Origin of the sequence: Corynebacterium sp. CCUG 69979, from assembly GCF_024454095.1 — a bacterium.
Taxonomy (GTDB): Bacteria; Actinomycetota; Actinomycetes; order Mycobacteriales; family Mycobacteriaceae; genus Corynebacterium; species Corynebacterium genitalium.
This window is the reverse complement of the sequence record NZ_JAGPZA010000003.1, coordinates 1-175,607: the sequence shown is the minus strand read 5'-3', so window position 1 is coordinate 175,607 and position 175,607 is coordinate 1. Positions and strand designations below refer to the sequence as shown.

158 protein-coding genes, 1 tRNA gene, 1 other RNA gene, 4 pseudogenes and 1 riboswitch are annotated in these 175,607 nt (G+C 62.2%); of the genes and pseudogenes, 59 read left to right on the top strand and 105 right to left on the bottom strand.

Translation table 11 applies throughout. From position 1 onward, the window contains the following. Positions 1–130: 130 nt before the first annotated feature. The 5 genes and pseudogenes from KBX18_RS03650 to KBX18_RS03630 form a co-directional block, all read right to left on the bottom strand. Positions 131–613, bottom strand: coding sequence for a GNAT family N-acetyltransferase (locus KBX18_RS03650; protein ID WP_083770281.1), 483 nt, complete (start codon positions 611–613; stop codon positions 131–133). Then, a pseudogene (hemA, locus tag KBX18_RS03645) lies at positions 603–1,673 on the bottom strand (5-aminolevulinate synthase); the annotation flags it as partial. The pseudogene hemA and the gene KBX18_RS03650, both read right to left, overlap by 11 nt. A 113-nt stretch (positions 1,674–1,786) precedes the next feature. Further along, positions 1,787–2,062: pseudogene (locus KBX18_RS03640) on the bottom strand (IS256 family transposase); the annotation flags it as partial. A 393-nt stretch (positions 2,063–2,455) separates the two neighbouring features. After that, the gene (locus KBX18_RS03635) at positions 2,456–3,625 is read right to left on the bottom strand and encodes an MFS transporter (protein WP_255994843.1); all 1,170 of its coding nucleotides are present in this window, start codon (positions 3,623–3,625) and stop codon (positions 2,456–2,458) included. Continuing rightward, the gene (locus KBX18_RS03630; RefSeq protein ID WP_083770279.1) at positions 3,618–3,920 is read right to left on the bottom strand and encodes a helix-turn-helix transcriptional regulator; all 303 of its coding nucleotides are present in this window, start codon (positions 3,918–3,920) and stop codon (positions 3,618–3,620) included. Before KBX18_RS03630 ends, KBX18_RS03635 begins: the two co-directional genes overlap by 8 nt. Positions 3,921–4,474: 554 nt before the next feature. Between KBX18_RS03630 and KBX18_RS03625 the strand changes: the two are divergent. Both KBX18_RS03625 and KBX18_RS03620 read left to right on the top strand, forming a co-directional pair. Further along, positions 4,475–4,669: pseudogene (locus tag KBX18_RS03625) on the top strand (IS3 family transposase); the annotation flags it as partial. Then, a complete protein-coding gene (locus KBX18_RS03620; RefSeq protein WP_255994852.1) occupies positions 4,618–5,703 on the top strand; it encodes an IS3 family transposase in 1,086 nt (361 codons plus the stop codon). The pseudogene KBX18_RS03625 and the gene KBX18_RS03620, both read left to right, overlap by 52 nt. A gap of 334 nt (positions 5,704–6,037) precedes the next feature. On the opposite strand, the gene KBX18_RS03615 is transcribed toward KBX18_RS03620, so the two are convergent. Continuing rightward, entirely contained in the window at positions 6,038–6,310 is a 273-nt protein-coding gene (locus tag KBX18_RS03615; RefSeq protein ID WP_255994842.1) for a hypothetical protein, read from the bottom strand. A 337-nt stretch (positions 6,311–6,647) separates the two neighbouring features. On the opposite strand from KBX18_RS03615, the gene KBX18_RS03610 reads away from it, so the two are divergent. Genes KBX18_RS03610 through KBX18_RS03600 form a run of 3 tightly spaced genes read left to right on the top strand, consistent with a single transcriptional unit; the run spans position 6,648 to position 10,874 of the window. Then, on the top strand, positions 6,648–8,264 hold the full coding sequence (locus KBX18_RS03610; protein WP_255994851.1) for an AbgT family transporter: 1,617 nt from the start codon (positions 6,648–6,650) through the stop codon (positions 8,262–8,264). Positions 8,265–8,277: 13 nt separating this feature from the next. Then, a complete protein-coding gene (locus KBX18_RS03605) occupies positions 8,278–10,149 on the top strand; it encodes a chorismate-binding protein (protein WP_255994841.1) in 1,872 nt (623 codons plus the stop codon). Next, positions 10,146–10,874, top strand: coding sequence for an aminotransferase class IV (locus KBX18_RS03600; protein ID WP_255994840.1), 729 nt, complete (start codon positions 10,146–10,148; stop codon positions 10,872–10,874). The genes KBX18_RS03605 and KBX18_RS03600 overlap by 4 nt, the downstream gene beginning before the upstream one ends. Before the next feature lie 37 nt (positions 10,875–10,911). Here the strand turns inward: KBX18_RS03600 and KBX18_RS03595 are convergent, their stop codons facing one another. From KBX18_RS03595 to KBX18_RS03515, 17 genes are all read right to left on the bottom strand, one after another. Further along, on the bottom strand, positions 10,912–13,344 hold the full coding sequence (locus tag KBX18_RS03595) for an excinuclease ABC subunit UvrA (RefSeq protein WP_255994839.1): 2,433 nt from the start codon (positions 13,342–13,344) through the stop codon (positions 10,912–10,914). Positions 13,345–13,371: 27 nt separating this feature from the next. Further along, positions 13,372–14,799, bottom strand: a complete 1,428-nt coding sequence (gene pyk, locus KBX18_RS03590) for a pyruvate kinase (protein ID WP_255994838.1) — start codon at positions 14,797–14,799, stop codon at positions 13,372–13,374. A gap of 117 nt (positions 14,800–14,916) precedes the next feature. Beyond that, entirely contained in the window at positions 14,917–15,840 is a 924-nt protein-coding gene (gene lgt, locus KBX18_RS03585) for a prolipoprotein diacylglyceryl transferase (protein ID WP_255994837.1), read from the bottom strand. A gap of 11 nt (positions 15,841–15,851) precedes the next feature. Next, positions 15,852–16,679, bottom strand: a complete 828-nt coding sequence (locus KBX18_RS03580; protein WP_255994836.1) for an indole-3-glycerol-phosphate synthase — start codon at positions 16,677–16,679, stop codon at positions 15,852–15,854. A 20-nt stretch (positions 16,680–16,699) separates the two neighbouring features. Beyond that, on the bottom strand, positions 16,700–17,359 hold the full coding sequence (locus tag KBX18_RS03575) for a TIGR02234 family membrane protein (RefSeq protein WP_255994835.1): 660 nt from the start codon (positions 17,357–17,359) through the stop codon (positions 16,700–16,702). Further along, positions 17,349–17,741 carry a phosphoribosyl-AMP cyclohydrolase gene (gene hisI / locus KBX18_RS03570; protein ID WP_255994834.1) on the bottom strand — a complete coding sequence of 131 codons (393 nt, stop codon included), beginning with the start codon at positions 17,739–17,741 and terminating at the stop codon, positions 17,349–17,351. Before hisI ends, KBX18_RS03575 begins: the two co-directional genes overlap by 11 nt. Then, a complete protein-coding gene (gene hisF, locus KBX18_RS03565) occupies positions 17,723–18,499 on the bottom strand; it encodes an imidazole glycerol phosphate synthase subunit HisF (protein WP_255994833.1) in 777 nt (258 codons plus the stop codon). Before hisF ends, hisI begins: the two co-directional genes overlap by 19 nt. Before the next feature lie 31 nt (positions 18,500–18,530). After that, complete coding sequence (locus tag KBX18_RS03560; RefSeq protein ID WP_370687220.1) at positions 18,531–19,322, bottom strand: inositol monophosphatase; 792 nt, start codon at positions 19,320–19,322, stop codon at positions 18,531–18,533. Beyond that, on the bottom strand, positions 19,309–20,052 hold the full coding sequence (gene priA / locus KBX18_RS03555; RefSeq protein WP_005289640.1) for a bifunctional 1-(5-phosphoribosyl)-5-((5-phosphoribosylamino)methylideneamino)imidazole-4-carboxamide isomerase/phosphoribosylanthranilate isomerase PriA: 744 nt from the start codon (positions 20,050–20,052) through the stop codon (positions 19,309–19,311). The genes KBX18_RS03560 and priA overlap by 14 nt, the downstream gene beginning before the upstream one ends. Before the next feature lie 64 nt (positions 20,053–20,116). Continuing rightward, positions 20,117–20,755 (bottom strand): imidazole glycerol phosphate synthase subunit HisH, encoded by a 639-nt coding sequence (gene hisH, locus KBX18_RS03550; protein WP_255994831.1) that lies wholly within the window; start codon positions 20,753–20,755, stop codon positions 20,117–20,119. A gap of 10 nt (positions 20,756–20,765) precedes the next feature. Then, positions 20,766–21,989, bottom strand: a complete 1,224-nt coding sequence (locus KBX18_RS03545; RefSeq protein WP_255994830.1) for an MFS transporter — start codon at positions 21,987–21,989, stop codon at positions 20,766–20,768. Positions 21,990–21,994: 5 nt separating this feature from the next. Further along, entirely contained in the window at positions 21,995–22,171 is a 177-nt protein-coding gene (locus KBX18_RS03540; protein ID WP_255994829.1) for a hypothetical protein, read from the bottom strand. Beyond that, complete coding sequence (gene hisB, locus KBX18_RS03535) at positions 22,171–22,773, bottom strand: imidazoleglycerol-phosphate dehydratase HisB (RefSeq protein ID WP_255994828.1); 603 nt, start codon at positions 22,771–22,773, stop codon at positions 22,171–22,173. The genes KBX18_RS03540 and hisB overlap by 1 nt, the downstream gene beginning before the upstream one ends. Beyond that, complete coding sequence (locus KBX18_RS03530; RefSeq protein WP_255994827.1) at positions 22,766–23,857, bottom strand: histidinol-phosphate transaminase; 1,092 nt, start codon at positions 23,855–23,857, stop codon at positions 22,766–22,768. Before KBX18_RS03530 ends, hisB begins: the two co-directional genes overlap by 8 nt. Further along, a complete protein-coding gene (gene hisD, locus KBX18_RS03525; RefSeq protein ID WP_255994826.1) occupies positions 23,857–25,167 on the bottom strand; it encodes a histidinol dehydrogenase in 1,311 nt (436 codons plus the stop codon). Before hisD ends, KBX18_RS03530 begins: the two co-directional genes overlap by 1 nt. Before the next feature lie 35 nt (positions 25,168–25,202). Continuing rightward, positions 25,203–25,715, bottom strand: a complete 513-nt coding sequence (locus tag KBX18_RS03520) for a hypothetical protein (RefSeq protein ID WP_255994825.1) — start codon at positions 25,713–25,715, stop codon at positions 25,203–25,205. Next, entirely contained in the window at positions 25,706–26,404 is a 699-nt protein-coding gene (locus tag KBX18_RS03515) for a hypothetical protein (protein WP_255994824.1), read from the bottom strand. The genes KBX18_RS03520 and KBX18_RS03515 overlap by 10 nt, the downstream gene beginning before the upstream one ends. A 133-nt stretch (positions 26,405–26,537) precedes the next feature. Between KBX18_RS03515 and KBX18_RS03510 the strand changes: the two genes are divergently transcribed. Genes KBX18_RS03510 through treY form a run of 5 tightly spaced genes read left to right on the top strand, consistent with a single transcriptional unit; the run spans position 26,538 to position 33,683 of the window. Next, positions 26,538–27,098, top strand: a complete 561-nt coding sequence (locus tag KBX18_RS03510; protein ID WP_255994823.1) for a TetR family transcriptional regulator — start codon at positions 26,538–26,540, stop codon at positions 27,096–27,098. A 25-nt stretch (positions 27,099–27,123) separates the two neighbouring features. Further along, positions 27,124–29,373: a glycogen debranching protein GlgX gene (gene glgX, locus KBX18_RS03505; protein ID WP_005289628.1), complete on the top strand. Its 2,250-nt coding sequence runs from the start codon at positions 27,124–27,126 to the stop codon at positions 29,371–29,373. Further along, positions 29,370–30,539, top strand: a complete 1,170-nt coding sequence (locus tag KBX18_RS03500) for a BRCT domain-containing protein (RefSeq protein WP_255994822.1) — start codon at positions 29,370–29,372, stop codon at positions 30,537–30,539. Before glgX ends, KBX18_RS03500 begins: the two co-directional genes overlap by 4 nt. A gap of 56 nt (positions 30,540–30,595) precedes the next feature. After that, the gene (locus tag KBX18_RS03495; protein WP_255994821.1) at positions 30,596–31,159 is read left to right on the top strand and encodes a hypothetical protein; all 564 of its coding nucleotides are present in this window, start codon (positions 30,596–30,598) and stop codon (positions 31,157–31,159) included. A 28-nt stretch (positions 31,160–31,187) separates the two neighbouring features. Beyond that, the gene (gene treY, locus KBX18_RS03490; protein WP_255994820.1) at positions 31,188–33,683 is read left to right on the top strand and encodes a malto-oligosyltrehalose synthase; all 2,496 of its coding nucleotides are present in this window, start codon (positions 31,188–31,190) and stop codon (positions 33,681–33,683) included. A 12-nt stretch (positions 33,684–33,695) separates the two neighbouring features. Here treY and KBX18_RS03485 read toward each other — a convergent pair whose 3' ends face one another. Then, on the bottom strand, positions 33,696–33,962 hold the full coding sequence (locus KBX18_RS03485; RefSeq protein ID WP_255994819.1) for a hypothetical protein: 267 nt from the start codon (positions 33,960–33,962) through the stop codon (positions 33,696–33,698). After that, positions 33,950–34,462 carry a hypothetical protein gene (locus KBX18_RS03480; RefSeq protein WP_255994818.1) on the bottom strand — a complete coding sequence of 171 codons (513 nt, stop codon included), beginning with the start codon at positions 34,460–34,462 and terminating at the stop codon, positions 33,950–33,952. The genes KBX18_RS03485 and KBX18_RS03480 overlap by 13 nt, the downstream gene beginning before the upstream one ends. Before the next feature lie 110 nt (positions 34,463–34,572). Here KBX18_RS03480 and KBX18_RS03475 point away from each other — a divergent pair, with 110 nt between their 5' ends. Further along, a complete protein-coding gene (locus KBX18_RS03475) occupies positions 34,573–35,403 on the top strand; it encodes a DUF1266 domain-containing protein (RefSeq protein ID WP_255994817.1) in 831 nt (276 codons plus the stop codon). On the opposite strand, the gene KBX18_RS03470 is transcribed toward KBX18_RS03475, so the two are convergent. The 3 genes from KBX18_RS03470 to KBX18_RS03460 are packed head-to-tail and all read right to left on the bottom strand — an operon-like array spanning position 35,400 to position 36,657. After that, positions 35,400–35,777 (bottom strand): RNA-binding S4 domain-containing protein, encoded by a 378-nt coding sequence (locus KBX18_RS03470; RefSeq protein WP_255994816.1) that lies wholly within the window; start codon positions 35,775–35,777, stop codon positions 35,400–35,402. The two genes, KBX18_RS03475 and KBX18_RS03470, sit on opposite strands and share 4 nt — an antisense overlap. Continuing rightward, positions 35,777–36,010: a hypothetical protein gene (locus KBX18_RS03465; RefSeq protein ID WP_005289620.1), complete on the bottom strand. Its 234-nt coding sequence runs from the start codon at positions 36,008–36,010 to the stop codon at positions 35,777–35,779. Before KBX18_RS03465 ends, KBX18_RS03470 begins: the two co-directional genes overlap by 1 nt. Before the next feature lie 5 nt (positions 36,011–36,015). Beyond that, positions 36,016–36,657, bottom strand: coding sequence for a YigZ family protein (locus KBX18_RS03460; protein ID WP_255994815.1), 642 nt, complete (start codon positions 36,655–36,657; stop codon positions 36,016–36,018). A 30-nt stretch (positions 36,658–36,687) separates the two neighbouring features. Between KBX18_RS03460 and treZ the strand changes: the two genes are divergently transcribed. Then, entirely contained in the window at positions 36,688–38,412 is a 1,725-nt protein-coding gene (treZ, locus tag KBX18_RS03455) for a malto-oligosyltrehalose trehalohydrolase (RefSeq protein WP_255994814.1), read from the top strand. Between the two features lie 17 nt (positions 38,413–38,429). On the opposite strand, the gene ilvA is transcribed toward treZ, so the two are convergent. Beyond that, on the bottom strand, positions 38,430–39,713 hold the full coding sequence (ilvA, locus tag KBX18_RS03450) for a threonine ammonia-lyase IlvA (protein ID WP_005289617.1): 1,284 nt from the start codon (positions 39,711–39,713) through the stop codon (positions 38,430–38,432). Between the two features lie 124 nt (positions 39,714–39,837). On the opposite strand from ilvA, the gene KBX18_RS03445 reads away from it, so the two are divergent. After that, positions 39,838–40,257 (top strand): hypothetical protein, encoded by a 420-nt coding sequence (locus tag KBX18_RS03445; protein WP_255994813.1) that lies wholly within the window; start codon positions 39,838–39,840, stop codon positions 40,255–40,257. Between the two features lie 75 nt (positions 40,258–40,332). On the opposite strand, the gene dnaE is transcribed toward KBX18_RS03445, so the two are convergent. The 7 genes from dnaE to lspA form a co-directional block, all read right to left on the bottom strand. Then, positions 40,333–43,890, bottom strand: a complete 3,558-nt coding sequence (gene dnaE, locus KBX18_RS03440) for a DNA polymerase III subunit alpha (protein WP_255994812.1) — start codon at positions 43,888–43,890, stop codon at positions 40,333–40,335. Positions 43,891–43,899: 9 nt separating this feature from the next. Beyond that, complete coding sequence (locus KBX18_RS03435; protein WP_255994811.1) at positions 43,900–45,198, bottom strand: ABC transporter permease; 1,299 nt, start codon at positions 45,196–45,198, stop codon at positions 43,900–43,902. After that, positions 45,185–45,874, bottom strand: coding sequence for an ABC transporter ATP-binding protein (locus tag KBX18_RS03430; RefSeq protein ID WP_255994850.1), 690 nt, complete (start codon positions 45,872–45,874; stop codon positions 45,185–45,187). Before KBX18_RS03430 ends, KBX18_RS03435 begins: the two co-directional genes overlap by 14 nt. Positions 45,875–45,945: 71 nt before the next feature. Then, positions 45,946–47,421, bottom strand: coding sequence for an efflux RND transporter periplasmic adaptor subunit (locus KBX18_RS03425; RefSeq protein WP_255994810.1), 1,476 nt, complete (start codon positions 47,419–47,421; stop codon positions 45,946–45,948). Between the two features lie 66 nt (positions 47,422–47,487). Further along, a complete protein-coding gene (locus KBX18_RS03420; protein ID WP_255994809.1) occupies positions 47,488–48,012 on the bottom strand; it encodes a hypothetical protein in 525 nt (174 codons plus the stop codon). Further along, complete coding sequence (locus KBX18_RS03415; protein ID WP_005289610.1) at positions 48,009–48,932, bottom strand: RluA family pseudouridine synthase; 924 nt, start codon at positions 48,930–48,932, stop codon at positions 48,009–48,011. The genes KBX18_RS03420 and KBX18_RS03415 overlap by 4 nt, the downstream gene beginning before the upstream one ends. Beyond that, positions 48,925–49,455, bottom strand: coding sequence for a signal peptidase II (gene lspA / locus KBX18_RS03410; protein ID WP_255994808.1), 531 nt, complete (start codon positions 49,453–49,455; stop codon positions 48,925–48,927). The genes KBX18_RS03415 and lspA overlap by 8 nt, the downstream gene beginning before the upstream one ends. Positions 49,456–49,499: 44 nt before the next feature. Between lspA and KBX18_RS03405 the strand changes: the two genes are divergently transcribed. Together KBX18_RS03405 and KBX18_RS03400 are read left to right on the top strand one after the other, a co-directional pair. Then, a complete protein-coding gene (locus KBX18_RS03405) occupies positions 49,500–50,384 on the top strand; it encodes a hypothetical protein (RefSeq protein WP_255994807.1) in 885 nt (294 codons plus the stop codon). Between the two features lies 1 nt (position 50,385). Beyond that, on the top strand, positions 50,386–52,065 hold the full coding sequence (locus tag KBX18_RS03400; RefSeq protein WP_255994806.1) for an ABC-F family ATP-binding cassette domain-containing protein: 1,680 nt from the start codon (positions 50,386–50,388) through the stop codon (positions 52,063–52,065). A gap of 19 nt (positions 52,066–52,084) precedes the next feature. Here KBX18_RS03400 and KBX18_RS03395 read toward each other — a convergent pair whose 3' ends face one another. Beyond that, positions 52,085–52,792 carry a hypothetical protein gene (locus tag KBX18_RS03395; protein WP_255994805.1) on the bottom strand — a complete coding sequence of 236 codons (708 nt, stop codon included), beginning with the start codon at positions 52,790–52,792 and terminating at the stop codon, positions 52,085–52,087. Between the two features lie 88 nt (positions 52,793–52,880). On the opposite strand from KBX18_RS03395, the gene KBX18_RS03390 reads away from it, so the two are divergent. The 3 genes from KBX18_RS03390 to KBX18_RS03380 all read left to right on the top strand — a co-directional run bounded on the left by KBX18_RS03390 (position 52,881) and on the right by KBX18_RS03380 (position 55,231). Next, positions 52,881–53,792, top strand: coding sequence for an asparaginase (locus KBX18_RS03390; RefSeq protein WP_255994804.1), 912 nt, complete (start codon positions 52,881–52,883; stop codon positions 53,790–53,792). A gap of 252 nt (positions 53,793–54,044) precedes the next feature. Further along, positions 54,045–55,019: a hypothetical protein gene (locus KBX18_RS03385; protein WP_156774819.1), complete on the top strand. Its 975-nt coding sequence runs from the start codon at positions 54,045–54,047 to the stop codon at positions 55,017–55,019. 14 nt (positions 55,020–55,033) lie between these two features. Further along, positions 55,034–55,231: a hypothetical protein gene (locus KBX18_RS03380; RefSeq protein WP_156774818.1), complete on the top strand. Its 198-nt coding sequence runs from the start codon at positions 55,034–55,036 to the stop codon at positions 55,229–55,231. Positions 55,232–55,547: 316 nt separating this feature from the next. Here KBX18_RS03380 and KBX18_RS03375 read toward each other — a convergent pair whose 3' ends face one another. The 3 genes from KBX18_RS03375 to KBX18_RS03365 all read right to left on the bottom strand — a co-directional run bounded on the left by KBX18_RS03375 (position 55,548) and on the right by KBX18_RS03365 (position 58,344). Next, the gene (locus KBX18_RS03375; RefSeq protein ID WP_005289595.1) at positions 55,548–55,736 is read right to left on the bottom strand and encodes a hypothetical protein; all 189 of its coding nucleotides are present in this window, start codon (positions 55,734–55,736) and stop codon (positions 55,548–55,550) included. 839 nt (positions 55,737–56,575) lie between these two features. Continuing rightward, positions 56,576–57,418: a trypsin-like serine protease gene (locus KBX18_RS03370; RefSeq protein WP_005289594.1), complete on the bottom strand. Its 843-nt coding sequence runs from the start codon at positions 57,416–57,418 to the stop codon at positions 56,576–56,578. Continuing rightward, positions 57,415–58,344 carry a hypothetical protein gene (locus KBX18_RS03365; RefSeq protein WP_005289592.1) on the bottom strand — a complete coding sequence of 310 codons (930 nt, stop codon included), beginning with the start codon at positions 58,342–58,344 and terminating at the stop codon, positions 57,415–57,417. Before KBX18_RS03365 ends, KBX18_RS03370 begins: the two co-directional genes overlap by 4 nt. 57 nt (positions 58,345–58,401) lie before the next feature. Here KBX18_RS03365 and KBX18_RS03360 point away from each other — a divergent pair, with 57 nt between their 5' ends. Further along, complete coding sequence (locus KBX18_RS03360) at positions 58,402–59,067, top strand: response regulator transcription factor (protein WP_040424328.1); 666 nt, start codon at positions 58,402–58,404, stop codon at positions 59,065–59,067. Then, complete coding sequence (locus KBX18_RS03355; RefSeq protein WP_255994803.1) at positions 59,058–60,119, top strand: HAMP domain-containing sensor histidine kinase; 1,062 nt, start codon at positions 59,058–59,060, stop codon at positions 60,117–60,119. Before KBX18_RS03360 ends, KBX18_RS03355 begins: the two co-directional genes overlap by 10 nt. Here KBX18_RS03355 and KBX18_RS03350 read toward each other — a convergent pair. The 23 genes from KBX18_RS03350 to KBX18_RS03240 all read right to left on the bottom strand — a co-directional run bounded on the left by KBX18_RS03350 (position 60,064) and on the right by KBX18_RS03240 (position 86,634). Further along, on the bottom strand, positions 60,064–61,455 hold the full coding sequence (locus tag KBX18_RS03350; protein ID WP_005289586.1) for a DNA polymerase IV: 1,392 nt from the start codon (positions 61,453–61,455) through the stop codon (positions 60,064–60,066). The genes KBX18_RS03355 and KBX18_RS03350 overlap by 56 nt on opposite strands. Next, positions 61,452–62,321 (bottom strand): hypothetical protein, encoded by an 870-nt coding sequence (locus tag KBX18_RS03345; RefSeq protein WP_255994802.1) that lies wholly within the window; start codon positions 62,319–62,321, stop codon positions 61,452–61,454. The genes KBX18_RS03350 and KBX18_RS03345 overlap by 4 nt, the downstream gene beginning before the upstream one ends. Further along, positions 62,322–65,495 carry an isoleucine--tRNA ligase gene (ileS, locus tag KBX18_RS03340; RefSeq protein ID WP_255994801.1) on the bottom strand — a complete coding sequence of 1,058 codons (3,174 nt, stop codon included), beginning with the start codon at positions 65,493–65,495 and terminating at the stop codon, positions 62,322–62,324. A gap of 461 nt (positions 65,496–65,956) precedes the next feature. After that, a complete protein-coding gene (locus KBX18_RS03335) occupies positions 65,957–66,814 on the bottom strand; it encodes a DivIVA domain-containing protein (RefSeq protein WP_005289580.1) in 858 nt (285 codons plus the stop codon). A gap of 117 nt (positions 66,815–66,931) precedes the next feature. Beyond that, the gene (locus tag KBX18_RS03330) at positions 66,932–67,219 is read right to left on the bottom strand and encodes a YggT family protein (protein WP_005289578.1); all 288 of its coding nucleotides are present in this window, start codon (positions 67,217–67,219) and stop codon (positions 66,932–66,934) included. A 17-nt stretch (positions 67,220–67,236) separates the two neighbouring features. After that, the gene (locus KBX18_RS03325; protein WP_255994800.1) at positions 67,237–67,671 is read right to left on the bottom strand and encodes a cell division protein SepF; all 435 of its coding nucleotides are present in this window, start codon (positions 67,669–67,671) and stop codon (positions 67,237–67,239) included. Between the two features lie 53 nt (positions 67,672–67,724). Beyond that, positions 67,725–68,429: a YggS family pyridoxal phosphate-dependent enzyme gene (locus KBX18_RS03320; RefSeq protein WP_050748802.1), complete on the bottom strand. Its 705-nt coding sequence runs from the start codon at positions 68,427–68,429 to the stop codon at positions 67,725–67,727. Continuing rightward, on the bottom strand, positions 68,429–69,094 hold the full coding sequence (pgeF, locus tag KBX18_RS03315; RefSeq protein ID WP_255994799.1) for a peptidoglycan editing factor PgeF: 666 nt from the start codon (positions 69,092–69,094) through the stop codon (positions 68,429–68,431). The genes KBX18_RS03320 and pgeF overlap by 1 nt, the downstream gene beginning before the upstream one ends. 33 nt (positions 69,095–69,127) lie before the next feature. Then, positions 69,128–70,417 (bottom strand): cell division protein FtsZ, encoded by a 1,290-nt coding sequence (gene ftsZ / locus KBX18_RS03310; protein ID WP_255994798.1) that lies wholly within the window; start codon positions 70,415–70,417, stop codon positions 69,128–69,130. Positions 70,418–70,565: 148 nt separating this feature from the next. Then, positions 70,566–71,219, bottom strand: coding sequence for a cell division protein FtsQ/DivIB (locus tag KBX18_RS03305; RefSeq protein ID WP_232210288.1), 654 nt, complete (start codon positions 71,217–71,219; stop codon positions 70,566–70,568). Positions 71,220–71,224: 5 nt separating this feature from the next. Then, a complete protein-coding gene (gene murC / locus KBX18_RS03300) occupies positions 71,225–72,622 on the bottom strand; it encodes a UDP-N-acetylmuramate--L-alanine ligase (RefSeq protein ID WP_005289567.1) in 1,398 nt (465 codons plus the stop codon). Beyond that, the gene (locus tag KBX18_RS03295) at positions 72,619–73,707 is read right to left on the bottom strand and encodes a glycosyltransferase (RefSeq protein ID WP_255994797.1); all 1,089 of its coding nucleotides are present in this window, start codon (positions 73,705–73,707) and stop codon (positions 72,619–72,621) included. The genes murC and KBX18_RS03295 overlap by 4 nt, the downstream gene beginning before the upstream one ends. A 21-nt stretch (positions 73,708–73,728) precedes the next feature. Beyond that, on the bottom strand, positions 73,729–75,198 hold the full coding sequence (locus KBX18_RS03290) for an FtsW/RodA/SpoVE family cell cycle protein (RefSeq protein ID WP_370687219.1): 1,470 nt from the start codon (positions 75,196–75,198) through the stop codon (positions 73,729–73,731). A 21-nt stretch (positions 75,199–75,219) separates the two neighbouring features. After that, positions 75,220–76,650: a UDP-N-acetylmuramoyl-L-alanine--D-glutamate ligase gene (gene murD / locus KBX18_RS03285; RefSeq protein ID WP_255994796.1), complete on the bottom strand. Its 1,431-nt coding sequence runs from the start codon at positions 76,648–76,650 to the stop codon at positions 75,220–75,222. Continuing rightward, positions 76,647–77,756, bottom strand: a complete 1,110-nt coding sequence (gene mraY / locus KBX18_RS03280; RefSeq protein ID WP_005289559.1) for a phospho-N-acetylmuramoyl-pentapeptide-transferase — start codon at positions 77,754–77,756, stop codon at positions 76,647–76,649. Before mraY ends, murD begins: the two co-directional genes overlap by 4 nt. Then, positions 77,756–79,273 carry a UDP-N-acetylmuramoyl-tripeptide--D-alanyl-D-alanine ligase gene (murF, locus tag KBX18_RS03275; RefSeq protein ID WP_255994795.1) on the bottom strand — a complete coding sequence of 506 codons (1,518 nt, stop codon included), beginning with the start codon at positions 79,271–79,273 and terminating at the stop codon, positions 77,756–77,758. Before murF ends, mraY begins: the two co-directional genes overlap by 1 nt. Further along, a complete protein-coding gene (locus KBX18_RS03270; RefSeq protein ID WP_005289555.1) occupies positions 79,270–80,766 on the bottom strand; it encodes a UDP-N-acetylmuramoyl-L-alanyl-D-glutamate--2,6-diaminopimelate ligase in 1,497 nt (498 codons plus the stop codon). The genes murF and KBX18_RS03270 overlap by 4 nt, the downstream gene beginning before the upstream one ends. An 18-nt stretch (positions 80,767–80,784) precedes the next feature. Beyond that, positions 80,785–82,734 carry a peptidoglycan D,D-transpeptidase FtsI family protein gene (locus tag KBX18_RS03265; protein WP_370687218.1) on the bottom strand — a complete coding sequence of 650 codons (1,950 nt, stop codon included), beginning with the start codon at positions 82,732–82,734 and terminating at the stop codon, positions 80,785–80,787. 191 nt (positions 82,735–82,925) lie between these two features. Next, on the bottom strand, positions 82,926–83,621 hold the full coding sequence (locus KBX18_RS03260; RefSeq protein WP_050748800.1) for a hypothetical protein: 696 nt from the start codon (positions 83,619–83,621) through the stop codon (positions 82,926–82,928). An 11-nt stretch (positions 83,622–83,632) separates the two neighbouring features. Next, positions 83,633–84,634, bottom strand: coding sequence for a 16S rRNA (cytosine(1402)-N(4))-methyltransferase RsmH (rsmH, locus tag KBX18_RS03255; RefSeq protein WP_255994794.1), 1,002 nt, complete (start codon positions 84,632–84,634; stop codon positions 83,633–83,635). A gap of 165 nt (positions 84,635–84,799) precedes the next feature. Next, the gene (mraZ, locus tag KBX18_RS03250; RefSeq protein ID WP_005289548.1) at positions 84,800–85,234 is read right to left on the bottom strand and encodes a division/cell wall cluster transcriptional repressor MraZ; all 435 of its coding nucleotides are present in this window, start codon (positions 85,232–85,234) and stop codon (positions 84,800–84,802) included. A 455-nt stretch (positions 85,235–85,689) separates the two neighbouring features. After that, positions 85,690–86,115 carry a DUF3040 domain-containing protein gene (locus tag KBX18_RS03245; protein ID WP_255994793.1) on the bottom strand — a complete coding sequence of 142 codons (426 nt, stop codon included), beginning with the start codon at positions 86,113–86,115 and terminating at the stop codon, positions 85,690–85,692. 81 nt (positions 86,116–86,196) lie between these two features. Then, positions 86,197–86,634 carry an SAV_6107 family HEPN domain-containing protein gene (locus KBX18_RS03240; protein WP_255994792.1) on the bottom strand — a complete coding sequence of 146 codons (438 nt, stop codon included), beginning with the start codon at positions 86,632–86,634 and terminating at the stop codon, positions 86,197–86,199. Positions 86,635–86,791: 157 nt separating this feature from the next. Between KBX18_RS03240 and KBX18_RS03235 the strand changes: the two genes are divergently transcribed. Genes KBX18_RS03235 through KBX18_RS03225 form a run of 3 tightly spaced genes read left to right on the top strand, consistent with a single transcriptional unit; the run spans position 86,792 to position 89,884 of the window. Next, positions 86,792–87,379: an N-acetyltransferase gene (locus KBX18_RS03235; protein WP_005289542.1), complete on the top strand. Its 588-nt coding sequence runs from the start codon at positions 86,792–86,794 to the stop codon at positions 87,377–87,379. Then, positions 87,373–88,479 carry a polyprenyl synthetase family protein gene (locus KBX18_RS03230; RefSeq protein WP_255994791.1) on the top strand — a complete coding sequence of 369 codons (1,107 nt, stop codon included), beginning with the start codon at positions 87,373–87,375 and terminating at the stop codon, positions 88,477–88,479. Before KBX18_RS03235 ends, KBX18_RS03230 begins: the two co-directional genes overlap by 7 nt. Positions 88,480–88,489: 10 nt before the next feature. Then, positions 88,490–89,884 (top strand): alpha-(1->6)-mannopyranosyltransferase A, encoded by a 1,395-nt coding sequence (locus tag KBX18_RS03225; protein WP_255994790.1) that lies wholly within the window; start codon positions 88,490–88,492, stop codon positions 89,882–89,884. On the opposite strand, the gene KBX18_RS03220 is transcribed toward KBX18_RS03225, so the two are convergent. Further along, positions 89,856–90,230, bottom strand: coding sequence for an Rv2175c family DNA-binding protein (locus tag KBX18_RS03220; protein WP_255994789.1), 375 nt, complete (start codon positions 90,228–90,230; stop codon positions 89,856–89,858). The two genes, KBX18_RS03225 and KBX18_RS03220, sit on opposite strands and share 29 nt — an antisense overlap. Before the next feature lie 52 nt (positions 90,231–90,282). Here KBX18_RS03220 and KBX18_RS03215 point away from each other — a divergent pair, with 52 nt between their 5' ends. Further along, positions 90,283–91,593, top strand: coding sequence for a protein kinase (locus tag KBX18_RS03215; RefSeq protein ID WP_255994788.1), 1,311 nt, complete (start codon positions 90,283–90,285; stop codon positions 91,591–91,593). A 7-nt stretch (positions 91,594–91,600) separates the two neighbouring features. On the opposite strand, the gene KBX18_RS03210 is transcribed toward KBX18_RS03215, so the two are convergent. The 13 genes from KBX18_RS03210 to KBX18_RS03150 all read right to left on the bottom strand — a co-directional run bounded on the left by KBX18_RS03210 (position 91,601) and on the right by KBX18_RS03150 (position 105,319). Continuing rightward, complete coding sequence (locus tag KBX18_RS03210; RefSeq protein WP_005289530.1) at positions 91,601–92,989, bottom strand: class II 3-deoxy-7-phosphoheptulonate synthase; 1,389 nt, start codon at positions 92,987–92,989, stop codon at positions 91,601–91,603. Positions 92,990–93,022: 33 nt separating this feature from the next. Further along, entirely contained in the window at positions 93,023–93,538 is a 516-nt protein-coding gene (locus KBX18_RS03205; protein ID WP_005289528.1) for a polyadenylate-specific 3'-exoribonuclease AS, read from the bottom strand. Positions 93,539–93,541: 3 nt separating this feature from the next. Continuing rightward, entirely contained in the window at positions 93,542–94,294 is a 753-nt protein-coding gene (locus KBX18_RS03200; protein WP_005289525.1) for a 1-acyl-sn-glycerol-3-phosphate acyltransferase, read from the bottom strand. 8 nt (positions 94,295–94,302) lie between these two features. Next, complete coding sequence (locus tag KBX18_RS03195; protein ID WP_005289522.1) at positions 94,303–95,241, bottom strand: ROK family protein; 939 nt, start codon at positions 95,239–95,241, stop codon at positions 94,303–94,305. A 6-nt stretch (positions 95,242–95,247) separates the two neighbouring features. Next, positions 95,248–96,390, bottom strand: coding sequence for a glycosyltransferase family 4 protein (locus KBX18_RS03190; RefSeq protein ID WP_255994847.1), 1,143 nt, complete (start codon positions 96,388–96,390; stop codon positions 95,248–95,250). A 19-nt stretch (positions 96,391–96,409) separates the two neighbouring features. Further along, positions 96,410–97,462 carry a C40 family peptidase gene (locus tag KBX18_RS03185; RefSeq protein WP_255994787.1) on the bottom strand — a complete coding sequence of 351 codons (1,053 nt, stop codon included), beginning with the start codon at positions 97,460–97,462 and terminating at the stop codon, positions 96,410–96,412. A 201-nt stretch (positions 97,463–97,663) separates the two neighbouring features. Then, positions 97,664–98,407, bottom strand: coding sequence for a C40 family peptidase (locus KBX18_RS03180; RefSeq protein WP_005289516.1), 744 nt, complete (start codon positions 98,405–98,407; stop codon positions 97,664–97,666). A 9-nt stretch (positions 98,408–98,416) separates the two neighbouring features. Then, positions 98,417–98,583, bottom strand: a riboswitch (cyclic di-AMP (ydaO/yuaA leader). 367 nt (positions 98,584–98,950) lie between these two features. Continuing rightward, positions 98,951–100,582, bottom strand: a complete 1,632-nt coding sequence (locus KBX18_RS03175) for a cytochrome bc complex cytochrome b subunit (RefSeq protein ID WP_255994786.1) — start codon at positions 100,580–100,582, stop codon at positions 98,951–98,953. Continuing rightward, a complete protein-coding gene (locus tag KBX18_RS03170) occupies positions 100,582–101,805 on the bottom strand; it encodes a ubiquinol-cytochrome c reductase iron-sulfur subunit (protein ID WP_005289512.1) in 1,224 nt (407 codons plus the stop codon). The genes KBX18_RS03175 and KBX18_RS03170 overlap by 1 nt, the downstream gene beginning before the upstream one ends. Beyond that, a complete protein-coding gene (locus KBX18_RS03165; RefSeq protein WP_255994785.1) occupies positions 101,802–102,650 on the bottom strand; it encodes a c-type cytochrome in 849 nt (282 codons plus the stop codon). Before KBX18_RS03165 ends, KBX18_RS03170 begins: the two co-directional genes overlap by 4 nt. Before the next feature lie 69 nt (positions 102,651–102,719). Next, the gene (locus KBX18_RS03160; protein ID WP_198002190.1) at positions 102,720–103,340 is read right to left on the bottom strand and encodes a heme-copper oxidase subunit III; all 621 of its coding nucleotides are present in this window, start codon (positions 103,338–103,340) and stop codon (positions 102,720–102,722) included. A gap of 436 nt (positions 103,341–103,776) precedes the next feature. Further along, on the bottom strand, positions 103,777–104,208 hold the full coding sequence (locus KBX18_RS03155) for a cytochrome c oxidase subunit 4 (RefSeq protein ID WP_005289502.1): 432 nt from the start codon (positions 104,206–104,208) through the stop codon (positions 103,777–103,779). A 19-nt stretch (positions 104,209–104,227) separates the two neighbouring features. Then, positions 104,228–105,319 carry a cytochrome c oxidase subunit II gene (locus tag KBX18_RS03150; RefSeq protein WP_255994784.1) on the bottom strand — a complete coding sequence of 364 codons (1,092 nt, stop codon included), beginning with the start codon at positions 105,317–105,319 and terminating at the stop codon, positions 104,228–104,230. Positions 105,320–105,679: 360 nt separating this feature from the next. On the opposite strand from KBX18_RS03150, the gene asnB reads away from it, so the two are divergent. Together asnB and KBX18_RS03140 are read left to right on the top strand one after the other, a co-directional pair. Continuing rightward, positions 105,680–107,602 (top strand): asparagine synthase (glutamine-hydrolyzing), encoded by a 1,923-nt coding sequence (asnB, locus tag KBX18_RS03145; RefSeq protein ID WP_255994783.1) that lies wholly within the window; start codon positions 105,680–105,682, stop codon positions 107,600–107,602. A gap of 136 nt (positions 107,603–107,738) precedes the next feature. Next, entirely contained in the window at positions 107,739–108,800 is a 1,062-nt protein-coding gene (locus KBX18_RS03140; protein ID WP_255994782.1) for a S41 family peptidase, read from the top strand. 114 nt (positions 108,801–108,914) lie between these two features. On the opposite strand, the gene KBX18_RS03135 is transcribed toward KBX18_RS03140, so the two are convergent. Continuing rightward, a complete protein-coding gene (locus KBX18_RS03135; protein ID WP_005289494.1) occupies positions 108,915–109,259 on the bottom strand; it encodes an iron-sulfur cluster assembly accessory protein in 345 nt (114 codons plus the stop codon). A 245-nt stretch (positions 109,260–109,504) separates the two neighbouring features. Here KBX18_RS03135 and KBX18_RS03130 point away from each other — a divergent pair, with 245 nt between their 5' ends. Both KBX18_RS03130 and KBX18_RS03125 read left to right on the top strand, forming a co-directional pair. Continuing rightward, positions 109,505–110,254, top strand: a complete 750-nt coding sequence (locus KBX18_RS03130; protein WP_255994781.1) for a DUF3043 domain-containing protein — start codon at positions 109,505–109,507, stop codon at positions 110,252–110,254. Positions 110,255–110,268: 14 nt separating this feature from the next. Then, on the top strand, positions 110,269–111,306 hold the full coding sequence (locus tag KBX18_RS03125; protein ID WP_005289491.1) for a nicotinate-nucleotide--dimethylbenzimidazole phosphoribosyltransferase: 1,038 nt from the start codon (positions 110,269–110,271) through the stop codon (positions 111,304–111,306). Here KBX18_RS03125 and KBX18_RS03120 read toward each other — a convergent pair. Continuing rightward, entirely contained in the window at positions 111,303–112,424 is a 1,122-nt protein-coding gene (locus tag KBX18_RS03120) for a branched-chain amino acid aminotransferase (RefSeq protein ID WP_040423587.1), read from the bottom strand. The two genes, KBX18_RS03125 and KBX18_RS03120, sit on opposite strands and share 4 nt — an antisense overlap. A gap of 89 nt (positions 112,425–112,513) precedes the next feature. Between KBX18_RS03120 and KBX18_RS03115 the strand changes: the two genes are divergently transcribed. Further along, complete coding sequence (locus tag KBX18_RS03115; protein WP_255994780.1) at positions 112,514–114,073, top strand: leucyl aminopeptidase; 1,560 nt, start codon at positions 112,514–112,516, stop codon at positions 114,071–114,073. A 19-nt stretch (positions 114,074–114,092) separates the two neighbouring features. Here KBX18_RS03115 and KBX18_RS03110 read toward each other — a convergent pair whose 3' ends face one another. Continuing rightward, positions 114,093–114,488, bottom strand: coding sequence for an oxidoreductase (locus KBX18_RS03110; protein WP_255994779.1), 396 nt, complete (start codon positions 114,486–114,488; stop codon positions 114,093–114,095). A 136-nt stretch (positions 114,489–114,624) separates the two neighbouring features. Between KBX18_RS03110 and sucB the strand changes: the two genes are divergently transcribed. The 7 genes from sucB (at position 114,625) to lipA (ending at position 125,198) form a co-directional block, all read left to right on the top strand. Further along, the gene (sucB, locus tag KBX18_RS03105; RefSeq protein ID WP_005289482.1) at positions 114,625–116,823 is read left to right on the top strand and encodes a 2-oxoglutarate dehydrogenase, E2 component, dihydrolipoamide succinyltransferase; all 2,199 of its coding nucleotides are present in this window, start codon (positions 114,625–114,627) and stop codon (positions 116,821–116,823) included. 150 nt (positions 116,824–116,973) lie between these two features. After that, the gene (locus KBX18_RS03100; protein WP_255994778.1) at positions 116,974–118,731 is read left to right on the top strand and encodes a dihydroxyacetone kinase family protein; all 1,758 of its coding nucleotides are present in this window, start codon (positions 116,974–116,976) and stop codon (positions 118,729–118,731) included. Positions 118,732–118,791: 60 nt separating this feature from the next. Further along, entirely contained in the window at positions 118,792–121,686 is a 2,895-nt protein-coding gene (gcvP, locus tag KBX18_RS03095; protein WP_255994777.1) for an aminomethyl-transferring glycine dehydrogenase, read from the top strand. Positions 121,687–121,689: 3 nt separating this feature from the next. Beyond that, positions 121,690–122,778 carry a glycine cleavage system aminomethyltransferase GcvT gene (gcvT, locus tag KBX18_RS03090; RefSeq protein ID WP_255994776.1) on the top strand — a complete coding sequence of 363 codons (1,089 nt, stop codon included), beginning with the start codon at positions 121,690–121,692 and terminating at the stop codon, positions 122,776–122,778. A 2-nt stretch (positions 122,779–122,780) separates the two neighbouring features. Next, positions 122,781–123,176, top strand: coding sequence for a glycine cleavage system protein GcvH (gene gcvH, locus KBX18_RS03085; RefSeq protein WP_255994775.1), 396 nt, complete (start codon positions 122,781–122,783; stop codon positions 123,174–123,176). 130 nt (positions 123,177–123,306) lie between these two features. Continuing rightward, positions 123,307–124,044 carry a lipoyl(octanoyl) transferase LipB gene (gene lipB, locus KBX18_RS03080; RefSeq protein WP_005289474.1) on the top strand — a complete coding sequence of 246 codons (738 nt, stop codon included), beginning with the start codon at positions 123,307–123,309 and terminating at the stop codon, positions 124,042–124,044. 59 nt (positions 124,045–124,103) lie between these two features. Continuing rightward, positions 124,104–125,198 carry a lipoyl synthase gene (gene lipA / locus KBX18_RS03075; protein ID WP_255994774.1) on the top strand — a complete coding sequence of 365 codons (1,095 nt, stop codon included), beginning with the start codon at positions 124,104–124,106 and terminating at the stop codon, positions 125,196–125,198. A 233-nt stretch (positions 125,199–125,431) separates the two neighbouring features. Here the strand turns inward: lipA and KBX18_RS03070 are convergent, their stop codons facing one another. After that, complete coding sequence (locus KBX18_RS03070) at positions 125,432–127,528, bottom strand: acyl-CoA dehydrogenase family protein (RefSeq protein WP_255994773.1); 2,097 nt, start codon at positions 127,526–127,528, stop codon at positions 125,432–125,434. A 48-nt stretch (positions 127,529–127,576) separates the two neighbouring features. Next, the gene (locus KBX18_RS03065) at positions 127,577–128,872 is read right to left on the bottom strand and encodes an acetyl-CoA C-acetyltransferase (RefSeq protein ID WP_305082912.1); all 1,296 of its coding nucleotides are present in this window, start codon (positions 128,870–128,872) and stop codon (positions 127,577–127,579) included. A gap of 203 nt (positions 128,873–129,075) precedes the next feature. Here KBX18_RS03065 and KBX18_RS03060 point away from each other — a divergent pair, with 203 nt between their 5' ends. The 3 genes from KBX18_RS03060 (at position 129,076) to KBX18_RS03050 (ending at position 132,650) form a co-directional block, all read left to right on the top strand. Further along, the gene (locus KBX18_RS03060; RefSeq protein WP_370687217.1) at positions 129,076–130,410 is read left to right on the top strand and encodes a 3-oxoacyl-ACP reductase; all 1,335 of its coding nucleotides are present in this window, start codon (positions 129,076–129,078) and stop codon (positions 130,408–130,410) included. A gap of 5 nt (positions 130,411–130,415) precedes the next feature. Beyond that, entirely contained in the window at positions 130,416–131,720 is a 1,305-nt protein-coding gene (locus KBX18_RS03055) for a MaoC/PaaZ C-terminal domain-containing protein (protein WP_255994771.1), read from the top strand. A 144-nt stretch (positions 131,721–131,864) separates the two neighbouring features. After that, positions 131,865–132,650 carry a DUF4191 domain-containing protein gene (locus KBX18_RS03050; protein ID WP_255994770.1) on the top strand — a complete coding sequence of 262 codons (786 nt, stop codon included), beginning with the start codon at positions 131,865–131,867 and terminating at the stop codon, positions 132,648–132,650. 114 nt (positions 132,651–132,764) lie between these two features. Here KBX18_RS03050 and KBX18_RS03045 read toward each other — a convergent pair whose 3' ends face one another. Then, positions 132,765–133,238, bottom strand: a complete 474-nt coding sequence (locus KBX18_RS03045; protein WP_255994769.1) for an RDD family protein — start codon at positions 133,236–133,238, stop codon at positions 132,765–132,767. A 104-nt stretch (positions 133,239–133,342) separates the two neighbouring features. Here KBX18_RS03045 and glnA point away from each other — a divergent pair, with 104 nt between their 5' ends. The 4 genes from glnA (at position 133,343) to KBX18_RS03025 (ending at position 138,242) form a co-directional block, all read left to right on the top strand. Further along, positions 133,343–134,752: a type I glutamate--ammonia ligase gene (glnA, locus tag KBX18_RS03040; RefSeq protein ID WP_255994845.1), complete on the top strand. Its 1,410-nt coding sequence runs from the start codon at positions 133,343–133,345 to the stop codon at positions 134,750–134,752. A 566-nt stretch (positions 134,753–135,318) separates the two neighbouring features. Beyond that, positions 135,319–135,885, top strand: a complete 567-nt coding sequence (locus KBX18_RS03035; protein WP_255994768.1) for a hypothetical protein — start codon at positions 135,319–135,321, stop codon at positions 135,883–135,885. A 58-nt stretch (positions 135,886–135,943) separates the two neighbouring features. Beyond that, a complete protein-coding gene (locus tag KBX18_RS03030; RefSeq protein WP_255994767.1) occupies positions 135,944–136,879 on the top strand; it encodes a TDT family transporter in 936 nt (311 codons plus the stop codon). Between the two features lie 97 nt (positions 136,880–136,976). Next, positions 136,977–138,242, top strand: a complete 1,266-nt coding sequence (locus KBX18_RS03025; protein ID WP_255994766.1) for a hypothetical protein — start codon at positions 136,977–136,979, stop codon at positions 138,240–138,242. Here the strand turns inward: KBX18_RS03025 and KBX18_RS03020 are convergent. Together KBX18_RS03020 and KBX18_RS03015 are read right to left on the bottom strand one after the other, a co-directional pair. Continuing rightward, positions 138,239–138,847, bottom strand: a complete 609-nt coding sequence (locus tag KBX18_RS03020) for a GH25 family lysozyme (protein ID WP_255994765.1) — start codon at positions 138,845–138,847, stop codon at positions 138,239–138,241. The two genes, KBX18_RS03025 and KBX18_RS03020, sit on opposite strands and share 4 nt — an antisense overlap. After that, entirely contained in the window at positions 138,844–139,368 is a 525-nt protein-coding gene (locus KBX18_RS03015; RefSeq protein WP_005289449.1) for an NUDIX domain-containing protein, read from the bottom strand. Before KBX18_RS03015 ends, KBX18_RS03020 begins: the two co-directional genes overlap by 4 nt. Positions 139,369–139,417: 49 nt before the next feature. On the opposite strand from KBX18_RS03015, the gene KBX18_RS03010 reads away from it, so the two are divergent. Beyond that, positions 139,418–140,227 (top strand): hypothetical protein, encoded by an 810-nt coding sequence (locus KBX18_RS03010; protein WP_255994764.1) that lies wholly within the window; start codon positions 139,418–139,420, stop codon positions 140,225–140,227. Here KBX18_RS03010 and KBX18_RS03005 read toward each other — a convergent pair. The 6 genes from KBX18_RS03005 to KBX18_RS02980 form a co-directional block, all read right to left on the bottom strand. Next, positions 140,215–141,216 carry a trypsin-like serine protease gene (locus KBX18_RS03005; protein ID WP_255994763.1) on the bottom strand — a complete coding sequence of 334 codons (1,002 nt, stop codon included), beginning with the start codon at positions 141,214–141,216 and terminating at the stop codon, positions 140,215–140,217. The two genes, KBX18_RS03010 and KBX18_RS03005, sit on opposite strands and share 13 nt — an antisense overlap. Positions 141,217–141,285: 69 nt before the next feature. After that, complete coding sequence (locus KBX18_RS03000; RefSeq protein WP_005289442.1) at positions 141,286–141,477, bottom strand: hypothetical protein; 192 nt, start codon at positions 141,475–141,477, stop codon at positions 141,286–141,288. Positions 141,478–141,487: 10 nt separating this feature from the next. Then, entirely contained in the window at positions 141,488–142,954 is a 1,467-nt protein-coding gene (thrC, locus tag KBX18_RS02995; protein ID WP_255994762.1) for a threonine synthase, read from the bottom strand. A gap of 33 nt (positions 142,955–142,987) precedes the next feature. After that, the gene (locus KBX18_RS02990; protein ID WP_005289438.1) at positions 142,988–143,296 is read right to left on the bottom strand and encodes a hypothetical protein; all 309 of its coding nucleotides are present in this window, start codon (positions 143,294–143,296) and stop codon (positions 142,988–142,990) included. 10 nt (positions 143,297–143,306) lie between these two features. Further along, positions 143,307–146,366, bottom strand: a complete 3,060-nt coding sequence (locus tag KBX18_RS02985; protein WP_255994761.1) for a bifunctional [glutamine synthetase] adenylyltransferase/[glutamine synthetase]-adenylyl-L-tyrosine phosphorylase — start codon at positions 146,364–146,366, stop codon at positions 143,307–143,309. Positions 146,367–146,411: 45 nt separating this feature from the next. Then, on the bottom strand, positions 146,412–147,746 hold the full coding sequence (locus tag KBX18_RS02980) for a glutamine synthetase family protein (RefSeq protein ID WP_255994760.1): 1,335 nt from the start codon (positions 147,744–147,746) through the stop codon (positions 146,412–146,414). Between the two features lie 114 nt (positions 147,747–147,860). On the opposite strand from KBX18_RS02980, the gene KBX18_RS02975 reads away from it, so the two are divergent. Beyond that, complete coding sequence (locus KBX18_RS02975; protein ID WP_255994759.1) at positions 147,861–149,582, top strand: CYTH and CHAD domain-containing protein; 1,722 nt, start codon at positions 147,861–147,863, stop codon at positions 149,580–149,582. Between the two features lie 214 nt (positions 149,583–149,796). Here the strand turns inward: KBX18_RS02975 and KBX18_RS02970 are convergent, their stop codons facing one another. From KBX18_RS02970 to KBX18_RS02960, 3 genes are all read right to left on the bottom strand, one after another. Then, a complete protein-coding gene (locus KBX18_RS02970; protein WP_255994758.1) occupies positions 149,797–150,222 on the bottom strand; it encodes a hypothetical protein in 426 nt (141 codons plus the stop codon). Continuing rightward, positions 150,198–150,722: a hypothetical protein gene (locus KBX18_RS02965; protein WP_255994757.1), complete on the bottom strand. Its 525-nt coding sequence runs from the start codon at positions 150,720–150,722 to the stop codon at positions 150,198–150,200. The genes KBX18_RS02970 and KBX18_RS02965 overlap by 25 nt, the downstream gene beginning before the upstream one ends. Positions 150,723–151,130: 408 nt before the next feature. Then, positions 151,131–151,337 (bottom strand): hypothetical protein, encoded by a 207-nt coding sequence (locus KBX18_RS02960; RefSeq protein WP_005289430.1) that lies wholly within the window; start codon positions 151,335–151,337, stop codon positions 151,131–151,133. Positions 151,338–151,465: 128 nt separating this feature from the next. Between KBX18_RS02960 and KBX18_RS02955 the strand changes: the two genes are divergently transcribed. After that, entirely contained in the window at positions 151,466–152,674 is a 1,209-nt protein-coding gene (locus KBX18_RS02955; protein ID WP_255994756.1) for a galactokinase, read from the top strand. A gap of 13 nt (positions 152,675–152,687) precedes the next feature. On the opposite strand, the gene KBX18_RS02950 is transcribed toward KBX18_RS02955, so the two are convergent. The 5 genes from KBX18_RS02950 to KBX18_RS02930 form a co-directional block, all read right to left on the bottom strand. Next, a complete protein-coding gene (locus KBX18_RS02950; RefSeq protein ID WP_255994755.1) occupies positions 152,688–154,085 on the bottom strand; it encodes an RNB domain-containing ribonuclease in 1,398 nt (465 codons plus the stop codon). Positions 154,086–154,276: 191 nt separating this feature from the next. Further along, positions 154,277–154,702, bottom strand: an RNA gene (gene rnpB / locus KBX18_RS02945) — RNase P RNA component class A. A gap of 189 nt (positions 154,703–154,891) precedes the next feature. Then, positions 154,892–156,043, bottom strand: a complete 1,152-nt coding sequence (locus tag KBX18_RS02940) for a bifunctional RNase H/acid phosphatase (RefSeq protein ID WP_005289424.1) — start codon at positions 156,041–156,043, stop codon at positions 154,892–154,894. Then, positions 156,040–156,705: a C4-type zinc ribbon domain-containing protein gene (locus KBX18_RS02935; RefSeq protein ID WP_005289422.1), complete on the bottom strand. Its 666-nt coding sequence runs from the start codon at positions 156,703–156,705 to the stop codon at positions 156,040–156,042. The genes KBX18_RS02940 and KBX18_RS02935 overlap by 4 nt, the downstream gene beginning before the upstream one ends. A 9-nt stretch (positions 156,706–156,714) precedes the next feature. Next, complete coding sequence (locus tag KBX18_RS02930; RefSeq protein WP_005289420.1) at positions 156,715–157,851, bottom strand: Nif3-like dinuclear metal center hexameric protein; 1,137 nt, start codon at positions 157,849–157,851, stop codon at positions 156,715–156,717. A gap of 24 nt (positions 157,852–157,875) precedes the next feature. On the opposite strand from KBX18_RS02930, the gene KBX18_RS02925 reads away from it, so the two are divergent. The 4 genes from KBX18_RS02925 to KBX18_RS02910 all read left to right on the top strand — a co-directional run bounded on the left by KBX18_RS02925 (position 157,876) and on the right by KBX18_RS02910 (position 160,145). Then, positions 157,876–158,523 (top strand): HAD-IA family hydrolase, encoded by a 648-nt coding sequence (locus tag KBX18_RS02925; protein WP_255994754.1) that lies wholly within the window; start codon positions 157,876–157,878, stop codon positions 158,521–158,523. Then, complete coding sequence (locus KBX18_RS02920) at positions 158,510–158,974, top strand: low molecular weight protein-tyrosine-phosphatase (protein WP_255994753.1); 465 nt, start codon at positions 158,510–158,512, stop codon at positions 158,972–158,974. Before KBX18_RS02925 ends, KBX18_RS02920 begins: the two co-directional genes overlap by 14 nt. 46 nt (positions 158,975–159,020) lie before the next feature. Then, positions 159,021–159,995 carry an SURF1 family protein gene (locus KBX18_RS02915; protein ID WP_370687216.1) on the top strand — a complete coding sequence of 325 codons (975 nt, stop codon included), beginning with the start codon at positions 159,021–159,023 and terminating at the stop codon, positions 159,993–159,995. Between the two features lie 74 nt (positions 159,996–160,069). After that, positions 160,070–160,145, top strand: a tRNA-Val gene (locus tag KBX18_RS02910). A 221-nt stretch (positions 160,146–160,366) separates the two neighbouring features. Here the strand turns inward: KBX18_RS02910 and KBX18_RS02905 are convergent. Further along, positions 160,367–160,777, bottom strand: a complete 411-nt coding sequence (locus KBX18_RS02905) for a DUF3052 domain-containing protein (RefSeq protein ID WP_005289414.1) — start codon at positions 160,775–160,777, stop codon at positions 160,367–160,369. A gap of 169 nt (positions 160,778–160,946) precedes the next feature. On the opposite strand from KBX18_RS02905, the gene aceE reads away from it, so the two are divergent. From aceE to KBX18_RS02870, 7 genes are all read left to right on the top strand, one after another. Next, a complete protein-coding gene (aceE, locus tag KBX18_RS02900; RefSeq protein ID WP_005289412.1) occupies positions 160,947–163,739 on the top strand; it encodes a pyruvate dehydrogenase (acetyl-transferring), homodimeric type in 2,793 nt (930 codons plus the stop codon). A gap of 168 nt (positions 163,740–163,907) precedes the next feature. Further along, entirely contained in the window at positions 163,908–164,291 is a 384-nt protein-coding gene (locus tag KBX18_RS02895; RefSeq protein ID WP_255994752.1) for a hypothetical protein, read from the top strand. Between the two features lie 255 nt (positions 164,292–164,546). Continuing rightward, complete coding sequence (locus KBX18_RS02890) at positions 164,547–165,065, top strand: hypothetical protein (RefSeq protein ID WP_255994750.1); 519 nt, start codon at positions 164,547–164,549, stop codon at positions 165,063–165,065. A gap of 556 nt (positions 165,066–165,621) precedes the next feature. Further along, positions 165,622–166,260, top strand: a complete 639-nt coding sequence (locus KBX18_RS02885) for a hypothetical protein (RefSeq protein ID WP_255994749.1) — start codon at positions 165,622–165,624, stop codon at positions 166,258–166,260. A gap of 228 nt (positions 166,261–166,488) precedes the next feature. Then, positions 166,489–167,004 carry an excalibur calcium-binding domain-containing protein gene (locus tag KBX18_RS02880; RefSeq protein WP_005289402.1) on the top strand — a complete coding sequence of 172 codons (516 nt, stop codon included), beginning with the start codon at positions 166,489–166,491 and terminating at the stop codon, positions 167,002–167,004. A 123-nt stretch (positions 167,005–167,127) separates the two neighbouring features. Beyond that, complete coding sequence (locus tag KBX18_RS02875; protein ID WP_005289401.1) at positions 167,128–167,718, top strand: hypothetical protein; 591 nt, start codon at positions 167,128–167,130, stop codon at positions 167,716–167,718. A 441-nt stretch (positions 167,719–168,159) separates the two neighbouring features. Beyond that, complete coding sequence (locus KBX18_RS02870) at positions 168,160–169,647, top strand: NAD(P)/FAD-dependent oxidoreductase (protein ID WP_255994748.1); 1,488 nt, start codon at positions 168,160–168,162, stop codon at positions 169,645–169,647. Between the two features lie 9 nt (positions 169,648–169,656). On the opposite strand, the gene KBX18_RS02865 is transcribed toward KBX18_RS02870, so the two are convergent. Continuing rightward, positions 169,657–170,637: an alpha/beta fold hydrolase gene (locus KBX18_RS02865; RefSeq protein WP_005289393.1), complete on the bottom strand. Its 981-nt coding sequence runs from the start codon at positions 170,635–170,637 to the stop codon at positions 169,657–169,659. Between the two features lie 26 nt (positions 170,638–170,663). Between KBX18_RS02865 and KBX18_RS02860 the strand changes: the two genes are divergently transcribed. Then, positions 170,664–170,978 (top strand): acyl carrier protein, encoded by a 315-nt coding sequence (locus KBX18_RS02860; RefSeq protein ID WP_255994747.1) that lies wholly within the window; start codon positions 170,664–170,666, stop codon positions 170,976–170,978. A 180-nt stretch (positions 170,979–171,158) separates the two neighbouring features. On the opposite strand, the gene KBX18_RS02855 is transcribed toward KBX18_RS02860, so the two are convergent. The 3 genes from KBX18_RS02855 to KBX18_RS02845 all read right to left on the bottom strand — a co-directional run bounded on the left by KBX18_RS02855 (position 171,159) and on the right by KBX18_RS02845 (position 173,431). Further along, positions 171,159–171,542 carry a hypothetical protein gene (locus KBX18_RS02855; RefSeq protein ID WP_050748795.1) on the bottom strand — a complete coding sequence of 128 codons (384 nt, stop codon included), beginning with the start codon at positions 171,540–171,542 and terminating at the stop codon, positions 171,159–171,161. Between the two features lie 190 nt (positions 171,543–171,732). Next, the gene (locus tag KBX18_RS02850) at positions 171,733–172,620 is read right to left on the bottom strand and encodes a trimeric intracellular cation channel family protein (RefSeq protein ID WP_005289387.1); all 888 of its coding nucleotides are present in this window, start codon (positions 172,618–172,620) and stop codon (positions 171,733–171,735) included. Between the two features lie 4 nt (positions 172,621–172,624). After that, complete coding sequence (locus KBX18_RS02845; protein WP_005289385.1) at positions 172,625–173,431, bottom strand: serine hydrolase; 807 nt, start codon at positions 173,429–173,431, stop codon at positions 172,625–172,627. A 138-nt stretch (positions 173,432–173,569) separates the two neighbouring features. On the opposite strand from KBX18_RS02845, the gene KBX18_RS02840 reads away from it, so the two are divergent. Beyond that, positions 173,570–174,736: a M20/M25/M40 family metallo-hydrolase gene (locus tag KBX18_RS02840; RefSeq protein ID WP_255994746.1), complete on the top strand. Its 1,167-nt coding sequence runs from the start codon at positions 173,570–173,572 to the stop codon at positions 174,734–174,736. Between the two features lie 103 nt (positions 174,737–174,839). Here the strand turns inward: KBX18_RS02840 and KBX18_RS02835 are convergent. Beyond that, positions 174,840–175,607, bottom strand: a pseudogene (locus KBX18_RS02835) (hypothetical protein); the annotation flags it as partial.

Genomic DNA, 175,607 nt, shown 5'->3' with positions numbered 1-175,607 from the left:
GGGTCGTGGCCTTTCTTTGGTGACACAGTAGTCATTATCGGTGAAACTCCCTCTCAATCAGAGCCTCACACACAAACATCCTGACACCCTCTTCGTATCCCGCCCCTATAAAAACAAACCTACCCAAGATCTATACCCCCCTCAGATAATGGGCTTCCCCGTCTAAGATGAAACCGCAGGATTGGTAGGTTCTTTCCGCAGCTTTGGTGGAAGCTAGGGTTACAGTAGGAATATTGTGCTCTTCTAGCCACTTCAAGGCTCGAAGCGTAAGGTTCTTTGCCAATCCATGCCCTCGAGCGTCAGGAGCCACGAACACTCCTTGTATCCATCCAACTTTTCCTTCGGTCGAAGAAGGAGAGGGCAGGTGACTATCAACGATTATTGTTAGTGTTGCAACAATCTTATCAGTTGATTCGGCTACGAAAGTAATCCCTCGTGAACTACAGGAAATCTGCTCCTCAATAAAAGAGCGGTAGTAATAAATCCAGTCGTCCGAGCCAATCGCCCATGAAGCCGACGGATCCGTGAGAAATAATTGTTTACGTAGGTCAACTAGCTGATCTAGATCTTCACGGACGCATTCTCGAATGCGAAAAGCAGTCTTACTGTTCATTGGGAACCCTCTCCATTACCTTTGCTAAGGATGAAGCAAGATACTCCATTTGTTGCTCAGTGTGAGTCGGCGTCACATTAATCCGGAATCTGCTCGTACCGACAGGAACAGTGGGCGCATTGATCGGTTGAACGTAGATTCCGTAGTCCTCCAGCAGTATTCGCGCCGATTCAGTACACCGGTGTGCACTTCCAATGAGTATTGGCAGTACATGCGTTTCTGACTGAGGCATTACTTCAATTCCATTGTGGATGAAAATTTCACGCAATCGCTCCGTCTTATCCGCCAACTCCCTCCGCGATGATTCTTGTTGTCGAATAATCGAGATGCTGGTTCTTGCGGCTGCGCATATGGAAGGAGGCATGGCGGTGGTGAAGATGAAGCCTGGAGCAAAACAGCGGATTGCGTCTATTAACCAGTCTGCGCCTGCTACGAAACCGCCGATAACGCCGATAGCTTTGGCTAGAGTTCCTTGGATGATATCGATCTCCTCGGACAACCCGAGGGAGGCCGCGATCCCTCTCCCTTCTGGGCCATACATTCCAATGGCATGGGCTTCGTCGAGGAAAACTAAACTTTCATACGACTTAGCGACATGAACTATGTCTGCCAAAGGAGCGATATCACCGTCCATGGAGTAGACAGACTCCAATATCACCAGCTTTGGAGCGTGTGGGTCAGCCGAATCAAGCAGACTTTCTAAATGCTTCGCATCATTGTGCCGGAAAATGTGCCGTACACCTTTGCTCCTCCTAACCCCAGCAATAATTGAAGCATGGTTCAATTCGTCGCTGAATATTTGCAGATTCGGGAAGATCGTAATCAACGATTCGATGCTAGCGTCGTTGGAACCGTAACCGGTTGGAAACACTAGAGACCGCTCTCGGCCCAACCAAGATGCAATTTCTTCCTCAAGGAGTTGCACCTCGTCATTGGTCCCGCCGATATTTCTAGACCCACCGGCTCCAGCGCCGTATTTGAGAATCGCTTTACCTGCAGCTTCTAAAACTTTAGGGTGTTGCCCCATTCCCAAATAGTCATTACTACACCACACAACAACATCTTGAAGTTCGTGGGTTAAACGACAAAATGTGTGTCTGACTCCGGCGTGTCGTGGGGGTTAGATGTGGCCTTTTTGGATGCCGATTGAGTGGTTGTAGTTGGTGTCGATACCGTGGGGTCGGGCACATCAATGAGCCAGAACGGTTCGAACCGGCGTTGCAGCGTACGGGGCGAACATCCCACGCGGTGGGCAACAGCATCGAGACTGGTGCCGGTGGTGAGATGATCAATGAAGGCGGTAAACACCGCTGCATTGGTGATGTCGCCGCGGTGCTTCACGCTGGATGCGCCGCATTGTTTGCACCGCCATCTGGTGGTGCCTTTGCTGGTGGTGCCGTTGCGTTTCATCTCGCCGCCGCAGTAGCAGCGTGGTTGGTTCTTTGGCATTGCGCCACCACACCACGGCGTACATAGCACACAGCGCTAGCCCCTCCGTGGATTTGCCGTCAGGAAGCCAGATATATGCCCCAGAAGCATATATTTTCCTGAAACCTCGTGGTTAAGCCCCGGAAACCGGCGATTCCGGACACACTTTTTGTCGTTTAACCCAAGTTCGTTGTTCGGTTTTCTGAGCTTAGCGACTGGAAAGCTCCCTGCTTGACGGTTAATAACAGAGAAATTGCGGTAGGTGCCCTCTTCTTTGAGGGTTTGGATTTTTCCCTCAGCCTGAAACTGTAGATCTTTCAGCGATAGCATTCTCTCTCCGTTAAAAAGAAGAACTTTTCAACGAAAGAGTAAGGCTCTGGTTTAAAATTCAACTGACTTATAAGTTAAATAGAATTAAACTGTAGCCGAATTATGTGGTTGCACATAGGACGCTCGCTTTTCTTCCCTAACTGCGAAACCATGCATAATCCCCCCCAAGAGAACGAACGCGAGCGCGCCCCAAAGTAGAAAGTCGAAATTAGGAACTACTAAAGCTCCAAGTGCGGAACCAAGGGCTGAACCCAAATAGTTGGCTGATGAATTTGCCGCTACAGCGGTAGCCCCATCTGAAGGATTCGTCTCAAGGAGAGTTTTTTGTTGAGGGGCCAGCGAAGACCACCCCAGTAGACCCCAAGCAAAGATGGCTGTGACAACCACGATCATGTTCGTTGCACCGAACAGTATAGCAATGAAAGATAGGGCCATTGCGCAGATAATGCTCAAAGTGAGTGTTCTTGGCTTTCTAAACCCATCAAGTAGATGCCCTACCCCAAAAGCGCCGATAGCGCCGCCAATTCCCCATACCCAGATTCCCACAATCTGATGATTGTCTAGAGGGGTATGCGCTAGCACCGTCGATATGTAGGTGTAGAGACCTAGGGAAGCGGTGCCCACAAATAACGTCACTAATATAGTGAATATATTAGTCTTTTTTGCCATGACCTTTGCCCGCTCCTTGAAGGAAGATGCAGGAATAGTCGGAACCGTTTGCTTTTTATTGAGGGCCACCCCTAGGAGTGCAATTACTCCTATTGCAGTAATCATCGCGATAGTTAACCGCCACCCGAAATTAGTTGCAATGATTAAGCCGGTGGGGACACCGAGAACAGTACCTAGAGCGAGGCCTGCTAGAACAAGAGAGAGGGCTTTGCCGCTTTTCTCTTCAGGTACGCTGTGGGCCGCAACTGCGGACGATAGTGGAGAATAGACGCCCGCTGCAGAGCCTGCTATTACGCGCGATAAAATGAAGGTCACAGCGTTAGGGGAGAGTGCAGTGGCGAGGTTTGCCAGCGAAAATACAATAATGCCAATTACTAAGCTCTTGCGGGCATGTACTCCAGCTTTTCCTGAGAGGATCGGTCCCGATAAGGCGTATGCTGCGGTGAAAGCAGTTACTCCCAAACCGATGATGGACTCGGATGCGTCCAAGTCTTTCGCGATGTTGGACAATAAGCCTGCAATGACGTATGCGTCTAACCCTAAGGCCACGCTTCCCAATAGGTAGGGCCACAGCTTTTTAAGCATTTCGAATTATTCCTTCCAATAATCCTGGAAACTTCTCATTGACTTCTTTTCGAAGTGAGATTAGGCAGGATCTACCTTGACTACGCGTCCAGGTAAGACCACACTCCCTCAGCTTCCGTGTGTGGTAGCTGAGGGTAGACCTGGGCAGATCTTCTGCGAGAGTAATGCTGTCTCTTTCGGACCCATCAGAAAGAGTTTTTAGAATTTGCAACCGGACAGGATCAGATAGGGCAGAAAATATCTGTTCGAGCGATATTTCTTCCAAAGTGGGGTGTGTGTACTGTCTTGAATTCATGCCATATCCTCCCTGTGCGCAAGGTACTCGCCAAACGACAATCGTGCAACAATAGTTGAACAATTACTCGCGCCGCAGGCCGGCTTCCGTAACTACGCGTTAGGTAAACGGATCCCGTCTTCACAGTGAGCAATCGCGTTCTACCTGCGGAAATCGACCGAATTTTTGGCCCTCTAAAGACAGTTAAGCTCTTTTAGATGTCCGGGAAATCAGTAGATTGCGATCCAGACTCTGGGTTCCTCGACAATCATCCACTTTGGTAGGTGCCAACCTTCAATATCCCCTCGCAGCTTCTGATCAGATCTCGTTGAGATGGACAGGTTAGGCAGGAGAACCTGCATGCTGATGAATTGACAGAGGCGGATATTCCAAGTTTTCTAGTGGTTAACAGGATGTAAGTCACTACGGTGCGAATTTTTCACGGTAGATAACCGTAATTACCCACTTTCCGCCCTGAGGCCCTTTTCTCGTTTCCGGCCTAACCTAAACGGATCACGCCTAGGGGTGAAGTGTCCTGGGTTTAGTTCCGATCGTTTCTAGAGGAGGATTGGATCATGCCTAGGAAGTTCAGTGACGAGTTCAAGGACAAGGCGGTGCGGTTAGCCGAGGAGCTCGTTGAGCTTGAGGGGTGCTCGAAGTGGGCGGCGGCGGAGGAGATCGGCGAGAAGCTCGGCGTCTCGGCGCACACGCTCAACAACTGGTTGAAACCTGTCAAAGCGTCCCCCGACGTTCAGCGGAGCACTGGCGAGTCGGTCGACGACGAACTGAAGCGTCTGCGGCAGGAGAACAAAGAGCTGCGCAGGTCAAACGAGATCTTAAAGACCGCGTCAGCTTTTTTCGCAGCGGAACTCGACCGTCCCACCAGAAGATGATCGAATACATCGACACGTATCGCGATCGCTTCGGGGTCGAGGCCATCTGTCGCACGTTAAGGCAGACAGAATGTGGGTTTATCACCTCTCGCGGCTACCGAGCAGCGAAAACACGAGCCCCGTCGGCCAGGAGCTTGTCAGACGCGCTGCTTATCCCCGAATTGGTGAAAGTCTTCGAGGACAACTTCAGCGTCTACGGGGTACGCAAGATGTGGAAGGCCATGCAGCGCGCCGGCTGGGACATCGGTCGTGATCAGACCGCCCGGTTGATGAAACTCGCCGGCATCCAAGGCCGCAGAAGGGGCCGCACTCCGATCACAACGCTTCGGGCTGATGTCCCGGATTGTCGTCCTGATCTGGTCAATCGTGACTTCACCGCGTCAGCGCCGCACCGGCTGTGGGTCGCTGACATCACCTACGTGCGTACCCTGTCGGGGTTTGCGTACACCGCGTTCATCACCGATGCGTACTCCCGCAAGATTGTCGGGGTTGCCACCAGGGCGAGCATGCGCACCGATGAGCTGCCTCTTGAGGCGTTTGAGCACGCCCTGTATCACGCAGGAGATCTCCGTGCTGAAGGACTTGTCCACCACAGCGATCGCGGCTCGCAGTACGTGTCCATTCGTTACAGTGAGGCGCTTGCTCAAGCTGGGATCGATCCGTCCGTTGGCACCGTCGGCGATTCCTACGACAACGCGTTGGCGGAAACGGTCAACGGTCTCTACAAGACCGAGCTGATCTATCCCCACCGGCCGTGGGCGTCGGTTGGGGAAGTCGAGATCGCGACCCTTCGCTGGGTGCACTGGTGGAACAACCACCGCCTGCACGAGTCATTGGGATACATCACCCCACAAGAGATGGAAGACACCTACTATCAACAATCACACGCCCACCCGTTGGGCGTTCAATAAGCGGAACGAAAACCAGGACGCTTCAGGGCACGTCCGGAAAGGTTGAAGCTACAAGACAACTACCCACTTAAAACTTTATTCCGATCGTAGAGCCCGCTATGGGGATCAAGCTGGAATGCAATCACTGTCCGTCATGGCGCCGTGCGTTTGGTATCCAAGAGGTGGCATCCCCCTAATAGCGCAACGAGTGAAGGATCCTTCGACGTTTGACAAATGAACTGTAGCCTGCTTCACAGTCGCGTTTTTGCGCGCATATTGACCGCCGTGTAGGAACGTGACCCGGCGACTACGCGAACGAGGTATGGACGATCGAGCCGACCCCGATCAACAACAGCTATACGCGGGGCGCCGTCCTTCGGTGCTCCAACTCTTCCTCAGTGCAGAACCGCGGGACGAGACCGTCGCACACTAGCTCCCGCGGCGCGAACTGCGCGAGAACAAGGCTCGACAGCCCGAGCGGGAACATGAGCATCTTGATAACCGCGATGACCGCCTCCTTGTAGAGCGACTCGGCGGACCCCAGTACGGCTGGCAAGGATGGCAACGGCTCTGCGGAAGCAACCGGCGTGTCCACGGCTGTGGCACCGAACGAGACCGTGGCTGCCACGGCGAGGTAGCGATACGTTTGCGGAACATGCTTCTCCTTTTGAACGTCGACTGGATGGTTTCCCTTTCAAGATCGTTGTGCGTCGATGATTGATTACATGCTCAGTCCGGTGAATCCAAAGTTTCACGCAAGCGCGGTTGTGGAGTGTAGCCTGCTTCACAGTCGCGTTTTTGCGCGCGTACGGACCCCTGTTTAGGAACGTGACCCGGAAAGGCAGACCATGGCTGGTTCTACCTCAGTGAACGCGACCTCCCAGAAGCCGAAGGTGGCTGGGGACGAGTCGTCGAAAGCAAAAAGCAAAAAGGGCGGTAAGAAGGTGTCCTCCGACGGTTCGTCGATGGGCGGCTTCCTCGGTTTCATTGAGACTGTCGGCAACAAGCTCCCCCACCCGTTCTGGCTGTTCGTCATCATTGCCGGCATCGTTGCTGTGTCCTCCTGGATCGGCTCAATGGTGGGCATGTCCGCTGTGGATCCGGCCTCCGGTGAGACTGTTTATGTCAAGAACCTCCTGACATCGGAGGGGCTGTCGATGATGGTCACCGACGCGGTGGAGAACTTCGTCTCCTTCCCGCCGCTGGGTGTGATCCTCGTGGTCATGCTCGGTGTCGCTGTCGCCGAACAGACGGGCATGCTTTCGGCTGCGATCCGGGCGATGGTTGCTCGCGTCAGCCCGAAGATGCTCACCTTCATGGTGGCGCTTGCCGGTGTGACTGGCTCTGTGGCCTCCGACGCGATCTACGTCATCATCATCCCGCTGGGCGCCATGGCCTTCCACGCGAAGAACCGATCCCCGGTCGTGGGTGCGATGGTGGCATTTGCGGCCTCGTCTGCGGGCTTCAACTCCTCGTTGATCCTGAACATCACGGACTTGCTGCTGGCCGGTATTTCCACCTCTGCGGCCAACCTGGTCGATGATGCGTATGAGGTCTCCCCGCTGGCGAACATCTTCTTCGTCATTCCGTCGGCGATTGTCCTGTCGCTCATCATCACCGCTGTCACCGAGCTGTACGTGGATAAGAAAGCTCGCGATCTGGTCGACCACGACGAGATCGATGAGAGCGAGCTCTCCTTCGACGACGCCAGCAAGGACCCGGACGAGCTCGCGGAAGAATCTGACAGTGCTGAAAACGAAGAGGCTGAGGACGACTCTGAGTCGTCCGGACCGGTCACGGATGAGGACCTGGAGCTCGCACCGCACGAGGTCAAGGGGCTGATCTGGGCAGGCATCACCCTGGTTGTGTTCATGGTGATCTACTTCCTGTTGCTCTTCATTCCGGGCTCCCCGTTCGCGCGCCCGGACGAGGGCTTCATGGAGTCCCCGCTGATCCGCCAGGTGGCCGTGCCCATCACCTTGATCTTCTTCCTCACGGGTCTGGTCTACGGCCTTGTGGCTAAGACCATCACGCAGGCTTCCGATGTCCCGGATTTCATGGCGAAAGGCCTGAAGAGCATGCTGCCGATGATGGTGCTGTTCTTCGTCGTGGCCCAGTTCCTGGCGTGGTTCCAGTGGTCGAACTTGGGCGCGTGGACGGCGATTACCGGTTCGGAGCTCTTGCAGCGGTGGGATCTGCCGACAGTCGTGCTGTTCGCCTGCTTCGTCATCATGGTCGCGGTGATCAACCTGTTCATCACGTCCGGTTCCGCACAGTGGGCACTCATGGCGCCGATCGTGGTGCCGATGATGATGTACGTCGGCATCTCCCCGGAGGTCACCCAGATGCTCTACCGCATGGGCGATTCCCCGACGAACATTCTCACCCCCATGTCGCCGTACTTCGCGCTCGCGCTGACGTACCTGCAGCAGTACTACAAGAAGGCCGGTGTGGGCACGCTGATCTCCCTGTCGCTGCCGTACTCATTGTCGATGATCATCGGCTGGTTCTTGTTCTTCCTGCTGTGGTACTTCGCCGGTATTCCGCTCGGCCCGGGTACGCCGATGACGTACGGCGGGTAAATCACCGCCCGACATGATTCTGCTTGTAGACAACTACGACTCCTACACGTTCAACCTCGCCCATCTCATCGCGGAAGTCTCGGGCGAGGAGCCGGCGGTCGTCCCTGCGGCTGACGCATTGTCGCTTATCGACGATGTCTCCTCCGGCCGTTTCACCCACGTGATCATCTCTCCCGGACCGGGCACCCCAACCAACGACGATGACTTCGCGGCCTCCCGCGCAATCATCGAAGCCGCATCGGAAACTCCCCTTCTCGGTGTGTGCCTGGGGCACCAAGGGCTCGCTCACCTCGCGGGCGCGACGGTCACCCGCGCGCCGGAACCCCGGCACGGGTTCGTGAGCACGATTAGCCACAGCGGCGAGGGAATCTTCGCTGGAGTCCCGCAGGACTTCAAGGCGGTGCGTTACCACTCGCTGCACATTGAAACCCCGATTCATGGCCACGAGGAGAGCGAGTCGACGATCACGGTGCATGCCCGCAGCGAGGATGGCGTCATTCAAGCTCTCGAAGTGGTCGGCCGCCCGCACTGGGGTGTGCAGTTCCACCCTGAGTCGATCCTGACAGAGCACGGACGCACCATCATGGAAAATTTCCTTCGCCTCGGCAGCTGGAGGCTCACCCACCGTGCAGTCGACATCGATCTCGATTGCCAGCGCGTCTTCGCTGCTCTCCGTGCCCGCGGGAACGACGCGTTTTGGCTCGATTCGGCGGACACCGACCGCGGACGGTATTCGATCCTGGGCGACACCGCCGGTCCTCTGAGCCGGTCGGTCTCCTACCGCCTCGGCGACGATCCCGACATCTTGGACGTCCTTGAGCAAGAACTGGCCGCGGGTATCCAGTCCCCCGTCGACCTCCCGTTCACCGGCGGGTGGGTCGGTTACCTCGGGTACGAGTGCGCTCAGCTCACGCTGCCCAGCGCGGATCTCGGCCGGCACACCTCCCCTGTCCCCGACGCCTACTTCGTGCGGCCGCAGTCCTTCATCGTGTACGACCACTGGGAGCACACCGCGCACCTGTGCGGCCTCGGGGACGCAGAAGAACTCCTCGACCAGCTTGAAGCACTGCTGGGCGGGGTGGATGAGAGGGACGAGGGAACGTCGATAAGCAACGGCTCATGGCGCACCCTCGATTACCGCGAGCGCATCGGGTTAGCGCAGGACGCGCTGCATGCTGGCCAGAGTTACGAAGTGTGCCTGACCGACGCGTATGAGGCGCATGCCTCCGGCGAGCTCTATCCCGCTCTTCGCGCACACAACCCGGCGCCGTACGCCGCGCACCTCGTCTTCTCTGGTGTGGAGATCATGAGTGCATCCCCGGAGCGGTTCCTCACAGTCCGCGATCATCGCGTGGAAGCGAAACCAATCAAGGGCACCATTGCGGCGGATCAGGATCCCGCGTTGCTTCACGACGACAAAACCCACGCCGAAAACCTCATGATCGTCGACCTCATGCGCAATGACTTAGCGCGCGTGTGCCGCCCCGGCTCTGTGCGTGTGCCCAGCCTCATGGCCGTCGAGCGTTACGCCACCGTGCAGCAGTTGGTCTCCACGATCACGGGCGAGCTGAACCCCGATGCGGCTCTCATTGATCTGTTGCGGGCGACGTTCCCGCCGGGATCCATGACGGGCGCGCCGAAGGTGCGCACCTGCGAGATCATCGACCGGCTGGAAACTGGCCCGCGCGGGGTGTACTCCGGTGCGTTGGGCTATTTCGGGTTCGACGGGCAGGCGGACCTTTCCGTGGTGATCCGCACCGCAGTCAGAGACGGGGACCGTATGAGCGTCGGCGCAGGTGGCGCGATCGTGCTGGCTTCCGATCCAGGCGCAGAGGTCGCAGAGAAGCAGCTCAAAGCCGACGCGGTTCTGGGGGCTTTCACATGAAGTCCTACGAATGGATCAATGGTACCTTCGCTCCCTGCTCCCCTGCGTCCTCTCGTGTGGCTGGCCCGTTCGACCGCGCTGATTCGTGGCGTCACCGCGACGGCCGCGCGAACGGTCTCACGCATCACCTAGAGCGTTTCGGGGGCGTCCCGGACGGATTCGTCCAAGCGATGCTGCCGCTCATCTCAGCTGGCGACCTCTTTCCGCGGATCGCTCGCCGCGGCTCCCGGTTGTTTCTCGATGTGCGCCCCGCCCCCGCGCCACGCACGACGACGATGCTCACCTACGCGGCGACTGCACCCGACCCTCGAACGCAGCCATTGCTCAAAGGGCCGGATTTAGACGCGCTAGCGCAGTACCGGGAAGAGCACCAGCTACCCGGTACAGACGACACTGTGATTGTCGGTGCCGACGGTGACATGCTCGAAACCACGACCGGTGCGCTGCTCGCCTGGGACGGCGACACTCTCGTGCTGCCGTCCGGCACCTGGCTGCCCAGTGTCACTTCAGCGCAGATCGTCGACCGCGCGCGAGCAATCGGACTGAGCGTGACCAGCCGCCCCCTCTACCCTGACGACAATATGCCGCTATGGTTCGCTAACTCACTGCACGGCATCAGTCCCGTCACCGAGATCCACGGCCCAGGCACGACGAAACCACCGGCGCACCCGCGCACTGTCGAATGGCAAGCGTGGTGGTGGGGCAACTTTGCAAAATTCGCCTAACAGCTCCTAGCCGGGTCTCAACCGCGGTGACTCTGAGCTAAGCCGAACGGGAAGCCAACACCTTTCCCGTCGCGGTATCGAACTCGGCTAACTCAGCCGGGGTGCCCTCGGCAATCACGCGTCCGCCGTCGGCACCCGCGCCCGGGCCCATCTCGATGACCCGATCTGCCTGCGCAATGACCGACAGATCGTGCTCAACCACGATGACGGTTTGTCCCGCATCAACGAGCCCATTGAGTTCCTTGACCAGCAGCTCCACATCCGCCGGGTGCAGGCCTGTCGTCGGTTCGTCGAGGAGGTACACGGTGTGGCCGCGCCGGGAATTACGGGAGCGCTGCAGCTCGGTGGCGAGCTTAATGCGCTGTGCCTCACCACCAGAGAGTTCCGGTGCTCCCTGCCCTAGGCGGAGATACCCCAGTCCCACTGCCTGCAGGGTTTCAACGGCCCTTAAGATCGTTGGTTCGTCGGCGAATACCCCGGCAGCGTCATCCACGGTGAGTTCCAGGACATCCGCGATCGTGCGCCCCTGCCACGTCACCTCGAGGGTCTCGTCGTTGTAGCGGGCACCCTCGCAGTCCGGGCACGTGGTGTATGAGCCGGGGAGGAACACCAGCTCCACCTCGATTTTCCCGGCGCCGCCGCAGGTTGGGCACTGCCCCTGCTTGACGTTGTAGGAAAACCGCGAGACCGTCCAGCCCCGCTTCTTCGCTTCGTCGGTGGAGGCGAAGAGTTTGCGTACGCCGTCGAAAAGCCCGGTATATGTGGCCAGTGTCGAGCGCGGCGTGCGGCCGATCGGTTTCTGCGTAATCTGCACGATACGGCTGACTGCATCGAAGCCGCTGCGCTTCTCCACGCTCCACTCCGCCGGCTCCTGCGATGCGTCTTCATCATCCTGATCCGTCACTGCAGCGGCTGCTTCACACAACACGCCGGCAAGAACAGTGCTGACAAGGGTGGATTTGCCAGAACCAGACACGCCGGCCACGGCAGTGAACTGTCCGAGCCCGAAATCCACGGCAACACCGTCAATGGACCGGGCGCGCACTCCTTCAAGGGTGAGCGTTCCCGTGGCCTCACGCAGTGCGTCGTTCAACGTCAGCGCACGATTGTTCAGTGCGTGAGCTGTAGGAGTGTCCGCGTTGTAGTCGCTCGTGGGGCCGGAGTAGACCACTTTTCCGCCCTGCTCGCCGGCGAGCAGGCCGACGTCGACCAGCCAATCGGTCTGGGCAACGAGCTCCATGTCGTGCTCCACGAGCAGGACGGAATTGCCGGCGGCAATGAAACGGCGGCACATGGCCAATACTGCGTCGCGCTCTGCCGGGTGCAAACCCGCAGACGGCTCGTCGAGCACGTACGCCACGCCGAACAATCCCGAGCGCAACTGCGCGGCGAGACGGATGCGCTGTAGTTCGCCGCCAGACAGCGTCGGCGCGGGGCGATCGAGACTCAGGTGAGCGAGCCCAAGGTCGAGCGCGGACTGCAGCGCGGGTAGGATCTGCTTGAGCAGAAGATCCTCGGCGGAATTGTCTTCCGGGGTCTGCTCGGCCAGCACCTCGTGGACTCGGTCGAGGGGCAGGGCGCCGAGCTCGTCGATAGGCATGCCCGCGTAGGTGACTTTCAGCGCCTCAGGGTTAAGGCGACGCCCATGGCACGTCTCACAGGTGCGCGACTCCATGTAAGACAAGACGCGTTTGCGCAGCGTGTCTGACTGGGTCTCGGCGAGAGTATTGGTCAAGTAGCTGGCCACAGAACGCCACGTGCCCTTGTAGTTGCGCTGGATCTGGTCCTCGCCGCGCAGTGGCTTCACCGTCACAACCGGGCGTTCCTCAGTGAAGAGGATCCAGTCCCGGCCCTCTTGCGGCAGCTCTTGCCACGGAGAATCGAGGTCGTAGCCAAGGGTCTGCAGGATGTCATGGAAGTTCTTCCCCGCCCATGCGCCGGGCCACGCCTGGATGGCACCGTCCTCGATGGACAGCGTCGGGTCCGGCACCATGGACTGCTCCGTGGGCTCGTGGACGACACCAGTTCCCTGGCACGTCGGACACATGCCCTCAGGAGTGTTCGGGGAGAACGAATCGGAGTACAGGCCCTTCGGGTTATCGCCCGCACGCGAGTAGAGCAAGCGAATACTGTTCGACAGTGCAGAAACCGTGCCCACTGTGGACCGCGCACCGCCACCCGATGTGGACTGCTGGAGCGCGACCGTCGGCGGCAAGCCATTGATCTCACTGACCTGCGGATCCACAGCTGAACCGATGAGACGGCGTGCGAACGGCGCCACCGATTCAAGGTAGCGCCGTTGCCCCTCGCCGTGGATCGTGCCGAACGCGAGGGAGGATTTGCCCGAACCGGACACACCCGTCACCGCGACGAGCGTGCCCCGCGGAATGTCCACATCGACATTCCGCAGATTGTGCAGGTGGGCGTCCCTGACTTCGATTCCGGCGGCTAGCTCAGCAGACTCAGACATACCCACCAGGGTAACCAGAGCCGGCGGCTACTGCGGACGCTGTGTGTCCTCACCAAGCTGGTGGACGTGAATCATGTTGGTCGTGCCAGCCACGCCCGGCGGGGTGCCGGCCACAACGACCATGACATCGCCTTCGTCATACGCGTCGACGGACAGCAGAATCTCGTCGACGGTCCGCATCATCTCGTCGGTGTTGTCCACCTGCGGGCACAGGAACGTCTCCGCGCCCCACGTCAAGGCGAGTTGGGAGCGGACCGCCTGGTGCGGGGTGAACACCAGCAGCGGCAGGTAGGAGTGCAGGCGGGCCAGACGACGAGCGGTCTCACCCGAGCTGGTGAACGCGACCAGCGCGCGCGAGTTGAGGCGCTCAGCGATGTCGCGTGCGGAATAGGAAATCACGCCACGCTTGGTGCGCGGAATGTGGTTCAGCGGCGGCACGGACCCCATGGATTCGGCGACGCGGACGATGCGGTCCATGGTGCGCACAACATTGTGCGGGTCCGCACCGACCGACGTTTCGCCCGAGAGCATCACGGCGTCGGTGCCGTCGAGCACGGCGTTGGCAACGTCGGAAGCCTCCGCGCGTGTTGGGCGGGAATTGTCAATCATCGAGTCGAGCATCTGAGTAGCCACGATGACCGGCTTGGCGTTCTCGCGGGCAATCTGGATCGCGCGCTTCTGCACCAGCGGCACCTGCTCAAGGGCGATCTCCACACCGAGGTCACCACGGGCAACCATGATGGCGTCGAAGGCGAGAATGATGGACTCCAGCGAGTCCACAGCTTCCGGTTTTTCCAGCTTTGCAATCACCGGAACGCGGCGGCCGACCTCGTCCATGATCTCGTGAACCAGGTCGACATCAGACGGTGAGCGCACAAACGACAGTGCGATGAAGTCCACCCCGAGGTTCAGCGCGAAACGCAGGTCTGCCTTGTCTTTCTCCGACAGAGCCGGGACGGAGATGTTCATCCCCGGCAGGGAGACACCCTTGTTGTTGGACACCGGGCCGCCCTCAACGACTTCGCAGACGACATCATTTCCGTCGACCTCTTTGCAGACGAGGGCGACCTTGCCGTCGTCGACAAGCAAGCGGTCGCCGGGCTGCGCATCTTCAGCGAGGTTCTTGTAGGTCGTCGACACACGATCGTGCGTGCCTTCAATGTCGTCGACAGTGATGCGGACCTCTTCACCGGTCTCCCAGTAGGTCTTGCCGTCACCTTCAAAGCGGCCGAGACGGATCTTCGGCCCCTGCAGGTCGGCGAGAATACCCACTGCGTGGCCGGTCTCATCGGTGGCCTCACGCACCCAGCGGTAGTTCTGCTCGTGGTCGGGGTAGTCGCCGTGGGAGAAGTTCAACCGGGCAACGTCCATGCCGTCGCTCACGAGTCCGAGAATGGCGTCCTTGCTGGCTACAGCTGGTCCGAGAGTGCAAACGATCTTGGTGCGTCTATCCACAATTTCCTACTTCGTCTCGTGGTTCATCTCGTGGGTTTTCTCGCGAGAGATTGGATACGCGCCCCACGCTACCGAAACACAGCGTCTTTCGCCGAGCGGTGTTCGCAGTGTGCGCACTCAACGCTTTTCAGGTGATTTCCGCTTATCGACGTCGGCCTCCGCAGTCTCTTTTTCCGCCTGATACCCAGGATCAACTTCTTCGGGAGTCTCACGCCCGGAGCGCATCCGGATGAACACGATGACGGCCGCGATGAAGATGACCGCGGAGATGAACATGTTGATGCGGATGCCGAAGATCAGGTGCGCTTCATCGGCGCGCATGAACTCCATGAGTACGCGGCCGAGCGTGTAGGAGGCGACGTACAGGACGAAAACGCGGCCGCGGCCCAAGTTGAAGCGCTTCTCCGCCCACAGCAGGAAGCAGAAGGCGGCGATGTTCCAGATCATCTCGTAGAGGAACGTGGGGTGCACACTCGCGATGACTTCGCCCGTTGACCGGCCTGTCAGCGGAGCGAAGTTGCCGGCCTCGTCGACGCGGTAGTAAATGTCCAGCGCCCAAGGGACGTCAGTCGGGCGGCCGTAGAGCTCTTGGTTGAAGTAGTTGCCTAGTCGGCCGATCGCTTGAGCCAGGATGATCGTCGGACCGACTGAGTCCGCGAACGGTGCCAGCGGCACACCGCGGTATTTGAACAAACCCCATACCGCGAGCGTTCCCAGAGCCACCGCTCCCATAATGCCTAGCCCGCCGGCAGAGAAATTGAAAACTTGCAGCGGATCCTTGCCGGGGCCGAAGTAATCGTCGTACTGCGTGATCACGTGGTAGGCACGGCCGCCGATGATGCCCGTCGGGATAGCCACAATTGCAGCGTCCCAGACCATGTCCGGGTTGCCGCCGCGGGCTTCATAGCGGCGCAAGGTCAGCGCCATGGCGACGATGATGCCGGTAATGATGCACAGCGCGTAGGCGCGGATCGGGATCGGCCCGAGGTACCAGACGCCCTGCGGCGGCGAAGGGATGTTGGCAAGGATGTGGGTACTCACAGATAGCTAGCTTAGCTGCCGCGGCGCGACGGGCAGGCCGGGTGCTGGCCGGCGGCCACCAGCGTGCGGGTGGCTGCGGTGATGTCGTCGCTCGACATGACGGCCTCACCGGCAATGACAGCGTCAGCCCCAATGGAGGCTGCGGACATGAGGTCGCGGGCGTTGCGTACGCCGCCGAGACTGATGCGGAAGACGCTTTCCGGCAATCCGGGCTCGATCTCGCTGAACGCTTCACGGTTGACCTCGTTCGTGTCGAACGTCCATGAGTTGACCCCGATCACCGTGGCTCCCGCCTTCAGCGCGCGGTCCGCTTCTTCCGGCGTGCGCACCTCTGCCATGGCGACCATGTTCAGGGACTCGACGCGGTCGAGCAGGCTTTCCAGGCGCGCTTGTTCTAAAAGCCCGACTTGCAGCGGCACCATGTCGGCGCCGAAGCAGCGGGCTTCGTGGATTTGGTAGGGGTCGACGATGACGTCTCGGCAGACCATCGGCAGTCCGGTGGCCCGGCGTGCCTCCTGCATGTCGTGGAGAGAACCGTCGAAACGCAACCGCTCGGTCTGGCAGGCGATCAGTGCCGCTCCCCCGGCTTCAATGTCGGCCGCGAGCTGCCGGAGGTCACTCGCACCGGTGGGGCCGTGCACGGGTGAGGTGCGTTTGATCTCCACGATCACGCCGCACCCCGGTCCCTTGAGTGCCCCCATCACATCGCGGGTGTCGGTCAGGGAACGGGAGCGCGCCTTGATCTCTTTGAAGGGGATGTTGGCTTCGCGGGCGGCGACATCGGCTAGGACACCAGCCACAACGGGATTGACCTTCCGTTCACCTTGCACCACGGTCATACTTCAAAAGAGTATCGGGTCTACGTGCCCCGGCGAAATTGAGCGTCCTGATCAGTCGGATCGATGTCCGCGTCGATAGCGTCCCACAGCACGCGGCCCGACTCGGGTTCATCCTGCAGATCCTGCTCGATCTTCTCTCGGCGCTGTGATGCCTTTTCGTACTTATTCTTGCTGGCAGTGTCCTCGCCGGGCCGTAATGCCAAGGCAATTCCGCCTGCAGCCGCAGCCAGGGCGCCTAGCAATCCGACCAGCGGGCCGGCGACATGCGTGGTCACCTCCACGATCTGCGCCCACTCCGGCAGGGCCGCCTGGCCCGTCGTGGAACCGATTGCGCCCTCTTCCCCGCCGTAGGTGAGCAGAGCCTTGATGCGTTCAGGATCCGGCGATGCGACAAGCACTGTCAGCGGCGGCACCGTCACCAGCGCCGCAGCGGCAGCCCCGACGGCACCGACAATGCGACGGCCGATCTTCGTCAGCGCAAGCCCTGCCACGGTCGCGGCGAGCAAGAGGAGAACAACGGCTGTGACTTCCGTCGACCACTCGCCGCCGGCAACCCCTATCTGGCCATCACCTGTGCGGTCATCAGCGTACGAGACGGTCATCCATGTCAGCCGCGATGCGAGCCAGAGGACTATCGCCCCCAGCCCCATGAGCAGCGGACCTATGCGCCTAGCGTTCATCGTCCGCTCCCAGCAGTAGGTCCGCCTCGAAGCACGTACGGTCACCTGTGTGGCACGCGCCACCGACTTGCTGGACTGAAAGGAGCACGGTGTCCCCGTCGCAGTCGAGCCGTACCTCGTCCACATGCTGGGTATGGCCGCTGGTCAGACCCTTGATCCAGTACTCACCGCGGGAGCGCGAATAATACGTTCCCTGCCGAGTGGCCAAGGTGTAGGCCAGCGCAGGCGCATCCATCCACGCCATCATGAGCACCTCGCCGGTCCCCGACGCCTGCACGATCGCGGGGACGAGTCCGTCGGCATTGAAGCGGACGCGGTCACGGATGAGCGGATCCAACACTGCAGCCTCTGGCTTTTCCGGAATCACAGACGCACCTCGCATCCGGCATCTGCCAACGCCTGCTTCACCTCGGGGATGGAGACTTCACCGAAATGGAAGATAGACGCCGCCAACACTGCGTCCGCACCAGCATGAACGGCCGGCGGGAAGTGCTCGGCTGCCCCGGCGCCGCCGGAGGCGATGATCGGGATGGACACAGCTTCGCGCACCCGCTGGGTGAGCTCGATGTCGAATCCGGCCTTCGTGCCATCACCGTCCATGGAGTTGAGCAAGATTTCGCCGACGCCGAGCTTTTCTCCGGTCTGGGCCCACTCGATCGCGTCAATACCGGCGGAGCGGGTGCCGCCGTGGGTGGTCACCTCGAAACCGCTGGGTTGGGGTTGGCCTCCTTCGGGAACGCGGCGGGCATCGACGGACAGCACGATGCTCTGTGCGCCGAACTGGCGCGATAACTCACCGAGAAGTTCCGGCCGGGCGATAGCCGCCGTGTTGACGGAGACTTTGTCAGCACCCGCCCGCAGCAGCTCGCGGACGTCGTCAGCTGTGCGCACCCCACCGCCGACCGTCAGGGGGATGAAGACCTGCTCCGCGGTGCGGCGGACAACCTCCAGCATCGTGCCGCGGCCTTCCTTCGAGGCGGTCACGTCGAGGAACGTCAACTCGTCAGCCCCCTGCTGCCCGTACAGCTTCGCCAGTTCAACCGGATCACCCGCGTCGCGGAGATTCTCGAAGTTGACGCCTTTGACCACGCGGCCGTTGTCCACGTCCAGGCACGGAATGACACGGGTTGCCACCGTCACTGCAGACACTCCTTCATGGGGGTTGTCGGGGTTACTGGATCGACTTAATGGTACTGAGCACCCTATCGTGCGCCCCAGGTGACCCGGCGATCACACCGATGGAGTCCAGCGTCCACGGCTCCCCGTCGATGTCGGTGACCACTGCCCCTGCGCAGCGGGTGAGCAGCACGCCGGCGGCGTTGTCCCATGGGTGCGGAGAGAAACTCACCGCTGCCTCGTAGATGCCTTGAGCGACGAACGCGAGGTCGATACCGACCGAGCCGCTAATACGGGGGCGCATGTTTGTCCGCTCGAGCTCCTTGATCAACCGCAGGCGGCTATCCGGCGGGATCCGGTTTGTGTCGTCGGAACCGACAGCTCCGACACCGACTTGGTTGCTCACGATGGGGGTGTCCGTCAACCGCGGCAGCTGGCGGTCGTTGAGCCACACATGGGACCCTTCCCGGGCAGTGAGGCGCATATCCAGAAGCGGGATGTCGGTCACGGACAGCACCGGTTGCTTGTCCACAACCAGGGAGATGAGCACTGCACAGTTCGGGTTTCCGGAGGCGAAGTTCGCGGTGCCGTCGATCGGGTCGACGACCCATGACGCGTCGGAGCGCAACACTCCGCCCTCTTCTTCACCAAGGACAGAAATGCCCGTGGTGTAGGCAAGCTGCTCACGCAGCATGCTCTCGATCTGCAAGTCGATTTCGGTGGCATAGTCGCCGCCACCCTTGTGCAAGGCGGGAGCGGCACCGAGGCCCTCGGTGAACATCCGGCGGGCTTGATCCGCTGCGTCCTCCGCAATCCGCAGGCACTCGTGAATCTCATCCATGCCCATGGTTCACCAACTCCAGTGCCTCGCGCAGCGTGAAGCGGTTTTCGTACAGCGCCTTGCCCACGATGACGCTGTCGATGCCTTCTTCGGCGTACTGCACAATCTCGGCAATGTCATCCAAGGTGGATACTCCGCCTGACGCGGTCACAGCGGCATCCGTGGCGGCGGAGACGTCGCGAAGCAAATCAACGTTGGGCCCGGTCAGCGTGCCGTCTTTGCTCACGTCGGTCACCACAAAACGTGCACACCCGGCGGCATCAAAGAATTCGAGAACCTCCCACAGGTCGCCGCCGTCAGATGTCCAGCCACGGCCCTTCGTGCGCCATTGGCCGCCCTCCTCACGCACCGCGATGTCGATCGCGATCGCCTCGCCATAACGGGCAATGGCATCAGCCGCCCAATCCGGGTTCTCCAGCGCCGCGGTGCCGATGTTCACGCGTTTCGCCCCGGTGGCAAGCGCTCGCTCCAACGTCGCGTCGTCGCGGATCCCGCCGGTCAACTCCACGTTGATCGATAGCTCACGGGTGATCTCCGCCATGAGCTCATGATTGGATCCACGGCCGAACGCCGCATCCAGATCCACAAAGTGCAGCCACTGAGCCCCCTGCTCCTGCCACTGCAGCGCAGCTTCGAGCGGGGCACCATAACTCTTCTCCGTGCCCGCCTCACCTTGATCCAGGCGCACAGCCTGGCCGTCTACAACGTCAACAGCGGGCAGCACAGTGAAATCCATATTCACATCCTAGTAGAGACTGAGATTCATATGAGCACATCCACGGAGCTGTCGATCCTCGCCTCTACCCGATCGTCTTGACCCAGTTCTCCAACAGGTGCAACCCAGCGTCACCGGACTTCTCCGGGTGGAATTGAGTCGCCCACAACGGCCCGTTTTCCACTGCTGCCACAAAACGGGAGTCGCCGTGCGTGGACCACGACACCTTCGGATACGCGATGAACTCGTCCTCCTGCATTTCCCAGGTCCGCACACCATAGGAGTGCACGAAGTAAAACCGCGTTTCCGGGCCCAGACCCGCGAACATGTCGGAGCCATCTGCGACATCAACGGTGTTCCAGCCCATGTGCGGCAACACGGGGGCAGAGAGCTTATCGACGACTCCTGGCCACTCCCCGCAGCCTTCCGTCTCAATCCCGTGCTCAACTCCGCGGTCAAACATGACTTGCAACCCCACGCAGATGCCGAACACCGGCCGGTCCCCCGCTAGGCGTTTCCCGATGATCCGCGGCCCAGCAACCTCGCGTAAACCCTTCATGCACGCGTCGTACGCCCCCACCCCCGGCACGACCAGGCCATCCGCCTCGACGGCGACCATGGGTTCACGGGTGACCACCACATTTGCACCTACGTGCTCGAGGGCGCGCTGCGCAGACCGCAAGTTTCCGGCACCGTAATCAAGGAGGGCAACGACTGGACTCATGGGCGTGATTCTAACGCGCAGCCAAGCGCCGCCTGCCCACAGCCCAATCGGCAACAGACAGCATGATCCCGGCGATGACGATCATCCCGCCGACAACAAAGGACCCTGTCGCGCCGATGCCAGCGATGATCAGCCCGAAGAAGAACGACCCGATTCCTTGCCCACCGTCGAAGGAAATGTTCCACACTGCGGAGGCATGGCTCACCTTCGACTGCGGCAGGCGATGGAACATGGTGAGTAGGGATTCGTTCTGAATCACTCCGAATCCGGCACCGAATAGCAGGGCCGCGACGACAAGCCACCACTCCGATGCCCCTGCGGCGAGGCACCAGGCGAAAAGGAACATGCTCGCGCCAAGACAGACCTGGAAGGGGATCATGAGGGTTCCCGGTTCACCGCGGCGATCGGCCACCGATCCGGCGCCGATGCGAGCCAGCATGACGGCGAGGTTCACCACGGCGAGCAAGACGCCGCCCAGTGCGGTGCCGGATGCGATGCCCATGTCGCGTGCCGCAGCGGGCAGGAAGTTGGCGATGAGACTGAATGCTAATGATCCGACCGCCAGAGCCATCGCCGGGATGAGCAGTAGTTTCCACGTTGGTGCGGAGACCGCGCCTTCCATCACGGGGGCGGCCGGGGCACCCTTGACCGCAGGAATGAAGAAGCACGACACCAACCCCGCGCCGGCAATGACCAGTGCGATGATCCACACCGGCAGGTAGCCAACGCGTTCCCCGATGAAAAGACCGAGCGGCAGCGTGAGCATCTGCGCTAAGCCGCCAGAGGCACCGAACACTCCCGTGGCCTTACCCAGCATTTTCCGGGGCACGAGCTCTGGAATGATCGCGGATTCGGACACCGTCATGGCACCGAAGCCGACACCGCGCACAACGGAAACGGCCAGGACCATTGCCGGCGCCATCGACAGTTCGAACAGTAGGGCCGGCACACCGAGCAACACGGCGGACACCGCGATCGCGGATCGGTAGGTGAAGCGCCGCAGTAACCGGGGCATGAACACCTGCGTGATCACCGTTGCGAGCATGAATACGCCTGTTGACGCGCCCGCCAGCGCCGACGATCCGCCGGAGTCCAGCACGGCCACTGGAACGACCGGGAGCAGCATGCCCCACGAGCCGAAGGCCGCGGCTACGGCGACAAGCGCTGGCACAAACCCGCGGACAGCCCACACAGAGGTGGGCTGTCCGGGCGTTCCAGGTGACACGGGTGCCACAGATGTCACGGCATCGCCCCGAACAGCACGATGAGCGCACCGGAAAGTGACAGTAGTGCCAGAATGCCCAGCACGATCGTCACTGGCTTATTGCCCTGCTGGTAGAACGACCACGTCCCGCCAACCAACAGGCCGGCCAGGATGAACAGCATCCACACGGCGATGCTGGAACCAACCTCCATTACAGCGCGCCCTTCGTTGACGGCACGCCGCTGACCCGGGGGTCGATCTCGTAGGCGGCACGCAAAGCACGCGCTACAGCCTTGTACTCGGCCTCGGTGATGTGGTGCGGATCGCGGCCGTATTCGACGTTGACGTGCAGGGTGATGCGCGCGTTGTAGGCGAGCGTCTCAAAAAAGTGGCGGTTGATCACAGTGGCGTAGTGCCCGCCGATGATCTGCCATTCCATGGACTCCGGTTCACCGTTCATGACAAAGTACGGCCGGTTGGAGATGTCCACCACGGCGCTGACCAGGGTCTCATCCATCGGCAGCGCCATGGAGCCGAAGCGGCGGATGCCCTTCTTGTCCCCCACAGCGTCGATCAGCGCCCAGCCCAGCGTGATCGCGGTGTCCTCGATGGTGTGGTGCGCGTCAATCTCGATGTCTCCGCGCGCCTTGATGGTCAGATCGAAGGACCCGTGGGTGCCGAAAGCCGTGAGCATGTGGTCGAAGAACGGCAGTCCAGTGTCAACGGCGACGTTGCCCGTGCCGTCGAGGTTGATTTCCACCGAGATGTCGGACTCGCTGGTGGTGCGGGTCGCTGTACCCACGCGGTCAGTCATTGCTCTTAATCTCCTTCGCCGCGGTCAAGAATGCGTCATTCTCCTCGTCCAAACCAATTGTCACACGAAGATACCCCGGCACGCCGATATCACGGATCAAGACACCGCGGTCCAAAAACTGCTGCCACGATGCGTGGGTGTCGGCGAAGTGCCCGAAGAAGAGGAAGTTCGACTCGCTCGGCACGACCTCGTATCCCATCCCTGCGAGCGCATCTTGGACGTGCTTGCGTTCGCTCGCGAGCTTTTCGACGTTTCCGAGCGTCTCGTCCGCATGCCGCAGCGCCACGCGGGCAGCCGCCTGGGAAATGACCGACAGGTGGTACGGCAGGCGGACAAGCATGACGGCCTCAATGAAGGCGGGATCAGCGACGAAGTAGCCGAGACGACCGCCGGCGAAGTCGAACGCCTTCGACATCGTGCGGGAGACCACCAGCTTGGTCGGGTATTTCTCCACCAGCGTCACGGCGGATGGCGAGGGGGAGAATTCCGCGTATGCTTCATCGACAATCACGATGCCGGGCGCAGCGTCGAGGATTCGCTCGATGTCATCGATCGAGGTGACATCACCGGTCGGGTTGTTCGGGGTGGTGACGAACACTACGTCCGGCTGCTGTGCGTTGATTTCGCTGATGGCATGATCGATATCGATGCGGAAGTCAGCGCCGCGGTCAATGCCGATGAACTCCGTCTGCGTTCCTGCACTCAAGATCGGGTGCATGGAGTAGGACGGCACAAAGCCCATGGCAGTCCGTCCGGGCCCACCGAATGCCTGTAACAGCTGTTGGAGGACTTCGTTGGAGCCGTTGGCGGCCCACACATTGTCCACGGTCACTGCCACGCCGGTCTGCTTACTCACGTACGCCGCGAGGTCCGCCCGCAGCTCAACGGCGTCGCGCTCCGGGTAGCGGTTGAGGCTACCGGAGACACGAGAGATCTCTTCCAGCAGATCGCTGATCAGCGCCTGCGACGGCGGGTACGGGTTCTCGTTCGTGTTCAGCGCGTACGGAACCTCAAGTTGGGGCGCGCCGTAGGCGGACTTGCCGCGCAGTTCTTCGCGCAGCGGAAGATCAGAAAGCTCGGCCATTATTGCGCCTCCGTTCGCGCCTTGATTGCCTCGCCGTGGGCGGGCAGTTGTTCGTCGGTGGACAGGGTGATGATGTGCGGTGCAACCTCGGCGAGCGCATCCTCGGTGTACTCGATGAGATTGACCGGCCGCAGGAAGGTGTGCGTGGTCAGGCCCGGAGTGAAGCGCGCCGTGCCAGACGTGGGCAGCACGTGGTTGGAGCCAGCGATGTAGTCACCCAGCGGCACCGGGGAGAACGGGCCGATGAAAATCGCACCGGCGTGCTTGATGCGCCGGGCCACGTCCGCGGCGTTGCGGGTGTGGATTTCTAGGTGCTCAGCGGCATAGGCATCAGCGACGGCAATGCCTGCCTCCAGATCGTCAACGAGCACAATGCCCGACTGCGGCCCGCCTAAAGCAGTGCCCGCGCGGTCGGCGTTGAGGGTTGCGGTGGCACGCTCGTCGATAAGCTTATCGACGGCTTCCGCCACCTCTGGCGAATCCGTAATCAGCACTGATGCAGCATTCTCATCGTGTTCGGCCTGGGAGATCAGGTCGGCGGCGACGTAGAGCGGATCTGCGGTGTCGTCTGCCAGCACCGCGATCTCGGACGGGCCGGCTTCCGCGTCGATGCCCACGACACCGTTGACTACCCGCTTGGCGGCTGCGACGAAAATGTTTCCCGGACCGGTGATCATGTCCACCGGCTCAAGCTGCGCCTCATCGTCGCCGTAGGCGAGCAATGCGACTGCCTGCGCACCGCCGACGGCCCACACCTCATCGACACCGAGCATTGAGCAGGCGGCCAGGATCGTCGGGTGCGGCCACCCGCCGAACTCTGCCTGCGGCGGGCTGCACACCACGAGCGATTCTGCGCCCGCCTCCTGGGCCGGGATAACGTTCATGAGCACCGACGACGGGTAGACAGCTTTACCACCCGGGACGTACAGGCCCACGCGCGGGACCGGCAGGAAGACTTCTGTGACAGTCGCACCGGGAGCGACGTCAGTCGACTGCTCCTGCGGCTTCTGCGCGGCGTGGACGGCGCGAATCCTCCGAATCGCTTCCTGCACAGCGGCGCGAAGAGAGTCATCGAGATTGTCCGCGGCAGCGGCCATGACATCCGCCGGAACACGCACGGACGCAGGGCGCACGCGGTCAAACTGCTCGCCGTAGTCGAGAGCCGCTTGCGCACCGCCGGTCTTCACCGCATCAATGATCGGTGTGACAGTGGGCAGGACGGACGCCACATCCATCCCGCCACGCGGCAGGATGCGGCGCAGCTGCGCGCTCGACGGGGTTTGGCCCCGCAGATCAGTCACTTTCAGCATGGGAGAATCTCCTTCAAACCTTGTTGAAGTACATCCTATTCACCCACTTGGACACTCCCCCGTCCGCCTTCGAATGCGGCTGTGCTGACCAGCCCCAGCCAATAAGCCAGACTCGCCATGAACGGCGCAGCACACCACGCGATGCCGGGTTGGAACGCGGGCACCAAAGTGAATGTGTCAGACTCCGCTGCCGCGTGCGGAGGGTTGGCAAGATTAGCTGACCATTGGCCGAGAGCGTGCAGCGCCCAGCTAGAAAACAACGCCACGCATGCGGCGAAAACCATGCGGGAAAGGTTGCTTTCCCGCTCCCCCGTCCCGTACGCCACAAGGCCGACAGCCAGCCCGAGGAGAGTAGAAAGGATGACAAACCAACCGAAGGATGCGAATTCGACGCTGTCAGGACTCAACACATGGTTGATCTGAACTCCGCCGTCAACAACCTCGGCAACATAGCCGGGGCGCAGGAACCCCCATATGACACCGATGACGCACCCGAGGATGACCCCGAGTGCGACGACCCCCGCTCCCCAGCGAAGCTTTAGTTGCACACCTTCCACTGGCCGTTCTCACGAGCGAAGCGCTGCACGCCGGACTCGGTCTGGCCGTTGGTGTTCACCGTCACGTTGGCGGAAGCAGTGTCGCCGTTCACACGCACGTCGGAAAGCGATGTCTGCGTCGCCGGGACCGGCGGAATCGGACGACCCTGCGCCTTAGCAGCATCGACTGCGAGCTGCATTTCGCGCTCGGTCTTCTCCAGGCTGGTGCCCTGGCTAGCCAGCTGCTGGTTGGTCTGGTCGACCACCTTCTTGCAGGAGTTGTCCATGATCACGCGGGTCCAGGAAACGAAATCGCCCGGGTTGTAAATGCGGTTCATGGTGTCGGTCATGGCCCGCACGTCAGCCTCGCTTGCGGGCTGCCCGTTCTCGATCGGCTGAATGTCAGGCGTCGGCAGCGTACCGTCCTCGAAGGGGTTGACCACGCCAGCACCCGGGTTCGGAGCGCCCTGTGCCTGAGGATCGTCAGCGTTCTCGCCCTCACCCTCCGGCTTATCCTTGTCGTCCTCTTTCTTTTCATCAGCCAGCGGATCGACCTCCGCGCCAGCGGTGACCTGGTTGGTTTCGGTAGCCACCTCGGACACGACGTCGCTCTGATCCTCGCCGGAGCCGCACGCAGCTAGTGCGAGGGGGGCAACCAAGACGGCGGTGGCGAGGGCGACGGCCTTCTTCGAGTTAGACATGAATCGGAACTCTCCTCTAGGTTTTCGAGAACTGCTCCCGACACTCTAGCAGCGTCAAGCTTCAGTTACTCAATTGTTGCGCAGGGAAGTACCAGTGAAGTAGCTGTGAATATCGGGTGTACCCTTGCGTGTTATGCAGCTGTCCCAGTCCACTATCGCACAAGCGGCGGTGGGCATCCTAGACGAGTACGGCCTTGCTGACGTGTCCATGCGTCGGGTCGCCGCGTCGCTTGACGTCGCGCCTGGAGCCTTGTACTGGCATGTGGACAACAAGCAGGAACTCATTTGCGCGATGGCAGAAATCATTATCGCCCCAGTCCTCGAGCGCACTTATGCCGGGCCGCGTGAAGCTTGCGCCGCCCTGCGCGGAGCTGTTCTCTCCCACCGCGACGGCGCGGACGTGGTCGCCACAGCCGCAGCACTACCCGGCGCGGACATTCACGCGCACCTCCTGGATGCAGTCAAAGCGACGCTCAGCGACGGGCCCTCGGCAGACAGCGAGCGCGCGGCGCTTATCGACGCGACCGCGACCGGGTTGCTCTATCTCACTCTCGGAGCGGCGAACATGCACCAGGCCGGCGTTCAGTTCAACGAAGCTGCCCGCCAAACCTCGGCTGCCACGGCTCCCCGCGGCAGCGTAGAACACGTTGAGCAGGCAATTGACCTTCTGCTCGCGGGCCTCGACGCACAGTGAGCTAGAGCTATTACTATCGAGTCTCATGACAACTCCTAGCGAGAACGCGCAGACCCAAGTTTGGCCTGGATCCTCCTACCCATTGGGCTCCACCTACGACGGTGCGGGCACTAACTTCGCCCTTTTCTCCAACGTCGCCGAGAAGGTTGAGCTGTGCCTGCTCGACCGCGAGGAGAACGAGACGCGTATTCCCCTCGAAGAGGTAGACAACCACGTCTGGCACGCCTACCTTCCTGGCGTCCTGCCGGGACAGCGATACGGCTACCGGGTCCACGGCCCGTGGGACCCTGAAAACGGCAAGCGCTGCGACCCGTCCAAACTGCTCGTCGACCCGTATGCCCGCGCATTCGACGGCGAGTTCGATGGAGATTCTTCCCTGTTCTCCTACGACATTCACGCCGAGGAACCCGGCACCGGCCGCAACGAGGAAGACTCGCTCGGTCACACCATGAAGTCCGTGGTGATCAACCCGTTCTTCGACTGGGGCGACGACCGTTCTCCGCGCATCCCGGATAATGACACTGTCATTTATGAGACCCACGTCAAGGGCATGACGCAGCTGCACCCCGATGTCCCGGAGAACTTGCGAGGCACCTATGCCGGCATGGCGCACCCGAGCGTGATCGCGTACCTCCAAGACTTGGGGGTCACCTCTGTCGAGCTCATGCCCGTCCACCAGTTCCTTCAGGATGACCGCCTGCGGGACTTGGGCCTGCGCAACTACTGGGGCTACAACACCTTCGGCTTCTTCGCGCCGCACCAGGATTACGCCGCCAGCGAGAAGCCGGGCGATGCCGTCGCCGAGTTCAAGGGCATGGTCCGCGCCTACCACGAGGCCGGCATGGAGATCATCCTCGACGTCGTGTACAACCACACCGCCGAGGGCAACCACCTAGGCCCCACCATTGCGTTCCGCGGCATCGACAACGAGGCGTACTACAGGCTTGTCGACGGTGACGCCTTCCACTACATGGACTACACCGGCACCGGTAACTCCCTCAACGTCCGCGACCCGCACTCACTGCAGCTCATCATGGACTCTCTGCGCTACTGGGTCTCCGAGATGCACGTCGACGGCTTCCGTTTCGACCTCGCTTCCACTCTGGCGCGTGAGTTCTCCGACGTAGACCGCTTGGCTACCTTCTTCGACTTGGTCCAGCAGGACCCAGTCGTCTCTCAGGTCAAGCTCATCGCTGAACCGTGGGATGTCGGTGAGAACGGTTACCAGGTGGGCAACTTCCCGCCGCTGTGGAGCGAATGGAACGGTAAGTACCGCGACACCGTCCGCGATTTTTGGCGCGGTGAGCCCTCCACCCTGGGCGAGTTCGCTTCGCGACTCACCGGTTCGTCGGACTTGTACAACCACAACGGCCGCCGCCCGACGGCGTCGATCAACTTCATCACCGCCCACGACGGCTTCACACTCAACGATCTGGTCAGTTACAACGAGAAGCACAACTGGGACAACGGTGAGGAAAACCGCGACGGTGAATCTCACAACCGTTCCTGGAACCACGGTGAAGAAGGCCCCACCGACGATCCGGAGATCCAGGAGCTGCGTTCGCGCCAGCGCCGCAACTTCCTGACCACGTTGTTGCTTTCCCAGGGGACCCCGATGATCGCCCACGGCGACGAGTTCGCCCGCACGCAAAACGGCAACAACAACGTCTACTGCCAAGACAACGAGCTGGCCTGGATGGACTGGAACAGGCTGGACGAGTCGGAGGAACTGCACGACTTCACCCGCCGTTTGATCAGCATCCGTAAAGAGCACCCTGTCTTCCGCCGTCGCCGCTTCCTGGCCGGCGGTCCGCTGGGCATGGACGCTCAGGACCGCGACATTGCGTGGCTGGCTCCCGACGGTCAGATGATGACCAATGATGACTGGGGCTTCGCCTTTGGCAAGGCCCTGCAGGTCTACTTCAACGGCAACATGATTGCTGAGCCTGATTCCCGTGGCCAGCAAGTCGTGGACGATTCCTTCGTGTTGATGTTCAACGCCTACCACGAGGACATCGAATTCACCCTGCCGCCGAAGAACATGGGCGCGAAGTGGGAAGTCCTCATCGACACCACTGAGCCGCTCGGGTACCCGGCGGAGAAGGAGGAGATTGAGGCGCAGGGTACCGCGAACGTTCCGGCACGCTCCACCCTCGTCCTGCGGCAGATCGAGCCGCCGGTCTTCGAGGACGGCGACGATGAGGCAGAGCAGGACGCAGCGGAAGAGGGCGCTGTTGTTGGTGGCGGTTCGACCCGGGTGAACCCCGAGTCATGATCTCAGCTCTCGGCACGCGCGTCGTCGTCACCGGCGCTGCTGCGGAAATTCACCCGGAGGAGTTAGAGGCCGCGCTTCGTGGCTCGTCGGAACCGACGGTGATCAACCTCGACGACATCACGAACACCGAGGTTCGCTCCGGGGACTCGTGGGATGAAAGCACGGTCGCGATCGAATCCGGCGGTGAAACCGTCACGGTGCGCTTTGCCCCCGGAGATACGGAAGGCCCGCAGCAGCTGTGTGCGTTGCTGACCGGGGAGTCCGTCAGCGTCGACACCATCACCGGTTTCTCCTTTGTTGCCGTGGCTGTGCACACCGCCAGCCAGGACTGGGGCTCTGTGGACCGAGTGGACCTCGCCCGCGTCACCGACGGCGAGGTCACCGAGCGATTCAGCCTCGAACCACCGACGAAGGAGGCGTTAGCTGACTTCATTGGCGATAGCCCCCTCGTCGGCTACAACGGATACTTCGACGCATCTGCCCTGCACTATGCAGGCCTTGTTTCCGATCTCACCTTCGCGTGTGTGCTCACGCAGGCTCGCGCAGCTGAACTTGACGTGCCCAACCACAAGCTGGACACCCTCGCCGACTTCTTCGGAGTGGACGCCGACCCGGCATCGGTGATGAATGCTCTCGCCCGGCACGCCAAGCACACTGGCTCTCTGGAAGACTTCGTCCACGCAAGCGGCTTCGCCATGGGCACTGTCAGCGCTGACCGCGTTATTCCTGTGTTGCGCGACTTCTCCGGTGCAGCCTCGAGCATCCAGAAGGCCAGCAAGGCTGAGAAAGACACCCCGAAAAAAGAACAGCAGGGCAACAACAGGGGTCCCGCGCCGTGGCAATCTGTGGCTACCCCGGACACCATCCCGGATCCGGCAGTCGATGCGGACCCGAACTCGCCCCTGTACGGGCAAAACGTCACCCTCACCGGAGAGTTCGATCCTTTCGATAAAGGACAGCTCTGGGATGGCATCGCCAACCAGGGCGGCCAAGTAGGAAAGAACGTGACCAAGAAGACAACCATCCTGGTCACCGGCGAGTGGGCCACCATGACGTCAAAGGAAAAAAGGGCCCGGGAATTGATGGATAAAGGCCAAGACATTGACATTTGGCCAGCAGAGAAGCTACTCAACGTGCTCGGTCTCGACGAGGAACCTCCCTTCTAGCCTTTTCCGTCCGGCACCGGGAACCAGACGGGGCGGTGGCGCAGTCTAACTAGGGCATGACCACCACATGCTCTACCGATCTGCTTCCTGTCACCGGGTTCGTCGCGTTGCCGGTGCGGGCGGAAGTCGTCGAAAAGCGACCCTGGGGCGAGCGCGGGGACTCGCCCGCGTATCTCAACCTCTCCCCCAACGTCGTGGCAGTGCTCATCTCCGAAACCGGGCACTTACTGTCCCAGATTGACCTGTGGGACAGGGGCCTCAGCGTGAAACAGGCGTGGGATTCTGCCGCCTACACCTTGTTGGAGCGCCAGAATTCTCACCGCGTCGAGTTCCAGGTACGCAACGCTTCATGCGCACTCGGCACTACTGCGCCACGCGGATTCGAAATCGCCCCCTTCGATGTGCCTGCAGTGGCGTGGCTGTCGCACCCGAAAACGTTTCAAATGCTGCACCAGCACTTTCTCGAAGTGCTCGTTCCGAAAACCGGACTCGTGTACGTCACCCGCGACCAGCGCGACCTGTTCGTGCTGGACACCACAATCGAAGCTGCTGCGAAGGCTGTACCGCAGGCGACCGTCATGACGTACTCCCTTGGTTTCCCTGTCGTGACTAGGGTGTGAGGGGTACCCACCATTTAAGGAGCGAAGCATGCACCGCCCGATCACGTCCACTTACCGTCTGCAGTTGCGGGGGACGCAGGCTGATCCGTCGGGCCGCGGCTTCGGTTTCGCGGACGCGGAAGCCCAGGTCCCCTACCTGAAATCGCTGGGCATTTCCCACCTGTACCTCTCTCCCGTGTTCACTTCGTACCCGGAGTCGAACCACAACTATGACGTCACCGACCCAACGGTGGTCAACCCAGAGCTCGGAGGTTTGGAGGGATTACGAGCGCTGGCTCATACGGCACACGAAGCGGGACTGGGTCTGATCCTGGACATCGTGCCCAACCACCTGGGTGTGGAGACACCGCAGAAGAACAAGTGGTGGTGGGATGTGCTCAAGAACGGCCAAGACTCGGAGTACGAGTCCTACTTCGACATCGACTGGCACGAAGACAATGGCGCTGGCGGCAAACTGGGGCTCCCGGTGCTGGGGCAGCCTGGCGACGAAGACAAGTTCGAGCTGACGCTTCTCGACGAGATCGATGAGCCGGTCCTGAAGTATTACGAGAACTACTTCCCGCTCAGGCCTGGGTCCTTCGAGTCGCTTGACGACGATCCGCGTGAAGTCTACGAACGCCAGAGCTACCGGCTGATGTACTGGCGCGACGGTGTCATTTCCTACCGCCGTTTCTTCTCCGTCAACGGGCTGGCCGGTATCCGCCAGGAAGATCCGCTCGTTTTCGAGCACACGCACCGGGTGCTGCGTCAGCTCATTGCTGAAGATCTCATCGACGGCATTCGCGTCGACCACCCGGACGGTCTGGCCGATCCGTTCACGTATCTCAACCGACTTCGTGACCTCATTAGGGATGACCGCTGGCTGGTCGCAGAGAAAATCCTCGGAGTCACCGAGCCGCTCGATCCACGCCTGGCGGTCGATGGCACGACCGGCTACGACGCGTTGCGCGAACTCGACGGGATCTTCATCAACCGCGAAGCCGAAGACTCCATGAGCATGCTGTCTTTGCGCCAGTCCGGGTCTACCTGGGATGAGCCCGCCATCGAGGCCGCAGAGCACCAGCTCAAGCGCGACGTCGCCGAGTCCGAGCTCGCCGCAGAGATCCGCCGTCTGACACGCGCCATCCGCCGCGACAACTTCTCCACCGCCGGCTCCAATGTCTCTGAAGAAGACTTGACCAAGACGGTGATCGACCTCATTGCTGCCATGCCGGTGTACCGCGCTGACTACATCTCGCTGTCACGTCAGACTTCTACTGTCGTGGCCGACATGGTGCGCCGTTTCCCGTCCCGGCGCGCTGCCCTTGACCTGATCTCCGCGGCGTTGCTGGCCAACGGTGAGGCGAAGACGCGTTTCGCGCAGGTCTGTGGTGCCGTCATGGCCAAGGGTGTGGAGGACACGCTGTTCTACCGCGCCTGCCGCCTTGTCGCCTTGCAGGAAGTGGGCGGGGCACCTGGACGGTTCGGTGTCTCGGCGGCTGAATTCCACCTGCTCCAGCAAGAGCGCAATAACTTGTGGCCGCACGCCATGACGGCGCTGACCACCCATGACACGAAGCGCAGCGAGGACACCCGCGCGCGGATCATTGAGCTGACAGAACGCCCGAAGACATTCGCTGAACTCATCGCGCAAGTCACGGCGCTCGTTCCCGCACCAGATCAGGCCACCGCGCACTTCCTGATCCAGAACACTATCGGGGTGTGGCCGGCTGACGGGATCACCGAGGATGTTCAGCAGCGCCTGCGCGATTATGCCGTCAAGGCGGTGCGCGAGGCGGGTGTGCATACCTCCTGGTTCGACAACGCCCACGACTTCGAAAAGGCCATCACCGACTGGGTCGACGCTGTCGTGGAGGGGCCGGCAAGTGGCATGATCACCGACTTTGTCAAGGAAATCCATCAGGGTGCTGTCCAGGTCTCCCTCGGCAGGAAGCTGCTTCAACTCGTGGGGCCGGGTATCCCGGACACCTACCAGGGCCAGGAGTTCATCGACCTATCCCTGGTGGATCCGGATAACCGCCGCTTTGTTGATTACGTCAACCGCGAACAAACGCTCTCCCAGTTCAAGGAGAGCGAGGACCACTACGCAGATCTCTGCTTCGCCCGCGATAATGCTGACGGCACTGGCCTCTACCCGCACCTAGAAGACGTGGCGGACCGCGCGAAGCAGGCAGTTGTCCACGAAGGCGCGATGCTGCGCCGCCAGTACCCGGACATCTTCCTGGGTGGTGACTATCAGGCAGTCTTCGCTGTCGGCGAGGCCGATAACCATGTTGTGGGGATCGCGCGCGGAGCAGATTCGGCCAGCCTCTCCGTGATCGGCTTGGCTGTGCGCCGGCCCCTTATTCTCGAAGACAGTGGCGGATGGGGCGACACCACCGTCACTCTCCCCGAAGGTCAGTGGACAGACCGCCTCACCGGGAGAACCTACGAGGGCACGATCCCGTGCGCAGAGCTTCTCGACGTTCTGCCCACCGCACTTTTAGTCAGCCACCACCTCGACTCCGCCCGCTGGGACAGCTAGGCGGAAACATGGCTAGGCGAAGATGAGCACGAGGGTCACCACAATGGTGACCACGATCACGGCCAGGACCAGCTGGGTGGTGTAGGAGACCTTCACGGGCGACAGGCCTTGCTTCCAGAACTCGTAGTTCTCGCCGTAGGGGTCGTCCTTCTTCGCTTTGTTCGCCGCCGGGGCCGACGGGCCGTAGTTCGGCTGAGGCCGGTTCGGGGGCGGATCGGGCAGGAATGCGTCGCCAGAGAAGGTGGCGCTCGGCTCCGGGTAGGTGTTTAGGTCAGCCACTGGCGTTCTCCGATCGCTTCGCGGATGTTCAGTTCGAACTGCTCGGGGGTCATGTCGACGTTGTTCGCTTCTTGGTGGACATCAATCCACTTATTGAACAGTTCGGGGATGGTCGCTTCCGGTGCAGGGCTCTGCATCGCGAAATCCAGGGCATGCAGGATGCGCATCAGGCCGGTGCGGTTGAATCCGATCCAGTTCACTTCCCCGTCCACGGCTTTGAGGGTAAGTGTCAACTCTTCAGCCGGTCCATACGGGCGGCCGCAGAACCCGGTGAGCCATGCGTGGTCGATCACTGTCACTTGGCCCGGTGCAGTGCCCAGGAACAGCCGCGAGGAGGTGCACACGCACGCCGACGTGAACCCGGGAGCACTCGTGAGTGCAACCTCCAGGAGTTCCTCTCCAGGACCGAGCACCTGCATGACGTCGTTCACGACGGCAGGTGCGATCTGGGTGTCGCCGCAGCGCTCTAAAGCCTTACGCGCAAACTCGTTCTCATTCACCACATACGGCAGGTTATCATGTGCGTTGCGTGAAAATGGACTTAGAATCTATGCAGCGAAATCTGAGTGAGCTTAGGTTTGAGTCCGCTGTTTGAGGAAGGAATCCCCCGATGACCGCCATCACTGCTGCACGGTTTGAACGCCCCCGCGCTAAGGCTGAGGATGTTGCCGTTGACCTGTGGGAATGGAGCACCCCGCAGCCGGACCGTCAGACAGTGCTGGAAGCCTCCTTCGCGCTGCCGTACCGGGTCGGGCATGACCGGCCCGTGGACACTCCCACGTTGCCCGTGAAGAAGGACCGCGTGCAGTACAAGCGCATGCTTGAGCAGTGGTGGGGTATCACTTCCGCCGAGGAAACTCGTCAGATGACGGAGAGGCTCATCGCCGGCGACGTGCACACAGCCTCGTCAGATGCGGTGCTCCACACCGCCGAGATGCTCACGGGCGAGTTCGCACCGCAGGAATGGCGTTCGCAGGATTTCGCCGAGCGCCGCCGCACAATGGAGATCTTCCTGGAGCACCTGGCTATTTCCAACTGGATGGATCCGAAGCAGCTCTGGACAGACTTCGACCACTGGCTCGCAGTGCGCACCCACCCGTCGTTTGCGAACGTCAATGCGCCGTCGGCCCCGGCAACGACCCGCGCCTGGGACATCATGCGTGTGGAAATGACCGCTGCGACCGCCGCCCTCGTCGGGATCATCACCCCGGAGGAGTACTCCAGCTACGCCGCCCGCGCCGTCGCTGAGCTGCAGAAGCACTTCATGTCCTGGGCGGATGCCGCAGCGAGCTTCTGGTGGGGCCGCGCGATTTGGTCAGCTGACACCATCCGCGACAACGCGGACGATATGCAGGGTGAACTCCAGGTGTTTGACCACATTCTCACGGAGGCGTTGACTGACCCGAACTCCCCTTGGCGGCGCTTCCCGCTCCACTCTTAGCCGCTCCTGCCGCGCAGTTTGTCCAGCTCGCGGCGTTCTTTCTTCGTCGGCCGGCCAGCGCCGCGGTCACGCTTCGGCATGGAGTAGAAGTACTCCTTCGGCGGTGGCGGCGGAGAGTGGTCGATGTAGCACTGCCGCGCGATGGGTGCGCCGACGCGTTTCCGGGGCGTGTCGACGACTTCGTAATCCAGGTCGCGGTAATCCCTCCAAGCTTTGACGCGGTCCCCCGGCACAACTTGAGCTGAGGGTTTGACCGCATTGCCGTTGAGTTTCACGTGCCCGGCGCGCACAGCGTTCGCGGCCTCTGTGCGGGTTTTATACATGCGCACCGCCCACACCCACACGTCGATGCGGACGGCGGATCCGTCTGGCACTAGTACTGGTCCCGGTGGTTGATGATCTTCTGAACCTTGCTGTAGTTGACCATTCCGCCGACAACGGCAACTACGAAACCGAGCACGATAAGCGACCACGTTTGGGTCAGAAGTGCCAGTGCGACACCGCCCACAACACCTCCGCCGACCCACAACGCGCCATTGCGGGAATAGCGGCGCACGGCCTGCTTGCGTGCTTCGATCGGGTTATTCGGGCGGGGCTGGATCGTCATGGGGTTCAGTCTAACGCACGCTCCACCCACGTCTGCCCCACCGTGCGTGCTTCGCTCGTGCCCTGAGTCAGAGCCGCCAACAACTCGTTCAACTCCTCCACCCCACCCGGCGCAACAGCGAGGGTGTAGGCCGCCTGGGCGCCGTATTCGACATCGACCACGTCCACTCCTGCAGCACGCAGGTCCGCCTCCACTCTGCCTGCGTCAGCATGCGGCAAGTCGACGCGGGCGAGTTCGCGCCTTCGCTTTTCGACGGGTTCCACCAGCTCCAGCGCCTGCGACACCGATTCCGAGTACGCGTGGACGAGACCTCCCGCGCCGAGCTTCACGCCGCCGAAATAACGGGTGACCACAGCGACCGCACAGCGCAGCCCCGACCCGCGCAGCGCGTCGAGCATTGGTTTGCCAGCTGTGCCGGACGGTTCGCCGTCGTCGGAAGAACGCTCGATGCGTCCTTCCGGGTCCGCGATGAAGGCGGTGCAGTGGTGCCGCGCGTCGGGGAACTCGGCGCGGGCACGCGCGATCACGTCGCGGGCTTCCTCCTCGGATTCAGCGCGGGCGATCCAGGTGATGAAGCGAGATTTCTTGATCACTATCTCATTGACCACCGGGTCGCCTGGCGGAGGAAGGGTGAATGTCGTCAGCATGAGTTTCAGATATTACTTAGTGTGGGAGACATGAGGTTTGAAGTCTGGGCCCCGCACGCGCACGATGTTCGTCTCATCGTCGACGACACCGAGCACGATATGCGCCGCGATGACAGTCGCCGCGGGTGGTGGACCAGCGATGTCGAGCAGGTTCCTGGCCAGCGCTACGGCTTCACGCTTTTCGACGGCAACGACTGGTCCAAACCCCTCCCCGATCCGCGCTCCCGGCGCCAGCCGGACGGCATTCACGGACTCTCGGAAGTCGTCAGTACAGACTTCCCGTGGACCGACGACCACTGGGTCAACTACGAGTTGCAGGGCCAAGTCATCTACGAGCTTCACGTGGGCACGTTCACGCCGGAGGGAACGTTCGATGCGATCGTCGATAAGCTTGATTACCTCGTTGAACTCGGTGTGACCACGATTGAACTCATGCCTGTCCAGCCGTTCGGGGGCGAGCGCAACTGGGGGTATGACGGTGTCGACTGGTTTGCAGTCCAGGAGTCCTACGGCGGACCGGAGGGCCTCAAACGGCTTGTCGATGCTGCCCACCACCGTGGCGTGGGCGTCTTCCTCGACGTGGTGTACAACCACTTTGGCCCCGACGGCAACTACAACGGCATGTTCGGCCCCTACACCACCGCTGGCTCGACAGGCTGGGGCGATGTGGTCAACCTCTCCGGGGCCAACTCGGACGAGGTGCGCGCCTACGTGCTTGATTCTGTCCGGCAGTGGCTCGACGAGTTCCACATCGACGGGCTGCGACTCGACGCGGTGCACTCCTACGACGACCGCGCAGCGTACTCCATCATGGAGGAGATCAACATGCTCGCCGACGAGATCGAGGTGAAGAACGGCCCGAACCCGATCATCATCGCAGAGAGCGACTTGAATGATCCGCGCATCATCGCCGACTACGCCCACGGCGGGTACGGGCTGGACGCGCAGTGGCTTGACGACGTCCACCATGCCCTCCACACCGTCATCACCGGCGAAAACATCGCTTACTACGAGGACTTCGGAACAGTGGAAATCCTCGCCGACAGTCTCCGCCACGGCTACCGCTTCCGCAGAGACTGGTCCAACTTCCGCGGACGCACGCACGGGCGCGCACTGAACCTAGAGCAGATCGCCCCGTGGAAGCTGATCACCTACACCACCACGCACGACCAGGTAGGCAACCGCGCAGCGGGCGACCGGCCGTCGCAAAACCTGACGATGGCGCAGCACGCGTTGAAGGCGGCAGTGATCTTCTTCAGCCCGTTCACGCCGATGATCTTCATGGGCGAGGAGTTCTTCGCCCAAACCCCGTTCCCTTTCTTCGTCTCCCACACTGACGAGGACTTGCAGCGGCTCACCCGCGAAGGCCGCGCGCACGAATTCGCCCGCTACGGCTGGAACTTCGACCATGTGCCCGACCCGGTCGACCCCGAGACCTTCGAGTCGGCGAAACTCGACTGGAACTTCGCCGGCGACAACGTGAAGATGTACGAAACCTACAAGGATCTGCTCACGCTGCGCCGCCGGCTCGGACTGGCCAAAGACGACCTGCGCGAGCTCCAGGTCGATCACGGAGCAGACGGCGAGAAGTGGTTGACCATGGGGTACGACGACGTCTTCCTCGCCGCCAACTTTTCCGACGAGGAGGTCACAGTGCCCGCGGGTGGTGAGTTGGTGTACTCGTACGGCTCGCCGCGCGTCGATAAGCAGCAGACCGTGCTGGGCGCATGGGAGTTCGCGATCATCGCACGCTAGCCCCGCGCTGACTCGCGCTAACCGGTGACGATGAATTCGTACTCCGGTGTGCCCGGCATGAGGCGCTGACAGTCGAAGGAGGCATCCTCCATGCGGGCAAGCAGCGGATCGAGATCCGTCGCGCGAGCCAGTTCGATGCCGACGAGCGCGGCACCGGTCTCCCGGTTGTTCTTCTTCAGGTATTCGAACAGCGAAATGTCGTCGTCCGGGCCCAGCACATCGTTGAGGAAACGGCGTAGCTGGCCCGGCTCCTGGGCGAAGTTGACCAGGAAGTAGTGCTTCAACCCGCGGTGGACTAGGGAGCGCTCCATGATCTCGGCGTAGCGCAGCACGTCATTGTTGCCGCCGGAGATGACGCAGACGACCGTGCTGCCTGGTGCGAGCTTGACCTCATCGAGCGCGGTGACCGACAGCGCGCCCGCAGGCTCCGCGATGATGCCTTCGTTCTGGTACAGGTCCAGCATGTTCGTGCACACAGCGCCTTCATCGACGTCGACGATGTGAATGCGTCCCTGGTTTTCTTCGATGATGCGGTAGTTGACGTCGCCGATGCGCTTGACCGCGGCCCCATCGACGAACGGATCAATCGCCTCGAGCGTGACCGGCCCGCCCGCGTTCATCGCGGCTGCCAGGGACGCTGCCCCTGCCGGCTCAGTTCCGATGATGGCCGTGCGTGGCGACATGTCGGCGAGGTAGGCGGCGATTCCTCCGATCAGACCTCCACCGCCAACGGGGACGAAGATGGAGTCGAGCGATTTGCCGAAACCGGTCAGCTGCGTGAGCACTTCTGCCGCAACGGTGCCCTGACCGATGACGGTGTCACGCGCGTTGAAAGGCTCCACGAGGGTGGCACCGCGTTCTTCCGCATCTCGGCGCGCTGCTTCCGCGGCTTCGTCGAAGTTGTTGCCCACGAGCACCAGTTCCACGCTGTCCCCGCCGTGGACCATGATCCGGTCGCGTTTCTGCTTCGGGGTCCGCTTGGGCACGAAAATCTTTCCGTCAATGCCCATCGCCCGGCACGCGTACGCCACCCCTTGCGCATGATTGCCTGCCGACGCTGCGACGACCCCAGCCGCTTTCTCCTCATCGCTCAAGTTGGAAATGTTGTAATAGGCGCCGCGGATCTTGTACGACCGCACGTCCTGGAGGTCTTCCCGCTTCAGGTACACCTCCACCCCGTGCTGCTGCGACAAGCGCGGGCAGAACTGCAACGGAGTGGGCGCGATGACGCTGGAAATTCCAGCCTGCGCACCCTGGATATCGGAGGCGTGCACGGGCGTGAAATCAGGCGCGGAAGTCATAGAAGATCATCTTAGACCCCTTGGATTTTGCCGAAAAAGAGACTAGACTATGTCGCGGTTTCCAAACCTACTACTGCACGTCGCACGCACGTTACCCGTGAACGTTTTGAAGGAGTCTTTCCCCGTGAAGAAGCGCACTGGCCTTATCGCCGCCGCACTGTCCGCCACTATGATCTTCGGTTCCACCACCCCTGCGTTTGCTGATGACGCTAACGATGGGAAGGTCGAAAGTGTCAAGGACAACGACACCCCGTCTGAGGACAAGGACGAGGATAAGGAAGAAGACAAGAGCGATAACAAGGGCCCCTGGGACAAGAACGGCGCATCCAGTGAGGGGCCATGGGAGAACGGCGGCAGCTTCCCCGAGGGTTCTTCCGGCCTGAACCGCCTCGAGGCGTACTTGAATTCCAACCACTTCGAGTCGATCTCTGCCATCGTCGCTGCTCTTGCCGGCGTGGTTACCGTGGCCACTCAGCTCGCCGCGCTGATCATCAAGATCAACCCGGCTGCGAAGGCGCAGTTCGAGTCCCTCTTCAAGAAGTAGACGCGTGGTAGATAGCTAGCTGAGCTAGTTATCCCGGCACGTTAGCTGGCGAGTAGATGCGCTCGCCAGCTTTTTCTATCCCAGGACTCCGGCACCCATGGCGGCCTTCAAATCGCCCATGAGGCTGCCGGATCTTTCTACTCGCAGGTGGTCCCCCAAGATCATCAATTGGGACTGGTCACCGTTGACCAGGTTCAAGTAGACGTCCGAGTCACCCGGGTTATTCGACAGAACCTGCTTGAGTTTGCGGATGTTGTCCATCGTGCACTGCTCCGTCTTCAGAGTCAGGCGCAACGGTAGACCGGCACCGTTACCGGGGCCGAGCTCTGGGACTTTCACGTCGTCGCCGAATAGGCTCATGCGGTCGTCGCGGATGGACACGTGCGCCTTGACCAGTATGATGTTGTCTTCCACGATCTGCGGCGCCACCAGCGCGTAGACCTTGTTGAACAGTAGCACTTCGACCTGCGCACCGTGGTGGTCCTCGAGGGTGACGATGGCCCATGGGGAACCGTCCTTTTTCGAGTACCGCCGATCCACGCCGGAAATAATGCCGCCGATGGTCACTTCATCACCGTGGCGCATCTCTCCTTCTAGGATCTTCGGCAGCGGAGTGTCGGTCTGGGCGTCAATGGCTTCCTCGAAACCGTCGAGCGGGTGGCCCGAGACATACAAACCGAGCATTTCACGCTCGAGGGCGAGTTTGTGCTTCTTCTCCCACTCGTCGTCAGGCACCTCAATGGAAAACGCGTTCGTGGCCTCCTGGTCTCCCCCGAAGGCAGAAAACAGGTCGAACTGCCCCTTGTCGGCCGCCTTCTTCGTGGTCAGCACCGAATCCACAGCGTCGTCGGAAACCAACAGCAAACCCTTGCGCGGGTGATCCAATGAATCGAACGCGCCCGCCTTGATCAGCGACTCGGTGATGCGCTTGTTGCACGGCAGCAGATCGATCTTGTCCAGGTAATCGGAGAAGCTCGTGAAGGCGCCCTTGGTGCGGCGGGACTCCATGATGGACTCCACCACTTCTGCACCGACATTGCGGATCGCGGCAAGGCCGTAACGGATGTCCTTGTCCACAGCCATGAAGGTCTCTTCGGACTCGTTAATGTCCGGCGGGAGCACCGAGATGCCCAGGTGCCTGCAGTCAGCCAGGTAGATCGCGGACTTGTCCTTCTTGTCACCGACGGAGGTCAGCAGAGCGGCCATGTATTCCGCGGCGTAGTTCGCCTTCAGGTAGGCCGTCCAGTAAGACACGAGCGCGTAACCAGCGGCGTGGGACTTGTTGAACGCGTAGGACGCGAACGGCTCGATCGTGCCCCACAGAGCGTCGACAGCAGCCTTAGAGTAACCGTTGTCGAACATGCCCTGGGAAAACTTCTCGTATTCCTGGGCGAGCACCTCGGGCTTCTTCTTACCCATCGCCTTACGGAAGCCGTCTGCTTGGCCGGCGGTGTAGTTGGCCACCTTCTGGGAGATGTTCATGATCTGCTCTTGGTAAACGATCAGACCGTACGTCTCGTCGAGAATCTCCTTGAGCGGCTCCTCCAGCTCCGGGTGGATCGGAGTGATCGGCTTGCGGCCGTTCTTGCGGTCCGCGTAATCCCAGTGCGCGTTCACACCCATCGGGCCGGGACGGTAGAGCGCCAACGAGGCGACAATATCGTTGAAGCCGGTCGGCTTCATGCGCTTGAGCAGCTCCTGCATGCCGCCGCCGTCGAGCTGGAACACACCGAGTGTGTCACCACGGGACAGCAGCTCGTAGACCGCTTCATTGTCCGTGTCCAATGCCTCAAGATCAATGGTCTCGCCGCGGTTCTTCTCAATGTTCTCGATGGCGTCACCGATCACCGTGAGATTACGCAGCCCCAGGAAATCCATCTTCAGCAGACCGATGGCCTCACACGCGGGGTAGTCCCAGCCGGTGATCAGTGCGCCGTCTGCAGGCCTCTTCCACATCGGGATGTGGTCCATGAGCGGCACCGACGCCATAATCACGGCACACGCGTGCACGCCTGCTTGCCTGACGACGCCTTCCAGACCCCGTGCCGTCTCATAAATCTTCGCCACATCCGGGTCGGTCTCGATCATGGAACGGACCTCGGTGGCCTCGGAGTAGCGGTCGTGCTCCGGGTCGGTGATACCGGACAGCGGGATGTCCTTCGCCATGATCGCTGGCGGGAGTGCAGCGTTGATCCGGTCGGCCTTCTGGAAACCTTCCTGGCCGAAGTTGACCTTGGCGGAGTCCTTGATCGCCTGCTTCGTTTTCACCGTTCCGAAGGTGATCACCTGGGCGATCTTGTCCTCGCCCCAGTTCTCTGCGGCATAGGTGAGCATCTCGCCGCGGCGGCGGTCGTCGAAGTCAATATCGATATCGGGTGCGGACGGACGCTCAGGGTTCAAGAAACGCTCGAAGAGCAGGCCGTGCTCCATCGGATCGATATTGGTGATGGTCAGCGCGTACGCGACCAGGGAACCTGCTGCGGAACCACGGCCCGGACCAACACGGATACCGATGGAACGGGCGTGCTTGATCAGCTCGGCGACGATCAGGAAGTACGACGGGTAGCCCTTCATGTCGATGACGTCGATCTCGTAGTCGGCGCGGGTGCGGTAGTCCTCAGGCACCTCTTTACCCTCGAACCGCTCATCCAGGCCGCGGTGCACTTCCTTGCGCAGCCACGTCGTCGGGGTCTCCCCCTCCGGCACGGTGGCGATCGGCATGCGGTCGTGCGGGTGCTCCTCCCACAACTCGCCGTAGTCACCGACGCGCTCAGCGACCCAGAGAGTGTTGTCGCAGCCGTCGGGCACCATGTCGTCCCAGTCGTTGCGCATCTGCTCGGCGGACTTGATGTAGTAGCCGGTGCCGTCGAACTTGAACCGGTCCGGGTCCAGCAGCGTCTTACCGGTCTGCACACACAGCATCGCCTCGTGGGCGGGCGCCTGGGATTCCAGCACGTAGTGGCAGTCGTTGGTGACCAACGGCGGCAGGTCTAGAGCTTCGCCGATGCGCAGCAAATCCTCACGGACGCGGCGTTCAATGGTCAGCCCGTGGTCCATGAGCTCGAGGAAGTAGTTGTCCTTGCCGTAGATGTCCTGCCACATCGCGGCGGCCTCGAGCGCCTGGTCATACTGGCCCAGGCGCAGGCGCGTTTGCACGTCACCGGACGGGCACCCCGTCGTGGCGATAATGCCGTCGGCATGCTCGGCGATGAGCTCCGCATCCATACGCGGCCACTTACCTAGCTGACCTTCGTAAGATGCCAGCGAGCTCAAGCGGAACAGATTGCGCAACCCTGTCGCGTTCTCCGCCAACATGGTCTGGTGCAGGTACGCACCGGAGGCGGAAACGTCATCGCCCTTCTGGTCCGGAGTGCCCCACAGCACGCGCTTCTTATTGAAGCGCGACTCGGGTGCCATATAGGCCTCGATACCAATGATGGGCTTGATGCCCGCGTCTGTCATCCGGCGGTAAAACGCATTCGACCCGAACATGTTGCCGTGGTCGGTCATGCCGACTGCGGGCATGCCCTGGCGGGAGACCTCCTCCGCCAGCAGATCCACCTTGGCCATGCCGTCGAGCATGGAGAACTCGGTGTGGTTGTGCAGGTGGACAAAGGAGGATTTTTTGGCCATGAGGAGAGTCTACTCGTAGCGCAAAGCGTCGATCGGTTGCATCTTGGCAGCCTTGTTTGCCGGGTAGAAACCGAAGAAGACGCCGATACCCATTGAGAACAACAGCGAGAACACCACTGCCCCGATCGGTGGGAATGCCACCGGGCCGTAGGAGTCACCCTCGATGAAGCCGAGCAAGCCGCTCGACAACACGCCGATGAGGCCGCCGAGTAGCACGCCAATGATTCCACCGAGCAGACACACCATCACTGCCTCAACGATGAACTGGGTGCGGATGTCGCGGCGGGTCGCGCCGAGCGCCTTACGCACACCGATTTCCCGGGTGCGTTCGGTGACGGTGATGAGCATGACGTTCATCACGCCGATGCCGCCGACGAGCAGAGAAATACCACCGATGGAAGCGATCACCGTGCTAATGGCGCCAAAGATGGCTGTGAATCCCTCGAGGGACGACTCCATGTCGATGACTTGCGCTTCGGCGTTGTCATTGTGCGCGTACTGGCGGTCCATGTAGCTCTGCAGCTCGTTGCGGAACTCAGCCGGGTCCTCATCACCGGTGGTCTGCACGATGAACATGTTGACGCTTTCAATGGGTTCGGCGATCCGCTCGAGTGAGCTCAACGGGATATAGATCTGACCATAGGCCTGCATCTGACCGAAGCTATCGGCATTTTCTTCCTCGGCTTCGGCGACACCGATCACGGTGAACACCCCGGTGGAATCGCCTTCGATATCGATGCGCTCACCGAGGGCGGCGGCTGCGTCGCCGTCAAAGAATGCGTCGACAAGCTCCTGCGAAATCACCGCGACGGGACGCTCGGTATCAATGTCCTGTTGCGTCACTCCCCGACCGAATTCGACGTTGATGGCGCGAACGCCCAAGGAATCCGCAAGCACCGGATTGATATCGGCAGATGCTGTCTTCTCGCCGTATTTCGTCTCCGCAGGAACCATCTCGGAGATATCCACACCGATGACCCGCTCACCGAAATGCTCCCGGATCTCGCCGAGCTCGTCGATAGAAACCATGTCGGACTCATCATCGACCGGCATGTCCATGCCGCCGGAGAACTCATCTTCCGGCATCGCTTCTTCTTCGTCTGGAGTTTGGGCGATCATCACCACGTGCCGGGACGCGCCAATGTCTTCCAGACCACTCATCACCTGGTTCTGCAGGCCGCGGCCGAGCGTCATGATGATGATCACGGCCATGATGCCGATGATGATGCCCAGCAGGGTCAAAATGGAGCGCAGTTTATTCGTGCGCAGGCTGCTTGTGGCCAGGTTGATTGATTCACGCAGCTCCATGGGCACCTCCTGCGCGCACATCCACAACGTGGCCGTCCTTCATTTCCACAATCCGCTGCGTCTCTTCGGCTAGGTCTGGGTTGTGGGTAATGAAGACGATGGCTTTGCCGTAGTCCTGATTGAGACGGTGGAAAAGATCCATGACCATGCGTCCGGTTTGGGAGTCCAGGGCGCCCGTCGGTTCGTCCGCAAGCAGCAAATCCGGGTCGTTCGCCAGACTGCGCGCGATCGCCACGCGCTGCTTCTGACCACCGGAAAGCTCATTCGGTTCATGCGTGAGGCGGTCACCCATGCCGACAATCTCGAGCAGCTCTGCGGCGTGTTCTTCGCGCTCGCGCTTGCCGACGCCCGCGTACATCATCGGCATCGCAACGTTTTGCAGCGCATTGATGCGGCCGACCAAGTTGAAGTTCTGGAAGATGAAGCCGATGTTTTGGGAGCGGTACGTTGCCAGTTCCGTGTCGTTTTTCTGGAAGACATCTTCACCGTTGAAGGCGTAACCGCCGTGGGTGGGCTTATCCAGCATGCCGATGAGGTTCATCAGGGTCGATTTACCGCAACCGGACGGGCCCACAATGGAGACGAACTCACCCTGTTTGGTGTCGAAGTCGATGCCGTGAAGCACCGTGAGCTCGGTGTCTTTGCCCTCGTTGTACTTCTTGATGATGCCGCGCATGAAAATGAGTTGGTCAGGATCAATCTTGACCAGCTGCGGCTGGTCAGCTGCGGGAGTTTCCGTCACGGTGGTTACTCCTGCGCGGACTTATCGGCGGGTTTGTCACCGGACTTGTCAGCGGATGTGTCATCGGCGATGGTCACTTCTTCACCGATGCGATCGCGATAATCGTCCGGCCAAGCGATGACCGTGTCGCCCTCTTTCAGGTCTCCACCGGTGACAGCGATGTCGGTGTCGTTCTTCACCCCGGTTTCCACGGTGCGCTCTTCGATCTTGCCCGTGGTGGCGTCCTCGTTCTCGCGGGCGAGCACGAGCACCTTGTTGCCGTCGAACACAGCGTCGCGTGGGATGCTCAATCCATCCGGGCTTTCATCGGTGATGATCTCCACCCGCGCGGACGCTCCCAAGCGCAAGTCCTTGGTATCGCCAGTGACCTCAATCTCCACCGGGAAGGTGACACCGGTGTCCTTCTTGTCGCCGCCCTGGCCCTGCATCGCACGCGCGGCGGCTTCAGCGCCGGCTCCAGCGGGATCCCCGTCAGCCATAGGGGCGACACGGCGCACGCGGCCCTCAAACTCCTTGTCATCCGTCACCGGGGTGGTGAAGGTGACGCGGTTTCCTTCGCGCACATTGGCCACATCGGACTCGCGCACGTTGGCGCGGACGAGGAAGCGCGAGGTATCGGACACGGTCATCAGGCCACCCGCGGCCGGCGATCCCTCCTCCGCCTCGATCTTGGTCACCACGCCGTCCATGGGGGCGTAGATTTCCGGATCTGGCGTCTCGTATTCCTGGATGCTTTCTTCAGCCTGGGCCTGAGCCTGCTGCTGCATGAGCATTTCTTGTGTGGCCGGATCAGCTGCCGGATCGCCCATTCCTGGGCCAGGAACGCCCGGGGCGCCTGGGGCACCCGGAGCCCCCTGCGCGTCCATCATCTGCTGCTCAATGGCCTGCTGTGCTTCGCGCTGCCCCTGCTCGCGGCCTTGCGCGTGGGCTTCACCCAGCGCACGCTCGATCTCTTCCCTGCTCGGACCAGAGTTGCTCGGCTGTGCCGGCTGTCCCTGCGGGGGTGGAGGCGGAGCGCACGGTTTGCCGGGTTTCGGGTGGCCCGGCAGCAACGGTTTCAGGCAGTCCTCGATGGCACTGCCGGCATCCAAGAGGGTCTCGTGCAGGCTGCCCGCAGCATCCATTTCAAGTGCTTCCGCCCCAGCACCCTGGCTTTGCAGCTGCGGGCCGGCAGAGGTGTCCATGGTGACCAGGAGCTGGCCCTTTTTCACCTTGTCGCCCAGCTGCACGTGAATTTTCTCAACGGGTGCTGCCATAGCGGAGGAGATGCCGGCCTGCTTGATCGGTGCGACGGAACCGTCGACGACAATGCTGTTTACTACACCTTCCTTTGCGACGACCTGGTAGTCGCCGGAGCCGAGGTCACCGGAGGCGGCATCTCCCCCGCCGCCCATGCCGCAGGCCGAGACAAAAAATAGGGTCGAGGCAGCAGCCAGGGACGCTCCAGTTTTACGGGCGGTGCGGAAAGAAGACAATGTCATCTCCTGATCATCGATCAAACAGGGTCGCTTGGGCTTCAAGCTCTTCTTGACATTACACCGTCATCCTTATAATTCACCTCCGACAGTATCGACGGGGCGAATAGCGAAGGCCCCCCACACGGCATCGGGAGGAAGCGCCTCGACGGACCACACCCGCTCGTTGTCGGCGAGCTGGCGCAACGCATTGCCGGTGTCCCACACGACTACTCCGGCAAGGTCTTCTTCGGTTGCCACGGTGAAATTGTGCGCGCGGTCGCCCTCCCCGACAGGCAGCGGATGCGACTCGGGCGGCAGAATCGCGTTCACTCGACCAATGGGCTCCAAGACATCCGCGGCCTCTTCCGCGCTCAACGCCGGTGAGAACGTGACCAGGGCGAAGACACGCTCGTCGCCCGGAGCGCTGCGCATGCTTATCGACGCTCGCTGCGCATATTCCTGCGCACTCTCCCCCGCGTCTGGACCGAGCTGGTCGCCTTGGGGCGCCGGTTTAAATCCGGTACGGGTTCCCAACAGCCAGATCCCGGTGATGAGAACGACCGAGACAGCGAGCACCCCGATGACGGCGGTCAGTGCAGTGGGGAACTTTCTCATGCCCGCAGCACGTCCACTGCGTGCTGAAGGTCGGGTGGATAGGGTGACTCCACTTCCATCCACACACCGGTGCCGGGGTGGACGAAACCGAGTGCAGTGGCGTGCAACCACTGCCGGATCAGCCCCAGCCGCTTGCCCAAGTTCGGGTCGGAGCCGTACATCGGATCCCCCACGCAGGGGTGGCCCACCGAGGACATGTGGACGCGGATCTGATGCGTGCGTCCCGTTTCCAAGTGGACTTCCAGCAGGCTAGCTTCCCGGAACGCCTCGAGAACCTCGTAATGGGTGACTGAGTGACGCCCGTCTGCGGTGACGGCGAACTTCCACCCCGACGACGGGTGCCGGCCAATCGGCGCGTCGATCGTACCCACGATCGGATCGGGCAAACCCTGCACGACGGCGTGATAAGTCTTCTCCACCGTGCGCTCTTTGAACGCGCGCTTGAGCACCGAGTACCCCGGGATCGAGTTGGCCACGACCATGACACCAGAGGTACCCACGTCGAGCCGCTGCACAATGCCTTTACGCTCCGGCGGGCCTGCATCAGGCAACTGGTAGCCCATGGCTTGCAGCCCGCCCACCACCGTGGGGCCGTCCCAACCCAGCGTCGGGTGCGCGGCAACGCCGACGGGCTTGTCCACGACAATGACGTCATCATCGTCGTACAGCACCGTCAGACCTTCAACGATCTCCTCCTTCGGCATCGGCGCCTGCTTCGGCTCCGGCAAGGTCACCTCGAGGCTATGCCCGGTGGAGACGCGGTCGGATTTCGTTACGCGGGAGCCGTCGATAAGCACCTCGCCCGCTTCAATGAGCTCAGCCGCGACCGTGCGCGACAGACCGAATGCTTTGGCCACGGCGGCATCGACACGCATGCTGTCGAGCCCCTCTGGAACAACGAGCGAACGGTACCTACTCATTGCTGCTCCCGTCTTTGTCCTCATCGTTATCTTCATCGTTGTCTCCCAGGAACAAGGAGAGCACGAAGACCGCCACTCCAACGTTGATGGCGATGTCCGCGACGTTGAACACCGCGAAGCTGCCGATGGAGATGTAGTCCACCACGTGCCCGAACCAGAATCCCGGATCGCGGAACAGGCGGTCGATGAGGTTGCCCAGCGCGCCGCCGGCGATGAGCGCGATGCCCAGTGCCTCCCACTTATCACGGATCCGCGGGGCCACAAGGAGCGCGCCGACGACGAAGACGAGCTGGATCGTGGTGAAGATCCACGTGGAGTTCTGGCCCATGGAGAAGGCCGCGCCGGGGTTGAACAGCAGGTAAAGACGGAACCAGTCGCCGATCAGATACACCGCCTCACCCGGGGTGAGCACCGTGACCATGGTCTGTTTGAGGATTTGATCGATCACACCGACCGCGGCCATGACGCTCACGATGAGCGGAACATAAGGGCGGGTGCGGGTAGCTCGGCTTTCTGTGGTCATCGTCGCCTTACTGTAGTCGCTTGGCAGTGCGGTAGGTTCGATGTGTGAGATATCGGTTCTTGTCCCTGCTGCTTGCCGCATCGCTCGGGCTGAGCGCGTGCGCGAAAACCGACCCGATGGACGATGTCCCAGCCTTCGAGGTCGATACCGCCACCGTGACTCTGGAGGACCAGGGCGACGGTGAGAAGCGTCAGCTGGTGTATTCAGGCGGGGAGCAAACCACGACCGTTGAGGTTTCCTACGGCGTCGCTCAAGGCGCAGTAGCCACCGACAGCGTCGACCCCGAGGCCCCGGCCGGCGGTGACGTGGACAAGGTCACGCTGCCGTTGACTATCTACATCGCGGACGACGCCTCCGAGGCGAGGGTCGGTGAGCCGAAGCATTCGAACTTGGATGCCGGCACGGACGCCCTGACTGCGGAGGACTTCCGCATGCGGTGGCAGCACGACGTCCACGGCAATATCCAGGACATCAAGCTGCTTCCACCGGAGGGCAGCTCGGACGAAGGGCGCGCGATTGTTGAGAGTGCTCTGCTCCAGGTTCTTGCCGCCCAACCGGTGTTTCCCATTGAGCCCGTCGGCGAGGGAGCGACGTGGACTGTGCAAACGCGCACGATCGGCGGTGCCCACATGCTGCGCACAACGCGCTACACCGTGGACTCCCTCGATGGTGACACCGTCGTCCTGTCCCTCGACATCGAAGACGAGCCGACGGAGACAGAGCTCACCATCGACGACACCCAGGCCGGCGGCACGTTGACGGCTGACGAGTGGTCGACCACGTCCGACGCGACCATCACAGTGGACCTCACGAAACCGCTGCCCACGCAGGGCCAGAACGCCGCGACGACCCGCACCGTCTACACCGGCCCCAACCCCGATTTCAAAGTGGTCCAGGACGTGACCACCGCAACGACCTACAGGAAATAACATGCCTACCCCGCTGCACATCGGACTTGACGGAGTTTCCTTTTCCTACCCCGACGGCCACCGCGTACTCACCGATATCTCCTTTGCCGTGCCGTCCGGTTCTGTCACGGGACTGATCGGCGAGAACGGTTCCGGTAAGTCGACGTTGCTCTCCCTTATCGCCGGCGATAACAAGCCGACCGCAGGCACGATCATCACGCCGCCTGTGACGGGGCTCATCGCCCAAGAGACTTCACTGCCGTTCACGTCCCCCGCGTCGGAGCTTATCGACGCCGCCGTGGACGAACTCCGCGGCGTCGAGCGCGAGATCGGAGCCTTGTCGGAGCAAATGGCGGACAACCCCGCTGATGCCGGACTGGCGGAACGCTTCGATGTGGCTCTGACACGGGCGGAGAATTCCGGCGTGTGGGAGCTGGATGCCCGCATTGCCACCGTCCTTGCTGGTCTCGGCCTGGCCGGAGTAGATCTGGCGACCCCGCTCGGTGAAATGTCCGGCGGGCAGCGCCGCCGCTTCGCTTTGGCCACGTTGCTGCTGCGCCCGGTCGACGCGATGGTGCTCGATGAGCCGACCAACCACCTCGACGACGAAGCCGTCGACTTCCTCGTCGAAGAACTCACTTCCTTCAAGGGCCCAGTACTGGCCGCCGCCCACGACCGTTATTTCCTGGACACTGCCTGCGACAGCTTGGTGGATCTGGATCCGGGTCTGGGCCCCGAAGGCGGCATGGGCGAGGAAACGAAGCAGGGAGCGAAATTCTCCGGCTCGTTCTCCGACTACCTCGAGGCCCGGGAGAAGCGCCGCGCCCGCTGGGCCACCGACTACGCAGCTCAGGAACACGAGCGTGAGCGGCTGGAAAAGGCCGCCCACCAAACCGAGGACGACGTGTTCCACTCGCATGAAGCTAAGACGGAAACCCGCAAAGCCGCGAAGTACTACGCTGACAGGGCTGCGAAAACGGTGGGCAACCGACGAAAAGCAGCCGAATCGCGGCTGGAGAAACTCGAGCGCTACCAAATCCCGGCACCGCCGAAGCGGTTGCGCTTCCAGGGCCTGCCGGAGCACACCGCAACTTCGCTGGGCGTGCCGGCAGTAGTGACGAAGAATCTCTCCGTCCCGGACCGGCTCGCGCCGCTGAGCATCAAGATTCAGCCAGGCCAGCAGCTGCTTGTCGAAGGGCCGAACGGGTCGGGCAAGTCGACGCTGCTGAAAATCATCGACGGCGCACTCACCGATTACGACGGCGAGATCATCATGCCGGAAGAGATGACTGTCGCCCGCCTAGAACAGGACGATGACTGGACTGATCTGTCGCGCACCCCCGCCGACATTCTGCCGGGCATCGTCGAGATGGGGCTGATGACGCACGAGCAGGCCGCAAAACCTCTCGACGACCTCTCCCTGGGTCAGCGCCGCCGCGTCTCGCTGGGTTTGATTTTGTCCAACCCGCCGGACCTGCTGCTTCTCGACGAGCCAACCAACCACCTCTCCCTCGTCCTCGCCGAGGAACTCGAGGAGGCTTTACTGGACTTCGAGGGCACCGTCATCATGACCTCCCACGACCGGTGGGTGCGCCGCAACTGGCGCCGGCGCATCGAGCAAGAAGATGATCGCGCCACGATCCTCACCCTGTCCACGCTGTGGACAGAAGAGGTGTGGCGCGAAGAAGACCCGGAAGCCTAGGGCTTCCGCAGCCTAAGAGTTACAGGGCGGGTGCGCCCCCGGGAGCCGGGGCCGGCGCAGGTGCCGGAGCCGGGGCACCGCCGGGTGCCGGGGCCGGAGCGCCACCCGGTGCCGGTGCATCACCGGGAGCCGGTGCGGGTGCCGGTGCACCGCCCGGGGCAGGGGCCGGCGCGCCCTCGGGTGCAGGAGCCGGTGCGACACCCTCACCTTCCGGGGTTGCCTCACACATCTGCGGGACCTGCTCCGGGGCGACGGTGTTGCGGATCAGGATGCAAGCCCAGGACTGGGACAGCTTCCAGGCTCCGCCCTCGTAGATGAAGGACACGTTCTCGGCGACGGAGGGGCCCTGCTCCGGCTGGGTGAAGTTCACAGCTGCGAGAACCTCGTTCGGAGCGTAGCCGGGCAGAATCGGCTCAACGACCTGGAAGTCGGCACCGGACTCTTGCTTAGCCTTCGTCATGACGTCGAACAGCTCGACGGCGTTCTCGCCGCCCTGGACGGTGCGGGTGCGCTCCTCCATCGGCAGGTTCGGGTCGGTGGCGCGCGCCAAGATCTCGTTGAGCTGCGCGGCGGTGGGCATCTCAGCGGGAGCAGCCTGCTCGGTGGCCACGTTGGTTTCGGTGGCCTTAGCGGTCTCGTCTGCGCCGTTCTCCTCGTCGGAGCAGGCGGCCAGGCTCAGCGCCGCACCGAACGCGACGGTGGCGGCGACAAGTTTGCGTGCTTTCACTATCTCTCCATTCTGTTCCCTTAACCGAACCAACGTTACCGGTTGACTATGCCAGCTCCAATCGGCGCGCCTGTGGCAACCTTGGGATATGCGCACAATTTCCGTGATAGCCACCGGTGGGACGATCGCCTGCGTGCCGGATGAGACCGGCGCGCTCGTGCCCAAGCTGACCGCGGCGGATCTCATCGAGCGTGCCGCGCCGAACATCGAAGGCGTATGCCGCCCGGTGGATCTGCGGGCGGTGGACTCGTCGTCGATGACGTTGGAAGACGTGGACAGGCTCGTTGCGGAAGTGCACGCGCAGCTTGACGACGTCTCCGTGAGCGGCGTCGTCATCACCCACGGCACCGACTCTTTGGCCGACACGGCGATCGTGCTGGACATGTTCCACACCTCGGACAAGCCGCTTGTGGTCACGGGCGCAATGGGTGCCGACGATGGGCCGGGCAACCTGCGCCGAGCAATCGAGCTGGCTGCGCGGGATACCGTGGCGGGTGATGCCGAGGGTGTCACGGTGTGCGTGGGCGGCGTGCTCCCGGCGCGGGGGTTGTTCAAACAGGACACGGCGGCGATGATCCCGTTCGCGCTGAACCCGGCCACCCGCCCGCAACCAGTTCCCCCGGTGGCATTGGCTGGCGTGAACATCCCCATTGTGCGGGCGTGGCCTGGCGCTGGCGGTGAGCTCATCGACTACGCGGTGAACTCCGGCGTAAATGGCGCGGATGGCGCGGACGGCCTTGTGGTGGAAGCGCTCGGCGCCGGCAACGTCTCCGACGAGATGGGCGCGGCGATTGAAAGAGCACTGCGGACGATCCCGGTGGTGGTCACCACCTCGGTGCCGTTGGGCTCCGTCGAATTCGCCTACGGCGGGCCCGGTGGCGGCAGCACCTTAGGCGCGTTCGGCGCGATCCCGTCCGGGCCCCTGCGCGCAGGCCAAGCCAGGATGGCCTTGGCGGTCGCGCTGCGGGTGGGGTTGGACCCTACGAGCGTGCTGGGCTGAAAACCTGCCAACGCTTAAAAACAATCTCGAAAAGCAACTCGCCCCCTCACTCAACCGATGCTCCAGTGGCGAGTTTTCATATTTCGTCTCGAACACCACTTCGAACCTTCAACACCACCGCAAAACTACCCCTCAAGATCACCCCCATACTAAATTAGTTTTCTCAAGCTACTCTTTGTCGCGCACCAATCGTTTAACATCTTACATAGTTTGGTTTTTTCGACCAAACTAGTAGAGACCAGAAAGGGACCAGTGATGGTTATGTTTCCGTATCGCACATCTGCCACAGTGTTGGCAATAGGCTTGACCTTTACCACGGTGCTCGTTCCAATCGTTTCAGCCAGCACACCAACACCGGAGGTTGAAGCGCAGCACCCATACATGTCAGAAGCCCACGAGAGCGTGCTCAAAGTCAAAGATGCCAACGATACCGCCGCGGACCCGTCAGCAACAGCGGGGCTAGAAAACGGAGTGATCACAAATCTCGCGATTGCGGACGACACTCTGATTGCTGAAACAAGCTTCGGCGAAATTCGGGTATCCAACCCTGAGGGGGTGCACCTGGAACAGGTTAACTCCCAATACTCATCGAATGGCCAGGTTGTTTTGGAGCAATCAGACGAATACGTCGCCGGTTATCAGATCCTCCAGCCTGGTGAGCACAAAGCTGAATGGAATTTCGATTTGCCAGAGAACGTCAGCCTTGGTCAGGGAGAAGACGGTGCTATCGATTTGGTCTACACAGATCCATACGAAGGAACGATGAGGGTTCAGTCGTTCATTGAGCCGCCTACCGCCGTTTCAGTCGACGGGGATTTGCAAGATACTAGCTACCGTATCGAAGGGGACAATCTTCTACAGATCACGGAAAACGGAGCTTCCGAAGTGGTGGCAGATCCCAAGTTAACTTTTGGTCGGAATATTTACCTTAACCTTTGGGGATATGAGGCCGAAGGAGCGGGGAGAATGCTAGCAACTCTAGGGTTCGGGGCCCAGATCGCACTATGCACTGTCGATGACAAGATTCCTGGCATATACGGGAGAGCCGCCAAAGCGCTTTGCTACGCGGTCCCTGGAATGACGTTCGGGCACTTCAAACGCATCATAACCGCACCTTCTCGGTTCGACTTTCGCAGCTGCTACCAAATCCCGCTGGTAAATTCTCCACAGCGCAGGTGGGTTAAAGTGGACAAGAAGAACTGCAGTCAACCGTCAGCCTACCGATGAAAGATGGCAGATCGATGAAGCGTGATAAACCGATGAAAGCAATCGTTATAGAACGTTTAGCCATTGGATTCTCGCTCATCGCCTTGGCTCTTCTGATAGGGATATTGTCCGACAACCTGCGATTAGCCGCCCAAATTAGCGCCTACGCCGGCCTAATCTGGGCGTTATCGCTGGTGCTCAAGTTGGCGATGAAGAAAAACGCGGAAAGATGATCGGGCGTTAACCCTGCTCGCTTCCTTGGCCCCTAGCTCAACTAGGTTCGAACGCCCGCCCCAAGCAACCACCGTGAAACCAAAGACAGTGTTTACGGCTAGAAAAATCGCAGGTGTCTCTTTACACTTGTAAGGTTTTAGGGAATTGGTTCCAAGGAAGAAATCACGCCACCAGTCCGCCCCGCTTGGCTCGCCTAGAGGATGCGAGCGTGTTTAGTCTCGCTCACCATTTGGACTACTGGTCTCGGTCAACGGCCCGGCGAACGTACAACGTTGGTAGTACGGCCATCTGAGAAAGTCGTAGTATCTCTCATCCCTATCCTGCCTCAAAAACCGGCCAGGCTCTATCGCTCAAGTTGGGTTTTATGGTGTCCCCCAGCGGGCCGCGCTCGAAGAGTCGCTTCCTCGCGAACGCGAAGACGGCGATGTCGCTGACCAAGAAGCCAGCTGGAAACCCCATCCACTGCGCGGTGAGGATGTGCAGGTGGTAAACCGTTAGTGGCATGGACCCGAGCGGCTGCAGGAAACGGGGGTTAGAGGGAAGGAGAGACTGTAAGCCGCCGCGTCCAAGTGCAATGGTCCAATGTCCAGTACGCCACCAGTGTGACCGAGGGGTTCGAGCCGATGGAAGGGTCCACTCAGATCGAGCTAGGATCACGCGAGGATGTTGCCCCCACGAGCGCACCGCCGAACACCCTACCGAGCACGCATTGGAGCAAGGGGGGTAGGTGCCAGCGAGTACGCATGCCCGCCACCATGCGCAGAGCCAACACCGCCGCAGGTACGGGTGACCGTGGATGTCCACGGGCGCGAGCACGAACCGTCAGATAAGCGCGGACACCGCGATGAACGACAAGCAACACGGTGAAATCGCGCGATGACCGTGTTGTTACCCGCCCCAAGGCGATCATGCAGAGCTGGAAGTGAAGCAGGAAAAGGGAAATATCGCACAAAAACTGCAGCAGCACTAGGTACAGAGCAATGAGACCAGCCCGCACACGGTGAACTTCAGCGGGTCAGCCGTCATGAGCGTCATCTGATTCCGGCCAGCACCACAAACAGCACTGGGGAGAACCTTAGAGCAATTAGCCCACGATCCTGAGCGTCAGCGCCAAGTGCGCGGAGTGAAGTCCCTCTAGCCGTTTCGCGATGGTTCTCAGCGCGCCTCCAATCAATCCTCCCACGCTAACGAGTTGACCGGATGTGCGCCCATTCTCCAATGAAATCACCCATCCAATCTTTTTCGGATGGGCTACTTTTCGAGGAGCGTTTTGGGCTACTTTTCAAAGAGCGCTGACAGCGGGTTTCAAACCGCACGGTGACAAACCCTTGGCCCGCTCGACCCTAGGACCGTGTTCGGCTAATCCCGAAGGCCGCCAGGGCGGCGACGAAGACGCCGAAGGCGATGACCACGCCGAGGGGGAACTTGCTTCTCTCTTCTTCCGGCATACGCTCCTCCGGGCTGGGCTCGGGGGCGGAGATCACGCTCTTGATCCACTCCACCTGGCTGGCCACGGGTGCCACGGCGACTTTGGGGTTGCTCAGCAGCTCCTCTTCGGAGGGGTTGTCGGGGTTGGTGAACAGGCCGGCGGACATGACGGCGGCGATGCGCCCGTCCTGGAAGATCGGGCCGCCGGAGTCGCCCGGCTGGATGCGCGCGCCGTTGGCGAGGGTGACCACGGCGGCTGAGGGGGCGTCGAAAAGCGCGGGCGCTTCGTCGCTGACCTCCGAGGTGCCTGTGGCTACCGGCAGTTTCTCGGATCCGCCGGAGCCGTCGGAAGACCAGCCATAGACGGTGACCTCCCCGTTGGCCAGCTCAACGTCGGGCAGCGTGGCGTAGGTGCGCAGCTGCATGTCCTCCACGGTGTGGATGAGCCCGATGTCGCCGATGGGCGCTTTTTCCCACCGGTCCACGGCGTAGGTGCGCTGCTGGTCGCCCTGGAGGGTGCGCACGCTGCCGCCGGGTGTGTCGAACATCTCCATGCAATGGCGCGCTGTGAGCACCCAATGCGGGGCGATCGCGGTGCCGGTGCAGGTGCCGTCTTCCGGTTCGTCGTCCTGCATGCGCAGGGACACGACGGTGTCGGCTTCGGGGGTGTCGCCGGCGAAGTCGGTGCTTTCCATCGCCAACGCGGCCGACGGGTTGAGCAGTGCTGCGGTGATGATGGCCGGCAGAATCTTCTTCATTTCTTCTCCTGTTCAGGTTGGTGGGACGTGGTCAAAGGGGTATGCGGGGTGAGGTCGGTGATGCGCTTGACGGCTTCTTCCAGCGGGCCACGGTTAAAGAAGTGCTTCCAGGCGAACGCGAACGCTAACGCGGTGATGACGCTGATTAGGAAACCGCCCGTGAACCCCATCCACTGCATCCACTGTGCGGTGAGGATGTGCAGGCTGTAGATAGTCAGCGGCATCGACCCCAGCGGCTGCAGGAAGCGGGGGTTGAGCAGGCAGCAGAGGCTGTAGACTGCCGCAGCCATTCCGATGGAGCCGATGATGTTCAGCACTCCGCCGGTGTGGCCGAGGGGTTCGAGCCACTGGAGGGCTTCGCCCGGGACGAAGTAGTACCGTGCGACGATGTTGCCTGCGACAAGCGCACTGCCGACCACCAGGCCGAGCACGTAATGCCGCACACTGTGCAGGTGCCGGCGCATGAGCATGCCCGCCACCATGAGCGTGGCCCACACCGCCAGCGGGTACGGGTAACCGAGGATGTCCACGGGCGGAACCACGAACTGGTGGATGAGCGCGGACGCCGCGGTGAGTGCGACAAGCAGCACCGCGAGATTGCGCGACGGCCACGCAGTCACCCACCCCAGCACGATCATGCAGATACCGAAATTGAGCAGGACCACATAGATGTCGCCCGAAAACAGCTGCAGCACGAAGTGCAGCGCGATAAGCACCAGACCGCGCACGGTGAACTTCAGCGGGTCCGGCTGCATGAGCGTCATCGACATTCCGGCGAGCACCGCGAACAGCGCTGAGGGAAAACCGTAGAGCAGCTGGCCCACGATCCCGAGCGTTTGCGTGCCCGCCAGCGTCAGGTGCGCGGCCATCATCGCGATGATCGCCACGGCACGTGCGGCGTCGAGTCCCACTATCCGTTTCGGCATGGTCCACAGGGTAAAACGGCCGATGTTGCGAGAGCGTTAAGATCGGCAACCATGAATCTGAGCGTGCTCATTGTCGACGACGAGGTCTACCTCGCCGACGCCCTCCAGGTCGCGTTGAACAGGGAGGGCATGAAGGCACATGCGCTTTACGACGGCACCTCGGCCCTGCTGTACCTCCACGCCCACGCCCCGGATGTGGATGTGGTCGTCCTCGACCGCGACGTACCCGGCGTGCACGGCGACGACATCTGCGCCCGCATTGTGGCCGACTACCCGCACCTGCGGGTGATCATGCTCACCGCCGCGGGCACCTTGGACGACCGGTTGAGCGGCTTCGGTGCGGGGGCCGACGACTATCTGCCCAAACCGTTCGACGTCCCCGAGCTCATTGCTCGGGTGCGCGCTCTGGGCCGGCGCTCGTCCCCGGCGCGCAGTACGGTGCTGGTCTGCGGCGATGTGCGGCTGGACACGGCACGCCGGCGCGTCATGCGCGGTGAGGAAGAAATCGCGCTATCGCCGAAAGAGTTCGCGGTACTGGAAGTGCTCATGGAAGAAGACGGCGCCGTGATCTCCGCCGAGGAGCTGCTTGAGCGCGCCTGGGACGAAAACGCCGACCCCTTCACCAACTCCCCGCGTGTGACCATTTCCTACTTGCGCAAGAAGCTCGGGGAACCGCAGATCATCCGCACCAAGCCCGGTGAGGGGTATTACGCATGTCCTTGAGAGCCCGCATCGCAGCCATGTTCGTGCTCACCACGTTTCTCGCCGGTGCGGCATTGACCGCCCTGGTGTACGCCTACTTGAAGCTCACCCCGGTGCCGTTCCGGGCTGAATTCCCCGGCGGGGATGCAGGGGGTGCAGAAGGTGCTGCGGGTGCCGTCATCGACGGGGCGGTGCCCGTCGCCGACGAAGTGTTACGGGTCGTGCTCATTGTCTCCGTTGTGGGCCTTCTGCTGCTCACGGCCTTGTCCGGCCTGATCGGCTGGTTCGTGGCCGGTTGGGTGATCACTCCGCTATCCGGCCTGGCGCACACCGCACGCCAGGTCACCGCGGGCGATCTGGAGCAGCGCACCGGGTATGACGGCGCCGACGACGAAGTCGGCGACCTCGCCTCCGCCCTCGACACGATGCTTGATTCGCTCGAGGACTCGATCACCGCCCAGAAGCGGTTCGCGGCGAACGCCTCCCACGAGCTGAAAACGCCGATTGCCACCATCCAGACTGTCGCAGACGTCGCGCTGGCTACCCCTGAGGATGCCGAGCATCTGCGCACAGCCCTGACCCAGATCCGTTCCGTCAACGCCGACAACGCCGCGATGGTCAGTGCGCTTCTCGACCTCGCACGAGCGGAGAACCCCGAACTCGCCCCCGTCGACCTCGGTGAGATCTGCGGGGGCGACGACCACGTGGCCGTCATGGGCGACGCCGTCCTGCTGCGCCACGCTGTGTCGAACCTGGTGCGCAACGCGCAGACTCACGGTGAGAACATGCGGCTGAGCTTGACCAGCGACGGCCATGAAGCCCGCGTGGTGGTGACGAACGACGGCGCTGTGCTCGACCCTGATGCCGTCGCGACGTTCACTGAACCGTTCACCCGCGGCACCAACCGCGTCGGCGACGGCCACGGACTCGGCCTTGCGCTCACCGATGCAATCGCCCGGTCCCACGGCGGCCGCCTCGAACTCCACGCCCGGGCAGAAGGCGGGCTGACCGCCGGTCTTATTCTCCCTGTTGCTCCTGCAGCTCCAGCCACTCCTCCCACGCGAGAGAATTGACCGGGTCAGCAGGAACAAGATCCGGGTCGTCCGCACGGAAGTTCTTCACCTTCCCCGGGCCCGTGGCGCGGGTTTCAAACCGGACGGTGACAAACCCGTGGCCTGCCCCTTGGATCCAGCCGTGGCCGTACTCGGGGTGGAACACATCCTGGGTGGCCGCCCAACCGGTTTTCGCCGCCTCCTCAAATGCGGGCAAGGGTGCGTCGGCAAGGTCACTCACTCCCGTTTCTTCCGGGATCACCCGGTGCGGGATGATCGCCTGGTCCAACTCCGGGAACAACGTGTCCTGCATGACGTCCTCCAGGCCAGAAAAACCCACGCCTACCAGCCGGATCGGTCCGAGCTCGTCCGGGTAGCGGGCGATACGAAAGGCCGCCGCAACCAAGGTTTCCAGGTCGTCCGTCGCGTACGGCAGCGTTGTTGAGCGGGACTCAATATGAAAGTCGGCCATTTTGAGTTTGACGGTGGCGGTGCGGGCGCCGCGGCCGTCGATAAGCAAACGGCGGTGCGCGTCGGATGCCGCGCGCCTGATGGCGGCCTCAACTTCTGCTGTGGTGGTCAGATCCTGCGGATACGTGTGCTCCGCGGAGATCTGCTTCGACTCGGCGCGCGGTTTGACGTCGCGGTCGTCGATGCCGCGCGCCAACATCCACAATTGCTTGCCGACGACTCCCCCCAGAGCAATATCCACCTCCCTTTCCGTCATGGCCGCGAAGTCTCCGATGGTCTCGATGCCAGCGCCAGTGAGCTTCGCCCCTGTCACCGGCCCTACACCCCACAGCTCCTTGACGGGCAAAGGGTGGAGGATATCCGTTTGCTGGGCTTTCGGAATGATGTACGTGCCGTCGGGTTTGGCCAGGCCCGAGCCGATTTTGGCGTACTGCTTGCCGCTGCCGGCACCGATCGAGCTGGGCAAACCAGTCTCCTCGCGGATCTGGTCGCGCAGGGTGTTCGCCCAGTCGCGGACCTCATCAGGCGTGGCGCCTTGGAGCTCGTGCGGCTCCATGAATGCCTCGTCGATGGACAGCTGCTCCACGACGTCGACGTGGCGGGCGATGATCTCGAACACGCGCCGTGAGGCGGTCGTGTACACCTTCCTTCGTGGTGTGACCAGAACTGCCTGCGGGCCGACGAGCCGGGTGGCGCGGTAGGTGGGCATGGCGGAACGCGCCCCGAACTTGCGGGCCTCGTAGCTCGCTCCGGCAACCACTCCCCTGCCCGTGACACCGGCGACAAGGACGGGCCGGCCCTTGAGCGTGGGACGGGTCAGCTGCTCGCACGACGCGTAGAAGGCGTCCATGTCGATGTGGAGGACCCAGCGGGAGTGTTCTGTCATCCTTCAGGCAGGTGGTACTCGAATTCGGAAGTGGTGAGGTCTGCATCCAGCGGGTGCCAGTCCGGCAGGATGCGCATGTTGTCATCGGGGCTGACAACAACGAGGTCGGTGGTCTGCTCGCGTGCGCTGGCCAGTTCAGACGGTACCAAGTGGATCGCTTGAGTGTCGGACGCTTTGACCATGACACGCTTTTCCTCCCCGTCCTTCCGGCACAGAAAGTTATGCGGGTGGCCGACGTGAATGACGTCCCATCCCTCCGATTCGAAATGTGCCCGGGCTGAGTCCTCTGCGCGGGTCACCAGCGTATCGATCGCGCGGAACGGGAATGATTTCGCGCGCTCCAACTCCGCCCAACTTCCGAACCAGAAGTTTCTGGCGACGGTGTCGAGATCCTTCCGGGAGGCCTCGACCTTGCGAGGGGTGGCGTTTTTGCCGGAGCGGCGGAGAGCGTCAAAAAGCGGGGCGAGCTTAGTCGCGTCATTGTCGCGCTGCTCCGCGAAAAACGACACCGGCACCCGGCGGATGTACTTCCGCTTGCGTTCTTCCACCTCAGACGGCCACGACAAATTGACCGGCGGGATCTCCTTGTCGGGGTGGAAAGGCGCGCTCAAAACGGAGGCGACAAGAACGTGCTCGACGGCCTTGCGTTTACCTCCCTTCACACCGGCACACAGCATGAGGATGTCGCCCACCTCAGGCTGGTCCCGAAAACGGCTGGCGAAGCCGAGCACCGAATGCTTGCGCGCCCACTGGAGATCCTTGTGGGCCCGCGCGTCGTCCGGGAGGTTGACCACGAACAAAGACGGAGACCTACCCATGCCGCCATTCAAGCAGAATTCAGCCCGCTCATGGCTCGCCGCGGTCACTTAGCCGTTCTTAGCCACCGATGCTGTGACGCCGTCGAGCACCTCGTGGGCACCGGCACCGTCGGTAGCGACAGACAACTGCGTGGCCAAGGTCTCTGCCGCAATGTGATCGGCGTGCTGGTTCGCCCACTGCTCCTTATCGGCCGGAACGTAGAGCGTGACGGTGATCCGGTCGGAAACGTCCAGTCCCTCCTTCTTGCGGGCATCCTGCAGGCCACGGATCACGTCAGCAGCCCAGCCTTCGGCCTCGAGCTCTTCCGTGACCGCGTCATCCAGCACCACGAGCCCGTCCTTGCCCTCGATGCGTGCGGTCGAATCCGGGTCCGCAGCAACAAGACGCTCGGTGTAGAGCTCTGGAGTGAGCACGATATCGCCGTCGACAACGACGTTTGCGCCGTCGTGAACGTAATTGCCGGCCTTGACGTTCTTGATCGCGCGTTGCACATCCTTGCCCAAGGTCGGGCCCGCCACCTTGGCGTTCACGACGACTTCGAACGAGCCTGCAGAGTCGACGTCCGTGGTCAGCTCGACGTTCTTCACGTTGACTTCGTCGCGGATCACATCAGTGAACGGCTCCAAGGACTTCGCCTCCGGTAGCGCCACCTTCAGCGCAGGCAGCGGCAGGCGGTTGCGCAGCTTCTTCGCCTTGCGTAGCGACGACGCCGCCGAGCACACCGAGCGCGTCGCGTCCATTGCAGCAACGAGCTCGGCATCGGCCGGGAACTGGTCCGCGTCCGGGTAGTCGGTGAGGTGGACCGAACGCTCGCCCGTGAGACCGCGCCACATGACCTCCGTGATGTACGGCAAAAGTGGGGCAGCTGCCCGGCACAGGACCTCCAGCACCGTGTAGAGCGTGTTGAATGCCTCCGGGTGCTCGTCCTGGCCCGCCCAGAAACGGTCGCGGGAGCGACGGACGTACCAATTGGTCAAGGTGTCGGCGAAGACGCGGACCTCATCGCACGCGCCAGAGATGTCCGTTGCGTCAAGCGCTGCGCGCACGTTGCCCACCATGTCGTGGAGCTTGGCCAGGATGTAGCGGTCCAGCACGTTATCCGAGCTGGTGTCCCACTGCGTCTCCCGATCAGAGTAGAGCTGGAGGAAGGTGTAGGCATTCCAGATCGGCAGGATTGCCTGGCGCACGCCGTCGCGGATCCCTTGCTCGGTGACAATGAGGTTGCCGCCGCGCAGAATCGGCGAGGACATGAGGAACCAGCGCATGGCGTCAGAGCCGTCGCGGTCGAAGACCTCGTAGATGTTCGGGTAATTGCCTTTCGACTTGGACATTTTCTGTCCGTCGTCACCCAACACGATGCCATGGGCAACGACCTGTTTGAACGCGACTTGATCAAACAGTGCGGTAGACAGCACGTGCTGGACGTAAAACCAGCCGCGGCTCTGGCCGGAGTATTCGACGATGAAGTCGGCCGGCTGGCGGGTGTCGAACTCTTCAACGTTCTCGAACGGGTAGTGGTACTGCGCAAACGGCATGGAGCCAGATTCGAACCAGCAGTCGAGTACATCCGGTACACGACGCATCGTGGACTGGCCTGTCGGGTCGTCCGGGTTCGGGCGGGTCAGTTCGTCGATGTACGGGCGGTGCAGCGACTCGGGGCGCATGCCGAAGTCCGCCTCCAACTCATCGAGGGAGCCATAAACGTCCACACGCGGGTAGTCCGGGTTGTCCGAGACCCAGGCGGGCACCGGGGAGCCCCAGTAACGGGTACGGGAGATGTTCCAGTCGCGTGCGCCTTCCAGCCATTTACCGAACTGGCCGTCGCGGACGTGCTCCGGGATCCATTCGATGGTCTGGTTCAGCTCCACCATGCGGTCACGGATGTCGGTGACCTTCACAAACCACGCAGGCAGCGCCATGTAGATCAGAGGCTCACCGGAGCGCCAGGAGTGCGGGTAGGAGTGGACGATCACCTTGTCCTGGAAGACGCGGCCGCGAGCCTTCAGGTCGCGGATGATGTCACGGTTGGCGTCGAAAACGAGCTGGCCCTCGTACTCGGGCACCTGGCTGGTGAACTTGCCGTCGGCGTCAACGGGGATGACCAGGCCGATGCCGTACTTCTCGCAGGTGATCATATCGTCCTCACCGAAGGCCGGGGCCTGGTGGACGATGCCCGTGCCGTCCTCGGTGGAGACGTAGTCCGCAACGAGGATCATGAACGCGTTCGGCTGATCGGCGAAGTAGTCGAAGACCGGGGTGTACTCCAGCCCCTCGAGCTCAGCGCCCTTGAACGTTGCGAGGACCTCCGGGTCCTCCCCCAGTTCCTTTGTATACGAGCCGATGAGCGAGGTCGCGATGAGGTACTTTTCTTTCTGTGTGTCGCCGTGTGCGACACACAGTGCGTATTCGATTTCCGGGCCGACAGCCAACGCGAGGTTCGAGGGCAGGGTCCAGGGGGTGGTGGTCCAGGCGAGCGCGTTGGCGTCGATAAGCTCTGGGTGCTCAGCAAGCGTCTGCTCCGCCTTGAAGCCCGCGCGTGCACCGGTGATGGGCAGCGTGACAGTGACGGTGGGATCCTGGCGTTCCTTGTAAGAATCGTCGAGACGCGTCTCCTGGTTCGACAGCGGTGTGTGCTCAGCCCAGGAGTACGGCAGGACACGGAAGCCCTGGTAGATCAGGCCTTTGTCATAGAGCTCCTTGAACGCCCACATGACGGACTCCATGTACTCGATGTCCATCGTCTTGTAGCCATTCTCAAAGTCCACCCAGCGCGCCTGGCGGGTGACGTAGTCCTCCCACTCGCCCGCATAGTGCATGACGGACTGGCCGCAGTACTCGTTGAACTTAGCCAAGCCCATATCTTCGATCTGGGCCTTGTCAGTGATGCCCAGCTGCTTCTCCGCCTCGAGCTCAGCGGGCAAACCGTGGCAATCCCAGCCGAAGACGCGCGGCACGTGGTAGCCGGTCATCGTGCGGAAACGCGGAACGATGTCCTTGACGTACCCGGTGAGCAAGTGGCCGTAGTGCGGTAGACCGTTGGCGAACGGGGGCCCGTCGTTGAAGACGTACTCCTCGCAGTTTTCCCTGTTCTCCAGGGTGGCTTGGAAGGTGGAGTCCTTCTGCCAATAGTCCAGAACGATGCGCTCCATGTCGGGGAACTTGTTGGATCCCCCGGTCATATCCACCTTGGGGTACGCACGGCCGGCGGTGTTGCTGCTCATAATCCGATCCTTCACTCACACTGTTGCTGCCGTGCGGGGACGCAGTTCACTGAATCACTGCGCGGTACCACCCCGCTTGGAACCCATGTACGGACTCCCTCTTCGTTTGTGGTGAAGTCCGGGTCTAGTGAGCTGCGAGCTTTAGTAGCCGCGGCCGTTCTTCCGGAACGCTCCCCGGTGATGGCCGGATCATCGCGTGTCTCTTTCTGGCGCTCATTGTAGCCACCCACAAGAGGATGTGCGCAATTGTGTGGGCCTATTTAGTGGTGCCGCTGGGGGGCTGTGCGGAAAAGTTGACATTTTGGCTGACCGGGAACGCAATAAACCCAGGTCGCAGAAACCGGGATATCAACTTTTCCGCACGGACCGCTCAGACCCCCGCCAAGCCGAAGCCAGCCGTGCGCGCGACGAAACCCCGCGCCACCGAATGGTGCGCGGGGATGGAGCCCTAGTGCAGGGCTTTAGTTTTCGCCGGACGGTGCGGAAGAACCGCGCGTCTCCAGCTCCTCGAGCTGGGACTCGAGCAGGGTCTTGAGGCGGGTACGGTACTCGCGCTCGAAGGTGCGCAGCTCGGCGATGCGAGCCTCCAGTGCGGACTGCTGTTGCTTCACCGTGTTCATGATCTCGGTGTGCTTGCGCTCGGCATCTGCCTGCAGCTGGGCTGCCTTCTCCTCTGCCTGGCGGATCTGAGCCTCGGCACGGGAGTTTGCTTCGTTGGTGGTTTCCTCGGCGCGACGCTCTGCGTCGCTGACAAGCTGGTTGGCGCGCTGCTCGGCAGCCTGGGTGGTTGCTGCAGCACGGCTCTCAGCCTCGCCGACCTGCTGGCTAGCGCTGGTGCGTGCTTCCTCGAGCAGGCGGCGGGATTCTTCCTCGGCCTCGCGGGTAACGCGCTCGGCGGTTTCCTGAGCCAAGCCCAGAACGCGTGCTGCCTGCACGTTGGCTTCTTCGGTGGCCTGTGCCGACGGGTCGATCTTGGTGGACGCAGATGCGGCAGCACCTTCGCGGGCGGTGCGTGCCTCGTTCTCTGCGCGCTCGCGAGCCTGCTGAGCCTCGCGGAGACGGCCTTCGTACTCTTGGCGCAGCTCCTGCTCGATCCGGCGGCGGATCGCGCCTTCATCTGCCTGCGGGGCACCCTGAGCCGGGGCGGAGCCGCCCTCCTCGAGACGAGCGCGCAGATCGTCGTTCTCATCCTGCAGCTGGGCGAGTGTGTCCTCGACGAGGTCCAGGAACTGGTCGACCTCGTCCTCGTTGTATCCACGCTTCCCAATCGGCGGCTTGCTGAAAGCGACATTGTGCACGTCTGCTGGTGTCAGCGGCATTTGCGTTCCCTTCGAGTTAATGGTCCGGGGGTTTTGGTTTACCGAGGTAAATAATAACCCACGTTACTTGTACCCTCAATCTTTACCAGAGGGTAAGTATTAACGCGCAATGATTGATTAAATCCCGAAGATGGTGACGATCAACGCAGAAAGGATCATTAGGCCTATGAACAGCACAATTACGCTGACATCCAAGGCCACCCCACCGAGCGGAAGTGGCGGAATATAACGGCGCAGGAAGCGGATCGGCGGGTCTGTGGTGACAAAAAAGACCTCCGCAGCGACCATGAACCACGACGGAGGATCGAAGTGTTTAGCGAAAGACTGGATCATCTCGATGATGAGCCGGACGATCACCATGAGGGTGTACAAACCCACAAGTGCATAGAGAATGGCGCCGATCATAGTCACGGCACTAAACCCTAACGCAGGTGTGCTGCGCGCTCCAGCTCGCCTACGGTGGTGCGGGCGTTCTCCGGAACGATAGCGAAAACCAGGTTCTCATCACCAGTGCGGGAGAGCTTGTGCATCTTGCCGCGGGCAGCGAAGCACAGGCCTGCGGCAAAGTCGATCAGCCGCATCGCGGTCGGCTTGTCCACGGCGGAGAGGTCCATCACCACTGCGTCGCCGTCACGGAACGGCTCGCCGATCTCCTTGGCGTCGTTGTAGTTGCGCGGGCGGACGCTGATGATGGCTGCGGTGTAGTCGCGCTGTTCGTAGTCGCGCTCTACGTAGCCGCGGGCGCTGTAGGACGTGGAGCCAGCTTCCTCGTAAGCCGGGTCATCGTAGTACGGGTCGACGGCCGGATCGTACTGGCCGAGGCCGAAGAATTCCTTCAGGCTGTTCGAGAAAGACATGGCTTAAGTCTCCTGTTCGCGGGCGGTTTTGAGGATTGTTGATGCGTTGTCCGTCAGCCTACGGGCCGCTGTCCCAGCAGCCGTGTTCCGACACGCACGATGTCGGATCCACAGGTAATTGCCTGCTCAAAATCATGTGACATCCCGGCAGATAGCAACATTGGGCGACCCAAGCGCCCAGCGTAGTCATCCGCGATGCTTCTCGACGCCTCAAAAACCCGCGCAGGGTCTGCATCGATGGGAGGCACGACCATGAAGCCGTCGACAAGCACATGCTCTAATTGCTCGGCTTCCGCGACGAGTTCCGCGAGGTCGGATTCGCGCACCCCTCCCCTGTTTTCATCTTCGTCGAAGGAGAGCTGAATGAGGCAGGGCAGCTGATCGCTCGTCCTGTCGCCGCGCTCGAGCGCAAGCGCCACACCGCTATCCAGCGCGCGGGCGAGTTTGACGGAGTCGAGTGAGTGGACTTCGCTGGCCCACCGCGCGACCGAGTTCGCCTTCTTCGTCTGGATTTGACCGATCATGGCGAACCGCATGTTGGGCAGCTCCGCCGCCTTCTGCTTCGCTTCCTGTTCCCGGTTCTCACCGACGGTGGCGATGCCGAGTTCCGCAAGCAGCGCCACATCAGATGCGGGGTGGAACTTCGTCACCGGGAGAATGGCTACGCTGCCGTCTTCGCGCCCGGCCGAGCGTTCAGCGGCGCGGACATCCTTACGGAGTCCTTCCAGATTGGCGGCTAGTTCGTCTTTGCGTGTCATCATGCTCCCGTCAGCCAGATGATGCCGGCTTGGCGGCCGGTTTGCCCTTCGCGGCGGTAGGAAAAGAAGTCGGGGTCGGTGATGGTGTCGCGCGGATCAGCGTCAATGTGTGTCACGCCGAGGCCAAGCAACTGGCGCACCAGGCCTGCGCGCACGTCAATGCCCGGTGTGCCCTGCTTTGTGCGGGTGCGCGAGCCAGGCAAGTGCTTTTCGACGTCATCAGCCATATCCTGCGGAACCTCGTAGGATTCCCCTGCCGCAGCCGGTCCGAGAAGAGCCTGGATATTCGCCGGGGTCGCGCCGAGTTCGACCATTGTCTCCACTGTGTTGCGGACGATCCCGTTGCGCGCACCCATGCGGCCCGCGTGCGCGGCGGCGATCACGCCAGAGGCATGGTCGGCGAGCAAGACAGGCACGCAGTCGGCGACTTTCACGCACAGCGCCAGTTTCGGGGTCGTGGTGACAATCGCGTCAGTCGCTTCAACCGGGGAAGCCGTGGCGCCGTCCACCACGGTGACGGTATTGGTGTGGAGCTGCTCCATCCACACCTGACGCTCGATGCCGAGCTTCTCACCCAGGGTGCGGTGGGTGTCCTCCAAAGACAAATCCCCGGCCGCGCGGCCTGTGAAGACCATGCGGACGGGGCGGGAAGTGGTGTCAATCATGACACCCCAGAGTACTCCTGTTTTTCGCCCGACTTAGCGGAGGAAGTCCGGCACGTCGAGGTCGTCGTCCAGACGCTCCTCCCGGCGGCGCGGGCGGTACTCTTCGCGGCTGCGGCTGGTACGGGAGTCGGTGAACAGCCCGCCGCGGTCATCGTCGTAGCGGTGGCGCGGAGCGGGGGCCTCGTACTGGGGCTCTGCCGGCTCGACCGGCTGAGCTGGCTGGGCAGACTGGACGGGCTCACTGTCGTAGTCGCGGGTCTCCCCGCGCGGTTCAAACAGGGAGCTCGAGGACGGGGCCGGGGTCGGGGTCTCCTGCGCCGGTTCGGCCTCGACGACTACCTGCTCCGGGGCACCGGTGCGGTCCGGGCGGGCGTTGGCCTTCTCGTCGAAGCCGGTCGCGATGATGGTCACGCGCACCTCGTCGCCCAGGTTGTCGTCGATGATCGTGCCGAAGATGATGTTAGCGTCGTCGTCAGCCTTCTCCTCGACGATCGATGCGGCGTTGTTGACCTCCATCAGTCCCAGGTCGGAGCCACCGGCGACGGAGATGAGTACGCCCTTCGCGCCCTCCATGGTCGTTTCCAGCAGCGGGGAGTTGATCGCCTGCTCGGTGGCGGCCATGACACGGTTCTCTCCCCGGGCGGAGCCGACACCCATCAGGGCGGAGCCGGCATCAGCCATGACGGAGCGAACGTCGGCGAAGTCGACGTTGATCATGCCCGGAATGGTGATCAGGTTGGTGATCCCTTGGACACCGTTGTAGAGCACCTCGTCAGCGGCGCGGAACGCTTCCATCATGGACAGCTCAGCGTCACCAAGCTGCAGCAGACGGTCGTTCGGGATGACGATCACGGTGTCGCAGACTTCCTTGAGCGCCTCGATGCCCTCCAGGGCCTGGCGGGTGCGGCGCTTGCCCTCGAAGGAGAATGGGCGGGTGACAACACCGATGGTCAGCGCGCCCATCTTCTTGGCGATGCCGGCGACGACCGGAGCGGCACCAGTACCGGTACCGCCACCCTCACCTGCGGTGACGAACACCATGTCAGAGCCCTTCAGGGACTCTTCGATCTCCTGCTTGTGGTCCTCTGCGGAGGTGCGGCCGACCTCGGGGTTGGCGCCGGCACCCAGGCCTCGGGTGGCCTCGCGGCCGATGTCGAGCTTGGTGTCAGCGTCGGTGAACAGAAGTGCCTGGGAGTCGGTGTTGATGGCAACGAACTCAACACCCTTGAGGCCCTCTTCGATCATGCGGTTAACTGCGTTGACACCGCCGCCGCCGACTCCGACGACGCGGATCATGGCGAGGTAGTTGCTGGGAGAGGTCATTGGTGTGGTCTCGCCTTTCAGGGGTAACGGGGAATCGGGTTTCACAAGACGCTTTCCATCATGACCAACCTACCGCGAAAATCGGCGAATTTTTCCGGCGTGTCGGTACCCTCAACCTCTACTTTAGGGTTTGTGACCTGGAGTTATGCTATTTAGAGGTGATTTGCTGCGGGTTGCTCACGTTGAATTCGCCACCCTCGCGCTGCAGAACTGTGTCCAGAGCTAAAGACTTGTTCTCGTTGTCCTCAGACGCGCCCCACACCACAGTTTTGTCTTTGAGATGCAGCACGAAGTCGTACTTCGACCGCGCCTCAATCGAGTCCACGGCACCTTTAGCCTTCTCACTCAAGCTAGCGACAATATCGACGGCATCCTTCCGGACGTTCTCGTCGTTCATACCGCCTGTGAGCTCTACAGCGTTGTCGGGCGGAGTGTCGACGGCGAATTCGCGGCCTTCAGCGTCGATAAGCGTGGCACCCTGCGAGCCCTTCATGAACGCGACTGCGACGTTTTCCTCGACCTTGATCTTGAGCGTGCTGGGCCAACTACGTGAGGCCGTCGCCGACTTCACCCACGGCAAGGAAGCGACCCCGGACGCTGCCTCCCGTGTATTCACCTGCGCGAGCGGGATTCCTGGCTCCACCCCGGTCGCGGAGGCGATGTCTTCGTCTGAGACGTGCTGGTTGCCATCGGCCACCACGTTCTTCACAGTCATCACAGGGGTGAAGTAGATGATCGCCCACGCTACGGCGACGAGGACAAGGAGGGCCGCAATGGCGCCGGCGATTCTCTTCACAGGCATTGCTCTCATGCTCCCGCGAGTGCGTCCAGAATCGGGTCGGCGAGCATCGTCACCGACCCCGCGCCCATCGTCAATACCAGGTCACCAGGGCGCACAAGCTTTGCGACGGCTGCCGGCGCCGCAGAGAAGTTCGGCTCGTACACGACATCTGTGATGGACATGTGGTCCGTAATGATGCGCGAGTCGAGCCCCTCCACCGGAGTTTCGCGGGCGCCGAAAATGTCGAGGACAACAGCGGCGTCGGCAAGCGACAACGCGTCCGCGAACTCGCCGGCGAATTCCTGCGTGCGTGAGTACAGGTGCGGCTGGAAACACACAACAACGCGCGCCCCGGTCCCCTTCGCAGCTTTGAGAACTGCATCGACCTCCGTCGGGTGGTGGGCATAGTCGTCGTAGACACGCGTGCCGTCCGACAACTCACCGCGCAGCTCGAACCGGCGGCGCACACCGGTGAAACCGCTCAACCCCTCGGCGAGCGCGAACGGATCCGCACCGGCCGTCACGCCAGCTACCAGAGCTGCGACAGAGTTGAGCACCATGTGCTTTCCGGGGATGGACAGGTGGTACGTCATCTCCGTGCCGTTGAGGTTGACCTTGACCACGCTGAGGTCGTTCTCCGTGCGCCAGTCCACGACATGCGCTGCGTTCGGGATCGAGGGGTGAGTCATGGTGCCGTAACCAACGACAGTCACACCCCGCTCCAGGGCGCGCACGCCGCATTCGGCGGCGGACTCATCATCAAGGCACACGATCAAGGTGCCGGTGTCGGTGATGCGGTCAGCGAAATCGTCGAAGACCTTGTAGTAGGTCTCGGCATCGCCGAAGTAGTCGAGGTGGTCCGGCTCAATGTTCGTGATCACAGCGATGTCGGGCCGGTAGCGCAGCAGCGACCCGTCGGACTCGTCCGCTTCCGCCACGAAGACAGCGCCGCTACCGTGGTGGGCGTTGGTGCCCGCGCGGTTGAGCTGGCCGCCGATGGCGAAGGAGGGGTCCTCCCCTGCGGCTTGGAGCGCCACGACAGCCATCGACGTCGTCGAAGTCTTACCGTGGGTGCCGGCGAAGAGCATTTGGGTGTAGCCCTCCATCAGCTCACCCAGCAGGTCGGAGCGGCGGATGACAGGAATACCGTGTTCGGCAGCACCGACAAGTTCCGGGTTGTCCTGCGGGATGGCCGCGAAACTGGTCACCACGACCGTGGGCAATTCACCGGCCAACTCGAGGTTCTCGGCCGCGTGACCGACGGCAATGTGAGCGCCTTGGGCTTGCAGTGCCCGCACCGGGCGGCAATCCTTCACGTCGGACCCCGTGACCACGCTGCCACGGTCGAGCAGAATGCGGGCTACGCCCGACATGCCGGATCCACCGATACCGATCAAGTGGACGCGGGAGAGATCAATGCTCATGACTTCCTTCCTGCAGCTGCGACAATCCGACGGGCAATTTCTTCGGCGGCATTACCGGCGCCGGACCCCTGAAGAATGGCGCGCATCTGTTCTTTCGCCCCGGCATCGGCGAGAATCTCCACGACGGCGCCGACAAGCGCGTCGGCGGTCAGATCAGCGTCGTCGATACGCTTTGCTGCACCTGCCTCGACGAGGTGGGCAGAGTTCAATCCCTGCTCACCATTTCCGTGTGGCAGGGGGATATATATCGCCGGTACTCCGGCTGCGGAGTTCTCGGCGACAGTCATCGCACCAGAGCGGCAAATGACCACGTCTGCGACTGCGTACGCTGCTTCCATGTCGTCGATGTACGGGACGGCCGTGTAGTGCTCGTGCGGCTGCGGCGCGTCGTTCTTCCTGCCATACGCATGAAGGACTTGGTAGCCGGACGCTGTCAGCCTGCCCACCGCGCCAGCGAGAGCCTGGTTGATGCTCTGGGCACCTTGGGAGCCCCCAGTGACCAGGATGGTCTCGCGGGCCGGGTCCAGGTTCCACATCTTGTATCCGCGCTCAGCTTTCACACCATCCGGATCTTGGCCGACACCAGGACGCACCGGAATGCCCAGGACATCACCAGGCATGCCTGAGTTCGGCACGGCGTTAATGCCCGTGCCGCCGAGACGAGTGCCCAGCTTGTTCGCCATGCCTGCCAGAGCGTTGGTCTCCAGGACGAAGAACGGAATGCCCAGGCTTTTCGCGGCCAGGTAAGCCGAAGCGGCAACGTAGCCACCTGTGCCCAAAACGGCGTGAGCCTGAGTCTCCTTCAGGACTGCACGGGTCTGGTTGACCGATTTCAACAGCTTGCCCGGCACACCGAGCAGCTTGAGGGGCTGCTTGCGCGGAATCGGAACAGGGTCCACCAAGCGGAGGGGAAAATCACGGGCAGGGACAATAGACGTCTCCAGGCCCTTTTCCGTACCAAGCGCCGAGACTACAGCGCCGTGATTGTCGCGCAGCACCTCCGCGACAGCAAGAGCCGGCTCAATGTGGCCGGCAGTTCCACCACCGGCCACAACGATATTCACCGGGGCATCATTATCGTTCATATTGTGCAGTGCACCGCCTTGTTAACTAGCGCGACGAACTTCTTCCCGGCCATCGTAACGCGCGGCCGGGCGGCGCTGTGGGGCTGGTCGGCGCTGCGGTGCCGGACGTGCGGTAACCGGGGTTCCGTAGTCACGTTCGCGGCGGTCCTGGCGGCGGATGTTGCGCTGGTTCGGGGTTCCGGCGGCGTTTCCAACGACGCGCGGTTCGCGGAGGAAGAAGACCCGGTCGAACATCGGGCGGCCGTAGTTCTGCATCGCGGAAACCGCATCCGGCTCATGGCGGGCGACCGAGGCGACCAAGCCCATCGCACCCAGGGTGATCACGGCCGATGTGCCGCCGGCGGAGATCATCGGCAGCTGAATACCAGTCACCGGCAACAGGCCGACAACGTAGCCGATGTTGATGAAGGCCTGGGAGACGATCCCGGTGGTAATCGCCGCTGCCAGGAGAGCTTGGTACTGGTTCTGGGCACGGCGGGCCGTGCGCAGACCGAAGTAGAGCAGCATTGTGAACAGGGTGATCACCAGTGCCCCGCCCCACAGGCCGAGTTCTTCACCAATGACAGCGAAAATGAAGTCGTTTTTCGCTTCCGGCAGGTAGAACCACTTCGCGCGGGACTGGCCCAGGCCCACACCGAAGATGGAGCCGTCGGCAAGCGACAGGAAGCCTTGGTAGGACTGGAACGCCGTGCCGCGCGTGTCCTCGAAGTGGCCGAAGAGCGCGTCGAAGTAGACATGGAAACGCTGCGAACGGTAACCGCCGGCTGCCATGACCGCGACGAGCAGTACCGCGCCGAAACCGGCTGCGACGCTGATGATCTTCCACGGGACACCTGCGAAGACCAGGATGAAGGCGACAACGATCGCAAACGACACCATCATGCCTAGGTCGCCCTGGGCGCCAATGAGGAACATGCACAGCGCAGCGACGCAAATGAATGGAACGTACCCGTTGGTGAGTTCGAACATCCTCCGCGGATTCTTGTTCGCCAGAATCGATGCGCCCCAGACACAGATAGCTACGCGGGCGATTTCCGACGGCTGAAGTTGGAATCCGCCAATGTAGATCCACGATTGTGAACCCACTTCCTCACGGCCGGTTCCGATACCGGGAACAAGCACAGCGCCCAGCAGGAGAACCGACCCCACCATGAGCAGCGAGGCGAAGCCGCGCACGCGCTCAGGGGAAATCTGCAGCGCGACCCAGAACGCGAGCAAACCAAGCGCCACGACGATGCCCTGCTTGAGAGGCTGCGCCCACACAGAGGAGTCATCGAGAACGGACCACGTCATCGACGAGCTGGTCACCATGATCACGCCCAGCCCCGCAAGAACCAGCACGATGGTGCGCGTCATGGTGTAGTCCAGCAACGGCCGGGCATCCATCCATTCGTTCAGGCGCGCCAAGCGACGAGCCATGCCGGAGGAGTACTGGCTCGGCTTCTTTTGCTGCGGTGGCCGCTTGTTCGCGGCAGGCCTCGTCGTCGTCACAATTTTCACATTGCCTTACGGCTAGCCGTTTTCGGCGAGGGCGCGCGCAGCGTCCGCGAAAAGATTTCCGCGTTGAGCCATGCCGGAGTACATATCCAGGCTCGCCGCGGCGGGAGCGAGGATGACGCTGTCACCTTCTTTTGCCTGCTCAGAGGCAAAACGGACGACATCGTTCATGGCGGTAACAGGGTCGCTCGAGTCCGTCACGAACACATTCACATCAGGCGCATTTTTATCGACGGCCCCAGCAATCACATCCCTATCCACCCCCAACAGAGCGACCGCTCTGAATTGGTGGGCGTGGTCGCGCACGAGCTGATCGACATCCGCGCCCTTGAGTTGACCGCCGGCGATCCATACGATCTTGCCGGCCGTGCCGTTGAGGGCGGAATCAGCCGCGTGAGGGTTTGTCGCCTTAGAGTTGTCGATCCAGGCGACACCGCCTGCCCGGTGAACCACTGCTCCCCTGTGGCCGGAGACCTGATATGAGTGCAGTGCCCGGTCAATCTGCTCCGGGCTTGCCCCACGGGTGACAGCGACGGCCGTGGCGGCAAGTGCGTCGAGGATGCCGGCTTCGCCGGCGGGCTCGATGCCGTCGATAAGCGAAATGCGCGTCGGCGTATCCCCGATGCGGGACACGATGTTTCCGTCAATGACGCCGACCTGGTTGTCGTCCGGCGCGTTCAGCGTGAAGCCGATGATGTCACTGCGGTTGGTCTGAGCGGCATAACGGGCAACCTGCCCATCGTCGACACCGGCGACCGCGGTGGAGGCGCTGAAGACTTTCGCTTTTGCCTCAGCGTACGCGTCGAAGCTGCCGTGCCAATCTATGTGGTCGTCAGCCAGGTTGAGGAGCACTCCGGCGTCTGGGGTGAGTTCGTGGGACCAGTGGAGCTGGAAGCTCGATAGCTCAGCGACAAGCACGTCGATGCGTGGAGTCTGCATGAGTGCGTCGGCGACGGCTATGCCGATGTTGCCGCACGCGGCCGCGCGTTTACCTGTGTAGGAGGAGGCCTCTTCCATGATCGCGGCGAGCATGCCTGTCGTGGTGGTCTTGCCATTCGTTCCAGTGACCGCGAGCCAATCACGCGGCGGGCCGAAGAAACGGTGCTGATCGAGTAAGTAGCACAGCTCCACATCACCAATGACGGTGCAATCGACATCGCTGGCGGCGACGAGGAGCGGCGAATCCGGGCGCCATCCCGGGGACGTCACCACAAGGGGGAACTCGGTCGCGCGCCGCGCAGCTTCCGCCGTGTCCATGGTGGCGCAGCCTGTTTCCTCCTGCACAGCGGCACGCTTAGTCACATCTTCGTCGGCGACAGCGAAGTCCACTCCCGCAGCGCGGAGCAGTTTCGCAGTGCCGAGCCCCGAGACACCAGCCCCAGCCACGAGTACTCCGCCAGAGAGCAAGGAGAGGAAAGGGTCGCCGGCCTGCATGCTTACGCTCATGCCAAGGTCACTCCGGTTGCCGTGAGCCACTCGGCGTAGAAGACCGCCAGACCGATGACCACGGCGATACCGCAGATCAGCCAGAAGCGGATGACCACTGTCGTCTCAGCCCAACCACCATTTTCAAAGTGGTGGTGGAACGGGGCCATGCGGAACACACGCTTACCGGTGGTCTTGAAGGCGGCAACCTGGATGACCACGGAAGTGGCTTCCATGACGAAGAGAGCGCCGATGATCACCATGAGCACCTCGGTGTGGCTACTGATGGACACGCCAGCCACCAGTCCACCGAGCGCGAGCGAACCGGTGTCACCCATGAAGATCTTCGCCGGGGCGGCGTTCCACCACAGGAAACCGGCGCACGCGCCCATTCCTGCGGCACACAAGATGGCAAGGTCGAGCGGATCGCGGACGTCGTAGCACCCCGGTCCTGGAGTCACGGAGCACGAGTTCCTGAACTGCCAGAACGTGATCACCATGTAGCCGAACATGACCAGCGCTGTAGAACCCGCCGCCAAACCGTCGAGACCATCAGTGAGGTTGACAGCGTTAGACCATGCCGCGATGAGGAAGTAGATGAACACGAGGAAAAGGATCGTGCCCACGACCGCTCCACCGATCGCAATGTCGAAGGTCTCAATGTCGCGGATGAAGCTCAGGTGCGTCGAGCCCGGAGTCAGTCCACTGTCATTTTCAAACTGGAGCAGCAAGTACCCGAAGATCAGGGCAATGGCGAGCTGGCCGGCAAGCTTGGCCTTCTTGTTCAGCCCAAGGTTGCGGTTGAAAAAGAGCTTCATGCCGTCATCGGCGAAACCGAGGAGGCCCAGGCCCATAGTCAGGCCAAGGACGAGCAAACCCGAGGCCGTGAAACCGCCCTTGCCGGTGACAGAACCCCAGATGCCCACAATTACATAGGCCGCGACAATGCCCAGCAAAATGGCGATGCCACCCATCGTGGGTGTGCCGCGTTTGCGGATGTGCGACTTCGGACCGTCCTCACGGATTTCCTGGCCCTGGCCGTGGTTGGTGAAGTAGCGGATGAGCAGCGGGGTGGTGAAGATGGCTACGAGGAAGCTAATGACCCCCGACATGATGATCTGCGTCACTATTGCTTTCCTCCGTCTAACAGTCGTTCCGCTACCCTCCACAGACCGGCAGCGTTGGAGGCTTTCACCAACACAACGTCGCGGTCGGGACGGTCGCGCCAGTTCTCCTCGCCGAGCGGTACCGTGCGCAGGATCTCACTGACCCGTTCCGTTGCGTCCTCGATGTCGAGGGCGCTGACACTTTCAATTCCCCGCTCCGCAGCGCGGCTGAGCAGGGCGGCCGTTTCAGCGCTCTCGCCGACGACAACGAGGTGCGTCACACGATAGCGGGCGAGCTCATTGCCCAACGCGGTGTGTGCTTCCACCGAGTCCTCGCCGAGCTCACCCATCTCCCCCAGCACCGCGATGGAGCGGACGCCGGGGCGGCCCGCAGCAGTGTACCCCAGGGCGGCGATGCCAGCGCGCATGGAGTCCGGGTTAGCGTTGTACGCATCGTTGATCACGGTCACGCCGTCGGCGCGGGTATTCACGTCCATGCGGTTAACGGACAAACTATGTGCGTTAGACAAAGCGCGGGCAACGGTGGCGGCATCCATGCCGGCTTCCATCCCCACCGCTGCTGTGGCCAGGGCATTGGAGACTTGGTGGGCCCCGAACACTTTCAATCTCACCTGCTGGGGTTCGCTGTTGGGCGAATGCATGGTGAAGGAGGCACGTGCGACGTCGTCAAGCGTGATGCCCTCGGCGACATACTCCGCGTTGGAGCGCGGGTCAGTGGAAAAGCACACGACGCGCGCTTTCGTGCGAGACGCCATGCCGGCAACTAGCTCGTCGTCGGCATTGAGGATCGCGATGCCGTCGGCTGGAAGCGCTTCGACGAGCTCGCCCTTCGCCTGCGCGATGTTTTCGCGGGAGCCGAATTCGCCGAGGTGGGCGCTACCGACATTGAGTACCACGCCGATCTGCGGCGGCGCGACGTGAGTGAGTTGCGCGATGTGCCCGATCCCGCGAGCGGACATCTCCGCGACAAGGAAGTCTGTGTCCTCCGTACAGCGCAAAACGGTGTAGGGCAAACCGATCTCATTGTTAAAAGAACCGGGCGGTGCAACCGTTTCGCCGGCATCCGCAAGCACGCTGGCAATGAGGTCTTTAGTGGAGGTCTTTCCAGCAGAACCAGTGATGCCCGTGATGCGCAGCTGATGCTTATCGACGAGCGTCGTCGCCACATGCGCCGCCAACTTCGCCATCCCCGCGACAACTGCGCGGGCGGAACCATCCGGATCATTAGCGGCCAAGTCCGAATTATCACCCTCGATCTGCTCGACGGGCGGAAGAATGACAGCGGGCACCCCTACGTCGCGGGCAACCAGGGCTCCCACGGCACCGCGGTCGATCGCGGACCGCGCGAAGTCGTGGCCGTCCACGTTCGCACCGGGTAGTGCGACGAACAACCCGCCTTCGGTGATCTTCCGCGAATCGAACTCAACATAGCCAGTGACGGTGGCCTCTGGATCTGCGCCCGGGCTCAACTGCCCACCTGTAACGCGGGCAATGTCGGCGAGTGTTATCTCGATCATTCCTTGACCTCCTTGCCCTCTCGACGCGCCAGGGCGAACGCGACTTCTTCACGATCATCGAAGTGGTGCGTGGTCTCCCCAATGATCTGCCCGACTTCGTGCCCTTTACCCACGACGATAATGGCATCTCCGGGTTCTGCCCATGCAACCAGGTCCGCGATTGCCTGTGCACGGGAGGCGACCTCGCGAATGTCCGTCGCGGCACCGTCGATGACGCTTTCAGCACCCTGCTTTACAGCCGCACGGATTGCTGCCGGGTCCTCGGTGCGGGGGTTGTCGTCGGTGATGATCACCAGGTCTGCCCGTGTTGCTGCCTCTGCACCCATGAGCGGGCGCTTCGAATGGTCGCGGTCACCACCGGCACCGACAACGACACCGATCCGACCGTCAACCTGCTCGCGCAAGCTGTCCAGCGCAGCTGCGACAGCAGCGGGCTTGTGGGCGTAGTCGACAACAGCAACGAACGGCTGCCCAACGCTCACGCGTTCCATGCGCCCCGGGACTCGGGCCGCGTCCAGCCCCTGCAGGAAGACCTTCGGATCGATGCCCACCGAATCGGCGAGAGCTGTCGCCAGCGCAGTGTTAGCGATGTTGAACGCCCCCGGCAGAGGGATGCGCGTGGAAATGTCCTGCCCGCCGATGCGCACAGTGATGTCCTGCGCACCGGACTCAGTCACACTATCCAGCCGCGCCGTGCAATCGGCGCTGGTGTTATGCACCCCCACGGTGACAGGTGAGTGGGCGCGCTGCGTCATCTTCTGGCCCCATTCGTCGTCAATGCACACGACGGCTTTCTCTGCCCGGTCGAAGAGGATGGCCTTGGCCTCGAAGTAGTCCTCCATCGTGGGGTGGAAGTCCAGGTGGTCCTGGGAGAGGTTGGTAAACCCGGCCGCCGCAAACTTCGTGCCATCGACGCGGCCCAGCACGAGCGCGTGAGAGGAAACCTCCATGACCACGTGCGTCACGCCGCGGGAGACCATGTCCGCGAACAGCTCTTGAAGTTTCGGAGCTTCAGGAGTGGTCAACGATGTGGGCACATCCTCACCTTTGATGCGGGTGCCCGTCGTGCCGATCAACCCGACGGCGCAACCGGCGGCGGTCAACCCGGATTCGAGCAAGTACGTCGTGGTCGTTTTTCCCGACGTTCCCGTCACTCCGATCACCGTCAGGTGCTCAGTCGGGTGTCCGTAGATTTCGGCAGCGACATCACCGAGGATGTCGCGCACACGCTCAACGACGAGTACTGGGCGCTCAAATCCCGTCTCACGCAGGATGTCCCACCCGGCATCATCGGTCAGCACCGCAGAGGCGTCCGACGCGTGCGCGAAGGTGGCGCCGTGCACTCGGGTGCCCGGAAGCGCAGCGAACATCGCACCGCTTTTCACGGCATTCGAATCAAGGCTGATTGCGCTGACGGATAGCGAACTCTCCGGCGCGTTCTCCACGCGCGCGCCTGCGATCTCCGCCAGATTCTCCAGCGAAACCTTAGCCATGGTTATGCACTCCCTCTTCTAACGCGCTTCCAGCACGAACGGCTCACCTGGGTCGGGGCTCTGACCGATGTTCTCGCGGTTGATCAACCAGTTCGCAATCTCGGTGAACACCGGTGCCGCCGACTGGCCGCCAGCGCCGCCTTCGAGCGGACCCCGCTCCGGGTCGTCCAGCATAACCGCGACGACGAAGCGAGGATCATCCGCCGGAGCAATACCGGCGAAAGTGATCCAGTAATCCGAGTTAGAGTATGCGCCCGTTTCGGGGTTGACCTGCTGGGCAGTACCGGTCTTGCCGGCGAGCTGGTAGCCGGGGATCTCGTTGCCGGCAGCAGTACCATTCTGGACACCGTTCGGATCATCCTGGAACGGAGAGCGGAACATATTCACAACTGTCTGTGCGGTCTCTTCGCTGGCGACACGGGTGCGGCGGGGCTCGTCCTGCGGCAGTTCCTCCCCGGACTGCTGCACAACCTTTTTGACGATGCGCGGCTCGATGCGTTCACCGTCGTTCGCCAAGGCCTGGTACACACTGGCGAGTTGGAGGGTGGTCAGGGACATGCCCTGACCGATGGGCAGGTTGGCAAAGGTGCCGCCCGACCACTGCTCGCGGGACGGCACGAGACCCGGGGATTCGTTCGGGAGTTCAATGCCGGTGCCCTGCCCGATTCCGAAGCGCTGCAAGTAGTCGTCGAAACGCTCCTCGCCCACCTCCTGAGCGAGCATGAGCGTGCCAACGTTCGAGGACTTACCGAAGATTCCTGTCGTGGTGTACGGCGCATCACCGTGCTCCCACGCGTCTGCGACAGTGACGCCGGACATTTCGATTCGTCCCGGAACTGTGTGCACTTCATCCGGGGTGGTGATGCCCTCTTCAATGGCCGCGGTAGCCGTGATGATCTTGGCCACCGAGCCAGGTTCGAAGGGGTGGGAAATCGACGGGTTATCAAAGCTGCGGCCCTGCGACAGTTGCTTCTCCAAGTCGCCGTTCGGGTCGATCGTGGACGTGTTGGCCATGGCGAGCACCTCGCCGGTGGCAGCATCCAAGACCACAGCCTCGGCGTCCTTGGCCTTCGAGTTCGCCTTCGCTTGCTCCAACAGCTGCTGCACGTAGGCCTGCAGATCCAGATCAATAGTCAGCTCAACGCGCGATCCGTTCACTGCCGGCACAACGTCGCGCAACGTGCCGGGGATGACTTGGCCGTTGGCAGAGACATCTTCGGTGGAGCGGCCGTTGATGCCCGTCAGAATCGCGTCGCTAGAGGCTTCGAGCCCGAACTGGCCCTGCCCGTCCATGGAGACGCGGCCAATAATGTTCTCCCCGATTGCACCGTTGGGGTATTCGCGGATGTCTTGGTGGTCAGCTGCAACACCGTGGAACTTCTGTGCAACCTCAGCAGCGACATCTGGGTCGACATTGCGGACGAGAACCTCATAATCTGTGTCCGCGTGGAGCTTTTCCAGGATGTCTTTGGAGCTCACGCGCGGAGTCTCGAGTTTCTTCTCGTATTTACCTTTTGCGTCCTTGTTGTCCTTACTGTCCTTGTTGTCTTTGTCTTTTTCGGCGTTGTCGTCCGCGTTCTCACGCTCGACGGCTTTCGGATCCTCCCCGACCATGACGGGAATCTCATTAGCCATCTGGCGCAGATAATCCTCTACGCGAGCATCCTGCTGAGCTTCGGCTTCCGCACGGGAGGCACCCTCTTCATACATCTCGTTGCGCACGAGCTCGCCAAGTTCTTTGCGCAGGATCACGGGCGAAACAGTCAGGGAGCGCGCCTGCATCGTGTAGGCAAGATAATTGCCTTCCCGGTCCACGATCTCACCGCGACGAGCGGGATCGGTGAAGGTCCGGGTGCGCTGGTCCGCAGCGACGGTTTGCAGTTCCGGCCCCCACTTGAGCTGCACCCATGCCAAACGCCCAATGAGCACGAGGGCAAGGACCAGGAAAATAGCCGTGAGAATCCGCATCCGGCTGGTGGTAATGACCTTTTGTGCTGGCGCTGCCGGCGGGCGCCGCCGCGGGTGCGGCATTCTCCGCCGTTGCGGGTCCAATCTGCTCACGGCGCTTGTGTCACCTACCTCGCTCACGCCCAATAACTTCAGGGTCTCATCTTGCCCCGTGACGGGGGCTAGGTGATGACCGCCACGCCTTTACGTTTTTACCGAGCGCCAGGAATGCTCGGCAGCGCTGCCGGGGCCCCGCCCGCTGCGGGTGGAGCAGCTGGCGCGGGCGGTCCAGTCGGTGCGCCGTTAGACGTTTGCGGTAAAGCAGACAGATTGTCGGCAACATCGCTCGTCGCGTCACGGTCGCTCGTTGCGCGGTCGACGCGAATAGTCTCTCCGTTGACGTCCACGACCTGGCCGGTTTTCTCCGGATCGGCCTCGCGCGTCTCGTGGGCTTCGCCCTTCTCATTCACGGCAATAATTCCCGGTTGTTCGGGAACAACGAGACCGGCCGCGTCCGCCTTCGCGGCGATGTCTGCGGCTGCGCGCGCATCCTCCAGGTTACGGTTGAGGGTCTCAATTTCGTTGCTCAGCGTGCGTTCCTCATTCTGGAGTTGCTGAATGGTGAACGTCTGCTGAGTGGACAGAGCGGAGAGCATCATGGCACCGAAGATGCCCAAAATGAGCAGCGGCAGCGACAGAATGGACAGCTTGGAGAACGTTCGCTTTGCCGCCGTGGTGTTGACCACGCGGCGTCCACGGACAGACACAACCTGCTTCGAACCCAAGCGTCGTGGGCCGCGAGGCAAGTGCGGCTTCAGCCCAGTCGTCTTCGGGCGGGCCGGAGCGGTCTTTGTCGTACGCTCCAACAGCGCCGTCGATCCGGCGGTGAGGTCTCGGCTTGCTCCCATTGTTGTTCCCTTCACTGTTGTTCCAGTTTTTCGACGGCTCGTACACGCACTGGCGCCGCACGCCTGTTGACTTCCACTTCCGCCACCGACGCCTTCTCTGCACCGTGGGTGACCATGCGGAATTCGGCGGCCATGCCCGGCAGTTCGGTCGGTAAACCGGCGGGCGTTTTGGACGTTGTCCACTCCGTGAACGCGCGCTTGACCAGCTTGTCTTCATGCGATTGGTAACTCATGAACACCGCCCGGCCACCGGGGCCGAGGGCTTCGGCGACCATCGGCAGCACGTTGGTGAGTGCGTCCAGTTCGCGGTTGACTTCCACGCGAAGCGCCTGGAATGTCCGCTTCGCCGGGTGGCCGCCGGTGCGGCGGGTGGCGGCCGGAATCACCCGGTAGAGCAACTCCACCAGGCGTGCGGACGTGTCGAAGGGAGCTTTCTCCCGTTCGTCGAGGACAGCGCTGGCGATCTTGCCGGCGAAACGCTCGTCGCCGTACGCCTTGAGCACATGCGCGAGGTCACCGTGGCTGTAGGTGTTCAGCACATCGGCCGCGGTAATACCTGCCGACGGGTCCATGCGCATGTCCAGCGGGGCGTCCACACGGTAAGCGAAGCCGCGCTCTTCCTGGTCGAGCTGCATTGATGAGACACCGAGATCGAAAAATGCCCCGGCTAAGCCATGCGCGCGGACGGTCTCAAAGACCGGCCCGGTACCGTCGCGCAGCGATTCCGCGAGGCAATCAAAGCGGCCCCGCACCGGCGCGAAACGGTCACCGAATCGCGCGAGACGCTCGCTCGCTTGGGCAAGCGCAGCACCGTCACGGTCAATGCCGATGACTGATGCCTCCGGAAAGGTGTCCAGGAAGTACTCCGTGTGTCCACCGGCACCCAGCGTGCCGTCGACGATGACAGCGTGGGGCCCGAAGCGCTCTACCGCAGGGCGAAGGAGTTCCCCCATGCGGTCGCGCATGACGGGGATGTGGCCGTGGCCGTTGTCGGTTGCTGTTTCCTGTGCCATCGAGTCCACCCCCTTGGAGCGCCCTGGGTTTGAAGTACCTGCAGTTGTTGCCGCGGGGAACGTATAGAGCCCTGCCCGGGGCGGTCATTCTGATATCGGGGAAGTACACCAGAACGACTCGCGCCCCGAGCAGAGTTCGTACACGCTCACCACTCGCCTGCCCTGTTAGAGCAGACCCGAGAGAATGTCGTCCTCATCAGCCGCCGAGAAGGCAGCCTCGGTATTTTCTTGGTATTTCTCCCAGGACTCCGCGTCCCAGATCTCCAAGAAATCCACTGACCCGATGACCACGCATTCCTTTGAGAGGTTCGCGTAATCGCGGTGCGCCGGCGACAGAGTGATGCGACCCGAACCATCGAGCGCCTGCTCGTCCGCACTTGCTGCCAAGTTACGGATGAAAGCACGCGCCTTCGGATTCGTACGGGAGACCGCTGCCGCCTTACGAGCGCGGGCCGCGAACTCCTCGCGGGGATAGACCGCCAGAGAGTGGTCTTGCCCCTTGGTCACCATCAGACCGTCAGCGAGTCCCTCACGGAATTTCGCTGGCAGTGTCAGGCGTCCCTTGTCGTCCAGCTTGGGGGTATAGGTGCCCAGAAACATCCGGCGCCCTACCTTCCTTCACTCAACGACTCCGGTTGTGAACTTTTATGCAGCTCCACACGACACATCGCGTTTCGCTGGCCCCACTTTAACCCACTTCGTCCCACAAACGCTAGTTTCCGCGGCGTGTTTTCTTAATTAAGTTACTTCACTGCAGGTCACAGCGCTTGAATACGGTGGCAGAATCTCCCGCACCCAGCCCCAAAAACGATCAAAATGCGCGAAACATGAATGACTTTAATCTAAATACATCCCTTTAATCACAATGGCACCACGTTGAATATCGGCAATATCCCAGTTCGCTAGAGTCAATGAGCTCGTGTGGGGCAAAGTGGGTGGGCGAGGTGGGGCAAAGTGGCAGACATCGCGCATACAAGAAAACCCTCCAAGAACATCAATTCCTGGAGGGTTGAGTACCGCCGTTGATAGCGGCGCGAGGGGTCAGCGGTTAAGCGTCATCTATCTTCGAAACGGCGGCGGAAGTTTTCTTCCATGCGCGAGCTCATGCCATTGCGCTGCGCCTGACTACCTTGGCGCGTTTCTTGCGCCGGCGAAGCGGACCCGTTCGGCGTCTGCAACGCCCACATGCCACCGGCGAACATCACGACGAAGCCAACGATGCTGATGATGACAAACCAGATGCTCTGCGTAGCCAAAGCAACACCACCGATGAGCAGCAGCAGACCCAAAACGATGATGGCGAAAGAGCGAATCGTCAGCTTGCCGGCCGGCTGCTCAGCCCCGTACCCCGCCGAGGAAGCCACCGTCGACCCAAATTTAGGGTCGTCAGCGAGAAGCGACTCCTCAATCTCGCGGAGTAACTTCTGTTCTTGCTCTGAAAGAGCCACTTTTCCTCCCAGCCATGTTTGGTCGGTGTCCACTATGTGAGTACAACGCTCAACTACACGGCATTGTTCCCTGGACGCTCACATCATCATAGCGCCTGCACACGCCTGGACATGCTACGCCGCCGCCATACCCGGCCCCTCCCCCGCTACCTCCGCATAGAACGCGGCGGCCCGGTCAACCAGCTCCGCGACTAGTGCACCATCAGGCTTTAGCTCGATGCCCGAGGCGACCCGCCCGCGCAACCGCGAGTAGCCCTCGAACACTTCCGCCCAATAGCCGCCGCGGACACCGGTCAGCTTGAGCTTTGCCCACGCACTGGTTGGCAACCTCTTCCTTTTAGCAATCACCGCCGAATCCGCCACGACTGCGCCTGCCGTTCGCAGTGCTGCGCGGTAGGCGCTCTCCAGCGCAAGATCGGACCGGCCGGCGCCAAGGTGCGCATACGACTCATCCAGCAGAGCTCGAGCGGTGCCGAGAAAATTCTCACTCCGGGAGACAGCTGGAACCGTTCCGTACACCGTGCCAGTGGTTGCAGAGATAACGCTGTTCATAATGGGCCTCCTTTGGCTGGCCGTCTCACCTGTCGGCAGTTCGTTTTGTTGAGTAACAACCTAGGACCCCCACCCGACAAACCGGGCTACCCAATCGAACGCACATTCGAACCCCAAAAATGGCCCCGCACTAACCCCGACGTGATTCGATTAAGACGTGACCTTCACTATCCGCAGGTTGTCCGGTTTTGACTTTGCCCGCATGGCTCCGGACCTGGTTGATCTCTATATCACTGCCATGAAGTACCCGCGCACCCTCCGCGAACAGCGAATCGGGGTATGGCGCCGTGAGACCTCACATCCGGGTTTCACTGCCGTGGCGGCATTCACAGAGACCGGAGCGCTCGCCGGTGTCGCCTACGGTTTCAACGGCACGCCCGACAGATGGTGGGACCAGCAACTTCGTCTGGGTTTGCAGCAACAGAGCATCCCCGACCACATACGGCGCGAGTTGACATCGCATTACTTCGAGCTAGCGGAGATCCACGTTGCGCCTGACCTACAGGGACAGGGCGTTGGACACGCCCTGATTCACGAGCTGCTAGTAGATATAGGTCGCAAGTACGTCCTGCTGTCAACGCCTGAAGTCCCGGCGGAAGCAAATGCCGCTTTCGGTCTCTACCGCTCACTCGGATTCAAAGATGTCCTACGCAACTTCCTCTACGCGGGAGATTCCCGTCCCTTTGCGGTGCTCGGACGCACGCTACCGCTGGGCTCCCAGTCTGTAGAGTGGCCGCTATGGTGACCCATCCCGATAAGGCCGATGTCCCGACTACTGCACAGATCCCCGCGGCTGTGGAACGGGAACTGGAAAAGTTCTTCACCGAGCACGGCCATTCAGTGGACGTCATCGGTCCGCCGGTATCGGAGGCGGTAGAGCACCTGCGCACCTTCGTTCTCGGGGGTGGTAAGCGCATTCGCCCCACATTCGGATGGGTCGGGTTTGTCGGTGCGAACGGGCTGGAGAATACGGAGGAGGATCCGGCAGCTGTGCTCTGCGCGGTGAGTTCCTTGGAATTCATTCAGGCATGCGCACTCATCCATGATGACATTATCGATGCATCTGCGACCCGGCGCGGAAACCCGACCGTGCACGTCGCCGCCGCGCACAGTCACCGCGAACACAACTGGCTCGGAGATTCCGACAAGTTCGGCGAAAGCCTCGCCATTTTGGTCGGTGATTTGGCGCTCGTGTGGGCAGACGACATGTGGCACCACTCCGGCCTGAGCCATGCGGCTCTTCTCCGCGCTTCCGAGCCCTGGCGAGGCATGCGCGCGGAGGTCATCGGCGGCCAGATTCTGGATATTTCGCTCGAAGCCGCCGGCTGCGAAAGCGAAGAGCTTGCAAATGCAGTCAATCGTTTCAAAACTGCCGCATACACCATCGAGCGCCCCCTCCACTTGGGCGCAGCAATCGCGGGTGCGGACGATGACACGATTGCGGCTCTGCGGCGTTACGGCCACGACATCGGGATCGCTTTCCAGCTTCGCGACGACATTCTCGGTGTCTTCGGCGACCCGAAGGTCACCGGAAAACCCGCCGGAGACGACCTGCGGGAAGGCAAGCGCACTGTGCTGTATTCCCGTGCGCTCCAGGCAGCCGATGAGCGTGACCCGGCGGCAGCGCAGCGCCTCCGGGACGGCATTGGTACGGCCCTGACCCCCGACGAGATCGCCGAACTCTCGGGGATCATTCGTGAGACGGGGGCGGTAGAAGACGTCGAAAAGCGTATCGACGAGTTGACCGAATCCGGCCTTGCACATGTCCGTGGTGCCGCGTTGTCGCCCGAGGCGGTGGAGACACTCGAGACCCTGGCGGTCAATGCCACCGCGCGGCGCATGTAAGCTCCGCACCATGTCTCCCCGTGTCGTAGTTCCGCTCGGCGTTGCCGGCACCGCGCTTATCGCGCTCGGTTCTTTCGGCGCGGGCGCCACCCGCAACCGCGGCGGAATGCTCGACTACTTCGGATGGGCCTTCCTGTCCTACGGCCACGCGCGCGGGCTTGCCGACGTCGCTCTCACTGCCGGGCTTTTTCTCCTCGTTTTCGCGTGGGTCATGCTGCAGGGAGCTCACGTGGAACAGGTCCGCGCTGCGGTATGGGGGTGGACCGCTCCCCTGCTGCTCGCGGCACCGCTGATGTCGCGCGACGTGTACTCCTACCTCATGCAGGGCGCCATGGTGCGCGACGGCTTCAACCCTTACGACGAGGGCGCGGCCGTCAACCCAGGGCCGTACTTGCTGGAGGTCTCGCACGACTGGCGGAATACGACCACCCCTTATGGCCCGCTGCACTTGTGGATCGGCGAAGGAGTGACCACTGCTGTCGGCGACAACGTCATGGCCGGCATCATTGTCTACAAATTCATCTCCTTCGCCGGTTTCGCCGCTATCGCGTGGGCAGTCCCGCGCATCGCGCGTGAGCTGGGTGGGGATCCTGCATTGGCGCTGTGGCTCGGCGTGGCCAACCCAGTGATGATCATCCACATGGTCGGCGGCATGCATAACGAGTCTGTGATGGTCGGCCTGGTCAGCATCGGCTTGCTCGCCTGCCTGCATAGCCGCTTCTTTGTGGGGATCGTGCTCATCTCCGTGGCAGTCTCGCTCAAGGCGACGGCGGCCATTGCACTGCCGTTTGTCGTGTGGATCGCGATGCAGCGTTACGGCCGCCGAGTCACCGTTTTCCTGGCCGCGGGAGTAAGCGTCGTCGCGCTGTCCATCGCCGTCGTCGCCGCAGTTACCTGGGCATCCGGCACATCGTGGGGTTGGCTAGCGGAGATCTCGGGCAACTCGAAGGTGGTCAATCCCCTCTCCGGTGCCACACTCATCACAGACTTGGTCACTCCGCTCGTGTGGCTGGTGGATGAGGAATTCCCTTACAACACTGTCCTCGACTTCACCCGCACCATCGGGTCTTTGCTCATGCTGACTGGTCTCGTCGTGGTGTGGGTCCTCTACCGCCAGTCGCAGCGCCGTGCGGTCAAGGGCGTCGCACTGGCGTACCTGGTGGCGTTCGTGTTCAACGCGGTGACGTTGCCGTGGTACTACGCATCGTCGATCAGCGTTGCGGGAACGTTCGCACCGCCGCGCTGGCTGGTGAAGGTGACCGTCGCTGCGTCAGTCATTGTCGCGCTGTCGTTCATGGGCAGCGGAAACCACCGCTTTTACGTCGGCTGGTGGATGCTGGCGGTCTTCCTTCTCGGCTGGCTTGCAGCCCGGAGCGTTAAAACGCCATTGCCTGCGCGCGCCTGATTACTTCGCGGGCACCATGCCCATGCAACGCATCGATGGGGCGGCCAGGCAGACTGTCGTCGTCAGTGAAGAGGTAGGCGAGGATTTCGTCGGGGCGGTATCCGCCGTCGAGAAGCACCGTGATCGCGCCACCAACGAACTTGGATAGCTCATCACCGCTCAGAAGCGCCTCTGGAATGCACTTCACACCGTCAGCCTTGTGCGCAACGAGTTTTCCCGCACCAACGTAATCGTGGACCTTGGTCACTGGGACACCGAGACGGTCAGCCACCTCAGGGAAAGACAGCAGCGTTTCGCCCTCAAGAAGCGTGTCAAGGTCATATTCGATATCACTCACGCTCTTCACTGTACGCGCGCTGTTAGCACTTCCCCAGCCTCGTCGGCCATACTTATATGCCATGAGTGACCTTGCAGCTGGCGACGTATTGGAAGGACGTTACGCCGTGGACCGCCCCATTGCCCGCGGTGGCATGTCCACGGTCTACCGCTGCCTGGATACTCGTCTCGACCGCGAAGTCGCCGCCAAGGTCATGCACCCGCGCTATGTCGACGATCCGCTGTTTCTCGACCGCTTCCAACGCGAAGCTCGCGCCATGGCGCAGATGAGCCACCCGAACTTAGTCAACGTCTACGACTTCTCCTCCCACGGCGAGGATGTCTTCCTCATCATGGAGCTCATCACCGGCGGCACGCTGCGGGAACTTTTGGCCGAGCGAGGTCCCATGCCCCCGCATGCCGCTGCTGAAGTCATGCGTTCGATGCTCACCGGGTTATCTGTGGCGCACCGCCGCGGGTTGGTCCATCGCGACATCAAACCGGACAACATCCTCATTAACGGCGACAATTCGGTGAAGCTCGCAGACTTCGGCTTGGTTCGCGCAGCCAGCGAATCCCAGCGTTCCACCGACCAGATCGTGGGCACCGTCGCCTATCTCTCCCCGGAGCAAGTCGACGGTTCCGAGCTCACCCAAGCTTCGGACGTCTACTCCGCCGGCATCGTGCTCTTTGAACTGCTCACCGGTACCCAGCCGTTTTCCGGCGACACCTCACTGGCGCACGCGATGGCGCGGTTGCACAGGGATGTGCCGCCACCATCCTCACGCATCGCGGGGGTGCCCATGCTTTTCGACGAGCTCGTGGCCACCGCCACTGCCCGCCACCCCCGCGACCGCTTCGCTGACGCAGACGAATTCCTCGACGCCCTCGAGGACGTTTCCGCCGACTTGGACTTGCCCGACTTCACCGTTCCGGCACCGACCCAGTCGGCCGCCCACCGTGTGGCCGCCATTCCGACCGGGGTGACGCAGATCGAACAGGACGGGGCAGAGGAACCCGAGCTTGCGCCCGAAACGCGCTTTGACCACCAGCCGGTATATGAACCTGAGCGCGAGCACCTGCAAGAACCAGTACGCGAACCATCGCCTGCGCTGTATCACCAGGACCACCAGCAGCAGTATCGGCCGCAAGCCCCTGCGCCAGTGCCAGCGCATGCACCTGCGCACCCGCCCGTTCCAGCACAGGCACCGGTGCGCGAACCTGAAGCTCCGCGCATCCCCGAACCGGAGACGAACCGCTCCGCAGCGGCAACAGCCGTCATAGTGCTACTCATGATTACAGCCACCGCGGCTGTCGCCGTCGGTGGCTGGTGGTACGGCTCCGGATGGTACGGGGAGATCCCCGAGATTATCCGGATGCCGGAGTACTACTAAGCGCAACTTAGTTGCGGAGCATCTCCGCGACGAGGAACGCGAGCTCCAGAGCCTGCTCGGTGTTCAGGCGCGGGTCGCACGCGGACTCATAACGGCCCGGCAGGTCGATGTCGGTGATGTCCTGGGCACCGCCGAGGCACTCCGTGACGTGCTCGCCGGTCAGCTCGATGTGGATGCCGCCCGGGTGGGTGCCCAGGTGGCGGTGGACCTCGAAGAAGCCCTGCACTTCGTCGATGATCTTGTCGAAGTGGCGGGTCTTGTATCCATTGGACGCGGTGAAGGTGTTGCCGTGCATCGGGTCGGACTGCCAAATGACCTTGTGTCCCTCGCGCTCAACAGCATCCACAATGCCCGGAAGGACATCACGCACCTTGTCGTGGCCCATGCGGGCGACAAAGGTGAGGCGGCCGGGTTCGCGGTTCGGGTCCAGCTTCGCGGCGTAAGCGACGGCTTCCTCCGGGGTGGTGGACGGGCCGAGTTTCAGGCCGATCGGGTTGTTGATCAGCGCCGCGAAGTTCACGTGGAAGTCGTCGAGGCCGCGGGTGCGCTCGCCGATCCAGAGCTGGTGAGCAGACAGATCGTAGAGCTTGGTCTCGCCGTTCTCGTCTTCGGCGAGGCGCAGCATGGCACGCTCGTAATCCACCAGCAACGCCTCGTGGGAAGCGTAGATCTCGGAGGTGCGCAGCTCACGGTCATTCACGCCGCAGGCATCCATGAAGTGCAGGGAGCGGGTGATCTCGCGTGACAGGGCCTCGTAACGGGCGCCGGCAGCGGAGTTAGCCACGAACTCACGGTTCCATGCCTCAACGCGGTACAGGTCAGCGGTACCGGAGGTAGTCAGAGCGCGCACCAAGTTCATGGCGGCAGAGGAGTTGGCGTAAGCGCGGACCATGCGTGCCGGGTCGTGCTTGCGGGACTCTTCGGTGGGTTCCACACCGTTGACAATGTCACCGCGGTAGTTCGGCAGACCGTTCTCGTCCAAGTCCGAGGAACGCGGCTTGGCGTACTGGCCAGCAATGCGGGCCAGTTTCACCACCGGGGTGGACGCTCCGTAGGTGAGCACGACGGCCATCTGCAGCAGCGTCTTGATGTTGGCGCGGATGTGCGGCTCAGTGTTGGACTCGAATGTCTCAGCGCAGTCGCCGCCCTGCAGGAGGAACGCATTGCCCTCAGCGACGTCTGCTAGCTGGCTCTTCAGCTTGTGGATCTCGGGTGCAACCACCACCGGCGGGACCGATTCGAGGATCTTGCGGACGTATACGGCCGCGTTCTCATCCCATGTCGGCTGCTGTTTCGCTTCGAGGCCCAGAACCTTCTGGAATTCCTCATTGATATCGCCGGGCAACGGCGGTAGATCGGGCAGTACTTCTTTGGGGATGTCTACAGTCCAACTCACCCTATAACTTGTAGCACGCCCGAGACGTTTCTCCTACTCAGGGCGGGTAATTCTTCCACGGCGGTCCAATGGCAGAACGTCGTTGCAGGCGCGGAACTTGATCAGGTTGTGTCGAGCGTCCACAAGCGCGTCGTGGGCATCTTTCGGAGCAGGAGGAATCTTCGGGCGGCCAGCCATCTCCCAGTACTGCTTGAGCTCGCGGGTGAACCGCGGCAAGTCCTTAGGCAGCTTCGTCATGTCGCCCCACATCTGCGCGAAAACCACATGATCATAGGCACCCACCCACGCCCACAGCTCAGGCCTCGTGCCGTTTGGGGTGAGAAAGGCATGCACTTCTTCACGGATGCGCGCCAGAGGCTTCCATTCCGGACTGGACGGGTTCGGGAGTTTCTCTAGAACGTTCTCACGCACCCAAGGGTTGGCGCGTGAACCGTTGAAATCCGTGGACACTGCGTAATACTCGCGTCCGTCCTCAGCCACGATGCCGATGGAGATCAGTTCGATGGTGGAGCCATCTTCGATGAACTCCGTGTCATAGAAGTACCGCACGCTTTACTGCAGCCAACCCCACGGCGGCTCGGTGCCCTCCGGGTACCCGTTGCCAGCTTCGAGCGACTTCTTCACGGCCGCCGCGTAGGCGTCGCAGTAGGGGTAGCCGGACAGTTCCTCGAGTTGCTCCATGAAGAAGTCCGTGAACGGGCGCCACACGGCGGAGTCAGACGGGTCGTAGCCGTTGTCGCGGGCCCACTGGTGCGGGTCGATGGGCTCACCGACTTTGATGGTCACCTTGACCGGACGCGGAATCCAGGTGCCAATCGGGTTTGCCTCACGGGTGTCAATCATGGCCACTGGGATGCAAGGCACACCAGTTTCCATCGCGATTCGCGCCATGCCAGTCTTGCCCTTGTAAATGCGGCCGTCCGGGGAACGAGTGCCCTCCGGGTAGATGCAGAACAGGTCGCCGTTGTCGAAGACTTCCTTGGTCACTTTGAGCAAGTTGTCGCCGGCATCTTTCGCAGATCGGTCGATGGGAACCTGTCCCACGGAAGTGAAGAAGAATTTCTGGATGCGCCCGACCAATCCCGGAGCGGTAAAGTACTCCTTCTTTGCGGGGTGCACCAGCTGGCGCGGGCACACCAGGGGAAAGTAGAAGGAGTCCATCACGGCCTGGTGGTTGGACACCATTAGCGCGGGAGTTCCTTCGGGCGGAATGTTGTCCAGGCCGTGCGTTTCAGGCCGGTTCCACAACCGCAGCCAGGGACCAATCAAGATGTACTTGAAAAACTTGTACCACTTGTTGTTCATGTTTTCCCCTAAAGAAGTTTGCGGGCCAAATCAGCAACGCCAATCATACCTGCCTGCGGTCCAAGGTCCGCAGTTTGCAGACGTGGAATCGGGCGGAAGCCGGATCCGACCATGTTGCGACGCATGGCTTCGTGCGCAGCATCGAGGAACAGGTCAGCATCCGCGCTCACTCCCCCGCCCAGCACGATCAACTCCGGGTCGAGCACGTCGCTCACGATGGAAAGACCCTGTCCGAGCCAGCACGCAAAGTCATCCATTGTTGCTAGCGCCAGCGCATCGCCGTTGCGTGCGGCAGCGACAACATCGTTGCCAGTCGCGCGCTTATCGACGGCCCTGCGGTACAGCGTGCAGGGTTCAAATCCACCCTTCGTAGCAATCTCAACGGCGGTGTCCACCAGCGCAGTGCCAGAGGCATAGCGCTCCAAGCACCCTTGTTTCCCGCAGGAGCATGCACGCCCACCTTGGACGACGGTGATGTGACCGAATTCGGGTGCGGTACCAAAAGAACCGCGGTAGATCTCACCGTGATGCATGAGTGTTGCACCAATGCCTGTACCCACGGCAAAGAACACCCACGTGTCTGCGTCCTGGGCGGCACCGTAGCGGTATTCGCCCCACGCCGCGGCGTTCGCATCATGCTCCAGGCATACCGGCAACTCCAGCTCTTCTTCCAGCAGCTGCTTCACTGGCGCGTTGTCCTGCCACGGTAGGTGCGGAGCGAAACGGACCACTTCACAGTCCGGATCCAAGAAACCGGCGACGGCGAGACCGACAGCGCCGATGGAATGCCTGCGGCGCAAAACTTCCACCAGTTCGACGATGGCGTGAGTCAGTCCGTCCGCGTCGTGGGGAGTATGAGTTTCCTCCACGTCCACGATGTCGCCGTGCTTATCGACGACACCAGCGCGCGTATTCGTCCCGCCAATGTCGAATCCGATTGTGACCATGACAGATCATTCTAGACCCAACACACGGACGAGCCTGCTCGTCAGCATCTCCCACGAGAAAGCCTGGCTTACGTGCTCGCGGCCTGCGCGCCCCATGCGTCGACGCCTTTCCGGGTCCGCAAGCAAAGTGAGCACGGCCGTGGTGATCTCTTTCTCTGAATGCCCGTCCACGACAATGCCGCTCTCCGGTGTCACCGTCTCCGGCGCTCCGCCAGAGTCCCCCGCCACAACGGGGATACCGCACGCTTGGGCTTCCAGGTAGACGATGCCTAAGCCTTCGACGTCTAGCCCCCAGCCGCGTGTCCGGGCCGGCATTGCCATGACGTCGGCCGCAGCGAGAAGATCACGCATGTCCTCACGCTCCAGGCGGCCATGGAAACGCACTGAGTCTGTGACGGCGTTTCTATCGGCCAGCTTGCGCAGCGTGTCTTCATAAGGTCCCTGCCCGATGATCGCGAGCTTCGCATCCGGAAAGACCTGCCGGATACTTGGCCAAACGCGAATCAACATGTCCTGTCCTTTGCGCGCGACGAGCCGAGACGGAACAACCACCAACGGGTCTGCCCCGTAGCCGTAACGCTGCCGTGCTGAGCGCCGCTGCGACTCTGAAGCTGGGCGGAAGAAGTCCGTATCCACGCCCGACGGCAACGCGACATACTCCGGGTGCTTCCCGAAGGCGCGTGAGAACCTCCTGCGGGTGTAGTCCGACACGTAAGTCACCACGTCGGAGGAGTTTCCAATCCGCCGTAGTGCCTGGCGCGGCCCTGGGAGCATCGACCACCCGACTTCATGGCCGTGGGTGCTTGCGACAATTCTCTTCGCACCCGCCTTGCGCGCGACCCCGGCCATCAACCCCAACGGGGCGGCGGCGCCGAACCACACGGTGTCAATGCCCTGTTCTCGAATGATCTGGCTCATGCGTTCAGCGGTTCGAGGGGTAGGGAGCATGACCTGCTTCGGCCAGCGAAAGATGGGGATGGCAGAAGAAGCGTCGTAAAGCGATGCTTGCTCATGATCCTGTGTCAATGCGAAAACAACGATGGACTCCGCACCGCAGGTAGCAGCGACAGCGTCGGTGAAATCCCGCAAATACGACTGAATCCCGCCGAAAGTAGGCGGGAAGTCGTTGGTGACCAGGAGAACCTTAATGGCGCAGATGCCTTAGCGCTTAGTAGCGGACAGCGCCCTGAACAGGCATCGAGTTCAACGGCACGACCTGGACCGGAATACCGTAATCGGAGGCGTGCACAACCTGGCCGTCACCGATGTACATGCCCACGTGAGTAATTCCCGGGTAGTAACCGATGATGTCGCCCGGCTGCAGCTCAGACAAAGGCACCGGCGTGCCGCCAGCCAGCTGCGCCTGTGAGGTGCGCGGGATGGTCTTGCCGTTCTGAGCGTAGGACCAGTACATCAAGCCGGAGCAATCGAACTGGTTCGGGCCAGCTGCGCCCCAGCCGTACGGTGAACCAATCTTGGACAAGGCTGCACCCACCACGCCGTCACCATGGGCGGATGCCGGGACGTTGAGAGCTACCGGTCCGTTCTTCGCCTCCCACGCGGCGCGCTGCTCCGGGGTGAACGCATCCACGCGACGCTCGACTTCCTTGACCTTGGCGTCCAGGTCTTTGCGCTCCTTCTCCAGCTTGTCGCGCTTGCCCTCCAGCTCCGCCTTGCGGTAGTTGGCCACAGCCACGGCAATGTTAGCGTCGGTGGCCCGCTGGGCTGCTTGCTTGTTCAACTGGGTGGAGTTATCCAGGGTGCGCTGCGCGGAGCGGCTCAGAGAACCGAGGTAGGAAGCGCGGTCAATAGCCTCCTGCGGATTCATTGCATCGAGGGCATTAAGTCGCGCGTCGTTAGAGACGTTGCGGTACTGCGTACGCGCGTGGCCGTCGACCTCCTGCTGCGCGCCCGACCGAGCGCCTACCGCGCGTTCTGCTTCACGCTTTGCATCATCAGCTTGCCTCTGCAGCGTCTTGACTTCCTTATCGCCTTTGACGATCTGGTCCTCGATCTCCTTGACCTCTTCGGCCTTCTCGGTGGCCTGGTGGGAGACATCTTCCATCTCCTTGATCATGGTCTCAACGTCCTCGGCATAAGCCGGGACGGTAGAACCCGCAGTTGCGACGGCTGTAAGTACGCCAGCTGCAACGATCGGACGCGACGTGCGACGGGAGGAAGCGCGGTGCTTGCCCACGAGGACCTCTTTCTGAAAGAACATGAAGGAAAAGATGACAAACCTGTAACAAAGTTATAGCGTCCGCCCGCACCGGTCAAACACTTTGGACAGACTAAAGTGCCAAAAAGCTCCACTCTGTTACTGTTGTGACAATTGTGCGATAAAGAGCCAAAACCGGCCCGAGCCCCGAGGCTCCAGACCGGTTTTAGGTACGCCGCGGAAGTTCCTGCGGCAGGTGCTGCGCTAGAAGCGGACTGCAGAGTGAATCGGCATCATGTTCAGCGGGCGGTAGCCCACCGGGGTGCCGGAGTTCAGCGCGTCGATGATCTGGCCGTTACCGGCGTAAATAGCAACGTGGGATGCGCCACCGTAGTAGACGACGATGTCACCCGGCTGCAGGTCAGAAATGGCGACCTTACGGCCAGCGTTGGCCTGAGCCTGCGAGGTACGCGGAATCTGCTTGCCTGCCTGAGCGTGAACCCAGGAGGTGAAGCCAGAGCAGTCGAACGCGTTCGGGCCGGCAGCGCCGTAGACGTACGGGGAGCCGATCTTGGACTTTGCGATGGACACGATGCGCTCACCCTGGGACGGCTGGCGCACCGGAGCCGGTGCGGCAGCAGCCTGCGGCTGGCGGTTAGCGACAGGGGCGCTAGCGTACTTCTTCTCGACGCCGTTGATCCAGTCGTTGAAGCCCGGAACGTTAGCAACGCCCGGAACAGCCTTCACGGCCGCGATAGCAGAACGGATGTCAGCGTCGCGGTCGGCCTTACCGGCCAGGGACGGGATCCACTGCTCGATGCCCGGGATGCTTGCGATGCCAGGGGTGTTCTCAATGCCCGGGATCTCCGCAGAGATGTTCGTGTTAGGAACGCGAACCTCGGCAGCGTCAGCGGTAGTCGGGGCGATCAGGGTTGCGCCGGCGAGAACGGCGGACGCGGTTGCAACGGTGCGCTTGGTACCGTTTGCCTGGCGGCGGTGCTTAGCCACTTATAAACTCCATATCTCCAGTTGCGCCTACCGGGTTAGCTGTCGGGTTCGGTGCGGGAAGTCACCTCTAGGACGCTCCTGCGCTTGCGCGCTCCTTGCGCCCCGTTCACCCCAGGGAAGTCATGGTTCCCCGGCTTCCGGACCATAGGGGTCCTAGAACTCGGCTCTATGTGGTTCAAATGTCGCTTGCGCCTTCGTGGCTACAAGGTCTCAGCTAGGTTACGAAACGGACACAAGCATTGTCCAACGGCGCGCCCGTTATTTTTTCGTTATTTTCCCCGGCGCCCCGAAAAACCGACGCCTCGAGCCCCTCCATGCCAACCTGCTTTAGCGTGTGACGGCCTACTGCGGGCCTGTCACCAGCACGTTTGCTGCGGAATGACGTTACGTCCAAGGCCGGCAGAAAGCGATGATTGACGCCAAAACTTTCTAATGTGATCCTGCTCACAGTAGATGTCTTTATGGTTTTGTTACAAGCCAAAGGCCCCTCCCCCACCCGCTTTTGGGCAGTCAGAGGGGCCTCGGCGTTATGCGCTAATGGCTCTAACGCTTGCTCTTAGTACCGGCGTCGCGGTCGACAGAGTTCTTCTCTGCCTCCAGCGCACGCAGCGTCTCCACCTCTTCGTGGTGGTTCTGGCGCGCCATCTCGTTGCGGCGCGCAGTGATCGCCGGATCATCCGGGCTGAACGTGCCGGAGGTCTCCGAGTCGGCGTAACCGAGCTGGTTCATCTGCTTCGGAACAACAGCGCCCGCGTACTCGAGCGGGATCTGGTGGCCGTGCTCGTCCACCGGGCCAATCGGCTGGTGAACCTCGACGAAGGCACCATTCGGCAGCTTCTTGATCACACCGGTCTCAATACCGTGCTCCAGGACCTCACGGTCAGAGCGCTGGAGACCGACGCAAATGCGGTAGGTGATGAAGTACGCCAGCGGCGGCAGCACGATCAAACCTATACGGCCAACCCAGGTCATCGCGTTAAGCGAGATCTGGAAGTGGTAAGCAAACAGGTCGTTACCACCGGACAATGTCAGCAGCAGGAAGAAGGTGATGCCCATGACACCGATACCGGTGCGGACAGGAACGTCGCGGGGACGCTGCAAGAGGTTGTGGTGCGCGTCGTCGCCAAGCATCTTCTTCTCCAGGAAGGGATACAGCAGCAACAGCACCACCATGAGGCCTGCCATCAGTGCCACCCAGAACACGCCCGGGATGGTGTAGTTACCCAAGTAGAGCTCCCACGCCGGCATGACACGGGCGGCACCATCCGTCCACAGCATGTAGACGTCAGGCTGAGAACCAGCGGACACCTGCGACGGGTTGTAGGGGCCGAGGTTCCAAATCGCGTTAATGGTAGTGACACCGGCCATCAGCGCGAGGACACCGAAGACCAGCAGGCCGAAACCGACAGCCTTGACTGCGAAGACCGGCAGAATGCGGATACCCACAACGTTGTTCTCGGTGCGGCCCGGGCCAGGGAACTGGGTGTGCTTCTGGAACCAGACCATCAGCAGGTGTCCGGCAATCAGCGCGAGGATGATGCCCGGCAGGATCAGCACGTGCATGATGTAGAAGCGGTCCAGCATGAGGTCGGACGGGAAGTCGCCGCCGAAGATTGCCCAGTGGATCCAGGTGCCGATGATCGGCAGGCCCACGATGATCGCGGACATAATGCGCAGACCGACACCGGAAAGCAGGTCATCCGGCAGAGAGTAACCGAGGAAGCCCTCGATCATGCCCAGCAGAATCAGGACAACACCGATGATCCAGTTGGCTTCACGCGGGCGACGGAATGCACCGGTGAAGAAGATGCGCAGCATGTGGGCGAACATCGCCATCATGAACATGAGCGCAGCCCAGTGGTGCATCTGGCGGATGAACAGACCACCGCGGACCTCGAAGGAAATGTCCAGGGCAGTCGCGTATGCACGCGACATCTCCACGCCGTTGAGCGGGAGGTACCCGCCGTCGTAGATCACCTTCGTGATCGACGGGTCGAAGAAGAGCGCCAGGTACACACCTGTCAGCAGCAGGATGATGAAGCTGTACAAGGCCATCTCGCCGAGCATGAAGGACCAGTGCGTCGGAAAGACCTTGTTCAGCTGCGGGCGCAGGACACCCGAGATCGTGTAGCGCGAATCAATATTGTCAGCAGCTTGACTGAGTTTAGTGCTCATTAGGACTTACGCTCCCAGAATGCCGGGCCGACGGGCTCAATGAAGTCCCCGCGGGCGATGAGGTAACCATCTTCGTCGATCTCAATCGGCAGCTGCGGCAGAGCGCGCGCAGCTGGACCGAAGATCGGCTTGCCGTGCTGCAGTGCATCGAACTGCGACTGGTGGCACGGGCACAGGATGCGGTTGGTCTGAGCCTCGTACAAGGAGGTCGGGCAACCGATGTGCGTACAGATCTTGGAGTAGGCGTAGTAATCGCCGTAGTGGAAGTCTTCCTGACCTTGGCGCTCCACCACTGCGGCAGCGTCGGAGGAACGCAGGCGGATCAGCATGACCGCATTGCGCGGGCCGTGGATGGAGTGCATGTGGTTCTCGTACACGTCCAGGTCCGGGTTGTAGTCATCGCCGTCGTTAACGTCCTGCTCCAGGAGCGGGAAGACCGTCTCCATGGAAGCTGCGTCCAAGTCCTCGGGGCGCATGCGCACCAGGCGGGACACACCAGCCGTGGTGTAGTGCTTGCCGGCGTCACTGTCGTGCAGCTCGGCGATCGCACCGGTGTCGCGGCCCAGGTAAAGCTTCTTGCCTTCACGCGCCATGGACCAACCCTGGGTCCACAAGGTGCCGTCGCCTTCGTAGTTCATGGCGTGGCGGGGACGCCACGGGTTCTTGATCACGCCGCCGAGCGGGGCGATGATGGCCAGGCCAGCAAGCAGGCCAGCACCACCGAGGAGACCCTGCATCACCTTGCGGCGACCAAGGGTGGAAGTCTGCCATGCATCGTTAAGCAGCGCGGTGGTCGTGCGGCGGTCCAGCTCGGAGGAGCGGCCGTCGTGGCGACGCTGTACCGCGATTTCTTCCGGGATGAACTTCTTGACGTACTGGACGACAGCGAAGCCCAGAGATGCAAGCGCCAGGCCAGAGGTCAGGCCGAGCAAAGGGGTGTACATGGTGTACATCCACAGGCCTTCGTCACCGTGGAAGCGGGGCTCCCACGGCCAGAAGAGGTAAACGCCCAGGAATGCCAGGCCCATGACGATCGAGATGATCAGCCAGACCATGATGCCGCGCGCAGCGCGCTTCTCTGCCGGGTCATCCTCAATCGGCCAGCGTTCCTTGCGGTACGCAACCGTCACGTCGTCGAGCTCGGTGCCCAGGGCAGCCAGCTCGGCATTGCTCATGCGATCGAGCTCTTTGTCTGTGTAATCCTTCTTCACTTCATTGCTCATGAGCGCGATCCAATCCACATTGCAGCGGCGCCGACCAGGGTGACACCGATGATCCACATTGCAAGGCCCTCAGCAACGGGGCCGATACCGCCAAGCGACCAACCCGAGGGGCTCGGGGTTTCCTTGGCGGACTTGATGAAGGCGATGATGTCCTTCTTCTCGTCCGCGGTGAGCTGGCGGTCAGAGAACTTCGGCATGTTCTGCGGACCAGTCAGCATTGCCTGGTAAATCTCCTGCTCATTGGCAGGGTCCAGGACCGGCGCGTACTTACCGGAGGACAGCGCGCCACCACGGCCAGTGAAGTTGTGGCAGGACGCACAGTTGAGGCGGAACAGCTCCGATCCGCGTGCAACGTCGTCAGCCTGAATCTGTCCGTCGTAGTTCTTACCGCGCAGCTCCTCCATAGCGACAGAGCCGTCCTCGTTGTAGACCAGCTCCGGGCCGCCACCGTTTGCTGCAACATACGCGGCGATGGCCAGGGTCTGCGCCTCGGTGTAGCGCGGCTTCTTGCGCTCAGCCTGAGCGTCATTCGACATCATCGGCATGCGGCCGGAGTGCACCTGGAAGTACACGGCACCTTCACCGGTACCGATCAGGGACGGACCGCGGTCCTTGACGCCCTGGAGGTTAGCGCCGTGGCAGGTGATGCAAGCAACGTCGTAGAGGTCCTTGCCCTCTTGGATCATTGCCTGGTCGTCGCGCTGGGCGGTGGCGACCTGTGCGTCCGGAGTCAGGGCGGACGCAAGCAGGCCGGCACCCGTGAGACCAAACGTCAACGCCATCGCGCCGGCAGCGGACCTGCGCAGCTTGCGGCGGTTACGCGCCTTCTTGGGGGTGTTATCCATGTTGTTCCCTTTAGCGAAATCAGATTTTCAATCAGCGTGCTGCGTGCGAGCGAGTGCCCGTGTGGGCAGCTACTGAACGAGGTAGAGAGTAACGAACACGCCGATCCAAATGACGTCGACGAAGTGCCAGTAGTAGGAGGTCACCATGGCCGCAGTTGCCTGCGCCGGGGTGAACTTCGACTTGGCCACGCGTGCCATGACAATGCAGAACGCAATGATGCCCGCGGTCACGTGCGCCATGTGGAAGCCGGTGATGATGTAGAACACCGACCCGTAGACGCTGGACTGCGGGGTCACACCGTGCATGACCATCTCAGCCCACTCGTAGGCGACCAGACCCAGGAAGATCACGCCCAGGGCAATGGTCACGGTGAACCACTTGCGCAGCCCGAAGACATCACCCTTCTCTGCGGCGAACACACCAAGCTGCGAGGTGACCGAGGAGGTCACCAGCACAATGGTGATGATCGTTCCGAAGAGAACGTTGAGGTGATCGGTTTGAACAGCCCAATCACCAGTTTTCATGCCGTTTGCACGCGAGGTGAAGTACATCGCGAACAAGCCGGCGAAGAACATCAATTCTTGGGCGAGGAACACGATCGTTCCGACGCTGACCATGTTCGGTCGGTTCAGCACCGGCAAACGGTCGGGCGAAGTCGCCATACCTGGGTTCGTTGTTGCAGTCGTCACGCGTATTAGTATCCCGCTTTTGAACCCTAAAGTCACCTTGTTTACCCCCGAGTTTTTCATGTGAGCAGTTCACGGACCTGCCCGTATTTCTGCTCACATTCCGCGTGTCGCAGTCACGCATCCGTCCAGGAACTCTTTCGCGGTGCTTTACGACGGTCATCCGTGCAGGTCATAGCTTGAGCCGCGATTCCCCTAACGCGGCAACATTCTCACCCCACTGCGGGAACGCCGCTAAGCGAACGTGCGCCACGAACGTCTTAGTTCCCGCGTGTGACTGGATTCACACATTCGGCCTGCAGAAACGTGCACCCCCATCAACTTTCGGATGACCCCTCACCCCATCGACCGAAAGGTTGGCCTGCCCCAACAGAAAAATGGAAACCCCCACGCCACAGGGCGTGGGGGCCGAAGTTACGTTCGCCTTTGCGGCGAAGTCTTAGTGCTTCTCGCGGGGGATACCGTACTGCAGGTTCAGCATCGTCACGCCCCAGATGAGCACGACGACACCAAGGGCCAGAAGCCACAGCTGCCAGAAGCAGATCCCGAAAGCCATGAGGGTAATGCCACCAGTCATCACCATCGGCCAGACGGAGTTCGGGGAGAAGAAGCCCAAAACACCAGCGCCGTCCTCAACCTCTGCTTCCTCCCAGTCCTCCGGGAGGATATCGATGCGACGTTCGGTGAAGTGAAGGTAACCGCCGAGCATGAAGGAGAAAGCAGCTGCGAGAACCAGGGCCACACCGCCGGCCCATTCGTAGCCGCCCATGTACGCGTCGTCGCCGACGAAGTTAGTGCCCAGGGCGTAGAGCACCGCAATGACCGCGATGAAGACGCCGATTCCGTAGAAGACCTTTGATCCTGCACCCATGATGTGTACCTAGCCTCTCTTAGATGCCGACGTTGTCGACGGCGTTGTTTCCGTCGCGCGTGCCGGTGCGGTCGGAGTTGAACGGGCGGGTGGACGTAGCGAACGGCTCCTCGCCGATGGCCTCAAGAGCCTCGGAGTTGGATGCTTCGGGGTTGTTGTGGCGGAAGTCCATGTACTCGCGGAACTGATCCGGCGTGACCGCACGGATTTCGAAGTTCATCATTGCGTGGTAGGTACCGCACATCTCAGCACAGCGGCCGACGAAGGAACCGGTCTCGGTGATCTCCTCGATCTGGAAGCTGCGCTCCTGCTGGTTCATCTCCGGGTGAGAGTAAGCATCGCGCTTGAACAGGAACTCCGGAACCCAGAAGGCGTGGCTCACATCGCTGGATGCGAGACGGAACTCGATCGCTGTGTCGGTCGGCAGAACCAGAACCGGAACTTCCTCGGTGGAACCAACAGTCTCAATCAGGTTGTAGTTGAGGTAGGACTGGTCGTTCGAAGACTGGCCGTGAATCGGGTTGCCGTTGACCATGTTCTCGTCGTCGATCTTGGTCTCGTCGGCCAGCTTCTGGCGCTCCAGATCGCTACCGTCATAGTCCCCGCCGACCGGCGACAGGTCTCCCTTGACCTCCGCGTAGCCGAACTTCCAGTTCCACTGGAATGCCGTGACATCGACAGTCACATCCGGCTCCTTATCCAAGGCGACCACCTTGGTCTGCGCCTGGACCGTGAAGAAGAACAGGACCATGACGATCAGGATCGGCACAATGGTCAGCGCCAGCTCGAGCGGGATGTTGTACTGCAGCTGCTTCGGGAACTCACCGTGGCCCTGCTTCTGACGGCGCTTGCTGTTCCACGCGAAAACCGCGTAGATGAAGATGGCCCACATGATGATGCCGATGATCCAGGCAACGAGCCAGACCCAGACCCAGAAGTTGTACATGCTGGCACCTTCAGGGGTGACCGGGTCTGGCCAGCCCATGTCCAGCAGGTTGCCGAGTGCGCTCGGCGGTGCGACCTCACAGCCCGCCAGGCCCAGGCCACTCAGGGCGATAACCCCGGCGAGGCCGAGCTTCTTGGCGAGGCCACGGTTCTTTGCCGTATCCACGTGTGTAAAGCCTTCCTATCCACACAGAATATTCCTACCCAGTCAGAATAGAGGATCAGCGCCACATGTTTAACCTGCATGGCTCCCGCGTTTTCGGCGACGCAGAGCCACGGCCTACGCAGAGCACCCAAAGAGGCGCTGTCCTAGCCGGTCACCTGCAGTCACTGTGCGCAGATCCACCACAGATTTCCCACAGGCGTAATTGCGGTCACACTTATCTTGCAGAATATCAATCGGAAGTTGCACCCCTAACGGGGACGGGCTAAAGGTGGTGCGACACCAATAGACTCAGCGGCGCCCCGCAGATCTATTGTGGGTGGAGCTAGTTTTACTCAACTCTTTCTAAGGAGCCACCCACTTATGTGCGGTCTTCTCGCAATGCTCAGCAGCAATTCGGACGCTGCCCGCTTCGTCGCGGCCACCGAGCGTGCCCTGCCGTGTTTCCACCACCGCGGCCCAGATGCCGCCGGGACGTGGAACGACGATGACGCAGTTTTCGGCTTCAACCGCCTGTCCATCATTGACCTCGAGCACTCCCACCAGCCGTTGCGCTGGGGGCCGGAAGACAACCCGCAGCGCTACGCACTGACGTTCAACGGTGAGATCTACAACTACATAGAACTGCGCGATGAGCTGTCCGCCCTCGGCTACACCTTCAACACGCACGGTGATTCCGAAACCATCGTGGTGGGCTACCACCACTGGGGCAAGGACGTGGTGAACCACCTCCGAGGCATGTTCGCCTTCACCATCTGGGACACCCAGGACCGGGTCATGTTCGCTGCCCGCGACCAGTTCGGCATCAAGCCCCTCTACTACGCCACAACTGACGCAGGCACCGTCTTCTCCTCGGAGAAGAAGTCCATCCTGGAGATGGCGCCGGAGCTCGGGCTGGATCTGAGCCTGGATAAGCGCGCCATCGAGCATTATGTGGACCTGCAGTACGTCCCGGAGCCGGAATCTCTCCACGCGGCCATCCGCCGGCTCGAATCTGGATGCACCGCCACGCTGACCCCCGGCGGTGAGGTCGTCGCGGAGCGCTACTTCCGGCCCCAGTTCAATGTCACGCCGGTGATCAAAGGCGAAGAACAGAAGCTTTTCGACGCTATTGCCGCCGCCCTGGAAGATTCCGTCGCAAAGCACATGCGCGCAGACGTGACCGTCGGCTCCTTCCTCTCCGGCGGTATTGACTCGACCGCCATTGCGACATTGGCTAAGCGGCACAACCCGAACTTGCTGACGTTCACCACCGGTTTTGAACGCCAGGGTTACTCCGAGGTCGATGTCGCGGCTGAGTCCGCGGAAGCGATCGGCGTTGAACACATAGTCAAGATCGTCTCTCCGGAGGAATACGCCGAGTCCATCCCGAAGATCATGTGGTACCTCGACGACCCGGTGGCTGACCCGTCGCTCGTCCCGCTCTTCTTCGTGGCGCAAGAAGCTCGTAAGCACGTCAAGGTGGTCCTGTCCGGTGAGGGCGCGGACGAGCTCTTCGGCGGCTACACCATCTATAAGGAGCCCCTGTCTCTCGCGCCGTTCGAGAAAATGCCGGACCCCCTGCTCAAGGGCCTCAATCGGTTAAGCCACATTCTGCCTGAGGGAATGAAGGGTAAGTCACTGCTTGAGCGCGGAACGATGCCGATGGAGGATCGCTACTACGGTAACGCGCGCTCCTTCAACTACGACCAGCTGCGCCGAGTGCTTCCGTGGGCCAAGCGCGAGTGGGACCACCGCGAGGTCACCGCACCGATCTACGCCGAGTCCGTCGACATGGACCCGGTCGCACGCATGCAGCACTTGGACCTGTTCACGTGGATGCGCGGCGACATCCTGGTCAAGGCTGACAAGATCAACATGGCGCACTCCCTCGAGCTGCGCGTGCCGTTCCTGGATAAGGAGGTCTTCGCTGTCGCGGAGACCATCCCTCACGATCTGAAGATCGCGGACGGAACAACCAAATACGCCCTGCGCAAGGCCATGGAGCAGATCGTCCCGCCGCACGTCCTGCACCGCAAGAAGCTCGGCTTCCCCGTGCCTATGCGCCACTGGCTCGCCGGCGACGAGCTCTACGGTTGGGCCCAGCAGACCATCCGCGACTCCCAGACCGACGACATCTTCAACAAGCACGAAGTCGAAGAGATGCTCAAGGAGCACCGCGACGGTGTCTCCGACCACTCGCGTCGTCTGTGGACCGTGCTGGCGTTCATGGTCTGGCACGGCATTTTCGTCGAGCACCGCATCGATCCCGGCATTGAGCAGCGCGATTATCCGGTGAAGCTCTAAGGCTCACCACTCTCCCTGCCCCACTACCCCGCTCGTCGGCACCACACACGCCGGTGGACGGGGTAGTGCTGGCTCTACCCCGATTGGATAAGCAGGGTTACTGAATTTTCGTGCTTCTGTCGGTTCAATTCGCACTATGACCAACGCGCAGAGCAACCAGCAGTTACAGCGAAAGTCCGAGACCAAGACAAACCGAAGGAAAGTCTGGACCGTGATCGGGGCGCTAGCCCTCGCCGTGGTGATAGTCGCTGCAGTAGCCGTGTACTTTTACGGCCCGGCCGTCACCGCGATGACTACGGGGACGGCACGTTTTGTGGGCACGGACTCACCGAAACGCTACACCTCGACGGTACTTCAGCTGGCCGAGCAAGGTATCTACAGCGACTCGGAGGAATTCTCGGCCGCGAGCGAGCACGCCAAAGATGTGGCCAAGAAGGCGGATTCTGTCGACGAAGTGCGCGAAGATCTCAACAACGCGGTTCGCGCCGCGGGCGGTAAGCACTCGCGCCTGATCTCCCCCGATGAAAAGCAGCAGCGCGTTGATGACGAAAACGCCGAAGACGGCGCATCCGAACCCACCGTCAACGTGGAGAGTGCCGTCGCCATCGCCACGGTTCCCGGTATCCACCGCGACGACGACGTGCAGAGCTACGCTGACGAGCTGTCGAACGGCCTGACGCAGGCCCGCGATAACGGCGCATGCGGCGCAATCGTGGATCTACAGACCAACGACGGCGGCGACATGGGCCCTATGCTGGCGGGTCTCTCTCCCATCATCCCCGACGGCACTGCGATCGAGTTCGTCGCTTCCGGCAATGCGATGCCGGTGAAGGTCGAGGGGAATTCAGTCAGCAGCGGCGGCACTCCCCTCTCAACCACCGGTGGCAAATGGGATGCGCCGACGGCTGTGCTCGTCAGTGACGCGACCGCGTCTTCCGGTGAGGCGACCATGCTGTCCTTCCGCGGTCTGGACAATTCCCGCAGCTTCGGCACGCCGACCGCTGGGTTCGCCTCGGCGAATAATGTCTATGAATTCCCCGACGGCAGCGAGCTGATGCTCACCACAGCCAGGAACCGCGACCGTACCGGCCAAACCTACGCGGAGGATCCAATCGAACCCGACACAAAGACTGATTCGAGCGACGCTGCTTTGGCAGCGGCCAAGACATGGCTTCGCGAGGAGCACGGCTGCGAATAGGAGCACGGCTGCGAATAGATGCTAGGGCACCGGCTGGCACCGGTACTCAACCTAAAGAATTAAGCGCCCCGAGGGGCGCTTAATTCAATCCTCGCTCTCAGCGGAGCGTTCGTCTTAGTTGAAAGAGTCGCCGCAGGCGCAGGAGCCACCGGCGTTCGGGTTATCAATGGTGAAGCCCTGCTGCTCAATCGTGTCTGCGAAGTCGATCTCTGCGCCCATGAGGTACGGAACAGACATCTTGTCCACGACGAGGCGCACACCGCCGACGACATCGGCCTTGTCGCCGTCGAGGTCGCGGTCGTCGAAGTAGAGCTGGTAGCGCAGACCAGCGCAGCCACCCGGCTGCACAGCGATGCGCAGAGACAGGTCGTTGCGGCCTTCCTGATCCAGCAGCGCCTTTGCCTTAGCTGCAGCTGCGTCGGTCAGCTTGACGCCGGTAGTGGAAGTCGGTGCAGTCATAAAACATCTCCTTGGCCAATTGAGGCCGTGTTGCAGTTTCGGGGTCCGAGCCTACTCCCCGAGCCGGAACGGATGCTAGTGCACCCTAACTTGGAGCGAAGGAGCGGACTTCTACCGTGTCCAACACCCACGATGCGAACTGCATTCCAGGAGCAGAAACCGGCGCACTGCCACGGCCGTCAAGCTGCACGAACGCGTCGACCCTGTGTGGCTGTAACAGAAACCGGCCTTGTAGCCTAGAGAGCGTGAAACTTCCCTGGCAGAAAACTGACGCGACCGACGCCGCGGCCGGCGGCTCCACCAAAGTCGATCTTGCTGAACACAAGTCCGAGGTGACCAGCACGACCAGCACGGCAAGCACGGACGGCGCTAAAAATGCCCCAGAGAAGAAACTGCCCAAGGGCTACACTCCGCCGAAGGGGCGCCCCACGCCGAAGCGCCACGACCAGGAGGTCAAGCGCGGTGTGATCCGCGACCCGAACGCGATGTCCACTCCGCAGGCTGCGCAGAAGCGCAAAGAGCTGAAGAAGTCCATGTCCAAGGAAGAGTGGAAGGACTACAAGAAGCAGGAGCGCGCGCAGCGCCGCGCACAGAACAAGGAATTGCAGGCCAAGATGGACGCCGGTGAAGAGGCGTACCTCATGGACCGCGACAAGGGAAAGGTGCGCAAGTACGTCCGCGATTGGGTGGATTCGCGCCGTTTCATCTCCAACTACATCATGCCGGCGGCGTTCGTGATGTTGCTGATTATGCTCATCGGCCAGTTCGTGCCGCAGATGGCTGCGGTGCTGTCGACGTTGTCGATGATTTTCATCGCGACGGTGTTGGCAGAGGCGTTCATCATCGGCCGCAAGGCCAACAAGGCCGTCAAGGAAAAGTTCCCTGAGGAGAACGACACCGGCTTTGGCCTGGGCATGTACGCCTTCTCCCGCGCGACACAGCCACGCAACTGGCGCACGCCCAAGCCGCAGGTCGCTCTCGGTTCCAAGGTGTAGAAGGGGCCAGCGCCGTGTCTACTCCTCTTTCGCTCGCGTTCGATCCGGTCCCCGCCCCTGACGCGTCTGCGGAGGCTGCAGTCCAGTCAGCGTTGACACAGAATCCGCGCGGGCTGTCTTTTGGCCGCTTGGCAGGCATCGGTGCGTGGGTGGCTGGACGGCAAGGCGAGGCTCCACCGAGGCCCCTGGGCACGGTGCGAGTGGTCGTGTTCGCCGCTAGCCACGGCATTGCGCAGCGCGGCGTCTCTGCGTTCACTCCCGATGCGTCGGCGGTGCAAGCGCAGGAAATTCAATCCGGTGCGGCACCAGTGTGTGCGCTCGCTCGGAATGCTGGGGCATCCGTGCGCCTTATCGACGTCAACGTGGACGCCCCGTCCGGCCCCATCGATGTCGACGACGCCATGAGCCCGGACGAGTTCGAGCGCGCCGCACAATTGGGCAAGTCCGCTGCGGATCACGAGATCGATTCGGGCAGCGATCTGATCGTGCTCGGTGACCTCGGCGTGGGGAACACCACCGTCGCTGCTGCCGTCATGGGCACGTTCACCTTCACGGAACCGGCTGTCGCCGTTGGGCGCGGCAGCGGGATTAATGACGAAGTGTGGAAGACTAAAGTCGCCGCGGTGCGCGATGCCATGTTCCGCGTCCGCGACCAGCGCGAGGATGTCCTCGAAGTGCTGCGGAGAATCTCGGCCCCGGACTTCGTTGCGCTCACTGCGTTCATTGCGCAATGCGCGGTGCGGCGTACGCCAGTGCTTATCGACGGCGCATACACCGCCGTTGCGGCCTACACCGCCGAGCGCCTCGCTCCGGGGACGAAAGAATGGCTCCTCGCCGGCCAGTTGAGTCCGGAACCGTGCCACATGGTCTGCCTCCAAGCACTTGATCTCACGCCGGTGGCTGCCCTGGACATGTCCACGGGACAAGCAACTGGCGGAGCCGCCACCCTTCCCTTGGTCAAAGCTGCCGTGGACTTGGTGCGCGACGAGATGCGCGCCCAGGCCAGCCAGCAGGCTGACAACCAAGCCGCCAGCGGCGACCCGGTGCTTTAGTTCCCGCCCTGCACCAGGGTGTGCAGCCAGCCGTGGGTGTCCTCATGCTCTCCGCGCTGGATCGCGGTGAGACGATCGCGCATTGCCATCGTGACATCACCGGCTTCATTGCCGTTGACGGTGAAGTCAACGTCATTGCCCACGACGTGGCCGACCGGGGTGATCACAGCCGCGGTGCCGCATGCCATGGTTTCGGTGATTTCCCCCGATTCGGCACCGTTGCGCCAGTCGTCGACTGTGATGCGCACTTCCTCCGTCGTAAAGCCAAGGTCGCGTGCGACCTGCAACAGTGAGTCGCGCGTAATGCCAGGAAGCAGCGAACCAGACAGTTCCGGGGTGACCACCCTGGCGCTGTCACCGGAGCCATAAACGAACATGAGGTTCATGCCGCCCATCTCTTCGATGTAGGTCCGCTCGATAGCGTCAAGCCACACCACCTGGTCGCAGCCCTTCTCTTCGGCTTGCGCCTGGGCCAGCAGAGACGCGGCGTAGTTGCCCGCGAACTTGGCTGCGCCGGTACCGCCTGGCGCGGCGCGGACATAATCGTCGCTAATCCAGACCTTGACCGGGTTCACGCCACCGGAGAAATAGGAGCCAGCCGGGGACGCGATGACGAAGAAAGTGTAGGAGTCAGCCGGGTGCACGCCTAACCCGACCTGCGTGGAGATCATGAATGGGCGCAGGTACAGCGCCGCCTCACCCCCGGCCTCCGGGACCCACTCGTGGTCAATATCAACCAGCTGGCGCAGCGACTCAATGAACAGCTCCTCCGGAATCTCCGGCATAGCCAGACGTTCCGCCGAGTTCTGCATACGGCGCGCGTTCTGTTCCGGCCGGAAAGTGACGATGGTGCCGTCGGCGTGACGGTAGGCCTTCAACCCCTCAAAGATGGCCTGACCGTAGTGGAACACCATCGATGCCGGATCGAAGGAGACATTCTCATACGGGCGCACCTGCGCGTTGTGCCACCCCTGATCCTTAGTCCAATCGATGGACACCATGTGGTCGGTGAATTTCTTACCGAACATTGGGTTTTCCAGAATCTCCGCGCGCTCCTGCGCACTCTTCGGATTCTCGTTCTTTGTAACGGTGAATTCAGGGAGGTTGTGGTTCGTCATACCCGGAATCATACTCCCGCCCCCGACCGCGCTGCCATAGTCCAGACCGGGGGTTATCCGTAGTCAGCGAGGCCAGTAGGATCGCTGGCATGTCCACTCACGCGAAACTTCCCCACTTCACCGATCTGCTACCGGCGCACGGCACCATGCCGCAGCTGGAGTTCGCCGCCGACATTGCTAGAGCCGAGTCAGCGAACACGAGGATCATCCCCGTCCTGCAGGAGGATGGGGAGCTGGCGATGCCTACGTCACCTCTGACCAGTGCTGAGGTTTACCGTCAGCTCGAGTCCCTCGGGGCGACGGGCAAGTTGGGGGAAATCACGAAGCTCGTCAGCGACGGTGTGCTCTTCGTTGCCGTCGGTGTTGGTGAGGACGGTTTGGACGAGACCGCTCTGCGCCGCGCGATGGGTGCGGCTGCGCGGGGGCTGAAGGACTCCACGAACGCAGTCGTTCTGGGCAGCTACGGCATCCGCGCGACTGTGGAGGGGCTGCTGCTCGGCGGCTACGCCTACAACGGCCTCAAGAGTGCGGAGAAGGCCACCCCGGACACCGCCGAAGGAGAGAAAACTGCCGAGGTCGAGGGGTACAGCGACACCCCGGCGCGGCGCCCCTTGGTCACTGTCATCGGCGATGAGGCCGACCGCGACCAGTTCGATGCCGCCGTCACCGTTGCCAACGCGGTCGCCCTCGCCCGTGACCTGGTGAACACGCCGTCGAACCTGCTCTACCCCGCCAACTACGCCGACATCGCTACTGCGGTCGCCGGTCGGTGCGGTCTCACCGTGGAGGTACTCGACCACGATCAGCTCCGCGAGCAGGGTTTCGGCGGTATCACCGCCGTTGGTCAGGGTTCTGAGCGTCCGCCGCGTCTCGTCCACCTCTCCTGGGCGCCAGAGAACGCGGGCACCTCCGTGGCGCTCGTCGGTAAAGGCATCACCTTCGACACCGGCGGCATCTCCATCAAACCTGCCGCCGGGATGGAGCAGATGGTGATGGACATGGGAGGTTCCGCAGCTGTGCTCGCGGCTACCTCCGCGATCGCTGCGCTCGAGCTACCTGTGCGTGTCGACGCATGGCTTCCCCTGGCAGAAAACATGCCATCCGGTACGGCGCAACGCCCTGGCGACGTGATCACCCACTACGGCGGCATGACATCCGAGGTGATCAACACTGATGCCGAGGGCCGCCTCGTGCTTGCCGACGCAATTGCCCGCGCCAGCGAGGACCACCCCGACTACCTCATCGAAACATCCACCTTGACCGGCGCGCAGATGGTGGCGCTGGGCAAGCGCACCTTCGGCGTCATGGGTTCAGACGAACTGCGCGACCAGATCGCCGAAACGGCACGCGAGATCGATGAACCCGGCTGGGCCATGCCGATGCTGGAAGAACACGACGAGGAAATCGCCTCCAAGGTGGCCGACATCAAAAACGCCAACTCGGACCGCTTCGGCGGCATGGAATTCGCCGCCACCTACCTATCCAAGTTCGTGGGCGAGACCGCCGACGGCGAGGAGATCCCCTGGGCGCATATCGACGTCGCCTCCCCCGCTTGGAACACCGGCGGCCCCTACGGATTCATTCCCGCCCGGGCGACCGGTGTGCCGGTGCGCACCATCGTGGAGACGATTCGTTCGATCTGCTCCTAACGTTTAAGGGCTCCGTCGCCTAGACGTTAGGGTCTTCGCCGCGCTCGAACTTGGCGCGGCGTTCTTTTTGTTCGGCGCGCTTACGCAGGATCCGTTCCTGCTCCATCCGTTTCCGCATGCGGTCTGGGTATCCGGTCTCTTCAACGTCGTAAAGCGAAATGCCCAGCATCTTGCTCACCGCGTCAATGCCCTTGGGTCCCCCAATGTTGCGGCGCGTGTACTCGCCATTGTCCGCAACGAGCACGACTGACATTTCGTTGACCATCGTTTCCGGCTCGACGAAGCCCTCGACGAACCCATGCCGCTCCGCCCACTGCTTGAGATACTGGGCATCTTCCGGCCGCACAGTCTCCCCCGGGCCGCGCGGCGGCTTGAACGGGGAATTCTTCTTGCGTGAGCCGAACAGATTGAACACGGTCAATATTGTAGGCCTCCCCTGTCGCACCCCCCGTATTTGGCGGACATCACACTTGCGGACGCGATGCCTGGGAAGCGAGTACTCTGGGAAGAGATTCAACGTCTGCAAACTTTTATAGGAGACACACACAACCATGGCTCACTCTGTAGAGATGCCCGAGCTGGGCGAATCGGTCACCGAAGGCACCATCACGACGTGGCTCAAGGAGGTCGGCGACACCGTCGAGGTCGACGAGCCATTGCTCGAGGTCTCCACCGACAAGGTCGACACCGAGATCCCGTCCCCGGTCGCTGGCGTGCTGCTGGAGATCAAGGCTGAGGAGGACGACACTGTCGAGGTCGGCGAAGTCATCGCTGTCGTCGGCGACGAGGGCGAAGAGCCGTCCGGTGACTCCGGCTCCGGCTCTGATGCGGCTGACTCGGACGACTCTGCAGAGGCAGAGAAGGAAGAGACCGACGAGAAGCCGGCGCAGGAGGAGTCCGCGCCGAAGAAGTCCGGCGGTTCCGGAAGCGCCACCGATGTTGAAATGCCGGAGCTGGGTGAGTCTGTCACCGAGGGCACCATCACCACGTGGCTGAAGTCCGTCGGCGACGAGGTTGAGGTCGACGAGCCGCTGCTCGAGGTTTCCACCGACAAGGTCGACACCGAGATCCCGTCCCCGGTGGCCGGCACCCTGGTCGAGATCCTCGCGGAAGAGGATGACACCGTTGAGGTCGGCGAAGTCATCGCCCGTGTTGGTGACGCTGACGCAGCTGGTGCTTCCGACGAGCCGGAGCAGACCAACCGCGGCGAGGACGATGTTGCTGACGCTGACGAAGAGGTCGACGACGACAACTCGGCACAAGGCGAAGGCGACAACCCGGCTGACGCACCGAAGAAGGACTCCGAGAACAAGTCCTCCACCAACAAGAAGGGCTCTGGTGAGTCCACCGACGTGGAGATGCCGGAACTGGGTGAGTCTGTCACCGAAGGCACCATCACCACGTGGCTGAAGTCCGTCGGCGACATGGTCGAGGTCGACGAGCCGCTGCTCGAGGTCTCCACCGACAAGGTCGACACCGAAATCCCGTCCCCGGTGGAGGGCACTCTGCTGGAAATCCTCGCAGAAGAGGACGACACCGTCGAGGTCGGCGAGGTCATTGCCCGCGTCGGTGACGCTGAGGCGGCTGCTGACGATTCCGGTTCCGACGACTCTGGCACCTCTGCTTCCGAGCCCCCTGCAAAGGAGGAGAAGCCCGCTGAGCCTGAGGTCAAGGAAGAGAAGCAGGCAGCCAAGGACGAGAAGCCGAAGTCCGAGGCACCGAAGAAGGACGAGAAGCCTGCAGGTGACTCCGCTGAGTCCACCAACACCTCGGCGAAGGTCGACAACGGCGGCAAGGTGCCGTACGTGACCCCGCTGGTGCGCAAGCTGGCTGACAAGCACGGTGTGGACCTCAACTCCATCGAGGGCACTGGTGTCGGCGGCCGCATCCGCAAGCAGGATGTCCTGGCTGCTGCGCAGGGTGGCTCCGCCGACTCCGCTGAGTCGACCCAGGCTGCTGCCGCTGAGCAGAAGGACGCTGGCCCGCGCTCCCGCTGGTCCACGAAGTCTGTGGACCCGGCGAAGTCCGAGCTGATCGGCACGACCCAGAAGGTCAACCGCATCCGCGAAATCACGGCCGCCAAGATGGTCGAGTCCCTGCAGATCACTGCACAGCTCACCCACGTCCAGGAGGCCGACGTCACGCGCGTTGCAGAGCTGCGTAAGGCTGCGAAGCCGGCGTTCGTCGATAAGCACGGCGTGAACATCACGTACCTGCACTTCTTCATCAAGGCCGCCGCAGAGGCTCTGGTTTCCCACCCGAACGTCAACGCGTCCTACAACGCTGAGACCAAGGAGATCACCTACCACGACACCGTCAACATTGGCGTCGCGGTGGACACCCCGCAGGGTCTGCTCGTGCCGGTGCTGAAGAACGTTCAGGACATGACCCTGGCTGACATTGCCAAGGGCGTGGCTGATGTCGCCGAGCGCGCACGCAACAAGAAGCTGCGCCCGGATGACCTGTCGGGGGCCACCTTCACGGTGTCCAACATCGGCTCCGAGGGTGCACTGCTGGATACCCCGATCCTCACCCCGCCACAGGCCGGCATCCTGGGCACCGCGGCGATCCAGAAGCGCCCGGTCATTGTCACCGAGGACGGCATCGACTCCATCGCGATCCGCCAGATGTGCTTCCTGCCGTTCACCTACGACCACCAGCTGGTCGACGGTGCTGACGCTGGCCGCTTCGTCTCCACCATCGTGGACCGCATCGAGGCCGGCGACTTCCAGGACGACTTGGACATCTAAGCCCCCAGTCTCCGCGCACTGAGCCCGGTACCAGCTTCGGCTGGGGCCGGGTTTCAGCTTTCCCAGATCCCATCGACACCGCGGATGTGCAACCCCTGTGCGGGTTGCGAACCGGGCACGCCACCTCGCCGATCCCTCTAGACTGGAGGTATGACAAAGGCACAGGACAGCGCGAAAAAGAAGAAGACCGAGACCTTCAAATCCTTCCGAAACGATGCGGCAGATTTCATCGAGGAGGCGATCGGTGGCCTGGTTGCTGCACACCCGGACGCCGAGTGGCACAGCGAAGGGTTCATCGGCCGCAAACGCACACAGGAAGAGAGCAATCAGCGCGGCAAGGTCGGCGTGATTTCCGGCGGCGGTTCCGGCCACGAGCCGATGCACGCCGGTTTCATTGGGGAGGGCATGCTGGACGCGGCCTGCCCAGGTCTGGTGTTCACCTCCCCGAACGCCGTCCAGGTCATCGCCGCCACCGAGTGGGCTGACCGCGGCAAGGGTGTGGTCCATGTGGTGAAGAACTACACGGGCGATGTCATGAACTTCACCGTGGCGGCGAACACCGTCGAGGGGGAAGTTGGCCAGATCATCGTGGCGGACGATGTCGCCACTGAAATCGACAACGATCACTCCCCCGGCCGGCGCGGTACCGGCGCGACCATCATCGTGGAGAAGATTGCCGGAGCTTCTGCTGCCCGCGGTGATGAGTTGAAAGATGTGGTCAAGTGGGGGCAGAAGGCTGCCGACCAGTCCCGCAGCATGGCCGTGGCGTTTCAGGCAGGCCACTTGCCCACCAGCGACCGCCAAACCTTCGACCTTGAGGAGAAGGAGATCGAGATCGGTGTGGGCATCCACGGCGAGCCTGGTGTAGAGCGCCGCAAGCAAAAACCGGGTGTGAAGAAGCCGACGGCAGCCAACCTTGTTGAGGAACTGCTCGACGGGATCATCACTTCCCTCAACAAGGCCGATGTCACGGTCAAGGAGAACACCGATGTTGTTCTTCTGGTCAACGGGCTGGGCGGCACGAGCGAGCTGGAGCTCGACCTCGTTTTCGGCGAGGCGTGCAAGCAGCTCGAGGAAAAGGGCATCAAGGTCAAGCGCGGCTACCGCGGCTCATTGGTGACTTCTCTGAACATGGCCGGTGTCTCGCTGACGTTGACGAAGGTCAACCGAGAAATGCTGGAGCTGCTCGATGCCGAGACATCTGCCCCTGCCTGGCCCGCCGCTGCCGTCAACCCGAAGTTCGCCCTTGCTGCGATGGAGGATGATTTTGAACAGCCGGTCAACGGCAAGAAGAACAAGTGGCTCAGCGCGTTTGTCGACCGCCTCTCTGGCGCTTTCGACGACCTCACCGAGCTCGACCGCATTGCCGGCGACGGCGACTTCGGCCAGAACATGGAAGCCGCTTTCGGCGACATCACGACCCCGCTGAAGTGCTCCGACGAGCAAGCGCTCGAGTTCTTCGCCCACCGCATGCTCGTGCGTGCCGGCGGCACCTCAGGCGCGGTCCTGGGCACGTTCTTCCGCGAAATGAGCGACGCCTTCGCTGAAACCGGCGTGGACTCGCGCGACGCGGGCGCGGGAGCCTTTGCGAAGACGCTGGCGACGGGCCTGAACAACGGTGTCGAGGCGATCACGGAGCTCGGCGGCGCCAAGGAGGGAGACAACACGCTTATCGACGCTTTGGCTCCCGCCGCCAAGGCCGCCTCCGACATCACCAGCGCCGAATCCATCGATGAGGTTCTGGAGCGCGTTTTCGAGCCGGCAGTCAAGGGCGCGAAGTCGACCCGCGGCATGGCAGCGAAGAAGGGACGCGCCTCTTACCTGGGCGAATCCGCCTCCGATGTGCCCGACCCCGGCGCGATTGCCGTTACGTGGCTGTTCGGCGAAGCAGCTGTGGACGAGTTCTAAAACCCCTCACTTAAACTTGTGGGAGACCAACTGAATCACCCCGGAAACTAAAGGAGAACCGTGGACTACATCACCCGCCACATCGGCCCGACTGATGAAGAACGCGCGCAGATGCTCGACCGCGTTGGCTACGGCTCAATCGCCGAGCTTGTCGACGCTGCAACACCCCCCGGAATCCTGCTCAAGCAGCCACTGAACTTGCCTGAGCCGCTGAGCGAGAAGGAGGCGCAGAACCGCCTTCGCGAACTAGCTGGCAAGAACACGGTGTTGCGCGCCTTCCACGGCCAGGGGTATTCCTCCACGGTCACCCCACCAGTGATTCGCCGCGGTGTGGTGGAAGATGCAGGTTGGTACACCGCCTACACCCCCTACCAGCCGGAGATCTCCCAGGGCCGTCTAGAGGCGCTGCTGAACTTCCAAACAATGGTGCAGGACCTTACGGGCCTGCCGATGGCTAACGCATCTCTCCTGTGCGAAGCTTCTGCCGTTGCTGAAGCCATCGGCCTGATGTCGCGCGCCGTGAAGAAGGGCCGCCGCGTCATCCTGGACTCCCGTCTCCACCCGCAGGTGATCGCCGTCGGTGCTGAGCGCGCCCGCGCCCTGGACCTCGAGGTTGAGGTCACCGCTTTGGATTCCAACTTGGTCGGAGAAGACTTCGTCGGAGTTGTCATCGCCTACCCGGGCACAGAGGGCGACATCACCGACCCTCGGCCGGTTATCGAGGCGATCCACTCCCGCGGCGGCCTGGCCACCGTGGTTGCCGATCCGCTGGCGCTGCTGCTGGTCGAGTCCCCGGGCGAGATGGGCGCAGACATCGCGGTGGGTACCACCCAGCGCTTCGGTGTTCCGCTGTTCTACGGCGGCCCGCACGCCGCCTACATGGCTGTCACCGACAAGCTCAAGCGCCAGATGCCGGGCCGCCTGGTCGGCGTCTCGGTCGACGCTGAGGGCTTCCCCGCCTACCGCCTGTCGCTGCAGACCCGTGAGCAGCACATCCGCCGCGAGAAGGCGACCTCTAACATCTGCACCGCCCAGGCGCTGCTGGCGGTCACCGCGTCCATGTACGCCGTGTACCACGGGCCGGAGGGCCTGCGCGAGATTGCGCAGCAGGTGCATGAGTGGGCGGGGCGGTTTGCTGCGTCGATAAGCAATGCGGGCCTGGAGCTCGCGCACGAGAACTTCTTCGACACTGTCGCGGTGAAGGTGCCCGGCCGTGCGCAAGGCATTGTCGATGCGCTGGCTGAGAACGGTTATCTTGTTCGCGCGATCGACGCCGACACGGTGGGCGTGAGCTTTGGTGAGGACACCGACGAGGCCGACCTGGTCGGTCTGCTCGGAGGCTTCGGCATTATTGACCAGCCGGCAGCAGGTGCCGAGAACCACCTGCCGGAAGCACTGCTGCGCACCAGTGACGTGCTCACGCACGAGGTATTCAACACGCACCACTCCGAGACGATGATGATGCGCTACATCCGCAAACTCGGCGACAAGGATCTGGCGCTCGACCGCACTATGATCCCGCTGGGTTCGTGCACGATGAAGCTCAACCCGACTGCCGGGCTTGAGGCGATTACGTGGCCGGGCTTTGCCAACGTGCACCCGTTCACGCCGGACAAGTACACCGAAGGCTGGCGCGAGCTGATCGACGAGCTCAACGGCTGGCTTGTGGAAATCACCGGTTACGATGCCGTGTCCGTCCAGCCGAACTCCGGCGCGACCGGTGAGCTGGCCGGCCTGCTAGCGATGCGCCGCTACCACGTGGCCAACGGCGACACCGAGCGCGACATCTGCCTCATCCCGGCATCCGCACATGGCACGAACGCTGCTTCGGCAACGCTGGCGAATCTGCGCGTGGTCGTCGTGGCGACCGCCGATGACGGTTCCATCGACATTGAAGACCTGGATAAGAAGCTCGAGCAGTACGGCGAGCACGTCGCGGCGATCATGATCACCTACCCGTCCACGCACGGTGTGTACGAGGACACTGTGTCCGAGGTCGCAGAGAAGGTCCACGCCGTCGGCGGTCAGGTCTACATCGATGGCGCGAACATGAACGCCCTGACCGGCTTGGCCCGCCCCGGCGACTTTGGCGGCGACTGCTCGCACCTCAACCTGCACAAGACCTTCACCATCCCGCACGGTGGCGGCGGACCGGGTGTCGGCCCGATCGGTGTGGGTAAGCACCTGGCTCCGTTCCTGCCGTCTGATCCGCAGGTCAGCGGTTCTGAGGCCGCGCAGGAGGCTCCTGAGGGCGCCGGCGTGCCTATCGCGTCGACCACGTACGGTTCTGCGGGCGTGCTCCCGATCTCGTGGGCGTACATCGCCATGTCCGGTGCAGAGGGCCTCGCGTCTGCGACCCGCAACGCGATCCTCAACGCCAACTACGTAGCGCACGAGCTCAACGACTCTTTCCCGGTGCTGTACACCGGCAACAACGGATTGGTCGGGCACGAGTGCATCGTGGATCTCCGCCCGCTGACCGACCGGTGCGGCGTGACCGCTGCCGACGTGGCCAAGCGCCTCGTCGACTACGGCTTCCACGCCCCCACTTTGGCGTTCCCAGTGGCAGGCACATTGATGATCGAGCCCACCGAATCCGAGGATCTCGCCGAGCTGGACCGGTTCATTACCGCGATGCGTTCCATCGGCGCGGAGATCCAGGACATCATCGACGGCAAGATCGCCTACGAGGACTCTGTCGTCCACAACGCACCGTTCACCGCCCGCAGCGTTGTCGTCGGTGATTGGGACTACCAGTTCAGCCGCCAAGAGGCCGCTTACCCGGTCGACTCGCTGTTGACCAACAAGTACTTCCCGCCGGTGCGCCGCATCGACGAGGCCTACGGCGACCGCAACCTCGTGTGCGCCTGCCCGCCGCCGGAGGCTTTCGATATTGCCGCAAGCGACGTCGATGAAGAGCGCGACCCGACTGTCACCGAAGAGAACAGGATCTAAGTCATGCCCCAAACACCACTGCACTCTGCCCACGAGGCGTTGAACGCCACCTTCACCGACTTCGGTGGCTGGACCATGCCTCTGAAATATGGCAGCGAGCTCGAGGAACACCGCGCCGTGCGCAACGACGTGGGCATCTTCGACCTGTCGCACATGGGTGAGATCGACGTGAAAGGCCCCGACGCCGGTGCGTACCTCGACTACGTTCTCATCAGCTCGCTTTCCGCCCTCAAGGTGGGCAAGGCGAAGTACTCGATGATCGTGAATGACGATGGCGGCATCATCGACGATCTGATCACGTACAAATTTGCCGACGATCACTTCATGGTCGTGCCCAACGCCGGCAACACCGGCGCAGTCTGGGCGGCGTTCGAGGCCCGCGTCGGCGACTTCGACGTGGAGATCCGCAACGATTCCGAAGCGGTCGCCCTGGTCGCAGTCCAGGGTCCGCGTGCGCTCGAGGTGCTCGAGCCGCTTATCGACGGCACCCCCGGCGACCTCGCCTACTACTCGGGCGAGTGGATGCGCCTGAAGTCCGAGGACTCGCCTGTTGAGGTCTTCGTCGCCCGCACCGGCTACACAGGCGAAGACGGCTTTGAGCTGTTCTGCATGCGCGAGGACGCACAAAAGGTGTGGGACGCGGTCGTCGACAAAGGCACCCCGTGCGGCCTCGCCGCCCGCGACTCCCTGCGCCTCGAGGCCTCCATGCCCCTCTACGGCCACGAACTGACCGCAGACATCACCCCGGTGGAAGCTGGGATGGGACGGGCGTTTGCGAAGAAAGAGGCGGACTTCGTGGGCAAGCAGGCGCTGACCGGCCGCGAGCCGACCGTCGTCATCGCGGGGTTGACCTCGGAGGAACGACGCGCAGCCCGCGAAGGCGCTACTGTTTTCCTCGCGGACGGCTCGGACACCCAGATTGGCACCGTTACTTCGGGCCAGCCCTCCCCCACGCTGGGTCACCCCGTTGCTTTGGCGCACATTGACCCAAATCACGCCGAGCCAGGCACTAAGGTTGAGGTGGACATCCGGGGTAAGCGCTACGCCTACACGGTCAGCGAAACCCCCTTCTACTCCCGAAAGGACAAGTAACCATGGCCGACATCACGCTGCCCCAGGAATTCTCTTACTCCGAGGACCACGAGTGGGTCAACGCTGCCGCTGACGCCATTCAGGGCCAGACTGTGCGCATCGGCATCACCTCCGTGGCTACCGAGCGCCTCGGGGAGATCGTTTTCGCAGAGCTGCCTGCTGTCGGCGACACCGTCACCGCCGGTGAGACCTGCGGTGAGGTTGAGTCCACCAAGTCGGTCTCGGATCTGTACTCCCCCGTCACCGGCACCGTCACGGCCGTGAACGAGTCCATCGAGGACAATTACGAGGCCATCAACAACGACCCGTTCGGCGAGGGGTGGCTCTTCGAGGTCGAGGTTTCCGCGGTCGGCCCGCTCATGACCGCCGACGAGTACGCTTCCGCCAACGGCGTCTAATTCGCCGGTGTCGGGAGCTTCATACATTTTTAGTATCGCCTTCTGATCCATCTCCGCGACGTTTCCCCAGGTGAGATCACGCCGGAAAGGCTAAAAGGCCATACTAAAAAGGTAGCGCTACCATGAACCCATGACTGCTCCCCGCGATCCGTTCTTCCCCGCCGACAAATCGATCCGCGCTGATAATTCACCTCTTGACGTGCGAAATCTCGGCCTTGTGGACTATGAAGAAACCTGGCACATGCAGGCGGACCTCGCTACCCAGCGCGCGAACGACGAGATCGGCGATACCCTGCTGGTTCTGCAGCACCCCAATACCTATACCGCCGGCAAGCGCACCCAGCCGGAAGACCTCCCCGACAACGGCCTGCCCGTGGTGAAGGTCGACCGTGGCGGGCGCATCACCTGGCACGGTGAGGGCCAGCTGGTGACCTATCCCATCATCAAGCTCGCCGATCCTGTGGACGTGGTCGACTTCGTGCGCCGCATCGAAGAAGCGATGATCTTCGCTGTGCGCGAGTTCGGCGTTGCCGATGCTGGTCGGATCGAGGGCCGCTCCGGTGTCTGGGTCCCGGCCGACCCGGCCACGTTCCGCCGCGACCGCAAAGTCGCTCAGCTGGGCATCCGCGTCACGCGCGGTGTGACTATGCACGGCTTGGCAGTGAACTGCAACAACACACTCGAGTACTTCGGACACATCATCGCCTGCGGCATCAACGACGCGGATGTGACCACCTTGTCGCTCGAGACCGGCCGCGACATCACCCCCGATGCCATCACGCCCACGCTTGTCGACGCTCTCTCCCGCGCCCTTTCCGGCGAACTCCACGTCTCCGACCACACGATTGGTGCGGCACCGACCCCGTAGTAGGGCAATCGCATCGTAGATATTCGACACGCTAGTAAGGCAGCACTAACCTGGATGGTGTGACTGTGGCAGAAGAAGGACGCAAGCTAAGGCGCGTCGAAAAGCGAAACGCTCAAACCCCCATCGAGTCGAAGCCGCGGTGGATCCGCAATGCGGTGAAGACGGGTCCGGAGTACGAGGACATGCGCCGCAAGGTGTCCGGTGCGTCGCTGCACACCGTGTGCCAGGAGGCCGGTTGCCCCAACATTCACGAGTGCTGGGAATCGCGCGAGGCCACCTTCCTCATCGGCGGTGCGAACTGTTCCCGCCGTTGCGATTTCTGCATGATCAATTCCGCGAAACCGGAACCGCTTGACCCTGAAGAACCCTTGCGCGTCGCCGAGTCTGTGCGCGAGATGGAGCTGAACTACTCCACCATCACCGGCGTGACCCGTGATGACTTGGATGACGAGGGTGCTTGGCTCTACGCCGAGGTCGTGCGCAAGATTCACGAGCTCAACCCGCACACCGGCGTGGAGAACCTTACCCCTGACTTCTCTGGTAAGCCCGACCTGCTCCAGCAGGTGTTCGAGGCTGAACCGGAGGTCTTCGCGCACAACCTGGAGACGGTGCCACGCATCTTCAAGCGCATCCGCCCGGCGTTCCGCTACGACCGGTCCTTGGAGGTCATCCAGGCGGCACGCGACTACGGGCTGATCACCAAGTCGAACCTCATCCTGGGCATGGGCGAGACCCGCGAAGAGGTGCTCGAGGCGCTGCAGGACATGCAGGAAGCCGGCACCGACATCATCACGATTACCCAATACCTCCGCCCCGGCCCGCAGTTCCACCCGATTGAGCGGTGGGTGAAGCCGGAGGAGTTCATTGAGTACCGCGACGCCGCATACGAGATGGGCTTCGCTGCGGTCATGTCCGGCCCGCTGGTTCGCTCCTCCTACCGTGCTGGCAAGCTCTACGTCGAGGCGATGAAGTTCCACGGCCGTGAACTGCCGGAGAACCTCAAGCACCTCGCACAGACCTCTCAGGGTGCGACCGACCAAGAAGCTTCTACCCTGCTGAACAAGTACGGCCCGTCCCAGGAGACGCCGGTGGTCTCTGCTGGCCGCCCGTCTGTCTCGCTGGGCTTGCCAGGCCTGTCTATGCCGTCGGCTTAGCGGCTACATCAGGGGCCGGGATCTCATTCAGGTCGTCCCGCCCCCTTCCCTGCCGGATAGAATACTGCTCGGACACATAGGCGGAACTGCATGCTTTTGACCTGGGTTTACAGATGAGCAGTATTCCAGAAAACAGCGAGTAGTATTCTAGAGCTGAGAAGCACTCGAAAAGCTAAGGCCTCCCGGATGTGATCCGGGAGGCCTTGCTCGTCTAAGCGACTAGCTACGTAGAGTTAGTTCTCTTTCGCCGTGGTCGGGACGTTGGACCCAACCGTCCACGCCTCCGGGTTGTCGCGGGAGGCGTCGGTGCCGCCGTCCTTGAAGATCGGACGGTCGAGCACGACGGACGGGACTGCGAAAGCGTCCACGAGAACCTCAGACCAGGGGCCAAGCGAGTCGACCAGGTCGTTGATGGCGGCGCGGGCTGCCTTGACGCGGCCGGAGGAGATGACGTTTTGCTCCTGGTACCAGCCAGCGTTGCGGATGATGGTGTCGAAGACGAACAGGTGGCGGACCTGCTCGAATACGGCACGCTCGGTGGAGCCGACCGGCAGGGAACGCTCTGCTTCGATCATGGCCTGGACCATCAGGTTCTCGATGTACGCCCATGCGGCGTTGAGCATGTGGTCCTGGGCCTTGTCGATGACCTTTGCGCCCTCGGCACGCGACAGCTTGCGTGCGCCCTGGATGCGGCGGATCAGGGAACGCATCACCAGCTGCTCGCGCAGCTGGATCACCTTGAGCTGGTAGTCAGCGTCGAAAAGCGACGCTTCTTCGCTCGCGAACGTGTCCACCACGGACTGGACGGTGGCACCCAGGCCAGCGCGGGAGCGGAAGATGTCCGTCACGTTGGTGGCGGCGTACTTCACAATGTCCATCGCAGACGGGTTAGCCATCTCGCTGGTGTACGCGGTGAGCAGGTTCTTGCCGGCCAGCTGCAGCAGAACGGTGTTGTCGCCCTCGAACGTGTTGTACACATCGGTGTCTGCGCGGAAGGTGGTCAGCAGGTTCTCGGACATGAAGCCGGCACCACCGCACGCCTCGCGGCACTCCTGGATGGTGTCGGTGGCGTGCTCGGTCGCGACGGCCTTGAACGCTGCAGCCAGGGTCTCCATCTCGCGGGATGCCAGGGCCTGCGCCTTGGTCGGGTCGGTCACGGACCACTCGCCGGATGCCTGACGTGCGGTCTGATCCGCGTAACGCTGGGTCAGCTGATTCTGCAGCAGCTGGATAGCGTAGGTGCGGGCCAGCGGGATGATCAGACGGCGGCGGTGCGCACGGTAGTCGATCAGCTTGTCTTCACGGCCGGCGTCACCGTAGTCGAACTGGCGGCGCTGGTGCGCGTACTTCGTGGCAATGGCCAGTGCGGACTTGGTCGCGCCTGCGCCGGCAGCACCGACGGCAATACGGCCGCGGATTAGGGTGCCCAGCATGGTGAAAAAGCGGCGGTTCTTCGACTCGATCGGGGAGGTGTAGTTACCGGCCTCGTCGACATCGCCGAACTGGTTCAGCAGCGCTTCGCGCGGGATGCGGACGTTGTCGAAGGTCAGGGTGCCGTTGTCAACACCGAGCAGGCCGCCCTTGTGGCCGTGGTCGCCGATCTTGACGCCCTCGACCGGGGAGCCGTCATCCTCGCGAATGCGCACAACGAAGCAGTGCACACCGTGGGACTCTTCCTCGCCCGGGGTGTAGAGCTGGGCGAAGACTGCGGACCAGCGGCCATCGCGGGCGGTGTTGCCGATGTAAACCTTGGTCGCCGACGGAGACGGAGAGTGGATGATGAACTCCTGGGTCTCCGGGTCATAGGTCGCGGTGGTCTCCAGGTCCTGGACGTTGGAGCCGTGGCCACGCTCGGTCATGCCGTAGGAGCCGAGCATGGACAGGTCCATAGCACCTTGCGCGTACTCGCGGTGACGCTCGGTGCCCAGGACGTCGACTGCGCCGCCCCACAGGCCGAACTGCACACCGGACTTAATCGCCAGGGAGCCGTTGAACTGACCCAACAGGTCCAGGCCCAGGATGCCCACGTGGGCCTCGCCGGAGCCGCCGTTAGCTTCGGAGAAAGCGGTCTGCATCATGCCGGAGCCAGCCACCATCTTGACCTTTTCCAGCAGGGCTGCGCGGATGTCCTCAACCGAGCCTTCGATCATCGGGAGGGCTTCTTCCCGGTTGAGCTGCTCGCGGATGTCGTCCTTGCGCTCGCCCCATGCGCCGTCAAGCAGATCCTTCAGCTTCCCCGCGACAGCTGCATCGGGGGTCTCTGGCAGCGTCTGCGGTTGGCGGGATTCCGGCTTGGCCTTGCGGCCTTCCTTTTCCTCAACAGAGGTCATGGTTGTGTTCCTTTACGGAGAGTGGTGAATAGGTGAAGCCTTGGCGCTTTAGCGCTCAATGATCGCGACGACGCCCTGGCCGCCTGCTGCACAGACGGAAACCAGGGTGCGGCCGCCACCGTTTTGCTCCAGCACCTTGGCAGCCGAAGCGAGGATGCGTGCACCGGTCGCGGCGAACGGGTGGCCGGCTGCCAGAGAGGAGCCCTTGACATTGAGCTTGGAACGGTCGATGGAGCCCAGCGGAGCGTCCAGGCCGAGGCGCTCGCGGCAGTAGGTCTCGTCTTCCCATGCCTTGAGGGTGGCCAGCACCTGGGAGGCGAAAGCCTCGTGGATCTCGTAGTAGTCGAAGTCCTGCAGGGTCAGTCCGTTGCGCTCGAGCATGCGCGGGACAGCGTAGGTCGGAGCCATGAGCAGGCCGTCCTTGCCTGAGACGAAGTCAACGGCTGCCAGCTCGGAGTCGACGATGTACGCCTGGACCGGCAGGTTGTTCTCCTTTGCCCATTCCTCGGAGGAGAGGAGGACAGCCGCTGCACCGTCAGTAAGCGGGGTGGAGTTACCCGCGGTCATCGTTGCGGTGCCGCCGTGCTGCTCCGCGTCCTTCTTGCCGAAGACCGGCTTGAGCTTCGAAAGCTTTTCGACGGAAGAGTCCGGGCGCAGGTTAGTGTCGCGCTGCACGCCGAGGAACGGGGTCATCAGGTCGTTGAAGAAGCCCTCGTCGTAAGCCTTGGCCAGGTTCTGGTGGGAGGTTGCTGCCAGCTCATCCTGGGCCTCGCGGGAGATTTCCATCTCGCGGGCGGTGATGGCGGCGTGCTCACCCATGGACAAGCCGGTGCGCGGCTCGCCGTTCTGCGGCTGCTCCGGAGCCAGCTGGCTCGGACGGATGGAACCGACGAGCTTGAGCTGGTCAGCGGTGGACTTGGCGTTGGACAGACGGATCAGCGTCTTACGCAGCGTGTCGTTCACAGCCAGTGGGGCGTCCGACGTGGTGTCGGCGCCGCAGGCGATACCGTTCTCGATGCGGCCCAGAGCAATTGCGTCAGCGACCTGGATCGCGGAGGTCAGCGAGGTGCCGCAGGCGTGCTGCAGGTCGAAGGCCGGAGTGGTGGATGCCAGCTCAGATCCGATCACCGATTCGCGCACGAGGTTGAAGTCGCGTGCGTGCTTGAGCACAGCACCACCGACGACGAGACCCATCTCCTGGTCCTGCAGACCGTAACGCGCCACTAGGCCGTTGAGGGCCGAGGTGAGCATGTCCTGATTGGATGCGTTGGCGTATTCCTTGTTGGACCGAGCGAACGGGATGCGGTTACCGCCGAGGATGGCTACCTTGCGAGGTTCATTCATGCTTATTCCTGCACTTCCGTGAAAAGCGTTGAGAAACCCAGGATCTTCCTGCGATTTTCTCCGGACTTTTGTTTGGCACTTTACAAAGTCATTCCTTTGTAAGGTTCGTCACCATAGTGATCTTATAATAGTATCCGACACAGAGCCACCGATTTCGCACGGTTGCCCTTGCCTCAGTACGTGCCTATATGAAGGAGAAAATAGTGGCATCCCAAGGCCTCCTCGAACAGTTCATCAACTCCCCTCTCGCTGCCAAGGCTGGTGTCCCCCAGGGTTACCCGCTGCGTCGTTACAAGCAGGGTGAGCCCCTGCTCCACGGTCCGGTCGTCGTTGGCGGTGAGGGCCGTCTGACTCCGGCTCTGGCCGAGCTTCTCGATGGCCCTTACAAGCTGTTGAAGGCCGAAGCAGACACCAAGCGTGCTGGCATCGTGTTCGATGCCAGCGGCCTGACCAAGCCGGAGGAGCTCGAGGCCCTGCACAAGTTCTTCCACCCGCAGCTGAAGAAGGTGCTGGACAACGCCCGCATCATCGTCATCGGCACCACCCCGGAGCTGGTCGACGGCACAGATGAGCGCATTGCACAGCGCTCGCTGGAAGGTTTCACCCGCTCGCTGGCAAAGGAGATGCGCAAGGGCGGCACCGTCCAGCTGGTGTACGTGGACCCCTCCATCGACGGCGGCCAGATCTCCAAGGTGGAGTCCACCCTCCGCTTCCTGCTGTCCGGCAAGTCCGCGTTTGTCGACGGCCAGGTCATCCGCGTCACCCCGGCCGATGTTGATCAGCCGGAAGACTGGGAGAAGCCGCTGGCTGGCCGCCTCGCCGTGGTCACCGGTGCCGCCCGCGGCATCGGCGCCGTTATCGCAGAGACCCTGGCCCGTGACGGTGCCAAGGTGATCTGCGTGGACATTCCGCAGGCTGGTGAAGGCCTGGCCAAGACCGCCAACAAGGTCAAGGGCACCGCTTTGCCGCTCGACGTGACAGACCCGAAGGCTGCGGAAGAGATTGCTAAGCACGCTCAGGAGCGTTACGGCCGCAAGATCGACACCATCGTTCACAACGCTGGCGTTACCCGCGACAAGCTGCTGGTCAACATGGATGACAGCCGCTGGAACATGGTCCAGAACATCAACCTGGTCGCACCGGTGCGCATCACCGAGGCTCTGCTTGAGGCTGACGCATTCGCTGACAAGCCGGCCATCGTCGGTGTCTCCTCCACCTCTGGTATCGCCGGTAACCGCGGCCAGACTAACTACGGCACCACCAAGGCTGGCGTGGTCGGCTTCGTCGATGCGCTTGCCGACAAGATCGCTGAGAAGGGCGGCTCCATCAACGCTGTGGCTCCGGGCTTCATCGAGACTGAGATGACCGATGCCATCCCGTTCACCACTCGTGAGGTGGCTCGCCGACTGAACACCCTGAGCCAGGGCGGTAAGCCGCTCGACGTTGCTGAGACTGTTGCGTACTTCTCCGCTCCGTCGTCGACCTCCGTCAACGGCAACACCGTCCGCGTCTGCGGCCAGAACCTGGTTGGAGCTTAAAAAACATGACCACTGCAGTAGGTAAGGGTCCGGAGAAGGACCCCAAGGACGACGCACAGCAGCAGGCCGAGGCAAAGGCTGCCGAGGTCAAGGCTGACGCAAAGCAGGCCACCGCCAAGGCAGAAGACAAGGCCGAGGACGTCGCCGACACGGCGAAGGCGACTGCCGCAGAAGCTCAGGATCGCGCCGAGAACCTCGCCGACAAGGCTGCCGCGAAGGCCGAAGAGGTCAAGAACACTGTGGCCGACAAGGTTGAGGACGTCCAGGAGAAGGTCTCCTCCACGGCAGAGGAAGTCAAGGCCGACGCAGAGGCTAAGGCCGAGGAGGTCAAGGCAGAGACGGACGCTAACGCTGGCGCTGAGACCCACAACGAGCGCATTGTGTCCGGCAAGACCCGCGACTTCCAAACGCTCAAGGCCGTGCCGGATCTGAAGGCCATTAACCGCAAGATCTTCATGGGCGCTCTGCCCGTCGTGGGTGAGACCCGCTCCGCGAAGGGTGATCCGACATCGGCGATCCAGGTCGACGGAGTGGAGATCGACAAGAACAACCTCGCCGCGTACACCTCCGCGACTGGGCTGCGCTTGGGCAATGAGATCCCGCCGACGTACTTCTTCGTGCTGGCGTTCCCGATGATCATGGACCTGATGTCCCGCCCGGACTTCCCGGTTCCGGCAATCGGTGCGGTGCACGTGTCCAATGTGATTGAGCAGTCCCGCACCCTCACGGTCGATGAGACCTACAACATCCGCTGCTACGGCCAGAACCTGCGCCCGCACCGCCGCGGCCTGATCGTCGACATGATCACCGAGGTCACCCCTGAGGGTGAGAACGATGTCGTATGGCGTCAGACCTCGAGCTTCCTCGCAATGGGTGCCAAGTTCGCCAAAGACGCCGAGCTGGCTGTGACCACCCGCGGCGAGGACACCGGCAAGGTTCTGCCGAAGCCGGAGCTGCCAGAGTTCAAGCCGAATGCCCGTTGGCGTTGGAACCGCGACAACGTCAACGCGTACGTGGATGCTTCCAACGACCACAACCCGATCCACACATCCAACGTGGGTGCGAAGCTGTTCGGCTTCCCGGCGGTCATCGCGCACGGCATGTACTCTGCTGCCGCGGTCCTCGCTCCGCTCGAGGGCAAGCTGCCGGGCGCGCTGCGTTACTCCGTCGAGTTCGTCAAGCCTGTTGTCATCCCGGCGTCGGTGGCACTGTGGACCATCGAGCAGGGTGACGGCTCTTACGAGCTGCAGCTGCGCGGCTCCTCCAAGCCGGAGAAGCTGCACCTGAACGCAGAGATCAAGGCGCTCTAGCCCAAGCCTGCTTATCGACGACAACCCGCGGCCCCACTCCCCCTTTGTGGCGGCCGCGGGTTTGTCGTTGTCCCGGATGGGGCTGGGTAGGAACGTGGCGGGTGGGGGACGTCGATAAGCATGCTGATTGATAGGCTTGTCCCCATGGCCAAAGACAAGCAAGCAGCCGCAGCGAAGACCGCGAAGAAAGAGCAACGCACCGCGAAGCGCTCCCAGCGCAAGCAGACGCGCTCGCAGGTGTGGCAGGCGTTCAACATGCAGCGCAAGCGGGATAAGAAGCTCATCCCGTACATGCTGCTGGCGATCCTCGGTGTCGGGTTGGCGTTCTTCCTGCTGGGCATGCTGACCGGCGGAAAGTGGTTCCTGCTGGTGCTCGGCCTCTTGTTCGGTTTCGTGCTGGCCATGTTCATCTTCACCCGCCGTCTTGAAGGCTCCATGTACGAAGAGATCGGCGATACGCCGGGCGCTGCCGGTTGGACGCTGGACAACATGAAGAACACGATGGGCATCGTGTGGCTGACCAAGAAGGCTGTCGCCGCGACGCCGCAGATGGATGCCGTGCACCGCGTGGTAGGCAACCCGGGCGTGGTCTTGGTTGGTGAAGGCGACGAGAAGCGGCTGAAGCCGCTCATGGACAAAGAACGCAAGCGCGTGGACCGTCTCATCGGCGGCGTGCCCATCCACGAAGTATTCGTCGGCAGCGGCGAGGGCCAGGTTGAACCGAAGAAGCTGCAGCGCCACCTGTTGAAGCTGCCGAAGAACTACCAAAAGGACGAGGTCTACTCTATGAACGCCAAGCTGGAGGCGATGGATAACGTCCGTGGCGGGCAGCAGCAGGGCCTGCCGAAGGGTCCAATGCCGCACCAGGCGCAGAACATGTCGGGCATGAACCGCAAAATGCGCCGTATGCAGCAGCGTCAAGGCAAGTAAGCACCCTGTGCGCGCGCACTGCGGGCGCACCTAGTTCGCCATAAGATCCCTCGCGCTACATCGATTTCAACAGGAAGTTCGACGGCACTCCCCGCCCGATCAACGCTTAGCTTTCTAGCTCAGGATGACTGTCGTGCCAGTTGCGCGGTCGTGCAGGCCGCGGCCGTTAGCGTCAACCATCGCTGCCGGCAAGATGAACGCGGTGAGCAGCGTGCGCACAGCGGCGCGCCACAGACCGACGGGGTTACCGGGGTCGTCGATACGCGCAACGCCCATGCCCAGCACAGCCATGCCCGGTGTCCGCGCGAACAGCCATCCGGTGACAATGCCCAGAACGATCCACAGCAGATACCTCAGCGTGGGCACGTCGCCGAGCCCGGACGTGTACATGTTGATGAACGCGGCGATGATCCAGCAGATCACCCAGTCAATGAGTACCGCGCCAGAGCGCCGCAAGACTGACGCTTGCGCCCCAGATCCCTCTTGCGGCAGGCCAAGGTTTTGCCCCGGCCATTCGCCAGGCTCGGCCCAGGCATCACCGGTGTTGAGCTCGGGCCCGTCGCGCCAGTTTTTCTTGGGGTTCGCCATAGATGTCAAGGATAGAGGACATCGATTTTTCGGTACGATCGATGGGGTAACTGATCCGCAATCAAGGAGTTTTCCCCGTGGCCTTCGACAACATCCAGGACACAATGAAGTTCATCAAAGACGAAGAGGTGGAATTCGTTGATGTCCGCTTCACGGATGTTCCGGGCATCGAGCACCACTTCTCCATCCCCGCATCCATGTTTGACGAGGATGCAGTAGAAGAAGGTCTCGCATTCGACGGTTCGAGCATCAAGGGCTTTACGACGATTGATGAGTCCGACATGATCCTCATGCCGGACCTGGCAACCGCGCAGATCGACCCCTTCCGCAAGGCGAAGACCCTGAACGTGAAGTTCTTCGTGAACGACCCGTTCACCCACGAGGCATTCTCCCGCGACCCGCGCAACGTCGCGCGCAAGGCCGAGGAGTACCTGGAATCCACCGGCATCGCCGATACCTGCTTCTTCGGCGCGGAGGCGGAGTTCTACCTCTTTGACAAGGTCCGTTACTCCACCGCAGCGAACAAGAGCTTCTACGAGGTCGACTCGATCGAGGGCTGGTGGAACCGCTCCCGCGAAGCAGAGCACGACGGTTCGCAGAACCTAGGCCACAAGACCCCGATGAAGGGCGGATACTTCCCGGTCCCTCCGGTCGACCAGACCATGGATATTCGCGACGCCATGACCCTCAACCTGGCCAACGCCGGTTTTGAAATCGAGCGCTTCCACCACGAGGTGGGCACCGGCGGCCAGCAGGAGATCAACTACAAGTTCAACACGATGCTGCACGCTGCCGACGACCTGCAGACCTTCAAATACATCATCAAGAACACCGCGCACCAGTGGGGCAAGACCGCGACGTTCATGCCCAAGCCGATTGCCGGCGACAACGGCTCCGGCATGCATGCCCACCAGTCCCTGTGGAAGGACGGGGAGCCGCTGTTTTACGACGAGTCCGGTTACGGCGGCCTGTCCGACATCGCCCGCTTCTACATCGGCGGCATCCTCCACCACGCTGGTGCTGTCCTGGCGTTCACCAACCCGACGCTGAACTCCTACCACCGCCTGGTTCCGGGCTTTGAAGCGCCGATCAACCTCGTGTACTCCCAGCGCAACCGCTCCGCCGCGATCCGCATCCCGATCACCGGCTCCAACCCGAAGGCTAAGCGCATTGAGTTCCGCGCTCCGGACCCGTCGGGCAACCCGTACCTCGGCTTTGCGGCGATGATGCTCGCCGGTCTGGACGGTGTGAAGAACCGCATCGAGCCGCACGAGCCGGTGGACAAGGACCTCTACGAGCTGCCGCCGGAAGAGGCCAAGTCCATCCCGCAGGCCCCGACCTCTCTCGAGGCCTCCCTGGCCTCATTGGAGGAGGACCACGAATTCCTCACCGAAGGAGACGTGTTCACCGAGGACCTCATCGAGACCTACATCAAGCTCAAGTACGACCTCGAGATCGAGCCAAACCGCCTGCGCCCGACGCCGCTGGAGTACGAGCTGTACTTCGACGTCTAGAACACTGTGCGCGGCATTCCTCACCTACACCACCCGCGGAATTGCGGCGGCGACGGCGGTTCACGCGGTGGGCAATACGTTCGGCTACGCGCCGGAAGCGTTCGGGGTGAGCGGAGCGGGTCTGACGACAGCGTCGACAAGCGATCTTGCGATATCTCTCCTGGCAACCGTGGCAGCAGCAGCTGTCGCGTATGCATTGGTCACGCGAAACACGTTCGCATTGACCTCGTAGACCGCGACTGGCTCACTCCTCACGAGCCCGGTCTGTGGGTTAGGCTTCGTTGTCGAACTTTCCTGAACTGTCCGAAAGGGCCCGCACTATGAGTACCCCCTACAACCCGTTTTCAGCTCAGCCCCCGCATGCGTCCCAAGGCGGTTACCCGCAATACACAAACCAGCCGCAGTACACCCCGCAACCCCAGCCACAGTACACCCCTGCCGCCCAGCCAAGCGCTGCGTATGCGCCATATAATCCCCACGCCGGGTTGGAGGGTCGTTCCCCCGTTTGGCCAAAGCTCGGCGTGATCGCCCTTTTCTTGTTGATCCTTGGCAGTACGTTCCTTCCGATGATGATCGCCAAAATGACGACGGAGGATCTTGCGAACGAATACGGGGTGAGCTCCCTGATGCTGCCAGAAGGAGTGGACGCCGATGGCTATGTTGGGTTGACCCTGAACTGGTGGGGGCACGTGGAGTTCGATGCCGTCGGCTTCGACGAAGACGCGCTGGGTTACGACATCGAGGCAGCCGAAGAGGAACAAAGGCAGGAACTCGTTGAAGACGAGGACTTCCAGACGTTGATCAGCGTGATCAGTGGCGGCGTCATCGTGGTTCTCGTGTTGGCAGGACTTGCCGTGATATGCGTGTTGTTCAACAACCGGCTATCTGCCTTACCCGGCATCCTCGCCGCTCTTGCTCAGATGGCGGGCACAGGCTTGATTTTCTTCTTCATATCCGTTGCCCCCGAAATGGAAGAGAACCTCACGGTCACCCCGGGCACTGGTTTGTGGCTCTTCCTCGCAGCCTCGGTTGGTGGCTTCATTTTCTACATCGTTGTTCTCGTTGCAGGCGGCAAGAAATACCCCGCAGTACAACCCCCTCAAGCCGGTACACCCTATCCTTCTGCCTATTAACGGCCGTTTGGGGGGCACGAGACGAACCGAGTAGATACTCCACGAGCCGAGGACTACGATGCCCAGAGTGCCTGCCAAATTCCGCCAACTGCCGCCCCCTGGACCCGAATGGGGCGGCAGTCTCATGGGAACCTCAATCGTTTCCCGCCTCCTCGTCGAACTCGACCTGAGGATCGCTTCCGGCATCTTTGCCGCGATCGCGTGGGGGATCCTGGCCGTTCTCATTGTCGGTTTCGTGCGTTACCGCCAACCGAGTTTCCGCCGCACCTCCATGGCAGCGTGGTCAATGTTCTTCATCGGCATCCTCGCCCTGGGGGCGGCAATGTCGGGGCTGACCGGCCACACAGTTTTCCGCCTGATCGGGTTCTGGATCGGAGCGCCGGCCACTGTGATCACGTGGGCAATTCAGCTCACGCGTTTTGAAGGACCCCCAAAGTTCACCTGGGGTCTCCCCCTCGTTGGCCCGATGATTTCGTCGTCTGTGGGCGCGTGGCTCGCCCGCGACTACGGGCAGCTCTACCACACGATGGGCACCGTTTTCTTCGTGATGTCCTTCTTCACCGCCGTGCCGATTTTCATTTACGTCTACTGGCAATTGTGGCGCGGCAACGTAGATCTCAGCGGTGCCAACTCGGCAACAGCATGGGTTCCGCTCGGCGTTGTCGGCCAATCGACAACAGCAATTCAGCTCCTCTACCCCGGCCACTACTCCATCGGCTACGGACTAACTGCGTTGGTGATCGCCATTCCCCTTGCGATCTTCGCGATGGTGAAGTTCTACCCGAACGTCGTGCGCTGGGTGGATTACTCCCCCGCATGGTGGGCCTGCACGTTCCCGCCGGGAACGGTGAGCATGGGCGGACACCAGGTCGCATTGGTCAACGGCTCTAACTGGCTCGACACTGTTGCTTTGAGCATTCCCGTTCTGCTCATCATTCACTGGTCGCTGTGTTCGAGCAGGTTCATCGGCTGGGTAAAGGAAGGCCGAGCCTAATTAACTGCGGCCGGGGTTGAATCTCCGACTAATCCTTTCCGCTGGAAGTTTTTCGGATAGTCTAAAGACCGAAAACTTCATCTTTGGAAAGGTCACCATGACAACACCGAACAACCCCGCTTCTAACTCCGCAGGTCAGTGGGGCAGTCCGCAACCCGGCCACCAGCCAAACCCCTCGCAGTGGGGTGCGCAGCCGAATCAGCCGAATCAGCCGCAGGGCCAGCCGCAGTGGGGTGCGCAGCCGAATCAGCCGAATCAGCCGCAGAGCCAGCCACAGTGGGGCGCGCAACCGGGCCAGCCGCAGGGCCAGCCGCAGTGGGGCGCGCAGCCGAATCAGCCGGGTCAGCCGCAGGGCCAGCCGCAGTGGGGCGCGCAGCCAGGCCAGCCCGGCGGCACGATGCAGGCGCCGAAGGTAACGCCGGTATGGCCTACCTGGGCAATGCTCGGGTTCTTCCTGCTGAGCTTCCTGACCAGTTTCATGACTGTGTCCAGGACTATTGTCGACCTTGATGATTTTGAAGGATTGGGCTCCATCGGCGGAACGCTCAACTGGTGGGGTGCCTTCAGCGTCGAAAGTTCTGGCCTCGGCCGTCTCGGTGAGGCAGCGCTCAAGGAGGAAGTGACGGGCACCTTCCTCATCGGCATCGGCACCGTCCTGACTCTGGGCTGCTACATCGCGGCGACGGTTCTCTACTTCCTGGGCAAGGAAAAGCTCGGTGCCATTCTCGGTATCATCGGTGCTGGTCTGCAGCTCTCCGGCATCCTGTTCTTCTTCTTTAGCTCGATCGGCGACGATTACACCTCCCTCGGCGCCGGGTGGTGGATGTGGTTGCTCTTCGGCATCCTGGCTCTGGCGTTGAGCATCTTCCTGCTTGTCAAGGGCCGTTCTGGCATTGAAGGCCAGTTCGCCAAGGCGAAGAATTCCGTCCAGCAGGTACAGCAGCGCAACGCGCAGCAGCAGTTCCAGCAGCAGAGCCAGCAAGGCCAGCAGGGTTTCCAGCAGCCAGGCCAGCCAGGCCAGGGCTTCCAGCAACCGCAGCCATACGGCCAGCCCGCCCAGCAGCCGCAGCAGGGTTTCCAGCAGCCGTACCAGCAGGACCAGCAGGGGTTCCAGCCACCGCAGCAGAGCACCCAGCAGTCCGGCAGCACCCAGCAGTCCGGCAGCACCAGCTACCGCGTCGAGCCTTCGAGCACCTCGTCCACGACGGACGTATCGTCCTCTGGCACCGCGTCGTCTGACGTCCCGTCTTCTGGCGGCCAGTCCACGTGGGGTGACACCTCAGGCGGCACTTCAGCCGGCACATCGACAGGTCCTTCCCCGGAGACTGACTCCTCGACCGGTACCGAGGAGAACCCGCGCTAGTTCGTCCGCGCGTTCACGTCGACCTCGAAGCCAGCAACGTGACCGCGCGAGCTGAACTGCCACATTGCGGGCGCTTGCTTGCCGACGGCACCCGGCCACTCCCCCGTGTAGATCTCCGCGGGCGGACCGGCCGGGTTTTGTCCGTACTGGGCTAACCACACCTGGCCGAACTCCCGGGTGTCGGCACCGAGCATCCGCCACCGCCAAAAGTGCGGGTACGTATAGATGCCACGCACGGGAACACCCGCTTGCAAGAAAAGATCGCGCGCCTCGCGGATGTGGTCAAGGTGGAGTCCCGCAGGGGTTTCACAATCCAGCCACACCGGGCGCTGCGCGTCTGACATCACCTCGAGGGATGCCTCGACCTGCTGAGCGATCGTGGTGCCCTCCGAGGGGTTACGCAGGTAGTGGTAGGACTCGGCTGCGATGCCGGCGTGGGAGGCATCGTCGATATGCGAGCGGTATGTGCGGTCTTTGTACGTGCCATCCGTGGTGCGCACCACCGCGAACTCGATGCCTTCGGCTGCAGCACGCACGAGGCTGATGCCATCCTGGTGCTCGCTGACATCCACCCCGAACTGGACGCGAGAGCCTGGACCCGTCACCGCTTGGTGAATCCCATGCGCGGAGAGAAATTAGCCGGGTGCTTGCGCTGGGCGATCGCGTCGGCAATGACAAGGCGCCACTTTGGGTCCGTGACCGGCATATGGGCGACAGAGAACCAGCCGACCTCCGTCGATTCGTCGTCGGCGACGTGCGGGGCCGCGGCGGCGTCGACAGGCTCAAGGCGGATCGCGATGGACATGTAGCTCGCCTGGTCGCCGTTCTCATGGGTGATCGGGCCAATGGCACCAGCACCAATCAGCGCCGCGGGAGCAGCCTCGATACCGGTTTCCTCCATGACCTCGCGCACAGCCGCGTCCTGCGGTTCCTCACCGGGATCACAAATCCCCGTCACCGGGGTCCACTTCCCGTTGTCTGCCCTTTTGACCAGCAGAATTTCCGGCACTGCCCATGCGGAACCGTCCGTGGAATCCCGCAGGACCAACGCCGACACGGCGGGGATCCACATGGGGTCATGGCCGATCTTCTTGCGAGTCTCCACAATGAAATCTGGAATGGGCATACCGCCAAGTCTACGTTGCGGGCAAAGGGCGCTAAAGTTTAGAAGCACTATGAGAGACCTGCGCAGCCTGCCCACCCCAGCCTTCATCGTCGGGTTCGGTGCCCTGCTTGTTATCTGCGTGGTCCTCACCATTGGGCTGTTCAATTACGAGTCCGGCGCCGAAGAACGTGCAGCTTCCGCTACGGCGACAACGGGGACGAGTGGAAGCAGCACCACTACCACCGAGTCCACGACCACCCCGGTGACCACGGTGACCGGTCCGGGCGAGGAGGACAAGGTCGCTGTCACCCGAGAACCCAAGCCGGCGCCCCCGGGCACGGATGAGAAGCAGGTGAAATCGTCGATACGCTCCTACCTCATCCAGGACGCCGCGACGGCACGCACCTACACCGGCGTCGCAGTCACCGGCACTGTGTCCGAGGAAGCGCTCGGCATGATGCCGGAGCTAACAGGACATATCAGCCGGCTGCTCGAGCAGAATTGCCTGGACGCAATGGCTCTGGAAACCCCAGATAACACCCGCGTGACCTTCAACGGCTTTTGCTACACCTCGCTGCCTCCGGAGACGATCGAGCGCATGCTCACCTTTGCTCTCGACGGCAAAGCGGACTCAATCGACTTTGCCAACCACCCCAACCGCGGCCACAAGAACGCTGTGACCATGAACTGGTTCGTCGACTCTAATGACGTCGCCGAGAAGATCCACGAGACGTGGAACCCGCTGCGCCGGCCCCGCGCGATCGAGAAGATCAACCTGTACACCTACAGCCCCAACGAAGTGCACCGTGTGGTCAAATCTCGCGGGAAGCCCGACTACGCAACGACAGAAGAGCTCACGGGCGAATCTCACCAGCGCTGATCTGAAAACGTAGCGTTGGGGACAACGCGACGAATCACTTCCATGACCTGGTTGAGGTTGGAGTAGCTCATCATCTTGGTCTCTGCGCCGGGGATGTCGCACTCCTCGTGCGCACGGCCAGCTTCAGTACCCGAGACCACGCCGATGATCGTGGCGCGGTCACCGACGATGTAGAACACCGGGCCGCCAGAATCACCGGGCAGGGCGCACACGTTGGCGATGTCGCCGTGGGTTTCACGCTCCACATCCGCTTCCGTGCGGATTACCTGGATGCGCTCCGTCGCCTTGAACTCTCCGCAGGTTAACCCAGTGGTTCCGCCGGTTTTGCAGATGCGCTCGCCGGGCTCCATCTTGCCTTTGTACAGGCCGGTGTCGATCGGGTCACCCACGAGATCCATGAAGCGGTTCGGGTCAGTGATCTCAATGATCCCCACATCGATGTCACCGTTTTCATCGCTGTACAGCCCCGAGTAAATATAACGGCCCGCTTCAACAGAAAAGTCGTGCACCGTCTCCGCGTTCGTCGGCCACACCAGGTCGCCTTCGCGCCCGCAGTGGCCCGCGGTGACGGCGAAGTTGCGGCCGTCGTCGGCGCTGAAACTGAACGCGACAGTGCATGACTGCGCCGTGAAAACTTCGCCTGGCTGGGGGTAATGCTGCGTGGACTGGATCTTTGTGCCCGGGGCCCACAGAGCGAACGTCGGCTGGATGACGGGGGTCCCCGGCAGCTCCTCTACGGGTGCATCAGCCGCCGGCTCCCCGGGGGTCCGGACATCCTCGCGCGCCTGGCGCTCCTCGACGGTGAGAGTCGGGTAATCCGAGGTGCTCACGCCGAGCCACACCACCGAGGCGACAACGAACGTCATGATGACGATCAGCGCCGACCACAGTGTCAAACTACTGTCGCTCGACCCGCGCTGCGGATGCGGCTGTGGCTGAGGCAGCGGCTGCAGCTGGTAATGAACGGGCAGCTCGTCGCTCCCCTGCACGGGGTACTCCCGCGGGGGCTCAGACGGATGCATAGATGGTTGCGTCACCGTTGGGTCAACCCGTGGTGGTTACACCTGATCGGCGGAGTCAGAATCGGCGTTCGCGGCGGTGTCGTCGATGCCAGCGGCATCTTTCTCGCTCGCAGCTTTTCCGCCTTTGTCGTCCTCATCCACGGACTTTTGGACCTTCAGGTCGCGGACGAACTTCTCCGGGTCGAACTCGGTGTAGTGGTCGGGGCCTGCGAACTGTTCCTGCGCCATGGGTGCTCCTCTACTCGTTGTCCTCGGCTGCGTTGCTGTCGGCGATTGTAGCGATGTACTGCTTCACGGTCTCGGCGTTGTTCGGCATATCCACGACATGGCGGTCCGCATCCATGATTTCCGCGAAGCGCTCCGGAACATCCGGTTCCACACCAGTCGCTTCCACGATGGTCTCGGAGAACTTCACCGGCAGCGCGGTCTCCAGCACGACAATCGGGGTGTCCACTCGGTCCGCCACACCGCGCGCGACAAAGACACCGTCTGCGGTGTGCGGATCGATCATGACGTCGTGGTCGGTGTGGGTGGCACGAATCGTCGATAAGCGATCTGCGTGCGTGGACTTGCCGGACAGGAACCCGTAATCGGCGCGGATCTGCTCCATGAGGTAGTCCTCGAGCTCGAAGCCGTCAGCCTTCGCCTGCACCGCGAACAGGTCGCTCGTGCGATCTGCGTCGCGCTCGAGCACATCGAAGATGAATCGTTCGAAGTTGGATGCGCGGGAAATATCCATCGACGGCGAGGAGGTCGCCTGCGTCTCGGCAGCGGAGCGCGGACGGTACTGGCCCGTGGTGAAGAACTCGTGGAGCACATCGTTCTCGTTCGTCGCCACAATGAGCTTGTCGACGGGCAAACCCATCTGCTTCGTAATGTGACCTGCGCAGATATCACCGAAGTTGCCGGTGGGAACACAGAAGGAAATCTGCTGCGGCTCCTCCCCCTCACCCGGAGCCGCCGTGACCTTGAGGTAGGTGGAGATGTAGTAGATCGTCTGGGCGAGCAGGCGGGCCCAGTTAATCGAGTTCACCGCGCCGATGTAGTACTTCTCCTTGAACGCGGCGTCGGCGTTGACCTCCTTGACTACGTCCTGACAGTCGTCGAAGACACCGTCGAGGGCGATGTTGAAGATGTTGGGCTCATCCAGGCCGAACATTTGCGCTTGCTGGAAGGGGGTCATGCGGCCTGCTGGAGTGAGCATGAACACGCGGATATTGTCGCGGCCGCGCATGGCGTACTCGGCAGAAGAACCGGTGTCGCCGGAGGTCGCGCCGAGAATATTGAGGGTGGCTTCGCGCCGCGCCAGCTCGAACTCGAAGAACTCGCCGAGCAGCTGCATCGCCATGTCCTTGAAGGCGGCCGTGGGTCCCTCCGACAGGTGCGCCAGGTAGATGTCGTCTTCCAACGACGTGACGGGCACGATTTCCTCATCGGCGAAGACCGGGGTGCGGTACGCGTTGGCCGTCAGCTCCTCGATCTTCACCGGCGGGATGTCGGAGACGAACAGTTTGACCACTTCGGCGGCCAAAGCGGCGTAACCCTTCTCGTCCAACAGGGTGCGCCACTGCGCAAGACGCTCGGGCGTAATCCGCGGGTACGCGACGGGCACGTAGAGGCCACCGTCCGGGGCGAGACCACCGAGCAGGATGTCGGTGAATTTGTACGGGGTTTTCGACGTGTCGCGCGTTGAGATGTAATCCACGCTAAAGAAGTTTACCCGCCGCACAGGACACGCTTAGCGGGGAGGCTCCTGCCTGCCGGTGAGGATGTCGATGACGCTGCGGATCGCGCTGTCCCCCAGCACTGGCAGCGGTTCGTGTCCGCGCGAGTGGCGGCCCGACGGTCCGTCCGCACCCCCAAAGTCCTCAGCCGTGGCAAGGTTCGCGGAACCCACTGCCGGGGCGACGATGTTCACCAGCAGCGTTGTGTCTTCCAGTTCCAACTTCGTGGCGTTGTCCACACCCGCCGCCTGCGCCGCCCGGATGAGCGCGACCAAGTCGCCGAAGGTCGCGTCCTGCAGATCGATCGAGAGATTCATAGCCATGGGCTCAACGCTACTCGAACTCGAAGGACGGTTCTTCGCCCCAGAAAACTTCCTCCACCACGCGGTGGGCCCGGCGCGTGACCTTCAGGTAGCGGTCCAGGAACGCTTGCGCGTCCTGCGGGTCATATCCTGCCGCACCTGCAACCTGGTTGAGCTGCGCCCCCGGACCGGGCAACTGATCGATGCGTTTGCCCGTGACCAGGACCAACGCATTGCGTGCAGCGGTGGCCATGAGCCAGGCATCTGTGAGCTTCCGCGCCTGCGTGTTCTCAATAATGCCGTTCGCCTCATCTGTGACCAGGAAGTCGAGCACTTCCAAAGTGGAGGTGTTGTGCAGCTCCTCGTACGCATCGGCGTGCATCATCGTGAGCAGCTGGACTGTCCATTCAATATCGGACAGCGCGCCGCGGCCGAGCTTCGTGTGCGTGGCGCGGTCGGCGCCGCGCGGCAACCGCTCGTTGTCCACGCGCGCTTTGATGCGGCGGATCTCTTTGATTTCCGCGGCGTTAGCCCCACCTTCCGGGTAACGGAACTTGTCGATGGCTGTGAGAAAGCTCTTCCCCACCTCGACATCTCCCGCGCACACAGTGGCCCGCAAAAGGGCTTGTTTCTCCCAGACCGCGCCCCATTCGTCGTAGTAGCGCTGGTAGCTGGCGATGGTTCGCGCCACCGGGCCGGAACGCCCTTCCGGGCGCAGCCCCAGATCGACTTCGAGCGGCGGGTCGCTGGACGGTTTGGCCAAGCGTTTGCGCATCTGGTCGATGATCTTCTTTGCCCACGCCAACGCGTCTGTTTCTGCGACACCCTCGCTCGGTTCGGCAACGACCATGACGTCTGCGTCGGACCCGTACCCGAGTTCTTCACCGCCGAGGCGCCCCATGCCGATCACGGCGATCTGCGCCAACGGTTCCTCCAGCTCACGCTCGATCAGGTCGGCGCGGATCTCCGCCCGCAACCCTGCCTCGAGCACGGCGTTCCACACCCACGACAGCTGCACGCACACCTCGCGCACACTCATCATGCCCAGCAGATCGGCCGACGCGATGCGCGCCAGTTCCGCGCGCCGCAGCGATCGGGCCACATTGACGGCTTTGTCCGGGTCAGCGTGGCGCTTCGTGGCCGCGATGAGCGACTTGTACACACGGTCCGGGTTCGTGTCCAAGAGTTTCGGTTTCGAGGCACCGTCGCCCAACTGCTTGACGACGTCCGGCGCACTGATAATCAAATTCGCCGCGTAAGGGGATGTCCCCAAGATGTGCATGAGGCGTTCACCGACAACGCCTTCGTCGCGAAGCATGCGCAGGAACCACGACCTGTCGTTCGCCGCCTCTGAAAGCTTGCGGTAGTTGAGCAGGCCGGCATCTGGGTCGGCGGTGTCGCCGAGGTAGGTCATCAGAGTCGGAAGCAAAATGGCCTGCAGTTTCACTTTACGCGACGTCCCCTTGGCCAAGGCGGTGAGGTGCTCGTACGCGCGCGACGGGTGGGTGTAGCCGAGTGCTTTGAGCTGAGCGACGGCAGCATCCTTGGTCAGCGACGCCTCACCGATGCTCATCCCCGCAATGGCGTTGAGCAGCGGACGGTAGAACAGGCGTGAGTGCAGGTCGGAGATATTCTTGCGCTCGCCCTTGAGGTGCTTCTCCATCGCCTCGACAGCCGGCGTCTTCGGGGTGGAGACAAACCCTGCGGTCAGGGCGAGCCAGCGGCGGTTCTTCGCGTCGTCCTCCGCGGGCAGCGTGTGGGTGCGACGGAAGCGGTGCAGCTGCAGACGGTGCTCGAGCAGCCGAAGGAACTCATAGGCTTCGATGAGCCGGGCCGAGTCTTCACGGCCGATGTACCCGCCGGCGGAGAGCGCCTCGATAGATTCGATGGTGTTCTGGGTGCGCAGGGTGTCGTCGATACGCCCGTGCACGAGTTGGAGGAGCTGCACGGCGAACTCGACATCACGCAGGCCGCCTGAACCCAGCTTGAGCTCGCGGGTGCGCATGTCTTCCGGGACGTTGGACAGCACCCTGCGGCGCATGGCCTGGACATCCTCAACGAAGGAGTCGCGTTGGCTCGACTCCCACACCATTGGCCGCAACCGTTCCTGGTACTCCTGGCCGAGCTCCATGTCGCCCGTCATCGGGCGGGCCTTGAGCAGGGCTTGGAATTCCCACGTGTCCGCCCAGCGCTTGTAATACGCCTCGTGGGAATCGAGGGTGCGCACCAGCGCACCGGACTTGCCCTCCGGCCGCAGATTCGGGTCGACGTCGAAGAATGCCGAATTGCCGATCGCCGTGAACTCGCTGGCCACCTTCGTCGCCTTCGCGTCAGCCGGTTCGGCCACGAAGATGACGTCCACGTCGGAGATGTAGTTCAGCTCCCGGGCGCCGCACTTGCCCATCGCGATGACGGCCAGTTTGCCGTCGGCCTTCTCGTCGTCGTGGACGGAGCGCATCGCCACCGCCAAGGCTGCGGTCAGCGCAGCATCGGCAATGACGGTGAGCAGCTCCGTGACCTCCCGGTACGTCAGCTCCTCCTGGTCCCCGCCGACGCCCTTGAAGGATGAAAAGGTTCCCGCCAAGTCAGCGGCGGCGACCCGCATCACCAGCGTGCGGTAGGCATCCTTCAACGCCCGCTTCGCGTCGTTGCCGGCCTCAGCAGCGCGGTAGGTGCCCGGCGCGTCCAGCTCTTCCGTCGCGGTCGGGTCGCCGTCTTCCGGTACCGCATCCACGGCAGAGAGCATGGCGTGGAAGATCTCCCTGCTGTCTGGCAACGGCTCCGCCAGGAGTTTCCACTCCTCGGGGTGGGCTACAAGGTGGTCGCCGAGCGCGGTCGATCCTCCTAGGAGGGCGAAGAGCCGGACGCGGAGGGTTTTATCGTCGATAAGCGATTGGCGCAGCTCCTCATAGGAATCACCGAGCGCTTCCGCGAGACGGTACGCCGTGTTGAGCGTCAGGTCGGGGCTACCGGCCGCGCCGAGCGTGTAGAGCACGTCGTTGTCGGTCCAGCCGAGCCGCTCCAGATCATCGGCGGCATTCGTGCTGCTGAGGGATAGTTGCGCAGGTGACGGCGAGGTCTTGCGGGCCATTTCTTCTTACCTCCTTTGGATCTCTGGAGCTCTGCAACAGAGCGATCAGAGATTCAAATTGGTCTGCAGTTCCCACTGCGTGATCTGGTCTTCATACTGGTGCCACTCGTCCCACTTGGAGCGGAGGAAGAACTCGAAGACCTGCTCGCCCAAGACTTCTGCCATGAACTCGGACTTCTCCAGCTCGCGCAGTGCCTCGTCGAGGGAGCCGGGCAGGTCCTTGTAGCCCATCGCGCGGCGCTCGCGGCGGGTCAGGGAGAACACGTCGTCTACGGCGGGCTCGCCCAGCTCCATTTCCTTGTCGATGCCATCTAACCCTGCCGCGAGCACTGCGGCGAACGCGAGGTAGGGGTTGGCGGCGGAGTCGACGGTGCGGACCTCGATGCGTCGAGAAGCTTCTTTGTGCAGGCGGTAGGTGGGCACGCGCACCATCGCGGACGAGTTGGACACTCCCCACGTCGCGCTCGTGGGCGCCTCCGAACCGAACTGGAGGCGCTTGTAGGAGTTCACCCACTGGTTGGTCACCGCGGAGATCTCGCTGGCGTGCTCGATGACGCCGGCGATGAACTGGCGGGCGGTCGTCGACAGCGAGTATTCATCGTCAGGGTCGTGGAACGCGTTCGAGTCACCCTCGAACAGCGACAGGTGAGTGTGCATCGCCGAGCCGTTGTGCTCGCGGAACGGCTTCGGCATGAACGTGGCCAGCACATTATTCGCCTCACCGACGGTTTTCACCACGTAGCGGAAGCTCATGATGTTGTCCGCCATGGTCAGCGCGTCTGTGTGGCGCAGGTCGATTTCCTGCTGCCCCGGTGAGCCCTCGTGGTGCGAAAATTCCGTCACAATGCCCATGTACTCAAGCGCGGAGATCGCTTGTCGACGAAACTGCGGCGCCGCATTCCGCTTCGCCTGGTCAAAGTAGCCACCGTCATCGACAGGCTTCGGCTCCTTGTCATCGCTGCCTTCGGTGAGCACAAAGAACTCGATCTCCGGGCTGGCCACGCACTCGAAACCGTCATCGGCAGCCTTGTTCAGTGTCCGGCGCAGGACCTGGCGCGGATCGGCGTAGAGCGGGCTGCCGTCCGGCATGGAAATATCGCAGAACATCCGGGCTGTTTGCATTCCGTCATCCATGTCGAATGGCAGCGGCTGAAATGTCGACGGATCCGGCAGCAGCAGAGTGTCCGACTCGGAGATGCGCGAAAAGCCCTCGATGGACGAGCCATCAAAGCCGACGCCCTCGTCGAATGCGGTCTCCAACTCCGCCGGCGACATCATCACAGTCTTCAGCGAACCGAACAGGTCCGTGAACCACAGACGGATGAAGCGGATGTCGCGTTCTTCGACGTCGCGCAGGACGTTTTCTTGTTGGCTGTTCATGGCAACCAGCGTAGCGGGGACGCGCGCTAGGTTTCCCCGGGCCGCATGGTCCTTAGGTAAACTAGAGGTAAATTCCTCCGTTCGCACGAAAGTTGCTCGAAAGGCGATATCACCATGAGTTCTGGACTGGGTTCTGAGACATTTCTTGAGGTCGAGGCGAAATTCGCCGTCGACGATTCCGTTGCAGCGCCGGACCTGTCTTCGCTGAGTGGCGTGGACACGCTCGGCCACACCGCGCACCACAGCCTGTCCGCGATCTACTACGACACTGCGGACCTGCGCCTCACCCGCGCGAAGATCACCCTGCGCCGGCGCTCGGGCGGTAACGACGACGGCTGGCACCTGAAGCTGCCCGCCACCCACGGCCGCTTGGAGCTGCACGCGCCGTTGGAGGATCTGTCCACGCCGCCGGCTCAGTTGCTCTCCGCCGTGCGCGCCATTGTGCGCCGTGAGCCGCTCGCGCCGATCGCGCAGATCGACAACAACCGCGCCGAGACACAGCTGCTGGGTGCTGACGGCGGCGTCGTCGCCGAGTTCTGCGACGACCGCGTCACCGCATGGTCCCTGCTGCCCGGTGGCCAGCAAACCTCCTGGCGCGAGTGGGAGGTCGAGCTCGGCCCGGCCCTCGCCGAGTCCCTAGACGGCGGCGCACTTATCCACGAGGCCACGACGGTGCTGATCAACGCGGGTGCACGCAAGTCCGCATCCGCTTCCAAGCTCGCCACCGCCCTGGGCACCTCCGTGAACAACGCGCCGGTTCCGCCCTCGGTCACGCCGCTTTCCAACGACTCCCCCGCCAAGGCCGTCGTCGACTCGCTTCGCGCCCAGCGTGACAAGCTCGTCGAGTGGGATCCCCGCGTCCGCAACGACGAATGGGATTCCGTCCACCAGATGCGCGTAGCCACCCGTGAGCTTCGCTCCCTGATGGAGACTTTCGAAGGCATCCTTGCCGGCCCGCAGCTGTCCCACCTTGAGTCCGAGCTCAAGGAGCTGGCCTCCCTGCTGGGCACCGCCCGCGACGCCGAGGTCGTCGAGGAGCGCTTCGTCGGCCTACTCGAATCGGATGACACCGGCATGGTCGACCCGGATGCCGACGAGCACATCCGCGGCGACATGCGCCGCGAGTACGAGCGCGCCCACCGCCGCATCGTGCGCACCCTCGACTCCGACCGCTACCTCCAGCTTCTCGACGACATCGACGCCTTGTTGGCCAACCCACCCCTGTCGCCAGAACTCGGTGGGGAGCCGGTGCCTGGCGCAGGTGCGCCGGACGCCTTGCCGGGTTCGGACGCTGCCGAATTCGACGCCGAGTCCCCTTCCGCCGCCGCGGACTTCGAGCTCCCCGAGGTGGAGGCTGAAGCTGATGAGTCTGAGGGCGCCGAGCCCGAGGAGATCCTCTACGACCACCTCGCCACCGGCTACAAGAAGCTGATGAAGCGCCAGAAGAAGGCCGAGAAGTATTACCAGGACACCTCCCTGCCCCTTCACGACCGTGAAGAGTACGTCCACGATGTGCGCAAAGCTGCTAAGAAGCTGCGCTACTCCGCTAACGCCGCCAAGGACAGTGGGTTGAACGCCGGAAAGCTATCGAAGGCGTGCAAGCAGCTCCAGGAGGCCCTCGGCGATTTCCAGGACGCGGTGACCTCCCGCGACCGGATCCAGCAGATCGCCGGCGAAGCCCGCAAACGCGGCGAGGACACCTTCGCCTACGGCATGCTCTTCCAGCGGGAGATCGCCCGCGGCAACGAGGCGCTCAAGGGGTACCCGGACGCCATCACTGAGGTGAAGAAGGCCTTCAAGAAGGTCAAGCCGGTCAAGTCTGGCAAGAAGAAGTAGCGCCGCCCGGCCCGATCCGGCCCGATCTGCCCCGATCCGCAAGACGCTATGAACCTCTGCCTATGAACTGAGTAGCAACTCTCTGAAACCGGCATCCTCTCAGTTCATAGGCAGAGGTTCATGGCACCACGGCGGTTCGGACCTTACAGAGGTTCATGGCACTCCCGCGGGTCGGACCTTACAGAGGTTCATGGCACCACGGCGGTTCGCGTAGTTACGGTCGCTGGGCGCTGTCACGTTTGAGATGCCGCTCGTAATCCGCCCGTACTTCCCTCACGAACCGATCCCTGTGGTTGAACAAGTCATCGGCTCCGTACCGCAGCACACTCTTTCCCGTGTTCCGAATCCGGTTTTCACGCTTTTTCTCATCCACCAGTACGTGGCTGGTCGGCCCGTGTTTTCCGAAGTATTTTTCATCCCCATCGATTTCAACAACTGTGGTCGTGCCGATGAGGAGGTCGGTGCGGTAGGAACCGTCGCAAAGCAATGCTTGTCCCTGAACAGGCAAGCGTTCTTCGATGAGAATTCCACGTGCGTACGGCTCGAGCGCCGAATCAGAGTTGTGAATGGAGTGCTCGATCGCGCGATCAACCACCTCAATGCCAGGAAAGCGACCTAGGAGTTCCGCTTCTTCACGCATCGAGTGAAGATCCACCCCTTTCTGCGCAGCCAATCGGCGGCGACAAGAGCGTTCGGAAATCCGTGATGACGGGCGATTTCAGCGAAGATTCTGAACAGACGAGGGGTCCGCACGCCCCCAATCGAAACGATTCGATCATCCGGGAGATCGAGCCGCCTATAGACCGTGCCTGGATTCCACTGGCTCCGAGGCGGAGTCTTCTTCAACCCCAACTCAACGGGAGCCCTGCACTGTCCTGCCACCCACATTCCGTGAATCCGCGCAGCCGAAAACCCGGTGAGCAGCGCGCGGTGCGCTCCCCTGCCCACAGCAAGCGCACGGATGAATGCCCGCTCGTGCTCCTCAAGCGAGCGGTAGATCTCCGTCTGAATGGCTTTGTCACGGCTGAGCTTCGTCAGTGAACCGGACTTCAGGCCCGCAATTACCTCTTCGTCGCCGAAAGGTGTGGCGCGAAGATTGATGATCAGGTCCGCCAACTGCCCCCGAGACTTTTCATCCATGGTCTTAAGTCTGCGACCAGGACGGGTGCGCGTCGAGGCGGACGCTTTCAACCTGTGGAATTTCGTAAGTTATCCACAGAAGCGCCCCTGTTAGTGTCGGCTGTTACGGGGTTTGACCTGCGGTTCCGTGGCAGGGAAGATTTTTCGAGTCGGTCCGTAAAGTGAAGCAGTGGGAATAGCTCCGGCGTTGGCACGGGCGTTGGCCGGACACGGCTGAACGAAGCGGGGCACCATGAGCGGGGCGGGTTGTGAGCGCTATGCCATGAACCTCTGCCTATGAATTGAGACGCTCCGGACAGCACGGTGAAGTCACTCGGTTCATAGACAGAGGTTCATGGCCTCCGCGGGGCCAGGCCAACCCGGCCAGGCCAACCCGGCCAGGCCAACCCTACCGGACCCCCTTACCGCTTACTTCTCCCAGGACGCGGGCTCGCCCCAGTTGTCGTCAGCCTCGTCCTGGGCCTCGGCGCGCTTGTTGCGCTCCGCGGCGGTGTCGAGTGCGCGCTGTGCTTCCTCGCGGGTGTCGTAGGGGCCCATGCGGTCATCCCAGCCGCCGACTTTCCCCTGGGTGACTTCGCCGGTGGAGGGGTTGAAGTAGAACTTTTCGTCGCTCATAAGGGATCCTTTCAGTATCTGTCCGGCTTCGCGCCGAACACTTTCCGGCGTGCCGCCGGGATCACCTCAAGGCTACATGCGCGGTTGGTACTGTTGTGTGAGAAATCCTCCCCTCGGAAAGGACTGTCATGGCCGAATGGACTGCTGACTTCACCCCCGCCTCAAAGCGCATCGCCAAGGTCCACCGCGAAGTCACCAGCAGGGATCCGAAGCACACGGCGGATGCGCCGGGCACGTTCATCGTGGTGGGTGAGAATGCGGACCACTTCGGTGGGATCACCATTGCCGGGCTGGCTTGGCACCGGGCGGCCGTGGCGGTGAGCCCGCGCACCGATGCCACGATCTCAGTCCACGCCGAGTTTGCTTCGAGGGTCATTGAGGACACGGCCACAACGTCGGAGGTCGCGGAGCTGGCAGAATCTCCGGACACGGATAGCCGTTACGCGGTGCGCTTCGGCGGGCTGGTGCACACGCTCGTCGGTAGGCAGATGCTGTCGCGTGAGACCGCCGGCATGGACATCACCGTGGTCAGTGACATTCCGCTGGGGTCCGGGCTTGGCGCGCTGCACGCAGCCGATGCAGCGTTGGGGCTTGCCCTGCTCGCCGACGACGAAGAGATTGATTCCGCACCCTTGCGCACCCGCATCGCGGAGATCGCCAGCCAGTCTGCGAAAACCTTTTCGCCGGTCCCCGTACTGCGTGCCCGCCACTCGGCCGCATTGCGCGGGGCGGAGGAATCGGTGAGCGTCATCGATTATTCGGACGGTTCGCTCACCCAGGCGCCTCACCCCAGCCGCGCGGGCGTCGCAATTTTCTCGGTCGCAGCTCCGTCCGATGAGTCTTTCGCCGATCAGGCAATCACAGAAGGCCGCACGCTTATCGACGACGCCTGCGCCAACTTCGGCGTCCCTTCCCTGCGCCAGCTGCCCGAAGCGGTGGATCGTGTGGTCGAGTGGGTCGACGCGCGCCGCCAAGTCTACGGTGCGGACTCCGCCCCGACCCCGGAAACTGCGCGCGCGTGGGTGACGTTCAGCGAGGCGGAAACGCAGCAAGCGGCTGCCGCAGCGAAGGCCTTACGCAGCATGCGTATCGACGACTTTTTCGCCGTCCTCGACCAGCCCCTGCCCACCCCGGGCCTATCGGTGCCCGACCAGTTGATCCAGCTGTTGGAGCTGCGCGGGGCCACAGCCGCGCGCCCGGCTGCTGCCGGCATGTCTCAGGCAGTGCTCGCATACGTGCCGGCGGAGAAGGCGAGCAACGCGATCGCCGACCTGATCGACGATGGGCTGGACGTGATGGACGTGCAACAGGGCTCGGCCGCGAAGGTTTTATCCTAGCGCAGGCTGCAAGCTAGTCCGCCGGCCAGGCGAACACGACCTCGCGTTCCTCCACGTCCGCACGAATGAGGGACATGGTGGCCTCGCGGGGCTCTTCGGGGTGGCCGAGGCAATCGGCGAGCACGGGCGGGTCGATGACGAACACCCTGGCCTCGTCGTTCTCCTGGTCGGTCCGCAGGATGACGCCGTTGAAGTTGTGGCCCACCCACGGCTGCAGCACTGTGGCCTCGGTGAGGTTGAGGCACGCCCGGTCCACTGAGTTCGCCAGCTGGGACGTCCGGCCCATCGTTTTGATCACGCGCGGGGCATCCTGCTCCACCCACTCCGGAACCGACTCGCCCTTGCAAAGGGCCAGGCAGACCTCGGTGGCGTAGCGGTCAATAAGACGCCGCAGCGGTGCGGTGACGTGCGAGTAGTGTCCGCCGATGCCAGCATGAACCTCTGGTTCCTTCTCGGTCAGGTCGACATACCCGGCACCCCGCAGCAACTTCTGGGCCTCGCGCATCACGGCCATTCCCCGGGGCGTGGCGGCGTTGACGGTGTGGAGGAAGAGGCCGATGTTGGCGCCGTCGGGAAGCGAATAACCTAGCGCACGCGCCTCGGTGCGGAACATGCTCTCGGCCGATTCCTCTGCGGGCCGCAACGTGCGCAGGAAGCCCACCGACGCCTCGCGCATCATCTCTCCGGCCGCCATGCCCGTGAGCAGGGAGATCTCCGAGTTGTAGTCCATGGCTTTGTGGCGAGGTTCGATGACCAGCTCGAATTGACCGTCGTCAAGCTCGACGACGCGGACCGACGGCACGCGCAAGTTGATCGCCCTGCGTCGGAGTGACGACGCTGCGCGCAGCTCGCCGACCTCCGGCAACAGCGCGATAGAGGGGTGAACGCGGCCGGCATCGAGGTCTGCCTGGACCCCGTCGTAGTCGAGTCGCGCAACGGAGTGCACCACCGCCCGCTCGATGTGCGTGCTGGCGAGCTCGCCGTTGGCGTCAAGGTCGAACGTCCACAACACCGCTGGCCTATCGACGTCCGGAAGCAGCGACGCACTGCCCTCACTGAGCTCCTCCGGGTGGAGGCGGGCAGGTTCATCGGGCAGGTAGATCGTCTGGCCGCGCACCAGGGACTCCTCGTGCAGGGGGCTTCCCGGCTCAATGAACGCCGCCACATCCGCAATCGCGTAGAAAACGCGGTAGCCGGAGCCATGCTTCTCGATGCACACCGCCTGATCCAGGTCCATGGACCCCGCCGGGTCGATGGTGACTAGCGGGATGTCGCGGGCGTCGATACGCTCCCCCGCATGCCGGTCAGTCGCGTTTGCTGCAGCCTCATGCAGCTCGGGGCTGAACTCCGTGGGGACGTCGAACTCAGCGGCAATCGCGCGGAAGTCGAGAGGGGCGGCGTAAAGCTTCATAGCGGCCAATTGTTGCAGAAAACACTCTTGAGCGCGGGGTTCACTTGCGGTGTCTTGCACACGCCGCGCACCTCTCCAGATATAGTTTGCATGCTTGCCCCGGCCAGGAAATTTGACCTGGTGTTTTCCGAATACGATTCCAGCCCGCTGCAAACTAAATGTTAGCCGAGTCGTCCGCGTGAGAAACAGGGCGAGTGAGCCGGCCTATGAGCCGGATTCTGTTCCCTGAGCGCAGCCCAGCGCGGCGATCATCCATCTAGGACGCTCATTACTGAGCGTCTCGAGCAGCTACCTTCGAACATGGGCGGGCAGCCTCATCACGTCCGACGACCTCTGCCAAAAGGCAGGGGTTCTTGCCTTGCTCCCAGTGGGGTTTACCTGGCCGCATGCGTCACCGCACACGCCGGTGCGCTCTTACCGCACCCTTTCACCCTTACCTGCGTTGCACCCGGCGATGCCGTGCGCAGCGCAGGCGGTCTACTTTCTGTTGCACTTTCCCGCGGATTGCTCCGGGTTGCCGTTAGCAACCACCGTGCCCTGTGGAGTCCGGACTTTCCTCGACCCGCGCCTTTTTCCTGTGGAATGGTTCGCGGAGCCGCGATCACCCAGCCGACTCACTCGCAAGGCGTAACTGTACCCCTGGGCGGGCAGTTTGCGGAAGTTCTCCTGGGCCAGGCGGAGCCGGGGCCGTGGGGCTGGAATACCGCTCAGACATATGCGCTAGAATGCATGCTTTTGACCAGGGTGTTTAACCGAGCAGTATTCCGGAAAGTGCCCAGCAGTATTCCGGGTCCACAGGGGTTGCTTTAGCGGAAGTGTGCGACGTCGTTAAAAGAGCGCAGCACACCCATGTCGCCGTAGAACTCGACCACGGAGATCGAAGCCAAGTCCAAGAACATGTGCTTGAAGGTGTCCGGGCCCGAGGAAAGCGCTTGCCTGATCACAGACTTGATCGGGGTCATGTGCGTGACCACGAGCACGGTCTTCCCCTCGTGCTTTTCCTGGACCTTCAGGCGCGCCCGCGTGACCCGGCGGTGCAAGCCGGCCAGGGACTCCCCCTCCGGCGGTGCCTGGTTGGCGGACCCAATCCAGGCTGCGAATTCATCGGGGAACTGCTTCTCGGCCTCCGCACGAGTCAGCCCCTCGAAGGAGCCAAAATCGACCTCCCTGAACCCCTCGACGGTCTCGATCTTCTCGGCGGGCATACCGAGAGCTTCCGCGCAGGCGGCTGCAGTTTCCTGGGCGCGGGTGGCCGGGGAAGCGATGATCGTGTCGATCGTGCCCATCTCGGCCAGTGCTGCCGCTGCCCGGCGCGCCTGCTCCTGCCCGGTCTCCGTGAGAGCCGGATCCGAGGAACCGCTGTACGCCTTGCGTGCGGAGTGTTCCGTTTGACCGTGCCGAAGCAACACGAAACGGGTACGCGGCGCGTCTGCGGCAGATGTGCCAGACCAGTGGGCGGGTCCGCCGACGGTATGGGAGGCACCAGGCTTGTCGCTTTTTTCACCAGCACCTTCCCCACTTGTTGTCGCATCAATTATCCCCGGCGCATGTCCGGCTGCGGCGGCGTCCATCGCCACGTTGGACAGCTCATCAGCCTTCTTGTTCTTCGCACGGGGCACCCAGGTGTAGGTGACGGAGTCGAACCCGGCGGCCAGGTCACGGGCCTCGAAAGCCAGCTTCTTCATGTCCGGGTGTTTGATCTTCCACCGGCCGGCCATCTGCTCGACGACCAGCTTGGAGTCCATGAACACGTCCACGTCGGTGGCCCCAAGATCCCGCGCGGCCTCCAGCCCGCGCAGCAGACCGCAGTATTCCGCGACGTTGTTGGAGGATTTCTTTCCTACGACGTAGGCGATTTCGGCCAGCGTTGCACCGGAGGCGTCGTAAAGCACACTGCCGGAACCCGCAACTCCCGGATTGCCGCGGGAACCGCCGTCGGTGTAGAGGGTGACCTTCATCGGATGAGCAACGTTCCGCAGTTCGGGCAGGTGGGAAGCTCGTCCTCGGGGACGGCGAGCACCTCGTTGCGCTCCGCGGGCGGGAGCTGGAGGAAGCAGGAACCGCAGGTCCGGCCATTAAAGTGCGCGGCGCCGACAGTGGCGTAGACACCGAGAACGTCGGCCGGCAACGACGCGCGCAGGGCCTCGATGTCTACCGGCTCTTCCTCCGGCAGGGCGTCAACGGCGCGGCGGGCGGCTTCGATGCGATCATCCAGCTCCGCGAGGGTCTGAGCGCGAAGGTCACGGTTACCGCGCAGGGCTTTGACCTCGCCGTGGGCTTCCTTGAGTTCGTACAGCAGGTCCGCAATGCGGGACTTCGCGGCGTAGCGGTCGCGCTTGAGGTCCTCGCGGCGCTCCGGGTCGGTCTCCGCGGAGAGCTGGTGCTTGTCGTCGAGCTCGCGCTTTTTCAGTTTGCGCTCGTCCTCCTGGATGCGGAGGATGTCTGCTTCGACGTCATCAAGCGCGAGCTGCGCGGCGGCCGCGGCGTTGGCCAGGGACGGGCGCTTCGCCAGCAGCTCGTCGAGTTCCTGCTGTTCCGGGGAGCTGCTGGGGTGCGCGGCGGAGCGCTCCGCCTCCGCGAGGGCCAGGAGGTCGCGTTGCTTGTCGGGATCCAGGTGCATAGTTGTCTCCTAACTCTTCGGGTGCGCGGAAATAGTCCACGGGTCGGTGTGCAGAGTGATGATCTCCGTTTCTACCTCTGGGCACGCCTCCGCGACAACCTCGCTGGCTTGGCTCGTCCACGGGAACTCGCTGGCCCAGTGCGCAGTGTCAATCACGGCAGGCCCGCCGGCGCGCAAATGCTCGTCGACAGGGTGATGGCGCAGGTCAGAGGTGACGTACACATCCACGCCGAGCGTGGACACAGCGTCCAGGAAACTGTCGCCCGAACCCGATGACACTGCCACCGTTTGCACCATCTGGTCCGGGTCACCGGCAGCGCGCACGCCCCACGCAGTCTCCGGCAGCGCATCGGCGACCTGCTGCGTGAACGCGCGCAGAGTCATCGGCTCCGCGAGCTTTCCGACGCGCCCCAGCCCCGTCACCGTCTCCAGGTCCACGGTGGACTCGAGCGTGACGACGTCGAATGCCGGCTCCTCATACGGGTGCGCCCCACGCAGTACCGCTGTGAGCTTGCCGCGTAGTGAAGACGGTGCGACGAATTGGACGCGGGTTTCCTCGCCGGTGAAGTGCTCACCGACGTGGCCGTCTGTTGGATCCGCGCCTTCTTCGGGGGTGAAACCGCCCCGGCCGTCCCACTCGAAGGCGCAGTGGGAGTAGTTGCCGATGTGGCCGGCGCCTGCGTCGAAAAGCGCCTGCATGACGCGGTCGACGTCGCCGGGCGGAATGTGAACGCCCCACAGGTCCTGCGCGGCTGGGTCGACAACTTTGATGGGGCGGCCGGGCGTGATGCCGACGAGTTCGGCGAGCTTGTCAGAAACGCCCGGGCGCGCAGAATCGGCGTTCGTGTGCGCAGCGAACAGCGCGCAACCGCCGCGGATGAGCGTGTGCACGACCTTGCCTTTCGGCGTGTTCGCAGCCACCGAGGTCACCCCGTGCATGAGCAGTGGATGGTGGACCACCAGCAGGTCAGCGCCGAGTTCCACTGCGCGCTCTGCGACGGCCTGCGTGCAGTCGAGGGCGAACACGACCTTGCGGGCGGGCTCTGCCGGATCCCCGCAGATCAGCCCCACCGCGTCCCAACTTTCTGCGAGACGCGGCGGGTAGGCGGTCTCGAGTGCGTGAACAACATCGCCGACGGTAGTCATGCGCACCAGTTTAGGCTGTGTGGCATGACCACCCTCTTGTTGGACGTTGACGGCACCCTGATCGACTCTTTCCCCGGCATTCGCGACGGTTTCCTCCACGCCCGAGACACAGTCGGGGTGGAGCACCCTTCCGACGACTTCATTGCCCGGATCCCGGGACCGCCGATGGAGGAAACGTTGCGCTCCCTGGGGCTTTCCAGCGCGCAGCTGCACGAGGCTTTCGACGCCTACATGTCCTTCACCCGCGCCGGCGGGTGGGAACGAGCGACGGTGTTCGACGGGATCGGAGATCTCCTCGCTGGCTGGCGCGCAGACGGGTTCCGGCTGGTGACGGCGACGTCGAAAGGCGAAGGCTTTGCTCGCGCCATCCTCGAGCGGGAAGGCCTGCTGGATTACTTCGACTTCCTCGGTGCCGCGCAAGAAAATGGCCCGCGGCGCGCCAAAGCCGACGTGATTGCCCATGTTCTTGATAAGGTAAGTATCCCCAGCGGCACTGGGCTGATGATCGGTGACCGCGCGCACGATATCGAGGGCGCGGCCACGTTCGGCATTCCCACTGCCGCTGTTGCGTGGGGTTACGGTACTTCCTCCGAGTGGGAGCAGGCCGATTTTCTCGCGCACACGCCCGCAGAACTGGACACGATTGTAAGGAACTTCCATGACGCACATTGAATTCGTGTGCACAGGCAATATCTGCCGCTCACCCATGGCAGAAGTCATTGTTCGCGATGCGCTTATCCGCGCCGGCCTTGACCACGTCACAGTCACCTCCTCCGGCATCGGCGGCTGGCACGTGGGCAACCCCGCCGACTCGCGTGCACTAGACGAGCTCACCGCCCACGGTTACGACGGTTCCTCCCACCGCGCCCAGCAGTTCGGCGCCGCTCAGCTGGACGCCGACCTAATCGTGGCTCTGGACACCCGCCACATCTCTGAGCTGGTCGTCCGCGGCGTGCCCGAGGACAAGATCCGGTTGCTGCGTTCCTTCGATCCCTCCTCCCCCGCCGACGCCGGCGTGGCGGACCCCTACTACGGCGGGCCGGAAGGCTTCACCACCACGCGCGAGCAGATTGAAGCCGCCGCGCCCGGTATCGTGGAATGGGTCCGCGAGCGCGAAGCCTGATTGCGCGGATTCGGCGCGTACCTTTCTGGCTAATAAGGTTGAAAGCGTGAGTGCGCCAAAGACCCGAACCGGTTCCGTGTGGAAGTCGTTTTTGACTCCCGGCTGGGTCATCGCGTTCATTCTGGCGCTCGCATTTTCCTGGTTCGCCATCACATGGCTGTCGCCGTGGCAGTTGAACAAGGACCACGACATCGTCGAGCGCAACGAGCGCATTGAGACCGCCTTCGAAGCAGACCCCGTCCCCGCCGCCACGCTTCTCGACGGCGGCTACGACCCCGCCGACGAATGGACCCGGATCTCGCTGACCGGCCGTTACGTGCCCGATGACGAGGTTCTGCTTCGCCTGCGGCCCGTCGACGGAGCCCCAGCGTTCCAGTCACTGGTGCCCTTCCAGCTTGACGACGATTCCAGCACCGTCATCCTGATCAACCGCGGCTGGGTGCCTGCCGAAGACGGCGGCACGACTGTTCCCGAGTTGCCCGCCCCGCCCGCGACCGAGACAGTCACCCTCAACGCCATGATCCGCACCCCGGAGGACCCTCACCCCGAAGGAGCCACCCAGGATCAGGGCTACACCATGGTGCAGTCCATCAGCCCCGCTCAGATTGCCGAGCTGACCGAGTCAGGCTCGGATTTCGCCGAGCCCTATGCCCAGCTGCTGTCCGACCAACCAGGCGTTCTCAACCCCATCCCCCTGCCGCAGCTCGACCGCGGCAACCACTTGTCCTACGGGTTGCAGTGGATCGCCTTCGGCATCATGGCACCGGCCGGCCTGATCTACTTCCTCTATTCCGAGGTGCGCGAGCGCCGCCGCTACCGCCAGGAGCAAGAAGAACTCGCCGAGCTGGTCAATCCCGTCGCCGAAGACTCCCCCGCCCCTGCGGCAGTTTCGTCGTCAGCCTCTGGGACGACCGAGACCGAACCCAAAGCCCCGGCCGCGGCAGCGGCTCCTGCCAGAGCTCGGTACGGAAGTTCACGCAAGAACCCGTGGGCTCAGAAAGAAACCGAAGAGCGCTTCTAGAGCTCTCTCGCGTTTTCAAAGGTTTCTAGGGTTTTGTTGGGTGACGCGCCTGCGTGCTAGCATCGTCGACACGCGCGCCGTTAGCTCAGCTGGAAGAGCAACTGGTTTACACCCAGTAGGTCGGCGGTTCGAGCCCGTCATGGCGCACCACAAAAGCAGAAATCACGCCCATCCGCACAACGGTGATGGGCGTTTTCTTTTCGCCTAAGTCTCTCCGGTCTTGTCTTCGTCGAGGCTGGGGTGAGGTGCGAGGCCCTTAAAGGTTCGCTTGGACGAGACATCGCGAGCCAACGGCTCTCGTGCATGCTCGGGGGTAGAGATTTGGGGGTGCTTAAAGGGGCTTTTCAGCAGGGGTGTGGAATCTCACAGGGCTAGTTGCGGGCACCCGCAGAGCGCAGGCAAGACCCCTGCCAGTTCCCCAGCCGGTCCGCCTTAGTCTGCACGAGCCCAGCGAGCTGTGCGGACTCAGAGATGTCGCCGGGGTGGACCTCACCAGCCTGGTTCGCACCCGGGGTGAGCAGCCAAATTCGACCAGATTCGGAAAGGTTTCGAGTAGCGTCGACCAGCGCATCGACGAGGTCCTCATCGTCAGCGCGGTGCCATAGAAGGACGACGTCGCAGAGCTCGTCGGTCTCATCGTCGAGAAGCGCCTCGCCGATCCGGTCCTCAATAGCCTCGGAGATCGACGAATCACAATCGTCGTCCCACCCGAGCTCCTGGACGATGTCGTCGCCGGAAATGCCCAGCTTATCTACGAAATTCTCAGCGCTACCGGCGCCCACTGTGTGCTTTCCTCCTCAAACGGTGACTAACAATATTGCCAGGATACCGCTCCTGCTGCGCCACGGCGTGCATAGACAAAAAGAACTACGCTAGAAGATGTAGACGTGCGGTGCGCCCGCAACCCGGGAAAGGCACCGTGACGTGCAGCAAGAATCCCGTATCGGAGGTATGGACATGGCTGAAAACGACGTAGAAGTAACTGCTGGGAACGACTCCCAGCACGCGATCATTCGCGATGGAGTTGCTTCCTACATGCACGACCCGGACCCGGAGGAAACGAAGGAATGGATGGATTCCTTCGACGGTCTGTTGGAGAACTCTGATCCTGAGCGTGCGCGCTACCTCATGCTGCGCCTTTTGGAGCGTGCCGACGCAAAACGTGTTCCCCTGCCGTCGCTGACAACGACGGACTTCGTCAACACCATCCCGACCACGCTCGAGCCGGAGTTCCCCGGCGATGAGGCGATGGAGAAGCGCTACCGCCGTTGGATCCGTTGGAACGCTGCCATCATGGTGCACCGCGCGCAGCGCCCGGGCATTAAGGTCGGCGGACACATTTCAACCTACGCGTCCGCAGCGGCGCTCTACGAAGTGGGCTTCAACCACTTCTTCCACGGCAAAGACCACCCGCAGCACGGCGACCAGATCTTCGTTCAGGGCCACGCCTCCCCCGGCATCTACGCCCGTGCGTTCCTGGAGGGCCGACTGTCCGAAGATGACATGGACGGCTTCCGCCAGCAGCACTCCCGCGAGCAGGGCGGCCTGCCGTCCTACCCGCACCCGCACGACATGCCGGAGTTCTGGGAGTTCCCGACTGTGTCCATGGGCTTGGGCCCGATGAACGCGATCTACCAGGCACGCTTCAACAAATACCTGCAGGACCGCGGCATCAAGGACACTGCTGACCAGCACGTCTGGGCGTTCCTCGGTGACGGTGAGATGGATGAGCCGGAATCCCGCGGCTGCATCCAGATGGCCGCCAACTACGAGTTGGACAACCTGACCTTCGTGATCAACTGCAACCTGCAGCGTCTCGACGGCCCCGTCCGCGGCAACGGCCAGATCGTCCAGGAGCTGGAGGCCTTCTTCAAGGGCGCCGGCTGGGAAGTCATCAAGGTCATCTGGGGCCGCGAGTGGGATGAGCTGCTGGAGAAGGACGAGGACAACGCTCTGGTCCACATCATGAACCAGACGCCGGACGGTGACTACCAGACGTTCAAGGCCAACGACGGCGCATGGGTCCGCGAGCACTTCTTCGGCCAGGACGAGCGCACCAAGAAGCTCGTCGAAGACATGACCGACGAGGAAATCTGGAACCTGCGCCGCGGTGGCCACGACTACCGCAAGGTCTACGCCGCCTACAAGAAGGCGCTGGAGACGAAGGACGGCAAGCCGACTGTCATTCTCGCCTTCACTGTTAAGGGTTACGGTCTGGGCCACACCTTCGAAGGCCGCAACGCCACCCACCAGATCAAGAACCTCACCGCTGAGGACCTGAAGCTCTTCCGCGACATGCAGGGCATTCCGATCTCCGACGAAGAGCTGGAGAAGGACCCGAACCTGCCGCCCTATTACCACCCTGGCGAGGACTCTGAAGAGATCCAGTACATGAAGAAGCGCCGCGAAGAGCTCGGTGGCTACCTGCCGGAACGTCGCGCGCAGTACACACCGCTTGAAGTACCGGACCTGGACAAGACTTACAAGGCCGTGTTCAAGGACTCCGGCAAGCAGGATGTAGCCACCACCATGGCGCTGGTTCGTACCTTCAAGGCGCTCATGCGCGACAAGGAGATCGGCCGCCGCGTGGTGCCGATCATCCCAGACGAGGCCCGTACCTTTGGTCTGGACTCCTGGTTCCCGACTCTGAAGATCTACAACCCGAAAGGCCAGAACTATATCCCGGTCGACCACGACCTGCAGCTGTCCTACCGCGAAGCGCCGGAGGGCCAGATTTTGCACGAGGGCATCAACGAGGATGGATCGTCGGCAAGCTTCCTCGCCGCCGCCACGAGCTATGCGACGCACGGCGAGCCGATGATTCCGATGTACATCTTCTACTCGATGTTCGGATTCCAGCGCACCGGCGACAACTTCTGGGCTGCCGCCGACCAGATGGGCCGCGGCTTCATCGTCGGCGCAACTGCTGGCCGCACCACACTGATGGGCGAGGGCCTGCAGCACCTCGACGGCCACTCCCCCATCCTGGCGTCGACGAACCCGTCGGTCATTCCTTATGACCCGTCGTTCGCCTACGAGATCCCCTACCTGGTCAACAAGGGCATCGACCGGATGTACGGCCCCGACGGCGGTGAGAACGTCATGTACTACCTCACCGTCTACAACGAGCCGACCCACCAACCGGCCCGCCCGGACGACCTCGATGTTGAGGGCCTGCACAAGGGTATCTACCTGTACGACCGCGGCGCTGAAGACAAGGAGAACAAGGTCTCCCTCCTCGCTTCCGGCGTGGGCATGCGCTGGGCGCTGCAGGCACAGCAGATCCTGCAGGACGAGTACAACGTCGGTGCAGCGGTGTACTCCGTGACCTCCTGGACGGAGCTCGCACGCGACGGTGCTGCCCTGAACAAGGCTCGTCTGCAGGATCCGTCCGGTGAGCACGACGAGCCGTTCGCCACGAAGCAGCTCAAGCAGACCGAGGGCCCGTACATTGCTACCTCGGACTTTGCGACGGACCTGCACGAGCAGATCCGCCCGTACGTCCCGGGCCGCTACGTTGTCCTCGGTGCCGACGGCTTCGGTTTCTCTGACACCCGCGAGGCTGCCCGTCGCTACTTCAACATCGATGCTGAGTCGATGGTGGTTGCGGCTCTGACCGCGCTGGCTGACGAGGGCAAGATCGACATCTCCGTGGCCGCCGACGCAGCCAAGAAGTTCAAGATCGACGACCCGACGGCCGCCAAGCCCGACTCCGACTACAGCCCGGAGAGCGGGATGGAGTAGTCCGGGCCAACGTACCGGGTCAATGACCACCCTCGATCGCGCGAACGCCCGCTGCCCATTCTGTGCGCGGGCGTTCGTGTTTGAAGTTACGGTTGCGTTTGCCAATCGCGCGGGGGCGGTTTAGCTTAGAACCGTCTTAATATCCCGTAAGCTTTGCAAGGACCTACCATGACGACCTCCCAGCCGTACCCCAACCAGAACCCGAGCCAGCAGCCGGTGGGCCAGCCCGCTGGCTCCTACCCGGCAGGCGGCCAGACCCCTGCCCCGCAGGAGAACCAGAAGCCGGGCCGCTTCGACAACGCCAACTGGTACGCGCGCGCCGCGATGGCTTTGTCCATCATCAGCATCCCGCTTTCCAACCTTGCATCCTGGACACTTCCGCTCGCCATCATCTGCCTGTTCGTCGGTTTCGGCCTGGCAATCTACGCCCTCGTGTCCAAGAACGCACCGAAGACTGAGCGTTGGTGCGCGTGGGTGGCTGTTGGCATCTTCGCCTTCAACATCGTCGCTGGGATCATCGCGTTCTTCTTGGGATTCACGGGAGCGATCTAGCCCGCTTCACCATCCAGACCATGCATGGGGTCGCCGTTGGGCGGCCCCTTTCGCATGTTCGCTTATCGACGCCGCGTGGCAGCCTGGCCCGCTGCCGTCGATACGCATGTGCTCTTTCGCATTTTCGTGCCGTCCACACGTCAAGTAACTGGAGCCACTGCCGCAACACGCCAGCTGGCGTTTTACGGAGCTCGTTCAAACGGCACGAAAATGCGAGAATCCTTATGGATCCTAGACGGCAGGTAACCTGGACACATGGTTGAGCTCGCCATGATTTTCAGCATCCTGCTGGGCCCGCTTGGGTTGGCGTTCATGCTCGCTGCGATCCGGTACCACACAACAGGCGTCCCAGTGAGCCAGCTGTGGAAGCCCTTCGCGCTGGGATCCGCCGTGGGACTACTGGGCTTCATTACGTTTGCGCTGCTACTGGTATACGGATTCATGGCCATCGGATTCCTTGCAGCTCTGGCTGCAGGCATCGCCTCGGGGTGGCTGCTGCGGAATTCACCGCGGACCTGGTCGGCGGCCGGGCTGTTTGCCGCGACCGCCAGCTTCGCATGCATCGGTGCTGTGACCATCTGGGTAGCCATTGGGACGAAAAGCGCGCCACCGACTTCAGCTCCAGGCGACTTCGTCTTCGCAGCGTTCATGGGCGCATTCGGCGTGTGGCTGACGCTGTTCCCCTTGCTGTTATTCACGGCCGCGATCACCATTTACATCTTCCGTCCAGAACCCGCCGGACCAGCCCCGACTCCGTATGCTGGGCCAGCATGAATGGTTTGTCGGATGGGGCTGCCGCCCTGGCCCTGAGCCATGTGGTGCTCGCTGTGCCCCTGCTCCCTATCGTCGCGGTCGCGGCGTGGCGACACGGTGGTTTGAAGAACATTCAGAAGCATTTGCTGCTCGGCCTTGGGGTTGGAGTCCTTCTGTGCGTAGCCGGGTTTTTCTTTGTGTGGGCCATCGGATTGATGGAGCCACGACACTTAGAGTCACCCTTGGCGTTCCTCGTCGTCGTTGTGCCACTGGCCATATGGATCGCTGCTAGCAACGTGGCGGGGCATTCAGTCCCCGGGACTAACCGTTGGATCTCGGCCGCATCGGCCATTGCTGCTGGCGCTTGCCTCGGGTTCGGTTCCCCAGCATTGTTCCTGTACTACCACTTCGAACTGACATCCGGCATTGGCTCGATCGGGTTCTACAACCCCTTCGCGGCATTAGTAGGTGTCGCCTTAGTCTCATGGGCCGTAGTATTTCCGGGGACGTGGGCCGGTGCAGGGCGGGCAACACGTTGGAAACGGCCCCGGTGGCGCGATACAGATACAGGGACCCGATGGCACCATTTGTGATTGCTCAATCTTCCACGGGCGGAACCAACGGGGCGTGGGGTGCGGCGGGGCTCGCACTGCTGATCGGGATGATTCCATTCGCCCTGGTGACTACCGTGGGGTTTGCGCGCTACATGGCCGCGAAGACATCTGTCGCCGAGGCCGGAAAGGCTCTATTCATCGGTACTGGGACAGGCCTAGCCGTTTGTATCCCCGTCGCCTTCCTCAGTGACTTGTTCTTTCACTGGGGCTTTGGTCTCGGGGTGATCGTCGCCCTGGTTCTGATCGGGGCGGCATTCTTCGTCACCGGCACGTTCTTGTCGAGCTCGCCGCGCACGTGGTCCGCAGCCACCCTCGTCGCCGGTGGCGCCACTGGATCCGTGGTGCTCGCCAGCATCATCGCGAGCGCGTTCGGCCTGTCCGCCGCCACACCTGCCGACGGTTCCGCCGCATACGGCTACCTCATGTTCGCCGCCGCCATCGGCGGGTGGATCGTTCTGTTCCCGCCCTGGCTGCTGGGAACAGCTCTTGGGATCATCTATTTCCGACGGAAGAACCGGCACGGGCCGGGCCATCCGGGCCAACCGGACCCGCCGGGCGAATCGGGTCCACCACTGCCACCCGGACCACCGGAGCCGCCGTAGCCACAGCGCCCACGTTGGGGGCAAAGGTAGGTTGTTGCAAACGATAATAAATTCAGCTGCGGCCGTCTATAAGCGCAGGTCGAAGACCATAAGCGGCGCGGAACCTACTTTCTAAGTGCACTAATAGCGAAAATGCTAGATTCTTTTCCCATGAAGAAAACTGTCATTTCTCTGGCAACAGCCGTAACGGTGGGTGTTGCGAGCCTGTCTCCTGCTGTAGCAGAACCCGTGAATCCCGAACAGTCGACCCTCGGCTCGGCCGACACCGACGAGTCATCGACTTCCAGCGAACGTGACCAGTCGACGTCTAGCGAGGGCGACCAATCGTCGTCAAGCGAACGCGGTCAATTGTCTGACGGCGAAATCGCAGCCATCGTCCTTGTCCCGATCGTTGCTCTGGCCGCGATCGCTGGCGGCGCGTTCTGGGCAATCCAGAATGGAATGATCCCCAACCCGCTGCCTGGTGTTATTCCGGGTCCAGCTCCCAAGCCTGCGCCAGCTCTCGCTCCGAAACCTGCACCGGCTCCCGCTCCTAAGCCAGCGCCAGCTCCCGCCCCAAAGCCTGCACCTGCCCCGGCACCAAAGCCTGCGCCCAAACCCGCTCCCAAACCGTCCAAGTACTACCCGAACTGCCGAGCAGTCTGGAACGAACTCGGCCGCCCGATTAACTCTGGTGAGCCGGGCTACGGTAGCCACCTCGACCGCGACGGCGATGGAGTCGGTTGCGAAAAGCGCCCCCGTTAAGCGCTGACGCAGACGCAACGGTTCAGGCTAGCGGCGAAACACCGTTCATCACCCTTCCAACCTTTAGGGTGAGAGCATGAACCTGGAAGCCCGATTAGATCTGCACAGTGTCGGTGTCGGTGCATGAGCGCAGTTGGAAATGCGGTGGCTTCGGCACTGTTGGGCCATCTTCTGCTCGCGGTGCCGCTTGCCGTCGTAATAGTCGTCGCAGTGCTACGACACCGCGCAACACGAACGCCGTTGACCGGCTTGACGCGACCTATTCTGGCGGGCTTGGGCTCGGGTGTGTTTTTGCTCGCCTTCTCAGTCGCGTTTCTGGTCGCTGTCCAAATGGTTGACTTCCAAGCGCTTCCAGAATTCGTGGAGACTCTGGCCCTTCCCATCCCGCTCATTGTTTTCCTGGGCATGTGGTTTTGCCTGGGTCTAATGCTGCCCACATCCCCACGGACATGGACCCCATCTGCTGCCGCTGCCGGCGGTGTATGCGTCGGATTCGCCTCGCCTTTCCTGCTTTACTGCAGCTATGAGGTGTACCGGAACCACGGTCAGAACGGATCCGCAGACATCTTCTGGATCATGCAGATCGCGGCCCTCGTTCCATGGGTCGCCTTTCCCGTTGTTCTCGTCCTGGTGGCGCTGGGGGTGTGGGTGAGGGATCGTCGACAAGCGATGCGTCCCGGGGCGACGGCGAACCGAAAACTTCTGCCCCTTTAGCCCTGTTCATCGTCGGTGGTCAAACATCGGAGGTTGCGGACCGGTCCGTCCGTCCTGCATACGGTTCCTTCCTGCAACGATCCCTGCTACCGAGCACAACGTCAGCAACGGGTAGACAAAGAGCCACCCGGCAAAAGGCATGATGAGGATGAGGGCACCGGCGGCTTGCGTGGTGCTGTAGTCGTTGTGAGGTTGCGAAAAGTAGAGGGAGTACAGCACTCCCGTAGTCAAAGCGGTGCCGACGTGGTGCCATAGCGAATGAGCGAAGGAAAAAGCGCCAAAAGGCTCGGCACGATCACGGCGACGGCGAGAATCACCGCAGCACCCAGCAGCTCCCCATCATCCATGGGCTCAGTATCGCAAAACGGTGCATGAACTGCTGCGCGATGTTTCACAACCAGACTCGCTTCGATAGCCAAAAGAAACATCTAGGCTTGAACCATGAGCCCCGAGAATCCTTTGGACCTGTTCATCGTCGGCGCTGGACTGAGCGGTGTCGACCTAGCGCACCATGTGAACGAGAATTTTCCTGACTGGAACTGGGAGATCGTCGATTCCAATAAGAAGGTCGGCGGTACGTGGGTGACCTTCACCTACCCCGGTATTCGCTCGGATTCGGATATGGCGACGTTCTCATTCCCGTTCAAGCGCTGGCCGCACAAGGGTAGCTTGGGCAGCGGCGAGAACATCCAGAAGTATGTCGAGGATGTTGCGCGTGAGGAGGGCGTATTCGACCGCTTGACGTTGAGCACCTGGGTGGAGCAGGCGAACTTCGACTCGAAGAAAGGCCTGTGGGAAGTCACCATGCACACCCGCGAGGACGGTCAGGACATCCCCGAAGGCCACACGGACGCGCCGACGGCTGAGCGCACGATCTGGACGAAACGCCTGCACTTCTCTTCCGGCTACTACAAGCACCATCGCGGCTTCACGGCGGACATTCCCGGCGCGGACACGTTCGAGGGCACGCTCATCCACCCGCAGCGCTGGCCGGAAAACCTGGACCTAGCAGGCAAAAAGGTCGTCATCATCGGTTCAGGTGCCACAGCGATCACGCTGCTGCCAGCGCTGCATGACGGCGGTGCAGACGTGACCATGCTCCAGCGCACCCCCACCTACGTCGCTCCCCTACTCAACCGCGACAACTTCACCGCCGTAACCACGAAGATCATGCCGGAAAAGCAGGCGCTGTCCGCCGCCCGCGCGATGCACATTGTCCGCGACATGGCGCAGTATTGGATGTGCCAGATCTTCCCGTGGCCCGCCCGCGGCTACTTCATGGCGCTCAACCGCGCATACATCCCGTTCCGCGAGATCTTCAAGAATTTCAACCCGCCGTACGGCCCGTGGGACCAGCGCGTCTGCAAATCACCCGACGGTGATTTCTTCAAAGCAATGCAGGGCGGTGCGCGCGTGGTCACCGCGAAAATCAAGGAGATCACGCCCGACGGCATTTCGCTTGTCGACGCCCCTTCCCTCCCCGCCGACATCATCATCACCGCAACAGGACTGGACATCCAGGTCTTCGGCGGCGCCCGGCTATTCGTGGACGGTGAAGAAAAGACCGTTCCGGATGCCGTCGCGTACCGCGGAATGATGGTCGACGGGTTGCCCAACTTCTCTTTCACGGTGGGCTACCTGAACCAGTCGTGGACACTGCGGGCAGACTTGGTCTCCCGGTACATGTGCCGGTTGTGGTCGATGATGGATGAGGACGGCTACACCCAGGCCACCCCGCGTTTCCCGGCGGGCCTGGAAGCCGACATCCCGTTGATGAACATGGACTCCGGTTACCTCGTCCGCGCCCGCAAAGACCTGCCTACCCAGGCCGGTGTTGACCCGTGGATGTTCGCCCAGGATTACATCCGCGAGTACCGCGCGTGGGGGCACCCCGGCGCGGACCTCCGCGCGGATATGGTTTTCAGCTAGTTAGGGTGCTTAGTTTTCAGACTCGTCGATAAGCGGGTCGACGAGGCGGCGGATCGCTGTGGTCACAGCACCGGGTGCGTCGAGCGGCGGCATGTGCCCGGAACCGGGCAACACCTGGAACTTCGCCTGCGGCCACAGTTTGTGGAGTTCCTGCGACTGTGAGACCGGCGTGACTGTGTCAATGTCGCCGACGAGAATGAAGCCCGGAATGGTCGCGAGCACGTCGGCAGCGGCATGCTCGTCGTGGTCGCGGAGGTCATCGAAGAATCCCGAGTATGTATCCAACGGAGTCTCCTGGATCATGGCGGCGTGGAACTCCACGACGTCCCAGGACATTCCTGGCGCGTAGAAACCGACCGCCAGTACGGGCGCAAGCGTCTCGGTGACCACGACCCTCACGCTCTCCGACAGGATCGGCAGTGCCTGCACCATGCGGTAGAGCGCCGCGCCAGCCGTGCCGCCGAGGGCTTGGGGCATCCCGCGGTCGGTAAACGGGTCCACTGACGACGAGATCTGCACGCTACCGGCCAGATTGAGCTCACCGGCATACCGGCGCATCAACGACAGCGACACCGGCCCGCCGAGCGAGTGGCCCACCACAATGACCGGCCCGGTAATCCCGCGGTCCCGAACGACGGCAATGATGTCGTCCGCGGCGGCATCAACGGACAAATCTGCGCCCTGGTCGGCGGTGAGCCCGTGTCCCCGGTAGTCCACCAGCAGCTGCCGGACAGGAAGGTGCTGCAAAGCCCTGACCTGCATGTAGAAAGACTGCGAAGAGATGTTGAAGCCGTGAACGTACAAGACCGTCAGCGCCTCAGGTGATTCCGGCCCACACTCGTACCAGTGAACATTCAGACCGTCGTGGTTCGTGGCGCCGGTGCGCATACCGGTCAGGCCGAGGCGGCCCGAGCCGCTGTACAGCTCGCGACGCATCGCAATGAGCGTGCGCTGGGTGCCAGGGCTGAGGGCGCGCAGGTAATTGGGCATATGGGAATGGTATCTAGAATGGGGGTATGGAACTTTCACAGCGTCTGGACTTGGGCAAGCTCGGCCTCGCTGCCACCCCATCGGACGAGCCGGCCCCGCTAGAAGGCGACACCATGGCCCAGCTTGCAGGGCTGTTGGTGCAGGTCGGCGCCGTCGAGGACGCTGATGAGGTCAGCGGCACAGACACCCTGGACAGTCTCGGGGTCGACTCGTTGACCCGCATCGAGCTCGCCGTCCGCGTGGAAGAGCAGTTCGGTGTCCAGATCGACGAAGAGCTGTGGAACAGCTGGGCGACGCTTAGCGACGCCGCAGCCCACCTCGACCAGCACTCCTCACCCTAGGGTGAACGCCCCGATGCCTCTCGGCCCGGTGTGAACGATGTAGCGCACCAACCCATGCCCCGGTCTTTATAAGTCCAGTTCACAGCAATGTGCACGTCGACTAATGGGGCGTCTCGGGCTGAATCGTTCACACACGCGGCAGGAAGGACCCCGGCAACCATACCGGAGTGCCCAGCAGCGCTAGACCCTTGCCGAGAACCGGAACGTACCGGCAAGTTCGGTCAGCGCAGCCCGGAAGGTGGCCAGTTCATTGGCTGGGGCGTCAATGATCTCGCGGCAGCTGACGGTCGGTGCAACCCCAGCACGTCCCGGGTCGCGCGTCCACCGGGTGAACCAGCGGGTGTCCCAGATCGCGGCGTCATGAAGGTCGGCATCGTCGAGACCGGCGGCATCGAGAGAAAACTCGGAAAGCTCAGCAGGACTGAGGTGCTCGGCCATGAGCTCTTCTACGCGCAGGCGCAGGTGGCGGGGCATTCCGCTAATGGAGAGGACAGCCCGCTCCCGTGGCGCAACCGGGCTGAGGGTTGGTGCAGACAGGGCTGAGTCCAGAAGTGTGACAGTCATAGGGAAAGTCCTTTCATTGACGCGCGCATGCACGTAAGACGAGGATCGTCTTCCCCTACGTCCTCAAACGTTTCAAGAGTCTCGAAACGGCTCGATGCAATTCTTCATGCGCTCTAGCCACACTGGCAACCCTCAACCTGCACTTGACACCCCCATTTACTCAAGTGCTAGTTGAGGGTTTTACTCGGTTTTACTCGGCTCGGCGGGCCCAGCCGCCGGCCGAGTCCTCGCCGTCCCGGTCGATGTAGACGCGGTACAGAGCGGCAAGGAACTCTTCTCGAGTCGCCGGATCGACCGCCTCTAACGCCTCGCGGACCTCGCCTTTGGTGGGCATCATTCCGTCGTCGTTAATGGGGTCATCCAGGAGGGCGTGTTCCTTGGAGAGGCGCCAACGTCGAAAAGCATCGGGCTCGAGCCGCGCGAACAGACGGTTGATTGTACCCAGCTCGGAGCTCGCGGGGACGTACCAACCCGCCCAGTAGGCGGCGGTACCCAGCGCGAACGCGATGAGCGGGGCGCACACCAGCGCAGCGGAGGGGTGCTCGAACGAGTAGAGCACCAGCGCGGTAACGGAGCCGACAATGGCAGGCACAACGTACATCTGCTGGTCGTTGAGGATGCGCGGGATGCGCCCAATGAGCACCTCACGAATAACCATGCCGCCGGTCGCGGTGATGATGCCCATGAGGATGCAGCCGATCCACGCCACCCCCGCCGAATACGCGGTGACAGTGCCGGTGGTGCACCAGACGCCGAGGATGACCATGTCCCCGTGGAAGCGGGTGAGCTCCCAGACGTACCCGCGCAGGTTGGCCAGGAATGCAACCAACGCGCCGATGAGCGCGATGGAGATGTACCAGGGGTCCGATAGCGCCGCGACGGGAGTATTGCCGATCATCGCGTCGCGCATCATGCCGCCGGCCATGCCGGAGATGATGGCGATGAGCATGAAGCCCACGGCGTCAAAACGCATGCGGCGCGCGACTGTGCCGCCGATGACAGCGTTGAGGAACACGCCAATGAGGTCGAGGACCGCGATGGCTTGGCCGACTGCGTTGTCAATGCCTCCGAAGTACATTCGGCTAGCTTAGCTGGTCAAAGATCCGCGTATTCGTCTCCTGCCACAGCGGCTTTGCCCAATCCCCGAATTCCTTGTCCGCGAGCATGACCATCGCTGTCCCCGCGCTTGTCGACGCCGACCATGCCGGCACCACCCACATGTACGTACCGGACATACCGAAGTGCCCGACAGTGTCTTCCGGCATGGTGCCGCCAGTCCAGTGGGGGCTCTTGTCGCCCTTGATCTCAAAGCCAAGCCCCCACGGGCAGGGTTTTTGCATGCCGTAACCGGGGACAATGCCGTTCAAGTCGCCGAACTGGTTGGTGAAGGCCTCTCGGAGCGTTTCTTCGGCAAGCAACGTGGGCGAAATGAGCTCGTCGGCGAACTTCACTAAGTCGGCGACAGTGGAACGCCCACCGTGGCCGGCGGAGCCGTAGATCTCGGTGTTGCCCATGCCGAGCGGCTCAAAGATGCCCTCGCGGGCATACTCGCCGAGGGTCATCCCAGTCTCTTCCTCGAGGAACTCGGCCAGCACCTCGAACCCAGCCGAAGAGTAAATGCGCCGCTCTTCCGGTGCCTTGCGGACCTCGTGCTTGAAGGCATCCAGTCCCGAGGCGTGCGCCAGCAAGTGCCGGACCGTGGACCCGTCCGGCCCGCAGGGGGTGCCCAGTTCGAAGACCCCCTCCTCCACCGCCATCAGGAACGCGTAAGCAGAGAGCAGCTTGGTCACGCTCATCAACTCGTACACACGGTCCACGTCGCCCTCGGAATCGCTAACGGTTCCCGTCAGGGCAGCGGAATACGTGACATCAGTCCAGCCAAGGTTCATGCACCCCAGACTAGCCCGCTTAACGCGGCAGCAACCCCTCAATGTGGCGGCGCCACCCATGAAGCACCCGCGACGAAGTTGGTTTTGAAGTCGAATTGAGTCGGCACGATCCGCACACCCTCATGCACACTGGGATGCATGAGCATTTCACTCGAACTAGCGGAAGCACATGTGGAGCAGATGCTTGACGACGCCATGCTCCTGGTCAACCAAGAGACCTACTCCTCCGATAAACCGGCGTTGGATGCGGGTTTGAAGGTGTTGCTGGGGCTCGTCGAAAAGCGTTTGGGCCCGTCCGATGACAAGCAGCTTCACGACGGCGACATCCGCGGCGACATCGCCGTGCTCACCTACAAAGGTGACCTGCCCGGCAACGTGGTCATCGCGGGCCACTACGACACGGTGTGGCCTGCCGGGGCCGTTGAAGCCTGGGATCCGCCCGCCCATGACGACCCGCGCGAGCGTCTTTCCGCGCCCGGGATCTTCGACATGAAGATCGGTCTGACGCAAGGCATTTGGGCACTGAAGCTGCTCAAGGATGCCGGCATCCCGCACCCGACCGTGACGTACATTTTCAACGGCGATGAGGAGATCGGTTCGCCGAGTTCGCAGCGCATCATTGAGAATGTCGCCACCGGCGCTGATGCCGCGTTCGTGCTCGAAGCAAGTGTCGACGGCAACGTCAAGGTCACCCGCAAAGGCATCGGCGACATCAACGTCACCGCCACAGGAATTGAGGCGCACGCCGGCCTCGAACCGGAGAAGGGCGCCAACGCCATTACTGCCCTGATGGAGTGGTGTCTCGAGGCGACGAAGTATGCCGACCCGGAGAAGGGAACCTCCATCAACGTCGGTGTTGTCGGCGGCGGCACCGGGGCCAACGTCGTGCCCGGATCTGCCTACGCCAAACTCGATGTCCGCCACTGGGTGCCGGAGGAAACGCAGCGTCTCGACGCCGCCCTCGACGCCATCACATGGTCCGACCCTCGCGTGGAGATCACCGCCGAACGCAACTGGAACCGCCCGCCGATGGTGCACACCGAGGGCACTGAGGCTCTCTTCCAGGTGCTCAAGTCCCAGGCCGAAGCTTTGGGCCACTCTGACTTCGAGGGGGTTTCCGTCGGCGGCGGGTCCGACGCCAACTTCATCTCCGCAGTCGGCACACCCGTCGTGTGCGGTCTGGGCGCTGGTGGCGCTGGCGCCCACGCCCGGTACGAGTTCATCTACCCCGACTCCGTGCCGTTCTTCACGGCGCTGCTGGCCAACTCCATTGCAGCTATCGACGGGCCGGTCATCACCGACTAATCCCCTGGTGAATCGGATCTGAACCGCGAAAGACCTCCCGGACTCCAGCTCAATGGCTGGGTCGCGGGAGGTCTCGGTTTTACGGGACGCTAATCCCTAGGGTTTAGAACTTCGGGAGCTTGATACCGCCGATTCGCTCGAGGCAGTTCTGGATGTAGCCGTTGCGCTCGAAGCAGTTGTAGATGCCCACGAGGCCTGCCAGGCCAGCCAGCACACCGAGCGTGATCAGCACGATCTTGCCCATCGGCGAAGAGGACAGTTCGGACGAACCGGAGGAACCGTCAAAGAATCCCTTCGCGGAGCCCTCAGACGAGCCCTTTCCGGAACCTTCAGTGGAACCTTTCCCAGAACCATCAGAAGGGTTGGACGGGCCCTTCGGAGCCTCCTCGGTTGTCGTGGTCGTGGGTGACTGCGGCTCGTCTGAGTTTGTCGTCGTGGTCGGCTTCTCGTCCTGCTTATCAGTCGGCTCAGCCGCCTTGCTCGACTCGTCCTCCCGCTTCTCCGTCGGCTCAGCCGCCTTGCTGGACCCAGTGTCCTGCTTCTCGGACGTGGTCGAAGTAGTGCTCGACTCCTCGTCGTTCGTTTCAGACGTCGTCGAGGTAGAAGTCGTCGGCTTCTCGCTCTGCTCGTCAGTCGGCTCAGCCTGTTCGGTGGTCGTCGTCGTCGGCTTCTCGTCCTGCTTATCAGTCGGCTCAGCCGGCTTGCTGGATTCCTTGTCGTCCTTCTCGGACGTGGTCGAAGTAGTGCTCGACTCCTCGTCGTTCGTTTCAGACATCGTCAAGGTAGTAGTCGTTGGCTTCTCGCTCTGCTCGTCAGTCGGCTCAGCCTGTTCGGTGGTCGTCGTCGTCGGCTTCTCGTCCTGCTTATCAGT

Bases quoted from the DNA above. Each gene is read 5' to 3' on its own strand.
- KBX18_RS02885 (WP_255994749.1), top strand. From the start codon at position 165,622: ATGGCACCATTTGTGATTGCTCAATCTTCCACGGGCGGAACCAACGGG.
- dnaE (WP_255994812.1), bottom strand. From the start codon at position 43,890: ATGGCCAAAAAATCCTCCTTTGTCCACCTGCACAACCACACCGAGTTC.
- KBX18_RS02920 (WP_255994753.1), top strand. From the start codon at position 158,510: ATGACGCACATTGAATTCGTGTGCACAGGCAATATCTGCCGCTCACCC.
- KBX18_RS03195 (WP_005289522.1), bottom strand. From the start codon at position 95,241: ATGGTCACAATCGGATTCGACATTGGCGGGACGAATACGCGCGCTGGT.
- KBX18_RS02890 (WP_255994750.1), top strand. From the start codon at position 164,547: ATGGTTGAGCTCGCCATGATTTTCAGCATCCTGCTGGGCCCGCTTGGG.
- KBX18_RS03065 (WP_305082912.1), bottom strand. From the start codon at position 128,872: ATGAATGAACCTCGCAAGGTAGCCATCCTCGGCGGTAACCGCATCCCG.
- lipB (WP_005289474.1), top strand. From the start codon at position 123,307: ATGACTGCTCCCCGCGATCCGTTCTTCCCCGCCGACAAATCGATCCGC.
- KBX18_RS03025 (WP_255994766.1), top strand. From the start codon at position 136,977: ATGACAACACCGAACAACCCCGCTTCTAACTCCGCAGGTCAGTGGGGC.
- KBX18_RS03415 (WP_005289610.1), bottom strand. From the start codon at position 48,932: ATGAGTAGGTACCGTTCGCTCGTTGTTCCAGAGGGGCTCGACAGCATG.
- KBX18_RS02845 (WP_005289385.1), bottom strand. From the start codon at position 173,431: ATGAACCTTGGCTGGACTGATGTCACGTATTCCGCTGCCCTGACGGGA.
- KBX18_RS03270 (WP_005289555.1), bottom strand. From the start codon at position 80,766: ATGGCTAAGGTTTCGCTGGAGAATCTGGCGGAGATCGCAGGCGCGCGC.
- KBX18_RS02895 (WP_255994752.1), top strand. From the start codon at position 163,908: ATGACGACCTCCCAGCCGTACCCCAACCAGAACCCGAGCCAGCAGCCG.
- KBX18_RS03335 (WP_005289580.1), bottom strand. From the start codon at position 66,814: ATGCCGCTGACACCAGCAGACGTGCACAATGTCGCTTTCAGCAAGCCG.
- KBX18_RS03100 (WP_255994778.1), top strand. From the start codon at position 116,974: ATGACAAAGGCACAGGACAGCGCGAAAAAGAAGAAGACCGAGACCTTC.
- KBX18_RS03330 (WP_005289578.1), bottom strand. From the start codon at position 67,219: ATGATCGGCGCCATTCTCTATGCACTTGTGGGTTTGTACACCCTCATG.
- KBX18_RS03350 (WP_005289586.1), bottom strand. From the start codon at position 61,455: ATGACAGAACACTCCCGCTGGGTCCTCCACATCGACATGGACGCCTTC.
- KBX18_RS03260 (WP_050748800.1), bottom strand. From the start codon at position 83,621: ATGGGAGCAAGCCGAGACCTCACCGCCGGATCGACGGCGCTGTTGGAG.
- KBX18_RS03510 (WP_255994823.1), top strand. From the start codon at position 26,538: ATGCAGCTGTCCCAGTCCACTATCGCACAAGCGGCGGTGGGCATCCTA.
- glgX (WP_005289628.1), top strand. From the start codon at position 27,124: ATGACAACTCCTAGCGAGAACGCGCAGACCCAAGTTTGGCCTGGATCC.
- KBX18_RS03320 (WP_050748802.1), bottom strand. From the start codon at position 68,429: ATGACACGCAAAGACGAACTAGCCGCCAATCTGGAAGGACTCCGTAAG.
- KBX18_RS03375 (WP_005289595.1), bottom strand. From the start codon at position 55,736: ATGCCACTAACGGTTTACCACCTGCACATCCTCACCGCGCAGTGGATG.
- KBX18_RS02990 (WP_005289438.1), bottom strand. From the start codon at position 143,296: ATGGCTATGAATCTCTCGATCGATCTGCAGGACGCGACCTTCGGCGAC.
- KBX18_RS03170 (WP_005289512.1), bottom strand. From the start codon at position 101,805: ATGAGCAATGAAGTGAAGAAGGATTACACAGACAAAGAGCTCGATCGC.
- treZ (WP_255994814.1), top strand. From the start codon at position 36,688: ATGAGGTTTGAAGTCTGGGCCCCGCACGCGCACGATGTTCGTCTCATC.
- KBX18_RS03325 (WP_255994800.1), bottom strand. From the start codon at position 67,671: ATGTCTTTCTCGAACAGCCTGAAGGAATTCTTCGGCCTCGGCCAGTAC.
- KBX18_RS03610 (WP_255994851.1), top strand. From the start codon at position 6,648: ATGGGCGGCTTCCTCGGTTTCATTGAGACTGTCGGCAACAAGCTCCCC.
- ilvA (WP_005289617.1), bottom strand. From the start codon at position 39,713: ATGACTTCCGCGCCTGATTTCACGCCCGTGCACGCCTCCGATATCCAG.
- KBX18_RS03380 (WP_156774818.1), top strand. From the start codon at position 55,034: ATGAAGCGTGATAAACCGATGAAAGCAATCGTTATAGAACGTTTAGCC.
- KBX18_RS03475 (WP_255994817.1), top strand. From the start codon at position 34,573: ATGACCGCCATCACTGCTGCACGGTTTGAACGCCCCCGCGCTAAGGCT.
- KBX18_RS03165 (WP_255994785.1), bottom strand. From the start codon at position 102,650: ATGGATAACACCCCCAAGAAGGCGCGTAACCGCCGCAAGCTGCGCAGG.
- KBX18_RS02960 (WP_005289430.1), bottom strand. From the start codon at position 151,337: ATGAGCGACGAAAAGTTCTACTTCAACCCCTCCACCGGCGAAGTCACC.
- KBX18_RS03435 (WP_255994811.1), bottom strand. From the start codon at position 45,198: ATGGAGCTGCGTGAATCAATCAACCTGGCCACAAGCAGCCTGCGCACG.
- pgeF (WP_255994799.1), bottom strand. From the start codon at position 69,094: ATGATTGACACCACTTCCCGCCCCGTCCGCATGGTCTTCACAGGCCGC.
- KBX18_RS03595 (WP_255994839.1), bottom strand. From the start codon at position 13,344: ATGTCTGAGTCTGCTGAGCTAGCCGCCGGAATCGAAGTCAGGGACGCC.
- KBX18_RS02985 (WP_255994761.1), bottom strand. From the start codon at position 146,366: ATGGCCCGCAAGACCTCGCCGTCACCTGCGCAACTATCCCTCAGCAGC.
- KBX18_RS03135 (WP_005289494.1), bottom strand. From the start codon at position 109,259: ATGACTGCACCGACTTCCACTACCGGCGTCAAGCTGACCGACGCAGCT.
- KBX18_RS03230 (WP_255994791.1), top strand. From the start codon at position 87,373: ATGGTGACCCATCCCGATAAGGCCGATGTCCCGACTACTGCACAGATC.
- KBX18_RS03185 (WP_255994787.1), bottom strand. From the start codon at position 97,462: ATGTTCTTTCAGAAAGAGGTCCTCGTGGGCAAGCACCGCGCTTCCTCC.
- murD (WP_255994796.1), bottom strand. From the start codon at position 76,650: ATGAGCGTAAGCATGCAGGCCGGCGACCCTTTCCTCTCCTTGCTCTCT.
- KBX18_RS02980 (WP_255994760.1), bottom strand. From the start codon at position 147,746: ATGAACAGCCAACAAGAAAACGTCCTGCGCGACGTCGAAGAACGCGAC.
- KBX18_RS03650 (WP_083770281.1), bottom strand. From the start codon at position 613: ATGAACAGTAAGACTGCTTTTCGCATTCGAGAATGCGTCCGTGAAGAT.
- treY (WP_255994820.1), top strand. From the start codon at position 31,188: ATGCACCGCCCGATCACGTCCACTTACCGTCTGCAGTTGCGGGGGACG.
- asnB (WP_255994783.1), top strand. From the start codon at position 105,680: ATGTGCGGTCTTCTCGCAATGCTCAGCAGCAATTCGGACGCTGCCCGC.
- KBX18_RS02965 (WP_255994757.1), bottom strand. From the start codon at position 150,722: ATGGATGAAAAGTCTCGGGGGCAGTTGGCGGACCTGATCATCAATCTT.
- KBX18_RS03495 (WP_255994821.1), top strand. From the start codon at position 30,596: ATGACCACCACATGCTCTACCGATCTGCTTCCTGTCACCGGGTTCGTC.
- hisD (WP_255994826.1), bottom strand. From the start codon at position 25,167: ATGCTGAAAGTGACTGATCTGCGGGGCCAAACCCCGTCGAGCGCGCAG.
- KBX18_RS02940 (WP_005289424.1), bottom strand. From the start codon at position 156,043: ATGAAGGTCACCCTCTACACCGACGGCGGTTCCCGCGGCAATCCGGGA.
- KBX18_RS03365 (WP_005289592.1), bottom strand. From the start codon at position 58,344: ATGCCGAAACGGATAGTGGGACTCGACGCCGCACGTGCCGTGGCGATC.
- KBX18_RS03295 (WP_255994797.1), bottom strand. From the start codon at position 73,707: ATGAACGATAATGATGCCCCGGTGAATATCGTTGTGGCCGGTGGTGGA.
- KBX18_RS03120 (WP_040423587.1), bottom strand. From the start codon at position 112,424: ATGACGAACCACAACCTCCCTGAATTCACCGTTACAAAGAACGAGAAT.
- KBX18_RS02970 (WP_255994758.1), bottom strand. From the start codon at position 150,222: ATGCGTGAAGAAGCGGAACTCCTAGGTCGCTTTCCTGGCATTGAGGTG.
- KBX18_RS03575 (WP_255994835.1), bottom strand. From the start codon at position 17,359: ATGAACGCTAGGCGCATAGGTCCGCTGCTCATGGGGCTGGGGGCGATA.
- KBX18_RS02975 (WP_255994759.1), top strand. From the start codon at position 147,861: ATGAGTTCTGGACTGGGTTCTGAGACATTTCTTGAGGTCGAGGCGAAA.
- KBX18_RS03030 (WP_255994767.1), top strand. From the start codon at position 135,944: ATGCCCAGAGTGCCTGCCAAATTCCGCCAACTGCCGCCCCCTGGACCC.
- KBX18_RS03155 (WP_005289502.1), bottom strand. From the start codon at position 104,208: ATGGGTGCAGGATCAAAGGTCTTCTACGGAATCGGCGTCTTCATCGCG.
- gcvH (WP_255994775.1), top strand. From the start codon at position 122,781: ATGGCCGACATCACGCTGCCCCAGGAATTCTCTTACTCCGAGGACCAC.
- KBX18_RS03055 (WP_255994771.1), top strand. From the start codon at position 130,416: ATGACCACTGCAGTAGGTAAGGGTCCGGAGAAGGACCCCAAGGACGAC.
- hisH (WP_255994831.1), bottom strand. From the start codon at position 20,755: ATGAGTCCAGTCGTTGCCCTCCTTGATTACGGTGCCGGAAACTTGCGG.
- KBX18_RS03530 (WP_255994827.1), bottom strand. From the start codon at position 23,857: ATGGCCGAGCTTTCTGATCTTCCGCTGCGCGAAGAACTGCGCGGCAAG.
- lspA (WP_255994808.1), bottom strand. From the start codon at position 49,455: ATGACCACAGAAAGCCGAGCTACCCGCACCCGCCCTTATGTTCCGCTC.
- KBX18_RS02860 (WP_255994747.1), top strand. From the start codon at position 170,664: ATGGAACTTTCACAGCGTCTGGACTTGGGCAAGCTCGGCCTCGCTGCC.
- KBX18_RS03000 (WP_005289442.1), bottom strand. From the start codon at position 141,477: ATGGCGCAGGAACAGTTCGCAGGCCCCGACCACTACACCGAGTTCGAC.
- KBX18_RS02955 (WP_255994756.1), top strand. From the start codon at position 151,466: ATGGCCGAATGGACTGCTGACTTCACCCCCGCCTCAAAGCGCATCGCC.
- KBX18_RS03115 (WP_255994780.1), top strand. From the start codon at position 112,514: ATGTCCACTCACGCGAAACTTCCCCACTTCACCGATCTGCTACCGGCG.
- KBX18_RS03175 (WP_255994786.1), bottom strand. From the start codon at position 100,582: ATGAGCACTAAACTCAGTCAAGCTGCTGACAATATTGATTCGCGCTAC.
- KBX18_RS02870 (WP_255994748.1), top strand. From the start codon at position 168,160: ATGAGCCCCGAGAATCCTTTGGACCTGTTCATCGTCGGCGCTGGACTG.
- ftsZ (WP_255994798.1), bottom strand. From the start codon at position 70,417: ATGACCTCTCCCAGCAACTACCTCGCCATGATCCGCGTCGTCGGAGTC.
- KBX18_RS03580 (WP_255994836.1), bottom strand. From the start codon at position 16,679: ATGACCGTGGTGCAAGGTGAACGGAAGGTCAATCCCGTTGTGGCTGGT.
- KBX18_RS02855 (WP_050748795.1), bottom strand. From the start codon at position 171,542: ATGACTGTCACACTTCTGGACTCAGCCCTGTCTGCACCAACCCTCAGC.
- KBX18_RS03560 (WP_370687220.1), bottom strand. From the start codon at position 19,322: ATGGGCATGGATGAGATTCACGAGTGCCTGCGGATTGCGGAGGACGCA.
- KBX18_RS02865 (WP_005289393.1), bottom strand. From the start codon at position 170,637: ATGCCCAATTACCTGCGCGCCCTCAGCCCTGGCACCCAGCGCACGCTC.
- priA (WP_005289640.1), bottom strand. From the start codon at position 20,052: ATGGATTTCACTGTGCTGCCCGCTGTTGACGTTGTAGACGGCCAGGCT.
- hisB (WP_255994828.1), bottom strand. From the start codon at position 22,773: ATGACTGACCGCGTGGGTACAGCGACCCGCACCACCAGCGAGTCCGAC.
- KBX18_RS03390 (WP_255994804.1), top strand. From the start codon at position 52,881: ATGCGCACAATTTCCGTGATAGCCACCGGTGGGACGATCGCCTGCGTG.
- KBX18_RS02840 (WP_255994746.1), top strand. From the start codon at position 173,570: ATGAGCATTTCACTCGAACTAGCGGAAGCACATGTGGAGCAGATGCTT.
- ileS (WP_255994801.1), bottom strand. From the start codon at position 65,495: ATGAGCAGCAACACCGCCGGCCGTGCGTACCCCAAGGTGGATATGACC.
- KBX18_RS02950 (WP_255994755.1), bottom strand. From the start codon at position 154,085: ATGAAGCTTTACGCCGCCCCTCTCGACTTCCGCGCGATTGCCGCTGAG.
- murF (WP_255994795.1), bottom strand. From the start codon at position 79,273: ATGATCGAGATAACACTCGCCGACATTGCCCGCGTTACAGGTGGGCAG.
- hisI (WP_255994834.1), bottom strand. From the start codon at position 17,741: ATGCGAGGTGCGTCTGTGATTCCGGAAAAGCCAGAGGCTGCAGTGTTG.
- KBX18_RS03240 (WP_255994792.1), bottom strand. From the start codon at position 86,634: ATGAACAGCGTTATCTCTGCAACCACTGGCACGGTGTACGGAACGGTT.
- KBX18_RS03540 (WP_255994829.1), bottom strand. From the start codon at position 22,171: ATGGAGGTTGGTTCCAGCATCGCCGTGTGGATGCTGTTCATCCTGGCC.
- aceE (WP_005289412.1), top strand. From the start codon at position 160,947: ATGGACATGGCTGAAAACGACGTAGAAGTAACTGCTGGGAACGACTCC.
- KBX18_RS02925 (WP_255994754.1), top strand. From the start codon at position 157,876: ATGACCACCCTCTTGTTGGACGTTGACGGCACCCTGATCGACTCTTTC.
- KBX18_RS03265 (WP_370687218.1), bottom strand. From the start codon at position 82,734: ATGCGGATTCTCACGGCTATTTTCCTGGTCCTTGCCCTCGTGCTCATT.
- KBX18_RS03140 (WP_255994782.1), top strand. From the start codon at position 107,739: ATGACCAACGCGCAGAGCAACCAGCAGTTACAGCGAAAGTCCGAGACC.
- KBX18_RS03200 (WP_005289525.1), bottom strand. From the start codon at position 94,294: ATGAACAACAAGTGGTACAAGTTTTTCAAGTACATCTTGATTGGTCCC.
- KBX18_RS03015 (WP_005289449.1), bottom strand. From the start codon at position 139,368: ATGCCCATTCCAGATTTCATTGTGGAGACTCGCAAGAAGATCGGCCAT.
- KBX18_RS03430 (WP_255994850.1), bottom strand. From the start codon at position 45,874: ATGCGCGGCATCATCAAGAAGTACAACGAGGGCAAAGACACCGAGCTC.
- KBX18_RS03225 (WP_255994790.1), top strand. From the start codon at position 88,490: ATGTCTCCCCGTGTCGTAGTTCCGCTCGGCGTTGCCGGCACCGCGCTT.
- KBX18_RS03400 (WP_255994806.1), top strand. From the start codon at position 50,386: ATGCCTACCCCGCTGCACATCGGACTTGACGGAGTTTCCTTTTCCTAC.
- KBX18_RS03605 (WP_255994841.1), top strand. From the start codon at position 8,278: ATGATTCTGCTTGTAGACAACTACGACTCCTACACGTTCAACCTCGCC.
- KBX18_RS02875 (WP_005289401.1), top strand. From the start codon at position 167,128: ATGAGCGCAGTTGGAAATGCGGTGGCTTCGGCACTGTTGGGCCATCTT.
- KBX18_RS03035 (WP_255994768.1), top strand. From the start codon at position 135,319: ATGATGATCGCCAAAATGACGACGGAGGATCTTGCGAACGAATACGGG.
- KBX18_RS02930 (WP_005289420.1), bottom strand. From the start codon at position 157,851: ATGACTACCGTCGGCGATGTTGTTCACGCACTCGAGACCGCCTACCCG.
- KBX18_RS03465 (WP_005289620.1), bottom strand. From the start codon at position 36,010: ATGACGATCCAGCCCCGCCCGAATAACCCGATCGAAGCACGCAAGCAG.
- mraZ (WP_005289548.1), bottom strand. From the start codon at position 85,234: ATGTTTCTGGGCACCTATACCCCCAAGCTGGACGACAAGGGACGCCTG.
- sucB (WP_005289482.1), top strand. From the start codon at position 114,625: ATGGCTCACTCTGTAGAGATGCCCGAGCTGGGCGAATCGGTCACCGAA.
- glnA (WP_255994845.1), top strand. From the start codon at position 133,343: ATGAAGTTCATCAAAGACGAAGAGGTGGAATTCGTTGATGTCCGCTTC.
- rsmH (WP_255994794.1), bottom strand. From the start codon at position 84,634: ATGGCACAGGAAACAGCAACCGACAACGGCCACGGCCACATCCCCGTC.
- KBX18_RS03460 (WP_255994815.1), bottom strand. From the start codon at position 36,657: ATGCTGACGACATTCACCCTTCCTCCGCCAGGCGACCCGGTGGTCAAT.
- KBX18_RS03305 (WP_232210288.1), bottom strand. From the start codon at position 71,219: ATGCCTGTGAAGAGAATCGCCGGCGCCATTGCGGCCCTCCTTGTCCTC.
- KBX18_RS03355 (WP_255994803.1), top strand. From the start codon at position 59,058: ATGTCCTTGAGAGCCCGCATCGCAGCCATGTTCGTGCTCACCACGTTT.
- KBX18_RS03500 (WP_255994822.1), top strand. From the start codon at position 29,370: ATGATCTCAGCTCTCGGCACGCGCGTCGTCGTCACCGGCGCTGCTGCG.
- KBX18_RS03630 (WP_083770279.1), bottom strand. From the start codon at position 3,920: ATGAATTCAAGACAGTACACACACCCCACTTTGGAAGAAATATCGCTC.
- KBX18_RS03425 (WP_255994810.1), bottom strand. From the start codon at position 47,421: ATGACATTGTCTTCTTTCCGCACCGCCCGTAAAACTGGAGCGTCCCTG.
- KBX18_RS03420 (WP_255994809.1), bottom strand. From the start codon at position 48,012: ATGAGAAAGTTCCCCACTGCACTGACCGCCGTCATCGGGGTGCTCGCT.
- KBX18_RS03070 (WP_255994773.1), bottom strand. From the start codon at position 127,528: ATGACCTCTGTTGAGGAAAAGGAAGGCCGCAAGGCCAAGCCGGAATCC.
- KBX18_RS03215 (WP_255994788.1), top strand. From the start codon at position 90,283: ATGAGTGACCTTGCAGCTGGCGACGTATTGGAAGGACGTTACGCCGTG.
- KBX18_RS03370 (WP_005289594.1), bottom strand. From the start codon at position 57,418: ATGAAGAAGATTCTGCCGGCCATCATCACCGCAGCACTGCTCAACCCG.
- KBX18_RS02850 (WP_005289387.1), bottom strand. From the start codon at position 172,620: ATGTACTTCGGAGGCATTGACAACGCAGTCGGCCAAGCCATCGCGGTC.
- KBX18_RS03050 (WP_255994770.1), top strand. From the start codon at position 131,865: ATGGCCAAAGACAAGCAAGCAGCCGCAGCGAAGACCGCGAAGAAAGAG.
- KBX18_RS02935 (WP_005289422.1), bottom strand. From the start codon at position 156,705: ATGCACCTGGATCCCGACAAGCAACGCGACCTCCTGGCCCTCGCGGAG.
- KBX18_RS03010 (WP_255994764.1), top strand. From the start codon at position 139,418: ATGAGAGACCTGCGCAGCCTGCCCACCCCAGCCTTCATCGTCGGGTTC.
- KBX18_RS03045 (WP_255994769.1), bottom strand. From the start codon at position 133,238: ATGGCGAACCCCAAGAAAAACTGGCGCGACGGGCCCGAGCTCAACACC.
- murC (WP_005289567.1), bottom strand. From the start codon at position 72,622: ATGAGCATTGATCTCTCCCGCGTCCACTTGATCGGTATCGGTGGATCC.
- gcvT (WP_255994776.1), top strand. From the start codon at position 121,690: ATGCCCCAAACACCACTGCACTCTGCCCACGAGGCGTTGAACGCCACC.
- KBX18_RS03635 (WP_255994843.1), bottom strand. From the start codon at position 3,625: ATGCTTAAAAAGCTGTGGCCCTACCTATTGGGAAGCGTGGCCTTAGGG.
- KBX18_RS03600 (WP_255994840.1), top strand. From the start codon at position 10,146: ATGAAGTCCTACGAATGGATCAATGGTACCTTCGCTCCCTGCTCCCCT.
- KBX18_RS03515 (WP_255994824.1), bottom strand. From the start codon at position 26,404: ATGTCTAACTCGAAGAAGGCCGTCGCCCTCGCCACCGCCGTCTTGGTT.